This is a genomic window from Helicobacter marmotae (genome assembly GCF_003364255.1).
In the GTDB taxonomy this organism is placed as follows: Bacteria; Campylobacterota; Campylobacteria; order Campylobacterales; family Helicobacteraceae; genus Helicobacter_C; species Helicobacter_C marmotae.
The window spans coordinates 57672-281152 of sequence record NZ_NXLR01000001.1 but is presented as its reverse complement, the minus strand read 5'-3'; the positions used below and the strand labels follow the sequence as shown (position 1 = coordinate 281152).

The window sequence follows — 223481 nt, the reverse complement described above, 5'->3', positions numbered from 1 at the left end:
ATTTACGGCTTCTTGGAGGCTTTGAGATTCATGTGAGAGTGTATGGGCAAAGTCAGAATTGGTTTGGAGCATTTTACGTATTTCTTGTCCTAGAGTGTTAGTAACAACTTCTACTCTACCATTGGCATCTTTTACTTCTGTAGTGAAGTCAAGCTTAGTGTAGGAGTCAAAGACTCTTGCTATTTCATTCGTATCACTACCTATTTTATGTTGTAGGTCATCTAGCATATGATTAAGGACATTTTTAAGTTCATTGAGTTGGGGGTTATGAGGTTTTTCAGTAATTCTTGCTCTAAAGTCTCCTTGCTCTATGGTTTTAGCTGTTTCTACAGATTGTTCTACGGCTTTGGCATCTTGCTCTAAGCCTATTTTGGTTTGTTGTATGTTTTCATTAATGGCTAATCCCATTTGACCAAGTTCGTCTTTGCTTTTAATAATCAATGGTTCCGGAGCGGTTTTGGTCTCATAATTTAAGTATTGGAAAAATCTGAAAAGGAAGTCTTTGATTTTTGGAATGGGGCTGAGATAGAAACGAATAATAAAGTATAAAATGGTGCTGCCTAAAATCATTAAAACTACAGCAATAAGACTTGCTTGCAAAAATGTCCTATTAACTGCATTGGTATAGTCATCCATGCTTGCAGCCGCTACAATAGTCCAACCAAAGGGGAATTGCTTATAGTAAGCTACGCGTGTGCTTTTGCCGTCATTAGAAAAACTGATTTTTCCTTCTTTGTTGCCTTGAGCCAATGCTTGTTTAAGCGTCGTTTCTGCGGGTAGGGGAGTGGCGTTTGCTATGATTTTTGGATCCTCATGTGAGAAAATTGTGCCTGTGGTATCGGTAATGAAAATATTGAGGCTAGGTAATTCTGGTCGTTTGAAATTTTGGAATCTTGCTTGGAATTCTTCAACCACAATGTCTAAACCAATGACCCCATAAAATTTGCCATTTTTGTGGAGTGGATAAGTAGCAGTGGCTATCATTTTACCTTTTGAAACCTCACCTTGAGAAATATATGTGCGGGTTACAATGGGGGCATTAGCCTTTTTGGTATCAACATACCAATCTCGCCCCCTCAAGTCATGTATAGCATCCCATTGATCTGATAAGGGGTTGGAGTCGCCATAGTTTTCAGTTAATGTCTTGCCATCGCTATCATAAACGACATACACAGATACATAGTGTATTAAATCAGCAGTATCACGCAAAAGGCTACGTTGGGCTAAAACATCATTTTTATTTGTATTTTCAAGATGGTTAGCAATAAAACGTAGATGTTGCTGTGCCTCTATATTCATAGTGATGTTTATTGTTGTGTAAGAGGAGTTGAGCGCTAACTGCTGCAAACTTTCATAGAGTTCAACAGTGTTTTTGGAAGTGTTTTTGTAATTGAATAGAGTAATAATAGCTAGAAGCAAAATGACAATAACAACAACGACAAGAACGAGTTTAGCGGTGAGCGACCTAAGCATTTGTATCTTCCTTATTGGTATGAATAATTAAATGAAAATTTATACATTCTAACTCAAAAAGTTTAAAATTATCATAAAAACCTATAAAAACGCTAGCCTTAAACTTTAAATGTGTAACAAATGCCAACAAAACGTTCGCCCATAGTATGAAGCAGGGTTTTTACCTTTTGTATTTCTCTAAAATATGCTTTGAATCCTTGGTGGGTAGCAAAAGATTCTAAAAGTGTGAGGATATTCATTTTTTCAATTAGGGCACGCGCTTGTGAAGTACGAAATACATTCTCAAAGCCCGCATTGCATAGAAGCGTATCAAGATATGTAAAATTGACATCATATGTTATATCAGCCTTTTTATAAAGCGTGTGAAAATCCCCATTTTGGGCAAGAAAATCCATAAGCGTTTGGACATGATGTTGGAGGTAAAAGCGAGGATTAAATGCAAGGGAATGGGTTTGGTCATATCCTCCATAATCAAAACTCATAAGATAGCATTGTTGGTAAGCCTTGCTAAATTGCCCAAGAGATGAGATAAAATCCTCCCATAAGGGCATAATACCGCTATAGTCTGCAGGGTATTTATAAGTTTGGATGATAGAGCGGGTATGGGCATTTATATTTTGCCATATACCGCGCCATATGTGGGAATCTTGTGTAATATGCAGCATGGCGTTATTGTGTATCACTTCACAAGGGAAGCTATCAAAAAGTTCATTACTGATAATAAAAAGGCTTGTTTGTGGCTTTGGTTGCGGGGCGGAGTTTAGGTCTTTGTAAGTGGCAAAGTGTAATGGCGTTTGCTTAGCAAGCAGGGCGAAATGAGCACTTTGTGTTTGTGCTAAATTATCTAGGGGCTCAATGGTGATAAATGAGCACTGCTGCATGACATTTTGGCTAAGGGCGTCAAGGAAAAGTGCAATATCTCCAAGCAGATAGCCTTTATCCGCGCCGATTTCTATAATATGTAAAGGCAGGTAGAGTGAGCCTTTTTCAAGTAGGGAGAGGATATAAGAGGCAATGGCTCCGCCAAAGAATTTGCTTGCACTTACTGAGGTATAAAAATCCCCCTTTGTGCCTACTCTATGGGGTGTAGTGTAATATCCATTTTCTCCATAGAGGCTTTGAGACATATAGAGGCTAAATGGAATACTCATCTTTAATTTTTGAGGCTTTTTAGGGCGTTTCTTAGGCGAGCAAATCCTTCATCTATCTCATCGTTTGTGATAGTCAATGCAGGGAGGAAGCGCACTACCCCTTTGCCTGATTTAAGCACGATTACGCCATGTTCGAGTCCTGCGGCAATGATAAGGGGTTGCAAGGCTGGATCTTGGGTATAGAGCCCGCACATAAGCCCTAAGCCGACTTTATGCGTGAATATATGAGGAAAGTCATCTACAAGGCTTGTAAGCTGGGTGTGAAAGAGATTGATAGTCTTATCAAGTGTTTTGTTTGTGTATAAATTATGCAAAATCTCAAGTGTTTCTAGCCCTGCTGCACAACTTAAGGGATTCCCCCCAAAAGTACTTCCATGATCTCCATGGGTAAAAATATCAATCAGTGAAGTAAGCACTGCACCAATAGGCACACCGCCCGCTAGCCCCTTAGCAGTAGTGATAACATCTGGGTGTATGCCATAGACTTTGGAGGCGAATAATTCCCCGCAGCGGAAGATGCCTGTTTGTACTTCATCTACCATAAGGAGAATGTCTTTTGTTTTAAGGTATGTACTAAGTGCGATTATTTTATCTTTATCCATAGGGGCTATGCCACCCTCGCCTTGTACAAGCTCAAGTAGCACGGCGCAAGTATGGCTATCAATGTGATTATAAATATCATCAATATCTTTAGCATATATAAACCCATCGGGGAAGGGACCAAAATGTTCGTGCATTTTCTCTTGCCCTGTAGCTTTGAGAGAGGCAATGGTGCGACCATGAAAGCTAGAATCTAAAGTGATAATTTTATAGGCATCTCTCCCCTCGCCATATTTGCGTGCTATTTTAATGGCACATTCATTTGCTTCTGCTCCAGAGTTGCAGAAAAATACTCGCATATCGGGCTTTTGTGTTATATTTTCACAATAGAGCTCTACAAGCTTTTGTGCTAAGAGGGCTTGATTGGGTATATAGTAAAGATTTGAAGTATGCAAAAGATTTTGAGCTTGTTTGGCTATGGCTTGAGCTAGGCTGGGGTTAGCATGACCTATGCTGCATACAGCAATGCCTGAGCCAAAGTCAATATATTCTCTGCCCTGTATATCATAAAGGCGTGCATTTTCGCCGCGAGTAAATGCTACCTTTGAGCGAGCATAAGTATGGAGAACAAACTTTTCATCGAGTTTTTCAATTTGTGCCATATCTATTTGTGTTTTTTGCATTTGCATTCCTTAGTTTTGGCGGGATTAGGTTTTTGTTAGCAGAAAGTGTGAATTATATCCAAAAAAGATGTATGTTGTTATTTGTGGAGCGTTTTTTGCTATGGGCTACTTGCTTAATAATATAGCAGAGCCCTAAAGTGCAGAGATTATTGATAGGATTCTATAAAGGAGTGTGGTTTGCGTATTGAAACAAACATAATGCCCCAAATGCCATTGCATTCTACAAACCAAAAAGGCATAGATACTCATTCCAACGCTAATAACGCCCTCTATGCAAAGATGGATACAAAGAAAGATATTCAGCCACAAAATAGCACGCAAAATAGCACGATGGACACTCTTCAAAATGCAGATAATACAGATATAGATGAGATAAATCAAAGTAATCAAGTAGAGCCCACACAGAGAGAGACTTTAAACTCACAAAGCCCACAATCCACAGAGGGGGAAAATCGTATCACCTATGGGTTAAAGGTATTGGAATTAATGAGTGATGAGGAGTATCAGGCATTTTTATGGGCGACACAAGATTTGAGTGAGAGTGAAAAAATCCTTCTCGCCCAAAGTCTCTACCGCTTTACGACTTTTTATCAAGGGAAGCTAAAGCACACGCATGAGATGAGTAGAGACAAGCTTAATGCCCATAGGGCTTTTGGTGTGGAGCAATCAATGATAGATGACTTTATACAGCGCTATAAAAATGCCTATGATAAGTTATTGCACTCTTAAATATTAAAAGAGCCCTTTCTCTCAAAGTGCTCTTAAGCTTGACTTTAGTACTTTTTGCATAAAATTGCCGACTCTCTCTTAAAGTCAAAGTAGCTCAGCTGGTTAGAGCGCTGGTCTCATAAGCCGGAGGTCGGGAGTTCAAGTCTCCCCTTTGACACCATCTCCTAAGATTATCCAAAGGTTCTATTATGCTTTTACCTAAACTTTTTGTTGTGGTGCCTTGCTTTAATGAAGAAAATATGATTTCACATACTTGTGAGAGGTTATTTGCGAAATTGCGCACAATGATAGAATCTCGCATAATCGCACCACAAAGCGGGATTGTTTTTGTCGATGATGGCAGTAGCGATAACACTTGGCAGGTAATGAAGCATTTAGCACAAGATTCTTTAGCACAAGACTCCACACTCTGCCCCCCCCCCTGTTAAGCTAAAAGCAAGCCCCGATTCTTTTTCTCTTGTTTTTTTGAAACTCTCTCGTAATTTCGGGCATCAAAATGCCCTTTTAGCCGGCTTAGAATATGTAGCAGATAAATGCGATTGTGCCATTAGTATTGATTGTGATTTGCAGCAAGATGAAAATGTGTTTGATGAATTTATCGCCAAATATCAAGCGGGCAGTGACATAGTCCTAGGCATTCGCAAAAGTCGCTCAACCGATTCAGTGTTTAAAAAATATAGCGCTATGGTGTTTTATGATTTTATGAAGCTTATGGGCACTCAAGTGGTTAAAAACCATGCTGATTATCGCTTATTAAGTGCAAAGGCATTAAAGCTCCTTTGTCGCTATAAGGAAAGTAATTTATTTTTACGCGGTGTGATAATGGATATGGGATTAAAGCATGATAGGGTGTATTTTGATGTCAAGCCTAGAGATGTTGGTTTGAGCAAATACACATTAAGGAAGATGTTTGCTTTTGCATTAGAGGGTATTACAAGCTTTAGCGTTGCCCCTTTGAGACTTGTAAGCATAATGGGGGTGATATTTTTCTTGCTTGCGTTTGTCTTTTTGTGCTATGTGCTTTATGTGAAGTTTTGGACAGATAATGCGATTTTTGGTTGGGCTTCTACGGCGATATTGCTCTGCTTTTTTAGTGGGATTCAGCTTTTGAGTTTGGGGATTATTGGCGAGTATGTTGGTAAAATTTATACAGAATCTAAAAGGCGTCCGCGCTATGTTATAGAGGATATGATGAGTTATGGGCAACCACAAGACATATAGACTTGTGGTTATTGCATTATTTTAATGGAGCTTCGAGGGCTATTTCTACTTGAGACCAAGTAAGTCCATCATGTGGAGCATTTTCTTGTAGGCTTAAACGCGCTTCTTCTGCACCAAATTGACTTAAATCAATCACACCTTTTGCGACTAGTTTTTTATTTGCTACTTCAAATTGCATAGGTACTTTGTCTGTTTTCCCATTCATTCGCACACTTGCTAAAATAGTTCCAGTGTTTTTACCCTCAATCACTTCTTTGAAAGTTACTTTAATGGGCTCTTGTTTTTTGAATTTTGCGAAGAAAAATGTACGCACGGTTTCATTTTTACCCTCATCATCAAGATTTACACTATTTGCGTTGATTGTGGCTGTGGCGTTATTGAGTTGTGATTCTAAGCTTTGAGTCTTATTGGGTGTGCCAAATTTGAACTTTACTTCATCAAATGTCCCACTTACGGCAACTTTTTCTGGTGTTTTAAAGGCTGTCCATTTTACCTTTGCATTTGCGCTATCGATAGTTGCAGCACATACCATACTTCCCACAAGGGCTAAGCTTGCAATAATTTTTGTCATATCGTCTCCTTTTGTGAATTATTTGTGAAACGCATAAGTATAGAATAAAAACACAAATAATTTTTTTCCATTTTGTTTATTTTGTGTGGAATTCCTAGTGAAGGTGCAAGAAAAGTGTGTAGTAGCAATGGATTAAAGCGACTTTGTTATAATGCCATCTATCTTTATCAAGGATTGTGTGATGAATATTTTGCAAAGCATTAATGACTTTAATGAAGCCAAGCAGGTTATTCCCGGAGGGGTGAATTCTCCCGTGAGGGCGTTTGGCTCGGTTGGGGGGACACCTCGCTTTATAGCAAAAGGCAAGGGTGCCTATATTTATGATGAAGATAACAATATGTACATTGACTTTGTGCAAAGCTGGGGACCATTGATTTTTGGGCATGCTGATGCAGTGATAGAATCTGCCATTATAGAAGCGATAAAAGACGGACTTAGCTTTGGCGCACCCACAGAGAAAGAAACAACGCTCGTTAAGCAAATTATCACCCTCACACAAAGCGTAGAGAAAATGCGTCTTGTAAATTCCGGCACGGAGGCTACAATGAGCGCATTAAGGCTGGCTAGGGCATATACGCAAAAAGATGATATTATCAAGTTTGAGGGCTGTTATCATGGGCATTCTGATAGTTTGCTTGTAAGTGCGGGAAGTGGCTGTGCGACCTTTGGACATCCAAGCTCGCCGGGTGTGCCAAATGATATATCCAAACACACACTGGTAGCACGATATAATGATATAGAATCTGTGCGTTTGTGTCTTGAAGAGAGCAAAAATGTAGCGTGTGTAATTATTGAGGCGTTAGCTGGAAATATGGGATTTGTCCCTGCTGATGAGGAGTTTATGAGGGATTTGCGAGCTTTGTGCGATAAGCATAATGCCCTTTTAATTATCGATGAAGTGATGAGTGGCTTTAGGGCTTCTTTAAGGGGGGCAATAGGGCTCTATAATGTAGAGGCGGATTTGGTTACTTATGGCAAGGTGATTGGAGGGGGTATGCCTTTGGCTGCTTTTGGTGGCAGGGCGGATATTATGGATATGCTCTCCCCTGTGGGTAATGTCTATCAAGCCGGAACTTTAAGTGGGAATCCTATTGCAGTGAGTGCGGGATTAGCGACTTTATGTCAAATCAAAGCAAACCCAATGCTATATGAGGATTTAGAAGGGCTTGCAAAAAGACTTACTAGTGGCTTAAAAGCCGCAGCCCTAGCGCATAACATTCCTTTGCAGGTGGATTGCAGGGGGAGTATGTTTGGGTTTTTCTTTAATGATAAACAGGTGAAAAATTTTGAACAGGCAAAATGCAGTGATGTAGCGATGTTTGCAAAATTTCATCAAAAGATGTTAGAAAAGGGCGTGTATTTTGCCTGCTCGCAATTTGAAACGGGCTTTATCTGCTCTGCGATGAATGAGGCGATGATTGATGAAGTGATTTCTAAGGCACAAGAGGCATTTACTGAAATAGCGTATGAGGATTAGATATGGAGAGTGAAAAAAAAGGCGTGCGGTCGCAAGATACTTTAGAGAGTAAGAGCACGCAAAAAGAGCAAGAAACACAAGAGAAAAAGCCCGCTTTAAATGCTGTTGTGAGAGGGGCAAATGAGCTAAGTGTAGGCATTTCCATTGTCGTGGCTATATTGCTTGGCATAGGCATAGGCATACTTTTAGAAAGGCTAAGTGGTATGACTTGGACATTTTGGCTTGGCGTATTTTGGGGTGTGGCAGCGGCGATTTTAAATGTATATCGTGCTTATAAAAGAGCCCAAAAGGAGGCTAAGGAGTTGGCAGCTAATCCTCGCTATAGCTACAAGGGCGATAATTGGGAAGATGATGAATGATGAAAGCGGTGGCTTTTACTCTATTAGGTATAAGTGTGATTGGGGGGATTGCTGCATATATGCAAGGCGTAGATTCTCTAGCGAGCTTTGAAGCGGGGTTTTTGGGCTTTGCCTTTATCGTGGGGAGCTCTTTTTATTCATTACTTAAGCGCATAAAACATAAAGAAAATAAAGCAAGTGATACACAAGACACACAAGAGGAAGACACACAGGATAATATAGGATTTTCTGTGCGTCTTGTGGTAGGAGCACAAGTGAGTTTATCCTTTTTACGCCTTTTTGGCTACATACTCTTTGCTTTTATTGTCTTTTTATTGCTGAAGTATCAAATCATGTCGCTTGCATGGTTTTTTATAGGTTTGGTAGTAGCGATGATAGCGTTTGTGATAATAGGCATAGGCATTATGCGTAGCAAAGGCGCATTGCATTTGTAATTTATTGATAAGGCACAGAGGTGTGTTACTTAGGATAATTTAGGTAAATACTATACAATATGAGTTTATAAGCATTAAAGGAGCAAATATGGGAATCCAAAAATTTAAAGTGTTTGTTGATGAGTATCAAAAAAGGTCTGATTATAAAGAGCCATTAGGTTTTGGTATAGCGAGAGTAGATATTGGTAAAAGATCTAAAGCTGTGCTTTGTGCGACTTATCCTACGATGAATTGGCAAGGTGAGAATCTTGGCACTTATGCGGTGTTTATGGCAGCAGCACAAGAAGCAGAGCTTATCTCTAAAAGTGATAATGAAGCCATTTATGGGATTAATGTTGAGTTTATTAATAAGGCTTTAGAGATTTATACTCCATTTTTGAGTGAGGCATTGGGGGATTGTCAAACGCATAAAAATATTCAAGTTATTTTAGAGCTAAAAAAACAAGCCAATAAAGGCAAGTTAAGGACAAAAGGCGGGAGATGTGTGTATCGTTTATGCGTTGTGTATAAGGATACAAAATGCGAGAGTGTGGAATCTGCTTATCTCAAGCTTTTAGCCCTTTCTTTGGGTAAAGCCCCTTTGCGTTCATTGCAGCTTGATGGCATATTTGGCTTATTGCAAAATGTAGCATGGAGTGGCAATAAACCCTATGAGCTTGAGTGGCTTAGGGAAAATGAAGTGCGCTTAAAAATAGAGGGTAAATTCCCGCATATTGACTTTGTAGATAAATTTCCAAGATATTTAATGCAAGTGATCCCTCAATATGACAATATCCGCTTGTTAGATAGTGCCAAAACCCGCTTTGGTGCGTATTTGGGCACAGGAGGCTATACACAAATGCCCGGGGCAAGCTATGTGAATTTTAACGCTGGGGCAATGGGAGCATGTATGAATGAAGGGCGCATTAGCTCAAGCGTAGTTGTAGGTGAGGGCACAGATATTGGCGGAGGCGCGAGTATTTTAGGCGTGCTTAGTGGAGGAAATGCCGACCCCATTAGCATTGGTAAAAATTGTCTCTTAGGTGTCAATAGTGCTACAGGCATAAGTTTAGGCGATGGCTGCATAGTCGATGGAGGCATAGCAGTGCTAGCTGGAGGGGTGTTTTATATTACTCCAGAAGAAGCTGCAAAAATCGCAGAGATTAATGATACATTTGCAATTAAGCCAAGCAATCTCTACAAAGGCAGAGAGCTTTCAGGCAAGCATGGGATTCACTTCCGCTGTGATAGTCAAAGTGGCAAAATGATAGCTTTTAGGAGTAATCGCAAAATTGAGCTCAATAGTGCTTTGCATTAAAAGTGGCATTATTTTTGCTATAAGCTTTTATAGCTTAAAGGCGAATTTATAGACCAGAGGGATATATGATGAAAATAATGTTTCGGCTTGTGTATGCACTTGCTTGTATTGTCGCGGTAAGCTTGGCAGAGCCAGAGGAAAGCGAGGGGGCGATTGCTACCTCTCCTTCTTCTGGGGCTACTTCTACCCCTGCCTCTACCCCAGCTCCTACGCCTGCTGCCCCTCAAGCTTCCACTCCAACAACTCAAAATACTTCGAGTGCAGGTCTTTTAGATTCTCTCCCGCTTACTCCTGCAAATCAAGTTGATGGTGCTCCGCTAGATGATATGCTTGAGAATATTAATCAATCTAATACTACCCTTAGGGCGGCTATGGGCTTTGCAAAAGATGGTGATTATGAGAGTGCATTGGGGCTTTTTGCGCAATCTTGTGAGCAAGGCAATGCTGCAGGCTGCTTTGGCACAGGCTTAATTTATATGTATGGAGCAAATAATGGTATGCCTCAACCCCAAAAGGCTGTAGATTATTATTATAAGGCTTGTGTAGGCGGCGATGCGGTGGCTTGTGCGAATCTTGCAATGGCTTATGATAATGGGCAGGGCGTAAAGGAAGATAAAGACCAAGCCGCCCAGCTTTATGAAGTGGCGTGTCAGGGGGGAGATTCTTTGGGTTGTACGAATATTGGCTGGATGTATGCCAATGGTGTGGGCGTGAAGAAAGATTATCAAAAAGCCCTAGCACTCTATAATCGTGCTTGTCAGTTAGGGAGTGATTTGGGTTGCTATAATCTTGGGCTTATGAGTAACACCTATAATATATATGGTATGACAAAAGATACTATGAGTTATGTTGAGATGAATTATGTCGCATGTCAGCAAGGTGATATTGTAGGCTGTGGGAATCTAGGCTGGATGTATGCTACAGGCTCCAATGGCGCAGATAAAAGCTATTATAATGCAGCTAAATACTTTACCATCGCATGTGATAGCGGGCATATCCAAAGCTGTAATAATCTAGGTGTGCTCTATGATGGCGGATTTGGGGTGAGGCAAGATAAACGCAAGGCATTAGAGCTTTTTGGCTTGGCATGTGATTATGGTTTAGAATCGGGCTGTGAGAATTATTCGCTAATGAAAACTAAAGGAAGCGTAAGCTCAGGCAGTAGCCTACTTTTTGGCATTAAATAATGCGACTTAATCAATATATCGCTCACCATAGCCAGTATTCCCGCAGAGAAGCAGATAAGCTTATACAAGAGGGGCGCGTAAGAGTAGGGCGCACAAAGGCTACTTCTCATTATGTGCTACAAGAGGGAGAAGCAGTCTTTATCGATGGGCAAAGGCTAAAGCCAGAAAAGCATTTTACCTGTATAGTCTATCATAAGCCTAAGGGCGAATTAGTTAGCAAAAGTGATGAACGTTCCCGCCGTGTGATTTACCAGAGTTTGGGGGAGAAGTTTAGGCATTTTGTATATGTGGGACGATTGGATTTTGCAAGTGAGGGTTTGCTTATCCTTACAGATAGTGCTTATGTAGCAAAGTCTTTAATGGAATCTTCAATGGAGCGCTCTTATATCCTAAAAATTGATACATCTATCACTCAAGAGATGATACGTGCTATGGAAGAGGGATTTGTATGCGAAGATGCTCGCATAGGAGGACACCCTAAGAGTTCTATTGTGAGTATGGATTTTGCGCCTTTTGCAAAATATCAGATTCTCAAAAATGATAAAAAATATAGCAAATTAAAAGTGAGCATTACGGAGGGGAAAAACCGCGAGTTAAGGCGGTTTTTTGGTGCATTTGGAGCAAATGTAGTAGATTTAAGGCGCATAAGCTATGGTTTTGTGCATCTTAATGCCCTCCCTTGCGGCAAGAAAAGATATTTTAATAAAGATGAATACAAGCAGTTACATACCTTTTTAGAAGCACAAAAACAGCATAATTATTTACATAAATATTAATTTACATATTGTATTTATAATTTTACGATACAATCTAAACATAATCCAAAGGCTATAAAGAAGCTTAAATATGGGCTTAAGGAGAAAGCAAAGTGATACACTTAAAAGGCATTCATAAGACCTATCCTAATGGTTTTGTCGCCCTAAAGAATATTGATTTAGAAGTATCACAGGGCGATATTATGGGGATTATTGGGTATTCTGGAGCGGGTAAAAGCACATTAGTGCGTATTATTAATCGCCTTGAAGAAGCCAGCAGCGGGGAACTTAGAATTAACAATATTGATATGTTTTCTCTTAATCAAAAGCAACTCCAAGTCCAAAGGCAAAAAATTGGTATGATTTTTCAGCATTTTAATTTACTCGGTGCGAAAAATGTATTTGATAATGTCGCTTTTGCATTGCAAATTGCTAAATGGGATAAAAAAGCGATAAAGCCACGAGTAAATGAGCTTTTAGAGCTTGTGGGCTTAAGCGATAGGGCAGCGTTTTATCCTAGTCAATTAAGTGGTGGGCAGAAGCAGAGAGTGGCTATTGCAAGGGCATTGGCAAATTATCCTCACGTGCTTTTATGCGATGAAGCCACTTCAGCCCTTGATACAAAAACCACGCGTTCTATACTTGCACTCTTGCGCGAGATTCAACAAAAGTTTGCCTTAAGTGTGGTGCTTATTACACATCAAATTGAAGTCGTGCGGGAAATTTGTAATAAAATGTGTGTAATGAGTGAGGGTGAGATTGTGGAGAGAGGAGATGTAGATTCTATTTTTAGCAATCCTAAACATCATATTACGCGCGAGCTCATATCTCATCTTGCCCAAGATGAGGAGCAAATGATTACCCATTTAGATGATTTACATAATGTATATAGGGTGGTCTTTAGCGGCTCATATGCGCATTCTCCGCTTATTAGCCAAATGATTCGCTTATTTGAGGTTGATGTCAATATCTTAAGTGGTCATATTGATGAGTTCTCTACAGGGAAAATAGGGCATTTGGTCCTTCGCTTTATTGCTACAGATTTACAAAGAGATAAGGCATTAAGCTGGCTTAGAGAAAAGGGGGCGAGTGTGATAGCCTTAAGTGAGCAGAGCTAAGGAGAGACGATGCTAGTGTTTTTAGATTTTTGCGAGCGGGAGTTTTTAAGCTTATTGCGTGAGATTTTTAGTAATCCTATCGCCTTTAGCTTAGCAAAGGCAGTGTGTGAGACTATTTATATGGTGGTGTTTTCGGTGTTGTTTGCTACACTTTTTGGGCTACCTTTAGGCGTGTTTTTAAATATCATCAAGCCCTCTGGCATTATGGCAAGCCCTAATCTTTATAGAATCTTGGGCGGGCTTGTAAATATTGTGCGCTCCTTTCCTTTTATTGTGCTGATTTTCTTGCTTTTACCTCTCTCAAGGGTGCTTATTGGCACAAGTATAGGAAGCACAGCAGCGATTATCCCGCTTGTAATAGCTGCTACTCCCTTTATAGCACGGCTTTTTGAGGGCGCATTTGATGAGGTGGATAAGGGCTTAATAGAGGCTGGTTTAAGCATGGGGGCAAGTAGAATGCGTATTGTGCTAATGATGATAGGTGAGAGTTTGCCAAGTTTAGCCAATGCCACTACGATTACGGCGGTGAGTTTGGTGGGATATTCTGCAATGGCTGGTGTGGTTGGGGCTGGGGGATTGGGGGATTTGGCATATCGCATAGGATTTCAATCATTTAAGCCAGATGTGCTTTGTTATGCGGTGATATGTATTATCATACTTGTGCAGCTTATACAATCTAGTGGCGACTTGATTGTGAAATCTTTGCGAACACATCGCTAAAGGAGGGGGTAATGAGAGGAGCGATACAGATTATTTTCTTATGTATGGCTTTGTGTGCATGTAGTGATAAGCCTAAAGGGGAGGCAGCAAATGTGCTAAAAGTTGGTGCTACGCCTGTGCCTGCGGCTGAAATTTTGGAGTTTATTAAGCCTCAAATGCGAGATAAAGGCATAGATATGCAAATCCAGCAATTTAGCGATTATGTCGTGCCTAATGTATCCTTGCATGAGGGGAGTAGTGATGCGAATATGTATCAGCATAAACCCTTTATGGATAGCACAAATGAGCAAAAAGGCTTTAAGCTTGTAAGCATCGCGCCTATATATATTGTGCCATTGGGGTTTTATTCACATAAGTTTGCTGATATAAATACATTGCCAAATGGGGCTAGCATTGCTATCCCCGGTGATGCTTCTAATATGGCACGTGCTTTTATCTTGCTCCATGATAATGGGCTTATTACACTCAAAGATTCACAAAATCTTCATGCCACAGAGCTTGATATAGTGGAGAATCCTAAAGGGCTTATCTTTAAGCCTATGGAAGCAGCTTCTTTGCCTCTAGTGCTTGAGAGTGTTGATGGGGCGGTGATTAATGCAAATTATGCCCTGCAAGCACATATGAGCCTTAAAGACGCCCTTTTTTATGAAAATGATAAAAGTGCGTATGTCAATGTGCTTGTAGCACGTGAGGACAACAAAGATGATTGGCGTATAAAGGCATTAAGAGATTGCCTTACAAGTGATGAGAGTAGAGAGTTTATTCTCTCAAAATATAAGGGTGAAATTATCCCAGTAATACACAAGGAGTAACAATGAAAAAACTAGCAATATTCATGGTAGCCATTTTGGCTTTTATTGGTTGTGGTGGAGAAAAGAGTGCCAAAGAAGAGAGCGCACAAAAGAAAGTCGTGCTAAAAGTTGGTGCTACGCCTGTGCCTCATGCGGAGATTTTGGAGTTTATTAAACCAGATTTAGCAAAAGAGGGCATAGACTTGCAGGTGGTGGCTTTTACTGATTATGTAACGCCTAATGTAAGCCTAGATGATGGCTCTTTAGATGCGAATTTTCATCAGCATAAGCCGTTTTTAGATTCGCTTAAAAAAGATAGAGGCTTGAAGTTAGAGCCTATTGCTAATGTGCATGTTGAGCCTATTGGCTTGTATTCACGTAAGTTTAAAGATATAAATGAGCTGCCAAAGGGAGCTATTATAGGCATACCTAATGACCCTAGCAATGCAGGGAGGGCATTACTTTTGCTTGAAGCAGAGGGGCTTATTACACTCAAAGATTCACAAAATCTTCATGCCACAGAGCTTGATATAGTGGAGAATCCTAAGGAGATTAAGATTAAGCCTGTAGAGGCTGCGCTATTGCCTCGCACACTTGATGATGTCGATGCAGCTATTATTAATGGGAATTATGCCTTGCAAGCGGGATTAAAAAGTAGCGATGCGCTTATTTTGGAGGGAGAGAAATCCCCTTATGCCAATATTCTAGTTGTGCAAGCAAGCAGAGTGAATGATGAGAATCTGCTTAAACTCAAAGAGGCATTATGCTCTCCTAAGGTAAGAGAATTTATTAAAGCAAAATACCATGGGGAAATTGTCCCTGTATTTTAAGCCTTAGCAAATTTCTCTTAGAATTACTAGAAACTCTCCCCCTCTTGTCATCCTCAACCCCCGCTAGGGGGGCGAAGAATCTCTATTGGTGACTAGTGATTCTATAAGTAAATCCCTCACCTCTTAATAGAGTCTTTAGAGATGATAACATTCCATAAGCTTTACTCCCATTATTCAAAGTTATACATATACCCCCTATATGTATATTTACTGATATGTGCTATAAATCCGCATTTCTACACCCAAGCCATTAAGGAGCACCTATGAAAGAAGCTTCATTCTACATTGAGCAAATGACTTGTCAGGCGTGTTCAAGCGGCATTGAGCGCGCACTAAGCCGCAAAAGCTTTTGCCAAAGTATAGAAGTGCATTTGCTAAGCAAAAAGGCGCATATCTGCTATGATGAAACACAAACAAATTTAGAAGCAATTTTTGCATTTATCCGCAAAATGGGCTATGAGCCTCATTTTGAAGAAACCACTTCCCCTACCAATGTGCAAAACACCTTTGTCCTTAACAAGCTCATAGAATCTTTTGATGAGCATTTCCTCTCCCCCAAGAGAAGGCTCATCTTAAGCATTACAGGCACACTCATTGTGCTTATCCTCTCGTGGGGGGAGATGTTTGGCTTATTTTCTATACCTTTTATGTGGAGTTATTCCATTATGCTTATTTTAAGCCTTATGGTTATGCACATGGGGAGGGGCTTTTATATCCGTGGATTTAAGGCACTTTTAGCCCGCTCTCCTCATATGGATTCCCTCATAGCTATAAGCACAACAAGCGCGTTTTTATATAGCTTGCAAGGCATATTTAACCCCCATGCTCATGCGTATTTTGATAGTGTATGTGTAATTATCACGCTTGTATTGGTGGGTAAAAGCATAGAAGAGGGTTCAAAAAAAGATGCCCTCTGTAGTGCGAGCTTGCTTTTAGGGCTTCATCAAAAGCAAGTTCAAAAGCTCCATCCAGCGGAGAATCTTAGCTTATCAAACACCCCTTGTGAAGACATACTTGCTGAGCACATCAAAGAGGGGGACATACTAAAAATACTTCCCGGAGAGATGATTGTGGTAGATTGTGTTGTGCTAGAGGGGGATGGGAGCCTAGATACATCAGCGATTAATGGCGAATCTTTACCTATTTTAGTCCGCACAGATTCAAGTATTCTCTCAGGGAGCATAAACCTTGATAGCGTGCTTTTTGTCCGCGCTACAAAAGACGCTAAAGAATCTACTCTTGCGCAGATTCTCACACTTGTGCAACAAGGCTTAGAGAGCAAAGCCCCCATTGCACAGCTTGCTGATAGGGTTGCTGGAGTGTTTGTGCCTATTGTGATATGCCTTGCGCTTATTGCGGGGGCATTTTGGTGGGGGTTAAGAGATTTTGAGTTTGCGCTAAGCATTTTTGTAGCTACACTTGTTATCTCCTGCCCTTGTGCTTTGGGGCTAGCTACACCTATGGCAATTCTTTATGCTCAAAGTGTTTCAAATAAAATGGGCGTGTTTTTTAAAAGTGCTAAAAGCCTGCAGGCTTTAGGGGAGATTACACACATTGCTTTTGATAAAACAGGCACACTCACAGAGGGTTTAGAAATCACAGAAATCACCCTATTTGACACGGCAAAAGACAAGCAAGAAATTTTCAACCTCGCCTATACTTTAGAATCTAGTAGCCATCATATCATCGCCAAAGCCTTTGCAAACCACCCTTTAAGCAAGAAGGCTACTCTCTATCCTATGAGTTGTGTTGAAAATGTATTAGGACGGGGCATAAAAGCGCTTATAAACAATACTCCCTACTTTTTAGGTAATAGTGATTTTCTCCCTCCCACCTTAAGTGCTAACCTCCCTCCACAAGAAGATAAAATTACACTCTTTCTTGCCACACCTTCACGCATTCTTGCGCAATTTTCTTTACAAGATTATATAAAGCCCGATGCCAAGCCCACCTTAGAGCAATTAAAAAGTAAGCAAATAAGCTATAGCCTTATAAGTGGAGACAATCTCCCCAATACGCAAAAAATTGCTAAAAGACTTGGCATAAGTGAATTTTATGCAAAAGCCCTGCCGGAGGATAAAATGCGCATTATTAGGCAAAAGATACAAACACAAAAGGTATTTATGGTAGGCGATGGTATTAATGACGCCCCAGCCTTAGCTCTAGCGCATACATCAGCTGCCTTTGCCTCCTTACATGATATTGCGACCCAAAGTGCTGATATTATCATCTATAATCAAAAGGTGATGAGTATTTATAACGCATACGCGCTATCACAAGCCACCATTTTAAACATAAAGCAGAATCTTGGGTTTGCTTTTTGCTATAATATTGCCTTTATACCCTTAGCAATGGGCGCATTAGGCGGGTTTGGAGTATTTTTACACCCGATGTTTTGTGCCTTTGCTATGAGTGTATCAAGCTTGAGTGTAGTGTTTAATGCCATGCGACTTAAACGATTTAAAATCATTTCATAACTTGCATTGTAAGGAGTAAAGATGAAGATACAAATACCAGTGAGCGGTATGCGTTGTGATAAATGTGTCGATAAGATTGAAAGATTTGTTGGTGAAATTGAGGGGGTGAGTTTCATTGATGTGGATTTAAAAAATGCAGTAGTAAAGGTTGAGTTTAACCCCCCTGCTACACAAGAGCTGATTACTGAAGCCATACTTGAAGCGGGATTTGAGCCAAATGCGCATAATTCTTGATTTTTTTAGGAAATTCTTTCCTTATATTAAAGGGCATTATATATCCTTTGGTATCGCTATTGTAGCCTCTCTTGTTGTGGCTATTTGCACGGCGGGTATCACTTGGCTTATAGAGCCCCTGCTTGATACTCTATCAGGCAAAATCCCGCGTGCCAATCCGCTTTTTAGCTTTGAAGAGCTTGTGGCAAACAATACCATAGCATTAGTGATGTCGCTTATGCTTGTGGGCGTGTATATAGGCAAATCTCTTGGCACTTATATACAAACATATTTTATGAATCTCATTGGGCAAGATATTGTGCGTCAAATCCGCGATAGAATGCTGCGACATATGCTAAGCCTTGAGATGAGCTTTTTTAATAAAATGCGAGGGGGCGAGCTTATAGCGCGTATCACTAATGATATAGGGATTATCCGCTCTGCTGTTTCAAACTACATTACAGAATTTATCCGTGAGAGTGTAACAATTATAGCCCTTGTAGCAATCACTATCTACCAAAGCCCCAAATACGCACTCATTGGCTTAGTGATTATCCCGCTAGCCCTTATCCCGCTGAATATGATTATCAAAAAGCTTAAAACATATTCTCGCCATATCCAAGAAAAAAATGCAGATATTACCGCTAAACTCAATGAGATTTTTAACAATGTAGAGGTCATTAAGGCAAGCAATGGGGAGAAGTTAGAGCTTCAAAGCTTCCAATCCCAAAATCTCCATTTTTTTAAAATCAATATGAAAGCCGTGCGTATAGGCGAGCTTACTACACCGCTTATGGAGCTTTTAGGGGCTATTATGCTTGCTTGTGTGATTTATATGGCGATTGTTGATATTTCACAAGGCAAGCTAAGCCCAGCGCAATTTTCATCCTTTGTGGGGGCGTTGTTCTTTATCTATACGCCACTCAAACGTCTAGTCAATCTCTATGCTCAAATGCAATCTGCCATAGTCGCGAGCGATAGAATCTTTGAAGTGCTTAACCAAGAGCAGCAAATCCATGATGGCAGCCTTTCGCTCACCCCTCCTGTGAATGAAATTAGCCTTAAAGATGTGCATTTTGCCTATAATGAAGAAGCCCATGCCCTAAATGGCATAAATCTCACTTTTGAAAAGAACAAAATTACCGCCCTTGTGGGCAAAAGTGGCAGTGGGAAGAGCTCTATTATTAATCTTATCTTGCGTCTTTATGAGGCAAATAGCGGAGAGATAAGCATTAATGGGCATAATATTAAGCAATACACACAAAAAAGCGTGCGTGATAATATGGCGGTGGTTACACAACGTATTTTTATCTTCAACGATAGTATTTTGCATAATGTTGCATATGGCGGAGATATAGATGAAAAAAGAGCTATAGAAGCGCTAAAGCTAGCTCATGCGTGGGACTTTGTCAAAGCAATGCCCAATGGAATCCACACTATCCTTGATGAATTTGGCACTAATCTAAGCGGCGGACAAAGACAAAGAATAGCCATAGCACGAGCTATTTATAAAAATCCAGAGGTGCTTATCTTTGATGAAGCCACTTCAGCCCTAGATGCACAAACCGAAGATGCGATAAAAGAGAGTATTAAACATCTAAGGAGAGATAAAATTATCATCATCATAGCCCACCGCCCAAGCACCATAGAGCTTGCCGACGAGGTAGTGCATTTGCAGGCAGGCGAAGTGATACATAAAGAGAAAGGCAAGTGATAGATTATTAAGAGCTTAGAATCCAACGCATGTGTGCATCATTTTTTCATAAGCTTGCAATGCCTTATTTACAAGCTTATCATTATCTGTAATCAATAGCGTTTCAAAGTTATTTTCAAAAGCATTTTTTGTCCAATTTGCCGAGCCTATAGCAAGGGAGTGTTCATCAACAATTGCCATTTTTTGGTGCATAATGCCAAAGTATTTTTTATTCGCAGAGCGCATACCTGTAAGCAGACAAGTTGAGATATTATTGTATTTTGCTAAGTAGCCAATGGTAGAAGATTTATTGTTCATATTACTTTCTTTATCATAGATAATATACACCCTCACGCCTCTTTTGGCACTATCTCGCAAGATTTTGGCAATATCATTATGTGTGAAGCTATAAATGCTAATTTTTATTTCATATTGGGCGTTTTTAAGCATATTTTTAAGCCCATTTAATGCTTGGGTTTGCTCATATGGCAGCATATAGAGGGTGTCTTTTGCTAAACTTGGGATATAAAGCAAGCTAAGGGCAAAACAAGCCAAAAGCAATTTTTTAGTTTTTTGAAGCATTTTATTCCTTTGTATTATCGATTTTGTTATAATTTTAGGTCATTACGAAATAAAAAACCATAAAAATGGGAGCTTTTATGAAATTTTTGCTCATCAATACAAACCAAATTGTCCAAAAGCTTGTTGAAATCACTGCAAAGAAAGCGGGGGTAGAACTGATAAAGGTTACAGACCTTGCTCAAGCGGGGGATTTAAGCCAATATGATTATGTGATTATTGATGATGACTGCTTACTTTCTAATAAAAAGTCTTCCCTAGAAGCCCTCAAAGACAAGCGCAAATGCCTTATTTATAACAAAACGGCAAAACGTATTGAGGGATTTGATGAATATGTCCAAAAGCCATTTTTACCTACGAGTATTTTAGATGTTTTCACTAAAGGGTTGAATTACAATCCTCAAGGCATTATCAATAATGATGATATTGCATTAGATTTGGAAGAAAATTTAGATGATATGCTCCTTGATGATTCTAAAGATATACTCTCTCTTGATGAAGAAATCTCCCCAAAGCAAGAAAGCACCATAGAGCCGCAAATATCCACTCCACCAGAGACTTCTCAAGTAATATCCAATGATGAGGGAGAGGGTAAAGAGGATAATATGAATGAAACTGCTCAAACGCTAGAGGATATGAGTTTAGAAAATGAAGATGTGGGGGATATGGGGCTTAATTTGTCTTTAGATGATATTGACTTATCAGAGCTAGAGGAGCCAAAAATACAAGATGAGCCACAAAGTGAGCCAAATGAGGGCACAAAAGAAGATTTGCCAAACGATGAGGGGGAAATACATTTAGATGATTTAGCATTGGGTGAAGAGACAGCGAGTGAAACCTTAGGGCAAGAAAACGAATTAGAAGAGCTAGAAGAAGAAAATATAGACATACAATCACAGCAGCCAGAAATAGAAGAGAGTGCAGCAAGCGAAAGCATAGAAGAGAATCTCAATGATATTTTAGAGAATGAATCCACAAAGGAGGAAAAAGATTTGGAAGAAATAAGTAAAGAAACACAAAATAATGATATAGCCCTTTTAGATGACAATATAGATTCTGAGCTTTCTCAACTTGATAACATAGAAAAATCACAAAACACTACAGATGAGTTAGAGGGGCTAGACAACCTAGATGATGACTTCTCTTTAGATGACCTTGATGATATACCAGAGTTAGAGCATTTGGAGACAGAAGATGAGCCACAAAGTGAGCCAAATGAGGGCACAAAAGAAGATTTGCCAAACGATGAGGGGGAAATACATTTAGATGATTTAGATCCTATTTTAGATGAGACATTAGAAAGCTTAGATAATAAGGCAGAACAGAATCTAGACGAGGCTACAATACAAGAAGCTCAAAAAATTGATGAAGAGACAGCGAGTGAAACCTTAGGGCAAGAAAACGAATTAGAAGAGCTAGAAGAAGAAAATATAGACATACAATCACAGCAGCCAGAAATAGAAGAGAGTGCAGTAAGCGAAGATTTAGCAAGCATAGAAGATAGCACAAGTAGCTCCCAAGACACGCCGCTTGAGCTACCAACAGATGGCTTGCTTGAAAATGATCTCTTAGATGATATAGAGCCTATTTCCCTTGATATTGGCACAAAGCCAGTGCTCGATAAAGACCAAGTCAATGAAGTAAGCCTAGCCCTTAATGCCCTTGATGTGAGTAAAAAAGAAGACTTTGCTTCATTAAAAGAGCCAGATATTGCCCACGCTTTAGGTGAAGAGCTTGAATTAAGCCAACTTGAAGAATCCCCCACGCCCCCACAAGAGCAGAATCCACAACCAAAGCAGATTGAACAGAACGAGCAAAATACATCAGAAGAATTTGTCAAAAATATGATTACAAACTCCATTCAAAGCAGCATTTCTAGCCTCCATAGCAATAACTTTAAATCTATGCTTGATGGATTGGAAGTAACTATCAATATAAGCTTTAAGGACAAAAGTAAATGAGCAAAGGAGCGGTGCTTGTTATATCAGGACCAAGCGGCTGTGGTAAAAGCACCTTAACCCAAGCCTTAAAAGAATCTATCCCTGAAATATATTTCTCTATCTCTACCACTACGCGTAAAAAACGAGAGGGCGAGATAGAGGGAGTGCATTATCACTTTGTGAGTAAAGAGCAGTTTTTAGAAGATATTAAAAATCATATATTTTTAGAATGGGCGGAAGTGCATACTAACTTCTATGGCACTTCACTCAAACCCGTAGAGCAGGCATTAAATGAGGATAAAATAGTGCTATTTGATGTCGATGTGCAAGGGCATCAAAGCATTAAGGCACATTTTGGGGACTTTGCAAAATCTGTCTTTATCACCACGCCTAACAAGGAGATTCTCAAAAATCGCCTTATTGCGCGCGGAAGTGATGATTTAGAGATGATTGAATACCGCTTGCAAAAGGCTTATAGCGAAATGCAGCATTTAGAGCATTTTGATTACTTGCTTATTAATGATGATATACAAAGCGCAAAAGAAGCCATTGTTGCCATTGCCCGCTCTCTCAAATATCAACAAATGCAACGTTTTGCCACAATTATCAAAAAATGGGGCGAATAGATTTAAACTTCACTTAGCAACTTTTGCTATACTTTTACATCTTTACATTACATCTTAAGGAGATTCTATGATGCCTCCCAGCATTTGGCAATGGCTTATTATTTTACTCATCATCGTGCTTTTATTTGGAGCTAAAAAGATACCCGAACTCGCTAAAGGCTTAGGGAGTGGGATTAAAAACTTTAAAAAAGCCATGAAAGAAGATGAAGAAGAGGGCACACAAAATGCCAATAATGAGCAACCCCCTACGCAAATCAAACAAACACAAGCCAAGCAAGAAGACACCAAAGATACTTCTAGCAAGCAAGAGGCTTGATGTACTCTCATATTAAAGCTATTATTGCTAAAGCATGCAATGTTGAAGAATCTTTTATTATCTTAGAAAAGCCTAAAGATAAAAGCTTGGGGCATCTTGCCACACCACTTGCCTTTAGCCTTGCTAAAGTAAAAAGAACAAACCCCAAACTCCTAGCAGAGGAGCTCCTCTCACATCTTGCCCCATACCCTGAATTTGATACGCTCAAAGCCCAAAATGGCTTTATTAATTTCACTCTTAGCGATTCATTTCTTAAGCAAATGGCAGAGCGCCACCTCCGCGGGGAATATACAAAAGCAGAACATTCAAATATGCTTATTGAATTTGTGAGTGCTAATCCCACAGGACCACTGCATATAGGGCATGCAAGGGGCGCTATCTATGGAGATGCGCTTGTGGGTGTGGGGCGATTTTTGGGTTATGAGATTTGCACAGAATATTACATTAATGACGCAGGGGCGCAAATACAAATGCTAGGGCTATCTCTGCTACTAGCAGGGCAAGAGCATATTTTACATACGGAAGTAACATATCCTGAGAGTTATTACAAGGGAGAATACATCATCGAGCTAGCCAAAGATGCACAAAAGCACTTTGGAGAAGCTATTTTTGAAAGTGCAGATTCTATTCCCGCTTTGGCAGAATTTGCTAAAGAAGCGATGATGGCTGAAATTAAGGCAAACTTAGCGCAAGTGGGCATTAGCTTTGATAGCTTTATCAGTGAGAAATCCCTTTATGAACGTTGGGATAGCACGCTTTCTGCCCTTAAGGCACATAAGGGTATTTATGAAAAAGATGGCAAAATTTGGATTGCCTCATCACAAATAGGCGATGAAAAAGACCGCGTGCTTGTGCGAGAAAATGGCGAGCCCACTTATCTTGCAGGGGATATTATCTACCATGAAGATAAGTTTAGGAGAAATTTTGGGCATTATATCAATATCTGGGGGGCAGACCATCATGGCTATATCGCACGCGTGAGGGCAGCAATCCACTTTTTAGGCTATGATGAAAGCAAGCTAGAAGTACTCCTCTCACAAATGGTAAGCCTCCTTAAAGGCGGGCAACCCTACAAAATGAGCAAAAGAGCGGGGAATTTTATCCTCCTTAAAGATGTGGTTGATGAGATTGGTAGAGACGCATTGCGCTTTGTCTTCCTCTCTAAAAAGCCCGATACACACCTTGAATTTGATGTAGAAACGCTCAAAAAGCAAGATACCAGCAATCCTATTTATTATATTAATTATGCTAATGCCAGAATCCACACACTTTTTGAAAAAGCGGGGATAAGTATGCAGAGCTTCCTAGAAGAGGAGCATAATCTTATGCTTAATGATGATGCAAGGGGGCTTTTGTTTGAAGCCCTTTGCTTGCACCATGTGTTAGAATCAAGCTTCCGCGATAGGGAAATGCAAAAAATCTGCGAATATCTTAAAAATCTCGCTGCCCTCTTGCATGGATTCTATAACGCGCATAAAATCTTACAAACTCCCAATGAAGATAGCTATCTTTATGTGTTTATGGTTGTAAGCCATAGCCTTACACTCGGGCTTTCCTTGCTTGGCATTGAAGCAAAGGTAAAAATGTAAGATTATGTCCCCCCATATCCTCCCCGCACTCAAAGACGCTTTCCCCCATACTCTCCCCATTATGCTTGGTTATATCTTTATGGGAGCAGTCTTTGGTATCTTGCTTCAAAAGGAGGGCTTTGGGGCGATTTGGGCATTTGCTATGGCAATTATCATTTATGGTGGGACTACGCAGTTTGTGAGTGTGGGGCTTATGGCAAGCGGAGCTGGGGTATGGGAAAGTATGGTGCTTGTTTCTATGATTAATGCACGACAAATTTTTTACTCTATAAGTATGCTTGATAGATTCAAAAAAATGGGTAAAAAGGCATATTATATGATTTACTCTTTGACTGATGAAACCTTAGCCCTTTTAAATCTCAAATCCCCAAAAGAGGGTGTAGATAGGGGGTGGTTTGACTTTTTTATCTCATTATTAAATCAAATATATTGGGTCTTTGGCTGTACGTTTGGCGCGCTGCTTGGGTCAAAGCTTGATTTCAATGCCAAAGGTTTAGACTTTGTGATGAGTGCGATTTTTGTGGTGATTTTTATCGAGCAGTGGAAAAATAGGGCTTTGCGTATCCCCGCCCTTATGGGCATTGCCACAAGCCTTGTGTGTTTATATATTTTTGGCGCTGGGCAATTTTTACTCCCTAGCCTTGTGGGGATTTGTATAATCCTTAGCTTCAAAAGGAGAGCCCTTGAGCCCTAGTGAGCTTCATTCCCTCCTGCTTGTGCTACTTATAGGACTAAATACTTTTCTTAGCAGATATTTGCCATTTCTCATCTTTGCTAAAAGTACGCCTAAGTTTATTACATTTTTGGGTAAAGTGCTGCCAAGTGCAATTATCGCTATGTTGATTGTGTATTGCTTAAGGGGGATAGACTTTAGCCTAAAGCCTTATGGGGCAAACGAAGTTATAGCAGTTTTTATAGTGGTATCTATACATATTATCTTTAAAATTCCGGTGCTAAGTATTGTATGCGGGACTATAAGTTATATGTTTTTAGTGCAAAGTGAGATTTTAATGTAAGCATAAGCGCGCTTGTGCTGCGCTTATGTAAAAGATGAAAGAGGATTAAGCAAAAGAGCCTTTGATTGAATCGACCCATTTTTGGATTCTATCGCTTGTTAAATCATCTTGATTGACTTCATCAATGACTAAGCCAACAAACTTGCCATCTACCACAGCTTCACTATCATCAAATGTATAGCCATCTGTGCTTGTTTGCCCAATGATTTTACCTTGCTTAGATACTTTTTGATAAATCGCAGCAATACCATTGCAAAATGTGTCGCTATATACTTCTTGGTCGCCCACACCTACAAGCGCAATAGTCTTCCCTGCGAATGTAGCATCATCTAAGCCTGAAATGAAGCTATCCCAATCATCTTGTAAATCACCAGAACCATAAGTAGGGGTAGCAAGCACGAGATTACTAAAACCCTTAATATCATCAGCTTTAGCTGAAGCGACATCAAATACTTGGCAATCTCCAAGTTTATCAGCAATCTTTTGTGCTATATCTTGTGTCGTACCGCCATCACTCCCATAAAACAAACCGACTTTTTGCATGAAATGCTCCTTAAGTTTTAATATAAGGGCTAAAGCTTATAGTATAAAAGATAATAAAAAGTAAAACTATCTCACCTATAAAATAAGAATTATTTTTATAATACTTTAAGAACTTCGTGCTAAAATCCCATTTTATAAAGATTTCAATTTTAAGATTTGTTCTATATTAATAAGCATTGGAGGATATAACATGCTAAAGAGTGCTAAACATTCTCATCAATCTCCCCTCACCTCTCTTTCCAATGCGCACAATGTAAGAGCTAAGTTAAGTATTGTAAGCCTTTCTTCCCAAGTGTCACATAAAGAAAATAAGGAAAATATAAAATCACTTGTGCTAAATTACCCCAAACTCACTCAATCAGCCCCTTTAGCAAGAGCGGGCTTCTTTGCTAGTCTTTGCCTCCTTCCCTTAAGCCTCCTAGCAGATACAGAATCTACACTATTAGACACCCCCCCCCGAGAGATAATATAGATAAGAGAGAAGTCAAACTCCCCACTTCAATAGTAAAAGCCACAAGCGATATAGAGACTTATCAAAGTGGGGAGAGCTTGAGTGAGAGTTTCATAAGCTCTAACCCCACAGGCAATGGTGATATTACCTCTATTTTAAGAGTGCTGCCCAATGTGCAATTTGATAATGCTCAAAATAAAAGCACCACTCCGGGTGAAATAGACCCTGCTAATATTAGCATTAGCGGAGGGCTGTTCTACCAAAATAACTTTATGCTCGATGGCTTTAATATGAATAATGACTTAGATCCTGCAGGAACTATGGGGGGTAATCCTGTAGCTGCTACTGCATTGCCGGGGAGAAGTCAAGGATTAAATATCGATACTTCACTTTTAGATTCTATAAGTGTGCAAGATTCTAATATCTCTGCAGCTTATGGGGGATTTACAGGAGGGGTAGTAGAGGCAACTACAAAAAGACCAACCAAAGACTTTGGGGCAAGTATAAGCTATCAAATCACGCAAGGTAATGCCAATTTAGAGAAATTCTCGCTCACTAAGTATCATATCTATGAGGCAAATGACCAAAGCTATAGCAACTTTCTTAATTCCACGAGTTATGGTAGCCAGCCTGAATTTATTAAGCACATTGTCCGTGCTTCATTAGAATCCAAGCTTAATGACAAAAGTGGCGTGATTGCAAGTTTTAGCACAATTCAGAGCTTTATTCCGCTTAATGCATATGCTGCTACACAACGTGTTAGCACATTAGATGATGTGCAAAAAACACAAAAGCGACAAAGCTATAATTTCTTTATCAAAGGCTATTATGACCCTATAGAGAATCTAAGGCTAGAAGCGAGCTACACTTATGCCCCGCAGTATAATGAATACTTTATTGTCAATACCAAAGATTCTGACTTTTACCTCCAAAGTGGCGGACATCAAGCGGGACTTAAGGCATTATGGGAAAATACCTTAGGCTTACTCACTGCACAAACCAACCTAAATTATATGGAAAATTCTCGCAGTGGTTCAGCCCAGCATATGAAAGGTTGGAGAGTATCAGCAGAGAAAAATTGGAGCACCAATACTAATGGCACGCTTACAGAGGGTGGGTATGGTAATGTAGATACCACGCAGTTAAATGTAAATCTTAAACTCAATCAAGATTTTAAAACTTTGAGAATCTTTTCATTTTTAGAAAACAAATTTGCCACAGGACTTGAGTTAGGCTATGTAAATGCAAGCTATGAAAGATTGGGAGATACTATTTTTGGTGGTTCTGCATGGCTCTCTCCGCTTTCAGATGGCAAGAGCTGTATTGATGAGTTTTGCTCCGCTTCTCCTGTGTATTATTCAACCGGCACTTGGGCAAATAACAAAGGACAATTTGCTAATCGTGCCACGCTATATAAGGCAGGGAAGATAGAGGTAGATAACCGCACCCTTGCTCTCTATGCGCAAGATGATATAAATTTCTTTTTAGGGGCATTTGGTGAGATAAATACGCGCTTAGGGCTAAGGTTAGATTATGATACCTATATGGATAAAGCCCCACTAGCTCCAAGATTTTCGCTCAATTACACTGCCCCTTGGAGCTATGGTGAATCTGGCAGAAACTTTAAAAGCACCCTTACCTTTGGGGCAAACCGCTACTATGGGAGAAATCTTTTTGCCTATGCACTTATGGATGGACGCTCCGCCCTCACATATACTGTGCAAAGAACTGACCCCCAAACCTCATGGGATAATGCCACAAAAACACAAAATAAAAATGACACAGACTTTGCTAAACTAAAAGTGCCTTATGCAGATGAGCTTGTAATAGGCATATCCCAGCAAATCTATATGTTTCAAGCAGGAGCAAAATACATTCATCGATTTGGAAGAGACGAGATTAGACGTGCATGTATAAATCCAAGCACAGGAGACATTAGCAGTCTTAATTGCTCTTCTAACACCACCTTGACACAAAATTTGCGCTATGTCTATACTAATGAGGGGCAAAGTGATGGCGATATAGTAAGTTTGAGTGTGCAAAATCATAAATTACTAGAGACTTTTGGGATAGTGCATCATTATTTGCTTGCCTTTGATTGGACGAATGTAAAGCGTAACTATGCTGATTATAGCACTAATCTCACAGACAATGAACTCAACAACCAACTCATAAGTTATAACGGAAAGCTTATTTTCTATGCCGATAGACCAGCAGATAACTACACTCGCCCCTATACTTTAAGGCTTAATACCACACACACCTTTAGCTTAGGGCGCACAAAATGGCTATGGAATAACTTTTTCCGCTATAGGGCAGGATATAAAACAATGGCAAGTGTAACAAGAGCAGCGGATAAAGATAGTTTTGTGATAAATGGTGTGCTTACACAGGTAGATACTTTTAAGACTTATTTTATCAAAGGGGCTTTTACTTGGGATATGAGAGTGGGCTTTGAGGTAGATGTATTTAAGGGCAATACACTTTTTGTGAATGTGGATATTTATAATGTGCTAAATGCACAAAATATTGCCATTGCAAATGCAAGTTATTCAAGTAGTGCGGGCACTACTGCTGTGCCTACATATGAGGTGGGTAGGCAGTTCTGGCTCCAAGTGGGGTATAAGCTTTAAGAAGCTACAATAGCCCAAACTCTCCAAAGGAACACAATGAAGTTTCTGTGCTGCTTGCATTTAAGTATCCTTTACCTATATGCTGTGCCTAAAGATATAGCATATTTGCGCGAGATGTACTCAAAGCCCCCTAGCCAATGGGAAAAGCCCCATCTTAGCCCAAATATAGCACATAAAGAGCTCGCCCCCTTGCCTAAGATCCCTCCTTATCCTAAGGATAATCCCTACTCAAAGCAAAAGGCACAATTAGGCGAAATGCTTTTTGATGACCCGAGACTTTCCCTCTCTAATCAAATTGCCTGTGCTTCTTGCCATGATAAAGAATTTGGCTTTGGCGATGGGAGACGGGTGAGCTATGGGCATAATAGGCGCTTAGGTGTGAGAAACGCCCCAAGTGTAGTGATGTCTGCCTTTGGAGTGGAGAAATTCTGGGATGGGCGGGCAAAGGATTTAGAAGACCAAGCCCTTTTCCCCATAGCTGACCCCAATGAAATGGCTTACACACCAGAATCTGCGGCAAAAAAGATAAGCAAAATCCCCATTTATAAAGAAAAGTTTAAAGAAGCCTTTGGGAGTGAAGAGATTACCCCTACTCGCATAGCTCAAGCCATAGCTACTTATGAACGTTCTCTTATGCCTGCTCCTACACGATTTGATAGATTCCTAAATGGCAAAAAAGATGCACTTAAAGATAAAGAAATTTGGGGTTTGCATTTGTTTCGCACAAAGGGGCGATGTATGAATTGCCACAATGGTGTGGCTTTAAGCGATGATAGTTATCATAATTTAGGACTGCACTTTATTGCGCGCAAATATGAAGATTTGGGGCGATATGAGGTTACTCATAATACAGATGATATAGGCAAGTTTAAGACCCCAAGCCTTAGAGGAGTGTCTAAAACTGCGCCTTATATGCACAATGGGCTTTTTCCGCATTTAAGAGGCGTGCTTAATGCCTATAATGCAGGTATGTTCCGCCCTAAAGCCCCACAAGAATCTAAAGATTCACAAACCTTGCCTTTCCCAGAAACTGACCCGCTTTTAGAACCCTTGCATTTAAGTGATGAAGAGCTTGAAGCCCTAGAAGCCTTTCTTAAAACGCTCTAATTATGCAAGTTTTAGGAGCAGTTTTTCAGAGTTTTGCTCTATATCCTCCACTCTTTTAAGAATTTCCTCGCTCACTTTGGTAGTGATTTCTTTACCAATAAATTCACTCACTCCTAGCGCTCCATTACGCAATTTATGGCTTAGTTTATCAAGCTCATTTTGAGGTATAAATTTATGTATAAGCTCTAAAGTTTCCTTATCTTCAAGCAGCGCAGAAATGGGGTTAATACTATCAAAATCTATATTTTTTGCTTGTGTATTCAGGCAGAGGTAGAGATTAGATTTAAATAAAAGATGATTGAGTTTAGTTGTTGAGAGCACAAGTTGAGTGGAGAGCTGTGTAAATATCTCATTTAATGATATGCTATTTGTCTCCATTTTATCAAATGCCATATTAAAGCCATTAAGCTTATTTTGCACAACAGAGGCAATATCACTTACTTCATTGCCGCCATCTTCTATACTTCCTACTTCTTGCTGCATACTTTGGATAGAAATAGCAATCTCTTGTGTAGCTTTTTGCGTTTTTTCTGCCAGTTTTCTCACTTCATCAGCTACCACCGCAAAGCCCCTGCCATGCTCCCCAGCTCTTGCTGCTTCAATAGCAGCATTAAGCGCTAGGAGGTTAGTTTGCTCTGCTATGTCATTAATCAGTGAAATCACATTTCCTATATCATTAGATTTACTTGCGAGATTTTCAATCGATTGGTTATTAGCCTCTATTAAATTTACAAGTTCGTGGATAGATTGAGTGAGATTACTTACATCAGCGCGACTTTCCTTTGCTATAGCAGAAATATCGCGTATATTTAAATCAACTTTTTTCATATATAGAATGTCTTCATTTAAAGTGAGTGCGATATTTTCAATATTACTATTTTGTTTTTTAAGGCTAAGATTCATAAGCTTTTTAGAGAGGGCATTGGCTAGAGCATCTCTTGCATTCTCCTCCATAGCACTCAAAGCATGATTAATGCCATCAATATTTTGTGAAAATGTCCCATTAAGCCCCGCTGCAATCGCCTTACGATAGAATTTTTCTTCCTTAGAGCATTCTATGGCGCTTTTAACCTCGCGTAAAAACGCCTCCAAATGATCCATAAGGTCATTGATATGCTCACATATTTCTACGACAACCCCCTTGCCCTTAATATGTGTAATGCGCCCCTCAAATCTCCCATTTGCATATTCGCTGCAAGCATATGAGAGTTTGTGCAAAAGGCGCAATTCATTGTTTCTCATAATACATAGGCATATAAAAACCACACATAGCCCCACTATCACCACACTTAGCACGCTTAAATGATTGATATATACATCTAAGCCTAAAGCGAGCACTATAAGCCCAAAAAATACATATGCTAAAGTTCTCATAGCTTGCCCTCCTGCAAGGCAAGTATAAAGTGATTGTAATCCATAGCCTTATCCAAAAGTAGATTCTCTAGCACTTTTTGCCCATCATTGATTGATTGCTTCTCTGCTTCAAGCATGAGGGTATATATTTGTGCGATCTGTTCAATGGCTTTTGTATTGGGCTTTCTACGTACGGAGTAATACCCCACCACTTTATTATTCACATCAAATGAAGGAGTTACATTCGCAAGCACCCAGTAGTGTGCTCCGCTTTTAGATTGATTTTTCACAAAGGCAAACACCTCTTGCCCATTACGAATATATGACCACAGGAGCTTAAAAACCGCTTTTGGCATATCTTTATGACGCACAATATTATGAGGCTTAAGAAATATCTCGCTCTCGCTAAAACCACTATATCTTATAAAATCTTTATTGCAATACACAATATTGCCTTGTAAATCTGTTTTTGAAGTAATTAATGTGCTATCACTTAGCTCCATACCTAAATCAATCATTCCTTCTCCTTATTGTGTTTGAACTCGCCACTTCATCTTAGCAAGAGGGTATCTTAACAGAGTTTGACAAAAGATAGGTAAGCTATATTTGGTATTTTTCTTGTGTGTAGGGCAAAAGGGCTTTGTTTGGGTTACTAGCGATTCTTCGGTTGTATTTTCCCGCTAGAGCTGATAAACTAATGGGGTTGCTGGTAAATCAAATAGCAATTCTTCACTCTCTTGCAGAGGGCAAAGATATGACAATGAGTCCAATCCGCAAGACAAAACTACTTCATAAAGGAAATTTAGTTTGTTATGTTTTTAGGGAGTATGAAGTGGAGATGGAGAATCTCCCTTAGAATCACTAGTCCTTAAGAGAGATTCTTGGGTTTTTAAGCCTTAGGCGTGTCTTTATAGCCCTTGGCATTTGGAGCATTTTACAAAAAGACGCATATCGTGGCTGATTAGCTTTGCGCCAAATTGTTTGGCTATGCCTAGCTGAAGCTGCTCTATCTCATCATCAACAAACTCTGTAATATCTCCGCAGGTTAAGCAAATGATATGGTCATGATGCTCTTTTGCTGCAATTTCATAGCGTCTGCCGCTTTTGTCGGCTTCAAGTGCGGTGATGAAATGCTCCTTTTCAAGGAAGCTTAAGATTCTATACACAGATGAAATACTTGCGTTTTTATCAGTCATTTTGATGATATTTGTAATCTCTTCTGGGCTTAAATGCGTGCCACTTTTATAAAGAACAGCGATAATTTCTTCCCTTTGTTTGGAGTTTTTAAGTCCATTTTTTTTGATAGAAGCTCGCAATCTCTCAATGATAGAATCAAGCGTTTCCAATCGGTGATTGGTATTAATATTTTTACTCATGTGGTCTCCTTGTTTTTGTATGAATGTATAGAATCTTGTGGATTCTTATTTTGCTAAGAATTATAGCAATAAAATGTATAGAAATGTAAATTAAGAAAGATTATTATAATAAAATATCATTGTTGATTTATAGAATGTGAAATTTTTTAACACAATGAGAGCTTTATGTAGCTTTATCCCGCTCAATCTTAAAGGGTATAGATTACTTAAGGCTATAGCAGATTAAGGAAAAAATGGCATAATAGTTAATTCTATATAGCATTAAAGGAGCGTATTATGTTTGGTTCTAGCAAGGCAGTTCATCAGCAGATGATAGAAAAAGATGCTCAAATCGCTCAGCTTAATAAAGAAGTTGAGGCGTATAAAAAACTTACAGGATTTTCTCAAGTAGAAGCCATTGTAGGGCTTAAAAATGGAAGTGTGGTGTATAAAAATAATATCGCAGAGAAACTTGAAAGCCTTAGCACACTGATCCCCCAACTTCATCAAAATACGACTACTGCAAATTGTGCTCGCCACGAGTATAGTGTGAAGTCTATGCGTATAGGAGATGTGGAATATTATTCGATCTTGCCACTCAATACCCTTACTAATAATGCTTCAGGCACGAATCTCTTTGAAGTTTATACAAAAAGCCTCAAAACAGGTGTAACACAAACACAAAGCTCCCTACAAAATGTCCTTACAGAATCAAATGGTGTGGCTGAATATTCTGTCAAAGCAGCAGAATCTGCCCAAGACGGCTTAGGTATGAGTGCAAAAGCTTTAGAGCAGATTGAAGTCTTGTATGAAAAAATGCAAGTTGCTTCAGATTTGGTGAATTCTCTCACACAAAGAAGTAATGAAATTACAAGTGTGATTTCACTGATTGATGACATAGCAGAGCAAACTAACCTCCTAGCGCTTAATGCTGCTATTGAAGCAGCAAGGGCTGGAGAGCATGGCAGAGGCTTTGCAGTGGTAGCCGATGAAGTGAGAAAACTAGCAGAAAAAACGCAAAAAGCTACAAAAGAAATTGCAGTGGTTGTGAAATCCATGCAGCAAGAGGCAAATGACATACAAACAAGCACAGAGGAAACCAATGAGGCTACAGGTAATGTACGTGATGGTGTATTAAAGCTCCATAGCATTGTAAATAACTTAAAAGTAGGGAGTCTTATTACCAAATCAAGCACGCTCAATCTAAGTAATAGAATCTTTTGTGTGTTGGCTAAGCTAGATCATGTGGTGTATAAAAATAATCTCTATTCATATATCTTTGGGCTAAGTGATAGCTTTAATTGTGTGGATCATCATAATTGTCGCTTAGGGAAATGGTATTTTGAGGGCGATGGTAAGGCTACATTTGCTAATACTGAGGGCTATAAGGCACTTGATGCTTTCCATGCGGGCGTGCATACAGAGGCAATTACCCTTGCACAAACTTTTGCTGATGAGAAGCAAAGTTGCCCTAAAAGCTTTATTGATGAGAAGATTCTTGCTATGGAGAAAAACTCTGATGGCGTGATGAAAGCCATTGTGGATATGTATAATGAAAAACGTGATGAAGTGTTGAGTGAAATTAAGCAGCTTGAAAAGGAAATTACCCAAAGTGAGCATGTAAGCGCATATACGCCTAATATAGATAGTCAAAGTGAAATAAAGTCTTAAGGACACAACCTTATGTGGCGAGGCATTAAATATAGCTTCTTTGGGCTTTTTGTTGTTATAGGTGTGCTGGTATGTGCCTATTGCATAAGGCTTTTTTATGAAGTGGAAGTCGAAGTAGATAAAATCAAGAACTATCGCTTTGCCCTTGCCTCACAGATTGTTGATAGAAAAGATAGACTGATTGCTAATGTCTTTACTGATGAAAATTTTAGATTCTATGCGACTTTTGATGAAATCCCCCCGCGCATTATAGAGGCACTCCTTGCGGTAGAAGATACGTTATTTTTTGAGCATATTGGCATTAATCCCGATGCCATATCGCGTGCTATGCTTAAGAATCTCAAAAATATGCGCTATGTTGAGGGCGGGAGCACACTCACCCAGCAGCTTATTAAAAATATCGCCCTAAGCCCAGAGAAAACACTCAAGCGTAAGCTCACAGAAGCAATGCTAGCTATTCATATCGAGCGGCATTTAAGCAAGGAGAGTATTTTAGAGCTTTATTTGAATCGCATTTCATTTGGGCATGGCTATCATGGCATTAAAACAGCGGCATTGGGGTATTTTCATAAGACTTTAGGGGAGCTTACATTAAAAGAAATTTGTATGTTGGTAGGTTTGCCTAAAGCCCCTAGTTTTTATGACCCTACAAAAAATAAAGAATTCTCACTTGCAAGGGCAAATGATATTATTGATAGGCTTTATGATATTGGCTGGATTTCCAAAGAAGAGCAGCAGCTTGCGCTTAATGAAGAGCCCCAAGTTTTTAATCAGACATTAACTCAAAATGTCGCCCCTTATGTGGTTGATGAGGTTTTACGCGAGTTATCACATATTGAAGATCTTAAAACCGGCGGATATTACATAAAGCTAAATATTGACCTTGATTATCAATTTGCAGCCCAAGAGGCACTTGTCTATGGCTATGATGAAATTAACAAACGATTATTGGAGCGCTATCCTAAGGTATATGCCCAGCATGATTTTAATAATGACACACTCAATGGTGCTATGGTAGTTACAGATACTCATAGTGGGGAAATATTAGCTATGGTTGGAGGAGTGGATTATGTGAAAAATAAATTTAATCGTGCCACTCAAGCTAAAAGGCAAATTGGGAGTGCTATAAAGCCCTTTATCTACCAAAGTGCTTTTGATAAAGGTGAATCTCCTGCGACTTTTATCCCCGATGTGCCGCGCAAGTTTGTTACAAAAGGCGCAGCAGAAGCCGCAAGTGATGATACCCAAGAGAGTGAGAGTGAAGAATGGCGCCCTTCAAATTATACGTCTAGGTTTAATGGCTTTATGACACTTAAAGACGCACTGCGCACTTCAAGCAATCTTGCTACGATTAACCTTGTGGATCAAAATATCGGCTTTGCTAAGGTATATAGTGCGCTTAAGAATATGGGTTTTAGTAATCTCCCAGAAAATATGTCCATTGTGCTTGGGAGTTTTGAGCTCTCTCCATTGGAGGCTGCTAGGCAGTATTCGATGTTTTCAAATTATGGCACGATCCTTAAACCCACGCTCATAGCATCTGTGAATAATAAAAATGGAGAGAATGTATATAGCTCTTTAGGGGAATCTCAGCATATCACCACTGCCGCTCAAGCCTTTTTGACTATTGATATTTTGCGTGATGTGGTTAATCGCGGCACAGGCTCAAGGGCGCGTCTTCAGGGCTTAGAAGTAGCGGGTAAAACAGGCACTTCTAATCGCAATATTGATGCGTGGTTTTGCGGATTTACCCCCGATGTACAGGCGATAGTATGGTATGGGCGTGATGATAACACACCTATAGGACCCCATGAATCAGGAGGCATAGTCGCCCCTCCGGCATTTGCCTATTTTTTCTCTAAAGTGCTGACTTTTGATCCGGGTATTGCACGTAAATTTAAGATACCAGAGGGCGTGAAGTCAAAAACACTTGATTATGGGGATTTTTATTATACAGATGATTCACCACTGCCCATTAAAAGACCCGCGGCGAATATCGATGAGGAGCTTTTGTTTTAGAGCTTAAAGGCATTTTTACTTAAAACGCGTTACAATATTGCAAATCCAAGTTTCAAGGATAAAATATGAAGTTAAAAATGCAGCATGCCCCTTATATTGCAAATAAAATTAGTATAGATATAGGTAATTCCCCACAAATTGAGATTTTAGCTCCTATTGAGCAGATTGCCCAAAATGCTCTAGAAGTGCTTGGGGCAAATATTCAAAAGGAGTTGCACATTGATGAAAAAGTGCGTGAAATCCTTGAAGAGCGAAGTGATGAGATTGAAGATTTTGGCATGGATGAGCGGGAGTTATTTAGAATGTGCAAGCGCCAAGTAGCACGAGAGGAGGGATTCTATCTCGCATGGGAGGAACGTTGCAGCGATGTTTCTCATCAGATTCTTAATGCCTTGCAGCCTTTGATACAATTTAACATCTCTGAAACCATTGTGAAAAACATTATTTTTAAAGCCATTAATGAATATTCAAAAATTTATGACAAAGCAGAGGAAGTGGTGATTGAGAAGCTAAAAAGATATAAACGCAAGCTTGTGTATGGCACGGAGGAATATGAGATTGTATTTAGCAAGCTTTATGAGGAAGAATTACGCAAAAGAGGACTTTTATGAATCTTGCAGATGTGTATTTGTATTTTGCCAATGGTTTATACATTAAAGCCAAGAGTTTTGGCGCAAGAGGGACATTCATAGGGGAAGCGGTATTTAATACCTCTATGAGTGGCTACCAAGAGATTATCACAGACCCAAGCTATGCAGGGCAGTTTGTTGTCTTTAGTATGCCTGAAATTGGCATTGTAGGCACAAATGAGCAAGATAGAGAATCGCTTAGGGCTTCTTGTGTGGGCGTGATACTCTCTTCTTATAATGATTTTGTCTCTAATTTTCGCTCCACCCAAAGCTTGGCTAGCTATCTTAGAGGGCATAATATTATGGGGATTTGTAATGTCCATACGCGCGGACTTATCAAAATGCTTACCACACAAGGCTCCATGATGATGATTGCCTCAAATGATATTTCAAGCCAAGAGGCATTACGTGAGGCATTAGAGAGTGCTCCTAGTATAAATGAGCTTAACTTTATGCAGCAAGTCTCTACCAAAAAGCCCTATACTCATGCACAAGCTGTATTTGACTTTGCTCAATTTGATTATGCTAAACCTCCTAAAGCCCAAGCTAAGGTAGTAGCCATTGATTTTGGTATTAAAACCAATATCCTTAATGAGCTCTGTGCTGTGGGCTTAGAAGTGGAGGTTGTGGGGCATGATTTTAGCGCAGCAGATATTCTTAAAGCCTTTGAGAGCGGGGAGATTGCGGGTGTATTTCTCTCAAATGGACCCGGAGATCCGCTTATGCTAGAGCGTGAAATTGCAGAGATACAAAAGCTTATTACCTCAAATATCCCTATTTTTGGCATTTGTTTAGGGCATCAGCTGCTCTCCATTGCGCATGGCTATCCTACTTATAAGCTCAAGTTTGGACATCATGGGGGCAATCACCCTATTAAGAATCTCCAAAGTGGAGCAGTGGAAATTACCGCGCAAAATCACAACTATTGCGTGAGTGAATCTATCGCAGAGATAGCTACTATCACTCATCGCAATTTATTTGATGGCACCATTGAGGGCGTGAAGTATAAGAATAAGCCTATTTTTTCTGTCCAACATCACCCAGAAGCCAGCCCGGGACCAAAAGAGGCAAGAGCGCTCTTTGAAGAGTTTGCTAGACTTTGCATAAAATCCTAGTTGTATAAAATGATAATAGTTTTTATTTTATCTTAAGTTCTCATACACTAATATCACGCCATTTTTATATGTTTCATAAATGGAGGGGTGTATGAAGTTTTATAGCCATAAGGGGCAAATCAATGGAGCAAAGATTGAATCTAAACAAGAAACTATAAGAGAAAATCCAAGCAAAAAAGTAAAAGAGAATACAAAAGAGGGGATCAATAAGGAGTGGAGAAGTGGGTGCTATGCTTTGCTTTTTATTTCTTTTCTCTCTCCCCTTTCTCTCACTTTTTCTCTCAGGGGGGGGGGGGTATTACTCGCTCAAAGCTTAGAATCCCAAAATCTTCCTACAGAATCTTTGCAAGAAAGTCAAAATCTTCAAACACCTCACAAAGACCAAGCCCAAAGGAGTGTCAAACTCTCCACCTCCATTGTGAGTGCTACCAATGATATAGAGACTTTCCAAAGTGGCGCTACACTCAATGCTCAAATCTTAGAATCTAATCCCACCGGTAATGGCGATATTACCTCTATTTTAAGAATCTTACCCAATGTGCAATATGACACACAGCAGCTAAAAAGCGCTACCCCGGGTGAAATAGACCCAGCTAAAATTAGCATAAGCGGGGGATTGCATTATCAAAACAACTTCCAAATTGATGGCTTTAATATGAATAATGATATTAATCCAGCAGGCAGTGCGAGTGTGTATGGGGGAAGTGGGCAGGGCAGAAGTCAGGGGTTAAATATCGATACAAGCCTTTTAGAATCTATTGTCGTGCAAGATTCTAATATTTCTGCGGCTTTTGGGGGATTTACAGGAGGGGTAGTGGAGGCAACTACAAGGCGACCCACTAAAACTTTAGGGGCAAATATTAGCTATCAAGTTACACAAGGCAATGCCGACCCTAAAGCCTTTTCACTCACTAAATATCATATTTATGAAGCCACTAGCCAAAGTTTGCAAAATTTTCTTAACTCAAGTAGTGAATCAAACCAGCCGCAGTTTATCAAACATCTCTTTCGCTCAAGTGTGGAATCTAAGCCCAATGACAAAAGCGGAGTGATTGCTAGCTTTACAAGCACGCAGAGCATTATCCCTATTCGCCAACATCTTGTAACTAACCATTCAAGACCTAGCCCCCTAGACCCAAGCAACTATAGCACCGCAAACCAAAACCAAAAACGTGAAAGTTATAATTTTTTTATTAAAGGCTATTATGACCCAAGCGAGAGTGTGCGATTAGAGCTAAGCTATACTTATGCTCCACAATCTGATATTCGCTTCATTGTAGGCACACAAGATAATTATTATAACTTCAAATCTGGCGGGCATAATTTGGGGTTAAAAAGCATTTGGGAGAATGCTTTAGGCACGCTTACACATACTTTGAGTTATTCGTTTTTAGAAAATTCCACCATTTCGATGGGTTGGAGCGATTTTAAAGATTGGTATATTTCAGAGACTAAAAATTGGAGTAATTGGGTGGGCTTAGCTAGAGAGGGTGGGTATGCACCATATGATAGCTCCCAGCATACATTGAGTGATAAAATTATTTTTGATTTTAAGCCTTTAGAGTTAGATAATATAGAGCATAGATTCCAAATAGGCTTAGAGCTAGGCTATCAATATGTGCAAAATAGCAACCCTAGGGATTATTATCTCTCCCCCACCAGTGCCTCTACCTTTATGACACAAAGCCAACAATCTCAATGTCTTCAAACAGATATGGCTTGGTGTGATACAGGTAAGGTATATGATGTTCGCAGTAATAACATTACTGACACCACTAATGTAGATAGCTCTCACAAAACAAGTGCGGGCTATTATATTTGGAATTATGGGCAGTATTTTAGAAACACGCTTTATTATAAGCAAGGCAAGGTGAGTTTAGATAATTACTTATTCTCAGCATTCTTAGAAGATAGCCTTAACTTTACTTTAGGGAATCTTGGAGGCTTGCATATAAGGGCTGGAGCGAGATTGGATAGTGATACGTATATGGATAAACTCACTGCTGCCCCTAGATTTGCATTGCAATATAGCGCTCCTTGGAATGGAGGCTTTTTAGGGGAATACTTAGCAAGTAGCATAAGTGCGGGGGTAAATCGTTACTATGGGAGAAATATCTTTGCCTATGCTTTAGCTGAAGGTATGACTGCCTTGCGTTATGATATTCGTCGCAACACTCCTGCTAAAACTTGGCAAGAAGTACTCGCAGAGGGTAAAATATGTACTACTACTGGTAGTGGCACAGATTACAATAACTGCTATCTTCCTACAGCTAATGGGACGGATTTCACGCAACTTAAAGTACCTTATGCAGATGAGCTGATGATAGGCTTTGCACAAAGAATCTTTGATTTGAAACTTGCTATGAAATATATTTATCGTAAAGGGAGAGATGAGATAAGACAGGCTTGTTTCAATACTGCAACAGGACAATTAACAACCTCATGCCCAAGCACTGCCCAACCAAATGGAACGACTTATCGCACTTATACAAACGAAGGACAATCTACCAGCAATATCATCACCCTTACGCTTGATAATATCACCCCGCTCACATTTGCCAACACAAAACACCACATCTTACTTGCCTTTGATTGGACAAATGTAAAACGTAACTACACAGATTATAGCGATACACTCACTAATCAAGAATTAGCCAACCAGTGGATTTCTTGGAATGGAATGCTTGTAAGATATGCTGATAAACCAGCGGAGAATTTTAATCGCCCCTATACCTTAAGGCTAAATACCACGCACACTTTTAATCTATGGCGCACAAAGGGGCTTTTTAATAATTTCTTTCGATACAGAAGCCCTTATAAGGCTATGGCAAGTATCCCTGCAAGCTATGGAGGGCTAGCTAATCGTGCCCAACCCGATAAGGATAGTAATGGAAATTATATAGATACCTTTAAGCCATTTGATATAAGAGGGGCTTTTACTTGGGATATGCGCATAGGCTTTGAAATAGATATTTTTAAGGGTAATACACTCTATACAAATATTGATATTTACAATGTGCTAGATAGTGAGAATCTTGCCATTGCAAGTGCGAGCTATTCCATGATGGCAGGATTAAGTGCTACACCTGTATATGAAGTGGGGCGGCAATTTTGGCTCCAAGTGGGGTATAAGTTTTAACTACTGCCCTAAAAAGAGCTTACCCACGGCAAAAAACGCATTTTTTAGCTCATTTTTGAATGTATAAATAATCGTAGAAATCGTAAAAATCAGCACAACAAAGGCAATGCCAATTTTGAGAGGGAAGCCTATAGCTAAGAGATTGAATTGTGGGTGTGTTTTCATAATCATGCCAAAAATCACATCAGAGAGGAGGATAATGGCTAAAACAGGGAAAGCCATAGAGAAACCCACAAGGAATATATTCCCAAATGCTTTGATGAAATATGCCACACTTTTTGGTTCAAATATGAATCCTCCTAGTGGCGTGGCATTGAGGCTATGGGAGATGATAAGAAAGATAGTGTGATGAAAGTCAAGGCTTAGGGCAATAAGCAAGCCTATAAGGGCGATAAGCTGGGCGATAATGGGCTTTTGCGCACCACTTATTGGGTCATACGCACTTGCCATAGTAAGCCCCATAGTGAAGCTTATAAGCTCTCCGCCAAAGCTAAGCATAGCAAAAACAATCTGCAAGCAAATAGAAGCCAAAAAGCCTAGCATAACCTCAAATAAAGCGATGATAATAAACTCCACCATACTTATATCAGGGAGCTGCGTATGCACAAGGGGGAAAAACGCCACACTCATAAAAAACACCATAGCCCCACGGACATTGACGCTCACAAGTTGATTATCAAAAAATGGAAAAAAGGCAAACACCCCGCTAAAGCGCGCTATTAAAAGCAAGAATACAGCGACATTATTAGGCTGGGTAATGTAAGCTACAAGCTCCATAAATGTCTAATCTTTAAACTCTTGATAGTGCAATTTAGCATGTTCTAGTATTTCTTGTGCTTGTTTTAAGCTCTGCATACCATTCTCATAAAGCAAAAGCGACTCTTTAAGTGAAATCTCTTGAGAATTAAGCTTGGCTAATACATCTTTTGCCTTTTGAATGAGGGTTTCAAACTCCTCTTGGGGTATTTGCTCTCTTTGATTTGTCTCTTCCATAAGTAATCCTTAGCCGTGATAGTTGGGTGCTTCTTTGGTAATATCTACATCATGCACATGAGATTCTCTTAATCCTGCGGAGGTAATTTCTACAAATTCCGCCCTCTCCCATAAGGTTGTAATATCCTTGCTGCCTAAATAGCCCATTGATGACTTAAGCCCACCAATAAGCTGATGAACGACATCGCCTACTTTACCCCTATAGGGTACTCTCCCCTCTACGCCCTCTGGTACGAGCTTATCTTGTGCCGTGCCCTCTTGGAAATACCTATCTGCGCTTCCTCTACTCATCGCACCCATACTTCCCATACCGCGATAACTTTTGTATTGTCTGCCTTGATAGATGATTAAATCACCCGGCGACTCTTCAGTACCTGCAAGGAGGCTACCTATCATCACACTTGAAGCTCCCACAGCTAGGGCTTTAGCTATATCACCTGAATATTTTATGCCTCCATCGGCAATAATGGGGATATTATGCGTTTTAGCAATTTGAGCACATGTGTCAATGGCTGAAATCTGGGGCATACCCACGCCCGCTACAATGCGCGTGGTGCAGATACTTCCCGGACCTATGCCTACCTTTATCGCATCTGCGCCTGCGTTGATTAAATCTCGTGTAGCTTGTGGGGTTACGACATTGCCCACGATAACATCAATAGCAAGCTTGGATTTGATTTTCTCTAAGGTTTTAATCACATTAATAGAATGCCCATGTGCGCAATCAAGCACAAGCACATCTGCCCCCGCTTCAGTGAGGGCTTCAGCCCTCTCAAACTGCTTCACACCAATAGCCCCGCCTACTTTCAGGCGACCAAAGCTATCTTTGCAAGAGTTAGGATATTCTATCCGCTTTTGAATATCCTTAATCGTAATAAGCCCTTTGAGTGTGTAGTTTTCATCAACAATAGGCAGCTTTTCGATTCTGTGTTGGTGCATAATCTCCTTTGCCTCTTCTAAAGTCGTGCCTACTTTGGCAGTGATGAGCGAATCTTTTGTCATCAAATCCCCTACAAGCTTATTGAGATTATGCTCAAAGCGTACATCGCGGTTTGTGAGAATGCCTATGAGTTTGCCATATTCATCTACCACCGGCACACCAGAGATTTTATAATTATCCGTGATAGCTTTAGCATCAGCAAGCGTGCTATCTGCGCGTATATAGATAGGATCAACAATCACACCGCTCTCACTTTTTTTAACGCGTTTGATTTGCTCTACTTGTGAGGCTATATCCATATTTTTATGGATAATCCCAATGCCTCCTAATCTTGCCATAGCAATGGCGGTTTGATACTCTGTAACCGTGTCCATAGCCGCACTTACAAGGGGGATATTAAGGGTAATATTCTTACTTAGCATCGTTTGGGTATTGACTTCTTGGGGGAGGATTTCAGAATATGTAGGCACGAGCAAGACATCTTCAAAAGTAAGGGCTTTATGTATGATTTTCATAGTATTCCTTTAGAGTGCGAGTTCTTTTTCTAAGCCATAGGCGGCATTGAGAATATTTTGCTCCTTGAATTTTGCACCAATAAGTTGCATACCTATGCTTAGTCCATTTGCGTCTTTGGCTACAGGCATGGAGAGTGCAGGGAGTCCTGCGAGATTTACTCCAATGGTATATATATCACTAAGATACATCTCTAGCGGAGAGTGCATAGCACCAAACTTAGGGGCGACATCTGGGGCAATAGGGAGCAAGATAATGTCACATTCATTAAAGATTTCTTCATATTGAGCACAAATCTTTTTCCTCACTTGTTGGGCTTTGAGATAGTAGGCATCATAATATCCACTGCTTAGCACAAAGCTCCCTAACAAGATACGACGTTTGACTTCATCGCCAAAATATGTGCTGCGCGTATTGTAGTAGAGGTCTTTGAGGCTATCCCCCTTAGCCCTTGAGCCATAGCGCACGCCATCAAATCGTGCGAGGTTGGAGCTAGCCTCCGCAGTACAGATGATATAATACGTAGAAATGTGATAGCTTAAATCAAGCATATCTTTTTCTATAATGCTATGCCCCATAGATTCTAAGGTTTTGATAGTTTGATGATATGCCTCTTGGATTTTAGGCGAGGCGTCTTTAAGGAAGTTTTTAAAAATAGCAATTTTATAACGTGCATTAGAATCTAAATCTTTAAAGGTATTGAGGCTTGGGAGATTCGCACTTGTAGAATCACGCTCATCATAGCCACTTATGGCATCAAGCAAAAGCGCGGCATCTTCTACATTTTGGGTAATTGGTCCTATTTGGTCTAGACTTGAGCTATAGGCAATTAAGCCATAGCGACTAACCCTCCCATAGCTAGGCTTTAGCCCCACACACCCGCAAAATCCAGCAGGCTGCCGTATGGAGCCGCCTGTATCACTCCCTAGTGAAGCAATAGCAAGTCCCGCTGCTACAGCCGCTGCGCTTCCTCCACTGCTCCCGCCGGGTACTCTTGAGGTATCAAGGGGGTTTTTTACTCTGCCATAGCAGCTTGATTCACTTGTGCTGCCCATGGCAAACTCATCCATATTTGCCCGCCCAAAGGCACACATTTTATTTTCATGCAATCGCGTGATAACATGCGCATTATAAGGAGAAATGTAGCCTTTGAGAATCTTGCTCGCACATGTGATTTCCCAACCCTTGACATTAATATTATCTTTAATCAAAATAGGCACGCCACCCGCACTTGCTTGTATCTCGCCAATATAGGCGTTTAGCTCGATATTATCTTTTACCTTTGCAATAATTTGGGCTTTGATTTCTTTGAGTTCTTCTTCACTTTTATTTAGCGCGCTTTTGAGTGTTATCATGCTTGCTCCTTGTGCTTGGGATTATAGAGTAATCTTGCTTAAAGCAGCTATAGGCATTCATAAATTTTTTTAATGAAGCTTAGCTGCGAAGTGCTGTGTAAAAGCAGCATATCCGCAAGTGTAAGGGCTACCATGGCTTTGACTACCACACTGCCCCTCACCGCCACACAAGGATCATGTCTGCCCTTAATATGGCACGTTTGCTCTTGGAGTGTGGTATCAAGCGTATTTTGAGGGATAAAAATGCTAGGTGTTGGCTTAAAATATGCTTTTAGCATAAGGGTATTGCCATTACTGATACCGCCGAGTATCCCTCCGCTATGATTACTCATAAAGCCTTGTGCGTTCATTTGGTCATTGTGCATACTTCCAAGTTGGGTGCTTGAGCGGATACCATCACCAATTTCTACAGCCTTTATCGCATTAAGCCCCATAAGGGCACTTGCTAGGGCAGAATCAAGCTTATGATAAAGCGGCTCTCCTAAGCCCGCAGGCATACCGCAAGCACGAGCGAGCACTACTCCACCGATACTATTATGAGATTTTTTCACTTCATTAATAAGGGCTTTTTGGGCTTCTTCGCAGTTTTTATCAAGTGCAAAAATTTCACTTTGCTTTGCGTGTTCAAAGTCGTATTCTTCCCCTGCTATATCCCCGATAGCACAGATTCCACTCTCTACGCTTATGCCACATTCCCTTAAAAGCATTTGAGCTATTGCCCCAGCAGCTACTCTAGCCGCACTCTCACGCGCAGAGCTTCGCCCTCCACCGCGATAATCCCTTATGCCATATTTTTTAAAGTATGTATAGTCTGCATGTCCGGGGCGGAATATATCTTTAATATTGCTATAATCGCTACTTTTTTTATTTTCATTAGCGATCCATAATCCAATGGGTGTGCCTGTGCTTAAGCCATCAAATACGCCGCTTAAAATCTCTACCTTATCTTTTTCTTTGCGAGGTGTGCTATAGGCATTTCTCCCGGGGGCACGCTCATTCATTTGAGATTGCAAAAAGTCTTCATCAATCCTTAAACCCGCAGGCACTCCGTCTATAACACAACCTATGCCCTCACCATGAGATTCTCCAAAGGTGCTTACACGAAACATAAGCCCAAAAGTATTCATTATTTGTCCTTTGTATATCCAAGCTCATTTTGGAGTTTTTCATACGCTATGTGTGCAGCCTTTTGTTCAGCCTTTCTTTTGGGCGTTCCTATGGCACGGGCAAATTCTTCATCTAAGATCGTTACAGAGACTTCAAAACGTTTGTCATGATCTGGTCCTTGCGTGCTTATGAGATGATAGCGGGGAACGGTTTTATACACAGATTGCACAAATTCTTGTAAGGCGGTTTTGTAATCTGTAAAAACATAAGAGAATTGCGCTCCATCTCCATAATGGGCTTTAAGCATGGTATTTATGATAGTGCTTGCATGGGTGAGTTGCGTCTCAAGGTAGATGGCTCCAATGAGGGCTTCAAAGGCATTAGAGAGGATAGAATCTTTTTGGCGTCCGTTGTTATTTTCTTCATTTTGTGAGAGATGAAGAAAATCGCCCAAATCAATAGATTTAGCAAGTTTTACAAAACCCTCTTCATGCACGATACAAGCGCGTATTTTGCTTAAATCTCCCTCTTTAGCTTGGGGGAGGTTTTTATAGAGGTATTCTCCTACGAGTAAGTCTAAAACCGCATCACCTAAAAACTCTAAACGTTCGTTATTTGCTTGCTCCTTGCAACTTTTGTGAGTTAGGGCTTGTGTGAGAAGAGCAGGGTCTTTGAAGCGATAACCAAGTATATCTTCAAGCAAGCGTTGATCTTTGGGTAGTTTGTTATTATTCATTTGTGTCTCCTTTTTGAAATTCTCTTGCTGCTGCTTTGGCAAGTTTGTCGCATAATTCATTTTGCGCTATGCCCGCATGGGCTTTCACCCAATGCGCCTCTACTTGATGTGAGGCGGCTATTTGCAGGTAGCTCTGCCATAAATCTATGTTTTTGACATTTTTAAAATGCTTTTTTTGCCATTGTGTAAGCCATTGATTAATGCCATTACACACATATGATGAGTCGCTATATAAATGCACAATACAGGGCTCTTTGAGGGCTTTGAGAGATTCTATAACGGCTAAGAGCTCCATGCGGTTATTGGTCGTATGCTTTTCTCCCCCGGTAAGAATCTTCTGCTTTGAGCCAAAAGAGAGTATCCCACACCATCCTCCAGCTCCGGGATTACCTAGTGCGCTTCCATCACAATAAAGGGTAACTTGCTTCATTATCAATCTTTCGTATTTTGCAAAGTACATCATTATTAAGCAATTCCCCACAATGCGAGCAACGGGCATTTTCAAAAGGGAAAATTTGCTTACAACCATGACAGCGGTATTCAAAGTCTAAATCTACTCGTAGGCTTGAATGTTGGTTTAAGATTCTCATATTTTCTAGCTCAAATATCTCGCAATTTTGGTTATCTACCACAAAGCCCTTTGCACGATATACATCGAGTATTTCTTTACTTTTGAGTTTATCAAGGGGCACATCTTTAGATTCAAACTGCCATAAGAGGTCAATATATTTTGTTATATGCTGGCTTTTTATGACTTCTTCCCAAAAGAGGCTATAGCTAATGGTTTTAAAAAATGCAAGAACAATTTTTTCAATCTTTGGCTCTTGGAGTTTAAGGTTATTGAGTTTGGTAATTTTATTCTTAAGTGGCATATCGTGCTGGTTAATCAGCAAAAGTGCGGATAAATAGGCTTTGTTTAGCCCAATGCTATAGTAGATTCTCTCATTTTTGCCATCAAGGGTCATATCATAGATTTCTTCAATGCACTCTAGGGCGTTAATGGCGTTTTTGTATTCATTGAGCTGTTCATAGGTTTTGAGGAGATAAATCAGCACTTCAGGGTTTTTAGGATAGTTTTTAAGAATCTCTAAAAAGATATTTTTCGCCCTTTGTAAAAACCCAGCACTATAGTAGGCACTGCCTAGATTTTGCAAAATTTCTATTTTGGATATGGTGTTTTTGCTTGAGTGCTCTAAATGCTCTAAGATACTTAAATAAATTTTAATCGCTTCTTGTGTATTCCCACTTTGGATATAGGCATTAGCGATAAATTGTAATGTAGGGATAGGATTATGTGAGAGTGTGAGGAATTCTTCTACCCCTTGTGCTATGCCCACAAACTCATAGGATTTAGCAAGATTCTTGAGCGAGCGCTCCTTTTTCTTTGATCTATAGCGATTACGACAATAATCAATAAATGCCGCTAGGGCTATAATAGCTGCTAGGACAATAATGCCAACAAGCGGGTCAGTATAAGAAAACATACTATTCTCTAAGCGTAGTGATATTAGCACTTGAGCGGATTTTATTAAAGTGGTCAGCAATAATACTCTGCTCTTTTTGCATCATAATTTTTTGACTAACAAGGGGCTTTGCTTCTTCAAAAGGGAGCAAACTCTCTCCTAAGCGGTTTTTGATATAAAAGCTAACAAAGCCATTCCCACCTGTGGTAAGCACGGGTGTGAATTCATGATTTGGTGTGTGGATAAAGACTTGTGCGATTTGTGGTGTGAGAGATGAGAGGATTATGCTTTCATCAAATTTTTGCACGCCGCTGATATTTTGCTTAGGGGAGGCAATGGCTTCTTGGAGGAGATGTTCATCTTGGGCAAGATAGCGCACAACTTGCACTTCTTTAGGAATAAGAAATTCTTTTTTATGCTTGCTATAGTATTTAAGTAGCTCTTCTTCGCTTGAGATACTGATATTAGAAGCGAGGATTCTCTGCATAAGTTCGCGTGCTTGGAGGGACTTTTTGATTTGTGTGCGGTATTCTTGGAGGCTGGTGCCCTCTTTTGCTACCTTTGCAAAGAGTTGCTCTTTGGTGAGATTGGCATTGGCTGCGAGGATAGAGATTTCCTCATCAACCTTAAAATCATCAACACTAATTTTAAATCGCTCAATTTCATCATCTTTAAGCCGCTCATTAATCAGCATATCAATGGCTTCTTGCTTGGAGATTCTGAGCTGTTTTTGCAATGCACTAATCTCATAAAGCGTGATAGCATGCCCATTGACACGCATTCCCACTCCCGCTATGATTTCTCCATATAAGCTTATGGCACAAAATATAAACCCATAAACGACAAACTTCATTTTTATCCCTTTGAGATTTGCTATGAGATTTTAGCAAACAAAAGCAATTTCAAAGCAACTTCAAGTAGAATCCCCGCTAACAAAAACCCTCACATACAATATACAATCAAAATAATGCTATAAAATTTAAGGATTATATATGAAATATCACTCCCACACGACTATTATTGTCCTTGCCTTAAGTGCCTTTTGCATGGGTGTTACAGAGTTTATTATCGCTGGTGTTTTGCAAGATGTAAAGCTGTATTTTGATATAGATTCCAATCAAGCGGGTTATTTGACAACAATGTATGCCCTAGGTGTTGTCATTGGCGCGCCGCTTTTAAGTATGCCCTTTAGCGGGCTTAATCGCAAGTATCAACTGCTTTTAAATTTGTTTGTTTTTGCGGTGGCGAATTTGGTGATTTTTTTAAGTGATAATTTTACTTTGAGTGTGCTTGCGCGCTTTGTTGCGGGCACACAGCATGGTGTGTTTTTTGTTATTGCTACACTTGCGGCTATTCAAGTCTCGCCTAAGGAGAGGGTATCGCAGAATCTTGCCCTTATGGTATCTGGCTTAACGATCGCCCTTGTGAGCGGAGTGCCTTTGGGGACATTTATTGGGCATTTGTTTGGATTTAAATCAATTTTCTTACTCATTTGCGCCCTTGCTTTGCTTGCTTTTATGAGTGCTCTTATATTTATGCCCTCTCTTCAAGGCTCAAAGACGCATTTACGCTCGCTTCTCCAAGCATTCAAACATAGGGATTTGCTCCAAGCATACGCAGTAACGATATGCACGTGCGGAGGGGCATTTGTGCTCTATACTTATGTGAGCGATTTGTTGATACAAAAAAGCCATTTTGGAGAGGGGAGCATAGTATATATTTTGCTTCTTTATGGGGTGTTTGCGATTTTGGGGAATCTCTATGGCGGGAGATTATGTGATAATAAGGGCTCAAAGCGGGCATTGCAAATTATTATTTGCTTGCAAATGTTCTTTTATGCCCTTGTGAGTGTGAGTGCGTATTCTCAAATGCTTGTATGTATTAATCTAGCCATTATGGGCTTTCTCTCCTTTGGGGCTATTCCAGCTTTGAAGGTAAATGCTATGAATGCAGCAAGGATATGCACGCCAAAAAGTATGGAATCAAGCATTAGTGTGAATGAAGCTGCCTTTAATGTGGGTATTGCTTTGGCTAATCAAATCGGTGGGCTTGTTGTAATCGCGCCATTTTTGGGCGTAGGGTTTAATCCACTTTTTGCTGCACTCTTTACTCTTCCTGCATTTGTATTGCTTCTTAGGCAAACTTAACTTTTCTTAATGTCACTATACATTCTCTATGAAATGTATAAGGAAATTGGTCAAAAAGCCCAAAACGCACGATTTTGTGAGTTTGAGAGAGAATGCCCATATCACGCAAGAGCGTTTGAGGATTGCATGAGATGTAAATAATGGTAGAAAAATCTTGTAAAAACTCAAGTATCGTGTGGTTATTTACCCCGCTTCGTGGAGGGTCTATTAACACACAATCAAAGTTAAAAGATGTTATATCTATATCCCTTAAGCGGAAAAATGCCCGCTCTTGGCGTAAAGCTTGGATACTCTCAAGCGCATTAAGTCGCACAGGAGTGATATTATTGCACTGATTATAAGCCATATTTTGCTTTAATAAAGTGATAGCAGATTTAACTACTTCAGTAGCAAGCACTTGTCTAAAAAATGGCGCTAAGATAAGCGTGAAATTACCGCTTCCACAATAAAGCTCTAGGGCATCATAGGTCGCATGGGGGTAAAGATTCTGTAATGAATCACGTACAAAATCAAGCATTTTGGCATTCATAAAGGGATTAGGCTGGCTAAAAAGCCCCTCTTGCTTGAGGTAAGTATATGGTGCGTGAGTGAGATTTAGGGTTTCGCTTATGGTTGAAGAGGAGAGGTAGAGTATTTGGTTTTTGCTCCGTCCTATGATATGTATGGGGGTTTTATATGTATCTTGGAGCATATCTTGCAAAAGCTTTGCTTGAGTTTGCCAATGTGTATCTAGGGGTTTGTGATATATAAGAGTGAGGAGGACTTGATTTTGCAAGCTAGAGAGGAAGTTGCACGCATAAAGTTTGGCTTTTAATATTTCATTGTTTTGGAGTGTTTCAAGCAAAAGGGGCATAATGTCCCCTAAAATAGGGAGTAAAATCGGGCAAGTGTGTATGGGGATTTTATGTGAAGTATTAAGGGAGCTCATTGCAAAAGATAGCCCCTCTTTTTCATGGTAGAATCGCAGCTCACAGCGCGCTCTAAAGCCACTTTGTGGTGAAGCAAATACTTCAATATCTACTCCATTAAGCAAGGCTTGAAACTCTTGTGTGGTTTGCATAAGTTTAGATTCAAGCTGGCTCTTATAGTCTATCGTGTTAGGGCAGCCTCCACATTGCCCAAAATGCTCGCACTTCATTATGGCTTACTTGAAGCCTTGCACAAGATTGCCAATAAGGAGATTCCACCCATCAACAAGCACAAAAACCAAAATCTTAAAGGGGAGAGAAATCATCACAGGAGGGAGCATCATCATACCCATAGCCATAAGCACAGAGCTAATCACCATATCAATAACCAAAAATGGCAGATAGAGTAAGAATCCAATCCAAAAGGCAGTTTTTAGCTCACTAATCATAAATGCCGGTATAAGCACACTAAGAGGGACATCATCAACACTTTGGGGGTTATCTAAATGGCGGATTCTAAAAAAGAGCGCTAGGTCTTTCTCACGTGTGTTTTTAATCATAAAGTCTTTAAATGGCACGATTGCGCGCTCAAAGGCTTCATCATATGAAATCTGCTTTTCTGTATAGGGCTTAATGCCCGCTTCATAGGCTTTGGTAGCTACCGGCTCCATAATAAAAAATGTCAGTACAAGGGCTAGGCTTACAAGAATCTGTGTAGGCGGGGATTGTTGCGTGCCAAGGGCGGTGCGTAAAAAGGCAAAGACTATCACAATGCGCGTAAAGCTTGTCATCACAAGCACGAGTGAGGGAGCGATAACAAGTAATGTGATGATAAGGACAATATTTAAAGTCGCTACAAGCTCAGTGGGCTCTTGTGGCATAGTGAGAGATAAATCTACTGATGGGAGCTGGGGGTTATTAGGGAGGGTGGGCACAGAGGGAATGCTTGATGGAGCAGGTAAGGCGGGTGTGATATTTGTATCAAGGCTTACTTCAGCGTATGCGAAAAGTCCATAAAAGCATAAAAGCCAAAAGATTTTTTTCAAAACCACTCCCAATCCATTTAAATTTTTTCTCAAGGAGATATTATAGATTTTTGTGTGTTAAAATTATATAAAATTGATATTAGATGCTTTATTAAGGGCTTTGCAAAGGAGTACTATGAATGTATCGGTGGTGATTCTTGCTGCAGGGGCAGGCACTCGAATGAAGTCAAATACGCCCAAAGTGCTTCATAAAATTTGTGGTAAGCCTATGGTGTTTTATAGCATTGAAGAGGCATTGCAAATAAGCGATGATGTGCATATTGTGCTTTTTCATCAAGAAGATTTGATAAAGCAAAACATACTTCAAACTTATCAAAATGCTTATGATAGCGGGATTTTGCATTTCCATACGCAAGATATGCTACGTTTCCCCGGCACGGGAGGTGCGCTTATGTGGCTTATAAACTCAAATCAGCCCTGCCAATATGATGAGATATTGCTTCTTAATGGAGATATGCCTTTAGTACGTGCCTCTACGCTTAAAGCCCTTTTAAAGCATAATGCGCCTATTGTGATGAGTATTTTGCATTTAGCAAATCCCCATGGCTATGGGAGAGTGATTCTTAAAGGCGATGAGGTGCAAAAGATTATCGAGCAAAAAGACGCAAGCCCGCAAGAGCTGCTGATAGAAGATGTGAATGCGGGGGTGTATAAATTTAGCAAAGATATTTTGCAAACCTATCTCCCGCGTATAGAAAACCATAATGCCCAAAAGGAGTTTTATCTCACAGATGTGGTGTTTCTTGCTAAGCAGGATAATGCCCAAATCTGTGCGCTAAGGGTGAGTGAGGAGGAGTTTATAGGAGTGAATTCCAAGCTTCAACTTGCCGCTGCAGAGGGTATTATGCTCCAAAGCTTAAGAGAGAGGGCAATGGAGCAGGGAGTGATTATGCACTTGCCTCATACCATTTATATAGAATCGGGAGTGAAATTTTATGGGGAGTGTATTATTGAGCAGGGGGTTCAAATCTGCGGTGATTGCGAGATTAGAGATTCTCATATCAAGGCACATAGTATTATAGAGCAGAGTATTATAGAATCAAGCGATATAGGACCCCTCGCACATATCCGCCCTAAAAGTCGCATTAAAAACACGCATATTGGGAATTTTGTAGAAACTAAGGCAAGTGTGCTAAATGGCGTGAAAGCAGGGCATTTAAGCTATTTGGGAGATTGTGAGGTAGATTCTGGAAGTAATATAGGCGCTGGAGTGATTACTTGTAATTATGATGGCAAAAAGAAGCATAAAACAATTATTGGCAAAGATGTCTTTGTGGGGAGTGATGTGCAGCTTGTAGCGCCTTTAAATATACAATCTTGTGTGCTTATTGCCGCAGGGAGCACGATTACAAAAGATGTGAATGCAGGAGAGTTGGTGCTTTCACGCACACCTCAAAAGCAGATTAAAGATGGATATTTTAAGTTTTTTGATAAAGACAAAAAGGAGCAGTAAATGAATATTGTACTTAATGGTAATATCTATCAAATTGCCAAAGATTCTACACTTTTAGCCCTTATTACTGATCTTGGTATCGCCCATAAAGCAATGGCAGTAGCGATTAACACACAAGTGATAAAAAAGCCTTTATGGGAGAGTTGTGTATTGCATGAGGGTGATGAGGTGGAGATTTTGGATTTTGTCGGCGGTGGATGATGAAGCATATATGGATATTTTGGTTTTTGCATTTTATGTTTGTAGATGTGCTGCTTGCTTGCACAGGAGACTGCAAGGCATGTCATCAGAATCTTGATTATGCCCATGATATTCGGCATAGCCCTATGCTTGTGTGCAAAACGTGCCATACTGATGAAAAAATGGCACAGATTGATATGGGGAGCTGTGGTCCAGACTGCTTTGCTTGCCATGATATAAAAAAAGTCCAATCTCAAGGGCTTGCTAAAGATCATGTCGTATTAAATGCCTGCATACAATGCCACACGCAACTCTCTTCTTCCCCCATTAGCACGGGAGAGGGTGTCTTCCAAAAGGGGTTAAAAAATTTTAGTGAGATGTTGTTTTTACAACCTTAGTTTTGTTTAGTCAATGTGTGATTTATAGAGATTAAGCAAAAACAAAACTTTCTTTATAATTAGTATAAAAAAACTTTAATAATTATTTTTCTATAATCTAAGAGCCTTTTTTGAGAATCCTACAAGTATCTTGGAGCAAGCCCCCCTTTAAAAGAGCACTTGTATGGGCTTGATAGGTCAAACTACGAACAGGAGGATACATGCGAGAGGATAAGGTAATTGAGAGTTACGTAGGAGTAACACCTCAAAGAAAGAAAAGCAAGAATCCAGCAAGGCTTGATTTTTGGCAAAGTGCAACAGGGCTATTTTTAGCCATTTTTATGATTTTGCATATGTTTTTTGTGGCTACGATATTAATTAGTCGTGAAGCTATGCATGCTGTTGCGAAATTCTTTGAAGGTAGCTTTCTTATCGAAGGTGGCAATCCACTTATTGTGAGCGGCGTTGCTGTGGTGATTATTGTAGCACTTGTGGTGCATGCCTTTTTGGCTGTGAGAAAATTCCCTATTAACTATAAGCAGTTTTTAGCATTAAGAGTGCATAAGCACCTTATGAAGCATAGTGATACATCGCTTTGGGCTATTCAGGCGCTGACTGGCTTTGTGCTATTTTTCACTGCAAGCGTACATCTTTTTATCATGCTTACTCAGCCTGAAACTATTGGACCAAATGGTTCGGCATATCGCTTTTGGAGTGAGCATTTTTGGATACTCTATCTTGTGCTTCTTTTTGCCGTGGAGCTCCATGCTTCTATAGGGCTTTATCGTCTTTGTATCAAGTGGGGGTGGTTTGAAGGATTAGGCTTAAAGACCTTGCGCACTATCAAGTGGTTTATGAGTGCGTTTTTTATTATTTTGGGATTAGCTACTTTTAGTGCTTATATGTATTATGGTATGAATCAGACAGACCCTAATATAGACTACAAATATTATGATGCAAAAGAATTTGGGGGTAAATAATGAAAGTGATTTATAGTGATGCCTTGATTATTGGCGGTGGTTTAGCAGGACTTCGGGCTTCTATTGCTGCAAAGCAAGCAGGCTTAAATACCATTGTGCTTTCTCTTGTACCAGTCAAACGTAGCCACTCTGCAGCGGCTCAAGGTGGTATGCAGGCAAGTCTTGGAAATTCTGTGAAAAGTGATGGCGATAATGAGGATTTGCATTTTGCTGATACCGTGAAAGGAAGCGACTGGGGTTGCGACCAAGATGTGGCAAGAATGTTTGTTACTACTGCTCCTAAGGCAATTCGTCAATTAGCCGGATTTGGCGTGCCTTGGACTAGAATCCAAAAAGGCGATAGACCAGCTGTTATCAATGGTGAAAAGGTAACCATTACCGAAGATGACTTTAGACATGGCTATATTCATTCGCGTGATTTTGGTGGCACAAAAAAATGGCGCACATGCTATACCGCTGATGCTACAGGGCATACTATGCTTTATGCAGTAGCTAATGAAGCATATAAGCTTGGCGTGGATATTCAAGATAGAAAAGAGGCGATTGCACTCATTCATCAAGATGGCAAGTGCTACGGGGCGGTTGTACGTGATTTAGTAAGCGGTGAGCTTATGGCTTATGTCTCTAAGGGGACATTGCTTGCTACTGGTGGCTATGGTAGGGTATATCGCAATACAACAAATGCTGTAATTTGTGAGGGCATAGGTGCGGCTATAGCTATGGAAACAGGTATAGCAAAACTTGGCAATATGGAGGCAGTGCAATTCCACCCAACTCCTATTGTCCCTAGTGGAATCTTGCTCACAGAGGGCTGTCGTGGTGATGGCGGTGTGTTGCGCGATGTTGATGGGTATCGATTTATGCCTGATTATGAGCCAGAGAAAAAAGAGCTAGCAAGCCGTGATGTGGTCTCGAGAAGAATGCTTGAACATATCCGCAAGGGCAAGGGTGTAAAATCTCCTTATGGTGATCATTTATGGCTTGATATTTCTATTTTGGGGCGAGCGCATGTTGAGCGAAATTTGCGCGATGTGCAAGATATTTGTAAAACATTTGCAGGTATTGACCCTGCAACTCCCGGTGTATGGGCGCCTGTGCGACCTATGCAGCATTATTCTATGGGAGGTATTCGCACTGATTATAGGGGTGAGACTTATCTTAAGGGCTTATTTGCTGCGGGTGAAGTAGCTTGCTGGGATTTACATGGCTTTAATCGTTTGGGCGGAAATTCTGTGAGTGAGGCGGTAGTGGCTGGTATGATTATTGGCGAGTATTTCACGGAATATTGCCAAGGAGCACAAATTGATGTGCAAACTGCTACATTAGAAAAGTTTGTCCAAAAGCAACAAGATTATTTAAATGCGTTGATTAATAGTACAGGCAATGAAGATGTGTATGTGCTAAAAAATGCAATGAAAGATATTATGGACCATGATGTAGGTATCTTCCGTGATGGTAAGAGTTTGCAAGAAGCTGTAGATAAGCTTGAAGAGCTCTACAAGCGCAGTAAGAATATCCGCGTGCAAAACAAAAAACTTCATAATAATCCAGAGCTTGAAGATGCTTACCGCACGCCTAAAATGCTTAAAATCGCTCTATGTGTTGCAAAAGGTGCGCTTGATAGGACAGAATCTCGAGGTGCGCATACGCGTGAAGATTATCCTAAACGCGATGATGCAAATTGGCTCAAACGCACACTTACAAGCTGGGAAGATCCAAATCAAACTTTGCCAACGGTAACTTATGAGGATTTGGATATTATGAAAATGGAAATTGCACCGGGATTCCGTGGTTATGGGGCTAAGGGTATGATTATAGAGCACCCAAATAGTGCTATTCGACAAGCAGAGATTGATAGAATCACCCAAGAGATTCAAGCTAAAGGCGGGGATAGATATGCCTTGCAAGAAGCGTTAATGCCATTCAATCTCCAACCACAATTTAAAGCAAGAAATCAACGACTAGGAGATAAGTAATGAGTGCAACACAACAAAAAGGAAGAATATTAACCATTCGAGCGTTGAAGTTTGACCCACAAAGTGCGGTTTCTAAGCCACATTTTCGTGAATATCAATTAGAGGAAACTCACTCTATGACGGTTTTCATTGCTTTGGGTATGATTAGAGAGCAGCAAGACCCTGATTTGAGCTTTGACTTTGTATGTCGTGCGGGGATTTGTGGAAGCTGTGGTATGATGATTAATGGGCGTCCGCGACTTGCTTGCAAGACCCTTACTCAAGACTTCCCCGATGGTGTGATTACGCTTATGCCTCTCCCTGCGTTTAAGCTTATTAAGGATTTAAGTGTCAATACAGGTGAATGGTTTGCAGGTATGACAAAGCGAGTTGAAAGCTGGATACACACTCAGCATAGCCCAGATATTTCAAAGCTAGAAATGCCTATTGAGCCAGAAGTAGCCGATGAAGTCTTTGAGCTTGATAGATGTATTGAATGTGGTTGCTGTATCGCAAGCTGTGCTACTAAAGTGATGAGGGAAGACTTTGTAGGGGCTGCTGGTATGAATAGAGTTGTGCGCTTTATGCTTGACCCCCATGATGAGCGTACAGATGAGGATTATTATGAGCTTGTAGGGAATGATGATGGCGTATTTGGCTGTATGAGCCTTATCGCATGCCATGATACTTGCCCTAAAGAGCTTCCTTTGCAAAGCAAGATTGCATATTTACGCAGAAAAATGGTAAGCGTAGGTATGAAAAAATAGTTTTGCCTCCTTTAAGGAGGCATTAGGGTTGTTTATGCAGTTTATTCAATCTTTTATCTTCTCATCAACAAATATCGCTTTATTTGTTTTGGCATGTCTTTTTGTTTTTGCTGGCTGCTCTTCTATTGTCGCTTCAACAAAAGATATTAAAAACCCCGATTCATTCTCCTCAAATCCTAGTCCTGTGTTTGATCCTTTAGAAACAAGTGTTGCCCTACCTTATGCCAATAAGCTTAAAAATGACCCCACGCTTACAGGAGGTATGCTTGTAAGCGATGGACTTACAGCATTTTTAAGTCGTGCTTATCTTGCACGTATGGCAGAAAAAAGCATTATCTTGCAAACATATATTTACAAGAATGACACAGCTTCTCGTATCCTTATGCATGAGATTTGGTTGGCAGCCCAAAGGGGCGTTGTGGTAAAAATGCTTATTGATGATAATGGCTTAGATTCTGATTTTTCTGACATTATAGCCCTTGATGCCCATCCCAATATTGAAGTGAAAATCTTTAATCCCTACAAGAATCGCTCTAGATTACTACGTTACCCTGAAATGGTTTTTGACTTCAATCGCATTAATCACCGCATGCACAATAAGCTTTTTATTGTTGATGATATAACGCTCATTATCGGGGGGCGCAATATTGCAGATAATTATTTTGACCAAAATATTGATGTAAATTTTGTAGATACAGATGTGCTTTTTATCGGTAAGGCAGCCCTTGATGCCAAAGAAAACTTTTATGAATATTGGAATTTTCATCGCTCCATTCCCGTGGCACTTTTGCCTTTTAAGACTCCTATTAAGAAATTTAGGGCTTCTATAGAGAAGATAAAAGAGCACCCCCAATGGGAAAAATATGAAGAAGAAATACAAATGCTTATAGACAAATATCAGCATAGAGAGCTCTATTGGGGTAAGGCTATGTATATTGGCGATAAACCTGAAAAAATACAAGATTCTCAAACCCCTAAGCCTATCGCAAAGGCTCTTATTGAGATTTTATCCCGCACGCATCGCAATCTTTATATTTCTGCTGCCTATCTTGTCCCAAGCCAAGAGGGTATGAAGATTTTTGATACTTTGCTTGAGAGTGGAGTAGAAGTGCAAATACTTACTAACTCCCTTGCTTCGACAGATTCGCTTGTGGTATATGCGGCGTGGGAGAGGTATCGTAATGCTCTCTTAAGAGCGGGGGCTAAAATATATGAATATCAATATTTTGGCAAGGGTAAATCAAAATTGCGAGATAAGATCTCAAAGTCTAAAGCGTCTTTACATAGTAAAAGTATTATTTTTGATGATACTATTACTTGGATTGGTAGCTTTAATCTCGACCCCCGCTCTTTAAACCTAAATACAGAATCTGTAGTGATTTTTGATAATGTGCATTTTGCTAAGGCACTTAAAGAGGACTTGATAGAGGATACTCAAAGTGCATGGCGTGTGTATGAAAAAGGGAGAAAAACATATTGGGAGGGTGAGCATAATGGAGAAATGCAGATTTTTACCTATCCCCCTGATACAAATATTTGGACGAGATTGCTTAAGATGATCTCAAAACTCTTGCCAGAAAGCCAAATTTAAGCTTAGAACTTCTAGTGGGCTAGCATGAGCGAAGTGAAGAAGCTCTATGGGAGTCTTTAGTAAGAGATTCTTTAGCCTAGCTCTCGCAAGACTAAAGACATGACAAACTTGGCCACCTTATAGAGTAGGCTTACCCTCTTGTAAAGGAAATGAGTTTGGCATCACACCCCCGCTAGGGGGTGAAGAATCTTTTCCCGAATCGCCAGTCGCCCATAGAGGTTCTTCGCGCTCAAAGCCCCGCAAGAGGCGACAAAATAACGAGCGATTCTTCACTTATCTTACCTCTCTCCACTTAGCAAAGAGCAATAATCTTATGAATGGGGCTTTGCTAAAGCTCTGCAAGGCAAGTAATCACCTCTCTTAGATGATTAAGCTCTTAGGCTATGGAGATGTATTAAAGCAAAAACTAAAATTCTATGAAGTATAATGCCTCTGTCCTTTTAAGCAGGGCTTACTAGGCTTTAGGACGCGTAGCTCAGCTGGTAGAGCAACTGACTCTTAATCAGTGGGTCCAGAGTTCGATCCTCTGCGCGTCCACCACTTATACAATCTTCTATAACATTTAAAATAATATTTATTATCATAGCTTAGTTTAAACCAAAAAATATACAATGTTGCAATTAAAAATAAAGGTTTGGGCGATGAAAAGTATGATTATCCTCATAGTATTTGCTTCGTTTGTGGGTATTGGTGTAGATATAGTTTTTATCGGGCTATCGTGGCATAGTCTCATTTATGCTTTTATTGCTATTTTTGCGCTGCTGGGGTATTATAGATTTGCTAAGAGGGCGCAGTTTATTCAAGGGATTATTCATTTATCAAGAAGTTATGCTCGCGGTGAGTTTGAGGGGCGTATATTGCATATTAATGTAGATAAAGATTTGCATGAGCTTGCCAATAATCTTAATATCCTTATTGATAATCTTGAAGCCTTTATGCGCGAGATTAGTGCCTCTATCTCTTGTGCACAAGAGGGGAGATTCTATCGTAAGGCATTTGGAGCAGGGCTTAGCGGGGCTTTTTGCAGTAATATTGCTACTATTAATCAAGCCCTTGCAAGCATTGAACAAAATGCAAAAGATAATGTCAAAAATGCCCTTGCAAAATCACTTATGGATATGAGTTTGGGGAATCAAAATGCAGATTTAAGGCTCATTAGTAGCGGTTTAGAAGAGGACTTTATGTATATGAAGCATGTTTATGAAAATGTAGGGGATATAAAGGAGCTTTCTGCAAATTCTAAACATGATGTAGGGGTTGTTACAGATTCTATTAGCACGCTTGCTGCTTTGGTTACTGAAAATAGCAATATTATTCATAATTTTGCGGCTAAATCAAATGATATTTCCTCTATTTTATCTGTTATTTCTGATATTGCTGATCATATCAACCTTCTAGCCCTTAATGCCGCTATTGAAGCAGCAAGGGCTGGAGAGCATGGCAGGGGCTTTGCTGTAGTAGCCGATGAAGTGAGAAAGTTAGCAGAGCGCACGCATGAAGCGACCAATAATATATCTGTTGTGGTGCAAACTATGACTGAAGAGATTGCTCAAATCACAGAGAGTTCGAGTAAGATTGAAGATATTGCCCAAGAAAGCTATAAGGCTACAGAGGCTTTTAATGAAGTGTTTGACACGTTAGAAAAGGATACAGCAAATCTTTTTGTCATATTTTCTAAAGCTTCAAAAAAGTTGCTTTTAAGCATTGGAAAATTAGAGCATATTGTGTATAAGTCAAGCTTATATTTGAGCTTTAATCTCAATAAAGAAATGCTTGATTTTGCCTCTATTTCGCCACTAGGTGAACTTCTCTCACAAGAGGGCAATCTCAAAGAGCTAGGCGCAGATACAAAGGGGATTGAGGGCTTACAAAAGCAAATGCTCCTTTGCGCACAAGATTCAATCAAACTCCTCTCCCAGCCTCTAAGTCAGCAAAATGCACAAAGCATTATCCATAGCCTCACACTTTTAGAGCAGCGCTCCACAGAGCTTATGGAGCATTTGAGGCAAGAAAAATTAGCACTCTAGTGTAATTCTCCCACTTTTAGGCAATATACACACAGCTTTGCTTACACCCTTTTTAAGCAGAGTTACTTTAAAGGGAGATTGTAATGGGGTAGGGATTTTCCCACAATAGGGCGAGCCATATCTATCAAAATATACTCGTGCGCTCTCTCGCTCCTTACAGAAAGTATCAGATTCTATTAAAATATGCTCTATGCCAAAATATTCGCCTAATCGCACAAGGGCTAGGGCATTGTTTTTACACTCTTGGGCGGTGTTGGTATTATTATAAGCACTCAAGCATTTTCTATCCATATTTTTAAGGATAATATCTCCCGCCATAGGGCGAGAATCAAAATGTGTGGTTTTGGCATGGCGTGGGGTGTCAATGTAGAGGCTATAGCTATAGGTGGTATAGAGTTTGCCAAGGTGAAAATGCACTTGCCACATAGCATTATGATGATGTGTGAGCAAAGATTGGGCATTCAGCGATGGGTAGCTTTGGAGCATATCATGCGTATCTGCACTTTGGAGAAAGGCGCTATCATCACTTAGGGCAGTGAGGTGGAGGGTTTGAAGATGTGTTAAGAGGCTATTATGTGCAATTTCAAGTGAGTGGTTATACGTTTTGGGTGCGATATAAAAGAGCATAAGTACTAAGCTTAGTGCGAGAATGTATTCAAAAAATTTCATTTTGTGGGGATTGGCTTTTTTGATTCTATATGGGGGCTTTGCTTTGATGGAAGTATCACAAAGGCTGCTATCTTTTTACCCAGATAGATAATAGATATTTCATCTTTATATGTTTGATTGAGATCTTGCACAGGCAGCAAGTATGGGCTTTGGGCTTGTTCAATCCCATAGAATCGTAGCACAAGCCCAAGCTTGCCCTCTCCCACACCAATAGCCTCTATCCCCCGATCATGCAAGGCTTTGGCAATATCTTTTCCAATGTAATATGAGCTTGCAAAGTGATTTTGTGCTCCAAAAAGATAGAGAATCTTATTGCAATAGAGCACAAAGCTTTGAGCAAAAAGTAAGACAAAGATTATCCCAAAACGTCTAACATAGCTTGCTCTAAATGGGCTTAGTCGGATTCTCATATCAGAAAAAAAGTGCTTCACAGCCACAGGAAGTGCTACAACACTCATGGGAAACAAACTCTCTAAATCCACATCTTGACGTATGGAGAGGAGTATGACAAAAAACATAGCAGTAGCCCCAATATCTACAAGTATGTTGTTTTGCTTTTTGAGGGCATTTATAAGCGTGTAGCAATAATATATCAATAAAAGCGGAGAGAAAAAGAGCGCCATCTGCCCCAAGTTTGATAAAAAGTGATTGCGCGGGATACCAGAAAAGTCTAAGCCAAACAAATACATATTGAGTGCAAAAAGCAGGAGTGATACAAACATACCAATCGTATTTTTGTTTTTAAGCGCAAAGAAAAAGAGCGCAAAGAATAAAATGGCAAAGCTCTCATCAATGCAGGCAGCAAGTAGCATTATAAGATAGGGCATTTTATGGAATTTGAGCTGATAGAGGCAGCATAGGAGGGTTATGCAGATAATTAACCCACTTTTTTTCACAAGCAGTGCGCTAAATATCACCCCGGGTAAAAGCGCGTAAATCAAAACAACAATGAGTGAATCTCGTGGTTTTTTAAGATAGATTCTTGAGATTTTGTACAAAAGGAACATATTGCACGCGTGGATTAATATAAAAGGAGCACGCAAGGCATAGTCATTTTGCCCAAAAAGCTCCATAGAAAACCTCGCAAGCACAAAGGCTAATTTATCAGAATAAAACACCCCAGCAGCTTCGGCGTGATGAATGCTCATATCAGCACAGGCAAGGAGTAAAAGGCAGAGATTTATGCCTAAAATGAGGCAAAATAGCACATGAGTGCGCAAGTTAGAATCTCTATACTGCCTCCAAGCACCTTTGAGCGATTTAAGTATAGTGAGCTTTAGCATAAGATTCCTAGCTTATTTCATTAAAGACATAGCCTTGGGCTTTGAGTTTATTGCGTATGAGGATTTGATGTTCTTCACCTTTTGTCTCAAGCGCTAAGGTAATAAGCGCATCGCCATATTTAAGCATAACAGAAGTTCTATCATATTCTGCTTGCACGATATTTGCCCCTACAGAGCTAAGAATATCTGTGAGTCCCTGCAGGCTACCGGGTTTATCTACAAGGACTACTTGGAGTTTCATTTTGCGTTTAGATTTAAGCAAGCCCTTTTCGATAATCACGCTTAACATAGTAATGTCTATATTGCCTCCGCTTAAAATAAGTGCGATTTTATCCTTTGGTTGTATGTGGAATTTCCTATGTAGCACACTTGCTACACTTGCTGCCCCAGCTCCCTCAACCACAAGCTTTTGCTTCTCTAATAAGAATAAAATAGCATTAGCAATTTCTTCATCATCTACGCTCACAATCTCATCAACACAATGTTGCAAAAGCTTGAAGTTAGATTCATTTACATCACGTACAGCAATGCCATCAGCAATGCTCCGCACAGAATCTACCTTGACTATTTGCCCACTCTTAAATGAACGCATCATCGCATCTGCCCCGCTTGCTACCACACCGATAATTTTCACATGGGGGCAGGCTTGCTTATACACACTGCCAATCCCGCCAATAAGCCCTCCCCCGCCTATAGGCACGACTATAGTATTTATATCTTTATGCTCTTCAATCATCTCTAAAGCAATGCTTCCTTGCCCAGCAATCACTTCATCATCAGCAAAAGGGTGGATAAAAACAAGATTCTTCTCCTTAGCGATTTGGAGTGCCTTTGTATATGCTTCATCATAATTATCCCCGCTTAGCACCACTTCTGCCCCTAAGGCTTTGGTCGCACTTACTTTAAGTAGTGGTGTGGCTTCAGGCATAACGATTATGGCTTTGAGGTTGAAGTGCTTTGCCGCGTAAGCGACACCTTGAGCGTGATTCCCCGCACTTGCGGCAATAACGCCATTTATAGCCCCAGAGGTTTTTTCCGAGGTTTTTTCTATGAGCGAGGCTATTTTATTAAACGCTCCGCGTATCTTAAACGCTCCTGTAAGTTGGAGATTCTCTTTTTTGAGGTAGATTTCTGCTTCTGCGAGTTTGGAGAGCATAGGTGCGTAGCTTAATGCAGAGGGCATAATAACATCTTCAAGCCTTTTTTTAGCAAGCATTGCTTTTTGGTATATAGTCTGCATTAGCTATCCTTTTTAGGCTTTTTGGCGGGGATTGTACTCTCTTTTGCCCTAAAAGAACTTGAAAGCTTTGTGCAATGCTTCATATCTGCTAGCAAGATAGGTAGCCCCACTCCAATCCCAGCGAGTACAATAAGCACTATGCCCACACTTGTGGTGAGATTTGGTAAGCTATCTCCAAGCAAGATTCCAAGAAAGATGCTAAAAACTAAACGTGTATAATCAATAGGTGCGACTATCCCGGCAGGAGCTAGCATATACGCACGCGTAAGATAATGCTGCCCAAGTGTGCCAAAAATCCCAAGTAAGCCAATATGAAGCCACTCTAGCCCTCTAGGCATAGCCCATGCATTATTAAATGGTGCTATGTTACATAGCCAAATAGCAAGGGTAATAAGGCTCATCGCCACACCTGTAGCAAACACCGCCACCCACGCATTAAAATAATCTTTGAGCGCACGCAAGTTGAGAAAGGCAATAGCCATGCATAGCCCACTTATAATGCCAAAGATAATGTTGAGAATCCCTATGCCCTCAACTTGAGGATTGCATATAAGCAAAATCCCCCCAAAGCCTATAATTGTGGCACATATAACCCCTAGATTAAAGCGCTCTCTAAGAAAGATAAGTGATAAAAGCACGATATAAAGGGGCATACTTTGAGCAAAGGCTGTGGCTGTGCCAAGCGATATGGTAGCAATATTATAAAAAAATGCAATAAAGCTTAGCCCTCCGGTGATGGAGCGAGAGAGCAGAAAAAACCAGCCACCATTTTTGTGCTTCGGGCTTTTAAGCGGTGATTTAATAAGAATGGGGAGGAGTAAAAGTAACATAGTAAAACCACGGAAAAACGCCACTTCCATAGCGGGGAGAGTTTGCATAAGGACTTTTGCTTCTGCGCTCATAAGGGAAAATAAAAATGAAGAAAAAAGCATAGCAAGAATGCCTTGAATGATATATCGATTCACAATAGCTCCTTATTTGCAAACTCATATTGTAATCAAAGTTTTTTGGTTTGTTGTAAATTAAACTTAATGGAATGTGCTTTGCTTGGCTGTGTGTATTAAGTTTCTTTAATAAGGATAGAGAATGTCTAGAATCTTATGTGCCTTGATATTTTGCTTCTTGCATACTTTTGGCTTTGAGGCGAGCATTGACTTTAATGCTCCAGATTGGGTAGAGGAGAGAGAATCTGCTGATAATGATATACCCGAGTTGCCTCGTGCGGGGAGTTTATTTGGCAGTGGAGATAGACCTTTATTTTCTGATAGGCGAGCGATGAAGCCAGATGACTTAATCACGGTGGTTATTTCTGAAAATGCAAATGCGAATTTTACCACTAATAGAAACTATAATGGCGCAAGCGGAGGGAATGTAACACCCCCTTCTATACAATATATGGGCAATAATGAGGAGCATAAACAACTCATAGAAGAGCTAAATGACCAAGCAGCCTATAATCTCACTAAAGCAAACAATACATCAAACTTCCAAGGGGGAGGAGCACAAACGCGAAGCGAAGCCTTAAATGCGACTATAACGGCACGTATTGTGAAAGTTTTGGACAATAATACGTATTTCATACATGGACGTAGAGAAGTGCTTGTTGATGGTGAGAAGCAGATTTTAGAGCTTAGCGGTGTAGTGCGCTCTTTTGATATTAATAAAGACAATGTTGTGCAAAGCAAGCATATAGCCAATGCCAAAATCGCCTACACATCATTAGGTCCTATTAGTGAAACCAATCACAAAAAGCCTTTGAGCGAGAGTATTGAATCGCTTTATCCATTTTAAGTTATGAAAAAAGTAGCCCTTATCCCAGCAAGGGGTGGAAGCAAAAGAATACCCAATAAAAATATCAAAGATTTTTGTGGCAAGCCTATTATTGCCTATCCTTTGCAAATCGCCTTAGAATCCGGACTTTTTGATTCTGTAGTAGTGAGCACAGATTCTGCTAAAATCGCCAAAATAGCTCAAAGCTATGGCGCAAGCGTGCCTTTTATGCGACCAGATGAGTTGAGTGATGACTTCACACCGACAAGTTTAGTAGCAGCACATGGGGTGCAAATGCTTGAGTTAGAGCAAGATGATTTGCTTTGTGTGATTTATCCTACCGCCGCGCTTTTATCTGCTGCGAGTTTGGAAGATTCGCTTCATAAATTATTGCAAGATAGTAATAAGCTTTTTTGCTTTGGGGCTGTGGCTTATGAGTATAATCCCCACAGGAGCTTTTATGTGAGGGGAAATACTATAGAAATGTTGTTTTCTCAGCATTATTTGTCGCGCTCGCAGGATTTAGAGCAGCTTTTTCATGATGCGGGGCAGTTTTATTGGGGGAGGGTGAGTGCGTGGACTCTCAATCTCCCCATTTTTGCAAAGCATTCAGATGTGCTGGTTTTAGATCCTATGCAAGCCCAAGATATTGATACATTGCAAGATTGGTATATCACAGAGATGAAGTATAAGATGCTTCATTTTAAGCATTTTTAGAATTTTTTTGGTTATAATCTGAAGTTTTAACACTCACAAAAAGGAAATGTATGGAAAGAACCCTCTCAATCATCAAGCCTGATGCTACTCAAAATGGAGTTATTGGTAAAATTATCGATAGATTTGAAAGTAACAACCTCCGTATCGCCGCACTTAAAAAGCTTCAACTCTCTCAAGCAGACGCAGAGCAATTTTATGCTATCCATAAAGAAAGACCATTTTTTAAGGATTTGGTGGAGTTTATGGTAAGCGGACCAGTAGTGGTTATGGTGCTTGAGGGGCATAATGCCGTGAGCAAAAACCGCGAGCTTATGGGTGCTACCAATCCTAAAGAAGCAGCAAAGGGCACTATTAGGGCAGACTTTGCTCAAAGCATTGACGCTAATGCCGTACATGGCAGCGATAGCCTAGAGAATGCGAAAAATGAAATTGCCTTTTTCTTCAGTGAGCGGGAGATATATTAGTTGAAAATCGCAATGAGAAAAATTTCTCATACACCTAAACCTATAGCCCTTAGTATCCAATCTCAGGGCGAGACAATCACAGAGCATATTACACTAGAGGGGGAGATAGAACGTATAGATTCCCAAATGCTAAGATTGAGGGCGGATATTTGTGGGGAGTTGGAGCTTATATGCGATGTAAGCGGCGAGCTCTATGCAAAAAGGCTTGCCTACCCTTTGGTTTTGTATATTTCAGATGGGCTCTGGGATATGCAAAGCCAAAGTAAAAGGCTTGATAGCTTCGAGGTTGTCGAGTTTTTTGATGGCTTTGTTGATTTACATTATATTTTGGAAAGTGAGATTGAATCTATTCGAAGCGATTATCACACCAAAGATGAATAAGGAGTATATATGGCAGTTCCTAAAAGACGCGTAAGTAAAACACGAGCGGCAAAAAGACGCACACATTATAAAGTAGCTCTTGCAAGACCTATAAAAGATAAAGATGGGAGTTGGAAAATGCCTCATCATATCAATAAATTTACAGGGAACTATAAGTAATTCCAGCTTCCAAAAGGAGTGTGCATGCTAAAAATAGCCATAGATGTTATGGGCGCAGACAATGGAGTAGCTCCTATTGTGGAGGGAGTGCTACAAGCATTAAAAGCCAAAGAGTTTGCTGCTGTGATTGTCGGCGATGAAGCACAAATCGCTCCACTTATACCATCTAAACTCAAAGGGCGCGTAGAGATTTTGCATTGCACAGATTATATCCGCATGGAAGAATCCGCCTCAAGTGCGACCAAACGCACAGAATCTTCGATTTTCAAAGCTACAGAATTGCTTAAAGAAGGCGCAGTAGATGCACTTGTTTCTCCCGGACATAGCGGGGCTACGATGAGTTTAGCGACTTTAAAGATTGGACGCATTAAGGGCGTCTCGCGCCCAGCAATATGCACTACTATGCCTAATATCACTGATATGCCAAGCATTATCCTTGATGCGGGGGCAAACACAGATTGCAAAAGTGAGTACTTGGTGGATTTTGCGATTATGGGCTATGAATATGCTAAAAATGTCATAGGCTTTGAGAATCCTCGAGTTGGGCTTTTAAGCAATGGTGAGGAGGATAATAAGGGTAATGAGCTAACTAAGGCTACCTTTAAGCTCCTTAAGCCTTTTGCGTTTTTTAAGGGCAATGTGGAGGGGCGAGATATTTTTAATGGCAGTGTTGATGTTATTGTGTGTGATGGCTTTAGTGGGAATCTTGTCTTAAAAGCCAGCGAGGGGGTGGCATTTGCCATTACTTCTGTGATGAAAGAGGAGATTAAATCTTGCATTTGCTCCATGTTTGGGGCTTTATTTTTACGCGGTGTATTTAGAAGATTGAAGAAAAAAATGGACCATAGTGAATATGGCGGAGCGCCTTTGCTTGGCGTGCAAAAAGTTGTGATTATTAGCCATGGGAGTTCAAATGCGCGTGCGATTGAATGCGCCATTTATCAAGCCCTCCATGCTTTAGAATCTGATATTTGTGCCAAGCTGACAGCTGTTTTTGCCTCCAAAGCAGATACCCAAAAGGATTAGATATGTTGTATGCCTCGCTTAAATCAATCGCCTCTTATGTCCCGCCTACTTGCATAAGTAATGCTGATTTTGAAAAGCTTGTGGATACAAATGATGAATGGATAGTAGAGCGTACAGGCATTAAGACCCGCTACTTTGCTCTTCCCTCTCAGCAGGCAAGTGATCTCGCATACGAAGCGGGCAAACTTGCCTTACAAAGAGCGGGATTAGAAGCAAGCGATATTGATGCAGTGATTGTTTCAACACTGAGTGGAGATTATTTTGCAATGCCTAGCACTGCCTGCCTTGCAGCCTTTAAGCTAGGGATTGAAAATAAACCCGCATTTGACATTAGCGCGGCTTGTAGTGGGTTTATTTATCTTCTTAGCCTTGCAAAATCGTTTATAGAATCTCAAACATATAAAAATGTGCTTATTATTGGTGCGGAGAAAATTAGCTCCATACTTGACTTTAGCGATAGAAATACTTGTGTGCTTTTTGGCGATGGTGCCGGGGCTTGCGTTATAGGCGCGAGTGATGACCCTAAGGCGGCTATCCTTGATGTCCATACGGGCGCAAATGGACGTTATGAGAAGCTTTTATATACCCCGCGTCCATGCACGGGCTTTATGGTGCCATCCAAGCAAGATTTAGAGAATCAAAGCGTAGTACGTATGGAGGGGAAAGAAGTATTTAAAATCGCTGTGAAAACACTCACTCAAAATGTCAATGAAATGCTTCAAAAACATGCTTTGAGTGCTGGCGATATTGCTTATTTTATCCCTCATCAGGCGAATTTACGCATTATTAATGCCGTAGGCAAGCAGCTTTGCTTTAATGATGAGCAGATTGTGCTGACTGTGCAAAAATATAGTAATACTTCGGCTGCTTCTATCCCTATGGCGATGAATGATGTATATGAGGCAAATGGCTTAAAATATGGTGATTTAATGCTGCTTGATGCTTTTGGTGGGGGCTTTACATGGGGCTCTGCATTAGTGCATTTTGGCGGGAAGTAGAGCGATTTATTTCCTTTTGAGATGGGGCACACTTTGGGAGAATCCTTTGGTGCTACCTTAAGGCTTTATCCCTGAAGAATCTCCCCTATCTGCTAGAGACTCCAACGGAGATTTTTTGGGCTTTACAAGCCCTAAAACATGATAAAAAGTCCCCAACGTCTTTTAGCAGTAAGATATGCCTCTCATCACAAGATAAAATTAAATCGCACGAAGTGCCAACTCTTAGCTTCTCTAAGAGGTGATACTCTAAAGGCTATTGTGCAAACAAAGATTGATATTGCCCTTATTTAAACAAACTCTATACGCTCGCTCTAGCAACGTTGATAGTCATCACTTAAGCGCACAATGTCATCTTCTCCCAAATACTCGCCCATTTGCACTTCTATAAGCACAAGGGGCAGCACACCCGGATTCTCAAGGCGATGTACTTCCCCCATAGGGATATAGGTTGATTCATTTGCTTTTAAAAAGCTCTTATGCTCCCCTATGGTTACATAAGCTGAACCGCTTACAACAATCCAATGCTCATTGCGATGATAATGTTTCTGCAGACTTAGCCTACCCTTAGGCTTAACAACAATTTGCTTAATTTTATAATTTTGAGATTCTAAAAGCACGCAGTAGCTCCCCCAAGGTCTATGCGCACTTCTGTGTACTTGCGTGAGCTCAGGGTGAGAGTCTTTAAGCATACAGACAATATCCCTAATAGCCTGCGAATGCCCCTTTTTAGCAATAAGCAGGCAATCGCTCTCATCAATAACCATTAAATCATCTACCCCAATAGCAGCCACAAGCTTATTAGAGATGATGAAATTATTACTACAATCCTTGCTTACAAATTCATTCTTACTTGCATTATTTGCACTATCTTTGGGGTATTGTTTGCTTAGAGATTCAAAGCTCCCTATATCATCCCATTCAAACTCCCCGCACACACAGGCTACCTTTTGACTTTTCTCCATAAGGGCATAATCAATGCTAATATTTGGCAGATGCGCACTCATTGCTTTGTCTAAGCGGATAAAATGCGAGCCTTTACTCTCTTTAGAAGCTTCTAGAGTGAGCTTGCAAGATTCATATACATCGGGGGCATGGGTTTTAAGTTCTTTTAAAAACACCTCCGCACGGAAGCAAAACATACCGCTATTCCATAGATAATGCCCATCTGCAAGATAAGCCTTCGCATCTTCTAGTGAGGGCTTTTCCACAAATTGCTCTACGATATTATCCTTTGCCTTAATGTAGCCATATCCCGTATGGGGAGAAGTAGGCATTATGCCAAATGTAACCAAAAACCCCTTATTGGCTAAAGCAATGGCTTCTTCAATGGCTTTTTGATACATAGGCATATTTTTCACAAGATGATCGCTTGGTAAAGCGAGTATTATATCATCTTCAATTCTATTTAAACAAAAGGCTTCATACACGCTCAAAGCGGCGATACTTAAAGCTGGGGCGGTGTTTTTACTTAAAGATTCTAAAATAAAATCCTCTAAAGTTATGCCGCATTTATGGGCTTGCTCTTGGGCGATAAAATAGTGATTGTCATTGGTGATGATTTGAAATTGCCCATTATGGGCTTGAAGCAAAAATTCGTTTCGCAAAAGCGTTTCTTGGAAAAGTGAATGCCCCATATCTTCTTTTGGCAAGAGAGAGACAAACTGCTTGGGAAAAAGCTCGCGAGAGAGCGGGAAAAGCCTTGTGCCCGAGCCACCGCATAAAATACTAATAGTCATTTACTCTCCTTACAAAGGGGGATATTTAAGGCTTTGGGGATTTCCTCTAAATCTTGCTTATCAATGATGATATTTGCCTCTGCCTTAAGCACATCTTTAGCACAAAAGGCTATGCGCACATCAGCATAAGCAAACATACTTCTATCATTTGCCCCATCGCCTATCACAATAGTATTTTCTCGCCCTATGGAGAGGAGATTCTGTAATTGCCTAAGGAGGCAGCCCTTAGAATCAGCAAACATCATCTCGCCCCCCACTTCGCCTGTAAGGATAGAATCTTTATGGTGCAAGATATTGGCAAAGCTCGCATCAAGCCCTAAATGTTTGGCAAAATAATCTGTAGCGATATGAAAGCCCCCGCTAAAGCACACTACCTTATAGCCTTGATTTTTAAACGCCCTAACGCAAGCAAGTGCCCCATCATTTAGTGGCAAAGAATGGGCAATCTCTAAGGCTTTGCTATATGCTAATCCCTTAAGGAGGCTTACGCGTTTTTTAAGACTTTCATAAAAGTCAAGTTCTCCGCTCATCGCCCTATGAGTGATAGCTGCGACTTCATCGCTTACATTATGGGCTTTGGCGAGTATGTCGATTGTCTCTCCATTCATTAAAGTCGAATCAAAATCAAACACAACAAGTTTCATTGAGATTATCCTTATACTTGCAAAAAATGCTTAAGATTATAGCATGTAGGCTTAAAACTAGCATTAAGAGGAGAGGGTATGTTTGGGATTGAATTCTTACCAAGGAGCTTGCATGAGGATAAAACAACAATCCAACTCATGCGAGAGGGAGCATTAGCATATCTTAAAAAACAGGTAGATTTTATCCTCATTCCAACAAACCCAAGACAAGTCCCCAGTGTAGATTCACTCCTAGCCTCCTATGCCTTAAAGCAAGCCATAGATGATATAAGCTTTATACCCACGCTAAGCGGTGCGCATTATGTCGGGCAAAGCGGTGTAGAGCAATTCTACGCCCAGCTCCTAGCCCTTAGATATGCAAACTTCAAGCACATAGCGATTATTGGCGGAGAGAGGCACAATCAAGAGAGTATGACAAGTAAGGCGATGATTCACGCAATCAGGCAAGAGCTAGGAGAGGAGATATATATTATCAGTGGAAGCGGGAGTTTAGAAGATAATATAGGCAAAGCAAAACTGCAAGAAAAGCTCCAAGCAGGGGTAAATGCTATCATCACTCAACCGCTTTTTGAAGCAAAAACGGCAAAGGCATTTTTAAAAACCTTTAGAGATATTACACATACCGGAGGTTATGAGGTGCAAGTGTTTCTTGGTGTATTTGGGATTTTTCATATCAAAAGTGCATTAAGCATTAATGAGGCAAACTTGGGCTTTAAAATACCTCAAAGCTATATAGAATCTATGGGTTTAAATCAAGCAAAACAAAGCTATGAGAGATTATGGCAGGATATGCAGCAAGTCGCTAAAGAATATCAAGCCTCACTCTATCTCTCCACACCAAAGCATAATGATTTGAGGGCGTATGGGGGCTAAATCTCCTGCCTTAAGGAGGATAAAGTTAAAGTGAGGATATGTTTTACTGGATATATTGTCAAGTTTTTGGGTGAAGCTTGAATGGTCTCTAAAAATTACCAACGATTCTCCATTTTTGTTATGTTTAGAGTCCTCACAGAGGGCGAAGAATCTTCTCTCTTATCCACTGAACTCTCTTCACAAAACTAGTGAATCTCAATCCTATTGTCATTCTAAACCCCTGCAAGGGGTGAAGAATCTCTTTTAGCGACTAGTGACTCGGGCAGAGATTCTTCGCAATGCTTAGAATGACAAACTAATTTCCTTTGCAAGGTAATTTTGTCTTGCGGGTTGGACTTGTTGTCATGTCTTAGGCTTTGCAAAAGCCGAAGAATCTCTGCAAGAATCACTAGTCGCACTTTTTGGTTATCTAAGAGAGAGTCGTTAGTATATAAGGGAGATTCTTCGCCTGCTATGCAGGCACTAGAGCTGAGAGTTTGGAGGGAGATTCTTTAGTATGTGAGAGAAAAGTCTTAAGGCATTAATGCCCATCTTGTAAATCATTAGAAAATATATCTAAACGCGGATTATATACTTTGCTTTGCACATCAAAATACCCTAGCAAAGAGCTAAAGATAAAATCATGCGAGAAATGATAGTCCTTTCTTGCTTTTGCTACTCTCATAAGCTCTCCATCATTGCTATAAAATAAAAGTGGCACATGGGTTTGCTCTTTAGGTGCAAGGAAGTAAGGCATAGCATGTAAATATATGCCATTTTCCCCCAAGCTCTCCCCATGGTCGCTTATATAGAGCAAAGAAGCTCTAAACCCAACTTTATCCTCTAGCATTTTGATAAGCTGGGCTATCACATAATCACTATAAGCAATAGTATTGTCATAGGTATTTACAAGTTGCTCTTTTGTGCATTTTTGGAGTTCGTTTGTATCGCAAGTAGGGGTGAAAAGCCTAAATTCATCGGGGTATCGTTTATAATACGTTGGTCCATGAGAGCCCTGCAAATGCACCACAATAATCTCATCTCCTAGAGAATCTCTCAATGCTGCCTCTATATCCCTTAGCATAGCTCCATCATAATCTGCATTAAACATCTCTACAGATGCTATACGTTTGCACACACCTTGACAGCCCCCAGAGTTGTTTCCAAACCACTGCACCTTGACACCTACCTTTTGCAAAATATCAAGTGCGTTTTCTTTAAACTCGCTATTTTTATACGCACTTCGTGTGGAGGCTGAAAACATACAGGGCAAACTCACTGCTGTAGAAGTCCCGCATGAGCTTACATTATTAAAAAACACCACCCCCAAATCTCGCGTATAAACATTTGTATCATTTTCACTTGCCCTCTCCCCCTCAAAGAGTGAGAAGTTCGCCGCCCTTGCTGTCTCACCAAGCACAAGGATAAGAAGCCTTTTGTCTTTGTGGGATTCCATGAGGGCATCAGGGGCGACAATCTCCAACGGAGGCTTGATAAAAGTGTGGGATTTAACGAGTTTGACTAAAGATTTGATTTGATAAAAAGGCGTGGTGTAGTATTCACTCTGATAATAATGTCTAAAAAATGGCACAAAAAACTGCGTTTGTGGGACAAAGATAAGAAGCAACAAAACCCAGCCCAAGATAAAAGCAAGAATGCGTGTAAGCAAAGCGCGTTTAATGCCTTTAGGCGCATAAATAATGCGCACCTTAGCCACAAATAAGCAAGGCAAGATTCCCAAAAAAAGCACAAAAAGTATAAATTTCACATTTAAAAGCTCGCTTACTTCTTTGCTATCGGTTTTTAGCGCGTTTTCTAGCATGGTTTGGTCGATTATCACCCCATAGGCATTCATAAAATACGCACTCACACAAGCAATAAGGATAAAAATTATCATAAAAAGCTTACTCAAATAAGGCACAAGCAACACGCACAAAATCACAAACAACAGCAAAAACACCATAGGCACAAAGGCAATATGCTGCCATAAAGTCGCGCTACTATCAACACTTGCATAAATGAAGCAAAGAAGATTAAAATTTAAAACACTCAGAAAAGCTGCGCTTAGTAGAGTAAAACTCAGCCATGAAAGTTTAAGGTTTTTCATTCTCTCACCTGTCCATTGCCCCGCACGCAATACTTATAGCTGCAGAGTGATTCTAGCCCCATAGGACCTCTTGCGTGGAGTTTAGAAGTAGAGATTCCCACTTCCGCACCAAAGCCAAACTCTCCTCCATCGCTAAAACGTGTCGAGGCATTGACATACACGCACGCCGCATCTACTTCGTTTAAAAACCGCTCTTGTATATCTGTGTTTTGAGCGATGATAGATTCTGAATGAGCCGAGCCATAGCGCGCAATATGCGCTAAAGCCTCATCTATCCCGCTTACGATTTTAAGATTAATGATTTTATCGCCCCATTCGCGCTCAAAATCTGCTAAACCATCGCTTACATTGCCAAAGAGATGTAAAAGCTCTTCATTTTCAAACATTACTTTTATATTGTGCTGATGAAGAGATTCTATAAGCGTGGGGAGGAAGGTTTGTGCTAAAGCCTCATCTATAAGCACGCATTCACAGGCATTACATGCCGCAGGGTAGCTAAGTTTGGCATTAAGGACTACTTGAGTAGCCATAGGTAAAAATGCGCTTTTATGGATATAGGTATGGCATACGCCTTTATCATGCTTGATAATAGGAATACGTGAATGCTCTTTTACAAAATGTATAAGCCCCTCTCCTCCCCGTGGTATCAGCAAATCCACATATTTATCCATTTTGACAAACTCCGTTATTGCCTCGCGTGAAGTGTCTTCTATCATACATATACATTCTTTAGGGAGATTGCAAGCTATGAGGGCACTCTGCAACGCACCAAAAATCGCTCTATTAGAATGATAGGCTTCTTTACCGCCCTTTAAGATACAGGCATTACCGCTTTTAAAGCATAAACTTGCCACATCGCTTGTAACATTTGGGCGAGATTCATAAATCACGCCAATTACCCCTAGAGGGACGCTTATTTGTGTGATCTCAAGCCCTGCTTTTGTAGTCCATTTGTTTTTGATTTTGCCCAAAACATCGGGGAGCTCCGCGACTTCTTCTATAGCTTTTGCTAGAGTTAAGACCTTTTGCGTATTCAACTCAAGGCGCTTTTGCATAGCTATGGGCAGAGATTGGGCATTCTCTAAATCTTGCTTGTTTGCCTCACATATAGCAGCCTCTTGTGCCCTTATATGTTCTGCCATAGCATAGAGTGCGCTCTTTCGCACCTCTTCATCGCTTTTTGCAAGCAGGGCGGCAGCATTTTTAGCAGATTGGAGCATGGGGAGGAGTGTATCGTGTATTGACATAATCTCCCTCCTTTAAGATTGTGTGCTCTCTTCTCTTAAGCGCGCTAAATCCTCTACCTCGCTGATAAATCGCTCTAAAAGCGCGTCTTCTTTGAGTTTGCAAACAATCTTGCCTTCTTTAATAATCAAGCCATCTCTATTGCCAAAGGCAATGGCAATATCTGCGTGCTTTGCCTCACCTAAAGCATTCACCGCACAGCCCATTACGCTAATTTGCAAGGGGGTTTTAATATGCTTTGTGCGAGATTCTACTGCTTGCACCATTTTGACTAAGTTTGCCTCTATGCGCCCACAAGTAGGGCAAGATACGATACTCACGCCGCTTTTTTGCCGATGAGAATATTGCAAAATCATACGCGCGACTTTAACTTCCTCTTCAAGCTCCCCTGTGATAGATACTCTCATCGTATCGCCTATGCCCTCCATAAGCAGCCCGCCTAATGCCATTGCGCTTTTTATCATCGAGTGAGGCAAAGTCCCTGCTTCTGTTACACCCAAATGAAAGGGGTAATCCACCAAAGGACGCAGCATTCTATAGGCTTCCATAGTGCGGGGGACATCACTTGCTTTCAGCGAGACCTTAATATCGCTAAAGCCAAAATCTTCTAAAAGCTTGATATTGTAGAGGGCAGATTCCACCATTCCCTTAGGGGTAGGACCATATTTTTGATCAAATTGCTTCTCTAAACTCCCGCCATTTACGCCAATGCGGATAGGAATCCCCCTTTGCTTGCAAGCATCTGCTACCGCTTTGATTCTATCTTTTGTGCCGATATTGCCCGGATTAATGCGGATAGCATCTACGCTTTCACTTGCAATGAGGGCAAATTTATGGCGGAAGTGAATATCAGCAATTAAAGGCAAGGGAGAGACTGCTTTAAGTGCCTTTAGTGCATCGGCGTCCTTTTGCTCACTTACAGCCACGCGCACCATATCTGCCCCAGCAAAATATAATCTATCAAGTTGAGCTTTTGTAGCTTCTATATCATGGGTTTTGCTAAAAGTCATACTTTGCACGCTAATGGGTGCATCGCCCCCCACAGGGACATTTCCTACAAAAATTTGTTTTGTTTTTACTCTTTGTACCATTGAAACCTCTGTGATTTTTCGCATATTTTAGCACTTCTTAGGTAAAATTCTAGCCAAATCTCTCCCCAAAGGTTTCCCATGCACGAATACTCTATTGTCGCCCAACTCATTGATATGTGCCAATCTCATGCCTTGCAACATAAAGCTAGCAGCATAGCCAAAGTGCGTATTGCCATTGGGGAGAGAAGCGGGGTAGATGAGGCGCTTATAAAAAGTGCGTTTGAAAGCTTTAGATTAGAATCTCCGCTTTGTCAAAATGCACAGCTAGAGATAGAATATCAGGAAGTGGCGCTATATTGTGAGGATTGCGGGCATAATTTTAGCGCTAAAGATCGCATATATAGCATTTGCCCATTGTGTCAAAGCAATAAAGTTACCATAACACAGGGCAAGGAACTTCATTTGCTCTCCTTAGAGCTTGATGTACAAGCCCCTTAATGCCAATTTAATTGATAAGGATTCCCATGCAAGATAAACCACTCGCTCAAAAACTTGACGAAAAGGTCTTTGAAAAGCTCCTTAAATACAATCCTCAAACGCAGAATCTCTGGGATATTGTAGGGTTTTTTGAACACGAGAGGGCGAAGCTGAGATTAGAAGTCGCTCAATACCATGAAGAAATTAAGCAATCTCAAGCAACGCTTAAAACCCTAAGGGAGGAGATTAAAAAGGCTCAAAATGCGCTTAAAGATTTAAAAAGCAATAAATATGCCTTAAACGATTCTCCGCAGCATAATGCCCTTAAAGCACAAATTACCGAGCTTGAATTAGAAAACTCTAAATTACTTGTGGAATTAAGGGATTTAAAAAGTGAATACAAGCTTGCGCAGAGAGAAGCATTACAAAAGCCTTAATATGCAAAACCCCAAAAACACGAAAAAACTTTTTATTAGCGCATGTGAGCCAAGTGCGAATTTGCATTTAAAATACCTCTCTCAAAGGCTTGATAAATCCTTGCATATTTGTGGGGTATTTGACCCAACAATTTTTAGCGACTTCCCCCATGCAAAGCCCTTATTTAGCCTAAAAGACTTTGCTGTTATGGGGTTTTTTGATGTGTTTAAAAAACTCATCTTTTTTAAAAAAGCCATTGCTAAAGCCAGCGCGCAGGCAAAAGGGTGTGATATTGCCTTGCTTATGGATAGCTCAAGCTTTAATATCCCTATAGCCAAGGCTTTAAGGGCAAATGGGGCTAAGGTGAAGATTGTGTATTATATTTTGCCTCAAGTGTGGGCGTGGAAATCATGGCGAGCCAAGCAAATAGCAGAAGTTTGCGATTATCTTTGCGCGATTTTACCCTTTGAGCTAAGTATGTACCCTAAAGGCGATAAGACACAATATGTGGGACACCCCTTGCTTGATGAAATCTCACTCAAAGCTAAGCCCACACCTTTAAGGGGGGGCAAGATAGCCTTTATGCCCGGGAGCAGAAAAGGGGAGATTCAAAAGATTTTCCCTATTTTTGTGGAAGTGAGTAAAAAGCTAGCAAATCCTAAAATCCTTATCTTGCCTGAGCATTTTAAAAGCCTGAGTGCGCAGGAGTTAGAGCAAATATATGGAGAGGCTTTGAAGGACTTTAGCCTTAGCTTTGATGCTAATGGGGCTTTAATGGATAGTGCCTTTGCCTTTGTGTGTTCAGGCACTGCCACTTTGCAAGCTACACTTATAGGCACGCCTCTAGTGCTTGGCTATAAAACTCGCATTATTGATGTAGCCATTGCACGTATCTTTGTTAAGTTAAAGCACATAGGGCTTGCTAATATTCTCTACAATGCCCTCCATAGCGGGAGTCCTCGCAATGGGGAGAGGCAAATCCACCCAGAATTCATCCAAAGCCAACTTCATGTAGAAAATCTCTTGCAAGCCTATTGCAACACCGATGTGCAAAAGTTTTTTGCCCAATGTTTGGAGCTAAGGGCTTATCTTAAGCATGGCAGCATAGAGGCAGTAAGTGGGCTTATAGAGAGACTTTTAAGAGAGTAGTGTGTGAGTTAAGCTTGTAAGCGAAGGCTGAAACTGACAAACTTGGCTATCTCACAAGGAAAATTCATACATAAGAAATTCAATCACCTACAAGGGAAATGAGTTTGCCATATCTTCACCCCTGAAAAGGGGTGAAGATACTCTATTTGATTTACTAGAGACTCTCTTAAGTTGTCATTCTGAAGAATCTCTAAGAGAATCACTGCTCGCCTACAGAGATTCTTTGCCTCTTTGCATAGGCGAAGATATAACAAAGCAGCAAGCTGCTAGTATTTCTTGTAAATTTTTTAAGCTAGCTATGACAAAGGCTAAATAGTAGCAATAATCTCCCAAATTAGCTCACAAAGCTTTCAATAACGCTTTTACACATTACTGCAATATTTCTTTTGCCATATCTTTAGCCAAATTCAGGGCTTGTGGTATTTTCTCCCTATCTTTTCCCCCTGCAGTGGCAAAGTCATCTCTCCCCCCGCCATTGCCTCCTAAGACTTGTGCTACTGCTTTCACCCAAGCTCCTGCCTTAAGTGGAGCATTTTTAACCCCTGCAGCAATAGAGACCTTATCTTCAATGCAAGCAAGGAGCAAGATAGCTACGCGTTCATTTTCATTCTTTGCCCTATCGACCATTTCTTTTAGCTCATTTGCACTCATTTCCTTACACTCTAGCACAATCAACTTACAGCCATTAATGTCTTTAGAATCAAGGCTTTTAATACTCTCTTTTGCCTTGCCAAGCTTACCTTTAAACTCACTTATTTGTGCCTTTAGCTTAGCAACACCTTGTGCAATATCTTGCGTTTTAAGCTCATTTTTTAATGCCTTAATCGCCTCTAGCGCACTTTTACCATATATATAAGCTGCCTCTCCACATACTGCCTCAATGCGCCGCACACCGCTACTTACGCCACTCTCCTTAGTAATGTAGAAACTTCCAATTTCAGCAGTATTTTTTACATGTATTCCGCCGCAAAGCTCAATAGACTCCCCAAAGCTTATCACCCGCACATTTGCTCCATATTTCTCGCCAAAAAGAGCCATAGCCCCCTTTGCTTTGGCTTCCTTTATGCTCATATTCTCACATATCTGGCTATTATGGGAGCTAATTTGTGCATTGACAAGTCGCTCAACCTCAGCTAATTCATCCTCACTCAACGCACTTGGGTGAGAGAAATCAAAGCGCAGGCGATGTGGTTCCACCAAACTTCCTGCTTGTGCTATATGCCTGCCTAAAACCTTGCGCAGGGCAAAATGCAATAAATGCGTAGCGGAGTGATGTTTAGCAATTTCAAAGCGAGAGCGATCCACTTGTGCTACAAGCATATCATTTTGGCTAAGAGGCTTTAAAGCCTTAATGTGGGAGATATTAAGCCCGAAGTATTTTTGCGTATCAAGCACAAGCGCGCTATTACCCCCATCCTTTGCGCCATTTTTAAAAAGCACTCCCTTATCGCCAATAGGTCCTCCCGATTCGGGATAAAATGGCGTTTTATCCAGCATAAGCCAGCCTTGCTCACCTGCTTTTAGCTCATTTACACGTCCAAAGTTTTCATCAAGCAATGCAAGGATTTTACACTCTGCACACTCACACTCATACCCTATAAATACATTTTCGCCAAATTCACTAAGCAGTGCATGGAAGTCGCCCTCCTTTGTTACATCGCCACTTCCCTTCCAGCTTGCTTTTGCCTTTTTTTTCTGCTCTTGCATACATAATTCAAAGCCATCTATATCTACGCCAATATCATACTCTCTTAGCATATCTTGGGTTAAATCCAGTGGGAAGCCATAAGTATCATAAAGTTTAAATGCCACTGCTCCGCTAAAGGCATCTTTACCCTTAATTTTGCTAAGCTCATCTTTAAATACATTCATACCATTTTCAATGGTTTCAAAAAACCGCTCTTCCTCCCGCCTGCATTGCTTGCTAATGGCTTCTTTGGCACTCTTTAGATATTCATAATGTCCCCCCATGCACTCACACAATGTAGGAATAAGCTGATATAAAAATGGCTCTCTTAAGCCCAAAAGATAGCCATGTCGCAATGCCCTGCGTAAGATTCTGCGCAGTACATAGCCCCGCCCCTCTCTATCAAAATTCACTCCTTGCGCGAGCAGAAACCCTACACTTCTTATATGGTCTGCTATCACGCGAAAGCTTGATTGAATGCTTTTTAACTCTTGGATTTTGGCAGATTCAAAACCCATTTTATTATCATAAAGTACATCATCATGGTAATACTTTTTGCCTGTGATTTGCTCGATTTTATCCATTAATGGTGCAAAAAGCGAGGTATCAAAGTTGTTTATCTTCCCCTCTAAAAGGGCTATCACGCGCTCTAAGCCCATACCTGTATCAATACTAGGTTTGGGCAATGGCGTGCGCACCCCGTCTTTTTGCTCATATTGCATAAAGACAAGATTCCATATTTCTAAGAATCTATCTCCCTCTCCGCCAAAATAATCTTCACTTGAGTGAAAATACTGCTCACCTTGATCCACATAAATCTCACTGCAAGGTCCGCAAGGTCCGCTATCGCCCATTTGCCAGAAATTATCCTTATCGCCCATTCTTTGGATACGCGAAGATTCTATATGCTCACACCATAATGTATATGCCTCATCATCGCTCTCATGGATTGTTACATATAGCCGCGATTTATCAAAGCCCAGCACTTCTGTTACAAACTCCCACGCATAGGCAATCGCCTCCTTTTTGAAATAATCCCCAAAGCTAAAATTTCCTAGCATTTCAAAAAGCGTGTGATGACGCGCGGTATAGCCGACATTTTCTAAATCATTATGCTTGCCTCCTGCGCGTATGCACAGCTGTGAGCTTGTAGCACGAGGGGGAGAGGGGATAGGGACTTTCCCTGTGAAAATATCCTTAAATTGCACCATGCCTGCATTGGCAAAAAGCAAACTTGCATCATCTGGCACTAAGGGCATAGAATCATATACCTTATGCCCCCTTTTCTCAAAGAAATCCAAATATAATTTGCGAATATCTTCCATACTCTCCCCTTTAAAACCTATGTACAAAGCTTAGGCTAAGTCTCATTCCGCCCCATTCATCGCTGCCAACATCAGGTAAAAGTAATGTATTTGAAGTGGTGGGGTTGTATTTACTTGTAGCAATCCATGAAATCCCCCACGCAAGCAAGCTCCCCACGCTTACCTGTAAAAGTGAGTGTTTCTTAGCCTCAACCCTTGAAGCAGCAGTAAGTATAGCAAGCACACCTACAGGAACAGCAGGCTTCCACCCATAGCGGTAATACACATAGCCCGCTGCGCTAAAAGCTCCTGCTGCATGCCCACTGGGCATACCTTGATAATTATCACAACAAGGACGTTTGGCAAAGCTCACTTTGCTTCCATTATCATGCGCAGTGCTAAAGCCCCACTTCAGCCCCTCTACCACTGCTTGAGTGCCCAAAGTCCCTAAAGCCAGCTGCCCCACGCCCTCATAGTCTTCCATAGCAAGTGAGATGACCATGACATATAAGGGTAAAAACCGAAAAGCATCGCCAAATTGTTCAAATTGATTTTCTCTCCCAGCATACGCAGAGCTACAAACACAGAGAGACAAAAAGCATGCCAAAAAACCTTGGGCAAACATATTTCTCATATTTATCCTTAGCATTGTGAAATACATATAAGATTCTATCCTTAAAAGCCTGCCTTAAAGCTTAGAATTTATGCTTTGAATGTGCATATTTAGCAGTTTATGTGCTTAGAGTTTATGTGCGTGATAGCATAATGCAGGGCATTTAAGTAGCTTTGAATGCTAAGATTCCCACCTTTATATGCCTTATCAAATGCCACGCCATGATCTACTGAAGTGCGCAAAATAGGGAGATTAAGGCTTACATTAATACTTTGCTCAAAATAGAGTGCCTTGAGTGGGGCTAAACCCACATCATGATACATACTGACATAATATGCAAATTTGCTTCGATTAAAGGGAGAGAATGCGCTATCTGGCGGATATGGTCCCAAAAAAAGCTCTTTGTTTAATATGTGATTTGCCTCTTTTATAGCTTGCCTTATTACTTCATCTTCATCACCCATAATGCCCCCATCTCCACAATGTGGATTCAGCCCAAGTACGCAGCAAGGCTGCTTTAAATCTAGCGCCCTAGCAAAATCAAGTAAAAATCCCACAAGACGCACCCTATCAATCCTTTGAGCGACTTCTCTAAGGGCGATATGGTCAGTAAAAAGTGCGACAAAGAGCTCCTTACAACCTAACATCATAATGGCTTCTTTTTCAAAATATGATGAAAGCGCGTCTGTATGCCCCACAAATTTCACTCCCGCTTCTTGCCAAGCCTTTTTATGGATAGGCAAAGTTACTAGGGCTGCAGTCTCTGCATTTTGCGTAAGCTTTAGGGCTTGCATAAAGCTTTTATAGCTATAATCCCCGCTTTTAGCACTCACGCAACCGGGTTCAATAAGATTATCCCCTTGATATTCAAAATCCCCTACACATTGCATATCCAAGGCTAAAGGGAGGTTGAGTAATTGGCTTGCTTGATATAAAACTTCTTTATGCACACAATAGAGGGGCTGACAATATTTGCTCACCTCCTTATGTGCCCTTATGGCTATCTCTAAACCTATGCCATTTACATCACCAATGCTAATGGCTATTTTAGGCACATTGCCTCCCTCATTTGTATAATCGCCCGCTCCAAGCCCACAAACACCGCACGCGCGATAATACTATGCCCGATATTGAGCTCTGTGATATGCGGGATAGAGGCTATTTGTGCGACATTTTGATAGTTTAGCCCATGCCCAGCAAAGCATTTTAGTGAGCGTGTATCTATGCTAGAAGTTGCCAAATTCGCACATTCTCTCAGCTCCATTAGGCATTTTTCAATCTCTTTTACCTGCTCTTGCAAGGGGAGATTCATATCCTTAATGCAGCGGTGCGTGCGCGAGAGATTGCTATATGCCATAAGGCAGAGATTCGCATATCTCCCTGTATGGAGTTCTACCGCATCTGCTCCAAGCTCCCGTGCAAGGAATATAGACTCCTTTTTTGGGTCAATAAAAAGCGCACTTGCTATGCCTGCAGATTCAAAGGCTTTGAGCGTATCGCGGATAGAATCATAATGCGATTCTATATCTAAGCCCCCTTCGGTGGTAACTTCTTCACGCTTTTCAGGCACAAGCGTAATGCGCTGGGGCTTTAGGGCACAGAGATAATCTATAATCTTTTCATCAAGGGCAGATTCGATATTTACAGGTAATGGGCTTGATTGTACAATACGCTTGACATCACTATCATGGATATGTCGCTTATCCTCGCGCAAATGCAAGGTAATCTGTCCTGCTCCTGCATTTTTTGCTATAAAAACCGCTTCAAGCGGGTCTGGCTCATATATCGCCCTTGCCTCGCGCAAAGTGGCAATATGGTCTATATTTACGCCTAATGTTATAGCCATTTTTACTCCTTATCTCTCCATAGCAATCACGCCACTTCGCACAATTTCTTTGGGGTTAAATACCTTTATAGCGGCGATAAACTGCTCAATCGCTTGAGGTCTATCTGTGGCAATTACAATAATATATTTCTCATTGGCATTCACAATCTTACCATTGTAAGTTTTGCAAAGTGTCTCTATATCGGCAAGTCGCTCATTTAGGGGGATTTTCACAAGTACTGCTTCTTTTTGCACTAAATCATCGCTTGAAATCACACTCACTACCGGGATAAGCTTATGTAATTGCTTGATAATTTGCTCAATAACCACTTCTGAACCTTGCGTAACAATGCTTATACGCGAGAGGTTAGTGTTGGGGATAGGGGCTGTTGTGAGCGATTCGATATTATATCCCCTTGCTGAAAATAACCCCGAAATCCGAGCTAAAACACTATGCTCATTAATAACATTCACACAAATAGTTTTTTTAAATGCTTTTGTTTTTGATTCCATTTTGCTTCCTTTACTCGGCTTGTTTATGCGAGAGTATCATTTCATGCAATGCCCCTCCGCTTGGCACCATAGGCAAAACATCTTCAAACCTATCAATCATCACTTCAATAAAAGCCACTTTTTGAGAATCTATCGCTTTTTGCAAAGCGGGGCTAAATTCATCTTTATGCTCCACTCTAAATCCCACCCCACCAAAAGATTCTATCAATTTAATAAAATCTGGCTGCGCACTTAAATCCACATGCGAGAAGCGATTTTGATAAAAAAAGCTCTGCCATTGCCTCACCATACCGAGATAATTATTATTTAAAATCACGCTAATAATGGGGATATTATACGCCACGCATGTCATAAGCTCTTGTATATTCATTAATATAGAGCCATCGCCTGTGATATTAATAATAATCTTATCTTGGCTTGCAAGCTTTGCCCCAAGTGCTGCAGGTAGCCCATAGCCCATTGTACCAAGCCCCCCACTGCTCAAAAACTGCCGCGGGAAGCTAAAGGGATAAAATTGCGCTGCCCACATTTGATGCTGCCCCACATCTGTAGTAATAATAGCCCTATCCCCTAAATGCTCCCCAAGCTTTTGGATAATCCATTGGGGTTTGATTGAATCTGCGCTATCCTCATAGCTTAAAGGGTGCTGCTTTGAGAGTGTTTGTAAATGCTCTCTCCATGCTTGAGTATGGGTAGGGTCATAAGATTTGAGTTCAAGGCTCATATCTGCTAAAACATGCTTTAAATCCCCAACTATAGGGTAATCCACACTCACGATTTTACCAATAGAGCTCGGATCAACATCAATATGTGCAATCTTTGCATATTTGGCAAATTCACTAAGTTTGCCCGTTACCCTATCATCAAAGCGCGCACCCAAACATATAAGTAAATCACACTCACTCACCGCCATATTTGCCCCATAACTTCCATGCATACCAAGCATTCCAAGCAAATGCTTATCATCATGGGCTAGCACGCCTAAACCAAGCAAAGTCTCCACGCATGGGATTCCTGTGTGAGAAACAAGCTCTCTGATACTTTGGCTCGCATTAGAGAGTATCGCCCCCCCGCCAATATACAATAAAGGCTTTTGAGAGCGCATAATCGCCTCACATAGCTTTTTAATTTGACGCGGATTGCCCTTAATAGTGGGCTTATAACTTTGCAAACTAATAGAATCTGGATACTCAAAGCTCCCTAAAGTCCCTGAAATATCCTTAGGAATATCCACCAGCACAGGACCAGCCCTCCCGCTTCTTGCGATATAGAATGCTTCTTTTAAGATTCTAGGGAGTTCAGCAATGTCGCGCACTAAAAAATTATGCTTCGTGCAAGGACGGGAAATCCCCACCGCATCAATTTCTTGAAACGCATCGGTTCCTATTTGCGTGATAGGCACTTGCCCGCTAATAACCACCAGCGGGATAGAATCTGTATAAGCTGTAGCAATGCCTGTAATGGCATTTGTAAAGCCCGGACCAGAAGTGATAATCGCCACGCCCACTTCACCGCTTGCCCTCGCATAGCCATCAGCAGCATGCACCGCACCTTGCTCATGCCGCGCTAAGATATGGTTAAAATATTGTTGTTTATAAATTTCATCATAAATGTGTAAAACCGCACCGCCCGGATAGCCAAATACCACCTTGACACCCTCTAAGTGCAAGGCTTCAATAACCATTTGCGCGCCTGTAAGTTGCTTCATTAAAACCCCTTATTGCTCTATTGTTGTTGCATAAAGGCTAAATAATATCCAATTTTGCTTAAATCAAAATGATGATTTGTCCAAATTTGCAGATTCTGAGATTTGAAATTTATTAATTTGATGTCTTGGTTTGCAAAAAGTGAATTTTTGCAAACGCCCTCAAAGATTGACTAAAGCTTGCGCCTTTGGCTTATCATCAAGTCGTTTTTTCTAAGGGCTTGATTATGAAATGCCAAAGCACCTTGCGGGGGGTACTCAATTTGATTTAATGTCTTGCTCGCGGGAATAAATCCCGCTTCGCGCCTAAAGCGCCTTTCGGGGGGCACTATTTTTGACTTTTCTACCCTTTTGGGTGGTTTTGGTTTTTCGCCTGTGTGGTAAGGTGGTAAGTTTGTCATTCTGAGCCTTTAGGCGAAGAATCTCTAAAGGAATCACTAGTCGCACTTTTTGGCAATTCTTAGGGTAGCTTCAAGCTAAAATGCACTTTTATCCATAAAAGCAACATCTTTATAATAGCGCAGCACAGCAAAAGGGCGTAAAGATTCTATAATTGCTTGAGCGTGATTATCTTTTGAGCCAATATAAATATCAATGCTCACACCGCAAGCGCATAAAAATGCTATATCCTCTAGAGATTCTAAAATATCCTCACAAGGAGCGATTAAAATAAGTTTTTGCAATCGCTTGTGATTGGCTAAAAGTGCTAATGCCCTAGCTAAAGCCGCCTTTGTGCCACAAAGTGAAATTCCCTCCCAAAATCCACCATTGCCAAAGCCCACAAGCACATAAGGATTATGTATATATGGAGCAATTTCTGCCTTTAGAATTGCCCTAATATCATATGCGCTCATGTACGCTTTCATAAAGCTCTTTAATCTCCTCCTTGCTTAAGCGCTCCCTTTCTAATAAAGCACGAGAAATATGCAAAAGCACGGCTTTAGAATTGCTAATAAAATCCTGCATTTCTCTTTTTGCTTCCTCTAAAATAGCCGCTATATCGCTACTATCGCTTAAAAACCGCCCGCTCATACCATAATGCTCACACATCTCTCTAGCTATCTCTAATGCTAGGGCTATATCATCTTTAGCATTGCTAAAAGTCTGCCCATAAACGCAATACACGGCTATATTGCCGCTGAGGGCGACTTTAATCTTTGCCATAAGCTCTTGCTTGCTTACAAGCTCCTTATCTACCTGCCTAAAGCTCTCACTCACAAGGGCAATTTTGTCAAAATCTACATCAAGCCAATATGCACTCAATGCCTTTGCCCCTTGATAAAGAGCCAAAATCTCCTTTTCTTTCTCACTTAAAGAGAGGGTTTTCTTTTTGCCTATAAGGACTTTATCTTTTGTGGCTAAAATATCTTCTCTTTGTATCACATTTGATTTGCGCCTGAGTGCATTTAGCGCACTTTCATTCACAAGTGCTGCCAAAGCCGCCCCGCTAAAGCCCACGCATAATTTAGCGATTTCTTGTATATCTAGCTCATGCTTTTTGCCCATTAAATAAAGCTCTAAAATACGTTCCCTCTCTTGCAAATTGGGGAGTTCTACATAGATTCTCCTATCAAAGCGCCCACTTCGTAAAAGTGCTTCATCAAGCACCTCCATTTTATTAGTCGCTGCGATGACTATCACCCCGCTAGAATCTTCAAAACCATCCATCTCGGTTAAAAGTTGATTAAGTGTAGCTTCACGCTCATCACTGCGAGTGTTACCGCGTGCTTTCCCCACAGCATCAATCTCATCGATAAAAATAATGCTCGGAGCCCTAGCCTTTGCTTTACTAAAAAGCTCTCTCACCCTCTTTGCTCCCATACCTACATACACTTGCACAAAGCTTGAACCACTTTGATAAAAAAACGGCACACCCGCTTCACCAGCCACTGCCTTAGCAATCATCGTTTTCCCTACACCCGGAGGTCCTACCAAAAGCACGCCCTTAGGCAAGGCTATGCCCAAATCTTGATAGCGCTTTGGATTTCTCAAATAATCAATAATCTCTAAAAGCTCTTCTTTGACTTCACTAATGCCCGCCACATCTTTAAAGCGCACAGGACTGCTTATGGGCATATAAGAAGATTCTAAAAGTGGAGCCTCACTCTCACGCACTATATCAGCGGGGGGTTTTGATATTTTAGGAGAGGGTTTAAACAAAAGCAAACGTATAGCTTGAAAAAGCACACTTATACCCAAAAGCACGACGATAATAATCCCTAACTCACTTAAAATATCACCAAAAATATGGCTATTTTTCACACGAATGGGGAAATTATAATTCCACATTTGCGGAGGGAGGGAGTGTATATAGACTTTGTATGATTTATCTTTGAGGGTAAAATACACATACTCATCATCTGCCCTCACGTCATGCACTTCTGCGCTTTTAAAGAGTGCTTGGGCTTCTTTAGCGCTAAGGAGCTGCGTGCTATCGCGGAGTATAAGCACTATACTTAAAACCACCACTACAATGAGGGCAAAAACCCCTACAATAAGGCTTCTAGATGTTGCCATGATTACCCTCTCTTTCTATTTGATACTTGCTAAAACAAAACCACTGCCCCTCTAAATTTGCTTGCTTACTTTGGAAGTGAAAGCGGTTAAAAAACTGATCTAGTCCATTATAAATAAAGCCCTCCTCCCCTGCAACTTTGCTTTCACATAGCACAGATAAGGGCACATAATGCTTCTTTCTAAACTCCCAATTATTATGTGCGATGATGTCTTTAAGTATGTGAAGGCGGGCTTTAGCTACATTACCTGGCACTTGGTTTTTAAGTTTGCTTGATGGCGTGCCATCACGTTTAGAATAAATAAAAGGGTGCAAATGCGTAAGGGGGAATTGCTTAAAGTTCTCTAAAGCCTCTTCCCATACCGCTTCACTCTCCCCGGGGTGTCCTAGTATCAAATCACTTCCCAAGCAAAAGCCCTCTTTAGCAAATGCACTAAATAGCTCTAAATCACTCTCCACGCGATTAGCACGATTCATTAAAGTAAGCATAGTATTGCTTGTGTGCTGCAGGGCGATATGCAAATGCCTCTCTATAATGGGCAACATCAGAGCATCTTTAAGCTCACTATCAATTTGGCTAGGCTCTAAGCTCCCTATACGCAAGCGCTTAATGACCCCAAGTGCGTCTATATCTCTAATCAAATCAGCAAGCTTATAATGCTCTAAATCCACTCCATAGCTTCCTACATTGGTGCCTGTAAGCACTACTTCGCTAATGCCATTTTCGCTTAAATCACATATTTGCTTTAGAATCTTCTCTTTAGGATAAGAGCGCGCCTTACCTCTCACAGAGGGTATCACACAATAACTGCATGCAAAATCACAGCCCTCTTGTATTTTTAAAAACGCTCGAGATTTATTGGCAAATTGAGCGATAAATGTGCTATCGATGTGTTGAGGATTCTCCTCTGGGTAGAAAAATCGCTCTTTTTTGGCTAAAAATTCATCAATAGATTCTTTAAAGCTATGGGCAAATACCCCGTGTGCTAGATTTTGCTTAAATATCTCCTCGCCTCTTGTGCCCACACCACAGCCGGTAAGATAGACCTTTTTATTTAAATGCTGCATTTTATTAAGATAACTCCGCACGCCGCTATCTGCGCCATTAGTAACCGTGCAAGAATTCACAACCACTATATCTGCCTTTGCTTCATCTTCTACACATTCAAAGCGCGCAATATTGCTCTTCATTACCTGCGTATCAAACAAATTGGTGCGACAACCAAAGGTTTTAAAATATACTTTTGCTTTGCTCAACTCATATCCTTATCTATACTTGCTGCCCCTAGCACAGCCTTACTTTCTGTTGGCTTTTCTTCTCCACCTAAGCCATCTGCACCCGTTACGACCTTGCTTGTAGGATAGGCGATATGTATATCATCTTCTTTAAGAATGCGCTCTATAATCTCCCCTGAAATTGTGCTACGCAAAGCAAGTGTAGCATAAGCATTGGTCTGATACCAAAGCGAGATTCTAAACCCATTTGGCTCAATCATACAATAACTGCGCACCTCTAAATTAGGATTACGCAAGGAATATTTATCACGCATACGATGTACTTGCTTGCGCACCATTTCTGTATAGCCTTTAGCATATTTTTTGCCTATATCTGTGGCGATTTTAAGCGCCTTTTTGTAATTACTATCAAAAGTAATGCTAAAATCTATGCCATCCCAGACGGTTTTAAGCCCTCCATGCGTGTAATTAGCAAACATAGTGGTAAAAATATAATTATTAGGGACAAAAATAATGCGACCTGCACGGCGATTTTCCATATAGCTAGTGAGTGTTACATCTTCAAAAAGCGTGATTCTAAGCATAGAAATATCCAACACATCGCCCACATAAATGCTATTATCTTTCACCACTCGCACTCTATCGCCCACATGCACGCTGCCCCCTAAGATAATCACAAACCAGCCCAGCACACTCATAAACAAATCTTTCATCGCAATAGCAAGCCCCGCTGATGCAAACCCCACAATCGCCACGAGATAGGTTACATTCTCCATATAGCTAAAAAGCAAGATAAACACGATAATAGTGATATTTAAGAAGTTAATCACCTTGCTTGCTGTGTAGATTCTATCCGTATCAAGGATATATTTACGCAAAGTGAGTTTAAATAAAAACGCAAGCAAAATCGTAATAAGAATCCCGACCCCTACATAGGCTATCTTTACCACTTGGTTTTTGATTTGATTGGTGAGCTTTGTATGGATATTTTCTGTCTCTTGGGCATAAATATCCATAGAAGTCTCTAAAATCTTTTGCGTGCCAAGAAGCTCTTCGAGCATTCTCTGCGTAGAGGCTATTTCATTGGCTACATCAACAGATTTATCTACATAGCTTAACTCAAGCAAAAGCTCATACTTTTTGCGCACCATATCAAGCAAGGCTTGCAAACTCTCTTGATTGTTTTGGAGCATATCTTGCTGCTCTCTTAGCAATTTCATAAAGGAATACCCACTTAAGATTAAAAATGGATTAGTAATTTCGGGAATATCCTCGATAGTTTTCACTTCTAGGAGCGCCTTATAGGGCTCTTTGGCATAATCTTTAAGGAGATTCTGCTGCCTTTGGAGTGTCTCTATACGATGAGTAAGCGAGCGCGATGGGTTTGGCTGGGACTGAATCTCCTCTTTAAGCGCATTTAGCTCATGGACTATATCATTATAGCTTTGCAAACTCATATAGTGCTTGAGCCATACATTATGGCTTCTTGCAAGCTCTTTGTTAATTTGCTCTATTTGCCCCTTTATGCCATCTTGTGCGATAGTCACATAGACAAAAAAAAGCAAAAAGCAAACAACCCTTTCAATCCTCATTCTTGCCACCCATAGAAGCTAATACCTTTAATACACGCTCTTTAGGTATATCTGAGCAGAGTTTAACCCCACCAATACCATTTGGGAGAACAAACATAATCTTAGAATCTGTGCTTTTTTTATCAAGGTAAAATTTTTCATAAAAATGCTGGGGGTTTTTAAAAGCATAATGCGTGGGTAGATTATATGCTTTAAGCGTATGCTCTATGCTTTGGCATTCATCAAGGGAGAGCATACCTAATTCATAAGATAGGGCATTTGCCATACACATACCTATGCTAACTGCCTCCCCATGCAAGAACTCCTTATATTGCGTGAGATTCTCTATCACGTGAGCAAAAGTATGCCCATAATTGAGTGCTGCGCGGATACCTTGCTCTTTCTCATCAGCATTTACAACTTCTGCCTTTATCTTCACGCTTCTAGCTATGGCTGCACTTAAAGTATCGCTATCTTCAAGCCTAAGGGGGGCTTTTAGCAACTCTTCAAAAAATGCCCTATCAAAACACACCGCCATTTTAATCATCTCTGCCATGCCCGCACCAAACTCTCTAGGAGGGAGTGTAGCAAGCATACTTGGGTCAATATACACTGCCTTTGGTTGATGAAAAAGCCCCACAAGATTCTTGCCAAAAGCATTATTAATACCGCATTTACCGCCCACAGAGGCATCAACTTGTGCTAAAAGTGTAGTGGGGATTTGTATAAAATCAATGCCACGTTGATAAATACCGCTTGCAAACCCCACCATATCGCCTATCACGCCTCCGCCTAAAGCTATCATTAAAGACTTTCTATCTAAATGATGACAAAAGGCACATTCAAGGATATGCTCTATACTTTGCATATTCTTATACTGCTCGCCATCGGGGATAATACACACATAGACTTCTTTAGCGCGGATATGTGCTAAAACCCGCTCTAAATACAGCCCAGCAACTTTAGGATTTGAGACAATAAGCACCTTATGGGGGGATTCTAGAGTAGGGATGGCGCCAATATGAATAGGGTATTGCGCACTTTGGGTTTGAATCTCTATAGTCATACCTTATCCTTTCTGCTTGCCTTGAGAGAGCGGGATAAAAATTTGGGGGTTTTTATTATTCATAGAGGCAATCTTATGCACATCAGTAGAGAAAAATGAAAAAAACTTCGTGCGGGAGATATTGCGCTCAAAAGGCACAAAGCACAAATAAGGGATAAAGCTATCTTGCAGGTATAAAATAGGATTTTTCTCATCAGTTTGTATCGTGTGCATTTGGCATTCAAAAATACGGCTAAGCTCTTCATATCTCTGCACAATTTCATTATGATAGGACGCATCTGTATCATAATCATACACATCAATATGCGTTTGAAGCTGCTTTGATACATCAAACACCACCGAAGCGACATTCTCTGTATTCCCCATATTTTCGCTTAACACCACAAAGCTCTGCTTACATGCCTCAATATGCTCCCAACCTGTCTTTAGTACGGGGATAGATAAGTCATAAAGCACTTTGCGATTTTTAGAAGAGGCGAAAATATCCTGATTGATAATCACCAAACCAAAACGTTTTTGTGAATCTTTAGCGATTTTCTCCCGAAAGCTTGCATTGCTATAATCTACCCTTATTTGGACATTTTTTGATTCTGAAGCCTTTATCATCTCAAGGAATGCAAAATTAGACGGATTAAGGATATGAATAAAAAGTTTGTTGTTTTTAAGATTAGCGTGTAAAAAGAGGGCATCTTGAATGTCATTGTAGATTCTATGCTCATTTGATAATGACATATCCACATAGAGGAAAATATCTCTCCCAAAAGGGGCGGGAAACTGCCCAATATCACTCTTAATGCGCATATACACATCATTTAGCACTTTAGGATTGCCCGCTATAAGCAGGCTATCACTTGGCTGAATCACCAAATGATGCGTGCTTAAAAGCAACTCACCGCGCCGATAAATGCCCACAATACGCCATTTACTTTGCTCTATAGAGCCAATATGCCTATAAGCAAAGATACTCCCACTAGGGATAGCCACTTGCATAATCTCCCCCTGCCCCAAACCAAAGCTACGGGGAATAAGCGGGATATGGGGGAGACGTTCGATAAATTTATTTGCCATGATTTGCTCAAGGCTTAGCACCACCAAATTGCTATCATTTTGCATGGACTTACTTAAGTTTTCTTGCTCAAGGCTTAGGACAATGCGCGTTTTTTTACTCAATGTGCGAAGAAGCTCATAAGTAGCGATGATTTCATTGCTTTCTTCAAGCACGAGAAAGATATTATCAATATCATCACTCATCACCTGCTCCATTCTGAAAGCAGAAGTATAATCAAACTGATGAAATTCAAAGGAGCTTGGGACTTTCTCGGGGATAAAGCACATATCTTTGAGTATGACCACATAATAATCATTGCTAAAATATTTATCCATAATCGTTTGAAGAAAAATGGTTGCAACTCTGCCATTTGCAATGATAAGTGTCTTTTTCACACATTGCCTTTTAAGGGGGATTTAAAGCATTTATTATAACCAAGAAGTAATAAATCTTTCAAAAACGCATAGGCTTTTTAATGCCCTTTAATCGCATTTGCGCATAGAATCTCCTAAGGGCTATCTCTTCCTTTTTCCCCACGCGATAATGGATATGTGCTAAATATCTTAAAATGTCTTTACTTGCTATTTGACTTTCTCTCCCACGCGCCTGCAAGATATAGTAGGGTATCTTTACTCTTTTACGCACAAAAGAGAGGGCGAGATTACGATAAAACATCGCATATTGATTAAAGCACAATCGCCCAAAGCTAAAGCCTAGATGATGCTTCTCCCACCATTTCTCTCCTAAATCAATCCCCACCCCTCCATTGAGTTTATACTTTAAAGCCCTATCGCCAATTAAAATCTCTCCACTGATGCCTAAAATCTTTGCTAAAGCATTAGAAGAGGCTGATTGGTAGTCATCTTTTTGCGCCTTAGGGAGGGCAAGCACGCTCCATACCGCACCTTTAGCGACAATACCCGCACAACTTGCCCGCCTTTTACGCACACTCTCATAGCCTGCAATACTTGAGATAAACCCCGCATCAATGCGGCGGTATAAAAAGTCTTTATTCAATCGTGATGGATAGGACTTTCTCATTTCTAAAAATGCCTTAAAATGTGCAGGGGCTGGATATTTTTTAATAAACACATCAAAGGGGAGTAGGTTTAGGTATTCTATCTTGCCAAAGCGCATACAAGCCCTTTAAAGCACCATTTTAATATGCTCATTTTGGGAGAGTTGTGTAAAAATATGATCTCTCTCCTCTTTGTTTTGCACCTCTAAGCTCACATGCAAGCTCACAAAACGTCCATTTGATGAGCGTTTGCCAAGCTTCATACTATATTCACGTGGCATAATTTCAAATATCAACTCACGCAAAAGGGCTTCATTTGAGCCAATCACACAATACTCCCATTGACAAGGATAATGTATATCTGGTTTTGGTATATCAAGATTCATAACTAGCCTCCTAAAGAGAGCAGAATTTCACGCATATATGGAGGGATTTTACATACTTTAGCGTATTTCACATCTACAAAGGCAAGCACAATATCTGCACTAAAGATAAGCTCTTCACATTGAATCTGTGAGCTTGCATTGTAGATTCTATAAATATCTTGCTTGAGTGATACAGAGGCGCTTTTAGCTTGGCTCAGCACACTACGCACTTCAAGCATATCTCCCAAACGCGCACTTGAGATAAACTCTGCATTCACGCGCTTTAGCACAAAGCCACTTGTATCTAAAAATGGCTGCCTACTCACGCTAAAAAATAGCTCACTGCGCGCACGCTCACAATATTTAAGATAATTGGTATGATACACAATGCCCCCACAATCTGTATCTTCAAAATACACTCTCACCTGATAAATACGCACCCCTACTCCTTACAAACACATTACATTAAAGCAAATGCAAATATTCTAACAAAATGAAGTAATTGCATTTTAAGATGAGGGCACAAAAGATTATAAACACTCATATAATGCAGCAATCTTTGCCCTATCCATACCCTGAGAAAGTGCTAACATAAGCAATACACGCGCCTTTTGTGGGTTTAAATGCTTAGCACTTATAAAGCCCTCTTGCAAAGTGGCTTTATTGATTTGCACTCTACCTTGATTAATGCGTGAGCTGATTACGACCACTAAGCCCTGCTGCATTAAGGCTATAAGCGTGCGTTTGTGCTCCTTATGGATACTTCCTGCTCCGCTACTAGCGATTACTAAGCCTTTTGTGCCATTCTCAAAGAGAGCTTTGGCAGCTATGCTAGAGCCATCATTGCTATAGGAGTAAAGTATATCTACGCGGGGAAAGGCACATGTGGATTCTATATGAAAATATCCTTGCAAAGGCAATGGATGGGGAGGAGTGTAAAAATGCACCATATCATTTGCAATATATCCCAAAGGCTTAGGCGAGCTAAAGGCATTAAGATTTAGCGTGTGGGTTTTACTCACATCAAGAGCGGAGAAAATTGCTCCATTAAGGCATACCATAACCCCTGCTGCCTCGCTATGAATGGCTACAAGCAAGGCATTATAGAGATTTCTGCCTCCATCAGAATCTAGGGCATAAAAGTGGCGCATAGCTCCTGTGAAGACTATGGGCTTTTGAGACTTGCTCACTAAATGCACAAAAAACGCACTCTCTTCCATAGTATCTGTGCCATGTGTAATAACAACCCCGCTATAAAGAGGGTCTGCAAGGGTAGCGCGAATTTCAGAATCTAGCATAAGCCATATATCATCACTCATATTAGCACTATCGATATTGCATATTTGCTTTGTATGGATATGGGCGAGAGTTTGGAGCTTAGGGAGCGATTCAAGCAGTGTATCTATAGGCAATACACCGCTTGTGTAATCTTGTGTGTTCTCTTGGGCTACACCAGCAATAGTGCCGCCTGTAGCGAGAATCATAATATGAGGTTTATCATTCAACCTCTGCATCAATCACATCATCATCTTTTTTCTTTGTATCTGCGCCATTTTGCGCCCCACCTTGTTCTTTAGCATATGCTGCTTGAGCGAGCTTCGCACTAGCCTCACTTAAGGCTTTCATCTTCGCTTCAAGCTCTTCTTTTGAAGCATTTTCATTTTTAAGCGTTTCTTCAAGGGCGCTTAAGGCACTCTGAATCTGCTCTGCCTCACTTGGCTCTATTTTATCTTTAAATTCTTCAAGGCTCTTTTTGGTTTGATACGCTAAAGAATCTGCGCTATTGCGTAATTCAATCACTTCCTTTTTCTTTTTATCTTCTTCTTTATGCAATTCTGCTTCTTTGACCATTTTTTCAATTTCAGAATCTGAGAGCCCACTTGAGCCGCTAATCTTAATCTCTTGAGATTTGCCTGTGGTTTTATCTTTGGCAGAAACCGTGAGAATACCATTAGCATCAATATCAAAGGTAACTTCAATTTGTGGCACGCCTCGTGGGGCAGCAGGTATGCCACTTAAATCAAATCGTCCTAGGGATTTATTATCCTTAGCAAGCTCTCTCTCACCTTGCAAAACATTAATGCTAACCGCTGGTTGATTATCTTCATACGTTGAGAAAATTTGCGTTTTCTTCGTAGGGATGGTTACCCCTCTCTCTACTACTTTTGTACAAATCCCTCCAGCTGTTTCAATACCCAAGCTTAATGGTGTAACATCAAGTAAAAGCACATCTTTGACATCGCCCTTCAATACACCACCTTGCACCGCTGCACCTACAGCCACGACCTCATCGGGATTCACTGATTTATTCAATTCTTTACCAATGAAAGCCTTTACGCGCTCCTGCACTTTGGGAATCCGCGTAGAGCCCCCTACCATAACGACTTCAGAAATATCACTTTGTGTAAGCCCTGCATCTTTAATCACAAACTCAATTTTTTTAATCGTAGCTTCAATCAAATCATCAATCAAACTTTCAAACTTCGCACGAGTGATTTTTTTCACCAAGTGTTTAGGACCGCTTGCATCAGCAGTGATAAATGGGAGGTTGATTTCTGTCTCTTGTGCGCTACTTAACTCTTTTTTGGCATTTTCTGCTGCGTCTTTTAGTCGTTGCAATGCCATAACATCATTTTTAAGGTCTATGCCCTCATCACTTTTAAATTCTTCTGCTGCCCAATCGATAATTCTATTATCAAAATCATCTCCGCCTAAGAACGCATCTCCGCCTGTAGCAAGCACTTCTACGACATTATCTCCCGTCTCTAGCACGGTAACATCAAATGTCCCCCCGCCTAAGTCATATACCATAATCTTTTCTGCCTCTTTTTTATCTAATCCATACGCTAAAGCTGCTGAAGTAGGTTCATTGATGATTCTTAATACATTTAATCCAGCGATAGTCCCTGCCTCTTTTGTCGCCTTGCGTTGAGAATCATTAAAATACGCAGGAACGGTGATTACGGCTTCTGTAACTTCTTCACCAAGATAACTTTGTGCATCTTCTTTAATTTTCATCAGAATCTTTGCAGAAATCTCTTGAGGTGTGTAGATTTTATCCGCAATTTCTACCGCACACGCGCCATTTCTATCGACTATATTATAAGGAAGTCGTTTTTCAGCTTCTTTTGCCTTATCTTCATTGAACATCAAGCCCATAATGCGTTTAATCGAATAAATCGTTTTCTTTGGATTGGTTACGGCTTGTCTCTTTGCAGGCTCTCCTACGAGAATCTCACCCTTATCTGTGAAAGCCACAATTGATGGGGTAGTGTTTTTCCCTTCTTTATTTGCAATAATTTTTGCCTCATTGCCCTCATACACTGCCATTGCAGAATTTGTTGTTCCTAAGTCTATACCAATTACTTTTGCCATGTTGTTCTCCTTAAATAAATTAAAATAAAAACTTGTATAAGTTTAAGCATTCTTAACAACGCTCACCATAGATGGACGAAGCACCCTTTGCTTATACACAAAGCCCTTTTGCAAGGTTTGGAGTATTTCTCCATCATTTTTATCCTCACTTGGTACTTGCATAAGGCATTCATGCAAATTGGGGTCAAACTCCCCATCCGTGGCGATTACTTCTATGCCATGCTTGTTTAATACCTTAAGAAAACTCTCTAAGGTAAGCCCCAAACCCTCTGCAATAGCACTTGCTTGAGGATTGCTCTTAGCACTCTCTAGGGCTTTTTCTAATGTATCAAGCACGGGTAGTAAATCATTCATAATGCGCTCATTGGCATATTCTAAACTCTGATTCTTCTCCCTCTCTAGTCGTTTTTTTGTGTTTTCAAAATCTGCAAATGCCCTTACATACTGGTCTTTTAGCTCTTCATATTTGAGCTTGAAGTCCTCTGTAGAGGTATCTGAATGCTCTTGCGATACTTCTTGTTCTGCTAAGTCTTCATTTGCTTGTGATGATTCTTGCTCACTTTGTGGCTGCTTATCTTGCTCTTGCATAATCACTCCTTTATCTTAAGATTGGACATACTCAAAAAATTGAGTAAAGTCTCTATCTAATGCTCCAACACAAAGCATTCTACTTTTTTTATTAGGCTCATCTTTTAGCACAATATCTTGCATAATTGCCACATAACCCTTAGGTAGCACCTCCTCACAATACATACCATTTTGCAGAGAGTCAAATATACTCCCATCTACAATAGAATAAAAGCTCTGCTCATCGCTATTATCCTCATAAGCCTGCAGCAAAGCCCCCGCACAAAAGCGGCTTAAATTACGACTTTGCACACATAAAAGTGCATTAAGAAGACTTTGAGCACGCACTTGATAAGCAATTTGGCGCACATCGGCAATCTCTAAGCCTTTGAGTTCATGTAAGAATCTCTCCAAGGCACTTGAGAAAGCCAAAGTAATGCCATTATGCTCAAATTCAAGTAATAACCTTTGCTCATCTAAACGCGTAATGCCACATAGGCGATTACTCTGCTCAGAGCTTAGCGCACAAAATACATAAGAGATAAAGCTCGCTTCTTTAATGCGCTCAAGCGAAGTTACTTCTATTGCCGAGTGTGTATCAATGTGTTTATACCAATACGACTTCAAGGCTTCAAGTGTAGGGATACGCCCGCTACTGATATGAGGCTGGAAAAGTAACCCCTCATCAGCGAGTGCCTTAAAATAATTGCGTATCGTTGCAGATGAAATCTTGGCGTTTATAAGCATTTTTAAGGATTCTGAACCAATGGGCTCTTTATGCTTTAAGTATTCACCAATCACACAAGAGAGCAACATTTCCTTTTTACTCATAAACACTATCCTTTATTTTCACATATCTGTACAAATCTACACATTAAACTTTACTTTGGAACTTTCTTTGAACTTCTCTGTTTGTATATGTTATGACTTCTGTTAAAACTTGTTTCTTGTTATGAAACGAATGGATTATACCATAAAATTTAGCAAATGTATAAATTTATTGCTAAATTTTGCAAAACTTTAGTCTATTACTATAAACTTATCTTAATATATCTATTTAAAAATTCTAAATATTTTAATTTAAATGCTACTTTTTGGCGGCTATTTCATTGCAATTCCTACTCCTTTAGCACCCCATTTATATCTCCATTGCCAACAAAGGCTACAATTGCTCTTATGAATATACATACCTCTCAAATCAATAATGAGCTCATCTCTGATATTGCTAGCATATCGCTATCTATGTTTAGAAAAAATTTTTTTGGTATCTTTCATGGGGCTATTTCTGCGCGAGTGTCTAAAAATCGCTTTCTTATCAATAAACAACATGCCATTTTTGATAATCTCAATGCAGATTCTATGATTATGCTTTATCACAAGCAGGATTACCGCTGGAATGAAGCAAGCTTGCATGCGCCTATTCACGCAGCCATATATAAAGACTTTAGTGAAGCTAAGTTTATTGCTTATGCCATGCCTCCTTATTTAGTCTCTTATACACTTAAATACAGCATACTCAAGCCCAAAGATTATTTTGGCTATAAGTTTCTTGCCCCAAGCATTGAAGTTTTTGATCCTAAAGATTATGAGACATGGGCGGATAGAGCCGATACAGATATTCCGCGATATTTTAAGGAGCATTCGCATTGCTTTATGCTGATTAAGGGCTATGGGGCGTATGTGTATGCACGTGATCTCTATACGCTTGCTAAGATTATCGCCCTCATTGAAAACTCTTGCAAAGTTGCCCACTATAATGCAGACTTGGGCGAGATTTTCCAAGCAAGTCCAAAATATGACATATAAAGGGGGAGATATGAACACATTTGCTACCAATGCTTTTGAGCATTTTCGCACATTGTGTGGCATTCCACATTGTAGCTTTCACACACAAGATATGTTTAACTACCTTTGTAATACACTTAGAGATAAAGGCTATGAAGTACAAAGCGATGAGGCAAAAAATATCTATGCCAAAAGAGGCAAGCCACATATTTGCCTGCAAAGCCACTATGATATGGTATGCGTAGGTAAAAGCACGCAACATCAAGGTGTAGAAATAGTGCAAAAAGATGGCTTTTTATACGCAGATGATTCCTCCCTTGGGGCAGATAATGGCATAGGTATGGCTTGTATGCTTGCCCAAGACTTCCCTGATATTGAACTACTTTTTACTAATGATGAAGAGGTGGGTATGATAGGGGCTAATCATTTAGCCCTAAAGATAGAATCTTCTCTGCTTTTAAACCTTGATAGCGAGGATATATATGAGATTGTGCTTGGCTGTGCGGGAGGGGTAGATATAGAATGCGCCATAAACCTTGAGCCCTTCTTACAAGAAGCCCATATACTCTTTCACACACACCCCTTTATGTATCATATTCACACAGAGGGCTTTCTAGGTGGGCATAGTGGAATTGAAATCCACAAAAACAAAGAAAACGCCATAGCTGAATTTGGCTTCTTTTTAGCTGATATTGATGCTTATATCATTAGCCTTAATGCAGGAGAAAAACGCAACTCTATCCCCACAGGCGTAGATGCTATCATTCTCTCTGCCACTCCTTTAGAGGAGCGATACATCACTCCCAATAAAGCATATTTTCATATCACTCCTTGTAAGCAATCCTTTAGCCATGCCTATCATAAAAATGCCATTGTGCCCCTCATATGTGCGATACATAGCGGCGTATATGCAAGCTCATCTTCTGGCGTACTCTCTTCGCTTAATCTCTCAATGCTCACACAAGATAAGCAAACCTTAAGTCTTATTATAATGGCACGAGCCAATACAGACAATCTCCTTAAACGTACTATTAAACGGCTATATACAAGTGTGCCATTTTTGAATCCACATTGCCAAATACATACTAGCGGCTACTACGCCCCATGGGAAAAAAGCATAAACACAGAGCATAAAGCCCTAAAACTTCTATGCGATATATACAAAAGCCACTCCATTACCCCACACCTTGCCCAAATTCATGCCGGGCTAGAATGTGGGATTCTCAAAAGGCAGCTTTTATCTCATGGCACAAAGGCTGGGCTTGAAGTGCTCTCCATTGGTCCCACTATTAACGCTCCACATAGTTGTAATGAATCGCTCAACCTCGCACATTTTGATACATTTTGTGCGATTTTAGATGAGTTTATCCACACATATAAGGATTAAATATGCCCCACATTCGCGTAGGAATCATCGGTGTAAGCGGCTACACAGGATTGGAGCTTGTCAAACTCTTAATCAATCACCCCGTATTTGAGCTTAGCTATGTAGCGAACACACAAGGGGAGGGAGAGCTCCAAGATATACATAAAATGCTAGCTTCACTTTGCTTCTCGCATTTACAGATTCAAAAAGCAAACCCCAAGACTGCTTTGGAATCTTGTGAGCTTCTCTTTCTCGCCCTCCCGCATAAAAGTGCTATGGAGATGACACAAGAGATTTTTGCTCTAAATCCTCAAGCCAAAGTCATTGACCTTTCCGCGGACTATCGCCTTAATGCAGCAAACTATGAGAAATATTACTGCCCTCACACAGATAAAGAAAATTTAGCCCATGCGATATATGGCTTGCCTGAATACAATCGCCAATACATACAGAGTGCTAAGCTTATTGCTAATCCGGGCTGCTACCCTACAGCCACGCTTTTAGCCTTGCTCCCCTTTAGTGCCTATATCAATCCTGCTTGTGGGGTGTTTGTCGATGCTAAAAGTGGTGTAAGCGGAGCAGGGAAAAGTTTAAGTGAAAACACGCATTTCTCACACATTAATGAAAATTTATTTAGTTACTCTCCGCTGATGCATCGTCACCAAATAGAAATCTCACAAAAATGCCATGACATCACAGGAAATAGCCTAGATATTGCCTTTGTGCCACATCTTACGCCTATTACACGCGGTATGCTAGTAAGTATATTTGCTACACTTCACTCCCCGCTTAGCCCACAGCAAGCATATGAGATACTCCATAATGCCTACAAAGATGAGCCATTTGTCCGCATTCGCACAAACCCAGTGAGCATAGCACATGTGGTAGGAAGCCATTTTTGCGATATTTTTGTGACTACTTCTGGTAAGAATCTCTATATCAACTCTTCCATTGATAATCTCCTAAGAGGGGCGAGCTCACAAGCGCTTGTAAATGCTAATCTCATCTGCGGGCTAGAAGAGCAACTAGGAGTGCCGCAGATTCCTTATGGGATATTCTAGGAGAGATGAATACTTATGCAAAATGATTATGCACAAATCCCGCTTATTAAAGATGATGCTATCTTTATCGCTGATGCGCATTTTATGCCATTGCACACAGATTTAACACATCAAAGCAAAGTATCCTCACAAGCACTTTTAGAATATTTTGAACATCTTTTAAACAATATTCAAACGATCCCCTCGCAAATCTTTCTTATGGGCGATATTGCTCATCTTCTCTTAGGCAAGATCCCATCAAGCATTCAAAGCAACAAGGCACTTCTTAATGCTATACAATCCCTTAGCCAATACACGCAGATATGGTGGTTTGAGGGAAATCATGACTTCAAACTCACAGGATTAACATCTCTTAGCTCTGTGCGCATTATCCCGCGCTCGCAGCAGCCCAAACTCTTCTACACAATGCACCAAGCGCAGAAAAAGCACCTCCTACTCGCACATGGAGATATATTTCTTAATACCAAATATGAGCTTTATATCCGCCTTATGAATACGCAGATTCTTAATGCCATCATGTATGCGCTTGATACCCTAAGCCGCGGCAGAGTCTATCGCTCTATCATTGCAAAGGTCAATGCCAATACCATTAAACAAGGCAGGAGCGATAATATACATACTTTTGCCCAAAGTCGTATCCAAGCCTATAATGCCTATATGCAAAAAGTGCTAAAGAATGCACAAAATATCACCCTTGATGCGATTATCGAGGGGCATTTTCATATTGGTAAAACTTGCAAGGGTGAAACTTTATATGTATCATTGCCCTCATTTTATATTAGTAGAAGTATTTGTGATATAAAATCACTCTTTACTTAAGATTCACCCATTAAATTAAGAGCCTAACATAAGAGTCCAACCAAGGAGCATACTTGAAGAGCAATAAAGTTGATATTAAGCGGATTGCTAGCAATGAAATAGAGCTTGTAGATTTTAGAATCTATGAAGATAAAGACGGAGAAACCTATGAGGGTGTATATGGCATTAATGTCGTAAAGGTAAGCGGGATTAATGAATACCCCCAAGAAATCTTTGAAACCCCCGGAAGCCCAGACTATATGCTCGGTATGTTTGACTTACGCGGCGATATATTGCCCCTTATTGATTTAGCCCGTTGGATGAATATCAAACCAAAAGAAGATATGAAGTATCAAAAAAAGGTGATTGTTACAGAATTTAACAACAAACAATTGGGCTTTGTCGTGCATGCAGCAAGGAGGCTTAGACGCGTGAGTTGGGCAGATATAGAATCTGCTATGTTTAGCCTTAGCAATGAAGAGCATAGGGGTAAAATTACAGGGACAACGCGTATTGAAGATGGTCGCACTCTGCTTATTTTGGATTTAGAGGGCATTATTGATGATCTTGACTTCCATATGCCAAGCGGCAGTAGCACGAATCTTGAAGACTTCAAACCCCAACGCAAATTTGATGGAACCGTGCTTATTTTAGATGATAGTTCTATCGCGCGCAAACTCCTACGTAGCACCTTGGGGGATATTGGATTTCAAGTTGTTGATGCTATCGATGGCGTATCGGGCTTAAAGCGTCTAGAGCAGCTCTATGAGCAATGGGGAGAGAATATCGCCCAGCATTTAAAGCTTATCATCTCTGATGTGGAAATGCCACAAATGGATGGCTTTCACTTTGCCGCACAAGTAAAAAATGATGCGAGATTTAGTAATATTCCACTGATATTTAACTCCTCTATTAGTGATAAATTCAGTGCCACTAAAGGAAAGGAAATAGGAGCAGAAGCGTATTTGGTTAAGTTTGATGCAAAACTATTTTATGATGAAATAAGCAGAATTTTGTCAAAATAATAGTACAATGATTCACAAAATTTCGTTAGAGGATACACAATGGACGATATGCAAGAAATAATGGAAGACTTTCTCGTAGAAGCTTTCGAAATGATAGAACAACTCGACCAAGATTTGGTAGAGCTTGAAAACAATCCAGAAGATCTTGATTTATTAAATAGAATCTTTAGAGTAGCCCATACAATCAAAGGTTCAAGCTCATTTTTAAATTTTGACATCCTTACACGTCTTACACACAATATGGAAGATGTATTAAATAAAGCAAGACGCGATGAGTTAAAAATTACACCAGATGTTATGGACGTGGTGCTTCATTCTGTGGATTTGATGAAATCTCTCCTTAGTGCCATACGTGATAGCGGCACTGACGCCAATAGCGGTATTGATATTGATGATACCGTAGCACGTCTGCAGGCTATCTCTAATGGTGGCGCCCCCGCAGAAGATACACCAAAAGAGCAGCCCGCTCCCAGCCAAGAATCCCAAGCTCCAAGCACAAGCCACGCAGTAGATAACAATAATCCTCTTGCTGATGAGCCCGACCTTGACTACTCTCATATGAGCAGTGAAGAAGTTGAGGCAGAGATTGAAAGACTCCTCAAAAAACGTCAAGAAGCAGACAAACAAGCCCGTGCTGCTAAAAAAGCAGAGGGAGCTACCCCTGAAGTACAAGCACCAAAAGCTCCAAGCCAAACCACTCCCGCTCCAGCGCCTAAAGCCGCTGCTCCCAAGCCTGCAGCTAAAAAATCTGGAAATGATGAAAAGGCTCCTGCGGCAAATGTAGAGCAAACTGTGCGCGTTGATGTCAAGCGGCTAGACCACCTTATGAATCTTATCGGGGAGCTTGTGCTAGGTAAAAACCGCTTGATTAAAATTTATGGTGATGTTGAGGAACGCTATGATGGAGAAAAGTTTTTAGAAGAGCTTAATCAAGTCGTGGCTTCTATCTCATCTGTTACTACAGATGTGCAACTCGCAGTGATGAAAACGCGTATGCAGCCTGTGGGTAAAGTCTTTAATAAATTCCCGCGTATGGTGCGCGACCTCTCCCGCGAGCTTGGTAAAAATATAGACCTCATTATCACAGGGGAAGAAACGGAGCTTGATAAATCGATTGTAGAAGAGATAGGCGACCCACTTGTGCATATTATCCGCAACTCTTGCGACCATGGTATAGAAAAGCCCGAAGTGCGCGCAGCAGCGGGCAAACCAGAAACAGGCACCGTGAATCTCAAGGCATACAATGAGGGTAATCATATTGTGATTGAAATTTCTGATGATGGCAAAGGCTTAGATGCAGAATTACTCAAGCAAAAAGGTATTGAAAAGGGCTTAATTAATGAGAGGGAAGCAGATACGATGAGTGATAAAGAAGCCTTTGGTATTATCTTTAAGCCCGGATTTTCAACTGCCGCAGCCATTACCAATGTATCAGGGCGTGGCGTAGGTATGGACGTGGTAAAAACCAATATCGAAAAGCTTAATGGTATCATTGATATAGAATCTGAAAAAGGCGTAGGCACTACACAAAAGCTCAAAATCCCCCTCACACTTGCTATCGTGCAGGCTTTGATTGTGGCTGTACAAGAAGAATACTATGCTATCCCGCTTTCATCAGTGATTGAAACCGTGCGCGTAAGCCAAGATGAAATCTACACTGTTGATGGCAAAAGCGTGCTAAGACTACGTGATGAAGTGCTTCCAATCGTGCGTCTAGCAGATATTTTCAAAGTCGATTCTGTGTTAGAAAACACCAATGATGTGTATGTCGTGGTTATCGGTTTGGCAGAGCAAAAAATGGGGGTTGTGGTAGATTATCTTGTCGGGCAAGAAGAAGTCGTTATCAAGTCGTTAGGCTATTATCTTAAAGGGACTGAAGGTATCGCTGGGGCTACCGTGCGCGGAGATGGTAAAATCATTATGATTGCAGATGTAGCAGCAATGATGGAAATGGCTAAAGAAGTCAAAGTCAATATTGCTAAACTCAATGAAGAGGCTGCTGTATCAAAGACCAAAACTTCTCCAAGCGATTATGTCGTGCTTGCTATTGATGATAGCAATACCGATAGGGCAATTATGAAAAAATGCCTTAAAACACTCGGCGTTACCGTGCTTGAAGCAGCAAATGGCTTAGAAGGGCTTGATATTGTCAAAAATGGCGATAAGCAACTTGATGCCGTGCTTGTGGATATAGAAATGCCAAAAATGGATGGCTACACCTTTGCTTCAGAAGTGCGCAAATATAATAAATTTAAAAATCTCCCCCTTATCGCCGTTACCAGCCGAAATAGCAAAACTGACCGCATGAGGGGCGTGGAATCAGGTATGACAGAATATATCACCAAACCATACACGCCAGAATATCTTGCAAATGTCGTAAAACGCAACATAAATCTAACCATAGATGGAGAATGAGATGAGTGAGAATAAGCTAAAAGAAGTCCTTGAAGGACAACAAAATAGAGAAAGTGATGTCGCCTCAGTAGAAGAAACGCTTCATATTATTGGCTTTATGATAGGGAATGAAGAATTTGCCGTGCCTATCTTAAATGTCAAGGAGATTATTAAACCCATTGAATACACACGCGTCCCAGCAGTCCCAGACTATGTGCTTGGTGTATTTAACTTACGGGGCACAGTGTTACCGCTTATTAATATGCGCCTCAAATTTGGATTGCCCGCTATCAAGCAAGATGGCGATACAAGATTTTTAGTCATCACGCAAAAAGATGAGATGATTGGCTTTATGATAGATAAACTCACTAGTGCCGTGCGTATCCCTGAAAGCGACATTGAGCCCATTCCAGAATCTTTTAATGAAAATCAAAATCTCCTGCAAGGTATTGGCAAACGAGAAGACCGCCTCATTACTATTCTCCGCGTAGATAATCTCTTAAAACGTACTTTTTAGTCCCTCCCTTAGGGGGCTAAGGCTGGTGCCATATAACCCCTATTCTCTCCACCATAAAGGGCAATTGCTTTTGGGTAACTATATTTGACTTTTAAAGGAAGTGCATGGATTCTTATGAATATGGCGAATTACTTAAAAATTTGCATACAAAATGTGAGAATATCGCAAAGATTCTCAATCCACAAGCCTTGCAAGATGAACTCCTTGAGATTGAAAAGCTCCAAAGTGATGAGCAATTTTGGAAAGATACCCAAAAAGCTGCCCAAAGTGCGCAACAAAAGCGCAAATGCGAGAGGAAGCTACATACATTCCGCACTATGAAGCAAGAGCTAGATGACGCACAAGAGCTTTATGACATTGCCCTTGTGCAAAGTGATACAGCCACACTAGATCTTCTTTTTGAATCTGCCCCACTTTTAGAAAACTATATCCGTCAAAGTGAAATCCAAGTTATGCTAAGTGGAGTAAATGATAGTGCAAATGCTATTATTACTATTCAGCCCGGTGCAGGTGGGACAGAATCTCAAGATTGGGCAAGTATGCTTTATCGTATGTATTTACGCTGGAGTGAGCGCAGAGGCTTTAAGGTGGAGTTACTCGACTTACAAGATGGTGAAGAAGCAGGAATCAAAGGAGCGGCATTTATCATTAAGGGGGAAAATGCCTATGGCTATGCTAAAAGTGAAAATGGCGTGCATAGGCTAGTAAGAATCTCCCCCTTTGATGCCAACGCCAAACGTCACACGAGCTTTGCAAGCGTGCAAGTGAGCCCCGAACTTGATGATAATATCCAAATTGAAATCGAAGATAAAGATATTCGCATTGATACATACCGCGCAAGTGGTGCAGGCGGGCAACATGTTAATAAAACAGAATCTGCTATTAGAATCACCCATTTCCCCACAGGTATAGTCGTGCAATGCCAAAATGACAGAAGCCAGCATAAAAATAAAGCAACCGCGCTCAAAATGCTAAAAAGCAAACTCTATGAATTAGAACTTCAAAAACAAAATGATACCAACACCGATAAAAGCGAAATGGGCTGGGGACATCAAATCCGCTCGTATGTCCTAGCACCCTATCAGCAAGTCAAAGACCTACGAAGCCAATATAGCACAAGCGATACAGAGGGCGTGCTTGATGGCGATATAGATGCGCTTATAGAATCTGTGCTTATACATGAGCATATCTCACAAGCCTAATAGCACTTCTTAAATGCAAAGATAGTCTTAAGTTTCTTAATACACAAAAGATGGGGCAATGTGTTTGTTAGCCTCAAGCCTACCATGCAAGCAGGCGCGAGCTACACAAGAGTAAGCAAAGCTTTTAGCCAAACCGCACACAATCCCTAAAGGCGATACCGCAAATCTCCTAGAAAGCCTACAGTAATTCTTCGGTAGCCATCACACCTGCCTGCAAGAGCTGACAAACTCACTTTCCCCGCAAGAGACTAAGCCTCCCTTATAAAGAAAAGCAATTTATTATCTCTAGCGTGAAGTAGCATCTAGTTTATGCTGATAATAGACTAACATTTTTTGTATATGCTTAGATTCTAATTCACGCATAAAAGATTCCATAAATTCAAAATCTGGCTGGGATTGAGAATTTTTAGGAAGTAACAAAATATCGTTTTTTAGCCTTGCTTTGGTGCGTCCATATCCAAATGAGTATTTTTCTTTAAAACGACATAAAACACTTGCGACAAATAATCCTGTGTATTTATTTATCCATTTTGCATAACCAAAAGAGCAACTCGTAGTAGAGATAAAATCTTCAGCTTTATATATAGCATAACCTGCACCTCCGTCCCCTTGATTTACAAACATTATGCAATTCCCTTGTTGTAGGAGATGATTTTTTTCTACAAAACCACTCACGCCGTTATTGTTAATCGTAGCAGACAAAAAAGAAATGCCATTTTTTATCTCTTTGGTTTCTTGGTTGAAATTTTTACATTTTCCTTTTTCTATCCTATCGAACAAATCGGCGATTTTAAATTCTCCCCACTGCACAGAATCTAAATCTTTCATTCCTCCTCCTCTAAATCAAAAAGATACCCTCTGCCGTGGCTTATCATATTAAATTCAAAAGTGAGATAATCCACCATTGTTTTATCAAATTCCTCATACTTTGGAATCTCATCATTAAAATAATAAAAGCTATGCAGCCATTCATCTTCTGCTTCTATAGTCGTCTCCACACAAAATTTAGATTCTGTTTGCATTTCACCCCTCCATACCTTAAGCAAATGCGCTCTTTTTTCCTTCGCGTGGATAGTCTCGACTAAACCCTTATGCTTTTGCACTTCAAAGCCGTCATTTTCAAAATTTATAAATTTGCAAAGTTTGTCTTTAGGGTGAGGATTAAAGCAGGTAAAAATGGCTATGCAAGGATTTGTGCCTACACCATAAAAGGTGTTTTTATTTAAGGTAATCACGCCCTCTAGTGTGTGGTGCTTTAAAATATTTGCCTTGATTGCCTTTTCTTCTTTGGTTTTGCCTGTAAGGGCGGATTGTGGGATAATCACCACGGCTTTTGCGTTTTTTACAAGGCTATTTAAAAGATGTTCGCTAAAGGCGATTTCATAGAGATTGGCATTGGCTTTAGAGCCTTGAGAATAGGGCGGATTCATAAAGCCGATGTTGGCTCTTAAATCTTTTTGCAAATCAAAGGGATTTTGCTTTAAAAAATCTTTGTTTTCTAAATTGCTTTTGCCATCACCGCGTAAAATCATATTTGTTGTGGCGATAGAAAACATATAGCTTTGATCCTCTATGCCAAAGAGCTGCTCCTCTTTAATACGCTTTTTTTGGGCTTCATCTTTGGTTTTTGAAAGCATAGAGTGCATTGCGGCGATTAAAAATCCTGCCGTGCCACAACAAGGATCAAACACTACATCTTCGGGCTTTAAATCCACTAAATCACAAAAAAGCTCACAAATATGCTTTGGCGTTAGCACTATGCCTAAGGTCTGCCCATCACCTCCTGAATAGCTCATAAACTCGCTATAAAAAAGCCCGAGTATATCCTCGCTTGAATGGGTGTATTTGATATTTTGATAGATATTTTTATGTAAAAATTCTGCATAATGCCTAAGCGGGGTTTTGCCTAAAATGGGGTTGATTTCATTTATCTTTAGTGTGTCTTTGATGAGAGAAAATTGCGATAAAAGCTTGTCTTTTTTCACATCGGGCTTGACATTAGCCCGATTTAAGTTATCTTTTATAGCTTCATAAATTTTGCTTCCATCGGTTTTTAGGCTATCACCATTGAGGCTGTTTAAATCAAAATTTTTATACTTTATCTCCTCTAGGGCTAAAAGTATGCCAGAAACCACTAAGGGTTTGGCTTGGTCTGTCAAAGAGCCGTAATTGCGTAAATCCTCGTGCAAAATGCTTGCGTCTTTGATGATTTCTTGCGTGGTTTTTTCTTTATCGGTTTGCTCTTTTAAAATCTCTTTAATGTAGAACTCATCGATATTGTTTTCATTAAAATTGATAAAATCCTCAATATCGCCTAAATCCTGCGTCACAAAGCCTCGCTCATTGACAAAATAAGGCGTGATTTTGTGCCGTTTTTCATCGCCGCTTACGGCTATGGCTATGAATTTTTTATAAGAAGTGTGCTTTGCTAAATGCTTTGCGTAATGCAAGGCTCCATTGACTGCGTAGTTTTTAATCGCTGTACTATCCTCTAAATCAATGCGATTTTTTTCATCAAATTTGATGTGCTTGTCAATTTGGGCTTTATCCTCAATCACAAGGACAAAATCTTTCACCACCCCCACAAAATCCGGATAACCTGCATTCCCGCTTAAGGATTTGGAGGCACTTTTAAGAGCAGAATCTAACTCTAATATGCCCCCCCCCTTGTGGGCTTAGTTCGATTTTGGCATCATCAAGGAGTTTTTTCACCCAAAAATCTGTTTTTATCTCAGAACGCGCCATCATTCCTCCTCCTTTACTTATATAAATCTTAATATCGCTTCACGCTATAAGGGTCCCGCTCGTTCATAGTCATACGTTGATGCCAATATGGATAGGCAAGTTTAGTTTGACTAGCTTTGTCTAAAAGCTCTATATGCGCTAAATCAAGTACTATCTCACTGGCTTTGAGATTATCTAAGAGTTGATTGAGATTGCGCGCTCCAATCACAAGGCTTGATACACTCGGGCGCGTTAAAAGCCAAGAGAGTGAAATCTGCGCATAAGAATACCCGCTCTCCCTCTGCACCACTTCTAGTGCGTCTGTAATGCTATAAAGCCGCTCTTCTTCCACCTCCCATGCCGCATCTGTGTTAAGGCGAGAATGGCTCACATCGCGCTGTGTGCGTTTAATCTTCCCACTTAAAAGAGAGCCACTTAGCGGACTCCACACTAAAGTCCCCACGCCCTCTTCTACACCTAAGGGCATAAGCTCATTTTCAAACTCCCTAGCAGCAAGCGAATAATATGCCTGATGTACGCTCGGACGTAAGAGATGGTGCTTATCTGCTATGCTTAGCATTTTCATCAAATGCCAAGCAGAATAGTTGGAGACCCCAAAATAGCGGATTTTCCCCGCTTTGACTAACTCATTTAACGTCTGTAATGATTCTAAATGAGGGCTCTTAGCGTCATAGCAATGCAAATGATATAAATCAATATAATCTGTCTGCAAGCGCTTTAGACTAGAATCCACGCTTTGAAAGATTTTAGACCTTGAAGTGCCTACTTCATTTGCGCCATCCCCCATAGGCATACCTGTTTTTGTGGAGATAAATACCTCTTCTCTTTTATATGCTTTGAGTGCTGCTCCTAAAATCCGCTCTGAATCTCCCAAAGAATAGCAATCTGCGGTATCAAAGGCATTACAACCCATATCCATACATGCCTTAACAAGCCCCTTTGCCTCATCTAATTGCGTATCGCCCCATTTTTTAAAGAGTGCTGTGCTCCCGCCAAAAGTCGCTGTGCCTAACATCATAACAGGGATTTTCACCCCGCTTTTACCCAAAAATCTATAGCGCATATTGATCCTTTGTATAACGATGAGGTAATTATAACACCCGCATTTTAATGCCCTTTGGGAGCCTTGAGAAATTTTAACACTTCATTGTGCAGATTAAAGATTTTTTAGGGGAAGGGGCTTATCTTTTAAGCGATTTTGCGTGATTTTGGTTTCTCGCCTGTGTGGTAAGGTGGTAAGTTTGTCATTCTGAGCCTTTAGGCGAAGAATCTCTAAAGGAATCACTAGTCGCCCACAGAGATTCTTCGGTCATTACCACTCTCTCAGAATGACAATAGTGGTAGAGTCTCTAGTAAATCAAGCAGCAATTCTTCGGTAGCCATCACGCCTTCCCGCAAGAGGCGACAAACTTGGCAAAGTCGCTAGTGATTCTAACAGCAATTCTTCACCTGTTTCACAAGCTTTAGAATGATAAGCGGGGCAGAGTCGCTGCTATTTTGCATAAATTCTCTAACCTGCGATAAAGCAAGGATAAGCATAAAGTGCTAAGTCTTACTTAGGGCGCAAAACATATAGCGCGTAATAATGAGTATTTGCAAGGGCATTAAAAAGAGGCTTGCAAAGGGTATAAAGCTAGGAATATAAGCAAGGAGGGCATAAAAATAATTCACTAGCCCCTTGCAATTTAAGGCTTGAAATTGCGTTTTATCCATAATAGAGCTTGCTACATCATAAAATGTGCGTTTTTTAAAATACAAAAAGCAAGTAACAAAGAGTGCCACACTTCCCAAAAGTGGGATAAAATATAAAGGAATGCACAATAAAAGCAATATGACAAATATACTTGTATCTTTGAGGAAGCTTAATATATCACCGCCTATTGTCCCAAAGGGATGAAGGGCTATGTGCTTAAAATCTTTTGCATGCACGTAGCGAACAAGAAAGGGGGTATAAAAAAGGGATAAAAAAAGATTAAAAACCAAAGCAAGCACAACAAGACAGCACAACAAAAGCAAATATATACTAGCTAAATAAGTAATGCTTAGGATCTTTGCCCATATTGCGGGATTGAATGTGATATTTTGAAGCCATTGGGGGCTAAAACTTAGGCTATATTCATAAAAGCTATGCCCAAATCCATAAAGCATACTCCCTATAAAGACAAGATTCAAAATAAAAGGAATGCATACAAGGCTTAGAATCTTAGGCTGGATAAAATCTTTGCAACTTTGAAACACAATAGACATAAATTATTGCTTAATACCTAGCAGTGTTTCTATCATTCTATCAATAGTCGTTATCACCTTAGCATTTGCCGCATAACCACCTTGAAATTTAATCAAATTCACCATTTCTTCATCAAGGCTCACTTGCGTTATGGCTAAATGTTCTCTCTTAACTGCAGAAAGGACAGAATCTTTTGTCTCTTTGGTTCGTTGTGCGGCTTCAGTTTGGTTTGCTACGCGCCCAGAGAGGAATTGATAATATTCTGAAATGCGCATTTGCTTTTTCTCATACTTGTTTGTATAAAAATCCACATCTTCATATTGGAGCTGCTGCATCATATTTGCGACATCAAAGTTCCCATTTACCGGTGTGAGCCATGGGCGTATAAGTGTGGCGTCTTTGGCATATTCAAAGTTTAGGGCTATATTATGCGCACTATCGCCGCTAAAGAATTTATTTAGCCCAAATGCCCCTGTAAAATTTGTGCCATTATCTTGCAAGGCTATATAGTAGCCTTGCGATGGATTTTTAGGGAGGATATTAAATTCTCTTGTGCCATTATCATAATATGCTCTAAAGTAATCATCAATATCATTAAGGGCGTTATTGTCTTTATTATCATCAGTATTGGCATTAATCGCGCGGATAACATCATTCATACTCGTTGTTTCATCAATGTTAATACTCTTTCGCCCAATTTCCTCGCCTTGTGTCGTATATACCACAATATCAAAACTCCCTGTTTTGATATTGTAATTACTATCTACAAGGGCGTTCAAACTCCATACATCAAGCTTATCACTGCGGATTTGCGTAGCAGCACTTTGAGAATAAATAGCATTTGTCGCTTCAATAAAGCCTTTTGCAAAAATATCAAGATGATTAATATAATCTTGCAATTTTCCTACACGTGTGCCATCTGCCCCAGAGTTATAGAGGCTAAGAAGCGAGCCTGCCTTGCCTTGTATGATTTTATCAGTAATTTCAACGGTCTTAAAATCATCACCTTGGAAAAATAAACGATTAAGCCCTAGATGATTGTCATCTTTTTTTAACACAATGGGGTGGAACATCGCGCCATCGACAATATTGTACCCAAAGCCGATATTGAGTACATATTCATCATCAAAATCTGCGAGTTTGGGGAATGCAGAAGCATTTGATTTAAGATGATTCTTAAATACATTTGCTCCTACAAGCGTTTGGAGATTGTATTCTAATTCATCGCGTCTATCGCGTAATTCGTTGGCTTGCTTGAGTTCGCGTTGATCTTCCATTTCTTTGAGTTTTGCATTAATATGCGCTATTTCCTGCCCGATACGATTCACTTCATTAATGGTTACTTCAAGCTCTTCACTTGCTTTTTGCTGTAGCCTCACAAGCCTTGCACGTGTATCTTGTATATTATTGCTTAGTACTTGAGCATTTTTAGCCAAAACTTGCTTTTGTGCGGGGTCTGTAGAATTTTTTGCTAAGTCTTTCCATGAGTTGAAATATTCTTCTAAATCATTATAGATTCCCACTCCATCTACTTCCGGGAAGAATGCAGAGGCTTCACGCAAGGTCGTAAAATGCGTATCGTAGTATTGCGCTTCTTCGGCTGCCTTGCGATAACGATTAAAGACAAATTCATCGTGGATTCTTTGTATCGTTTCAACGCTCACACCTCTACCGAGATTATAATCTTGAAAATACAGAGGTCGTTCTGGGCGCACAAGCACGCGTTGGCGGCTATAAAACTCATCACTTGCATTGGCAATATTATTACCCGTTACATCAACCATAAGCTGATGTGCTTGCAAACCCGTATAAGAGGTATTGAGAGAGGAGAGGATACCGCCCATATAAATCCTTAGGCTTGGATTTTGAGTAAATGGCTCTGGGCGCGTTTGTCCTCATAGCCATTGCTTTCATGGGGGATAATGCGCTGAATAAGCGAAGTGTAAAATTCTGATACCGCAAATACACTTTTTGCATAATTGCCATTGAGCGTTTTAAGCTCGCTTAACGTATCACGCATAGTGTCTAAAAGATTGCTTGTCGTATCATCAAGGAGTTCTTTAAGGGATTTGTGGGGATTCTTTTCACACAAGATAAGCATTTCTTGATGGATAAGAGATTTTTTTTCCTCAAATGATTTTATTAACGCATCTTTTTGCTCTAAACGAGCAAAAATAGCTTCATGTTGTGCTGCCTGTATGTCTTTATTGTCAAGTTCTGTAAGTTCTATTAACGCCTGTAAGTCAGCAATGGCGCCATTAATGTAAGTGTGTAGCATAGCCTATCCTAATACTCTGTTTTGATGTAAAGACACCAAAACAGAAGAGTTTTTATAGGTTAAGCAAATTTGATGCCATTTTGTCAGAAGTTTGTTGCAAATCAATCTTGTAATCACCATTTTTGATTTGCTCTTTAATTTGCTCAGCTTTTGAGAGTTGAGCTTGTTCCTTTTCTTTCACTTCATTACTCTCGTTTTGTTTATTGCCTATTAAATCTCGGTTCAAAACATTTGCGCTAGAAACGCTTGTATTTACGCTATTTATCATAAATGCCCCTTTGCTATGTGGTTTAATTTCAAATCGACTAAAGGCTATTAACTTTTAGTAAGCCCAAAAAATGATAAAGAAAAATGATTAAAAATCACTTCACATATCCTTGCAATTCTTGCTTAAAGTCTTTGAGCGTGGTTACATTTTTAGAGCCATTATCAGCGCCAAAAAGCGGTGTATTGGCATTAATGCGATATGTCCAAATACCAAGTAAAAGCAAAACATACAAAAAAGCGACAAAACTCAATGTAGGAAATAACCAATTTCTTAAGCCCATACCCATAATTCTACTCCAACCAAATACTTCTCTTGCAAAGATACTCGAAAATAACCAGCAAAAAGAGTGCCAAAGTGCGGGGCTTATTCTAACGTGATTTATTAAAATTTTTATAATACAATCCTTGCTTGCTAATGCCAAGTGCTTCCTCTAAGAAAGCCTCTCTTTAAGGTTTAGGTTTATGAATATGAAAAAAATTGTGATGTGTATAAGCGTGTGGAGTAGCCTCTCCTTTGGAGCAGTGGCTCATTCTCAAATATGGGAGATGGGCTATACGTTCTTTGCATTCTTTCAAAAATACAATATCCCCACTAGCGTATATTATAATCTTTCTGCCAAAGATAGGGAGCTTACTTCAGAAATATATGCTGGAGTTACTTATTATACCCTCCTAGACGATGATGGCAGCCTCTTGCAAGCCCTTATCCCTATAGGCGATGGTATGCAAATACATATTTTTAAACGCAATGGTGCGTATGTGCTTGATTTTACACCTATGATTTATTTTGAACAAGAGCAAATCGTAAGCCTCTCTATCCAAAAGTCCCCCTATCAAGACTTGCTTGAGATGACTAAAGATAATGGCTTGGTAAGTGAGTTTATCAATGCGTATAAAAATAGTGTCAATTTCCGCAGTATTATCAAAAATGACAGATTGGCTGTAATTTATGATCGTAAATATCGTTTAGGCAAACCGCTTAAAAACGCTAGTATCAAAGCTGCTGTAGTGGAGATTAACAAAAAGCCACATTATATATTTCGCTATAAAAATGGGCGCTATTACAATAAGGATGGCAAGGAGATTCAAGGATTCTTGTTGCAAACCCCTGTAGCAGGCGCGAGGATAAGCTCCAGATTCTCACTTGGGAGAAAGCACCCTATCTTAGGCACAATCCGCCCACATTATGCGGTTGATTATGCTGCCCCTACAGGCACGCCTATAGTCGCTGCAGCCGATGGAGTGGTGATATTTGCTGGCAAAAGAGGAGGTTATGGGAATCTTATTGAAATTAGGCATGAGAACAACCTCAAAACCCTCTATGCGCATTTAAGCTCATTTGCTAGTGGCATAAAAGCAGGTAAAAAGGTCAAACGTGGGCAGATGATAGGACGCGTAGGCTCTACAGGGTTAAGCACAGGACCACATTTGCATTTTGGGCTTTATCGTAATAATGTCCCAATCAACCCTCTCTCAAGCGTTAAAGCCCCGAGCAAGGAGCTACAAGGTAAGGATAGAGAAGCATTTATAGCCCTTAGGGAGCATTTTATCCCCTATTTAGAAGACGCCCTTACAAAAAGCACCAATATCATTACCCCCAATGAACAATTAAATATCCCCACAGAGGAAGCAATAAGTAAAGAAGAGATAAGCCTAAAAACCCAAGATGCTGCTACCGCAAGGATAAGCACAAAATGAAGGCTTTTTCACACATTAGCGATGTACAATTTTGCGATTGTGTCAATTCCCCATATATCAAGCCTCGCCGTATGCTTTATAAAGAAAATGGTATGTCACGTTGTTGGGATTTTATAGAGAGCTTAGATTCTGTAGCGGTGGTGCTTTATCATAGGGATAAAGATAGTCTCCTTTTTGTCAAGCAGTTCCGCCCGCCGCTATTTGCACGTAATCCTAATACACACCAAGCCTACACTTGCGAGCTTTGTGCGGGGCTTGTGGATAAAGCAGGCAAAAGCCTAGAGCAAATTGCTAAAGAAGAAGTGCTAGAAGAATGCGGCTACAAGGTAGATTCACTCACATATATTACTACCTTTGCTACAGCCGTAGGGCATAGCGGGGCAGAGCAGCATTTATTTTATGCTTGCATTGATGAGGAGCAAAAAATTAGTGCTGGTGGGGGCGTTGATGGCGAAGTGATAGAGACGTTATTGATTGAAGTGGCAAATCTTAAAAGTTTTATATTTGATGAATGCATTATCAAAACACCGGGATTAGGCTTTGGGGTATTGTGGTTTTTACAGCATTACCCAGAGCTTAAAGAGAAGGCAAATATCAACAAGGAGGCATAATGCGAGTGTTATTAGGATTATTATGTGCAAGCGTGCTCTCAAGTGCTACATATGGACTTGAAGTTAATGTAGTCAATGTGCCTATTATCGAGGTAAGCCAGAAGATTCTTAGCTTCTCTGCAAAGGGCTTAAAGGTAGGGCAAAGTGGCATAATACTTAGCAATAAAGATAATTATCGCGTAATCATTGCCAATGCGCGCATTTTACGCATTAAAGATGGCATAGCCTATGCAAGTTTTAGGGCATTTGATAGCATTACTCAAAAATACCTTCCCACCCCTATTGCACAACCCAAAGAGGGCGATATAGCTTCATTTGGAAGATTCTATAATAAAGCCATAGCCATAGCCCCAAACCAAGAGTTTTATAATAAAATCCTCTCCACACAAACAAAAACACATTTTATGCACATCGATCTCTTTGGCGCGTTTTTGGCAAAAAGTGGCATTAATGACCCAAAGCCCAAACACTTTAAGGCATTTTGCAATCTCTATAGCATAGGCTTAGTGTATATCATGGCAAGTAATGGTATCAATGTGCTTGATTGCCAAAGCTTTGCCCTTTTAGAAGAAATCCCCCTAGAAGTCCCACCTCTAAGCCAAACTCAAGCTCCATTTTTCTCACGTATTGCCAATATCGATACCGGCTCACTCTCAAGCAAGCTCCGCTCTAAGAAATCTCGCCAATACTTTAGCTATTATGATGGGCTTTTAAGCGAGAGTTTGAGGGCTTTTAAATTGACACATAAGGAGTAAATATGCTTGCACTTACTCATATCCAAGCGTTAAAGAAAATCGTAGGAGAGGCAAATTGCTATGATGATAAGGCTCATTTAGTGGCATATTGCTATGATGCCACTAAAGAGCGCTACGAGCCCGATGCAGTGGTGTTTCCACGTGATGAAAATGATGTAAGTGCGATTTTGTCATATTGTAACACGCATAAGATTCCTGTGATTCCAAGAGGGGCGGGCAGTGGATTTACCGGCGGGGCGTTGCCCGTGAATGGCGGGATCGTGCTTGCTATGGAGCGATACTTTAAAAATATTTTAGAAATTGATGAGAAAAATCTTATCGCAAGAGTGCAGCCCGGAGTAGTCAATAAAGCCTTTCAAGAAGCGGTTGAAAAACGAGGCTTATTTTACCCCCCTGATCCCGCAAGTCAAGAATATAGCACTATCGGGGGCAATGTAAGTGAAAATGCTGGAGGTATGCGCGCGGCAAAATATGGCATTACTAAAGATTATGTTATGGCATTGCGCGCAGTGCTTCCTAGTGGTGAGATTATACGTGCAGGTAAAAAAACCATTAAAGATGTAGCAGGATTCAATGTCGCTGGTATCTTAATAGCAAGCGAGGGGAGCCTTGCAGTCATTACAGAAATCACATTAAAGCTTATTGCTAAGCCTAAATTTTCACGCTCAGCTATGGGGGTATTCCCCAGTATAGAATCTGCTATGAATGCCGTATATAAGAGTATGGCAAGTGGTATTACACCTGTGGCAATGGAGTTTTTAGATAATTTAAGTATTCGCGCGGTTGAAGAGCGATTCCATAAAGGCTTACCCGTAGATGCAGGGGCGATACTTATCACTCAAGTTGATGGTGATTTAGAAGAACAGCTTGCGTTCCAGCTTGAGAAGCTTATGGAGAAGTTTAAAGAAAATGGCTGTGTTGATTTCAAAATCGCTAAAGATGACCTAGAGGCACAAAACCTTTGGTTTGCAAGACGTAATGTTAGTCAAAGCATTACCATTTATGGTAAAAAGAAGCTTAATGAAGACATCACCGTCCCACGCTCCGCACTCCCTGAACTTTTAAATGCTATAGCAAGCTTAAGCCAAAAGTATGATTTTAAGATTCCATGTTTTGGGCATACCGGTGATGGTAATGTGCATGTGAATGTAATGGTGCCAGACCCTAGTGATAAGGCGAGTTTGCAAAAGGGCTATGAGTGCATTGAAGAGATATTTAAGGTTGCTATTGCCTTAGAGGGGACACTCAGCGGTGAGCATGGCATAGGGCTCTCTAAAGCCCCCTTTATGCGTCTAGCTTTTAGTGAGGCTGAAATGGACTTATTTGCACGCATTAAGAGGGCATTTGACCCAAATAATATTTTAAATCCGGGTAAAATGGGGCTTGTTATGGGAGATTAAGGCTTGTGCAGCGCATTGCTTAGTAGCCTTGCATTGTCTCTTTAGAGCCTTAAAACGCGCTGTCCTTATTTTGATAGATTTACACATTTTTAGGGGAAGGCGCTTATCTTTTAAGCGATTTTGCGTGATTTGTGCAAGTATGGGCAAGAGTAAAGCCCGTGTGCCTTTTGCTTGCACTCAAGGACTAGTCCGCTCCTTTGGCTTTAAGCTCACAAAACCCGCAAACTCATCTTAAAATATATTTATTGATTTAATATCTTGGTATGTGTGAAATGAATTCACACATACCGCCTAAAGCTTGACTTATAGCTAAGCTACGCTTATCTATCAAGTCGTTTTCTAAGGGCTTGATTATGAAATGCCAAAGCGCCTTTCGGGGGGGGGGCACTCAATCTGACTTTTCTACCCTTTTGGGTGGTTTTGGTTTTTCGCCTGTGTGGTAAGGTGGTAAGTTTGTCATTCTGAGCCTTTAGGCGAAGAATCTCTCTTATCCGCTAAAGACTCCTTAACAGAAACGCTAGAAAGGCAGTTACTTTGTCATGTCTTGCGGGCTTTATGCCCGAAGAATCTCTAAAGGAATCACTAGTCGCCCACAGAGATTCTTCGGTTGCTGCGCTCCCTCAGAATGACAATAGTGGTAGAGTCTCTAGTAAATCGAGTAGAGATCTTCGCCTCCTACGCTCCCGCAAGACATGACAAACTAGTTACCATTACAAGAGGGTAAGCCTACTCTATAAGGGCACAAAGTTTGCCATATTGAGGCTTTGTAAAAGCCCAAACATCTTTGCAAGAATCACTAGTCGTGCTTTTTGGTGTTTTGAAAGCAATTCTTCAGCTTCTGGTTGGGGTTTAGAATGACAATAGGGGCAGAGTCGTTGGTGATTCTAAGCCTCCTTAAGGAGGCTTAGATGGCGCTTCATTTTCTACTTCCCTAAAGCCTAACTCCCTAAAGCCATCTCTTCAGGTCTGTCTCCTGCCTATCCCTCAAGCTAAGTTAATATGCTTTTGCTACAATATGGCTTATTTCACTCATAGCTAAAGGATCTCCATGTCTTCGCATTTAGCCCATAATGCGGCGGGGGGGGGGTAGATACATCTTCTCTTAAGCCCCATTCTCTGCCTACACTCTCTATCATTATCCCTTGTTTTAATGAAGTAAATACGATTTTACATCTGATTGAATGTGTGCAAAATGTGTCTTTAGCCTATCATAAAGAAATTATCGTAGTAGATGACTGCAGCAGTGATGGCACTAAAGAGATATTACAAAGCCTGCAAAATGCCAACGATTCGCATATTTCTAAAGAAGATTCCAACCAGCCAATAACACATTTGCATATACTCTATCATCAAGTTAATCAAGGCAAAGGTGCGGCATTGCGCACGGGTATTGCTTTTTGCAGTGGGGATATTGTGCTTATCCAAGATGCAGATTTAGAATACGACCCCAATGAATACCCTAAACTCTTAGCCCCCTTTGAAAAGGGCGTGGCTGATGTGGTCTTTGGCTCGCGCTTTGTGAGCGGAGATTCTCATCGGGTGTTGTACTTTTGGCACAGAATGGCAAATGGCGTGCTCACGCTTTTATCTAATATGATGACTAATCTCAACCTCACAGATATGGAGACTTGCTATAAGGTGTTTAAAAAAGAGGTGATAAAAAGCATTGTTATAGAAGAAAATCGCTTTGGCTTTGAGCCAGAGATTACCGCTAAAGTCGCCAAATACAAAAATGTGCGTGTGTATGAAGTGGGCATTAGCTATTATGGTAGGACATACCAAGAGGGTAAGAAAATCGGCTTTAAAGATGGCTTGCGCGCACTCTATGCGATTATCAAATACCGCTTTAAGGCTTAGGCATGGAAGCTTTATTGGTAAATGTAAAAATTATTAGCGCACTTGCTTTGTGGATAATGGCTACATATGGCTATGGGCAGCTAGGTATCAGGGCTTTGCAAAGATTTGTAGGCTATTTTTTCTATAAGGGTCAGCTGAGGGGGGAGCAAAATATTGCTAAAGTTTTGCTCGATGTGAAGTTTAACTTCCTTTTCAAGGGCATTATGGGGGTAGTGGTATTAAGTATAATAAGCGGGGGTGTGCATTTTTTCTTCCCGCTTAATGCTACCTTTAGCATAGTGTTTTTAGCCATAGGTTTAGGGCTCTTTGTCTTATTTTTTAAGCGAGAGCTAGCGTTTGTGAAAATGCCTCTACATTGGGGTTATATGTTTATTGCTTTTAGCTTGGCTTTTTATCTTGCAAGTGTGCTAAGCATTAGGGTTGAGAGTGCCTATGATAGCGGGCTTTATCATATACAAGCGATTAAATGGATACAGGAGTTTCCCATAACTTTTGGCATAGCCAATATCCACACAAGATTAGGCTATAACAATATTCTCTATAACTTCGCTGCCCTAAGTGAAGTCTCACAGATTTTCCCCCATATTCGTAGTTTTATTTGCAATGAAATAGTGGCGTTTTTCTTTTTCTTTAGTGGGTTTTTGAGCCTTTATAATCTCAGGACTAAGCGGCTGAATGATATTTTTATGAGTGTGGGGCTTTTGATTGTGGCTATGGAATTTTGGTGGCTTGGCGGTGGGCTTTATGCGGAAGGGATTTTAGGGATTTTGGGCATAAGCTTAGTGGGGTATATGATTTTTATTTTAGAGCATAGGGGTATCAAACCCCCCGTTTCTCAAAGCACTAATGTATCGCCTATAGACGGAGGTGAAGAATCTTTTTACAAATCTACTAACGATTCTTCACTTTGTCATGTCTTTGGCAAAGCCGAAGAATTTCTACCCAAATCACTAGTTGCCCACAGCAATTCTTCACCTGCTCGCAGGCTAAGACATGACAATAAAAATGAGCCTATCTCACACAAGGAAGTTAGTTTGGCTCACAAGAATTCACAAGCATTCACAAGGGAATCACTAGCAACTTTCGCCCTGCTTTTTGTTATTGCCTTTTTTAGCATTTATATCAAAATATCTTCTGTAGTGCTGCTTGTATGCGTGCTTTTTGTGTATTTTCAATATTATGCTATTTCAAAAGCAAGCTCTAAAAATGCCCTTTTGCTTTGTGTGCTTGGTGTAGGGCTAGGCGTGTTCTGGGCGTTAAAGGGCATTTGTATCTCAGGGATGGTAGCTTACCCTGCTAAAGTACTTCATATAAGTGCCTTGCCCTGGGCAGTAGATGAGCAAAGGCGCGTAGCTGAAGTGATGAGCATACATAATTGGGCAAAGGTTGCGGGTAGCCCCAATAGAGCGGAACTTTTGGCAGATTACTCTTGGCTGAAAGTATGGAATAAGATTTATATCAGTGGTGTTTTTAGGGATTTATTGCGTTTATTGGGCTATGCGTTGGCATTTTTGGCTTTATTTATTGGGCTAAAATATCTCAAGCTAAGCGCATTTAAGCCCTATTTTCCCCTTATATGTGCCCTTATTTTAGGTGTGGTATTTTGGTTTATCTCTGCTCCTGACCCGCGCTTTGGATTTCAATACTTTTTTCCTCTTATTGCTTTATTTCTTAGCTTTGTGGTGAGCTATTTTCTTAACCATAAAGAGCATTATCTTTTAGGCTTGCTCTTTTTGTATATCTGTGCTTCCTTGAGTATAAAGCACCTTGAGTTTAAGGCTATTGATAAAAGAGAGGGAGTGAAGATTCCAAATGATATAGTCATAGAATCTGCCTATACGAATTCTCATCTTTTGGTGTATTACCCCTTAAATGATGATAGGGTCTATGACGCCCCGCTTCCAGCCGCGGCATATTTTAACCCCAAACTTAGCAAAACATTATTTTTAGGCAGAGATATGTATTTTATAGAATCTTACAACAATACAGAATGAGAAAATGCATAAGTGCCTTTAGGGGGTTCTCCGCCTCTATTTGGGCTTTGAGAAGTCTCAAAACATAAGGCAAAACACAAAAAATACTTATTATAGAAGGAGTAAAATGAAAGAAGCACTTTTAGAGGGGTTATTACGACAAATGCGCTTAAGGCGCACTCTTCCTACGATTAAAGCCTTTAAGGAGCCAAGTGTGCTTGATATTGGCTGTGGGTGGGAAGTGAGGCTACTTAGGGAGATTGAGCCCTATATCGCAAGGGGTGTGGGTATTGATTTTAAAGCCCCGCACATTTCCACAGAAAAATTAGAGGTTTTCCCCTATTATTTTGAATCTAAGCAAACCTCACGCTCGCCTGCAGCAGCGGGGGGGGGGCAGCTCAATAATTGGGAGAATGCCTCTTATTTGGGATATTGCAAATTGCCCTTTAAGGATAGCGAATTTGATGTGGTATGTCTTTTGGCGGTTTTGGAGCATTTGAACTACCCTTTTGATATGATGCAAGAGATTGCAAGAGTGCTTAAGCCTAAAGGTGTGGCTATTCTCACCGTGCCTAGTCATCTTGCTAAGCCTGTGCTAGAGTTTTTAAGCTTCAAGCTTAAAATCGTAAGTGAAGATGAGATAGCAGACCATAAGCGTTATTATAATAAAAAAGACTTGCTTTCTTTAAGTGCCAATCTCAATACCCTAAAACTTGCAAAGCATAAATATTTTCAATGCGGTATGAATAATTTTGCTCTTTTTGAGAAGCAATAAGGAGGAAGTATGAGAAGGAATATAAGGCTTGTAGGTGTATATTTTGCCTTGCTTTTTATGCTATTTATGTGCTTTTTTACCCTTATTTATCCTATTGTGCCTTTTTGGGGCGATGATTGGGTGCTTTTAAGCGCGTATGGCTCGCTTAAACCGGTGGCGTACTCTTGGATCCCTGCACGTTTGCTTCCACCATATATTCATACAGGCATAGGCATTTTTAGTGTATATGTGCTTATGCCTCTTTTTGGGTTAGACTTTGTGGATTCACTCACTTTGGGGAGTGCGCTTGTTTTAAGCACAGGGCTTTGTGTGCTGTGCTTTTGTGTATATTGCTTGCTTGGTGCTATCACACAAAGTAGGGTTTTGGGCTTGTTTCTTACTTCTATTTTTGTGGTGGGAGGGTTTTGTGCGACTAAGGCGAGTGTTATGCCCTTATTTTTGCCTGCAGATTTAGAAGCTGAGGGTATGGGCTATATTTTAACGCTCATTGGCTTTTATATCTTGCCAAATGCACTCAACTTATGCTTGCTTTGCTTGGTGGTGTATTTGCAGGCTGTGCGTATGGGTTTAGCTAAAGCTCCGCAGTTTATGCAAAAGCCCAGTTCCTCTCTTTATCTCTTAGCGGGGGGGGGGGGCATAACACTCCTCTATTTAGCACAATTTTCCATAACAAGTGCGAGTTTGCTCCTTGCTTGCTTTTGTGGCGTAAGTTTATGTATTGAGCTCTTATTATTTATACTTTTTAAACGTGCAAAAATGGGCTTTGGGCACTTTTTGCTTTATGATTTAGGATTATATGGGCTTATATGCTTTATTTGCGTGATTTTATGGATTGTGGCGGCATATTATGATATGCACTCAGGCAGGGCAGAGTATTGCGGAAGCTTTAGCCTTAGCTTTGGGGTAGGCTATATGTATAAAAGCCTTAAAATTCTACGCGATGGATTCTATGCGTTGTTTGCTATGGTGGTGGCTTTAGCCATTTATAGGGCTTATGTGTATAAGCCTTTAAGGGACATTGTTTGGATGATTCTTAGTTATCTTGTGTGCTTGATATGTCTTTATACTTTGCTTGTGTCAAAATGTGGGGCGAAGTATTATTTGATGAGTGGCTTGATGTTATGCTTTTTATGGGCGATGTGCTTGCTTTTGGCTTTAGTATTAATGAGTTATGCTAAAAGAGATGCTTCACCCCTTGCAGGGGTTCGTGATGGCAATAGTGGCAGAGTTTCTAGTGATTCTAAGCGAGATGCTTCAGTCGCTCCCGCTCCCGCAAGAGCTGATAATAACCCTAGCATTTCAAGTGGCAATTCTTCGGTAGTTGGTGCTTCCACTAAAGGTGATGATACACTGCTCATTCCCCCCAAAGTTTTAGTGCTCCTTAGTTTTATGGCATTTTTTGCATTTTTACATCCTTTTGAGCCTTATAAAGAACGTCCAAGGAGCGCTTATCTCTACCATAGAGAATATGCAAAATCATGGGTAAAGGAAGCTCAAGTAGCAGCAGAGAGTGGCAAGCAAAGCCTAAGTATTGTTATCCCGGCTAAATTTCCTCACTGGAGGTGGGAGGGCTGGTTTTTTGAAGGTTTTGCCCATACTTTAAAGCATTATGGCATTATTGATAAGCCCCTTAAAGTGCGCTTTGAGGCAGATACTCCACTCAATTAATATAAGACTTATAGAGCATAGCATATAATTTGCTTTTATAAGACAAGCAAAATGATAAATGTAAGGTATTGTATGAGGTATTGGGTGCTATTTATTGTGCTTATGCGGGGCTTAGGGGGCTATGATTTTAGCTCTTTGCCTAGCTTTATTGTGCTCCATCAAGGTGAAAACCGCAGCGATAGGAGCATAGCTAGAGCTGGCAATGGCGCGCAAACATCTTTTAGTATTAATAGGCTCTCCATCATCGGGGCAAATGGTGCAAACTGGACATTAAATGCCAATAACAACACTACGCATATAAACATAAATGGCGCTCTTAGCTTGGATAAACAGGCTTTAGTGGCATTGCTTAATCACCACACTTTAGCTTTTAATGAATCTAGCTCTACTTACATTAATGAGGGCTCAGCCTTGCATGTTATCTTAAATGCTACTACGCTCTCAACCGCACAAGGGAGCGAGTATGGAGCAAAATCTAAGGTGAAGATTAATAAAGGTGCGCACATATATATTGCCAAGAATGCAAAAGCAGACTTTCAAAATATGCTTTATTTTATCAATGGTGGTGATATAAGCCTAGAGCAAGGTGCGTCTTTAAAAGTAGAGGCAAGCAATGGGGCTATTCGTTTTGAGCATTCACTGAGTAGCAATGGAGGGAATATCCAGCTACAAGGCGATGTGTATAATGTAGGCTATCCTACGCGCGTTACTCAAAATACTATTTCAAGCTTTGTGGTGAGAAATGCTCAAGTGGAGGTGAGTAAGAATTTTTATAATGGCGGGCAAACAGATAATGCGGTGGATACTTCAGGCTCTGTAGGAGGGGGATATAATGTCTTTGATCCCTCTTTTGGCGGGGGAGGTAGCCTTGTACTGCAGGGTTCAAAGATGATAGTAGAGGGGAAGTTTGTATCAGAGCAAGGGGGAGATAAATATCAAAGTGGTGCTATTTATAATGCGCGACATTCAGAGGTGAATCTCTATGGGAGCGTTCTTGAAGTCAAGGGAGGCTTTGAGAATAAAAGCGGGAGCACACTTACATTGGGTGCATATAATGGCACTATGGGGCAGCTCAAAGGGAATTTGACAAACACTAATGGGCGAGTACAGGTAGATATGAGGGGAGCAGATATAGGTGATCACAAGCTCATTACAGGCACAATCACGGGCATACAAGATAGTGATATAGAAGTGCTAGGGGCTACAGATTTTGCAACAGGCAGCTATCTTGCGGGGACTTTGAATGTGGTTAAAAACCAAGCTGCCATAGATGAATTTAGCCAAGATCTTGGGGCGAATGCCGCAGGGATATTGCATATCTTAGAATCTGCGACAAATGTCTATACCGAGCTTAATTATATGGAGTTAAGCTCTATGCTAAGTGATGTCCAATCTCAGCAAGCAAGTAGCCTTATGCAGCCATTTATCACCGCAGGGATTATAGAGAAACTCGCTCAAAATATCAGTGATAGTGCCTCAAATGTGCATATCCATACGCATGGAGGAGGAGTATTAAGCCAAACTTTAGGTTCAGGCTTTATGGGTGGTGTGAATATAGGCGTTGATATTATAAGCAAGGCTAATGCGAAAGCGCATATTTATGGAGGGTATATCTATGGTTCTAGCACACTAAGAGATGATTGGACTTCTATCTCAAGTGAAAGCACTAGCTTTTATGGCGGATTGGCTCATCGTCTAACATTAAGTGATACATATAAAAGAAATATCTATCTTTTTAATACCCTTTATTTTGCTAGCCATACCTTTAGTGAGAGCGGGAGCTTAGATGGCGTTGGCTCAGGCATTAAGCTGGAATCAAAATATAATGCCTATCTTTTAAGTGTGGGTTCAAATCTTGGCTATGGTTTGAAGTTAAAAAGAGGTGAGATTATCCCTTATGTGGGGGTGAAGTATCATTCATATATGCTAGGTGAAGCTCAATCTCAAGCCGTTATTTCTACCAATAGAGAGGCAAGCGATAGCTATCATATTTATGCAAATTTAGGCATAAGGGGTGGAGTGCAAAAGCAAAGTTCAGAGTTTTTCTATCATCTTGGCTATGCTTTCTTAGCATACAATAGCGCTAAGGTAATGAGCCTTAATATGGTCGCTAATGGCGCAGAGCAAACGAATTTTTATGATTATAAAAATGCCCATAGCATAGCATTTAATCTTGGCACGAAATATGCCCTAAGCGAAAAAACTTTTATGTTTCTTGGTGCAGAATATATAGGCTATTTGCCAGATACGCATGTGTTTGGTGCGAATTTGGGCTTACGATATACATTTTAAGGGAGTTAGAGGCTAAAATGAAGCCATATTATTATAATTTTGTGAAATATCTTTTTGTAGGTGGGAGTGCTGCTTGTATTAATTGGCTTATCTTTTTTATCCTTTTTAGCGTTTTTGGTTTGTATTATCTTTTTGCAGGGTTTTTAAGCTTTGTGCTAGCCACTTTGTGGAATTTTGCCTTTGCGAAGATGTTTATTTTTAAAGATTCAGGGCATTCCCTTTTGAAAGAAAGCATGCTTGTTTATTTGGTGAGCTTTGGGGGGCTGCTTATTGATATGGGTGTGTTGTTTGTGTGTGTGGAATGGCTAGGGCTACATGAGATGTTAAGCAAGATTCTATCCACCGGTGTAGCTTTTGTGTTTAACTTTGGTATGAGGCAGTTTGTCATTTATCGGTGAGTTTGTGAGCATATTGTAAGCAAAAATCAGTACAATATGCCTTTATCACTTCCTCTAAAGGCTCATAATGAACAATTTTAGCAAAATCGGCTTTATACTCGCTGCACTTGGAAGCTCTATTGGCTTAGGACATATCTGGCGTTTCCCTTATATCGCGGGGGAAAATGGCGGCGGGGCATTTGTATTGTTTTATTTATTTTTAGCCCTCTTTGTGGGTATTGCTATGCTTATAGGCGAAATGCTTATTGGCAATAAGGGCAAGGCAAATGCCTTTAAAAGCTATGAAGCGCTAGCTCCTTCTAGCTGTAAAAAATGGAAATATGCGGGGCTTAGTCTTATTGGTGGTCCTATTATCCTCTCATTTTATGCTATTGTGCTAGGTTGGGTGTTTTATTATCTTTGCAAGGTAAGCTTTAGCCTCCCTACAGATATGGAGAGCTCAAATGCCATCTTTACCCATCTTTATACGCAAGGATTTTTAGAGCAGAATCTGGGGTTTATATTTGTAATGCTTGTGAGTGGCTGGGTGATTTCACGCGGAGTGAAAAAGGGCATTGAAATGCTAAATCTTATCCTAACTCCCTTACTTTTTATTATCTTTTTTGGCTTGCTACTTTATGCTATGAGTATGGAATCTTTCCCCAAAGCCTTAAACTTTATGCTAAGTTTTGATATTGAAGGGGTCAAAAAGGCATTGCAACCTGATGTGTTTATTAATTCTTTAGGGCAAGTATTTTTCTCTCTCTCGCTTGGTGTGGGGATTATCATCACTTATGCCGCCTCCTCACAAGATAATCAAAACCTCCTTAAAAGCGCGCTGTGGATAGTGCTCTCAGGCGTAGTGATTGCCATTATGGCTGGGCTTATGATTTTCACATTTGTGTATGAATATGATGGCGCAGTGGGCGAGGGCGTGGGGCTTATCTTTAAAACCTTGCCTGTTATGCTCTCCCACCTTGGAATCTTAGGCAATGTTATCGCCTTTTTATTCCTCTTAGCCTTTAGCTTTGCGGGCATTACTTCAGCGATTTCCTTGCTTGAGCCTGCGGTGATGTATGTGAGTGAGAGTTTAGGCTGGAGTAGGGCTAGGGCTACTTGGAGCATAGTGCTGGCTACTTTGGCTTTAGGCGAGCTTATTATCGCCTCTATTTGCACTCCTTTAAGTGAGATTCTTAGCTTCAAGGGCAAGTCTCTTATGGATATAGTGGAGTTTTTATCAGCAAATATCATTATGACTTTAGGCGGGCTTTTGGCTGTGATTTTCATAGGCTGGGTAGTGCCTAAAGGCAATTTGCGTAACTTCACTCAAAGCTTTTTTACTCCGGCGATGTTTGCCCTCTGGTATGGCATTATGCGTTATATCGCCCCGTTCATTACCATTGTGATACTTATAGCAATGTGTGCAAAATTCTTTAGCGATGAGAATCTCATACAATTACTTTTTGACTAAATAGCTTACAACAAGGAGAGATTATGCGAAGTGATATGATTAAAAAAGGCTATCAAAGAGCCCCACATAGGAGTTTATTACGTGCTACGGGATTACAAGATGAAGATTTTAATAAGCCTTTTATCGGCGTGGCAAATAGCTATATAGATATTATCCCGGGGCATTTTTTCTTAAACAAATATGCCCAAATTATTAAAGATGAGATAAGAGCCGCTGGGGGTGTGCCTTTTGAGTTTAATACCATAGGCATAGATGATGGCATTGCTATGGGGCATAGCGGTATGCTCTATTCTCTGCCTAGTAGAGAGCTGATAGCAGACTGCATAGAATCTGTGATGAACGCTCATGCCTTAGATGCGATGATTTGTATCCCTAATTGCGATAAAATCGTGCCCGGTATGCTTATGGGGGCATTACGCGTGAATGTGCCTACAATCTTTGTAAGCGGTGGTCCTATGAGGGCAGGCAAGCTTGAAGATGGCACGATTTTAGACTTAAATTCTGCTTTTGAAGCGGTGGGGGCATTTAATGAGGGGAAGATTAGCGAGGAAAGATTATATGAAATAGAATGCAAAGCCTGCCCGGGTGGAGGGAGCTGTAGCGGAATGTTTACTGCTAATTCTATGAATACGCTTTGTGAGGCTATGGGCGTGGCATTAGAGGGGAATGGCACTATCCCCGCTTTGAGCAAAGAGCGCGAGGAGTTATTAAGAAAAGCCGCGCGCAGAATCGTGGAGATTGCCTTAGATGAGGCTAAGAGTGAGCAATTCAGATTTCGCAATATCTTAAATGCCAAAGCGGTGCATAATGCCTTTGTGGTGGATATGGCAATGGGTGGCAGCACCAATACGATTTTGCATATGCTAGCTATTGCTAAAGAAGCAGAAGTGCCCTTTAAGCTTGAAAATATCAATGCCATTGCAAGTCAAGTAGCACATATTGCTAAAATCGCTCCGGCTTTAAGTAGTGTGCATATGGAGGATATTAATAGGGCGGGCGGAGTTTCAGCCGTAATGAAAGAAGTCTCCAAGAGAAATGCGTCTCTTACGCAATCTTTAAATGAGTGCGGCGATTTGACTCGGTCATTTGCGTCTAGCAAACTCCCTTCGCCAAATCTTGCACAACATTCAAATCTCACGCAAGAGAGCGACATTTCAAGGCATAGCACAAATACTAGAATTTTTAATGGGTCTAGTGAGTCTAATGAGGACAGCAATAGAACCAATGAATCTAATGGCATTCTCTACCTTGATGCTTTGACGATTACAGGGGAGACTTTGGGTGAGCGAATCGCAGGGGCGGAAATTGTGGATTCACAAATTATCCGTCATAATGAAAATGCCTATTCTCAAGCAGGCGGGCTAAAAATCCTCTATGGCAATCTCGCCAAAGAGGGTGCGGTGCTTAAAGTCGCTGCCGTAGCAGAATCCATGAAAGAATTTGAGGGCGTGGCTGCGTGCTTTAATTCACAAGATGAGGCGTTAAAGGGCATTGCTGGAGGCAAGGTAAAAGCGGGGAATGTTGTGGTGATTCGCTATGAGGGTCCAAAGGGCGGTCCGGGAATGCAGGAAATGCTAAGCCCCACGAGCCTTATTATGGGGATGGGGCTTGGTGAATGCGTGGCGCTTATTACCGATGGGCGCTTTAGCGGGGCGACAAGAGGGGGCTGCATTGGGCATGTGAGCCCAGAAGCAGCAGAGGGTGGGCTAATCGCGCTTGTTGAAGACGGCGATAGAATCGCCATTTCTGTAAGCAAGGGGAGCTTGGAATTACTAGTAGATGCTAAGACTTTGGAGGAGAGAAGAGCGCGCTGGAAGCCCATTAAAAAAGACATTCAAAGCAAATGGCTTAAAAGATATGCCCTTTTGGTGAGTAATGCGGCAAATGGCGCGGTGCTAAAAACGGAGTTGTGAGAAGCAATGATTAAAGCCCAGCCTATGTCCATTTTGTTGCTTGAAATGGTCTCATTTTTGCAAACAAATACCATTGCTTTAAGCAAACAAAGTAGAGATGGCAGATTCTAGTTTTAGAGATATTTATACTAGATTGGGATAAAGGATTGGTATGAAATTCTTATATTTTTCACTAAAGGCATATTATGAGGTTTAAAAATCTTGGGCTTGAGGGCTTTGCTCCAAGCAGTAATGGACTAGAGAGATTTAAAGAGCTGCTTTCAGAATATTTGCAAGCGCTTGGTGAGGATAAAAACCAAAACGAAAGAGCCATTATAAGCAATGACTTAAAGCCCTTTTTAGAAGGTTTGGGCTTTGAAGCACATGCGGGCTATAAGCATAAGGGTAATAGTGAGATTGACTTAGCCCTTTTAAAAGAGGGGGATGTTGAGGTTCTCATAGAGGCTAAAAAGCCCGAGAACAAGCAAGAGATGTTTAGCCCAAATAATCCTAACTGCAAGGCTTTGCATGAGTGTATCTTATACTATCTGCGTGAGAGGGAAAATGCCAACTCAAACCTAAAATACATCATCATCACCAATTTCACGCAGTTTTATATCTTCACAAGTAATGAGTTTAAGCGATACTTTGAGAAAAATAAAAAAATCCAAGATGCCTACCAAAACCTTAAAAAGAAAAATGTGCTAGAAAACCAAAAAGATTTTTATGATGATATAGGCAAGATTCTAAATGCAGAGTTTAGCGGGGATTTAGAGGGGGATATGTTTAATATTTCTCTGCAGGGGGCATACTTTGACCTACAGAATGACAAGCATTTGCACTCTGCCTGCCAAATCCTCAATCGCAACTTTTTGCATAAAGAACAGCGAAGAGATTCTAACGCCCTCAATCCTAAATTTTATTTTGAACTTTTATATATTTTAGGCTTGAAGGAGAGCAATATAAAGAACAAGGTTTTAATCCACATTGATGAGAGTCAAGATAAAAGCTTTGCTAAACATTTAAGGGATAAAATTGCTCAAAATCACCCCCAAGATAGCCAAGATTTGCTCTTTGAAAAAACGATGAGCCATATAATCATCTATCTTAATCGTATTTTGTTTCTCAAACTCATTGAAGCAAATTTATTGCATTTTAACGACTTTGATAAAAGCCTAGAATTCCTACGTTCTGCTAAGATTCCAAGTTTTCAATATTTAGAGCACCTTTTCTTTGAGGTGTTAGCTAAGCCCTATGAAAATCGCGATAGTGATAAGGGCTTTAACTTCCTGCCATATCTCAACTCTTCGCTTTTTATGAAAGATGAAAAAGAGCTTTTAGAATTAAGCACACTTGATAGTGAGCTAAGTATTTCCCCTTTTGCCACCACGCAAACAGCATATAAAAACGACGAAAAAGTGAAATTTCTAACCTATCTTTTTGACTTTTTGGAGTGTTTTGACTTTGGCAAAAGTGTAGATTCAAGCTCAAGCGATAAGCTCATAAGCTCAAGCGTGCTAGGGGCGATGTTTGAAAAGCTTAATGGCTATAAAGAAGGAAGCTTTTATACCCCAAATTTTATTACAAGCTATATGTGCAAGCAGTCTCTAAGCAAGGTGGTCATTGATAAATTCAACGCACAAAATCCAAAATGGAATGCAAAAACCCTAGCAGATATAAAAGATGAAATCCAAAATGAAAAACGAGAGAGCGATGATAGGGCTGCCATTGCAAACAAATACATAAAACTTTTAGAAAGCATTAAAATCTGCGATCCGGCTGTGGGAAGCGGGCATTTTCTCGTCTCTGCTCTCAATGAAATGGTTTATATTTACTATAAACTCGGGCTTTTAAGCTTTGATTATGCACTTGAGATTAAAGATGATGAGATTTATCTAAAAAATGGTGATGAAAATTTCGCTTATAAGCGTCCAAAAAGTAAAGATTCACAAAATCATCAAATCCAAATCGCCCTTTTTAACCTCAAAAAGTCTATTATAGAAAATAATCTTTTTGGTGTGGATATTAACCCCAACTCTTGCAACATCGCGCGACTAAGGCTTTGGATAGAGCTGCTTAAAAGCGCGTATTATTTAGAGGATAGCTTTAAGGGGCAGATTCACAAACTCCAAACTTTGCCAAATATTGATATTAATATCAAATGCGGGAATAGCTTGATTTCGCATTTTCCGACATTTGAATACGATAAAAATCAGAATCCAGAAAAATACACCTTCGCGTGGCTTAAAAACCAAAATACCCAATTTAGCCAAAATTTTAAACAAACATTGCTCCGCTACAATCACCTCGTGCAAACTTATAAAGAAAAGCTAGGCGACAAACAAGAGATAGAAAAAGAAATCAAAGAATTAAAGGCATTTTTTAAAGACACGCTATTAAAGAATAGTTTCACTATGGAATCTTTAGAAAAGAAATTAAAAGCATTTGTAGAAAAATATGGCGATGAAGTCTTTGATATGGATACGTCCTTTGGTATGGAGATGATAAAAATCATTAGAGATAAAAACAAGCAAGGGAAAGGTTATAGGTTCCAACCACCGCTAGACCAACTAGAACCAAGCCCTATAGATAAAAAGGGGCAGGATTTGTTAAATGAAATTTATAAAGCTTACCTTGAGATTGAGAATCTGAAAAATCAACAGACCTTTGAATGGCGGTTTGAATTCCCTGAAGTGCTGGATTTAAGGACTTTTGAAGACCAGCAAGAAAAGGCAAAAAGAAACAATGAAGCAAAACAAGCAAGACTAAATCTCACCACAACAAACATTAGCAAAGCAACAAAAACACAAGATAATGACACCTTTGGCGACTTTGTGGGCTTTGACTTAGTCATAGGGAATCCCCCATATGGTGTGGAGCTTAGCCCAAAAGAAAGGGAGCTTTATAAAAAGTCTTATAACACTTCACAAACTAACACTGCTGCTTTATTTATCTACTTAAGCGATAGAATCTTAACATCAAAGGGTATAAATACTCTCATTGTCCCTAAATCACTTAATTATGTCGCTAAATGGGAGGGTGTGCGAGAATTTATAAGCCCTAGTATGTATTTACTGCTAGATTGTGGTAAAGCGTGGGATTATGTACTTTTAGAAATGGTGATTTTTGCTAGACAAAAAGATGTTATAACACAAAGTTATATCACGCATTTTTTGGAAGATTCTTCGTATAAGCCTTATATTGAATTAGAAAATCAAGAATCTTTAGTGCAAAATGAAGCTATGGTGATTGACAAAAAGCTTATTGGGGTGTTTGATTTTTTCCCCAATAATTTAAGTAAGGAAGAGTTAGAAATAGGAATAAAGATTAAAAACCATAAAAACAACTTGTTAGATTTTGCAGAATGTTTTAGGGGGGGGGGGGCTTTCAAAGTAAAATCTCAACACAAAAGATTAAAGATTCCTATGAAGTTTTGGGCGGAAAAGAAATTCAAAGATATGCCATTAGGGGCATAAAAGGTTATATTTGTAAAGATTTTGTAGATAATAAATCTAACATAGAAACAAATAGCATTCTTTTGCAACGCATTATCTCCCACATACAGAATCCAACACCGCATATAAAATTTACAGCAACTATCGCACCCAATGGTGATAAGCGTCAAATTGTTAATACAATTTTTCAAATCATTTGTAAAGAAAATATTTCAAACAAATATATTTTAGGACTTCTGCACTCAAAATTAATAAATTGGTATTGTTATCGCTTTTGTTTTTCTAAAGCAATTCGTTCAATGGACTTTTCAAATGAAATAGCAAACAAAATCCCACTCCCCGAAATCACCGAGCAAAACCAAAGCATTGCAGATTCTATCATCATTCTAGTGGAGGAGATTTTAAATCTCAAGGCAAAAGATCCCACCACCGATACTTTGCACTTAGAATCCGAAATTGATAATTTAGTCTATAAACTTTACAATCTCACGGAAGCAGAAATCAAAATTATAGAATCCTAAATGGGCTTTAAGCAAAAATATTATACCACTCACCTGCATTCACGGCGGTGCTTTACCGCCCTTGTGTATATGTATATATTCTCTTAGCTCACTATCAAAATTATCTAGCATATCATCTAAAAAGCTTTCTACTTTGTTTGTCTCTATACCGACGATAACTTTTGTTTCCCCAAAAAGCATAGAAGTAGAGATTCTAGGTGTGTCGCTTGGATTTTGCTTATAGGGATTCTCAAAATGAAAGGCGCGATTACGCAAAGTGGGCAAAAGAGATTCTCGCTCCTAAAGAGCCATTCGTATGCAATCATACAACATATCCATATTCTGCTCAGGTACAAACTCCACACCCATTAATTTACCCTTAGAGATAATCTCCGATGGAGGGAGTTGATGAACCACTACGCAAAAAACGGTTTTTGCATTCGCGTTTTTACTCTCTTTATAGGTTTTAATAAAGCCTAAAGCACTTACATTCCCTATTTTTTCATCAATAACTATGATGTCTGTAGGATTTTGTAGGACATTTTTTAGCGCATTAATGGGGTCGCTATCTGTGCTTATAAGGAGGCTTGAGTCAATTTTTTCTATCACTTGGCGGTATTTGAGGATATTCACTTGTGTTTCACGTACAATAAGGAGGCTCTTGCGATAAGTGGTTTCAAGGTAAGCAAGCAGGTCAAAAAGCTCCTTTGAACGTGCAGAGAGCTTGCTTTTATCCAATCCACGTAAAAAGTAGCGCAAGAAAGTCTTAGAGCTAAAGCTCCCCTCAATGCGTGAATTACGGAAAAAGTGTTTGACATTTTGACTATGTTTTGCCCTCGTCCATAAGGTCGTATCGAAGTCATACGCCTTTGTATCAAGGAGAGTTATAAAACGTTCTTTGAGCTCTGTAGTCATGGGCGTATATACCGAGCTAAAGGCATTAAAATGCTCTTCTTTAAAGCGTTTAAGGCGCGCCGTTTCACTTACAAGGGCATCTTTTTGATTCCCAATAAAATTAAGCAAATCCACATATCGCTTACGCATACCCTTTACTTCTTTTTCAACCTCTGCATATTCCTTACTCCCCTTGTCATCGCGCTTACCTAGAGCTTTTTCAGCTTCTGCAAGTGAGCCGCTTAAGACATTGGTTTGGGCTTGAGCATTAGCAAGAGAGCTTTGAATCTCTTCAAGATTGGCTAAGGTTCTATTATATTCTACTTGACGAGCAAGAAATATCATCTCAAAGGCGTAATTTAGTGCATATTGGGTCTTTTTGTCATAGCCCTCATATTCTCTAAAGAGATACACAATTTCATTTTTTAGCTTTTTAAGCACATCATTTTCTATATTAGGATCCATAGCACAAAGGTCATTATACGCGGTGAAGAGAAAACGTCTCATACGCAAGAAATCAAGGCTTAAATGCCCTGCTGTATAGTCTTTATATCTGCTTAAAATCTCATTTTCACGTGCAAAATACTCTTCTATACATACACGTGCAGGTTTAGTTACGGGGATTTGGTCTGGGTCTATGGGTTTTGGCTTAATATGAATTTTAGCAACAACCTTATTTTCAACGACAAACTCAACCTCTTGTCCCTTTTTTAAATCCGAGCTCTCCCCCTCCCATATATCAAAGGCAAAGTCAAATACGCGTTTGTTTAAATCTTGCTCCACTTTTGCCATTTGTGTTTGGCGATCTAGTTCGATGATTTTTCCATATAGCATACAAAGCCCTTTATCCTAAATTGAGGCAAGATTCCATTATACCTTAAGCTTTAAAATGTTTATGAAATTTAGAGGGCTTCTTGTGTAATTTTAATACTTTTGGTTTGAGCCCATGCGTAAATATCTTTTAGCTCCTGTGTATTATCAGTTTGAATGGGGCTAAGATGTGTAAAAAGCGGAGGAAGGATACGCAAGGGAGATTTGCTTTGAATCTGCGCTTTAATGAGCACAAGGCTTGCTTCTCTATCGGAGAGAGAATGTACAAATCGTGCCATATCAATATGCAAACCATACGCCTTTGCCTCAAAGAATAGCTCATTACTTAGCCTTGCATCATAACACATACAGAGTATGCCATTAGGCTTTAAAACGCGCTTGATATGCCCTAAAAGGGCTTTTAATGGGAGAAAACTTTGGAATCTTGCCATATTTTTTCGCTCATTATCGCCTAATAGCCCTCCTGTGCTATAAAATGGAGGATTAGTGATAATAAAATCAAACTTCGCTTCTGGCTTAAAATCTAAAAAATCTATCCAATGCACCACCCCTTGGAAAGGCTCGCTATTTTTACGCGCTAGAGTGCTCATTAGCTGATCTTTTTCTACAAGATGCAGCTCTGCCCTGCCTCCTAAAGAGAGGATTTCTCTTGCGCATAATATGCCTAAAATCCCACTTCCTGCGCCTATGTCTAAAATACGAAAATGCTTTTTTAAAAACTGGCGTGCAAAATGAGCAAGAATCAGGCTGTCTGTGTTGTAACAATAGCCATTTTCAAGCTGATAGATATTCAAACAAGCCATAATGCTATATCCTCTCCTATATTGAGGCTTGCCATAAGCTTAAAGTCCCCGCTAAAAGTATGGCGCAAGTCTTCGCCTTGTGCGCATATAAGGGCTTGGTGAATAAGCAGCATATCGACATACCCCCTCAAGGTATGCAGGAGATTCCAACCTCCCTCTATAATCACAAAACCCTCTAAATCCTCTATGTCTTTAGGGTTATTGCTAAAATGTATGCGGGAGGCAAGGAATGGATTAGCAACAGGGAGGGCTTTAAGATGATGAGAGAAGATAAGTACTTCTGGAGTGGCGCTATTATCGTATGGAGGAGTAGCATAGCGGGCATTAAGCTGTGGGTTGTCATTACGTAATGTCGCACCTGAAATACATATATAATCACACACGCTTCGTTGATTATGCGTGAAAACTTGAGATTGCTCACATGATATGCGCCCATTTTTATAGCTACCATCAAGCCTTTGGGCAAGCTTATAAAGCACAAACCGCCCTTTATTGCGCAAGGTTTCAAAGGGTAAAAGCAAGGCTTTAGCATTTGCATTTAACATTTGAGTTTGCATAAAGCTTGCATTAATGTGCTGGGCTAAGAGATATGCTAAGCCACCAGCGGCTTTAATATGCGCCTCCGTAGTGGCGATACACACTTTTGCTAGTTTTAGCTTAGCGATTAATAGCGCACATGGCGGAGTTTTCCCATAATGATTACAAGGCTCTAAACTCACATAAAGGCTACATTGATGAAAAATGCCATTATGATTTGCTAAGAGATATTCATGGATTGCTGCTGGGCTTTTAGCTTGGAATATGGCTTTGTCTTGGGTAAGTTTATAATAGGCATCGCGTAAGGCAATGACTTCTGCATGCGCGTCTCCTGCCTTGATATGCACGCCACTTGAGAGAATCTCCCCATTTGGGGCAAGTACAAGCGCGCCCACACTTGGGTTGGGGAGGGCTAAAGTTTGGTGCTGCCATGCGAGGGCGCAGCAGTGTTGTAATAATAATTCATCACTAGAGTGCAAAAATCACCTTTGTTTTTTTGATATTACCCATGGGTATATGCGTGCTTTTGCCTTGAGAGATTATATCTATGCCTGATTCACTTATATTTTGCAATATCCCCTCAAGCGAGCTCTTATCCATAAGTTTGACTTGAACATACTCCCCGAGTGAAAAGCTATAGTGACTAGGAGTTTTTAGCACTCTCTCTAGCCCCGGAGAGCTTACCTCAAGGTAATAATTATGTGCGATATTTTCTTCTACATCAAGCAGGGGGGAGATAAGGCTGCTTAGATTCTCACAATCACTCAAACTCACAGCACACGCGTGAGAATCTGCTATTTGCATAGGGGCTTTACGTGTAATGCTTATGCGCAAAATGGGGCGATCATCTTCTTTTAGCATTTCAATATCATAGATATAAAGCCCAAGTGACGAGGCGAGCTTGGCGATTTTCTCTTGTGTGGTGGCTAAAAGCATTATATCTCCTTAGAATCTTTAGCCTTAATCTGTGCAAAGAGCGTATCTAATGTATTGGCATGGCTTAAGCTTAAATCAAAACTAAAGTGTAAAGTAGGGGCGCGAAACCACTGCGTGGAGCTTAAGATATAATCTCTCAAAATCCCCTCTGCTTTTTTAAGCTTATGGAGGATTGAGCGTTTTTCATCTTCGTTTAAATGTGTGCCCTCAATATATACTTGTGCGCTTTGCTTGCCTTTAGAGCATTTCACATAAGTGATATTTAGGGTATTAATTTGTGTGTCATTGAGTTGTGAAATCGCTTCGCTTAAAATCTCACAAAGGGCAGATTCTAATCGCTGTTGTTTGATATTCATAAAGGAGTCTCCATTTCTCTTAAGCTATAAAACTTTTGGCGATATGCCTTAAATTCGCCTTGTAAAATCGCCTCTCGCGCACCTTGAGTGAGACGAAGATAATAATGTAAATTATGGATTGAAGCAAGGCGATGATAGGTTATTTCATTGGCACGGAAGAGATGGCGCAAGTAAGCTCTGCTAAAGTGCTTGCAAGTATAGCAATCACAAAGTGTATCAATGGGATTTTGGTCATTCACAAAGGCTTGAGATTTAATATTGATTTTACCAAAATGCGTAAAAAGTGTGGCATTTCTGGCATTACGTGTAGGCATAACGCAATCAAACATATCCACACCTAGGGCTATAGATTCGATAATATTTTCAGGTGTGCCCACACCCATAAGATAGCGCGGCTTGTCTCTAGGCATAAGCGCTGTAGTATGCTCGATACACTCATACATTGCCTGTGTTTCTTCCCCAACAGCCAATCCCCCAATAGCAAAGCCATCAAAATCTCCCATATTAAGAAGTTGTGTGCATGAGAGCGTGCGAAAATGCAGATTCACTCCTCCTTGAATAATGGCAAAGAGATGATTATTTAGCCCCAAGCCCTTTGCTTGATTAGCTTTATGATATATAAAACTCCGCTCTGCCCATAGGCTTGTGCGTCTTATAGAATCTGCTATTCTCTCATCACTTGCGGGCAAACCGACTAAATCATCAAGTACCATCATAATGTCGCTATTAAGGGCATATTGTATATCAAGCACAAATTCCGGAGAGAAGAAGTGTTTTGAGCCATCAATATGGGATTTAAAACTTATGCCATCTTCGCTCCTTTTTACATTTGTATTCAAGCTAAATGCCTGAAATCCCCCGCTATCAGTAAGAATATTCCCACTAAATGCAGCAAAATTGTGAATCCCTCCAAAGGCTTGAAGTGTTTGCAAACTCGTGCGTAAATACATATGATAGGTATTTGCAAGGATTATCTTAGCCCCGAGTATTTGAGACATATCTATGCTATCAAGTGCTTTTACACAGCCTTGTGTGCCTACAGGCATAAATATGGGCGTTTGCACTTCACCATGCGCTAAAGTAAGGCTTAAAGCCCTTGCTTTGCCATCTTGTGCTTGGAGTGTTGTGCGCATAGGGGGACTCTATTTTTTAGGCGGTGTATCGCTCGAATGAAAGCTTGCATTAAGATTGTCTTTGGCATATTGTGCGGCGATATGGGCAGCTTGGATAAATGCTCCTCGCACGCCACTTTGCTCTAAGGCATTTAATCCACGGATAGTTGTCCCACCCGGGCTTGATATGGCATATTTGAGCTCGCTTGGGCTTGTGGGCTCTAATGTCTTAGCAAACCCCAAAAAGCATTGCTTGACTAACTGCTCACTTTGCGTATGGCTAAATCCCTCAAGCACACCCGCGTCAATGAGGGATTCTGCTACAAGGGCTAAAAATGCTATGGCACTTCCACTTGTGGCAATACTTGATTCTATGAGTGTTTCATTATCCACCTTTAGGGCTATGCCAAAAGATTCTATAAAAGGGACAATCTCCCGCTGGAGCATATCTGTAGATGAATGTTGATAATAAAAGGCGGTTGCAGAGCATTTATAACGTGCGGCGATATTGGGCATAGCGCGGATAATATGTGCGGCGTTAATATGCTTTGCAATATCTGCTACCCCCACTCCTGCAAGTATGCTATATACACATCTAGCCTTACCTTCAAAGATAAAGCTCTCTAAACCCTTAGGCTTGATACAAAGGAGTATATCTGTATCTTGGCAATTAATTTTATTATGCGATTGTAATGCCAAAGCCTCAGCGCCTATAATGGCGTTTGCGGATATGAATGCTTGAGCCTTACTATAATTTCTGCCTAGAATGATAATCTTATAGTGCTTTTGTATAAAGTCATTATCTTTGAGTATGGCTGCTGCCATATTGCCATAGCCGATTACGAGAAGTGTTTTCATTGTTTGTTAGCTTGGTTTGTTGTCTCTTGGTTTATTATCTTGGGGGGCTTGGGGTTGGGACTCATCTTGGGAATCTTGATTATAGTATGTGCCAATGGGCTCATTAAGGCTATATGAGGGGTATTGCATACTATCAAGCACGACTTGCGCCATTGTGAGATTATCAAAATTGAAAATAAGGGGAGCTAAGAAGTTAATAGTGGAGCGTTCAATGGGTGTTTGTATAACCATTATATTTGCAATAAGGAGGTTTTTTGCATTATCTAAATCAAGCAGAATCTTAATACTTGCTGGCACATCAAACTCATACTCTCGGAGCAAAAATGGATTGACAAGCGTAAAATGAGGCACTTCATAATCAGCGTTGGTAAGCTTCATAAACAAATCATCAATTTTTTCAAGCCTCATTTTTGTTACATTTTCAAAACCAAGAATGGGTGATTTGACTTCAAAGACCATAATTTTGCTCCATTGCTTTAAGTATTCGTAACCTTACACACCTCTGATGCTTCAAGTCCAAAGTTTCAAGTCTAAGTTTTAGTTGGGTTTTTAAAGATTATAGCATAAATGTGTATTTTATATTAAATATATTTAGCAATGTAATAGTGTATAATGTGCTCTTTTATTTATTAATAAGGGCTTTTTATGAGGGTGTATCTTTTTGCATGTGCTGTATTATTGATGTTTATGCTTTTTGGTTGTGCAAAAAAAGATGTAGAGTACAACAAGCCGGCTTCATATTGGTATGAGGCGATGATTAAAGAAATTAATTTTGGGAATCTTGAGGGGGCGGATGGGTATTTTGCCTCATTGCAGAGTGAGCATATAAACTCCCCTCTCTTACCTGAGGCTATGCTGATATTAGGGCAAGCCCATATGGAAAGAGATGAATACCTTTTAGCCGCATTTTATTTTGATGAATATCTCAAACGTTACTCATCTTTTGATAACCAAGACTATGCACGATATTTGAAAATCTTAGCCAATTTCTATGGCTTTAAAAACTACAGCAAAGACCAAGAATTCATCGCCCAAAGCATTGAAGAAGCACAATCATTTTTGCAAAATTACCCACAAAGCCGCTATGCCCCTTATGTGGAATATATTTATCTCAAATTCCAATTAGGGCAAATCGAACTCAATGCGGCGATTGCAAATGTGTATAGAAAACAAAACAAAAAAGCAGCAGCAGAAGAATATTTAGAACGTAACGATAATGCACTTTTAAAATATTTTAATCCCAAGCCCTCACATGTGCCTTGGTATGTACGTATTTTCAATTGGTAGGAGAGATAATGAATACCTTACAACATCATAATTTTCCCATGGTTATGCCAGTTATTACAGAAGATGAGCTTATATATCCCTTTATGATTGTGCCTCTTTTTATAAGCGATGAAGAAAATATCAAAGCCGCCCATAAGGCAGTGGAGGGCAATAGCCTTGTATTTATTGGATTTGAACGTGAAGAAGAAAGGGAGAAATTTTCATTTTATAATGTGGGGGTTATTGGCTCAATTATGCGCGAAGTGGCTACGCCTGATGGGCGCGTTAAGCTACTTATTAAGGGCTTGTGTCGAGGCAAGGTACTCTCTGTGCTGCAATCTCCTGCAGAGCCTTTAGAAGTGGAGGTAGATGCCTTTAGCTATAAAGCGTATGAGGAAAATAAAATGAATGCATTGCTGCAAGTACTCCATGAAAAGGTCTTGCATCTTGCCAATCTTGATAATCGCTTTTCTCCTGATTTTCTTAAAACCATAGAGAGTAATCATGAGCCAAATCGCATTGTTGATATTGTCGCCTCAGCTATGCGCCTCTCAAAGAAGCAAGCTTATACGCTTTTTGCTAAAGATGATGTTGAAGAGAGGGTATTATGGCTTATTGACGCGGTGATTGAAGAAACGCAAGCCCAAAAGCTCCAAAAGGAGATTAAAAACAAAGTCCATAACAAAATGGAGCAAGTCAATAAAGAATATTTCCTAAAAGAGCAGCTAAAGCAGATTCAAAAAGAGCTGGGGAATGAAAATGTCCGAGATGAGGAAATGGAGCAATATGAGCAAAAGCTTAATGCCCTAAAGCCTCATATGAGCGAGAATGCTTATAAAGAAGTGCATAAGCAAATCAAACGTCTTTCACGTATGCACCAAGATAGCGGAGATGCCAATATTTTGCAAAATTACATCGAATGGGTGCTGGAGATTCCATTTGGTACATACGCAAGGCAAAAGCTCTCCATTGCTAAAGTTGCCAAACAGCTTGATTTAGACCACTACTCACTCCAAAAGCCCAAAGAACGTATTGTTGAATATTTTGCTATTAAGGAGCTTGTAAGCCAGAGGGCGGAGAGTGGGCAAAAAGAAAAGAACCCTTCTCCTCAAAACAACCAAGAAAAGGGCACGATTCTATGCTTTTATGGACCTCCGGGCGTGGGGAAGACAAGTCTAGCAAACTCCATCGCTAAAGCCATTAAACGAAAGCTTGTGCGCATTGCTCTTGGCGGGCTAGAAGATGTTAATGAATTACGTGGGCATCGCCGTACATACATTGGCGCTATGCCTGGGCGCATTACGCAGGGATTAATCGAAGCAAAGGAAATGAATCCTGTGATTGTGCTTGATGAGATTGATAAAGTGGGCAGAAGCTATCGAGGCGACCCTACAAGCGTGCTTTTAGAGATTCTTGACCCAGAGCAAAACCACGCCTTTAGAGATTATTACACCAATTTTGATATTGACCTTTCACAAGTGATTTTTATTGCCACAGCTAATGATATTAGCACGATTCCAGCACCTTTGCGAGATAGAATGGAGTTTATTGCTATCTCATCTTACACCCCACAAGAAAAATATGAAATTGCCAAAAAATACCTTATCCCCCAAGAGCTCAAAACACATGGCTTGCTGCCACAAGAAGTAAAAATCACTGCCCCCGCACTTAAAAAGATTATTGAATCTTACACACGTGAAGCAGGAGTGAGAAATCTTAGGCATAAACTTGCTCAAATTATGCGCAAAAGTGCGACTATGATTTTAAAAGGGGAGGAGCATATCACTATCACTCCCCATAATATTGGCGATTTCTTAGACAAAATAGTCTTTGAAATTTCTCCAGCAGATAAGAAAAATGCCATAGGTATTGTTAATGGCTTAGCTTGGACAAGCGTAGGGGGCGATGTGCTAAAGATTGAAGCACTTAAAATTAAAGGCAAAGGCTTGCTTACACTTACAGGAAGCTTAGGGGAGGTAATGAAAGAATCTGCCCATATTGCCCATTCTGTCATCAAAGTGCTTATTGATAAGAAGTTTCTTAAAGCAAAGGAAGTAAGCAAGAGTGCTATTTATCAACTCTATGATATTCACTTGCATGTGCCAGAGGGGGCTACGCCTAAAGACGGACCAAGTGCAGGGATTGCAATGGCTTGCGTGATAGCCTCTATCCTTACAGATTCTAAAATCTATGCTGATATAGCCCTTACAGGGGAGCTCACACTAAGGGGGAATGTGCTTGCTATTGGGGGATTACGCGAGAAGCTTATAGCCGCTCATAAGGCGGGCATTAAAAGGGCGATTATCCCGCAGAAAAATTATGAAAGGGATTTAAAAGATATACCCAAAGAAGTGCTAGATAAGCTTGAAATTATTGGTGTGAGCGATATTAAAGAAGTCCTAGATATTGCCCTTATACGCTAATGCCCACAAATGCAGCTTTTTATGTAGCCTTATTTTTATGCGCCCTTGGGTGGGTGTTTATAGGTTTGGGGGTGGTGCTTTTTCCCTTAAGCTTGTATTTTTTAATGTATTCTTCAAATCGCCCTCCATTTTTTGCCCTAATTGTCATTCTTGGCGTTGTGGGCTTTACCCTCTCGCTCTATGTTGATAGCCAATTTATTGCTAAAAAGATTTTCTAGGCTTTGGAGGAGTCATAAAGCAAACTTGCAAACTAGCCTAAAGATACCGCCGCGCTTTGAGTTTCATAGGGGAACTAAGCACACTTTTTAAAGGCTTGAGAGGAGAGCGGGCGAGAGGGGAGTTTGAGAAAAGGAGCTTAGTTTGTCATTCTGAGGGAGGGCAAAGCCCGACCGAAGTATTCACAAACGAGCCACTAGAAAGCCGACAGAGATTCTTCAGGGCTAAGCCCTATAGACATGACAAACTAATGACCCGCAAAAGAACCCCAGACGCGGCAGTTTGAAAAAAAGGAATTACACAAGCGGGTAGCAAAGTCAAAAATAGTGCCCCCCGCAGGGCGCTTTAATAAGGGCGGGCGTTTCATAATAAAACCCTTAGAAAACGACTTGATAGATAAGCGTAAGCGCAAGCTTTAGTCAAGCTTTAGGCGCGAAGTGTGGATTAATTCCACACGAAGCAAGATTTTAAACTAATGAAAAGAAGCACCAAATGCGGAAGTATCTTTGAGGGATTTTAAGGAGGGCGAAGCCCAAGAGAGCGCCCCCGCAAAAGGCGCTTTAGGCGAGGATTTAAAACCCTTAGAAAACGACTTGATAAACGCGCAAAGCGCGCTTACTAGTCAATCTTTAGGCGCGGAGCGGGATTCACTCCCGCAAACCAAGACATTAAATGATGGCGCCAAAAGAGAAGTTATTTTTTCTTTTGTATCACTTGCAAAGCATCTTGCAAATGCGAAATACGCACTAACAGCTCATCAAAATCCGACACATCATTTAAATAATCAAAAAATATGTTTTTTGTATCTTCAAGCTTATTAAATACTTCAATAGCCTGATAGCCTAGCGGTGTTAGCTTTGTGCCACCACCACCCTTGCCTCCATTACTTGATTCTACTAAAGGATGGGGGGAGAGTTTGTTCATAATGTCTATGCTATCCCAAGCGGCTTTATAGCTCATACCCATTTGTTTTGCTGCTTTTGAAATGGAACCAGATTCTGCTATACGCGTTAAAAGTTCGGCACGTCCCACACCGATATAACTTTTCTTATCTTTCTCAAACCAAAATCGCGCAAAAACATTCATACCTTTCCTTTAATACAAAATCACATAAGTTTTAAGCGAACCATGCACACCAAAAACGGTTTGTAATTCAATATCTGCCGTTCTTGATGGACCAGCTATAAAAATCATATTGGTAGGGAGCTTGCCATTTTCACTTTGAGCTTTTAAGGAGAGCACCCCTTGATAGAAATTCTCCACAATATCATTTTTGCTTAGCAAAATAAGGCATGTCCTTGTGATAAGAGATGAGAGACGTGGGGCAAGGGAGTGCGAGGCAATGCCTATAATCCCTAGATTTGCCACAGCACAGCTTGCACGCACGATAGATGTATCAATTTCAAAAAGCTCGCCCCTATTTTCATCAATACTTTTATCATAAGCGATAAACTCCAAAGATTTGGTTAAATCTGTGGGATTTTGCGAGAATTCAAGTATGTCTTTAATGTTAGGATTGTAGAGAATCTTGCTTGCCTTGATTTCAAGGAGGGTATTATATACATCTTGCAAAAGTGTGCTTGGCTGAGATTCTATCACTATGGCTTTATTTGCCCTCTGCAAGGTGATATATTCTTGTATTTTGTCTTCTTGTGTGCTTTTTAAGGGGTTTGTATAATGTGCGCTATCCCCTTGAAGCGTGTTGTATTGGAGAGAATCTCTAATGCGTCCTAAAATAGCTTGCTTACTCATAGATAACCCCTTTCATATTTGATAGCTTTTTGTGGAGATTGCCTTTGAGATGGGGGAACTCACGATACATAACCCAGTTTTTTAAGCCCGGTATAAGGGGGCTAAAAGGCTTTGCTAATGGTGCAAATATACCCGCTAGTCCAAGAGCTATGCGCCATAAAGACCCATTGCTTGCAAATTTAGCAAAAGCATTCATCGCATATTCTTCACTTTTATCACGGAGTGAGCCGTCATTATTTTTGAGATTTTTCCTCCCTTGCCCCACCTTTTCACTTCGTAAATCCCTAATAAGCTCAGCTAAAGGAATCTTCACCGGGCATACTTCAGAGCATCTTCCGCATAATGAGCAGAGATTTACCATATGTCCAAAGTTTTTCATACCAAAGAGTTGAGGTGAGATAACCTCCCCAATAGGACCGGGATAAGTGCTCAAATACGCATGTCCGCCGATTTTATCATACACAGGGCAGTGATTTAGGCATGTCCCGCAGCGAATGCACGAGAGAGAGCGATAAAAATGCGCATCTTTAAGCATAACCGAGCGGTTATTATCAAGTAAAATAATATGCACTTCCTTTGGTCCATCAAGCTCACCATTTTTGCGTGGGGAAGTAATGATATTGTTATAGCAAGTAATGGGCGCGCCTGTAGCAGAGGGCACTAAAAGTGCATCAAGAATAGAGGCATCTTCAAAGCTCTCAACAATTTTTTCAATCCCACAAATGGCTACATGAATATCACTTGCTGTTGTGCTCATACGCCCATTGCCTTCATTTTCAATAAGCCAAATTGCCCCCTCATTAGCGATGGCAAAATTCACCCCGCTTAAGCCCATTTGAAAGGTTTGAAACTCTTTACGCAAATGCACGCGAGCGATTTCATTGAGCTTTTCTGGCTCAGATTCTAAATGCGCTCCGAGCTTTTGGGCAAAGATTTCACCAATTTGATAGCGGTTTTTATGGATAGCGGGAGCGACAATATGCACAGGCGGCTCATCAATAAGCTGGATAATCAGCTCCCCCAAATCCGTTTCTATAGGCTCTAAGCCCTTTTGCTTCAAAAAGGCGTTTAAATGAGTTTCCTCACTTGCCATTGATTTGCCTTTGAGAATCTTGTGAATATGCTTTTCTTGCATAAGCTTATAAATGATTTCATTGACTTCTTTACTATCATTTGCCCAATGCACAATAAAGCCATTTTTCGTGGCATTTTGTTCAAAGCGCTCAAGCAAAACATCAAGTTGGGAGAGACTCTTTTGCTTTACAGCCCTGCCTTGCTCACGCAAACCCTCCCAATCTAAATAACGAGAAGCGATGAGGTTTTTACGATTATTTTTGAGCGTGTCCATGACATTTGTTAGATTCTGCCTTAATTGTTTGTCATTGAGTTTGTCATGCACGATATTGGTGTGTTCATTGATACTCATATTATGCTCCTAGTCCGATTCTTTGGGCTAAAAAGTCATAAAGATGTATAGGTTTGACATTGAGTTTTTGCTTTTTCATCGCACCGCTAATATTTAAAAGGCAGCCCGCATCTGCAGAGATTACATACTCCACATCGCGTGAGAGAATATCTTGGATTTTTTGATTAACCATAGCATTTGACACTTCAGGCTCTTTAATGCTAAATGTCCCGCCAAAGCCGCAACACTCCGCTTCTCTCTCTAGCTCGACTAACTCAACATTTGAAAGTGAGGAAATAAGAGCCTTTGCGCTATTGATGACTTTAGCTGTGCGCAAAGCGTGGCAGTTACTATGCCATGTAACCTTTGTGGGATTGCCCTTATCTTCATACTTGACTTTAAGCACCTTGTGGAGATATTCGCCTAAATCATATATGCGCGAACTAAATTGCTTAGCCCTCTCAAAATCGCTTGTACCCTCAAAAAGCTCGACATAGTCTTCTCTCATCATACCCACACAAGACCCAGATGGGACGATAATAGGCTCCTCTCCGCTAAAAAGCTCGATATTGTGCAAAGCGACTTTACGACTTTGCTCATAATAGCCTGAATTATAAGTAGGCTGCGCACAGCAAGTTTGGTCTTTTTTAAAAACCACTTCACAGCCCTCTTTTTGCAAAAGCTTGATGGCATTTACGCATGTATCTGCATAGGCTACGCCCCCTAAACACGTTGAGAAAAAAAACACTCGCATCATTTACTCCTTACTCTTTCCTTAAATGCCAATTGAAGTTTTATTTAAGAATTATAAATATACCACTTTGAAAATACATAAAGGTAAAAAGTTTTGATATTTTTGTCATTTATTCTTGTTTCAATAATACCCATTGAATATCCATAAATGGCTAAATATGTGATATTTCTACACATCAAAGGGTGGCTAAGAGTATAAAAATTTCTTTATTTTAGTGCTTTAGGGCGCTTAATGAATTATAATCAAGCCCTGAACATAAATAAACACAATGATCAAAGTAAGTGTTTATTGTTTCCATTTTGAAAGACAAGGAGATTTTATGGTATGGCAGCAGGTTTATGACCCATTTTCAAATATAGGTTTAAGCGCGCTAATCGCATTCTTACCGATAGTTTGCTTTTTAGTGTGTTTGTTGGTTTTTAAACTTAAAGGGTATCAAGCAGGGTTTTTAACCGTTGTTTTGGCTTCTATTGTGGCGTTTTTTGTTTATGAAATGCCCTTTTCTTTGGTGGGGGCTTCGTTTGTGCAAGGTTTTGCTCAAGGTATGTGGCCTATTGCTTGGATTATCATTGCAGCCATTTTCCTCTATAAACTTTCGGTTAAAAGCGGTTCTTTTGAGGTGATTAAGCAAAGTGTGATGAGTATTACACCCGATCATAGAATCCAAGTGATTTTAATCGGCTTTTGCTTTGGCTCATTTTTGGAGGGGGCTATTGGCTTTGGAGGTCCTGTAGCCATTACAGCAGCCTTGCTTGTGGGTTTAGGGCTTAAGCCACTTTATGCTGCGGGGCTTTGTTTGATTGCCAATACCGCTCCTGTAGCCTTTGGAGCAGTAGGTATTCCTATTATTGCTATGGCAAATTTAGTGGGCGTAGAAAGCCATGCTATAGCGGCTATGGTGGGACGTATGCTTGTGCCCTTAAGTCTTACTATCCCATTTTTTATCGTATTTTTGATGGATGGATTCAAAGGGGTAAGGGAGACTTTCCCTGCGATTTTAGTCGCCGCACTTAGCTTTACCTTAACGCAATTTTTAAGCTCAAATTATTTGGGAGCGGAATTACCAGATATTGCTTCAGCTATTGTCTCTTTGGCTTGTACGACTATATTTTTGAAATTCTGGTCTGTGAAAAATATCTTTAGGCTTGATGATGTGAAAGATTTCTCAAACCACACACAGCTTGGCTTTGGCAAGGTATTTAAAGCATGGCTACCTTTTATTTTACTTATCCTTTGTATAGTGATTTGGACTCAAGACTGGTTTAAGGCATTGTTTGCTAAGGGTGCGCTCTTTGACTACACACAAGTTACATTGGCATTTAATAATATCGCCGGAAGTATCATAGAGCCTAGCGGTAAGCCTATCTCACTCTCCTTGCCTATTAATCTTATTGCCCTCCAAGCAGGAAGTGCGATTTTAGTCGCTGCATTTTTGAGCATTTGGTTTTTAAAGATTAAGGCAAGTGATGCAGCAGATTGCTTTTGGGATACTTTAAAAGAAATGGCTATCCCTTGTATCACTATAGGGCTTGTGGTTGCCTTTGCTTTTGTGGCTAAAAATAGCGGTATGAGTGCAACTTTAGGGCTTGCTTTTGCAAAAACAGGCGAGGCTTTTGCGTTCTTTAGCCCAGTTATTGGTTGGATAGGCGTATTTTTAACGGGCTCTGATACAAGTGCAAACCTCCTTTTTGGACCGCTTCAACAAGTTACTGCAAGAGAGCTTGGCGTGGGTGAGGCATTATTTTTAGCAGCAAACTCTGTAGGTGGCGTTGTAGGAAAGATGATCTCTCCTCAAAGCATAGCTATTGCTTGTGCTGCTGTGGGATTAGTAGGCAAAGAATCTGAACTTTTCAAATTCACTTTAAAATATTCTGTTGTCTTTATTATTCTTATAGGCATTTGGAGTGCGCTTATTGCATTATTCTTCCCCGAGATGATTCCTGCGGTTGTTCATAAATAATTTCTTGCTCTCTTTTTTGAGAGTAAGGGAGAGTTTATAATATGCTTTTAGCCTTGTGAGCAAAGAGGGTGGAGGTGGATTTGCAAGCCTAAGCCCTTAATTTTCTTCCTTAATCTCCCCTCTCAATTTTCTCTCTCTTTCTTCATCGGTGGCTAGGGTTTTTAAAGGTGGCACTTCGCGCGATTGATTTTTATCCTGTGATGAGAGCGTGTCTCACTGCTGAGCGACGTTTGGGACTTATTGTCATTCTGAGCCGCAGGCGAAGAATCTCTAAAAGATATGCTAATTAAATATGAAAATCAAATTAAAGCCTTGCAAAGTCAAATACAAAGGCTAGAATCTGGCTCTAGTGATATGCATAGTAGCTTACAAAGTGAAATTACATTATTGCAAAATGCAAATGATATGCTAAATGATAGGATAGAATCGCTCCTAAAGTCCATTAATGGTAAGGATAATGATCTATTAGAGAGTCTTTAGTAGCTAAAGGAGATTCTTCGCTTTCTTATGAAAGCAAAGACATAGCAAACTTTGTGCCCTTATAGAGGGAGTAGGCTTAACCTTTTGCAATGGAAGTTAGTTTGTCATTCTGAGGAAGCACGAAGGGCGACCGAAGAATCTCTAAAGGAATCACTAGTCGCTAACCAAAAGCCCCCGCAAAAGGCGCTTTAATAAGGGCGGGCGTTTCATAATAAAACCCTTAGAAAGCCGACAGAGATTCTTCAGGGCTAAAGCCCTAAAGACATGACAAACTAACAACCCGCAAAAGAAACCACACCCCGCGAGGTAACAAAATGAAATTACACGGGGGCGAAGTTTGTAATAAGGAAGCACCAGACGCGGAAGGTAGCAAAGTCAAAACTAGCGCCCCCCGCAGGGCTTTAGGCGGTTTGCAAAATTCACTTTTGCAAACCAAGATATTAAATGATAAGGAGGCGGAAGTATCTTTGAGTGAAAATGTTTGCTTTGCAAGGCGAGGGCGGAGCTAACTTTGAGAAAAGGAGCTTAGTTTGGCATCACGAGGGAGTGTAACGACCGAAGAAACTGCCTCATCTACTAAAGAATCCCCAACAGAATCACTAAAAGATTCTTTTAAATCTTTTTTCCATAGGGATAGGGGGTTTAGAGTGATTCTATCACTACCTTATTTTCTTTCACTTCTTTAATCCTTACCTTATCGCCCTCTTGGGGTTGCATATTTTCACATTCATATTCCCAAAATGTGCCTTTAAAATATACCATACCTTGTGCTATCTCGCCCACTCCTGTATGCGTTAGAGAATCTTCATAGTTTTGAGCGTGAGAAAGCCACGATTTAATGGGCTTTCTTAAAAGAATAAGCATAGCAAAAGAAAAGAGGCATATACTTAAAGCCTGCATAATAAATACATTGCCAAAGCTTCCAAAGCCCACAAGCCATTCAATCCCTGCAGTGATACATAGCCCAAGCCCTATAAAAACTAAGAAAAATGAGCCCAAAAATATCTCTACTATGATGCTAAGTATGCCTATAGCTAATAACACAAGAGCACTCATTCACACCCCTTTATTATCCTTAAATCCGCACATAAGCCTTAATAATCTTAATGAGCCTTGCGGTTTAAAAACTCGCTTATCACACTTAGCCCGCCGATAAACTCGCTTGTCTCATAGGGGATAATCACCTTATCTTTACTTGGATTCTTACTCATTTCATTAAAGGCTACAATGCGCTCTTTGGCTAAAAGAAACTCCGCAGCTTGCGGGCTTTTCGCCATTTGATTGGCAATAAGCTCCATAGCATCACTTTGCCCTTGTGCAAGGGCGATTTGCTCATATTTTTTCGCATCAGCCATTCTCTCTATGGCTTCAGCTTGTAGTACCTTTTCTTGCTTGAGGGCTTCGGCATTACGTATAAGGGCTTCTTTTTCCGCTTGGGCTTTAAGCTCTATGGCTCTTTTTTCTCTTTCTGCTTTCATTTGGAGATTCATTGCTACTTCAATATCTCTAGGCACAGAAATCTCACTAATCTCCACGCGCATAATTTTCACTCCCCAATTATTCGCCGCATCGCCTAAAGCTACCTGCAAGGAGGCATTAAGCCGATCGCGCGATGAGAGGGAATCATCAAGATTAATGCGCCCTATCTCACCCCTTAATGTCGTAGTGGCAAGGTTGGCTATCGCGCTTTTATAGTCATTCACGCTATATACGGCAGATTTGGCATCAAAGACCTTTAAAAATACAATGCCATCAATGTTGATATTGACATTATCTTTGGTAATCACCTGCTGACGCCCAATATCTATCATCTGCTCGCGTGCGCTTACTATGGCATTAATCCTATCAATCACGGGTATAATAAAATGAAATCCCCCATCAAGCACCCTGTGAAATCGCCCTAATCGCTCCACAATGGCAATATCTGTTTGAGAGATGATTTTCACCCCAAACCCTAGCACTGCTAAACAAAACACCAACACTACTATTGCAAATACCAACATAGCTTTTTCCTTTCAAAGTTAAACTAACGCGCATGCGCAAGATTATTATCAAGCAAATAGCTTGTATCAATCTCAAAGTCAAAAAATTCCGATTCAAACTTGCTATTAGCGAGCTTATCATAATGCTGAATGGCAGCTTTGATATTTCTACCCTCTTGATACAATAAGCCCAAAGCATAGCGTGCTTCAAAATTGGTAGCAGATTCTATCTTGGAGAGCTGTAATAGGGCTACAGCATTTTCATGCCTATTAGCGCCCATTGCTGCAATCGCCCCAAGAAAGCGCGTTTGAGAATCTTGCTCGCCTAAATCATCAATCAATGAGTTATAAATAGCAAATGCCTTTTCAAAATCATTGCTATAGATATTTGAGAGTGCCAAAGCCTGCAAAATACCATTGCTTGTGTGCATTTCTACCACCAGCTTAGATTCTAGCTCTTCTTGTATAGAGCGCAGAGAGCCTGTAACAAACCCGACATATACATAAAGCTCGCGTGCAAGAGCAGGTCCATAATAAATGGGGCGCATATCAAGATTCTTTTCCTTATAAATCACATTCATTTGCAGGGCTACATCTTTGAGATTTACGCCAAATCGCTTGCCAAGCTCATACATGGTGTTTGTAACCACATCTTTTGCATAATCCTTTTTTAAGCTTTCAAACGCACTTACAATTTGCCCTGCATTGCCAGCAGAGATTCCATACACGGCTTGGAGGGCGTAATAAATAGGCTTTTTCTCCGTATGGGGCTGCTTTTGTAGGTCATTTAGCCAAGAGAGGGCGTCCATAGGACTATCACTCGTATAGCGGAAAAGGGAGAGCAAAAATTGATGTTGAATTTTATCAGTAAAGTTAAGATCTGCAAGATCATTAGAAATAGAAGTACTTAATCTTGCTGTGCTTCTATATGTAAGCTCAGCGCACATAAGGGCAAAAATACCCGCTGTAATGTTATTAGAATCTAAATGATAGGCTCGTATAAAATGCACATAGGCATTATCAAAATCATTCATCTGCGCATACAAAAGCCCTACATTATAGTGCAACACAGAATGATTAGGATAGGTAATGAGTGATTGCTCCATGGATTGGATAATGCCACGTATATCTTGGCTTAAAGATAGGGCACGTAAATCTTGGGCGATAGAGGAATTAATTTGAGAAACCCTCTGCCCCTCCTGCAATGTGCTTTTAGCACTCTCAATATTGCTCGCATACGCATAGAGATTCCCATCATCAATGATAGCTAAAGCCTTTTTCGCGTCAAACACCAAAAAAGGCGCATAATAAAAGAGAATCTTGTAGCCAAGCATTTTGTTATGCTCAAAGCGGCGATTCCAAAAGTTCTCTTGAGCGAGATTAATATCAAATAAATCATCTCTTAATTTTGCCCTAATGGGATAGGTATCAAAGACTTTTGAATCATCTTCTTTCGCATTAAGCCTATCAAAAATAAGCGCACTTTCTTTATAATTGCCGCTTTTAAGCTCAATAAGCCCTAAAGCCATAAGCGCTCGAGGCTCTCCCACATGTGAAGCAAGATATTCATAGAGATATTGCTTTGCTTGTGTGTATTCTCCTAGCCTTGCATGCAGTAGCCCAATAGCGAAATTATCATCTTTATCTGCTGCTTGCTTGAGTTGAGCTAGGGCATTAAGCTCATCACCAAAGATTAAAAACACCTCTGAAGCCATTTTCCTACTCTCATTAATATAGCTTTGGGAGCTTGGATTCAAAAATGGCGAGAATGATTCAAAATAAAAGCCCTTATAATATTGCAACAAGCCATAAAGATAAGAATAAAGGGGCTGATTGGCTGTGTAATACAAATAGCTTGAGCTAATGCCTAGATAATATTCATAGAGATTCTTATCGCCTAGCATATAGGCACTATATGCGGCATTAAGCGCACTCACGCTAATATCTTCCCCCACGCCAATGGCTTCATTAAAAGAAGCAATCGCCTTTTGGTACTCGCCCTCTTTAATTTTGATAACGCCCAAATTATAATGTGCAATCGATTGCGAATACGCCGCGATGTTTTCAAACAAGCCAAGTGCCTCCATTTTATCCCCTTGCGTGTAGAGGATATTTGCCTTTTTAATCATATTGCCAAGCTCGGTATCATCAATCTCTGGGTGCTTTTGCGTGCTAAGAATAGGGGCGGGCTGGACAATTTTGCGTGAAATAAGAGAGGCGCTATCTTCTTCTTTATCACTGCTGCTATGAGTTAGGGCAAAAAGGAGTAATAAAAGCAAAAAAACCACTAAAAATGCACCAAGGGCAATAAAGGCTATAAGCAGGAGCTTATCTTCCTTAATGCGCTCAAGGAGGGGCTGTATTTTGAGTTTAAGGGCTTGAAGAAAGTTTTTAAATTTATCTTTGCTTGTGGAGCTACTTTCTTTGGAGCCCTCCCCTGTTTTAGAATCTTGCCCTGAATCTCCCTGATCCTTTGGGACATCAAGGCTAATGACTTCTTCTGCCATACATATCCTTAGAGGTATTTATGCAAAACTTCGGGGATTTCTATCTCCCCATTGTCTTGCTGATAATTCTCCATAATGGCAATTAATGTGCGCCCAACGGCTAAAGATGAGCCATTAAGGGTATGCACAAGTGCGTTTCTGCCATTTTCCTTATAGCGGATTTTTGCCCTGCGGGCTTGGAAATCGCGGGTGTTTGAGATAGAGCTAATCTCACGATAGCAATTCTGCCCCGGAAGCCACACTTCAATATCAATCGTATTGCTCGCGCTAAAGCCCAAATCTCCGCCACAGAGCTGCATAAAGCGGTGGGGGAGCTTGAGTTCAGTTAAGATTCCACTTGCTGTTTGGAGCATTTTTTCTTGCATTTGCTGGCTTTGTCGGGGATGAGTAATAGCCACTAGCTCTACTTTGTCAAATTGATGTTGCCTTATCATACCCCTTGTATCGCGCCCGGCACTCCCCGCCTCTTTGCGAAAGCAAGGCGTATGAGTAGTAAGCATAATAGGAAGCTCCTCACCGGGGATAATCATATCTTGATAGAGATTAGTAAGCGTGATTTCAGAAGTGGATATAAGATAGAGCTCATGCTCTTCATCATCAAATGCAGAATCTACCTTAAACATATCATGCTCAAACTTAGGGAGCTGCCCCGTGCCAAAAAGCGCCCTAGCATTGACAATCACAGGCGTTACTACATATTCAAACCCCGCATTTTGATTATAATCAAGCATAAAGTTAATCAGTGCGCGATTAAGCCTAGCACCCATACCTCTTAACACAGAGAATCGGCTTTTAGCAAGCTTCACTCCTGCCTCAAAATCAATCCACCCATTAGCGCTAGCAAGCTCCCAATGCTCCTTAGGAGTGAAGTCAAACTCCCGCGGGGTCAGTATTCTTTTAAGCTCGACATTATCGCGCTCATCATCGCCTATGGGGGTGTTACTATCAGGGAGATTGGGGACACTATGGAGAAAGCTCTTTAGCTGGTCTTCTAACTCATGCAAGGAATGTTGAGCTTTGCTTAAGACTGCCTTATTTTCATCAAGGGCTAGTTTTAGCTCATTTATATCCTTTTGCTCCTCTTTATATACGGCAAAAAGCTTTGAAGTCTTATTTTGAAATGCTTGTAGATTTTCAATAGACTGCTTTAGGCTCTTATATTTTAAGGCAATGCTTTTAAGCTCATTAAGGGTCTCCTTTTTGCTTACCTTTTTTATGCTTAGCTGCTTGCTTACTTCCTCAAAGTCATTAATTAAAACCTTTATGTCAATCATAAATTCCCCTCTAATGCGTGAAATACTCTATTTAAGTTTCATAATTATAGCTTATATACCTTAGGTAAAAAGCATTTTTTATTCCTTGATGCTAAAAGCTTGTAAAATTACTAAGTTATTATAGAATCTTGCTTTATCGCTTATATCATCAGCATTCAAGCTTATTTTTACAAGGTAGTCCATGAAGTTAATCCATAGAGAAGGTACTTAATGTTTGGCGTAGGTATTTTTGAGATTTTAATTATTCTCATTGTGGCAATTATCGCTCTAGGTCCAGATAAACTTCCACAAGCTATTGTTGATGTTGTTAAATTCTTTCGTGCGGTAAAAAAAACGATGTTAGAGGCAAAAGATAGCTTTGATAAAGAGCTCCAACTCTCGGAGATTAAGCAAGAAGCCCTTAAATATAAGCATACCATTGAGAGTGAAGTCGATAAAATCACCAAAGATATAAAGCTTGATGAATTGCGCCAAATCAGCGTAGATTCTATAAGCAAACCTTTAGACGAAGAGAAAAAGAGCATTGATGAGGCGACACAAGCATTGCAATCTTCACTCCAATCCCTCAACACAGAGCTAAGCTATGAAAGCCCAAATGCTGCTGCTTCTTTACCCGATACGAAAGCCTCTGCTCAAAGCCAAGAGGGCAAAGTAGGCAACAAGGATAGCTAAATGCTTGAAGATTTAAAGCCACATATACAGGAACTCCGCAAAAGACTGCTTATTAGCATTGCGGTGTTGTTTGTCGCTTTTGGGGTGTGTTTTTCCTTTTGGGAGGAGATTTTTGCATTTATCAAAATGCCTCTTGTCTCTGTGCTGGGGAGTGAGGTGCGCGGTAAGTTTATTGCTTCTGGTATGATAGAGGGGATATTTATAGCTATGAAGTCTGCGCTCTTTGCAGCATTAGTGATTTCTGTGCCTGTGATTTTTTGGCAGGTGTGGATTTTTGTCGCCCCGGGTTTGTATAAACATGAAAAAAAGGTGGTGGTTCCTTTTGTGTTTTTTGGCACGATGATGTTTTTTATAGGTGTGGTGTTTTCTTATTATACGGTGCTGCCATTTTTGATTAAAAATGTTTTGCTTTTTGGGAATAATCAATTTGAAGCCTATATCACAGCGGAGAATTATTTTAGGTTTTTTATACGTTTAGTCATTGGCTTTGGGATTGCTTTTGAGCTGCCTGTGCTCTGCTACTTTTTGGGCAAAGTAGGGCTTATTACCGATAAAAGCTTAAAAGACTTTTTCAAATATGCTATTGTGCTTATTTTTATCATAGCTGCCATTATAGCCCCGCCTGATGTGATTTCACAAATCTTACTTGCAATTCCTCTTACTATCCTCTATGGCATATCTATCCTCGTGCTTAAATGGACCAACCCCGCCCCTATACTTATAGAAGAGCTAGAAGAAGCAAATAAAGATGATAGCAAAGGGCAAAATGAAGCATAAATATATGGAATATGACTTTATGCTAGATGGCTATAACTATACCTTACCATCCTCTGCTATTGCTAATCACCCCGCCAACCCTAGAGAGAGTGCGAAACTCCTTGTATATGAGCGAGAGAGTGGGCGCATTACTCATAGTGATTTTTATCATTTTTGTGATTTTATCCCCAAAGAAACGCTTGTGGTACTCAATAACACAAAGGTTATCAAAGCAAGGCTATATGCCCATAAACTCACAAATCTTCAAAAATCCCAAAAGCTTTATGAAATATTTTTCCACAAAATGCTAGAAGATTCCCTCTATTTAGTGCAAATAAGAGGGAGGGTCAAAAATGGCGATAGATTTATCTTAGGTGATGATATTTGCATTGAGCTAAAAGAATGCGTTGATGGCGGTATGCGTAAAGTATGCTTTATAAAAGAGGGGAAATTACTTAAGGGCGAAGATGTATTAGAGGTGCTAGAACATTATGGGCATATGCCTATCCCTCCTTATATCAAACGTCCAAGTATGGAATCTGATACATATTTTTATCAAAGTGTTTTTGCCAAAAATGCTGGCTCTGTAGCTGCTCCAACGGCTTCCTTGCACTTTAGCACTCAAAGCTTAGAGATGCTAGAGCAACATTTTCAAACCTGCTTTGTTACGCTCCATATAGGAGCGGGGACATTTATTGGCGTAGAGAAGCCAGATATTCGCGACCACATTATTCATACAGAATCTTACTCCCTCTCCCCCCAAAGCGCCCAAAGCATAGAACAAGCCAAAAAGGTGCTTTGCATAGGGAGCACAAGTGCTAGATGTGTAGAGTACTATATGCGCCATAAAACCCTAAGCGGAGAATGCGATATATTTCTCTACCCCGGAGTAGCGCTTAAGCGCGTGGATTATCTTTTAACCAATTTTCATCTCCCTAAAAGCACTTTGCTTATGCTTGTAAGTGCGATGATAGGGAGGGAGAAATGCCTAGAACTCTACGAGCTTGCCCTCAAAGAAAACTATCGATTTTATTCTTATGGTGATGGGATGCTTATACTATGATACATTTACAAGAACGACTAGACAATGCGCGTATTATGCTGCCCAAAATATGCTATGAGCATTTTGCTACCTATGGTGAAGAGCTCTTAGCGTGGAATAAGATTCACAATCTCACGGGGGCAAGCGGGATGGATTCTATATTAGAGAATATTTTTGACTCCCTTTATCCGCTAAGGTTTGTTGATGACTTCCAATCATGTATGGACATAGGCTCAGGCGGGGGATTCCCGGCTATTCCTTTAGCTATTGCTAGACCCAAAAGTTCCTTTGTGCTTATAGAGCCAAGGGGGAAGAGGGCATCTTTTTTGCAAAATATTGCCATTACTTTAGGGCTAGAGAATATTCAAGTTAAAGCCCTAAATATTCAAAATGTGCCTATAAGTGAGGTTAATAATATCGACCTTATCACCTCACGTGCCCTTATGGACGCAAAATCCCTTATGCTCCTCTCACGCAAATTTTTAAAAAGTAATGGATATTTTCTTTTCTATAAGGGGACAAATTTTAGAAAAGAAATGCCAAGTATGAGCGTAGAAGAGTGCTTTGTGCGTGAAAATCGCATATATTATTACAAACATAATCGCGACATATAACATAAGGAGGAGAGATGAAAGTTTTGATTATACTTTTTGCCCTAGCTGTGCTTGCTTTTATTATCACGCGTCCATTGATACGTCAAAGCATAAAAAGACAAAAAAGAGGACAAGAAGGTATAGAGGGTATAGAAGAGATGTATCCATGTGCGCATTGTGGGACTTATGTAGCAAAAAGTGAGGCTTTGCTCGCCAATGGAGCTTGCTACTGCTCTAAGGAATGTTTAAAAAAGGCATTCAAATGATTATTATAGGGCATAAGGCAATTGCATATAGTAGCTTTGTCAAAATTACAAGTATAGATGAAATAAGTAGCACCAATCAGTCTTGTATTGTGTGGTTTGATAGTAGCACTTTTACCCAAGAAGAGGGTTTAGAGCTCGCCAAACATTGCTGCGAGTATGAGGTGAGATATGCGGTGATGATATATACTTTGAGTGATTTATTGCTTTATGCCGCACTTTTGCCACAATATCTCATTATCCCTAAAAGCGTACAACATAAAGCGAAGCAATATCAAGCGATCATAGAGCATTATTTGCTTGATTGTAAGCTTTTATGTGTGATTAAATCCAATGCGCAGTTAGCCAAAATCGCTCAAATGGGTATAGATGGGGTGATTTTTAAGCAAGTTTTAGATAATATCCCCTCCTTGCAACACTAAAGAGAGGTGTCCGAGTGGTTGAAGGAGCACGCCTGGAACGCGTGTAAAGTGCAAGCTTTCGAGGGTTCGAATCCCTTCCTCTCTGCCATAGTTTTTCTCTCAAATCTGTTATTTTTCTCTGTTTTGAATAGATGTTTCTTTCTCACGCTCAAAATTATGAAGATTTCCTAACACATACAGGAGTAGGCGAGATAATTACCCTAAATCCCCATCCCTTATGGAAAAGAAAAATGGAATCACTAGAAAGGCAGCCATTTTTGTCATTCCAAGCATTGTGAGGAAACTCAGCCCGAATTACCAGCGACTCCGTTATTTTGTCATTCTGAGGCTTTGCAAAAGCCGAAGAATCTCTCTTGGCGACTAGTGATTCCTTTAGAGATTCTTCGCTTCGCTCAGAATGACAAACTAATTTCCTTTTCAGGTGTTTATTGTGTGTGGGTTTCCCTTGCGGGTAGCTAAGTTTGTCATTCTGAGGGAGTGGTAATGACCGAAGAATCTCTGTCCAAGTCACTAGTCGTGCTTTTTGGTGTTTTTGAAAGCAATTCTCCGCTTCCACTTCGTGCTCCCAAAGACATGGCAAAATGGCGGATTTTCTAGTGAATCAAGAAAGGTTTTTGCTTTCTTATGCAAGCAAAGACATGACAACTTGGCTATTTACTCGATGAGTTTCATTGTCATCTCTAGTGCTATTGCCTGCTTTCTTATAATAAAAGCAGGCATACAACTAAAGGGTATTGAATAAATCTGTGGAGAGATAACGTTCTGCGGTGTCATTAAGCATAGTTAAGACTTTGGCATTTGGATTGGCTTGTGCAATTTTTAGCGCGACAGATACGTTTGCCCCACTGCTTATGCCCACCATAATGCCTAGCTTACCAAGTCTCTGTGCCATAGCTATAGAAGCTTCGTTTTCAGCTAACTCAATGCTATCAATCACTTCTCTATTGAGAATCTTAGGAATGAAATTTGCCCCTATGCCTTGTATCTTATGCCCAGCCGCCTCACCTTTACTTAAAAGCGGTGAAGCAGCAGGCTCTACGCCAATAATCTTAATGGATGGGATTTTGTCTTTTAAGACTTCACCCACACCGCTAATTGTCCCTCCTGTGCCAAAGCCAGCGACAAAGTAATCCAATTTCCCCTCAAAGCTCTCATAAATTTCAATGGCTGTGGTTTGTTTGTGCATCTTAACATTAGCAGGATTTTCAAACTGACTTGGCATAAAGGCATTTGGAGTGGATTTTAAAATTTCTTCTGCCCTCTCAAAAGCCCCCCTCATACCCCCACTTGCAGGAGTGAGCACAAGCTCTGCCCCAAAGAATTGCATCATTTTCCTCCGTTCTATACTCATTGACTCCGGCATAGTAATGATAATCTTAAGCCCCAAACTCGCACAAATCATCGCTAAGGAAATCCCCATATTTCCGCTTGTGCATTCCACAATCGTGCTGTGTTTATTAATCTTACCACTCTCTAATGCCTCTTTTATCATCGCGTATGCAGGGCGGTCTTTCACCGAATGGCTAGGATTGAGAAACTCGCACTTGCCATAAAGGTTTGGCGCTATTGCATGGAGATGTAAAATAGGCGTATTGCCAATAATGTCTGTAATATCAGAAGCAATCTTCATCATTTATCCTTTTTGTGAAATTTGCGTAACGCATTGACTTAAAAAGTCAAGTTTCACTTTACAAATGAAAGAAAAATAAATGATAAACTTTACTTGTTTAGCTTATTTTGTAAGTTGATAAAAGGGGGCTTACCCGCAAGGGAAGCCCATACATAATAAACACCTGCAAAGGAAATTAGTTTGTCATTCCAAGCATTGTGAGGAAACTTCGCCCGAATCACCAGCGACTCCGTTATTTTGTCATTCTGAGGGAGCACAAGGTGCGACCGAAGAATCTCTGTCCGAATCACTAGTCGCTAAAAGAGATTCTTCGCCTACTAAAGGAGGCACTTGAGATGACAAACTAAGTTCCTTTTATGGAATCCTAATAGCCCTAGCTTTACTTCTTTAGAGTTCCCAAACCGCGAAGTATTTGCCAAACTTTGCCTCCCGTGCCCAAAGCCTTAAAAGCTATGCAATGAAGTGTTAAAAACTCTCAAGGCTCCATAATAAGAGGGCTTATATCCGCAATCTCTCTAGCTGTCCCGTATAGTAAAAGTACTTCTCAAGCACTAAAAGGGATATGATAGATTCTCTTTGTGGGTTAAGAAATTGCTCTATATACTCATGGGCATTAGCGATAATGGCTTTTGCCTCATTGGGGTGGGTGATAAAATATTCTAGCCTCTCCTCTAGGTCTGAATAATCACTTGCTATCTTGGCATAATGCACATTGGCTATAAGTTTGCCCTCCATAAACCATGTTTCAAATTTGGGCTCTGGCATAATCGGCAGAGAATTTGAGCTCATCACCCATTTAAGGTTGCTGGCTACATCATTACCCTCTAAGGAGAGAAGAAATTTATAGGGTAAGTGTTTGGCAATACCGATTTTTGGCTTTTGCCACTCTTTATGCACGCTTTTACTTCCGGTATGTCCTAAATCACAAAGCGGGTGATTGAAGTAGCGTTCAAAAAACTTCACACGATGAGGTTGGTAAATCCCCCCGCGATAAAAAAGCAGATTTTGCTTCTCTTCAAAACTATAGGGGTCTTTAATAAAAGTAAAATGCCGCACTTTTTCAAGATTTAGCAAAGTTGAGTTGGCATAAGAAATGTCTTTATCCCCCCCCCCAGCAGAATCTAGCGACATCTGGGCTTTAATCGGGCGGGATTTAGTGATAGAGGGTTTAGGGCAGATATAATTTATATCACCAAATGCAAAATGCGCCCTAAAATGTTGAGGGAAGTAGCGCGCATATTCATAGGTATCAAAGAAATACACACTTTTTTTACGAGTGAAGCGTAAGAAGTCTAAGCTTTTTGCCTCACTATCAAGTTTGACTTGCTTCTCTAGCTGACAATAATAATCTACACGCTCTTTGATATAGCTAATATCTGCTCTATCCTGCACATTATGGAGAATCTTCTCGCGGTTTTTGGGTAAGAATATACTTAGGCTACGTGCAATGCCTTTGAGATTATAGAGAAGATAGTTGTTTTTCATATAAGATTCTTAAAATAAGCGATAGTTTGCTTTAAACCCGTTTCAAGCTCGATAGTAGGCTGCCATTTGAGCTCCTTTTTAGCTAAGCTAATATCTGGCTGCCTTTGCTTTGGGTCATCTTGAGGGAGGGGGCAAAATATGAGTTTAGATTTTGATTGCGTGAGCTCTAGCACGAGGTTGGCTAATTCAAGCATACTAAATTCTTTGGGGTTGCCTATATTTACAGGTCCATAGAATCCATCTCTGCTTTCCATAAGTCTTATCATACCCTCGATTAAGTCAGACACATAGCAAAAGCTGCGCGTTTGCTTGCCCTCTCCATAAATGGTAATATCTTCTCCCTTTAGGGCTTGGATAATGAAATTACTTACCACGCGCCCATCATTTGGGTGCATACGCGGTCCATATGTGTTAAAAATTCTCATCACTTTTATATTGAGATTATGCTGCCTTTGATAGTCAAAAAAGAGTGTTTCTGCACATCGCTTGCCCTCATCATAGCACGCCCTAATGCCGATAGGATTCACAGAGCCTTTGTAGGATTCTCTCTGAGGGTGTATCTCTGGGTCGCCATAGACTTCGCTTGTGCTTGCTTGCAAGATTTTAGCCTTTACTCTTTTAGCCAGCCCTAGCATATTGATAGCCCCCATTACGGAAGTTTTGGTGGTTTGCACAGGGTCAAATTGATAATGCACAGGAGAAGCAGGGCAGGCGAGATTGTAGATTTCATCAACTTCCACATATAGCGGGAAAGTTACATCATGGCGCATAAATTCAAAGCGCGGGTTAGAGAGGAGGTGGGCGATATTTGCCTTTGTGCCTGTGAAGAGATTATCCACGCAGAGCACTTCATTATTGCCTTCTAGTAGTCTTTCACATAAATGCGAGCCTAAGAATCCAGCTCCTCCTGTTACCAATATTTTTTTGCTTACCATGACTTTCCTTTGTGTGAATTAAGGTGTAGCATTATAGCTAAAATTCACTCTATATAGTCCTAGTGTTGCATTTTGGGCGACTTTGTGTAGGTGCTTTTGGTATAAAAGATAAATATATTTCTCCTCTTCTCTTATTAGCATATATTGCACATTTTGCATAAAGGCTAGGGCGCAAGATTCTATCTCTAGGCAGGATTGGTGTTGGTAGAGGGCTAGGCGATCGGTCATAAGATAGAGAATTTTAGGCTGGAAAAAGGCGATAATGTCATCTTCTCTAGTGTGCTCTTTGATGATGCGATACATCTCTAGGGCTTCTTTACTATAGACATCTTGGTGGAATTGGGCTTTAGCGCGCACATTGGGGATTATTTCTTTAAGGTCATAATATATAAAGATACATAGAGTTAAGATAAAGCTTATTTTGCATATTTGGCGTATTGTTGATTGAAGCGAAGAATCTTTGTTAGCAAGCAGTGATTGGTTTAGGGACTCTTCGGGCATAAAGCCCTTAGAATGACAAGTTGCCTCACTGGTGGTTTCTCTTTTGCCCAAAAGTGCGTGAAATCCTAAAAGTGTGTAATACACACAAAAAGGGAGCAAAACAAAGACAAATCGAAGCCCTTGCGTAAAGGGCCAGATGACATTGAGCGCAAAAACACTTGCACAAAATACCATAATCCCAAAATGTTTGTAGAAGTTTTGATATATCCCATAGCAGCAAAATGGCGCACTTAAGACTAGAGCAGCACTTGCAAGCAGGGGGAAGAAATCTTGGAAGATATTGCCATAATAAAACACATTGCCTAAAATACTTTTCACACTTAATGCCTCTAAACCCATGCTTGGGTGCCCTGCCCCGCCATTAGGGAGATATACATTCATTAAGCTATAACCGCAGATAAACACAACCATAGGCAGCACTTGCGCCCATAAAGGAGGCTGCAAGAGTGGAATCTTATAAAATCTATGTGCTAGGAGTTTAGAAATATAAAGAGAGAGGAGAATCGCACAAAAACTAAGGGGAAGGAGAATGCCATTAGAGCGGATAAGAAAGGCTACAATAAACACCGCACCTAAACTTAAGGCTGCTATAATTTGCTTTAATAATGTAGGCTTGAAACGCCCTGCGGGGGGGGGGCATAAAATATTTTTGTAAAAGAATCGCTCCTAAAAAGCCTACACACATAAAGGGTACATCACTTAAGAGGCGATTATGAAAATGCACAAAATACGGACTACACACAAAGAGCAAAGCCCCATAAATGGCAAGTTTGCGCTCCATTGTATTCTTGCAAAAGATATAAAATCCTCCCACAAAGCAGGCAAAGAAAATGAGGTTGATATATTTTAGGCTTAAGATATGCAAGCCAAAAACCTTTATGCCTAAGCTTAAAAGGAGCGGATACCCCCAAGGATAGATGATAGGACCCATTCCATCATAGGAGTTAAGCGTCATAAAAGCACTTTTTTCAATAAATTCGCTAATGCGCCCCTCATTTAAGGCAATGGCTTGCAAGAGGTATTGGGCAAAGTCGCCATTCCCTCCGTCTTCTCCACTCCAAGTTTGCCCATCGTGGAGATTGAGCGCACCTAAGATAAAGGCACTTAGGGCTAAAGTAAGTGCGATAAGAAAGTCAAGTTTGTGTTTTTGCATATTTTTCCTTATAAGTGAGGTAGAGGCTGTGAGCGGGGATATACATTAGGCTAGCCACAAAGCCAAGATAGTAAAGCACAAAGCAAAAATGCGTATGCACATAACTATGGGCTTTCCCAAAGATAAACCAGCTAAGTGCAGGGAGATAAAAGCACACTAAAAGTGCGATATAAAAGCTCTTATAGGATGTATTTTGCTCTTTTAAAATCACAAATACACAAAGGGGAAGGAGGTATTTTATGGGTTGGAAGTTAAGATATGTTTTAATCACATTAAATATGCTTGCATTGAGAGATTCTATAATCAGCGGATGAGTGAAATTCTCCCCCTTGCCTCCTATCATTCTGCGTAAAAAATCACGCTCATAAATATCCTTTAGCCCTAAGAGGAAATCCCCGCCCCCACGGATATATGTATGATATATAAATACACAAGCAAAGCCTAAAATACTAGCAAGCAAAAGGAGGAGAAATGCTAAAATACTCTTTTTAAGAGGGAGTATCTTCATGCTCGGGCAGTGAGTGTTTTTATTTAAAAGGCTATAGAGAGCGGCGATTAAAAAGGGTGAAAGTGAAAATGCCACTATGCTTGTGATAAATTCATAACTCAAACTTGCACGTAATGCCACACAGAAGCCATATCCTAGAAATAATGCCATGAGTTTCCCTCTTACTTTCTCCTTATCCCCCCCCCCGCTCATTGTGGAGAAAAGCACGAGATAAAGGCTAAAGGCACAAATAGAGGGGAGAATAAAGCTCGTAAAGGAAAAGTATAGAGAGGTATTAAATTTGATTACCCAAGGAGCAAAAAGCGAGCAGGCAAAGACCACACCAAAGCCAAGAGAGAAGATTCTTGCTATAAGCACAAGGAGCAGACTTAGAGCTGCTGCGTTTAAAAGGGCATTGATAGCATAAAGGGGTTTTAGAGTATCAAAAAATGGAGATAGGGCTTGATAAATAGCAGCATATATAAAGCCCTGCAAACCAATAGTTGAGGTATAGTGCGAAAAGGAGTGAGGTGTAATATTTTTATCTAAAATTTCAAAAGCCCCCGCCCCATAGGTGTGCTCTACACCATCTGCACTAACAAAGCTTAGCCCATAGCCTGCTAAATCATAGCCATATTTTTGGGCTAAAATCGTAGCGGGGATATGGCTCTCTACATCGATAAACACACCCCTAAAAGAGTTCGCATAAAAGAGCGCGCAAAATACCACAAAGAGCGCGAAAATACATTTGTCATAGGTTTTATACATTTTTACCCCTTGAGTGTTGGTTTATGATTGTGTGCAAGAAGCCATAACAAGGCTAAAGAATCTCCCTTTGGATTGCTAGCAAATGCTGTCCTTTTGTCATATCTTTTGTCTTCAGCCCTGAAGAATTGCTGTTGGCGACTAGTGATTCTTTTGAAGAGTCTCTAGTAGATAAAAGAGATTCTTCGGTCAGGCTACGCCTTCCCTCGTGATGCCAAAATGACGGATTCTTTAGTGATTCCCTTAGAGATTCTTCGCAATGCTTAGAATGACAAGTTAAGAACGTCTCCAGTGTTTCTCTTAAAGAGTCTTTAGCAGACAAGAGCAATTCTTCGCCTTTACTTCGCGCTCCCCCAAGAGCTAACAAAACTTTGTTGCCACTTAGAGTTTCTTGCTTACTCAAGGCATAGTAGCTTATATAGGCTGCATTGCTGGCTTTATTTGTAGTGCCATTATTGATTGCTCCCATGCGTTATGCCCTCCGTTTTATCTTCTGCCTTGCCCTCTTGGTAGTCATAATCTGTGTTGATATGCCATAAATCTACATTTTTCCCTAAGATTTTCTCTGCACATTTTAGCCCCATAAGTATGCTATGGTCTTGGTTATTGTATTTAAAGCTCCCATTGCGCCCGATGAAATAGCAATTTTCAAAACTTTCTAGGGCTTGATAGATTTTATGCAAGTCTTCTTTATAGCCACTTGTATAGACGGGATAGCTTTTGTGTAATCTTTTGACATACGCGCGCTTTAGGGCTTGAGGGCTAGCTATGAGTTTGGAATCTAGCAAATCTTGCTTTGCTATATGAATGAGGGCTTTATCTTCTAGCTTATAGATGGCTTCATCATCATTTGCCCAATATTCAAGGCATAAAATCGCCTCATTTTTGCCACATCTAAGCCCCGCACTCCAATTTGCAAAATTAGTAATCCTGCCTGTTTTGGCATTAGGACTATGTACATAAATCCAATTATCCTCAAATTTAGCTTGCTTTGCCTCTACCTCGATATAGACTAAAATCGTATTGCGAAATTTGAGCTTACTTGCTAGGGCTTTAATCTCTGGCTCTAGCTCATCTAAAGAGCATACCATTTCATCAAAAGGCGCGCTTGAGATGATAATATCCCCCTCAACAATGCCCTTATTGGTGAGGAGTGCCTTTGCCTTTTTATTGTGTGTTTGTATGCCCTTCACTTGAGTGTTTGTGTGTATCTTGCCTCCTAGCGCGATAATAGCTTGTGCCATATTTTCATACACGACCCCGCAGCCCTTGCTTGGGTAGCTAAACTCATCAACTAAAGTTTTGTGTTTTTCACCGCCACCGCTTAAAAAGGCACTTTTGATTGCCTCATAGAGATTTAAGCCCTTAATTCTCTGTGCGGCAAAATCGCTATCTAGCTCGCTGCACGCTATCCCCCAGAGCTTTTCTGTGTAGGATTTGAAAAATATGCTATAGAGCCTATAGCCAAAGGCATTTGCTACCCAAGATTCAAAGCTATTGCCCTTAAAGGGGGCTATTTTAGCCCTTAAATAGCTTAGCACGCAAAGCCCGGAGTTTATAAAGCCTAGCTTAAAAAGCGCATCAAAACCACGCAAAGGATAGTAGAAAAATTTATGATTATAAAAGATACGTGTTAAGCGCGATATGCGCTCATATTCGCCATTTGTGTGCTTATGCCAAAAGTCATTTAAATGCTTATCTTTACTAAAGAATCTATGCGGTCCTAAATCCACGATTTGCTCAAATATGTTGAAAGATTTGCTCATACCCCCTACGCAATGCTCACTCTCAAATATCTCCACACTATAGCCCTCTTGGGCTAAGATTCTCCCCGCACTTAGCCCCGCAGGACCAGCCCCGATGATTAAAACCTTTTTCATCTTATCTCCTTTAGTATCTTGGGTTTGTATGCCATCTCAAGGCAGTTTGGATAATATTTTCTAGGTTAAAATGCGCCCTCCAGCCTAAAATCTCCCGCGCCCTCTCACTACTTCCTATTAAAACCGCAGGGTCGCCCTCTCTTTTGGGCTTTATGCTGTAGTTGAGTTTGGTATGGGCATATTTTTCTATAGCTTTTATGACTTCAAACACAGAGTAGCCTTGATTATTGCTGAGATTAAAGGCTTGATTTGCCCCGCCATTTAAGCAATAAGAGAGTGCTAAAATATGGGCTGCACCTAAATCATCTATATGGATATAATCGCGCACGCAACTGCCATCTTTGGTATCCAAATTGCCCCCATAGACTTCAAAGCCCTCCCTTTGCTTTAGCGCACTTTGTATGATTATGGGGATAAGATGTGTCTCTGGATGGTGAGATTCCCCAAGGTTAAATAGATTACTAGCCCCTGCGGCATTAAAATAACGCAAAGCACAAAAACGTAATCCATAAGCATGGGCAAAATCTTTTAGCATTTGCTCAATGACAAGCTTTGTGTAACCATAAGGATTAATGGGATTTTGGGGGTGGAGCTCATTTATAGGGAGGCTAAGGGGGTTGCCATAAGTGGCACAAGTGGAGCTAAAGATAATGTTTTTACAATTCCCCTTAAGCATAGCTTGGAGGAGATTTAATGTGGAGGTGATGTTATTTTCATAATACTTAGCGGGGTTTGCTACACTCTCGCCCACATACGCAGAGGCAGCAAAATGCAGCACACAAGAGATATTGTAGGTAGAGAAGATTTGTTTTAGGGTATTTGTATCACTTAAAGAGGCTTGGACAAAGGTCGTATTGGCACAAGATTGCGCACAAAGATTGTATTTATCCCCCCCCCCCGTTAAAAATTCGCTCTAAGTGGCTTAAAAATGTGAGTGCGAGGGGAGAGATGGTATCTAGCGGGGCGAATTCAAGTGCGGCTTTATGCCCGAGGCTAAGATTATCTAGCACGATGGTTTTTATATTCAAGGTATTAAGGAGGGCATTTGTAACCGAGCCAATATAGCCGGCACCTCCTGTGATAAGGATTGTCATTATACTCCTTGTTGGATAAGTTTTACTTAGGGCTTAAGCCCAAGTATTTTTATCAAGTATTTTTATAAGGAACTAATAGCGATTCTACCTTATGATTCTGAACTTTTCCTAAGAGGGCAGAAGAGGGGGCAAAACATCTCCACTAGAATCAGTAAATGCTGTATTTTGCTATCACAAACCCCCGCTAATCTCTTTTAGAAATTAACGACTTTCTGTTTGTTATGTCTTTGGCAAAGCCGAAGAATTGCTGTTATTTTTCTAGTAGCTCGTTTAGGAATGTTTCGGGCATAAAGCCATCAATATGACAAAATGGCAGATTTTCTAGTAGTTTTTACAATCGATTCTTTGTCCTTGCTAGGGCTGACAAAATTTCCCTTGCTTTGAATTTGGTTTTAACATTATGGGGGCTTAATTTAAGCGCGATACCTTACAATGTTTAGAATTTAAGTTAGCTTAAGCTAAAATCCTGCCACTAAGCACTACACAAAGGGAAATAGCGATGATTGATTTTACACTTTTAGAAAATGAAGATTTTAAGGAAGATTCCGTGCGGGAGGTTATCATCACGCCGCTTTTAAGCGCTCTTAGCTTTAAGGAGAGAAATTCAAAAAGCCCCTTTGAAATAGCCAGAAGCCCTAAACTTACAAGCCCCACGATTCTAGGAAGTAATACAAAAACCACTCTCTCAAGCTATCCTGATTATGTTTTATATTTGCACAATAAGCCTCATTGTGTGTTAGACGCAAAAGCCCCGAGTGTTGATATAAATTCTTCAAGTAAGGCTGAAGCACAAGCCTTTTATTATGCGATTAATGCTGAAGTTAAAGCCCCATTTTATGCACTTTGTAATGGTAAGAGTTTCACACTTTTTGAAACCAATGGTCGGAGTTTATTAGCAGAATTTTTATGTGAAGAGCTTTTTAGCAATGACTTTGATAATACACATTTTGCACTTTTGAAGCAATATCTCACTACTTTCATAGAATCTTTACGACAGGCTTTAAGTGGAGATTCTAAAAAGCCTAAAAAAAGTGATGAGTGGTATTTAAACAGGGAATTGCCTAAGCCAATCTTAAATCCTAAAAAACAAGCCAAAGAGCATTTGGGAGATGATGTTATCGCCCTTGTGCTTAATCACGCGGAAGCTTTGATAGCTAGAGACAATGGAGTGAGCTTAGAGGAAATCCATAATGAAATCGCTATTAAGGGCTTGGAGTTAGGCTTTTTACATCAATTAGGCAAGGATTATGCAGATTTAACGCCTTTAATTAACATACATTTTGACCTTGATGAAGAGAGCGGGAAATATCATATCAAAAAAGGGCAGAAATTTAAAAGCCACGCTATCCCTTTGGAGCTAAGGACAAGGTATTTTCTGCTCTCCTATTTGCGTGGGGCAAAAAGACAGGGCAAAAAGGCTTATTTTGATGATATATGTCTTGAAATAATTCCATTACTTAAAAATGGCGTAAGTCCAAGTAAGGATTTTATAAGAGAAATTTTAAGCGAAATTGCTACCCCCAATAAAGAAACGGGTGAATGGAAACTCAAAGACAAGAAAGGCATACAGGGGAGTTTTGACTTATGATGAGCGAAGAAGAATTAATGAAGAAGAATGAATTAGGCTAAACAAAATTTTAGAATCCAAAACAAAGGAGCAAAAATGGTAGAGCGATATGCACGTGAGGAGATGAAACAACTTTGGGATATGAATGCCAAGTATTCTGCGTGGCTAGAAGTGGAAAAGGCACTGGTGAAAGGCTGGAATCGCTTAGGGCTAATCCCAGATAGCGATTGTGAGAAGATTTGTAAAAATGCGCGCTTTGACATTGCGCGTATTGATGAAATTGAGGCAGTTACAAAGCATGATTTAATCGCCTTTACCACCAGTGTAGCTGAATCTTTAGGTGAAGAATCGCGCTGGGTGCATTATGGCATTACTTCAAGTGATTGTATCGATACGGCTGTGGCATTACAAATGCGAGATTCGCTAAAAATCATCATTGAAGATGTGAGGCTTTTAACCCAAGCCATTAAAAAGCGCGCTTATGAGCATAAGGATACGCTAATGGTCGGGCGCAGTCATGGCATACACGGAGAGCCCATTACCTTTGGGCTTGTGTGTGCGATTTGGTATGATGAGCTTTGCAGGCATATAAAGGCTTTGGAATCAACACTAGAGGTCGTAAGTGTGGGGCAGCTAAGTGGCGCAATGGGGAATCTCGCCCATACGCCACTAGAGCTAGAAGAGCTTGTGTGCGAGAGTTTGGGGCTTAAGGCGGCAAAGGTCAGTAATCAGGTGATTCAACGTGATAGATATGCAAGGCTAATGAGTGATTTAGCGCTTCTTGCAAGCTCTTGTGAGAAAATTGCTGTGGCGATTCGGCATTTGCAGCGCACAGAAGTATATGAGGCAGAAGAATACTTTGAGAGTGGGCAGAAAGGCAGCTCTGCTATGCCCCATAAGCGTAACCCGGTGTTAAGTGAGAATATCACAGGGCTTTGTAGAATCATTCGCTCCTATGCCCTGCCTGCTATGGAGAATGTCGCCCTTTGGCATGAGAGGGATATTAGCCACTCAAGTGTCGAGCGATTTATCTTGCCTGATAGCTTTATCACTACAGATTTTATGCTTCATCGCCTTAAGGGCTTGGTGGAAAAGCTTGTGGTATATCCTAAAAATATGATGAAAAATCTTAATCTTACCGGTGGATTGGTGTTTTCTCAAAGAATCTTGCTTGAGCTCCCTAAAAAGGGCATAAGCCGCGAAGATTCCTATAAAATCGTGCAAAGAAATGCGATGAGGGTATGGGAAGATTTGCAAGAGGGCAAGCCAGCGGTGAATGAAAAGGGCGAGAGTTTGTATTTGCAATATTTGCTGAGTGATACTGAACTTGTGGGCTTAATTGGAGAAGCGGCGATTAAAGAGTGCTTTGAGTTTAGCTATTATACAAAGAATGTCGGGGCGATCTTTCAAAGGGTTTTTGGCGAGTAGGGGAGTGCTTCTATGGGGCTAAACTTGCTTGTCTTAGCCCCCGCTAGGAGCTGAAGAATTGCTTTTAAAATTATTAACGACTTTCTGTTTGTCATGTCTTTGGCAAAGCCGAAGAATTGCTGTTGGCGACTAGTGATTGGTTTGTGAATTCTTAGGTCAGGCTTTGCCTTCCCTCGTGATGCCAAAATGGCTGCCTTTCTAGTGATTCCTTTAAAGAGTCTTTAGCTGATAATGGAGATGTTTTGGGCATAAAGCCCTCAACATAACAAAATGGGTTAGAGTGACAAAACAAACAATTGTCATTCTGAGGGCGGGCGTAGCCCAACCGAAGAATCTCTAAAGGAATCACTAGTCGCCAACAGAGATTCTTCGGCTTTTGTAAAGCCTCAGAATGACAAAATAATTTCCCTTGCGGGTAGCCAAGTTTGTCATTCTGAAGGAGTGAAACGACTGAAGAATTGCTTTTGAAATCTTTTAGGGATTCTTCGGGCTGTGCCTACTAGAGCTGATAAAATAACCTCCTTTACAGGTTGAGTTGAGGGGGCAAGTGTAGTTTATCGCTAGGCTAAAGGCTAGATTCTTAGCATATATTGCTCATTTTGTGATTTTTGTGAATCTATGCTTACCGGGACTTTATAGAGCTCACTTAGGCTTTGGCTATTTAGCATATCTATTTTTGTGCCAAAGAGGGCGTTAGTTTGCGTGTGGTGTGGCTCTAGCTTGTGGAGTAAGAGCACTTTGTGCGAGAGATAGGCGGCGTGGTTAGGGAAGTGGGTATTAAGAATAATGCTGCATTCTTTTAAGGATTTTAGGCATTCAAGGATAGTCTTTTGATTAAAGAAATCTAAATTTGATTCTGGCTCATCGAGGATAAGGATTTGCGGCTCTTTGACTAAAGCGCGTGCAAACATTACCATTTGCAGCTCTCCGCCGCTTAAACTCGCACAATTTTTATGCTCTAAATGCAGAAGATTAAGCCACTCTAAAGTCTCCCTTGCTTTTAAATAATGCGTTTTACTTGGCTTAAAATTGACAAAGGCATTTAAGCCCAAAGCTACCATATCAAGCACCTTGAAATCAAACGCCAAACCCTTACTTTGAGGCACATAGGAGAGAATCTGCCATAATTGCTTGTGAGAATAGCAAGAGATGGGCTTATCTTGCAAGCGCACTTCCCCACTTTGGGGCTTTAAAAACCCAATTAAGCATTTTAAGAGTGTAGTTTTCCCCGCGCCATTGCAGCCTAGAATGCTTAATACCTCTCCTTTTTGTAGCGTAAAACTAATATTTTTTAGAATCTGCCTTTTTTGAGCACTATAAAAATTAAGATTATTGACACAAATCATACTCTGCCTACCTTTTTACGCAAGATGTAGATAAAAATAGGTGCACCTACAAGGGACGTGAGGATAGAAATAGGGATTTGCTCAGAAGAGATTGTACGTGATAGGGTATCAATACCCATAAGAAACAAAGCGCCAAAAAATGCACTTAGCGGGATAAGCTTTGAATTCTCATTCCCTACTAAAAGCCGTGCGATATGAGGCACAAGCAGCCCCACCCAGCCAATGACCCCGCATATACTTACACTGCAGGCGACAATAAGCGTGCTTGCAAAGATAAGGCTAAAGCGCAACAGCGGGAGATTTGCCCCTAGAGATTTTGCCTCATCATCTTGCAGGCTTAGGATATTTAGCTTCCAAGAGAGTATAAAAATAATGCCACTGCCTAGCATTATGCCAAGCAAGCTATAAGCTACATGAGATTCTAAACTTATATCAAGTGAGCCTAAAAGCCAATACGTGATAGTAGGGAGGGTATCTTGAGGGTCGGCTATGTATTTAAGTATGCCAAGCAAGCTTGAAAATAGCGCGCTTATGATGATACCGCTTAGAATCATCGTGGTGGTTTCATAAGGGATAAGCTTGTTATACCCTAAAGCCACTACGAGTATCAAAGAGCAGATTCCAAAAGCAAAGCCAATAATACCAATAAAAGCGACATCTAAGCCTAAAAGTAAAGCTAAGCACGCCCCAAAGCCCGCAGCATTGGTAACGCCTAAAATATCAGGGCTAGCTAAAGGATTGCGAAAGAGACTTTGAAATGCCCCGCCCGCTAGGCTTAAGCCCGCCCCTACAATAATGGCTAAAATCACACGTGGCAAGCGAAAGTTAAAGATAATATTATGATGAATATCTTCTCCCTCCCCTAAAAGGGTGCTCATAACATCACTCATACTGATAAAGTAGCGCCCAAGGCTTAGACAAAGAAGCGCACACAAAAGGAGGGCAAGTCCTCCTAGTGTGTATAAACTTACAAGCAATAATCCGGGCTTTTTAAGCCATTGCATTAATAATTCCACACATATTTAATGAATACATTTCTACCGGGCTCAACTAAGGGGTTAGTAAGTGCCCTATCCCTTGAGATATTTTCTACCACTACGGGGTTTCGCCCAACTACATCAAAGCAATTATTGATGCCAGCTAAGAGCTCCATATTGGCTAAATCTGCCCTAAATCCCCCTAGCTTAAGTCCTAAGAGAATATCTGTCATAGTATAAGCTGTGGTTTTTCGCTCTTCACTCTCATCTATGCGCGTTTTTGCCCCATAAGCTCTTTGCTTGAGGTTGAAGTAAAATTTACGGGCATTGTATTGTAAGGTGATTTGCCCATAAAGTGGGGCGAGATAGGCAAGGGGCTTTTTGTCTGTGAGATTCTGCCCATAGTTATATGCACCCGCATAGACAAGGGTTAATCTATCATCTAAAAAGCTATGCCTGCCCTCTAGCTCTGCACCTGCGATTTGGGCTTTACCTATATTTTCATAGCGATATAAGCCATTTGTCGTGGTGATAGTGGCATTTTGATAGGAGCTTAAGGCTAGCATATCAGTATAGTGGGTATAGAATCCTATAAGAGACATAAAGTGATTTTCGCTTTGGAATCTAAAGCCAAATTCCACACTTTGGGAGTATTCGGGCTTGATGAGTGGATTTGCTATGGTAAGCGTGGAGCTCCCGCTTGGCGTGGTTTGCATACGCGAGCTAGCAGCGGGGGCTTTGAAATTATGGCTTATATTAATGACATTGCTTATATAGTCATTTAAGAATAATACAGAGCCTAAAGCCCCAGTAATGGCGCCATTGTGGATAATGCTATGCTCATCTAAGAGTTTTGCAGATTCTATGGCGATTGCTTGATCGTTAGCGATATTTGATATTTCTGTGGTGGATTTGCTTTTAGATATGGTGGTTAGCACATAATCCCCTCTTAATGAAGCAGAGAGTAGCCAAGAGGGGAGGGCTTGGAAATCATCTTTAATAAAAAGTGCAAAGTCTGTGCTCGTAGAGGGGCGATTGGTGGTGTTAGTCGCGTTATTTGTAAGATTAATTTGCCGCACTTTTGTAGGAGAGATAGCACTCTCAAACTCCGCTCCATATACGAGATTATGCGATCCTAAGAGGCTATAGTAAATAAGCCTCCCGCCAAAGTAGTTATTATCAAAGACTTCTTGGTGGATATTGGCATTATTAAAGGCAGAGCGGTTATTCCAAATATCTGTATCCCAATGGCGATAATACAAATATGCCTCCATAGAATCTGCAAAGCCTAAATCTAAAACTTTAGCCCCCGCTCTTAAGTAATACTCGGCTATAGGGTCTTCACTCATATAGATTCCATAGCTTGAGCCCGGAGCCGCTCCCAAGCCCCCTGCGCGATGAGATTCTACCCTAGTGGCTCGCCCTTGAGTGTAGTAGCGCACATTATTATGGCTATAGCCGATGTTAAAATCTAGCCCATAGTAGTTAAATGATGAGTTTTTCGCCTTTTTGGAGCCATTTTCTTTCAATGGGGTTGTGTAATCACTAGCGGTTTTTGCGCTTAAGCCTATAAGCATATCCCAGCCGCCCCCTCCGCCTAATACTTCTAGCCTGCCGCCAAAGAGATTATTCACACTGCCATATTCTAATGCCCGAATCCTCGCTGTGGCTTTGAAAGATTCACCTTGGAGATTGTAGTGTGAAGTGCGGGAGCGGAAGTTGATAACGCCATTTTGCGCATCACTCCCCCAGAGTGAGCTTGCTGCCCCGCGTAAGACTTCTACACTCTCAAAAGCATAGGGATCAAAGGTATTAAACTCTAAAGTGCTGCGTCCAGAATAGCGCACACCATCGATCATTACAATAGAACGTTGGGCATTGCTATTTTGCCCTCTAAAGGTGATTTGCCCATTAATGCCCCCAGAGCGTGAATACACAATGCCCGGGACAGATTCTAAAACACTTTGGATATTACCCGTGCTACTTTTGAGTAAAGCCTCTTCGTTGATGATACTAATTTGCGTGCTTTGCAATTCTAGCGGGAGCTCGCTCATTGCCGCTTGGGCTTTGATAACAGATTTTTGAAGTTTCACTTCTTGCATATCTTGCGTTGGCTCAGATTCTGCCAATAGAGGCAGATGAATTGCAAGAAGTGCAATATAACTTAAATGGTATTTCATAACAGAACCTTTCTTATTAAAATTTAAAAATAGGAATAACTATTGTATTAAAAAAAAAAAACGATACAATAGCTTTTTCAAAGATTAATAAAAATAAGAATATAAGGAGCAAAGATGAGTAAAAGTGAAGTAGGCAAGTGTATGGAAGAATCGATGGGAGAGATAGGAGAAGTAAATAGTCGTTTAGAGAACCTTTATCAATATGAAAAACTCCAAGATTTTGGCAAGATTGCTTATATTGAAAGCGGGCTTTTAGGTATGAATAGCATAGGGGATAACTTTTTGTATAGAAACATCTTAACCCATGTGGATTTATATGAGGAATTTCATAAACTTGATTTAAGACAATTTAGCGCCATAGTGCTGCCTATGGGTATAGATGAGTATTATCTCTCTTTTTTCAAAAATAAGATTTTGCATTATTTAAATGCTGGAGGCGTGCTACTCTCTTTTATGAGCGATTTTATGCGTATTTTGCCCTTTAGTAGCGGCTATATCCAAAGCCAAACCCCCATAAGGGAGCGTGTGGTGAGATTTGCTAAAAGCAAGGCAGCAGAAGAGATTTTTCAAGGCGTGAGCGAATATGATATAAATCATCGGCGCGGGGTCAAAGGGTTTTTTAACCGCGGATATTTTGATATGAGTGCCTTTCCCCATACGTTTGAGCCTTTATTAGAAGATAGCGATGGGCAATGTGTGGGCTATATTGATAGAATCTCCACTGCGGGCATTATCTTAAGTGCGGCAAATGCGGATTTGCTAGGTTTTGGGCTTTTTGATAACACAACAGCTAGAAAAATGGGATTAAATTGCTTAAAATGGCTTGAGGGCGAGCTTTTGGAGAAAGATTATAAGACTTTAAGAATGAATGCTCCTGCATATAAGATTATGCAAAAGCCCAATTTAGCCCCTTGCGGGTTTTTAGACTTTAGGGCAAATAAAAGTAGCCAACATCTCTCAAACCCCAAGCTTAAAAATGCCATAATCACCGGTGGTAGTGCCTTTCACGCGCATTTTTTTAGCAATAAAAATGCCAAATATGCTAACTTTTTCTCCCATAGGGCGCATTTTTTACACATAGGGGATATGGATTTTAATACATTTGATTACATCACTTTAAGCTCGCGCTTAAATGTGAAATACCTCTTAGCGCATAAGCAAAAATTTGTAGATTATCTCAATAATGGCGGGCATATTGTGTCTTTTGGCGAAGTGAGGGGGGATTATCTGCCTAATATTATTTGGAAAGATTATCCCGTGAATTTCTGGTGGTGGTTAATACCCGGGGCAAATATGCCTCTTTATGCCCTAGAGAATGGGCAAAAATGCACAGAGCGCACTTCAAGCGGGCTTTTTAGTAAGATTCCCACTTCTGTGGCAAAGTGGCATTACCATGGGGCGTTTTACCCGCCTAAAAACGCACAAAGTATTTTAGTCAATGAGCTTGATGAGAGTATTATCTATAAGGATAATAATTTTAAAGGCAATTTGTATATTACTTCTTTAGATCCGGAGTTTCACTTAGGGCAGGGCTTTATGCCAACTACTGAACCATTTTTTGATGCGTTTATGGCTTGGGTGGAAGAGGATTGCTTTAAAGATTCTTTGAAGGATTCTTTCAAAGAGGAGGGTAAATGAGGGGTGTTAAAATTTTTATTTTCATCTGCATTGTGCTAGGAGGGCAAATAGTAGCAAATGAACACCAAAAGCCTAAAAATATAGTGATTGCTGGGGGTATGTGGCCCCTGCCATCTTTAATTATGCTTTTAGAGGGGGGTACAAGCTCTCTTACATATATCCCTAAAGCAAGTAAAAATGCACTCAAAGCGAGCTTTATGTATGAGCTTTTCCCTGAAATTGCTGCATTAGCATCTGGTGAAAATGAAAATATTGAAGAGCTTTTAAAGCTAAAGCCGGATTTATTTATCTGCCATAGTGCTAACCTCAAGCTCTGCCAGCAAATGAAAAAAACGCATATCCCCACGATAGAAATGAGTGTGAATACATGGGATTATAATTCTTATGAGACGCTTCAAGGCTGGCTTGAGGTGATAGCCCCGATTTTAGGTAAAGAATCTAGGGCAAGGGCATTTTTGAGATTTACTAAAAGTGTGGAAGAGGATATAGCCAAAGAAGTAGCCACGCAGGAAAGTAAGCCACGAGCGATGATTATACATTTTGCTGAAAGTGAAAAGTCTTTTATGTGTGGAGGGATTTTTGCGGATTATCTTTTAGAAAAAAGCGGGGCAGAGAATGTGATAGAGAGTAAGAGTATCGCTAAAGTGAGCTTGGAGGAAATCTATAGGCTTAATCCCGATATTATTTATATCAATAATTTTAACACGCTTATGCCCGAAGATATTTTGAACTCTCCACTCTGGGGGGTAGTGAAGGCTGTGCAAGATAAAAGGGTGTATAAATTCCCGCTAGGGAGCTACCGCCCATTTGCTCCTAGCCTTGATTTGCCCATTTTGCTTACTTGGCTCTATACGCATAATCACCCAAAAAGTTCAAAGGATATAAATCTTATTAACTTTGCTCAAAATTTTTATAAGCAATATTTTGATATTTCTCTTAGCTTCGAGCAGGCTAGGGGGATATTTAATCCCAAAAAAGAGGCAGGGCTAGTGAAGTGAAGTTATTAAGTCTTATGGAGCATAAAGTGGGGGGCGAAGAATCTCTCTTTGAATCACTGATGATTCTCCATTTTTGTCATGTCTAGAGGGAGAGAATCGACCCGAAAAATTCACGCGGGCGACTAGTGATTCCTTTAGAGATTCTTCGGTTGGGCTACGCCCGCCCTCAGAATGACAAAGTAACTGCCTTTCTAGTGATTCCCTTAGAGATTCTTCACTCCCTAGCAGGGGTTGGTGATGACAAAGTGGCAAATTTCCTAAAAGCTTTAGGTGTAACAAAATAGGCGGTTTATTGCATTCAAGCAACAAACTTTTAAGCTTGAGATTCAATGAGTTGAAGGAGGCTTTTTGCGTTATTAAATTCATTTGGCTTTGAAGGGGTTTGCCCCCATTTAGCGTGCAAATAGGGAATCTTAGCATTTTTAGCAGCGCCCTCATCTTTAGCTCCATTGCCTACAAAAATACTTTTAGCATAAGGGGCTTTTTGCAAAATAATATCTATCATCATCGGGCTTGGCTTAGATTGTATATTGGGAGCTGAGCCTATGATAAAGTCAAAAAAGTGAGCGATTTTGTGGGCAGAGAGAATGGGGAGCAATTCATCATCTGGTGCATTAGAGGCAATGGCTAGGAAGTAATTTCGGCTTTTGCATTCATCTAAAAGCCATATCACATCATCAAAAAGTTTAGAATCTTCTCTATAGGCTTTATGAAAATATGGCTCAAACCCAACCTTATAGCTAGGGTGGGCAAAACTATCAAGTTCATAAAAAATCTTAGGGCAGGAAAGGGTGGGCGTGTGCAAAACGTATTTAATATAGTCGTTTTCTAATGGAGGGAGTTGCTTATCTTTGCGGATTTCATTAATAGCTCTACATATCGCATTTTCACTATCAATCAGTGTGCCATCCATATCAAAGATGATATTTTGCATATTTGTCCTTTGGAGTGAGTTTATACATTGCAATTTTACTTTGTTATATCTTTACTCTCAAGGCTCCATAAAAGGGAGGTAAAATCTCTAACTTGTTTGAGCGGTGGGTATAAAGTGAGTTTTAAGGATTTTTGGCTAGAATGCTGTCTTTATTTGTGCTCGTAGCTCAGCTGAATAGAGCAACAGGTTGCGGTCCTGTAGGTCGGGGGTTTGAATCCCTCCGAGCACGCCATACCCCGTCCATATCCCCTAATGTATCTTTGGAAATCAAAGCCTAAATTTTATAATAAATCTCAAGCTCTTTTAGTCTCTTGCAGCACGTAGATATGCAGGCACATCAAGCTCATTATCAAATAAGCCATGCTCTTCTTTGAAACTTGAAGAAACAACGCGGAATTGTGTATTGAAATTTTGCATAGCTTCATTTTGTGATGTTGCTGGAGTGAGCTTATTTTCCTCATTTTGAGGTGCTACAAGCTCCTTTTCAAATCCTGTAGCAATGACTGTGACGCGTATATAATCTTGCGGGAGTTCAGGGTTTTCATCTATGCCTTGAATAATATCTGCGCCTTCTTCTGCGAGCTCTTCTATCGTTTTTAGTGCTTCAGCAAGCAGAGGCATAGGGTAATTTGGGTGAGCCTCATAATATACAATCACGCCCTTTGCGCCTTGAATGGAGATGTTATCAAGTAAGGGAGATTCTATAGCTAACTGCATAGCCCTAACTGCGGCATACTCACCTGTTTCCTCGCCAATACCCATAAGAGCTAAGCCTTTATAGCTCATAACCGTTTTCACATCAGCAAGATCCACATTCATACCGCGGCTATGTTTTAATATCATATTAGACATACCATTTACCGCTCTAGCAAGCACTTCATCAACGATTTCTAGCGATTCTCTATGCCCTTTTGTTGGAGGAATGATAGAGAGCAATCTCTCATTGGGAATTACTACAATGCAATCACTCTCTGCTTTGAGTTTTTGCAAGCCATCTTCTGCAAGTTTCGCACGTTTCTTGCCCTCTGATTTAAATGGCTTTGTTACCACAGCAATGGTAAGGGCGCCTATCTCTCTAGCGGCTTTGGCAACCACTGGTGCAGCTCCCGTGCCTGTACCGCCCCCAAGTCCAGCAGAAACAAACACCACATTTGAACCGCTCAAAGCCTTTTTAATCTCTTCATATGTCTCTAGTGCAGCTTCTTCCCCTACTTCAGGTCTCATACCTGCGCCAAATCCCCCTGTGAGCTTCGCTCCAAGAATCATTCGAGTTTCAGCCTTTGCTGCTTGTAAATCCTGCATATCTGTATTTGCCGCAACAAGTCGCACTGATTTATGTGGGGTTGTCCCTGCTAGATGACTTATCATATGTGAGCCACCACCACCTACGCCAATAACCGTAATCACCACTCCTCTGACACTTGGCTGAACTTCTTGAATATCTATGACATTTTCCATATTTTTCTCCTAAAATAATTGACTCACCCATTTATAGAATCTTACAAAAAGATTATTATGTTTATCCTCTTTGGAAGTCCTAATTTCTGACAAATCATCAATTTGCGTAATTTTTAAACCCAATGTATGCTCTTTGGCATTATCCAAGCTAATATTATGTATGCCCTCATCTGTGGCTATCGTACTTTTTTTATAGAGAATCTTTTTATCATAATTTAGCTCATAATTTGTATGTTGCCCCGCACCATGCAATATTAACCCCACTGCTGTAGCCCCATCTGTGCCCTTTAGGCGGTCAAAAAGCCCATCGACATGAGCGGGCTTGGAGATTCTCACTGGTTTAAGAAATATATTTGAAGCATACTCCTGCAATCCATCAAGATTAGCCATACCGCCTGTAAGCGTGATACCCGCACCAATTTTATCTTTTAAATCGCTTTTTTCAATACTTTTTGCGAGGAGTTTTAGCGTTTCTTCAACGCGTGCAGAGAGCACTGCATGGATATTTTCTAATAAAACGGGTTGTGTTTCTTTATTGTTGCCTGTCATAAGCGTAATTTGTAGAGATTTTTGCTTATCTGCCTCGCTCAAAATAAGCGATCCGTATTGTGTTTTAATCTCTTCTGCTACGCTTGGGTGAGTATTAAGTGCCATGGCTAAATCCATGGTGATATTATTAGAACCCACACTTAAGAAATCACAATAACGCATAGAATGCCCGCTATAAATCATCAAATCACAAGTTTGCCCACCCATATCTAAGCATGCCACACCGAGCTCTTTTTCTTCATCGCTTAAGACTGCAATTGAAGAAGCATAGGCACTAAGAATGATATTTTCAATCTCTAATCCAGCCTCACGTACGGCACGTTTGAGATTTTCAAGGGAAGTCTTTTTGGCTATTACAATATGTACAAAAGCTTCTAAACGCGAAGCACTCATACCCATAGGGTCTTCTGCATAGCTCTGTCCATCGAGTCGAAACTCATAAGGCAGGGCATGAATAAGCACATAACCTTCTGGCATATCCGCATTGTGAATGGCTGCTTGTATCACGCGATGAATTTCATTAAGCCCAATCTCATTGTTTGAAACATTCACAACCGCACTTTCACGGATACTCTTTGTATAAGCTCCAGAGAGTGAGATAATCGCCTTATCAACTTGCTCTCCGGCAACCATTTTGGCATCATTTACAGCATGACGTATTGCCATTGAAGCTTGTTCAATATTGGTAATAGAACCTTTACGCACGCCCTCAGACTTTTGCATACCTGTGCCAACAATATGTGGAATACCATCATCTTTAATCTCGGCAATAATGGCACATATTTTCGTGCTACCGATGTCAATACCCAAAATAATTCGACTCAATTTTAACCTCACTTGCTCACATCAATATACATAGTAGTTTTATACATTTTATTAAGATACTCTATTAAGGCATCATGGATTGCTCCCATTTTAGCATTTTTGACCAAGGTATCGCCTTTATCCGGGGTGAAATATGTCTGCTCCAATACGCGATACAATACTACCTTATCGTCAAAAAGCACATAACCGCTTGGATTACGCGAATGAAAAACTTGAGAGAGAAAAGAGGATTTTTCATTCTCATTAAGCGTAAGTATAGCATTTTGAGAGAATCTATTGACAAAACCAATGTCTGTCCCTACGAAGTTTTCCATTTGTTCTTTGGCAAGCAGAGTAAGCCCTTCTTTGGCTTTGTGATGTTTATACATTACTTTTACAGAATCTTTGGCTTCTTCAAAAGTTTGGTTGATACTTTCTTTTTTGCCTAGAAGTTTTAAGGTTACAAAGCCCCCATCAGTCTCAATAGGTTGTAAAACCTGCCCCACTTGAGCGGCTTTCATATCTGCTACTACTAAATCTATACCACGTTTTATAAAAAACCCTTCATTTTCTTTAATAATGCGTTTCTCGCCATTTTTGCTGCCATTTTTTAAATCCCGATATTCTCTTTTTGCAGCCCTTTCTGCTTCTAGCTTTTGCACATCGTGAGTAAGCTTAGACATACTTTGCTCTATGCTCATTAAATGACCATTTTCATCAAGATAATCACTTTTAAAATTTTCATAATGCTCTTGTAATGCTTCTTGTGTAGGGTGCTGAGCGCTAAAGGGCACGAAGATATATTCAATCTCAAATTCCATAGGAGTTTTCCACTGCTCTGCATTTAACTCCCAAAATGCCCTCATTTCTTGCTCATCAATATTTGTTTTAATTTGGCTTATGGGGATAATTTTTACCATAAGTCTATCGTTTATTCCATATGCCATCTCTAAAGTATGCTCCTCTAAAGGCGTTACAAAGCTAGGTACGCCATTGACATTCACCAATCCCAAAAGCTTTTGCACAAGGAGTTGGTTACGTACATCTTCTTCAAACTCACTTGTGCTCATTCCTATTTGCTTTAAAAAGGCTTTATAAAGCTCCGGGCTAAAATTCCCTTGCTCATCTACTTGTACTTTCGCATCAATAATAGCTTGAGCCACTTCATTATCGCTAACCATTAAGCCTAAATCATGTGCAAAATTGCGTAACTGCGCTTGTTGGATAAGCCCTCGAAGTGCGATTTGAGGTATGCCTAGCTGCCTTGCTTGAGCTTCATCAATCATATCGGCACTTTGGAATAAAGCCCCATATTCTCTCAAAGTCGCATTATATGCCCTCTGATATTCAGGTATACGTATATCTATCTCGCCTACTCGTGCGATTTTATCATTACTTAAGCTAAATCCATAAGAACCCCAATTTACCATTCCAGCACCTATAAATGCGATGGCGCTCACCCAAATAGTGATAATGAGCCATTTCTTATGTTTTTGCATCCAAGTAATCATCGAAAACTTAACCTTTATAATCTATGTCATTAAAATTGAATGTCATTATAGCATAAATTAAACACACAAGGGCTTAAAAGCGCCCAAATTAACTAAATAAAATATCAAAATAAAAATAAAATTAATGGGTTTAATTAAAAAGACTATCAAATGTATTGAGTGAAAATACAATAAAATTGAGAGATATAACTCATCTCAAAATATTAATGTAAAGCTGGTGGACCTTGCAGGATTCGAACCTGCGACCAATCGGTTATGAGCCGAGTGCTCTGACCAGCTGAGCTAAAGGTCCGGGCTTAGTGCCGGCATTATACTCAAAAACGAATCTAAAGGCAAGAACGTTTTCAAGGATTGTAAAAAGCGTGAGAAAGGTAACAAAGCTTGTCCCGCCATAACTCATAAGCGGCAATGGTACTCCAACCACTGGAGCAAGACCTATCACCATGCAAACATTAATCCCCACATAAAGAAAAATCAAAATAGCAATATAGCTCGTTATTACCTGCAAGAAATAATCCTGCCCATAGGCAAAGCCCAGGCTTAAAATATGCACAATAATCAAAAAGAAAAGTATTAAAAGCCCAATCGCGCCAAACATACCAAAACGTTCCATAAAATATGCAAAAATAAAATCCGTATTTGCATAGGGTAGAAACTTTAATTGAGATTGGGTGGATTCCTCTTTAGACTTACCAAATGCTCCACTTGCGCCAATGGCTATAAGGGCTTGATTCACCTGATAGGGAGATTTATCTGAGACAAAGTCCATAATACGTCTTTTTTGATAATCTTTCAAAGGATCTACCACATAAGCCACAGGAGCGAGAAATGCTATAAGCAGCCCTAAGGTGATCCAAATTTTCTTATTCACTCCAACGAGAAAAAGTGTGCCAAATCCGGTGAGTAGAATAATCATCGCCGTGCCTAAATCAGGTTCTTTAAGAATAATCAAAAAAGGCACAAGAATAAAAGAGCTAATAATGCAAAATTCTTTAATCCCATAGCCGCCTTTGGGCGGTGGATTCAATGTGATATATGAGGCAAGAAGCAGCATAAGGGCGATTTTCATAATCTCACTGGGCTGGATAGAAAAATGGGTAAAGGGTATATCAACCCAACGTTGTGCCCCTAACTTCTGCGTGCCGATAAAATGCACTAAAATTAGCAGCACTAAGCACGCCATATAAATCCCTATAATCACACCGCGCAAATTCCTAAAAGGAACAAAAAATAAAAAAACCATAAGCCCGCAACCTAAAGCCATGTATTTGACTTGTTTAGAAAAGAGCACGGGATCAAGCTCATAAACAAGAAAAAGTGAAAGCCCCACTAAAGGGAGTACAAGTAAAACCAAAATATAATCAAAATGTGATAAAATCCGTCTATCAATCACCATTTTCCCCATATAACATCAAAAGTAATCAAACATTCATAACTGAATACAACTTAAATAACCAGTTTTGGAGTATAAAGTAATGCAGAGATTCATTGTATCAAATATTCACTTACATAATACCAACAAGCTCCGACTTGATGACTTCCTAAGCACACAGCTCCAAAGCAGCAAAAACCAAATCCACTCTCTTATTAAGAATCAAAAAGTCTCTCTCAATGGCATAATTTGCACCAAAAAAGCACAAACACTCAAAGAAAAAGATTATATAGAAGTAGAAATTTATGAAGATACTCATAATGATTGCACTTCATCCACTCTTGCTTTTAGCGCAGATGATGAACGTTTTAAGATTGATATTATCTTTGAAGATAATGATCTTTTAATCATTAATAAGCCTCCACATTTGGTTGTCCATGAAGCGCCAAGCCTCAAAGAGCCTACCCTTACAGATTGGCTTAAAGCCCATAAACAAAGCTTGCATACATTAAGCGGAGAGGAGCGATATGGTATTGTTCATCGCCTTGATAGGCAAACAAGCGGGGCATTGGCTATTGCAAAATCTCACCTTGCTTATAGCACTCTCCCAGAAGAGCTCAAAAATCGTCAAATGGGGCGATACTATCTTGCTATCATTGATATGCCATTAAAGGCAGACCAGCAAGTGAGCTGCTTTATGGGGCGCAACCCACACAATCGCTTAAAAATGGGCAAAATTAATATTGACAAAGCCCATTTCATCCCTAAAGGTGTGCGTGATTCTAAAAGTTCATTTATTAAGCTCGCTCAAGCAGATAATGGCAAATGTGAGCTGATTGCTATTAAGCTCCACACAGGGAGGACGCATCAGATTCGGGTGCATTTAGAGACACTCTCTCGCCATATACTTGGCGATACACTCTATGGCTATAAAAGCCATGCAAATACCTACCACTATAATGGCAGAATCTTGCTTCATGCGTACATACTCTATCTTAAGCACCCCAAGACACAAGAAGAGTGCATTTTTAAAGCCCCCATTTTAAGAGATATGTTACAATTTATGCAAACACATTTCACAAAGGATATGCCCAATGATCGCCAAGACATTATGCAGCTACTTGAGGTTAATAGCCTTATGCGCGCTTTTGAGCATTTTTCTTAGTGCTTGCTTTTTTAGCCCAAAACCACAAGAAGACCCATCTCTACCTCGCTTAGATTCTCTAAATGTCCTTGCTGATGTCTCATCTGTGGGCTTTGAATGGAAGCTTATCCAAGATGAAAACATTAAAGGATTTGTAGTGTATCGGGCTCAATCTGGCAGTGGAGCGGGCTTGCAAAAAATAGCCACGATCAAAAATCGTTTTGCAACACATTTTTATGACATCAATCTCCAACCTCAAACAAAATATATCTACGCTTTTGCCACATTGGGTGAGAATAACACCATTTCCCCCAAAAGTGAGCTTATCCATATCCAAACATCATTTATTGACCCAGTGGAGAGCGTTTTTGCTATTAATAATCAACCACGAAGCATTAAGCTTATATATTCCCCTCACCCAAACCCTAGCATAGATTCATATCTTATCCAGCGCTTAAATAAAGCAGGAGAGTTTAAAACCATTAAAACCATACCTCATCGATTAAGCGTAGAATATTTTGATGAAAAGTTAAAAGATGGAGAGACTTATACATATCGCATCATTGCCCAAAGCCATGAGGGGATAAAGAGCAAACCATCGCAAATTGTAAGTGTGAGCACTATCCCCCAGCCTGCCCCTATTGAAGACATACAAGCCACAACAGATTTACCTAAAGCTATTAAAATCACATGGCAGGAAGCCCCAGACACACAGGGTGTGAGTAAGAAATACTACAGAATCTCATATTCTGAAGATGGAAAAAACTACAAAAATCTCGCTACAACCAATCAAACACATTATATACATAAGCTTGAAGACAAAAAAAATGGCATAAGTTATTACTACCAAGTCGTGCTTTTAGGAGATAATGGTTTGCAAGGGCATTTAAGTAGTCACCCCGCTAAGGGCTCTAGCCTCCCTCCGCCTAGCACACCTAATCATTTTAATGGCTCAATGCAAGAGGGGAAGGCTGTGCTTTCATGGCAAACACCCAGCGATGATAGAATCTTAAGCTATGTCGTCTATCGTAAAGAAGGAGGGTTATGGACACAAAGTGCGCGTTTTGTAGATATATATGACACCCAATTTATCGACAAAGAAATGCAAGAGGGCAAGAGCTATACCTATAGTGTTGTAAGCGTTGATAAAAATGGCATAGAATCTGCTCCCACGCCAGAAATCACACTCCAAAAAGAAAAGCCCTAATGCCTCATTTCCTTGCTCGTGAGGTTATATTGCCAACATTTCCATTTGAAGAAAATGGCTTTACATTTATGTATGAGGCACCACAACATAATGACAGCACACAATCCCTCATACTTGTTAAACATAACAACAAAGAGTTTTTCCTACGCAAACACAAACGTATAAAGAAAGATAATACGATTATCAAATGTGAAAAAAGCGCTGCCAAAGAACCTACGGGTATTATTAAAGACGCCCTAAAGATTCTAAGTGCGAAGCAGACATCACTTCTTAGCCATAATCTCAACCACAATTCACCACGACAGAATCTCCAATCCCTATACCTTAAAAATATGGAAGATTTTTTAGATTTTACTTCAACTTGTCTTATTGAAATAGGCTTTGGCTCGGGGAGACATCTTTTATACCTTGCCCAAAATAACCCTACTTGTGTGTGCATTGGTGTAGAGATTCACAAGCCCTCTATTGAGCAAATTCTTCGTCAAATTGAGATTCTAGGGCTTAATAATCTCTATATTATCAACGCAGACGCACGCACTCTCCTTGAAATTTTCCCCTCTAATATCGCACAAGGCATTTATATACATTTTCCTATCCCGTGGAATAAAAAGCCCCATAGACGCGTTTTCTCACAAAAGTTTCTCCAAGAATCTCTGCGAGTTTTAGATGAGGGCAAAACCTTGCATTTACGTAGCGATGATGATATTTATTTTAAAGATTCGCTCACACTTGCATTACTTGAGCCAAGTATAAGCTTTGAGGTGCATAAAAACACGGCTATTGCTATTGTTAGCAAATATGAGGCAAGGTGGAAAAAACAGCAAAAAAACATCTATGATATGAAAATATTTGCCCAAAAAACGCAAGATAACACAAAAAATGCCCAAAAATATCGAAAAAAAATCCTTTTTGATAAGATTCTAAGAAAAAATTTGGATAATTACACAAATTTTCCATACAAAAAAATTGATAAAGATTGGTTTTTGCATATTGACAATCTCTATCGCGCAGGGGATATATATGTATTGGCATTATGCTTTGGAGATTTTCACCAGCCTCAGAATGCGTTTTTACAAATTGTGTTTGCTGAGCCACAAACCATACATTATATTAATGGAGATCCTATCCCCACCCAAGCAGCCATTAAAGCACATGCACATTTAATGGAGATTCTAACACAGGAGTAATACGTACAATGAGTGTAATTATTGAAGCAAAAAATCTCAATTTAGGCTATAACGATGAACTTGTTATTAAAAATGCTACATTTAGCATTAATGCAAAAGAATTTGTATTTATTACCGGGGCTTCTGGGAGCGGTAAAAGTACGATTTTAAGCTCATTTTTTGGGCATTTGGGCGTTAAAAGTGGGCATTTAAATGTATTTGGCGTAAGTATGCAAAAAGCTTCAAAAAACTACATCAATCGCCTCCGCCGTAGCATAGGGATTGTTTTTCAAGATTATAAGCTCATCAAAGAATGGAATATTGAGCGCAATGTGATGCTCCCTATGATTATCAATGGCTATAAAAAAGAGGTATGCAAGGCGCAAGTTGAAAAGCTCCTTGTGCATATCAAACTCTCCCATAAGGCAAATAAATTCCCTTTAGAACTCAGCGGTGGTGAGCAACAACGAGTAGCAATGGCACGTGCCTTAGCACATAACCCAACCATTATCCTTGCCGATGAGCCTACAGGTAACCTTGATGATTATTCAAGTGAGCTTATTTGGAATCTCCTCAAAGGTGTAAATGAACAGCTTGGTATCACGGTTGTAGTCGTAACCCACCGCATGCCAGATCGGCTGAATATCCCTTATAGGCGATTACATATAGAAGAAGGAGTAGTTTATGAATTTGCTTAGGAGACATTTAGCGCTTATTATTCCGCTTTTAGCGCTTCTTTTTAGCCTTGAGAGTATTATGCTTGTTAATCGTGCGGTTAATAAGCATGAAAATAAACTCTCTGATAACTATTCCATTGTGATTGCTTCAAAGAATGCCCTTACACTTGATAAAATCCAAAATTTTATCCGCGAGGCAAAGGAAGTCAAAGCCATTACGCCTGATTATATGATGAATGAGCTCAAAAAGGATTTGAGTCGCCAAAGCCTTGAAACACTCCAAAGAGAGCTTCCCTTTTTTTATTCTCTTAAGCTTTCTATTTTTCCCGATGAAGAACGTTTGCAAAAGATTAATGCCACCCTTTCTAAATTAAGCGGCGTAACAAAGGTAGAATCATTCACTAAAAGCCACTCACAAGTGTATAAACTCCTCCTTATTACTAAAACCTCTATCGTTGTATTTGCTTCACTCATTGCGATACTCAGCTATATTTTGATGATTAAGCAAATTGAAATTTGGAAGTTTGAGCATAGCGATAGAATGGAGATTATGGCATTTTTAGGTGCACCTGCATGGATGAGAAATAGCATTTTATTCCGACTTGCTTTTGTGGATTCTATTATTTCAACTATTGCAATTATTACGGGTATGGCATATCTCATTAATCACAGCAAAATGCAAGAAATCCTTACTACACTTGAAGTAACAAATGACATATTCCGTATGGGAAGTGATTTTATTATCTTACTTTTCACATCAATATTTGCATCTATCATATCGGTGGTTTTTGTTATTATCAAGCAAAAAGACCTCTAATGAAAGCTTTTGGCTGGATCGCAGTATGTATGATTGTAAGCCTATGTATGGCAAATATTGAGCAAGACATTGCAAAAAATAAAGATAAGCTTGCCACGGCACAATCTCAAGAAAAAGCCATTAGCAAAAAACTTGATGAATTAGGAAAGGCGATTAACGCCAAAAATCTTGAGCTCACTCAACTTGGCAAGCAAATTGAAATCTTGCAAAAAGACATCGCCTATAATCAAACCAAATCTATCTCACAAGAAAAAACACTTAAAGATTCCCAAAGAAAGCAAGAAAGCCTTATCAAACAAAAGCATAATGTCGAAGATCAAATTGTCAAGCTTTTTGCCCAGAGCCTTGCTTTTAGTATGATGATTAATCGTTATGCAGATATTGACTCCCCAGAAGGAGTGGTGGAGTATTATGTCTATGAAACTCTCTATCACAATACGCAAAAACTTATAAAAACCCTTAATGCCAAGCAAAGCATTCTTGATAATGAGGTGAAAAAAATTACAAATACTATCTCGCAGATTCAAAGCTCTATAAAAACACAAACTGATAAGAAGGAATATTTAGAGCGTGCTAAAGAGCAGCAAAAAAACACCCTAGCAAAAATGCAAACTGAGCTTAAAACTTATAACGAGCAACTTAAAGATATTGTTAAAGAACGTAAAAGCCTTGATGATATTCTCTCTAAGCTCAATATCGTTAAAGAGCAAAAAGAGCAAAGCAATACCCAGCAAGCCTTTATCAATAATCAAAAAAGTCCTGATAGCATTAAAGCCCCAAAACAGCTTGGCACTTCATATAGAGATGTCCCTACTATCGCATATAGAGGGGCAAAAACCTTTCCACCACTTGAGCAATATACTATTGAAAAAAAATTTGGACCATATTTTGACCCTGTGTATAAGTTTAAAATCTTCAATGCGGCTATTATGTTTAACCCCAAAACTCTTAATGCAAATGTAAAAAACGTCCTTGATGGTAGGGTAGTGTATGCTAAAGAAGCCCCGGGGTTAAAAAAGGTAGTCATCATTGAGCATATAAATGCCATACATACTATTTATGCCTATATGGATAAAATAGAATCAAGCATTAAAACAGGAATCAATATTAAAAAAGGCACGATTATAGGCAAGGTCAATGAGCGCCTAAGCTTTGAAATCACGCAAAAAGACAAGCATATTAACCCAGCGGATTTCATTAAATTACATTAAAATTTATTTCCCCTAGTCGATATAATTTTATCACTTAAACTTAGAACATAAAGGAGGAAGCCATGATTAATAGTATTGGTAAGATTGACAATACTGATTCCATTAAGGCTCAACTTGTCAATATGGTTAATGCTAGCGGAAAGGCAGTCACGGAAAATACACGTTCTTCTGAAATGCGCTTACAAGAAGAAACTGCTCAATATCAAGATAAAGAGAACAAAAAGCAGCTTGAAAATGAATTACGCGATTTAAGCAAAAAGCTTAATGATGAAATGAAACGTATTGGCACAGACCTTAACTTTTCGTATAATGAGAATATTCCCGGGCTTATGGTAACTGTTAAACAAAGCAATAGCGATAAAGTGATACGTGAGATTCCCTCAAAAGAAGCTATAGAGCTGATGAAGAGAATGCGCGAAGTGATTGGTGTAATTTTTGACAAGCAAGGCTAGTTGCAATAAACATTAAAGAGAGAGGGTAAGGTATGGCACTTGGGACATTGAGTTCATTGGGGATTGGTAGCAAGGTTCTAAACCATGACATCATTGACAAATTAAGACAAGCAGATGAATCCTCTTATATTAATCCAATTGATAAAAAAATTGAACAAAATGTTGAAAAACAAACCGAGCTTGTTGCCATCACTTCTGCCTTACGTGAGTTAAAGTCTAGCACAAGCAAGCTTGGTGATTATTCTACATATTTGGGGCGCTCAAGCCATGTAGTTGGCGATGCACTCAAAGCCACTATCTCTGCAGGCGTGCCAACACAAGATATTAAAATTGATATAGATTCAATAGCAACTTCTGACATTAATGAAATAGGCTCAAAATATGAAAGTAGAGAATCTGTCTTTAGCCAAAAAGATTCTACGCTTAAATTTCATCACAAAGGGCAAGATTATAAAATCAATATTAAAGCAGGTATGGAGTTAGCAGAGGTAGCACAACTGATTACAGATACCACGCAAGGCGAGGTAATGGGGATTGTAATGAAAACGGGCGGTTCAAACCCCTATCAGCTTATGATTAACTCTAAAGATACAGGAGAAGCTTCAAGGATATATTTTGGCTCAACCACGAGCGGTACAACTATCCCCGGTGGAGCTTTTGAGCTTAAGAGTGGGGATTTTTCTATCACGCTTAAAGACAAAAAAGGCGTGGATAAAACACTCTCCATTGAGATTCCAAAAACCGCTATGGAGTCAAAATCTCAAGATAATGCTCAAATACTCAAAGACGCAGTCATTGCGGCTATTAAAGACAATAACGACTTTGAGGGGCTACTTGATACAGACTTAAATATAGGCATTGGTGGAGCACATAGCGACACGCTTGTTATTAATGATAGACGTGGCTATAAGGTCCAAATCGAGGGCACAAAGGCACAAATGCTAGGCTTTGGCTCAAATAATGCAAGCTCAACCAATGAGGATTTAATCGTAGGAACTAAAAGCATAGGGGCAGGCAAACTCACTGGTACTATCAACATAGGCTCTATCCCTCTAGATTTATCAACACTCACAAAAGAGAAAAATACGGCTGCTCAAAATGCCAAAAACATAGCAGAGGCTATTAATAATATCGCAGGCATTTATGCTTCAGTGAATGATGAGGGTAAGCTTGTGATTAATTCTGATACCGGAGGAGTCAATATTCATGCCAATAGTGACCCAGCAAGCCAGAAGGCGCTTGAAGACTTAGGATTAAAACCAGGCACGATTATGGATTATGCTAAAACACAAGAGGAATTATTTAAAATCCGTAAGGTCCAAAGTGCTCAAGATGCGAAATTCTCATACAATGGTATTACCATGAAACGTCCCACAAATGATATAGATGACATTGTAAGTGGAGTAAATATCGAACTTCTCACAACCACCGAGCCGGGCAAGCCTGCTGTTATTAGCATTACACGTAATGATGAGGAAATCATAGAAAATGTAAAAAAATTTGTAGAAGCTTACAATGGGCTTGGTATCAAGCTTGATGAGGTTACGCGCTATGATGAAGATTCTAAAGTGGCTGGTGTATTTAATGGAAATAGCGATATACGTGCGATACGTCCCGCCCTTAATCGTATATTTTCTACCACTATCTCAACGGACACAGAGCTAAAAAGTCTAGCAAAATATGGTTTAGCCCTTGATGAAAAAGGCAAAATGAGCCTTGATGTGAGCAAACTCACAATGGCTTTGAGCACCGACCCGCAAGGAACACAAGAATTTTTTAATGGAAGTATTAAAACTTCAGAGTTTAGAGAAATCCAAGTCGATGGTGTGTTTAAAAAATTTGACCAAGAGATTGATAGACTCTTAAATGGTGGCAACGCACGACTTAAAGTGCTTGAAGAAACTTTGACAAAAGATGATAAAAAATTACGAGAAGACCGCAAAAAGGCAATCGAGCAGCTTAACACTCGCTATGACATTATGGCACAAAGATTTGCAGCCTATGATTCTCAAATCTCTAAAACCAATAATGCCTTTAGCAGCGTTCAATTGATGATTGACCAATCTGTGGCTAAAAAATAAGGAGTGCTTTATGTATGGAAATAACGCGTATAGTCTTTATCAACAGAATTCAGTCTCTGTAGAATCTCCGGTTAAACTTGTTGAAATGCTTTATGAGGGGATTTTGCGATTCTGTGCTCAAGCCAAACGTTATATGGAAAATGAAGATATTGAGAAAAAAATCTATTACATTAATCGCACTACAGATATTTTCACCGAATTGCTTAATACGCTTGATTATGAAAAAGGCGGAGAAGTGGCTGTGTATCTTACAGGGCTTTATACGCACCAAATTAAACTCCTAACCCAAGCCAATGTAACAAATGATACGACTAAAATTGATACGGTTATCAATGTAGCTAAAGGGCTCTTAGAAGCATGGAGAGAGATTAATCAAGATGAATTGGCACGATAAACTTAAAGTTGCCCTTCTTAATGGAAATGACCAAGACGCATTTTATTTAGTCACTCACTTACCTCAAGAATTAGCTTTAAGCGATATTGAAGATAAGCTTCAAGCCTTAGAGCTTATCCACCAAACCAAATTACTCTTAGAATCCAAACAACAAAAAGTTAAAGCCCATATGGAGCAAATCAAAGCAGCAAAAAAATTCCTCGAAAATACACTTTAGTTGTCTGCATAAGCACAAAGCCCCCATATCTTGTGGTAGTTTTCGTATCAAATTCCCTCAAAATATAGCATATACCTTGACTTAAGGGCTAAAATCGTATAAAATCAGCGTTTAAATCTTAAATAAGGAGTTTGCATGAATAAGGCAGAATTCGTAGAATTAGTAAAAGAAGTTGGCGAATATGATACAAAAAAAGACGCTGAGAAAGCAGTAAATTCTTTCATAGACGCTATCTCTAACGCTCTTGCTAAAAAGCAAGCAGTAGAACTTGTAGGTTTTGGTAAATTTGAAACAGCTGTGCAAAAAGCTAAAACAGGCAAGGTTCCCGGAACAAACAAAACTTACACAACAAAAGAAAAAGCTGTACCTAAATTTAGACCGGGCAAAGGCTTAAAAGACCAAGTATCTAAGGCTAAAAAATAATTTTCAATACACTAGCGTTAATGTTTTAGGACATTAACGCTTTCCAACTCTCTTTTACACTCTTTCCTTCTATAATTAAGCTGATTTCCCTTGCAATAGGCGTATAAATATTCTCTCTCTTTCCTATTTCTGTAATTGCCTTTGCTGTGATAACACCCTCCGCCACTTCACCTAATGCTTTTAGAATCTCCCCTATAGGTTTGTGTTTAGCTAATCCCAACCCTACACGATAATTACGTGACATTGTAGAATTAGAAGTAAGAAACAAATCTCCAGCACCAGAAAGTCCTAAAAAGGTCTCCATTTTTGCACCAAAATGCTCACCAAAACGACTCATCTCCACCAATCCACGAGCCAAAAGAGAAGCCTTCGCATTGGCACCAAAGTTTAAACCATCGCAAATGCCCCCCGCTATAGCAATGACATTTTTATACGCACCTGCGACCTCACCCCCCACGACATCGGGGCTAGCATAGCTCTTAATAAAATGTGGCATTAATGAGCCAAACTCACGGCTTAAAGCGAGATTGCGTGAATGTATCACAAGCGCACAGGGTAAAGATTGCACCACTTCAGAGGCAAAGCTTGGACCACATAAATATGCGATATTTTTATGCACTACATATTCTTCCATAATATCACTCACAAATGCACCACTTCCAGATTCTATACCCTTACTCGCACAAAGTATTTTAATATCCTGTGGCAAGGCAGCACAAGAGAGCCATTCCCTTAACGCACTTGTTGCAATCGCCATAACAAAATATTGCGCATTTAATGCATCTTGATGTGCCACTTGTTTAATCACTTGGCATTGTTTCTTTGAGAGCTCCTCATTAAGCGGGGCAAGAAGAGATGAAATATCGCGCCTTGAAGTGATATTCACATTATTTTTCTCCGCTAAAGCAAAGGCTAAAGCTCTCCCCCATACTCCTCCTCCAAATACACTAATTGTCTTCATATCTTAAACCTCACTTAAAATACATAACTATAGGTCAAAAATACCTGCGTGGTAATGGTCCATGGATTCGCACTTACAATATTGCTTGTTATAATTTCTCGTAAGAGCTGCCCGCCTATTTGGGCATTGGGGACAATCGCCAAAACATCATTACTTGAGAGTTGGGTTTGTTTGAGCGTGAGTATAATGCGATGTGTTTTAAAAAATGTTAATATCACGCCCATACTATTGACAAATGCGGGGTAAATGGCGGTGTTGCCATAATTATATGTATGTTCATCATACATAATTCCATTATCGTACGCTTTCACTTTACCCCCTGCCTTTGTCTATTAAATTCCAACGTATTTGAAGCAAATACTTCTAGCTTAATGCGTGCATTATCCCCAATGGCATAATTTAGCTCCAGCCCCGCCCCATAGCGCGACATAGGTGCGTCTATTTCATTCAGCTGGGCGTGCCCCATTTCAAGTTCTGCTTCAGAATATCCTTCATTGGCAAAAGCATCAAACTTTAATGAAAAATTCTTGCTTACCTGTGCATTTGCCTTAGAACGTTGAGTATTGTGATTTTCTTCAATCTGCACTTTTTGTATGGAATCATTACTTTCATAAAGTCGCAACTCTTCTGAACTCGCTACACATAATAGCAGCATTATCAGTGTGGCAAGTCTTTTCACCTTTGTTCCTTAATCTTTGGAGAACTCACTCTAAGCCCTCTTTGTTGTCTTCTTAGCATGAGTCCCATTCCCCGCTATGTCTTCCCACGCTTAGGCTATTTAAGCCTCTATAAAAGCCCTGATTTTATAAAAAAACTTTTTAAAAATTTATAAATTTTTTATTCGCTTTTGCCTATACTAGCACTCTATGTTCCAAGTTTAATTTACTATAAGGGTGTTGATATGTGTAGTTATGAAACTATTATCGGGTTAGAAGTGCATGTCCAGCTTAATACAAAAACAAAGATATTTTGTGCTTGTGCTACAAGTTTTGGCGATGAGCCAAATAAAAATGTCTGCCCTACATGTTTAGGCTTACCAGGGGCATTGCCTGTGCTGAATAAGGAGGCTCTCAAAAAGGCTATTTCCTTTGGTAAGGCTATTGATGCCACTATTAATCAAAACTCCATTTTCGCACGTAAAAACTACTTCTACCCTGACCTCCCTAAAGCCTATCAAATTAGTCAATTTGAGATTCCCATCGTAGGCAAGGGCTCACTTAACATAGAGCTTGATAATCAATCAAAAACCATAGGTATTACTCGTGCGCACCTTGAAGAAGATGCGGGGAAAAATATCCATGAGGAGGGCTATTCTAAAGTCGATTTAAACCGCGCTTGCACGCCATTACTAGAAATTGTTAGCGAACCAGATATGCGTAGCAGCGATGAGGCAATCGCCTATCTTAAAAAGCTTCACTCTATTGTGCGTTTTCTTGGTATCAGTGATGCCAATATGCAAGAGGGGAGCTTTAGATGTGATGCAAATGTCTCTGTACGCCCGCAGGGTGATAGCAAGCTTTACACAAGGGTAGAGATTAAAAATCTCAATTCTTTTAAATTCATACAAAAAGCTATTGAATACGAAGTACAACGTCAGAGGGCAGCATGGGAAGATGGCAGATATGAACAAGAAGTCGTGCAAGAAACAAGACTTTTTGATACAAGCAAGGGTATCACGCGCTCTATGCGAGGTAAGGAAGAAGCCGCTGATTACCGCTACTTCCCAGACCCAGACCTTTTGCCTGTGTATATTGAGCAGCAGCTTTTGCAAGAAGCAGAGCAAATCCCTGAAATGCCAGATGAAAAAAGAGAGCGCTATATAAACACTCTAGGCATTAAGCCCTATGATGCCAATGTCCTTACAAGCTCTTTAGAGCTATGCCTCTTTTTTGAATCTATGCTAGAGCATAATATAAGCCCTAAAAATGCGCTTACTTGGCTTACTACCGAGCTTTTAGGCAGGCTAAAGGGCGAGCTTACCTTGCAAAATTGTGGGATTAGCCCTACGAAATTAGCCACACTTGTGCAACGTATAGAGGAGGGGAAAATCAGCGGTAAAAGTGCGAAAGAAATCTTAGATACACTTGTGCAAAACCCAAGTAATGATGTAGATAGTCTTATAGATTCTATGGGCTTAGCTCAAATGAACGATGATAGCGCACTGCTCTCTATTATAGAATCTGTCCTTAATGCCAATGAAGATAAGGTCGCAGAATATAAAAGTGGTAAGGACAAACTCTTTGGATTCTTTGTAGGGCAAGTGATGAAAAACACCAAGGGTGCAAACCCACAAAGGGTGAATGAACTCCTCAAAGACAAACTAAACTCACACTGATATATTGCTTTGTGTAGCTATGAATGAGAAGTGATAACGCCTATCCCTGATAAGCCGCTAATCATCATCTTAACCCCCATAGCCGTGATAAATACAAGGGCTATACGTGAAATTACATATAGCACAAGCTTACCCAAGATTCGCTCAATACTTGCAGCATAGCCAAAAAGCACATATAAAAACACAAATGCACACAAAACCGCGCCTATGGCGATAAACATACCGCTATCTTCTGCGATAACAATCACCGTTGCTAACGTACCCGGTCCCACGAGCATAGGAAATGCCATAGGTATAATGCTTTGCTTAAAAAGCTCTTCAAAATGCAGCCCATGATAATGCGAATAATCAGCCGTAGTTTGAGAAAAGAGCAACATCTTCAAGCCCATAATGATAAGTATTAACCCTCCAGCCACGCGCACATCATCTAAATCCACGCGAAACAAAAAATTCATAATAAAAGACCCACTTAATAAAAACACCACCACGATACAAAAAGCCACTAAAACAATATTTCTAAAAAGCTTTTTGCGTAATGGCGTTTTCACCCCCTCTGTCATAGCGATAAACTGCGGGAGATTCCCAAAGGGATTTAAAATCGCTATAAGCGTAACCGAAGCGAGAAAAATATGATGTAAATCTCCTTGCACATTTTCAAACATAATTACTCCTAACAAAGTCTTTGATATTCTATAGCAATGCAGCTATCTTCTTCATACATAAGCCCACAAGATGTAGCGATTTGGTATGCTTGAACGCTATGCAAGCCAAGTTGTACCCATATACAGGGTTGCTCTTGTGCTATACCCTGCAAGCAGCTAATCTCGCTTAGAACTTCGCCCAATGCCTCACTCTTACGAAAGATATTAATAATATCACAATGCCTGCCTTGTGCCCTTAAAGCCTCCCAAGCCTCTTTTATGCTTGTATATGCCCTGCAGCCTAATATAATCCCTCCGCGTGGATAAATAGGCACTATTTGCTTGCCTTGTGAGAGGAGAAATTCTGCTACCCCATAAGAGCTTTTAGAGCTATCTGGGCTTAAGCCTATAATGCAAATCACTTGCGCCTTTTGTAAGATTTCTTGCTTTTGTGTGTCATTTAAATGATGTGCCATAGCTATCCTTAAATATGATAATGCCTTATTATAGCATTCTAAGATTCACTGCTTTCTTTTAGAATTGCTAGAAACACTGGCGACTCCAGCAGCAATTCTTCACCCAAAAGGGTAAAGAGCTGACAAACTTGGAGAGTCGTTAGTGATTCGGGCGGAGATTCTCCGCTCAGGCTTTGCCCTCCCGCAAGAGCTGACAAACTTTGCTATCGCTTGTGTTGCTAAAAAAGAAAACCACGCGGGCGAGAAGCCCAAACCACCAAAAGGGCAAAAAGTTAGCATAGAGTGCCCCCCCGCAGGGCTTTAGGCGCGAAGCGGGATTTACTCCCGCGAGCAAGACATTAAATTATATAGAGCGCCCCCGAAAGGCGCTTTAAAAAAGGGCGGGCGTTTTTATAATAAAGCCCTTAGAAAAAGACTTGATAGATAAGCGTAGCTTAGCTATAAGTCAATCTTTAGGCGGTTTGTGTGAATTAATTTCACACAAACCAAGACATCAAATCCATGACGGCGAAGAATTCACACCCGAGCCACTAGTGATTCTAAAAGAGATTCTTCGCCTGCTATGCAGGCTCAGAATGACAATAAGTCCAACCCGCAAGACAAAATTACCTTACAAAGGAAATTAGTTTGTCATTCTGAGGGAGCACGAAGTGCGACCGAAGAATCTCTCTCATCTGCTAGAGACTCTCTTTCAAAAACACCAAAAGGCACGACTAGTGATTCAAGCAGAGATTTTACACCTCCACTTTGTGCTTTTGCACAGAGCTGACAAAGTGGGGCTAAATGCAGGCAATATAGCATTTAAGCATATTTAAATAAAATCAAAGTACAATGCTAGGCTCAAATCCTAAAAGAAAGCAGGTGATGGCTATGCCCGGTATCAAAGTAAGAGAAAATGAATCTTTTGAAGAAGCGTATAGAAAGTTTAAGAAGCAAACCGATCGCAATCTTGTGGTAACAGAAGTACGTGCACGTAGATTTTTTGAATCTAAAACCGAAAAGCGCAAGAAACAAAAAATCAATGCGAAGAAAAAAATGCTTAAAAGACTTTATATGCTTCGCCGTTATGAATCTAAGCTTTAAAAGCTTGCAATAGGGTATAAAGCCCTATTGTTCTCCTAAAAGCATTAATAACTCACAAAACCACACCCTTTATTTTTCCACATCATTTTATATACCCGCTTTAGAATCTTAAGGAGCATTCAGCTTTGAGTAATCATTCAAGCGATTTTTCAAATTTTGAGGGTTCGCACACTATTTATCTCCCCTCACACCCAAAATTTTGAGAACGCTAGAGGGAGAAAATTTAAGAGCACAAGGGGAGGGGAAACTAAAGAAGGAGAAAATAAACCCGCAGGAGCGTAGAGTTTAGCCCAAGCAATGTTTCCCTTGTCTCCTCTTGCGGGAAGGCGTGATGGCTACCGAAGAATCTCTACTCGATTTACTAGAGACTCTACCACTATTGTCATTCTGAGGGAGCGTAGCGACCGAAGAATCTCTGTGGGCGACTAGTGATTCGTTTGTGAATTCTTCGGGCATAAAGCCCGCAAGACATGACAAAGTAACTGCCTTTCTAGTGTTTCTGTTAAGGAGTCTTTAGCGGATAAGAGAGATTCTTCGCCTAAAGGCTCAGAATGACAAACGAACTACCTTTTGTAGGAGAAACCAAAACCACCCAAAAGGGGAGAAAAGTCAGATTGAGTGCCCCCCGCAGGGTGCTTTAAATAAGGGCGGGCGTTTTTTATAATAAAGCCCTTAGAAAACGACTTGATAAACGCACAAAGTGCGGTTACTAGTCAATCTTTGAGGGCGTGTGCAAGAATTTACTTTATGTGAAGCAAGACATACCTTTAAAAAAGACTTGATAGATAAGCGTAGCTTAGCTATAAGTCAAGCTTTAGGCGGTTTGCAAAATTCACTTTTGCAAACCAAGATATTAAATCAATGAAAAAGTTTCATTCCTCCATCGGTATAAAAGCCCAAGCTATTTGTTTTTTAAATCTGGTTTGTTTTTTATGTTTGGTTAGAATCTCCCCTATAGACAACATAGATAACATAGAGAACTTGGATAACTTGCAAATTGTTTTTCATATTGCTTGTATGGTTTGGAGAATCAATGAAATTCCTAAGCAACCCCACACTTTTTAGAATCTTTGTTTTATTAATTTTCCTTAATAGCATTATCCTCTCTGGTTCGCAATATTATGTCTATACCAAGCATTGGGATTTGTATTGGTTTGCTTCATTTTTTTATCGTGAATTATTGTTGATTGTGAGTTATTTTCTCTTTTTTTCTTTTCTTTCCTTTTTGCCACAAAAGTTTTCAAAGCCTATTGCGTGGATTATTTTTGGCATAAGTGCAGTGTGTTTTATTATTGATGTGTTTTTGCTTTATACCTTTGATAGTAATCTCAATTCTTATCTTGTGATTGTCGCACTGGAGAGTAACCCCCAAGAGAGCGCAGAGTTTTTGCATAATTATATAAACACGCGCTTATGCCTTTTGTATCTATTTTTGGCGCTATTATGTGTGCTCCTTTGGCGCTTTATTAAACCCATAAAGCAAAGCCTCAAGCTTTATAGGAGCATTTTATGTGCTTTGTTTGTAGCTATCGGCATTCTTTTGTATATGGTATTTTCACACACTAAGCCTCTAAATGAGGATTGGCATGATATGCTTTTTAACTATACGCGTCAGATTTATCGTGCATTAGATAAGACCCAAGCCTTTATCCAAGAGTACAAAATGCTAAATGCTAAGTTTGATTCCCTCTCTTCTACATTACAAGTAAAAAAGGCAACAAACAATATCGATAATATAGTCCTTGTCATTGGAGAATCTACTCAAAGAAATAAACTTAGCCTCTATGGCTACCCAATAGAGACAACCCCACTTTTAAATAAACTTAAAAATACTAAACCTAACAATCTCCTTATTTTTACAGATATTATCTCCCCTCACGCCCAAACCCATGAATCTCTCTCCCTCTCTTTGACTTTAGCTAATCAAGATTCTCAAGGCATAGCGACCTTACCCCATACACAAAAGCACAATTCAAGCTTTTGGTATGAGCATTTAAATATTATTGATGCCTTTAAATTAGGAGGGTATGAGACATTAAGTATTTCTAATCAAGAGCCTATCTCACTCTTTGGTAATGCTGCGGCAAGTATTTTAAAAAGGGCAGATAAAGTGGAGTTTGTGAATATCAATGACAAAATGAGCACAACGAAATTTGATGAGAGTATTTTGCACTACCTTAACTCCCTCCCTCCAGCAGATTCTAAGCGGTTTTTTGCCCTGCATTTAATGGGTAATCACGCCAAGTATTATAACCGCTATCCCCTAGAGTTTGCCCATTTCCTAGAGCAAGACACCCCCTGCTTTCACACCAAAGATAACACAAAACTTTTAAACGATATGATGTTAGCAGAGAATATGCACTACCTTAACTCTCTCCTCTATGGAGACTTTATCTTAAATGAAATCATCAAACATTTTGAAAGCCTAGATTCCATTGTGCTCTTTTTTAGCGATCATGGAGAAGAGGTATATGACTTTAGAGATTTTATAGGGCATGCAGATTCTAAAATCTCTCGCTTTATGGTAGAAATCCCTTTTATTGTGTATGTGAGTGATGTATTTATCCAAAAACACCCCGATATATATAAAAGACTAAAAAACGCTCAAAATCAAAGATATATGAATGATGATCTTATGCACACTTTACTTGATATAGCAGGTATTCATCTCAAAGGTTATGAATCTAAAAGAAGCCTTATCAGTAAAGATACAACACTCCTTAATCAAAGAATACGTAAAGTTGGTAATAAAGAGCATACTAAGGATTATGATGGGGAGTTGAAATCTCAAAAAAGCTATTTAGAGCAAGGCTTGTGTGAGTAAGAAGCAGTGAGAAGAAAGGAAGATAAGTGAAGAGATATATGATAACGTTTGGTAAAATATTTCCAAATCCATTTTATGACCCGCGCTTTTTTCATACATTTTTAGCCGTTTTTCTCTTAAATGCTATTGTGCTCTTTTGCTCGCATTATGCTTTATTGCATACACATTTTGATTTATATTTTTGGCTTAGCTTTTTTTATAGAATCTTAATGTTTTTTGTAACATACATTGCGCTTTTTAGCTTGATTTATTGGCTGAGAATGAGGTTTGTGCAAAATGTGCTTTTAAGCCTTATTTTGTTTGTTACGCTTGTGTGCTATGTGGTAGAGGTTTTTGTGCTCTATCACTTTGATACCCCGCTTAATACATATTTTATCGTTACAGCTTTAGAGAGCAACCCACAAGAAAGTATAGAGTTTTTAAGCACATATTTTAATTTCACACTTTGTGGCATTTATTGCTTTACGCTTTTTGCAATATTTGGCATTTATAAGCTTCATTCCCCTAAGCATTTAGAGAAACTCAAATGGCTCTATCTCTTAGGATTTTTAGCTATATTGCTTATCCATATAGAGCGCTGGCGTCCAAGTAGCCCGATGTTGCGCTATTCTGATATGCCCTATAATGCCCTAACTGAGACACAAAAAGCTATTAAGAAGACCCAAGCCTTTATCCAAGAGTACAAAATGCTAAATGCTAAGTTTGATTCCCTCTCTTCTACATTACAAGTAAAAAAGGCAACAAACAATATCGATAATATAGTCCTTGTCATTGGAGAATCTACTCAAAGAAATAAACTTAGCCTCTATGGCTACCCAATAGAGACAACCCCACTTTTAAATAAACTTAAAAATACTAAACCTAACAATCTCCTTATTTTTACAGATATTATCTCCCCTCACGCCCAAACCCATGAATCTCTCTCCCTCTCTTTGACTTTAGCTAATCAAGATTCTCAAGGCATAGCGACCTTACCCCATACACAAAAGCACAATTCAAGCTTTTGGTATGAGCATTTAAATATTATTGATGCCTTTAAATTAGGAGGGTATGAGACATTAAGTATTTCTAATCAAGAGCCTATCTCACTCTTTGGTAATGCTGCGGCAAGTATTTTAAAAAGGGCAGATAAAGTGGAGTTTGTGAATAATGGCGATCACTTTGATATTGCAAAGCACGATGGGAGCTTACTCCCCATACTTACTTCATACCTATCCCCCCCCCCCGCAGCAAAATCGATTCACCATTTTACACCTTATGGGGGCTCATACACGATATGAAAGTCGCTACCCTAGCGACTTTAAGCGTTTCCGCCCCGGGGATATTGAAAATGCACCACCCTTTGCTAAAAAACCAACCATCGCCGCGTACCTTAACTCCCTCCTCTATGGAGACTTTATCTTAAATGAAATCATCAAACATTTTGAAAGCCTAGATTCTATTGTGCTCTTTTTTAGCGATCATGGAGAAGAGGTATATGACTTTAGAGATTTTATAGGGCATGCAGATTCTAAAATCTCTCGCTTTATGGTAGAAATCCCCTTTATTGTGTATGTGAGTGATGTATTTATCCAAAAACACCCCGATATATATAAAAGACTAAAAAACGCTCAAAATCAAAGATATATGAATGATGATCTTATGCACACTTTACTTGATATAGCAGGTATTCATCTCAAAGGTTATGAATCTAAAAGAAGCCTTATCAGTAAAGATACAACACTCCTTAATCAAAGAATACGTAAAGTTGGTAATAAAGAGCATACTAAGGATTATGATGGGGAGTTGAAAGAGCAGTGATGACTGCACGCTAATTTTATTAGCATTTAATCAAATACTATCGCTATGCTTTATGCCATGCTCGCAATATGTTAGCCTTGAAGCAAGTGTTTGCAAATAAAGGGCGTGATTAGTTGCGAGTAATTCACGCTTGCTTTCTTCGTGGTAGAGATGATAGGCAATAGCGGCAAATTTCAGCCTCCGCATTTGCCCTCCATTAAAAAGAAATCTCGCCACAAACTCGCTATCTTCTCTCCCCCAGCCTTCAAAGGATTCGTTAAAGCCATTTATAGCTAGGCAATCTTGTTTATAAAAGCTCATATTGCACCCGCGAATGCCCTTTATTAAGTCTTTTTTATCAAACACATTCGCCTTTATGCAAGAGAAGCGTAAAATAAGCGAGGCAAGTAAGGCATTGCGTTTGGCTTTAAGTCTATCTTTAAGTTTGCCTTTGATACCGCTTTGGCAAAAGGCTAAGTCAAAGTGTTTGGGAGATTGCGTGATGGTTTGGGTTATATGCTCTCCTAGTAATATACGCGAACCTTGCAAGAACACCCCCGCCTTTGCGTGTGCTAAATGATCTTTAATAAAGTCTTGCTCTACAATCATATCCCCATCAATAATGATAATATACTCCCCCTTTGCTGCTTGTATTGCCCTATTGCGGATAGCACTTAGGCGAAAGCCCTTATCCTCATGCCAGATATGTCTAAGCGGGCAGGGGAAGCGGGCTTGATAGGATTGTATGAGAGTTTTTGTATCTTCTTTACTTCCATCATCGGCGATAAGCACCTCATAAGGGAGGATTCGCAGATGTAAGATTGATTCTAACACAGGGGCTAGGGCTTCTTTGCGGTTATAAGTGGTGATGATAAGCGAACATAGGGGGGGGGGCGTGTCTTTTTGTGTTTCATAGAGTTTCATATACTTAAAGAATGTCCCTAAGGCATTGCAGGAGCTGATTACAAAACCCTTATATCCATATAAAATCCCTTTTTTGAAAAAATAATCGCGCACAAAGGTCCAAGCCCCATGTGTAATGGCTTTAAGCGGGCTTGATGTTTTATGGGTATTTTGCTCTGCCCAGAGGCTAGAGTAGCGTTGGAGCTTATCAAGCAAATGCGCGATATTATCATAGGCATAGTGTTTGAGCCCACTTTGTAGTGTTATGATTTGTGCATTTTTAGGGAGTATTAGGCTCTCATGCACGATGTTGTCATTAAAATGTGTGAAAGTTTTGTTAAAGATTCGATACACATAGTCCGGATACCACCCACAAGCCTTAATCCACTCGCCATTATAGAGATTTTTACGCGGGAGGGCGTAGATTTGATTTGTTTGCATAGATGTTAAGTTTGCTTTGATGAGCGCTAAGGTTTGCGCTTCTAGCACTTCATCAGCATCAATGCTTAAAATCCATTCATATTTGGCATAACTCATAGCGAGATTCTTTAACGCTCCAAAGCCAATAAACTCACTTTGTTTAATATTCACTTGAGGGAAAGATTTAGCAATTTCACAGCTTTTATCCGTGCTACCATTATCTAAAATGATAATATCATCAAACTCCCTTAAAGACTCTAAGCATTCCTTTAGGGTATGCTCTGCGTTTTTAACTAAAATACTCACACTTATAGGAATCTTCATAAACAACCTTTCATCTGGGCTACCTTAAAAAAGGATGGGTGATTTACATAAATGCTATATACAATTTGCGATACATACTCGCACTAAATCTTGCAATTGTAGCAAAGTTTTATTTTTGTGATATTTCTTATATTTATATGAAATTAAGTGAGCATTTTTTAGAATCGTAATACTATTTTTTATATAAAGGGAGGCAAAGATGAAGGGAAGTGCGAAGTTTGTCGGGGTTTATACCTCAATGTTTATTTTTGCGGCATTAGGGGCTTTGGCTGATGAAGTGTATGACTTAGGGCGCATAGAGGTGTATTCACAAACAAGAAGTGAGACAAATAGCACTTTAGAAGTATTAAGCGCTAGAGATATTAATAATAGTGCTTCAAATGATGTAGCTCAAGCTTTGCGCTTTACTCCCGGGGTGTTCTACCAACCAGCGGCAAACCAAAGAGGCGAGCCCACACTTGCCATACGCGGATATAGCACGACACATATTGGGCTATTTATTGATGGAATCCCCGTGCATAGTGTTTATGATAGGCAGAGTGATTGGAGCGCATTTAACACATTTGGTATTTCTGAAATTCATATCTCTAAAGGCTACACAAGCCCTATTTATGGTATGAATACCCTAGGTGGAGCGGTCAATGTAGTAACCTCTAAGCCTAAAGATAAGTTAGAGCTTTATGCAAAATATGGCTTTGTAAGCAATAATGAAAATCAAGGCGCACTTTTAGTAGGCAGCAATTTAGGCAAGGTGTATTATCAACTTAGCTATTCATATATTAATAGAGATTCGCTTCCCTTATCTTCACATTTTACCCCTACAGCTTACCAAAATAAGGGAGATAAGATAAATTCATATTATAAAAATCACACCTTGAGAGCAAAACTGGGCTTTGAGCCAAATGAGAATCACGAGTATTCTCTAAATTTCATCTATCAAAAGGGCGAAAAAGGCGGTATGACAAATGCCAACACAGGAGGGAATTATTGGGAATGGCCCCATTATGACAAAATCACTGCTTATCTCTTAGGACGTTCCAATTTCACTGATAGCTTCTCACTTGAAAGTAGGGTGTATTATGATGGATTCTATAATGAGCTGAAAGCTTTAGGGCGCTTGCAGAGCTTAGCTCAAGGTGGAGGTATCCAAAATGCTGGCTTTAGGGGCATTAGTATTTATGATGATTATGCTTTGGGAGGGATTTTCACTTTCGGGTATGACTTTAGCGCAGATTCAAGCTTGAAGTTTGGGCTTAATCTCAAAAATGACAATATCAATCATACAGATAAGCCCCTCCCGGGCGCCACAGGCACAAATGATAATGCTACAATCAAAGACTTTAGTACTTCAATTTTTGCTGAATATGCCCAAAGGCTCAATAGTGCTTTACGTTTTGTGATAAATGGAAGCTATGATAGGAATGACTTTATAAGCGCAAAGATCGATAAAGATACGAGTTTAAAACATTTGCAAGGTTGGACATTGCAGGGTATTTTTTATGCACAGGCAAATGATTATCTCACTTTGTATGGTAATGTAGGCAAAAAAAGCAAACTCCCCACACTTAAAGATAGATATAGCTCTACTTTTGGCACACGCGCACCAAACCCCGACATATCTCCAGAATCTGCCTTAAATTACGAGCTAGGCTTAGAGTTTGAATATAAGCTAAGTAAGCTAAGTTTTGCGCTCTTTTATAATGATATGAATAATATGATTATTTCTGTGAGTGATTTAAGCAATGCGTGTGCTAATGGGGCTAATTGTGTGCGTTTAGAAAATGCCAAAGAGGGCTATGCCTATGGGGGTGAGATTGCCTTAAAGCAAGGATTCTTAGAAGATAAAATCACTTTTAATATAAATTACTCTTATATAGAGAAAAAGGCTACCAACACCGCTGGCTCTAGCTATGGCGTAGATGGCAGCAGGATTTTGGATTATCCTAATCATATTGTTAATGCGAGCCTTATTCTCTCTCCACTCAAGCAGCTTGATTTACTCGCATTCACTTCTTATCAAAGCAAGCAATGGTATGTTCTCAATAATACATACGGGCAAAATAGAGATATTTTTCTCCTTGATGTGAAACAAACTACCGCCCTATAGAATCTGTAGAATTTTCTTTGGGGGCTTATAATTTGCTTGATAGGAATTATTTTTATTCATCGGGTTATTATATGGCAGGGCGAAGAGTGCTAGCGAGTGTGGAGTATAGATTCTAAAGGAGCAATATGCGTATTTTCTTTCTATGTGCTTTTATACTTTGTGCTAGCGCTTGGGGCGATACTACTCAAAGCAAACAGAGCGCGTGTGGGCTTAAAGTCTTTGGTGCTTCCCCAGCGCTTAATGTATTACTAGAGATTCTCTACCCAGAGGGTATGATAGGGCTTAGTTATAAGCCCTATCCTGAAGATATAGCCTTTATGCCAGAACGTATTGTCAATTTGCCGGTTTTGGGGATTTCTACGAAAGGGACTTTAAACTTTGAGCAAATTGCTAAGCTAAAGCCTGATGTCATATTTTTTGATGAGGGCACACTTGATTCTCTTTTAGAGCCTTATAGGAAAATAGGCATTCATACTATCAAACTGCCTAGCTTTACCTATGGGGACTATACTAAGGCTATAGATATAATGAGCAAAGCCCTAAGCGTGAATGAATCTTGTAAAAATCTCATAGAGCCTAGAAGTGAAAGTTTGCTTAAATTTGTGCATGAAAGTAATGCCTTGCTTAAAGATGTATCATACGCTTTAAGCTCACAAGAAGAGCAAGCAAAGCAGAGTTTGCGCCCTAGGGTGTATTTTGCACTAGGTTTTGATGGGCTTAGAACGCAATGTGGAGATGTGGGGGATTTAGCTTATCAAATTGGCGGAGTAAATGCTATATCTTGTGAGCTTTTAGGGAATGCCAATATGCAATCAAACATTAACTTTGAACTTTTGGCAAAGGTCAATCCTCAAGTGATTTTTGTGCGTGAGATTAGCTTTTTCAAAGAGCTTGTACAATCTCCCAGCCCCAAGTGGCAAGCCCTTCAAGCATTACAGCATAAAAGAGTGTATTATGCCCCATCAACCCCGAGTAATTGGCTTATCAATCCCCCAAGCATTTTGCGCTCTATTGGCTTAGTGTGGGCATTTGCTAAGACCCAGCCACATCTTATAAGCGAAGAAGTGGCTAAAGAGAGGGCGCAAAGCTTTTATAGGAGGTTTTTGAGGGAGTTGAGTGAGGAGGATTATTTGAGGGTGCAGGGGTTGTTGTAGTGCTTAACCCCGCATTGTCTTTGCCGCGCTTTTAAGAGATTCTGCGGGCTTAGTTTCGGTCATTTATGTTTAATAAACTCCCTCACTTCGCCCTTGAAAACTCTTAAAATCATCGGCAAATGCTTCGCGGTGTGTTGTTTCTTTGGAGCCTTAAAACATACCGCCCTTCATTATGGAGATTAGCTAAATTTTAGGGGGTATCGCAGGTTATATACCTAGCTCACCCCTAAAATTTAGCTAAAGCACCAGAAGCAAGCACACTTTTTTAATGCTTTGAGATGGGCGGAGCTAACTTTGAGAAGAGGCAATCATAGAGCCTCCTTTAGGAGGCGAAGAATCTCTCTTATATACTAACGACTATCCCTTAGAATCACTAAAAAGCACGACTAGTGATTCTTGCAGAGATGTTTCGGGCTTACGCCCTCAACATGACAAACTAACTACCTTGCGTAGGAGAAACCCAAACCACCCAGAGAGTAAAAGTTAGTATAGAGTGTCTCCAGCACAGGCACTTTGAGGCGACAATTTAAAGCCCTTAAAAAACGACTTGATAAACGCACAAAGTGCGGTTATAAGTCAATCTTTAGGCGGTTTGTGTGAATTGATTTCACACAAACCAAGACATCAAATCAATAGAGCGCCCCCCGCAGGGCTTTAGGCGCGAAGCGGGATTTACTCCCGCGAGCAAGACATCAAATCAATGAAAAAGGAGCATAAATGCAAAAACAACTATGGGACAAAAAGGCACAAACTTTCCCTCGATTTGTCAAAGATAGCAAGGATACACTTGAGATTCTGGCATTTTTTAGAGCACAAGGGGTGGATTTTAGAGATAAAAATGTGCTTGATATTGGCGCGGGGAATGGGCGCTTTGCCCTGCAGCTTGCCTTTGAAGCAAGCCATCTGTATGCAAGTGATATTTCAGATTCTATGCTTAGGCATTTAGCAAATGACGCGAAAGATTTGGGATTAGCAAATATCACTACAATCCTTAGTCCATGGGAGGAGTGCGATATAAGCAAGTTGAGGCTTGATATTGCCTTTGCTGCGATGACTCCTGCCCTTAATAATTTTGCTAGTTTTAAAAAAGCTTTGTGTGCTAGCAAAGAGGGTTTGTGCTATGTGGGTTGGGGGAGAGTGAGGCAAAGTGCATTTTTAGATGAGATTTTTGCTCAGCATAATATGCGCGTAGAATTACCCACCGGTTTGCCTCAAGTGCTACAATGGTTAAGCGAGCTTAAGATGGAGATTCCAACATATTGCTATAAAGAGGCGAGCTACACTTATAGTGCGAATTCAGATAAGGCAATAGAAGATATTACATGGCATATTCATATACACGGAGGTAGCCCAGATGAAGAAAAAATCCGCCAATTTGTCGCAAGCAAGCAGCAAAATGGGCTTATAAGCTATTTGTGCGAGCGCGAAATAGGGCTATGCTTTATCCCTGCAAACAAGGACATAGTATGAGAAAGCCCCTTTTGTTGCTTGTATGCTTTGTGCTTCTTGTGGTGTGCCTTTGCTTAGCTTTAGGCATAGGCAAGTATGATATTGCATATACCGATATGATTACTTTATTAAGAGATTATTTTAGCCTAGAGCCTAGTATAGATGCTATTATCTTTGTAGAAGAGCGATTAAAGCGCATTGTGGCAGCTATATGCGTGGGTGGGGCATTGGCATTAAGTGGAGGACTATATCAGGGCATAATAGGCAATCCTTTGGTGTCTCCTAGCATACTTGGCGTGCTTAATGGCGCGAGCTTTGGCGCGGCTTTGGGTATGGTGCTAGGCTTTGGAATTATAGGGATTGAGGGGCTATGCTTTATCTTTGGCATTATAGCTATGGGTGTTTCTTTATGTCTTGCTTATGCCTTTGATAGGGCTTTGGGTATTTTAATGCTCATTCTTGGAGGTATGATAAGCTCTGCATTCTTTGGTGCATTAATGAGTGCTTTAAAGCTACTAGCTGACCCTTATAACACTCTGCCAAATATTGTTTTTTGGCTTATGGGGTCTTTGGCTTCTGTGCAGGCTATCCCATTAGGCTTGCTTGGTGCTATCTTTCTAGGCTCTCTTATACTTAGCATATTACTTGCCTCATATATTGATATACTCAACCTTGATGAAGAGAGTGCGCAATCTTTGGGGGTGAATGTCAAAATTGCGCGTTTATTTTTTGTGATTTTGGCTACATTGCTAGCGAGTGCTTCTGTGGCTGTGGGGGGTCTAATTGGCTGGGTGGGGCTTGTAGTGCCTCATATTGCACGCTTTTTAATAGGGGCAAATCATCGCTTTATGCTGCCTTTTTGCGCGCTTTTTGGCGGAGTATTTTTGCTTCTTTGTGATAGTATCGCTAGAAGTGCCTTTGATGTGGAGATTCCATTAGGCATAGTGAGTGCGCTTATAGGCATTCCTATATTTGCAGCGCTTTTATTAAGGAGAGTAAGGCATGGCTAAATGTGTTTTAAGCTGCAAGGACATTACTTTAGACTTCCCTAAGCCTCCGCTGAAACCTTTGCTTAATACAATAAGCTTTGCATTAGAAGAGGGCGAGATTGCTTGCGTGCTTGGACCAAATGGCAGTGGCAAAAGCACATTGCTAAAGATGATTTTAGGGCATTTTCCATATAAAGGCGAGCTTTGCTTAAATGGTATCAATGCAAGAGAGCTAAGCATACGACAAAGGGCGAAAATATGCGGCTATGTAGCACAAAACTATCATATAAACTTCCCTTATAGTGTGCTTGAGGTTGTGCTTATGGGGCGGTTTGCCCATACGAAGCTGTTTTACTCTAAAAGTGATAAACAAAAGGCACAAGAAGCCTTGAGTTTGCTCGGCATAGAGCATTTAGCCCTTAAGCCCTATCCCTTGCTTTCTGGCGGGCAAAAGCAAATGTGCTTAATCGCACGAAGTTTAGCCCAAGATAGTCAAATACTCTTACTTGATGAAATGACAAGTGCGCTTGATATATCTCATGCTTTTAGTTTGCTACGCGTGATACAAAAGCTCAAAAAAAGCATTATTTTCACTTCTCATCACCCTGAGCAGTGCTTTATAGCCAACAAAGTCGCTATGCTCAAAGATACGAAACTTCTATGCTATGGCACACCTAAGGAGATATTAAGAGAAGAGTATATCAAAGCCCTTTATGGCATAGACACACAAAGGGTGGAATTACCCAATGGAGGAGTGTATTTTTGCCCAAAGGTATGAAGTTTTCTTTAATCGCAGGATTTTGTATAGCCTTTGTGCTTTATATGCTAGCTATTTTAGGCTATGTATTATTAGATATAAAGCATATAAAAGTGGGTGAGTATGACTTCACTCCCCTATCTTTAGGGCATTTTCAAGATGTATCACAAGATTTAAAGCAAGACTTAGGAGATGAGCATTTGCTTCAATCACCCAAAAAGGCACAACTTTCAAAACAGCACTACAAAAGTCCCCCTTTGCGCTCATCTCATAGCCCAAAAGCAAGTCCAAGCGAGCCAAACTCTAATCCAAATCCAAGTAATTCGAAACTAAGTAATCCAAGTTTGCCACAAGCCCAAAGTGTGGATTCATACACCAAGCATGTATATGAGATAATTGCTAAACATTATGCCCGCTCATCTCTTAGGAGCGCAAATACTCAAGGCGAAGTGAGTTTAAACTTTCGCATTAGCTTAGAAGGCAGGATAGAAGATATACAAATCATTAAAAGTAGTCATCATAGCAAGATTGATAAGGCAGTCTTAAACGTTTTAAAGGGCATTCAAAAGGATTTAAAAAAGCCCAGCAAGCCCTATAGTATGAGCATAACATTAGCGTATGGTAAAAAGCCCTAGCATAATTTATATTTTAACTCTCAAATGCGGGTGGGTAAGGTAATGTAATTTCATCTAAGCAACCCAGAAAATCCAACAGAGATTTTTCTATCAAAGTGGTTTTGGACTTTAAACAAGTAAAGGGAAAGACAAAAAACAAATCTTAGAATTAGAGCGATTGCCTTAATGATTTAGAATCATTTTTTGTATAAAATGTATGAAAACATAAAAAAGGTTTTATGTAATGTTGCCAAATAAGACTTTGACTTATATATCCTTGTTTTCTTCTGCTGGGGTTGGTTGCTATGGGTTTAAACAAGCTGGGTTTGAATGTATTGCTACCAATGAAGTTATAGAAAGAAGATTGAATATTCAAAAAATCAATCGCAAATGTAAATATCAAAATGGATATATACTTGGCGATATAAGAGAGAAAGATACAAAAAAGCAAATTTTGCAACAAATGGATTTTTATAAAAGTTTAGGCAATGATAGGGTCGATGTTTTAATTGCCACTCCACCTTGTCAAGGAATGAGCGTTGCAAACCACAAGAAAACAAAAAATGAAATCAATCGCAATTCTTTAGTTGTTGAGAGCATTGATCTTATAAGTGCGATAAACCCAAGATTTTTTATTTTGGAAAATGTCGCTAGTTTTTATAAGACAGGTTGCATAGATCAAAGTGGCAATATTGTTAGCATAGGGGCGATGATTAATGTAGCTTTGGCTAAGAAGTATGCTATTTATAACGAGCTACTTAATTTCAAAAATTATGGAGCAAATTCAAGTAGAAGTAGAACCTTAGTTATTGGAGTCTGTCGGGAATTTCAGAATTTTATTACACCCTTAGAGCTTTTTCCTGATTTTCAAGTAGAAAAAAAATTAGAAGAAGTCATAGGACATTTAAAATCATTAGAATGGGGAGAATATGATAAAAATGATTTTTATCATAGCTTTAGGACTTATCCAAAACATATGCGTGAATGGATAAAGGATTTAAAAGAGGGGCAAAGTGCCTTTGAAAACAAAGAGAATTCAAAAAGACCACACAAGATTATAGATGGAAAAATTGTCATTAATGTTTCCAAAAATGCAGATAAATACAAAAGGCAGAAATGGAGTTGTGTTGCACCTTGCATTCATACAAGAAACGATCAGATGGCTTCACAGAATACTATTCACCCAAGTGATGATAGAGTTTTTTCTATACGAGAATTGATGCTTGTGATGAATATTCCACAAGACTTTAAGTGGCTTCCTTTAAAGTTAGAAGATCTAAATGCATTGAATATTGAGCAAAAACAAAAGTTGTCTAAACAAAATGAAATAAATATAAGGCAAAGCATAGGTGAGGCAGTACCGACTATTATTTTTGTTCAAATTGCCCAGAAAATAAAACAATTTATGGCTTTAAAGCATTTTAGCAACAAAGAAATCATAGAAATGATTAAAACATATCATTTACGAAATTTTGAAAACTTAAAAGAATTTGTAAGTAGCAATCGATTGCAAGTTTCGCAGGCAAGCTTATTGTATATGGCTGAAATGGCAAATACCAAAAGAATGCAAAACGCTACATATTTTACAAATAAATTTATTTTAAATCAAATAGCTCAGGCACTGCCAGATTTTAATAAGGATTCTATAAGTATCATTGAGCCAAGTGCGGGCTGTGGAAATTTTTTACCTATACTTTTTAAAAAATATGCTCATATAAAAAGGGTAAATTTAAAGCTTATTGATATTGACTTCCAGAGTTTGCAAATTTTAAAAATTCTTTATAAAGAACAAATACCAAAAAACTTTACCCTTGAATTTATCTGCGATGATTTTTTAAATTATGAGGATAAGAATATTGATTTAATTGTTGGAAATCCACCATTTACAAAAATGGGAAAAAACGAAAGCCTAGCCAAACTTTTCTTAGAAAAATCCATAGGAATGGCAAATTTTGTTTCATTGATTATGCCTAAAAATTTGCTAAATACCAAAGAATATAAAGCTACAAGAGCAATATTAGAAAAGAAAGGAATAAGCTCTATAATAGACTTTGGAGAGTTGGGCTTTAATGGAGTGTTGATAGAGACCATTAATATTACAACAGGAAAGACAAGAGAAGTAGAAGTGAAATCTTTGCCTTTGAATCTCGTATTAAAGCAAAAAAGTTCATATATTTTTGATAAAGCTTTGCCATATTGGGTAATTTTTAGAGATGATTTTTTTGATTATGTGTTTGAGCGTTTGGAATGTGGAATTTTTGATGCTTTTAGGGATAGGCAACTTACAAATTCAAATACAAGTGTGATAAAAAATGATGTTAGGATTCTCAAATCTAGAAATATTGGAAAAAATGGAAACATTGTAGATATAAAAGATTATGATAGTTATATATCAAAAAATGATTTGCATAAATTCAAGGTTTTTGAATTTTTGGATAGAGATGACGTTTATCTCACTCCCAATATGACCTATAATCCTCGTTTGATAAAGAAGCAAAAAGGCTTTATTGTCAATGGTTCGGTGGCAATACTGATTCCCAAAACAAAAATAGAGCTTAGTCAAGAGCAACAAGATTATATTGCAAGTGAT

Annotated in this window: 222 protein-coding genes, 5 tRNA genes and 3 pseudogenes (1 of these 230 only partly in view); 123 read left to right on the top strand and 107 right to left on the bottom strand. The window is 40.0% G+C overall.

All coding sequences use genetic code 11. The annotated features are described in order from the left end of the window. The 3 genes from CQA63_RS01325 to CQA63_RS01315 all read right to left on the bottom strand — a co-directional run. On the bottom strand, window positions 1–1473 hold a 1473-nt coding region (locus CQA63_RS01325; protein WP_147288706.1), incomplete at its 3' end, for a sensor histidine kinase. 98 nt (window positions 1474–1571) lie between these two features. Next, on the bottom strand, window positions 1572–2624 hold the full coding sequence (locus CQA63_RS01320; protein ID WP_104699091.1) for an SAM-dependent methyltransferase: 1053 nt from the start codon (window positions 2622–2624) through the stop codon (window positions 1572–1574). A 2-nt stretch (window positions 2625–2626) separates the two neighbouring features. After that, window positions 2627–3847: an aspartate aminotransferase family protein gene (locus CQA63_RS01315; protein WP_233706532.1), complete on the bottom strand. Its 1221-nt coding sequence runs from the start codon at window positions 3845–3847 to the stop codon at window positions 2627–2629. 177 nt (window positions 3848–4024) lie between these two features. Here CQA63_RS01315 and CQA63_RS01310 point away from each other — a divergent pair, with 177 nt between their 5' ends. The 4 genes from CQA63_RS01310 (at window position 4025) to CQA63_RS01300 (ending at window position 5797) form a co-directional block, all read left to right on the top strand. Continuing rightward, window positions 4025–4576 (top strand): HP1233 family protein, encoded by a 552-nt coding sequence (locus CQA63_RS01310; protein ID WP_104699092.1) that lies wholly within the window; start codon window positions 4025–4027, stop codon window positions 4574–4576. 83 nt (window positions 4577–4659) lie between these two features. Continuing rightward, window positions 4660–4736, top strand: a tRNA-Met gene (locus tag CQA63_RS01305). Between the two features lie 28 nt (window positions 4737–4764). After that, a complete protein-coding gene (locus CQA63_RS10335; protein ID WP_267891911.1) occupies window positions 4765–5004 on the top strand; it encodes a glycosyltransferase in 240 nt (79 codons plus the stop codon). Window positions 5005–5041: 37 nt separating this feature from the next. After that, window positions 5042–5797: a glycosyltransferase gene (locus CQA63_RS01300; protein ID WP_267891912.1), complete on the top strand. Its 756-nt coding sequence runs from the start codon at window positions 5042–5044 to the stop codon at window positions 5795–5797. A 16-nt stretch (window positions 5798–5813) separates the two neighbouring features. Here CQA63_RS01300 and CQA63_RS01295 read toward each other — a convergent pair whose 3' ends face one another. Continuing rightward, a complete protein-coding gene (locus CQA63_RS01295) occupies window positions 5814–6368 on the bottom strand; it encodes a YceI family protein (protein ID WP_104699093.1) in 555 nt (184 codons plus the stop codon). Window positions 6369–6549: 181 nt separating this feature from the next. Between CQA63_RS01295 and hemL the strand changes: the two genes are divergently transcribed. The 13 genes from hemL (at window position 6550) to CQA63_RS01230 (ending at window position 19740) form a co-directional block, all read left to right on the top strand. After that, window positions 6550–7845, top strand: a complete 1296-nt coding sequence (gene hemL, locus CQA63_RS01290) for a glutamate-1-semialdehyde 2,1-aminomutase (RefSeq protein WP_104699094.1) — start codon at window positions 6550–6552, stop codon at window positions 7843–7845. 2 nt (window positions 7846–7847) lie between these two features. After that, window positions 7848–8204, top strand: coding sequence for an AtpZ/AtpI family protein (locus tag CQA63_RS01285; protein ID WP_104699095.1), 357 nt, complete (start codon window positions 7848–7850; stop codon window positions 8202–8204). Next, window positions 8201–8638, top strand: coding sequence for a hypothetical protein (locus CQA63_RS01280; protein ID WP_104699096.1), 438 nt, complete (start codon window positions 8201–8203; stop codon window positions 8636–8638). Before CQA63_RS01285 ends, CQA63_RS01280 begins: the two co-directional genes overlap by 4 nt. 88 nt (window positions 8639–8726) lie before the next feature. Beyond that, window positions 8727–9935 (top strand): 2,3,4,5-tetrahydropyridine-2,6-carboxylate N-succinyltransferase, encoded by a 1209-nt coding sequence (locus CQA63_RS01275; protein ID WP_104699097.1) that lies wholly within the window; start codon window positions 8727–8729, stop codon window positions 9933–9935. A gap of 65 nt (window positions 9936–10000) precedes the next feature. Further along, a complete protein-coding gene (locus tag CQA63_RS10330) occupies window positions 10001–11122 on the top strand; it encodes a tetratricopeptide repeat protein (RefSeq protein ID WP_104699098.1) in 1122 nt (373 codons plus the stop codon). Next, window positions 11122–11898 carry a pseudouridine synthase gene (locus tag CQA63_RS01265; protein WP_104699099.1) on the top strand — a complete coding sequence of 259 codons (777 nt, stop codon included), beginning with the start codon at window positions 11122–11124 and terminating at the stop codon, window positions 11896–11898. Before CQA63_RS10330 ends, CQA63_RS01265 begins: the two co-directional genes overlap by 1 nt. Before the next feature lie 92 nt (window positions 11899–11990). Continuing rightward, on the top strand, window positions 11991–12995 hold the full coding sequence (locus tag CQA63_RS01260) for a methionine ABC transporter ATP-binding protein (protein ID WP_104699100.1): 1005 nt from the start codon (window positions 11991–11993) through the stop codon (window positions 12993–12995). 120 nt (window positions 12996–13115) lie between these two features. After that, window positions 13116–13715 carry a methionine ABC transporter permease gene (locus tag CQA63_RS01255; RefSeq protein ID WP_411710107.1) on the top strand — a complete coding sequence of 200 codons (600 nt, stop codon included), beginning with the start codon at window positions 13116–13118 and terminating at the stop codon, window positions 13713–13715. A gap of 11 nt (window positions 13716–13726) precedes the next feature. Then, window positions 13727–14527 (top strand): MetQ/NlpA family ABC transporter substrate-binding protein, encoded by an 801-nt coding sequence (locus tag CQA63_RS01250; protein WP_104699102.1) that lies wholly within the window; start codon window positions 13727–13729, stop codon window positions 14525–14527. Between the two features lie 2 nt (window positions 14528–14529). Continuing rightward, a complete protein-coding gene (locus CQA63_RS01245) occupies window positions 14530–15336 on the top strand; it encodes a MetQ/NlpA family ABC transporter substrate-binding protein (protein ID WP_104699103.1) in 807 nt (268 codons plus the stop codon). 263 nt (window positions 15337–15599) lie between these two features. Beyond that, window positions 15600–17813 (top strand): heavy metal translocating P-type ATPase, encoded by a 2214-nt coding sequence (locus CQA63_RS01240; RefSeq protein ID WP_104699104.1) that lies wholly within the window; start codon window positions 15600–15602, stop codon window positions 17811–17813. 21 nt (window positions 17814–17834) lie between these two features. Then, on the top strand, window positions 17835–18047 hold the full coding sequence (locus CQA63_RS01235; protein ID WP_104699105.1) for a copper ion binding protein: 213 nt from the start codon (window positions 17835–17837) through the stop codon (window positions 18045–18047). Further along, entirely contained in the window at window positions 18031–19740 is a 1710-nt protein-coding gene (locus tag CQA63_RS01230; protein ID WP_104699106.1) for an ABC transporter ATP-binding protein, read from the top strand. Before CQA63_RS01235 ends, CQA63_RS01230 begins: the two co-directional genes overlap by 17 nt. Window positions 19741–19755: 15 nt before the next feature. On the opposite strand, the gene CQA63_RS01225 is transcribed toward CQA63_RS01230, so the two are convergent. Further along, entirely contained in the window at window positions 19756–20301 is a 546-nt protein-coding gene (locus tag CQA63_RS01225; protein WP_104699107.1) for a phospholipase D-like domain-containing protein, read from the bottom strand. A 77-nt stretch (window positions 20302–20378) separates the two neighbouring features. Here CQA63_RS01225 and CQA63_RS01220 point away from each other — a divergent pair, with 77 nt between their 5' ends. The 6 genes from CQA63_RS01220 to CQA63_RS01195 all read left to right on the top strand — a co-directional run bounded on the left by CQA63_RS01220 (window position 20379) and on the right by CQA63_RS01195 (window position 25785). Beyond that, window positions 20379–22259 (top strand): hypothetical protein, encoded by a 1881-nt coding sequence (locus CQA63_RS01220; RefSeq protein WP_104699108.1) that lies wholly within the window; start codon window positions 20379–20381, stop codon window positions 22257–22259. Continuing rightward, window positions 22256–22864 (top strand): guanylate kinase, encoded by a 609-nt coding sequence (gmk, locus tag CQA63_RS01215; RefSeq protein ID WP_104699109.1) that lies wholly within the window; start codon window positions 22256–22258, stop codon window positions 22862–22864. Before CQA63_RS01220 ends, gmk begins: the two co-directional genes overlap by 4 nt. A gap of 67 nt (window positions 22865–22931) precedes the next feature. After that, window positions 22932–23180: a twin-arginine translocase TatA/TatE family subunit gene (locus CQA63_RS10535; protein WP_104699110.1), complete on the top strand. Its 249-nt coding sequence runs from the start codon at window positions 22932–22934 to the stop codon at window positions 23178–23180. Further along, window positions 23180–24769, top strand: coding sequence for an arginine--tRNA ligase (gene argS, locus CQA63_RS01205; protein ID WP_104699111.1), 1590 nt, complete (start codon window positions 23180–23182; stop codon window positions 24767–24769). The genes CQA63_RS10535 and argS overlap by 1 nt, the downstream gene beginning before the upstream one ends. A 4-nt stretch (window positions 24770–24773) precedes the next feature. Beyond that, complete coding sequence (locus CQA63_RS01200; RefSeq protein ID WP_104699112.1) at window positions 24774–25463, top strand: AzlC family ABC transporter permease; 690 nt, start codon at window positions 24774–24776, stop codon at window positions 25461–25463. Further along, entirely contained in the window at window positions 25453–25785 is a 333-nt protein-coding gene (locus CQA63_RS01195) for a branched-chain amino acid transporter permease (RefSeq protein ID WP_104699113.1), read from the top strand. The genes CQA63_RS01200 and CQA63_RS01195 overlap by 11 nt, the downstream gene beginning before the upstream one ends. Window positions 25786–25830: 45 nt before the next feature. Here CQA63_RS01195 and CQA63_RS01190 read toward each other — a convergent pair whose 3' ends face one another. Beyond that, entirely contained in the window at window positions 25831–26328 is a 498-nt protein-coding gene (locus CQA63_RS01190; protein WP_104699114.1) for a flavodoxin, read from the bottom strand. Window positions 26329–26724: 396 nt separating this feature from the next. Here CQA63_RS01190 and CQA63_RS01180 point away from each other — a divergent pair, with 396 nt between their 5' ends. Continuing rightward, on the top strand, window positions 26725–29412 hold the full coding sequence (locus tag CQA63_RS01180) for a TonB-dependent receptor (protein ID WP_104699116.1): 2688 nt from the start codon (window positions 26725–26727) through the stop codon (window positions 29410–29412). 36 nt (window positions 29413–29448) lie between these two features. Then, complete coding sequence (locus CQA63_RS01175) at window positions 29449–30519, top strand: cytochrome-c peroxidase (RefSeq protein WP_104699117.1); 1071 nt, start codon at window positions 29449–29451, stop codon at window positions 30517–30519. On the opposite strand, the gene CQA63_RS10530 is transcribed toward CQA63_RS01175, so the two are convergent. The 3 genes from CQA63_RS10530 to fur form a co-directional block, all read right to left on the bottom strand. Beyond that, complete coding sequence (locus CQA63_RS10530) at window positions 30520–31347, bottom strand: methyl-accepting chemotaxis protein (protein WP_267891915.1); 828 nt, start codon at window positions 31345–31347, stop codon at window positions 30520–30522. A 542-nt stretch (window positions 31348–31889) separates the two neighbouring features. Next, complete coding sequence (locus tag CQA63_RS01165) at window positions 31890–32390, bottom strand: PAS domain-containing protein (protein WP_104699119.1); 501 nt, start codon at window positions 32388–32390, stop codon at window positions 31890–31892. A 390-nt stretch (window positions 32391–32780) separates the two neighbouring features. Beyond that, a complete protein-coding gene (gene fur, locus CQA63_RS01155) occupies window positions 32781–33248 on the bottom strand; it encodes a ferric iron uptake transcriptional regulator (RefSeq protein WP_199770666.1) in 468 nt (155 codons plus the stop codon). 276 nt (window positions 33249–33524) lie between these two features. Here fur and CQA63_RS10525 point away from each other — a divergent pair. From CQA63_RS10525 to CQA63_RS01130, 6 genes and pseudogenes are all read left to right on the top strand, one after another. Continuing rightward, a pseudogene (locus tag CQA63_RS10525) lies at window positions 33525–34331 on the top strand (methyl-accepting chemotaxis protein); the annotation flags it as partial. A 120-nt stretch (window positions 34332–34451) separates the two neighbouring features. Next, window positions 34452–34898: a CZB domain-containing protein gene (locus tag CQA63_RS10520; RefSeq protein WP_244916253.1), complete on the top strand. Its 447-nt coding sequence runs from the start codon at window positions 34452–34454 to the stop codon at window positions 34896–34898. A gap of 12 nt (window positions 34899–34910) precedes the next feature. Continuing rightward, window positions 34911–36917: a transglycosylase domain-containing protein gene (locus tag CQA63_RS01145; RefSeq protein ID WP_104699122.1), complete on the top strand. Its 2007-nt coding sequence runs from the start codon at window positions 34911–34913 to the stop codon at window positions 36915–36917. 65 nt (window positions 36918–36982) lie between these two features. Next, a complete protein-coding gene (locus CQA63_RS01140) occupies window positions 36983–37528 on the top strand; it encodes a DUF507 family protein (RefSeq protein WP_104699123.1) in 546 nt (181 codons plus the stop codon). Continuing rightward, window positions 37525–38661, top strand: a complete 1137-nt coding sequence (gene carA / locus CQA63_RS01135) for a glutamine-hydrolyzing carbamoyl-phosphate synthase small subunit (RefSeq protein ID WP_104699124.1) — start codon at window positions 37525–37527, stop codon at window positions 38659–38661. Before CQA63_RS01140 ends, carA begins: the two co-directional genes overlap by 4 nt. Window positions 38662–38752: 91 nt before the next feature. Further along, window positions 38753–41800: a TonB-dependent receptor gene (locus tag CQA63_RS01130; protein WP_158655421.1), complete on the top strand. Its 3048-nt coding sequence runs from the start codon at window positions 38753–38755 to the stop codon at window positions 41798–41800. Here CQA63_RS01130 and fliR read toward each other — a convergent pair whose 3' ends face one another. Genes fliR through CQA63_RS01085 form a run of 9 tightly spaced genes read right to left on the bottom strand, consistent with a single transcriptional unit; the run spans window position 41801 to window position 49760 of the window. Beyond that, the gene (fliR, locus tag CQA63_RS01125; protein WP_104699126.1) at window positions 41801–42577 is read right to left on the bottom strand and encodes a flagellar biosynthetic protein FliR; all 777 of its coding nucleotides are present in this window, start codon (window positions 42575–42577) and stop codon (window positions 41801–41803) included. It abuts the gene before it with no gap. 6 nt (window positions 42578–42583) lie between these two features. After that, complete coding sequence (gene xseB, locus CQA63_RS01120; RefSeq protein ID WP_104699127.1) at window positions 42584–42793, bottom strand: exodeoxyribonuclease VII small subunit; 210 nt, start codon at window positions 42791–42793, stop codon at window positions 42584–42586. 9 nt (window positions 42794–42802) lie between these two features. Next, window positions 42803–44248 (bottom strand): IMP dehydrogenase, encoded by a 1446-nt coding sequence (guaB, locus tag CQA63_RS01115; RefSeq protein ID WP_104699128.1) that lies wholly within the window; start codon window positions 44246–44248, stop codon window positions 42803–42805. A 9-nt stretch (window positions 44249–44257) separates the two neighbouring features. Then, entirely contained in the window at window positions 44258–45601 is a 1344-nt protein-coding gene (gene gatA, locus CQA63_RS01110) for an Asp-tRNA(Asn)/Glu-tRNA(Gln) amidotransferase subunit GatA (protein WP_104699129.1), read from the bottom strand. 47 nt (window positions 45602–45648) lie between these two features. After that, window positions 45649–46728 (bottom strand): chorismate synthase, encoded by a 1080-nt coding sequence (gene aroC / locus CQA63_RS01105; protein WP_104699130.1) that lies wholly within the window; start codon window positions 46726–46728, stop codon window positions 45649–45651. Then, entirely contained in the window at window positions 46728–47444 is a 717-nt protein-coding gene (gene rnc / locus CQA63_RS01100) for a ribonuclease III (protein WP_104699131.1), read from the bottom strand. Before rnc ends, aroC begins: the two co-directional genes overlap by 1 nt. Then, window positions 47437–47874: a ribonuclease HI gene (gene rnhA, locus CQA63_RS01095; RefSeq protein ID WP_104699132.1), complete on the bottom strand. Its 438-nt coding sequence runs from the start codon at window positions 47872–47874 to the stop codon at window positions 47437–47439. The genes rnc and rnhA overlap by 8 nt, the downstream gene beginning before the upstream one ends. Continuing rightward, on the bottom strand, window positions 47849–48928 hold the full coding sequence (locus CQA63_RS01090) for a hypothetical protein (RefSeq protein ID WP_104699133.1): 1080 nt from the start codon (window positions 48926–48928) through the stop codon (window positions 47849–47851). The genes rnhA and CQA63_RS01090 overlap by 26 nt, the downstream gene beginning before the upstream one ends. 1 nt (window position 48929) lies before the next feature. Continuing rightward, entirely contained in the window at window positions 48930–49760 is an 831-nt protein-coding gene (locus CQA63_RS01085) for a peptidylprolyl isomerase (protein ID WP_104699134.1), read from the bottom strand. 139 nt (window positions 49761–49899) lie between these two features. Between CQA63_RS01085 and CQA63_RS01080 the strand changes: the two genes are divergently transcribed. After that, window positions 49900–51054: an MFS transporter gene (locus CQA63_RS01080; RefSeq protein ID WP_104699135.1), complete on the top strand. Its 1155-nt coding sequence runs from the start codon at window positions 49900–49902 to the stop codon at window positions 51052–51054. Here CQA63_RS01080 and trmA read toward each other — a convergent pair. Then, window positions 51041–52192 (bottom strand): tRNA (uridine(54)-C5)-methyltransferase TrmA, encoded by a 1152-nt coding sequence (gene trmA, locus CQA63_RS01075; RefSeq protein WP_104699136.1) that lies wholly within the window; start codon window positions 52190–52192, stop codon window positions 51041–51043. The two genes, CQA63_RS01080 and trmA, sit on opposite strands and share 14 nt — an antisense overlap. 6 nt (window positions 52193–52198) lie before the next feature. Then, the gene (fliP, locus tag CQA63_RS01070) at window positions 52199–52906 is read right to left on the bottom strand and encodes a flagellar type III secretion system pore protein FliP (protein WP_233706543.1); all 708 of its coding nucleotides are present in this window, start codon (window positions 52904–52906) and stop codon (window positions 52199–52201) included. A gap of 217 nt (window positions 52907–53123) precedes the next feature. Here fliP and glmU point away from each other — a divergent pair, with 217 nt between their 5' ends. The 7 genes from glmU to CQA63_RS01035 all read left to right on the top strand — a co-directional run bounded on the left by glmU (window position 53124) and on the right by CQA63_RS01035 (window position 60311). Continuing rightward, a complete protein-coding gene (gene glmU, locus CQA63_RS01065; protein ID WP_104699137.1) occupies window positions 53124–54461 on the top strand; it encodes a bifunctional UDP-N-acetylglucosamine diphosphorylase/glucosamine-1-phosphate N-acetyltransferase GlmU in 1338 nt (445 codons plus the stop codon). Then, window positions 54462–54662 carry a sulfur carrier protein ThiS gene (gene thiS / locus CQA63_RS01060; protein ID WP_104699138.1) on the top strand — a complete coding sequence of 67 codons (201 nt, stop codon included), beginning with the start codon at window positions 54462–54464 and terminating at the stop codon, window positions 54660–54662. Next, window positions 54659–55039: a hypothetical protein gene (locus CQA63_RS01055; protein WP_104699139.1), complete on the top strand. Its 381-nt coding sequence runs from the start codon at window positions 54659–54661 to the stop codon at window positions 55037–55039. Before thiS ends, CQA63_RS01055 begins: the two co-directional genes overlap by 4 nt. A gap of 200 nt (window positions 55040–55239) precedes the next feature. Beyond that, window positions 55240–55998, top strand: coding sequence for a fumarate reductase cytochrome b subunit (locus tag CQA63_RS01050; protein WP_104699140.1), 759 nt, complete (start codon window positions 55240–55242; stop codon window positions 55996–55998). After that, window positions 55998–57974 (top strand): fumarate reductase flavoprotein subunit, encoded by a 1977-nt coding sequence (locus CQA63_RS01045; RefSeq protein WP_104699141.1) that lies wholly within the window; start codon window positions 55998–56000, stop codon window positions 57972–57974. The genes CQA63_RS01050 and CQA63_RS01045 overlap by 1 nt, the downstream gene beginning before the upstream one ends. After that, the gene (locus CQA63_RS01040) at window positions 57974–58720 is read left to right on the top strand and encodes a fumarate reductase iron-sulfur subunit (protein ID WP_104699142.1); all 747 of its coding nucleotides are present in this window, start codon (window positions 57974–57976) and stop codon (window positions 58718–58720) included. The genes CQA63_RS01045 and CQA63_RS01040 overlap by 1 nt, the downstream gene beginning before the upstream one ends. 34 nt (window positions 58721–58754) lie before the next feature. After that, window positions 58755–60311, top strand: coding sequence for a phospholipase D family protein (locus CQA63_RS01035; protein ID WP_104699143.1), 1557 nt, complete (start codon window positions 58755–58757; stop codon window positions 60309–60311). Between the two features lie 117 nt (window positions 60312–60428). On the opposite strand, the gene CQA63_RS10315 is transcribed toward CQA63_RS01035, so the two are convergent. Further along, window positions 60429–60554, bottom strand: coding sequence for a hypothetical protein (locus CQA63_RS10315; RefSeq protein ID WP_280524184.1), 126 nt, complete (start codon window positions 60552–60554; stop codon window positions 60429–60431). 221 nt (window positions 60555–60775) lie between these two features. On the opposite strand from CQA63_RS10315, the gene CQA63_RS01030 reads away from it, so the two are divergent. Together CQA63_RS01030 and CQA63_RS10515 are read left to right on the top strand one after the other, a co-directional pair. Next, window positions 60776–60851: transfer RNA gene (locus tag CQA63_RS01030), tRNA-Lys, on the top strand. An 803-nt stretch (window positions 60852–61654) separates the two neighbouring features. Beyond that, window positions 61655–61906, top strand: a pseudogene (locus CQA63_RS10515) (methyl-accepting chemotaxis protein); the annotation flags it as partial. A 420-nt stretch (window positions 61907–62326) separates the two neighbouring features. Here CQA63_RS10515 and CQA63_RS01020 read toward each other — a convergent pair. The 4 genes from CQA63_RS01020 to CQA63_RS01005 are packed head-to-tail and all read right to left on the bottom strand — an operon-like array spanning window position 62327 to window position 66495. Then, the gene (locus tag CQA63_RS01020) at window positions 62327–63007 is read right to left on the bottom strand and encodes a hypothetical protein (protein ID WP_104699145.1); all 681 of its coding nucleotides are present in this window, start codon (window positions 63005–63007) and stop codon (window positions 62327–62329) included. After that, complete coding sequence (locus CQA63_RS01015; RefSeq protein ID WP_104699146.1) at window positions 63004–64290, bottom strand: glycosyltransferase family 39 protein; 1287 nt, start codon at window positions 64288–64290, stop codon at window positions 63004–63006. The genes CQA63_RS01020 and CQA63_RS01015 overlap by 4 nt, the downstream gene beginning before the upstream one ends. A 7-nt stretch (window positions 64291–64297) precedes the next feature. After that, on the bottom strand, window positions 64298–65530 hold the full coding sequence (gene ilvA / locus CQA63_RS01010; protein WP_104699147.1) for a threonine ammonia-lyase: 1233 nt from the start codon (window positions 65528–65530) through the stop codon (window positions 64298–64300). Further along, window positions 65530–66495, bottom strand: coding sequence for a DMT family transporter (locus CQA63_RS01005; RefSeq protein WP_104699148.1), 966 nt, complete (start codon window positions 66493–66495; stop codon window positions 65530–65532). The genes ilvA and CQA63_RS01005 overlap by 1 nt, the downstream gene beginning before the upstream one ends. A gap of 121 nt (window positions 66496–66616) precedes the next feature. Here CQA63_RS01005 and flgH point away from each other — a divergent pair, with 121 nt between their 5' ends. The 8 genes from flgH to CQA63_RS09630 all read left to right on the top strand — a co-directional run bounded on the left by flgH (window position 66617) and on the right by CQA63_RS09630 (window position 71336). After that, window positions 66617–67321: a flagellar basal body L-ring protein FlgH gene (gene flgH / locus CQA63_RS01000; protein WP_104699149.1), complete on the top strand. Its 705-nt coding sequence runs from the start codon at window positions 66617–66619 to the stop codon at window positions 67319–67321. A 3-nt stretch (window positions 67322–67324) separates the two neighbouring features. Continuing rightward, a complete protein-coding gene (gene pseF / locus CQA63_RS00995; RefSeq protein WP_104699150.1) occupies window positions 67325–68017 on the top strand; it encodes a pseudaminic acid cytidylyltransferase in 693 nt (230 codons plus the stop codon). A gap of 50 nt (window positions 68018–68067) precedes the next feature. Further along, the gene (ndk, locus tag CQA63_RS00990) at window positions 68068–68481 is read left to right on the top strand and encodes a nucleoside-diphosphate kinase (RefSeq protein ID WP_104699151.1); all 414 of its coding nucleotides are present in this window, start codon (window positions 68068–68070) and stop codon (window positions 68479–68481) included. Beyond that, the gene (locus CQA63_RS00985; RefSeq protein WP_104699152.1) at window positions 68482–68862 is read left to right on the top strand and encodes a hypothetical protein; all 381 of its coding nucleotides are present in this window, start codon (window positions 68482–68484) and stop codon (window positions 68860–68862) included. 9 nt (window positions 68863–68871) lie between these two features. Further along, window positions 68872–69021: a 50S ribosomal protein L32 gene (gene rpmF, locus CQA63_RS00980; RefSeq protein ID WP_104699153.1), complete on the top strand. Its 150-nt coding sequence runs from the start codon at window positions 68872–68874 to the stop codon at window positions 69019–69021. A 24-nt stretch (window positions 69022–69045) separates the two neighbouring features. Further along, on the top strand, window positions 69046–70047 hold the full coding sequence (plsX, locus tag CQA63_RS00975) for a phosphate acyltransferase PlsX (protein ID WP_104699154.1): 1002 nt from the start codon (window positions 69046–69048) through the stop codon (window positions 70045–70047). 2 nt (window positions 70048–70049) lie between these two features. Continuing rightward, complete coding sequence (locus CQA63_RS00970) at window positions 70050–71045, top strand: beta-ketoacyl-ACP synthase III (RefSeq protein ID WP_104699155.1); 996 nt, start codon at window positions 70050–70052, stop codon at window positions 71043–71045. 138 nt (window positions 71046–71183) lie between these two features. Further along, window positions 71184–71336: a hypothetical protein gene (locus tag CQA63_RS09630; protein WP_170128347.1), complete on the top strand. Its 153-nt coding sequence runs from the start codon at window positions 71184–71186 to the stop codon at window positions 71334–71336. 20 nt (window positions 71337–71356) lie between these two features. On the opposite strand, the gene CQA63_RS00965 is transcribed toward CQA63_RS09630, so the two are convergent. Then, a complete protein-coding gene (locus CQA63_RS00965) occupies window positions 71357–72781 on the bottom strand; it encodes a mannose-1-phosphate guanylyltransferase/mannose-6-phosphate isomerase (protein ID WP_104699156.1) in 1425 nt (474 codons plus the stop codon). Beyond that, window positions 72778–73425 carry a phosphoserine phosphatase SerB gene (gene serB / locus CQA63_RS00960; protein WP_104699157.1) on the bottom strand — a complete coding sequence of 216 codons (648 nt, stop codon included), beginning with the start codon at window positions 73423–73425 and terminating at the stop codon, window positions 72778–72780. The genes CQA63_RS00965 and serB overlap by 4 nt, the downstream gene beginning before the upstream one ends. Window positions 73426–73503: 78 nt before the next feature. Here serB and CQA63_RS00955 point away from each other — a divergent pair, with 78 nt between their 5' ends. After that, window positions 73504–74298, top strand: coding sequence for a methylenetetrahydrofolate reductase (locus CQA63_RS00955; protein WP_104699158.1), 795 nt, complete (start codon window positions 73504–73506; stop codon window positions 74296–74298). 212 nt (window positions 74299–74510) lie between these two features. Here CQA63_RS00955 and CQA63_RS09365 read toward each other — a convergent pair whose 3' ends face one another. The 4 genes from CQA63_RS09365 to ispG form a co-directional block, all read right to left on the bottom strand. Beyond that, window positions 74511–74687 carry a hypothetical protein gene (locus CQA63_RS09365; protein WP_158655422.1) on the bottom strand — a complete coding sequence of 59 codons (177 nt, stop codon included), beginning with the start codon at window positions 74685–74687 and terminating at the stop codon, window positions 74511–74513. Between the two features lie 131 nt (window positions 74688–74818). After that, window positions 74819–76414: a phosphoethanolamine transferase gene (locus CQA63_RS00950; protein ID WP_244916252.1), complete on the bottom strand. Its 1596-nt coding sequence runs from the start codon at window positions 76412–76414 to the stop codon at window positions 74819–74821. Then, window positions 76381–77631: a glutamate-5-semialdehyde dehydrogenase gene (locus CQA63_RS00945; RefSeq protein WP_104699160.1), complete on the bottom strand. Its 1251-nt coding sequence runs from the start codon at window positions 77629–77631 to the stop codon at window positions 76381–76383. The genes CQA63_RS00950 and CQA63_RS00945 overlap by 34 nt, the downstream gene beginning before the upstream one ends. Window positions 77632–77643: 12 nt before the next feature. Next, window positions 77644–78744 carry a flavodoxin-dependent (E)-4-hydroxy-3-methylbut-2-enyl-diphosphate synthase gene (gene ispG, locus CQA63_RS00940; protein WP_411710099.1) on the bottom strand — a complete coding sequence of 367 codons (1101 nt, stop codon included), beginning with the start codon at window positions 78742–78744 and terminating at the stop codon, window positions 77644–77646. Between the two features lie 54 nt (window positions 78745–78798). On the opposite strand from ispG, the gene hypA reads away from it, so the two are divergent. The 3 genes from hypA to lpxB are packed head-to-tail and all read left to right on the top strand — an operon-like array spanning window position 78799 to window position 80703. After that, window positions 78799–79158, top strand: a complete 360-nt coding sequence (gene hypA, locus CQA63_RS00935; protein WP_104699162.1) for a hydrogenase/urease nickel incorporation protein HypA — start codon at window positions 78799–78801, stop codon at window positions 79156–79158. Window positions 79159–79184: 26 nt separating this feature from the next. Then, the gene (locus CQA63_RS00930; RefSeq protein ID WP_104699163.1) at window positions 79185–79574 is read left to right on the top strand and encodes a hypothetical protein; all 390 of its coding nucleotides are present in this window, start codon (window positions 79185–79187) and stop codon (window positions 79572–79574) included. Between the two features lies 1 nt (window position 79575). Beyond that, window positions 79576–80703: a lipid-A-disaccharide synthase gene (gene lpxB / locus CQA63_RS00925; protein WP_104699276.1), complete on the top strand. Its 1128-nt coding sequence runs from the start codon at window positions 79576–79578 to the stop codon at window positions 80701–80703. Between the two features lie 369 nt (window positions 80704–81072). Here the strand turns inward: lpxB and alaS are convergent, their stop codons facing one another. The 20 genes from alaS to CQA63_RS00825 form a co-directional block, all read right to left on the bottom strand. Then, window positions 81073–83715, bottom strand: coding sequence for an alanine--tRNA ligase (gene alaS / locus CQA63_RS00920; protein WP_104699164.1), 2643 nt, complete (start codon window positions 83713–83715; stop codon window positions 81073–81075). Between the two features lie 10 nt (window positions 83716–83725). Beyond that, on the bottom strand, window positions 83726–84328 hold the full coding sequence (locus CQA63_RS00915; RefSeq protein ID WP_199770667.1) for a phosphatase PAP2 family protein: 603 nt from the start codon (window positions 84326–84328) through the stop codon (window positions 83726–83728). A gap of 89 nt (window positions 84329–84417) precedes the next feature. Further along, the gene (gene pdxA, locus CQA63_RS00910; protein ID WP_104699165.1) at window positions 84418–85362 is read right to left on the bottom strand and encodes a 4-hydroxythreonine-4-phosphate dehydrogenase; all 945 of its coding nucleotides are present in this window, start codon (window positions 85360–85362) and stop codon (window positions 84418–84420) included. Next, window positions 85350–86147: a pyridoxine 5'-phosphate synthase gene (locus tag CQA63_RS00905; protein ID WP_104699278.1), complete on the bottom strand. Its 798-nt coding sequence runs from the start codon at window positions 86145–86147 to the stop codon at window positions 85350–85352. The genes pdxA and CQA63_RS00905 overlap by 13 nt, the downstream gene beginning before the upstream one ends. Before the next feature lie 15 nt (window positions 86148–86162). Beyond that, window positions 86163–86645 carry an acetolactate synthase small subunit gene (gene ilvN, locus CQA63_RS00900; protein ID WP_104699166.1) on the bottom strand — a complete coding sequence of 161 codons (483 nt, stop codon included), beginning with the start codon at window positions 86643–86645 and terminating at the stop codon, window positions 86163–86165. 10 nt (window positions 86646–86655) lie between these two features. Continuing rightward, on the bottom strand, window positions 86656–88353 hold the full coding sequence (locus CQA63_RS00895; protein ID WP_104699167.1) for an acetolactate synthase large subunit: 1698 nt from the start codon (window positions 88351–88353) through the stop codon (window positions 86656–86658). Window positions 88354–88656: 303 nt separating this feature from the next. Further along, the gene (locus CQA63_RS10305; RefSeq protein ID WP_280524182.1) at window positions 88657–88788 is read right to left on the bottom strand and encodes a hypothetical protein; all 132 of its coding nucleotides are present in this window, start codon (window positions 88786–88788) and stop codon (window positions 88657–88659) included. A gap of 38 nt (window positions 88789–88826) precedes the next feature. Continuing rightward, window positions 88827–89216, bottom strand: a complete 390-nt coding sequence (locus tag CQA63_RS00885; protein WP_147288704.1) for a hypothetical protein — start codon at window positions 89214–89216, stop codon at window positions 88827–88829. Then, a complete protein-coding gene (locus CQA63_RS00880) occupies window positions 89191–90867 on the bottom strand; it encodes an AAA family ATPase (protein WP_104699170.1) in 1677 nt (558 codons plus the stop codon). Before CQA63_RS00880 ends, CQA63_RS00885 begins: the two co-directional genes overlap by 26 nt. After that, on the bottom strand, window positions 90854–92122 hold the full coding sequence (gene mtaB, locus CQA63_RS00875) for a tRNA (N(6)-L-threonylcarbamoyladenosine(37)-C(2))-methylthiotransferase MtaB (RefSeq protein ID WP_104699171.1): 1269 nt from the start codon (window positions 92120–92122) through the stop codon (window positions 90854–90856). Before mtaB ends, CQA63_RS00880 begins: the two co-directional genes overlap by 14 nt. Then, on the bottom strand, window positions 92119–93693 hold the full coding sequence (locus CQA63_RS00870) for a mechanosensitive ion channel domain-containing protein (protein WP_104699172.1): 1575 nt from the start codon (window positions 93691–93693) through the stop codon (window positions 92119–92121). The genes mtaB and CQA63_RS00870 overlap by 4 nt, the downstream gene beginning before the upstream one ends. Then, entirely contained in the window at window positions 93683–94738 is a 1056-nt protein-coding gene (aroB, locus tag CQA63_RS00865; protein ID WP_104699173.1) for a 3-dehydroquinate synthase, read from the bottom strand. The genes CQA63_RS00870 and aroB overlap by 11 nt, the downstream gene beginning before the upstream one ends. A 3-nt stretch (window positions 94739–94741) precedes the next feature. After that, window positions 94742–96181, bottom strand: coding sequence for a COG3400 family protein (locus CQA63_RS00860; protein ID WP_104699174.1), 1440 nt, complete (start codon window positions 96179–96181; stop codon window positions 94742–94744). A 58-nt stretch (window positions 96182–96239) separates the two neighbouring features. After that, complete coding sequence (locus tag CQA63_RS00855; RefSeq protein WP_104699175.1) at window positions 96240–96923, bottom strand: MqnA/MqnD/SBP family protein; 684 nt, start codon at window positions 96921–96923, stop codon at window positions 96240–96242. Between the two features lie 9 nt (window positions 96924–96932). Then, complete coding sequence (locus CQA63_RS00850; RefSeq protein ID WP_104699176.1) at window positions 96933–97190, bottom strand: HP0495 family protein; 258 nt, start codon at window positions 97188–97190, stop codon at window positions 96933–96935. A gap of 2 nt (window positions 97191–97192) precedes the next feature. Next, window positions 97193–97609: an acyl-CoA thioesterase gene (locus tag CQA63_RS00845; RefSeq protein WP_104699177.1), complete on the bottom strand. Its 417-nt coding sequence runs from the start codon at window positions 97607–97609 to the stop codon at window positions 97193–97195. Between the two features lie 90 nt (window positions 97610–97699). Next, window positions 97700–98683, bottom strand: a complete 984-nt coding sequence (locus CQA63_RS00840) for an asparaginase (RefSeq protein WP_104699178.1) — start codon at window positions 98681–98683, stop codon at window positions 97700–97702. Continuing rightward, window positions 98667–100544 (bottom strand): molecular chaperone DnaK, encoded by a 1878-nt coding sequence (dnaK, locus tag CQA63_RS00835; protein ID WP_104699179.1) that lies wholly within the window; start codon window positions 100542–100544, stop codon window positions 98667–98669. The genes CQA63_RS00840 and dnaK overlap by 17 nt, the downstream gene beginning before the upstream one ends. Before the next feature lie 42 nt (window positions 100545–100586). Continuing rightward, the gene (gene grpE / locus CQA63_RS00830; RefSeq protein ID WP_104699180.1) at window positions 100587–101132 is read right to left on the bottom strand and encodes a nucleotide exchange factor GrpE; all 546 of its coding nucleotides are present in this window, start codon (window positions 101130–101132) and stop codon (window positions 100587–100589) included. Between the two features lie 15 nt (window positions 101133–101147). Then, window positions 101148–101942, bottom strand: a complete 795-nt coding sequence (locus CQA63_RS00825; RefSeq protein ID WP_104699181.1) for an HrcA family transcriptional regulator — start codon at window positions 101940–101942, stop codon at window positions 101148–101150. A 345-nt stretch (window positions 101943–102287) separates the two neighbouring features. Here CQA63_RS00825 and CQA63_RS00820 point away from each other — a divergent pair, with 345 nt between their 5' ends. The 8 genes from CQA63_RS00820 to prfB all read left to right on the top strand — a co-directional run bounded on the left by CQA63_RS00820 (window position 102288) and on the right by prfB (window position 111259). Next, window positions 102288–102917, top strand: a complete 630-nt coding sequence (locus CQA63_RS00820) for a class II aldolase and adducin N-terminal domain-containing protein (RefSeq protein WP_104699279.1) — start codon at window positions 102288–102290, stop codon at window positions 102915–102917. A 10-nt stretch (window positions 102918–102927) separates the two neighbouring features. Next, complete coding sequence (locus tag CQA63_RS00815; RefSeq protein WP_104699182.1) at window positions 102928–104283, top strand: M20/M25/M40 family metallo-hydrolase; 1356 nt, start codon at window positions 102928–102930, stop codon at window positions 104281–104283. A gap of 2 nt (window positions 104284–104285) precedes the next feature. Further along, window positions 104286–105323 carry an N-acetyl-gamma-glutamyl-phosphate reductase gene (argC, locus tag CQA63_RS00810; RefSeq protein WP_104699183.1) on the top strand — a complete coding sequence of 346 codons (1038 nt, stop codon included), beginning with the start codon at window positions 104286–104288 and terminating at the stop codon, window positions 105321–105323. Between the two features lie 15 nt (window positions 105324–105338). Next, entirely contained in the window at window positions 105339–106142 is an 804-nt protein-coding gene (locus tag CQA63_RS00805) for a metallophosphoesterase (protein ID WP_104699184.1), read from the top strand. A gap of 53 nt (window positions 106143–106195) precedes the next feature. Beyond that, on the top strand, window positions 106196–107146 hold the full coding sequence (locus CQA63_RS00800) for a chemotaxis protein CheV (protein ID WP_104699185.1): 951 nt from the start codon (window positions 106196–106198) through the stop codon (window positions 107144–107146). A gap of 39 nt (window positions 107147–107185) precedes the next feature. Then, window positions 107186–109561, top strand: coding sequence for a hybrid sensor histidine kinase/response regulator (locus CQA63_RS00795; protein ID WP_104699186.1), 2376 nt, complete (start codon window positions 107186–107188; stop codon window positions 109559–109561). A 1-nt stretch (window position 109562) separates the two neighbouring features. Continuing rightward, window positions 109563–110057: a chemotaxis protein CheW gene (locus CQA63_RS00790; protein ID WP_104699187.1), complete on the top strand. Its 495-nt coding sequence runs from the start codon at window positions 109563–109565 to the stop codon at window positions 110055–110057. 104 nt (window positions 110058–110161) lie between these two features. Further along, entirely contained in the window at window positions 110162–111259 is a 1098-nt protein-coding gene (gene prfB / locus CQA63_RS00785) for a peptide chain release factor 2 (RefSeq protein WP_104699188.1), read from the top strand. 285 nt (window positions 111260–111544) lie between these two features. Here prfB and CQA63_RS00780 read toward each other — a convergent pair whose 3' ends face one another. From CQA63_RS00780 to CQA63_RS00745, 9 genes are all read right to left on the bottom strand, one after another. Beyond that, entirely contained in the window at window positions 111545–112087 is a 543-nt protein-coding gene (locus CQA63_RS00780) for a restriction endonuclease subunit S (RefSeq protein WP_104699189.1), read from the bottom strand. Then, window positions 112084–113835, bottom strand: a complete 1752-nt coding sequence (locus CQA63_RS00775; protein ID WP_233706533.1) for an HsdM family class I SAM-dependent methyltransferase — start codon at window positions 113833–113835, stop codon at window positions 112084–112086. The genes CQA63_RS00780 and CQA63_RS00775 overlap by 4 nt, the downstream gene beginning before the upstream one ends. A gap of 197 nt (window positions 113836–114032) precedes the next feature. Next, on the bottom strand, window positions 114033–115067 hold the full coding sequence (locus CQA63_RS00770; RefSeq protein ID WP_104699190.1) for an aldo/keto reductase: 1035 nt from the start codon (window positions 115065–115067) through the stop codon (window positions 114033–114035). A gap of 93 nt (window positions 115068–115160) precedes the next feature. After that, on the bottom strand, window positions 115161–115289 hold the full coding sequence (locus CQA63_RS10300) for a hypothetical protein (RefSeq protein ID WP_267891913.1): 129 nt from the start codon (window positions 115287–115289) through the stop codon (window positions 115161–115163). Window positions 115290–115549: 260 nt separating this feature from the next. Then, window positions 115550–116251 carry an EI24 domain-containing protein gene (locus tag CQA63_RS00765; protein WP_104699191.1) on the bottom strand — a complete coding sequence of 234 codons (702 nt, stop codon included), beginning with the start codon at window positions 116249–116251 and terminating at the stop codon, window positions 115550–115552. A 3-nt stretch (window positions 116252–116254) separates the two neighbouring features. Beyond that, window positions 116255–118075, bottom strand: a complete 1821-nt coding sequence (gene flgK, locus CQA63_RS00760) for a flagellar hook-associated protein FlgK (protein WP_104699192.1) — start codon at window positions 118073–118075, stop codon at window positions 116255–116257. A gap of 8 nt (window positions 118076–118083) precedes the next feature. Further along, window positions 118084–118509 carry a hypothetical protein gene (locus CQA63_RS00755; RefSeq protein ID WP_104699193.1) on the bottom strand — a complete coding sequence of 142 codons (426 nt, stop codon included), beginning with the start codon at window positions 118507–118509 and terminating at the stop codon, window positions 118084–118086. A gap of 52 nt (window positions 118510–118561) precedes the next feature. Continuing rightward, complete coding sequence (locus tag CQA63_RS00750) at window positions 118562–118777, bottom strand: flagellar biosynthesis anti-sigma factor FlgM (RefSeq protein WP_104699194.1); 216 nt, start codon at window positions 118775–118777, stop codon at window positions 118562–118564. Window positions 118778–118871: 94 nt separating this feature from the next. Then, window positions 118872–119063: a hypothetical protein gene (locus CQA63_RS00745; RefSeq protein ID WP_104699280.1), complete on the bottom strand. Its 192-nt coding sequence runs from the start codon at window positions 119061–119063 to the stop codon at window positions 118872–118874. 181 nt (window positions 119064–119244) lie between these two features. Here CQA63_RS00745 and CQA63_RS00740 point away from each other — a divergent pair, with 181 nt between their 5' ends. From CQA63_RS00740 to CQA63_RS00670, 16 genes are all read left to right on the top strand, one after another. Next, complete coding sequence (locus CQA63_RS00740) at window positions 119245–120474, top strand: peptidoglycan DD-metalloendopeptidase family protein (protein ID WP_104699281.1); 1230 nt, start codon at window positions 119245–119247, stop codon at window positions 120472–120474. Beyond that, complete coding sequence (locus tag CQA63_RS00735; protein WP_104699195.1) at window positions 120471–121085, top strand: NUDIX domain-containing protein; 615 nt, start codon at window positions 120471–120473, stop codon at window positions 121083–121085. The genes CQA63_RS00740 and CQA63_RS00735 overlap by 4 nt, the downstream gene beginning before the upstream one ends. Then, window positions 121085–121840: a plasminogen-binding N-terminal domain-containing protein gene (locus CQA63_RS00730; protein WP_104699196.1), complete on the top strand. Its 756-nt coding sequence runs from the start codon at window positions 121085–121087 to the stop codon at window positions 121838–121840. The genes CQA63_RS00735 and CQA63_RS00730 overlap by 1 nt, the downstream gene beginning before the upstream one ends. A 2-nt stretch (window positions 121841–121842) precedes the next feature. After that, the gene (locus tag CQA63_RS00725) at window positions 121843–123240 is read left to right on the top strand and encodes an FAD-linked oxidase C-terminal domain-containing protein (RefSeq protein ID WP_104699197.1); all 1398 of its coding nucleotides are present in this window, start codon (window positions 121843–121845) and stop codon (window positions 123238–123240) included. A 70-nt stretch (window positions 123241–123310) separates the two neighbouring features. Next, complete coding sequence (locus tag CQA63_RS09625) at window positions 123311–123475, top strand: hypothetical protein (RefSeq protein ID WP_170128346.1); 165 nt, start codon at window positions 123311–123313, stop codon at window positions 123473–123475. Window positions 123476–123774: 299 nt separating this feature from the next. Then, window positions 123775–123936, top strand: coding sequence for a hypothetical protein (locus CQA63_RS09620; RefSeq protein WP_158655423.1), 162 nt, complete (start codon window positions 123775–123777; stop codon window positions 123934–123936). 489 nt (window positions 123937–124425) lie between these two features. Beyond that, window positions 124426–125097 carry a glycosyltransferase family 2 protein gene (locus tag CQA63_RS00715; RefSeq protein WP_244916251.1) on the top strand — a complete coding sequence of 224 codons (672 nt, stop codon included), beginning with the start codon at window positions 124426–124428 and terminating at the stop codon, window positions 125095–125097. A 2-nt stretch (window positions 125098–125099) separates the two neighbouring features. Then, window positions 125100–127091: a DUF8201 family protein gene (locus CQA63_RS00710; protein WP_104699200.1), complete on the top strand. Its 1992-nt coding sequence runs from the start codon at window positions 125100–125102 to the stop codon at window positions 127089–127091. Window positions 127092–127197: 106 nt separating this feature from the next. Beyond that, complete coding sequence (locus CQA63_RS00705; RefSeq protein ID WP_104699201.1) at window positions 127198–127845, top strand: class I SAM-dependent methyltransferase; 648 nt, start codon at window positions 127198–127200, stop codon at window positions 127843–127845. 9 nt (window positions 127846–127854) lie between these two features. Continuing rightward, the gene (locus tag CQA63_RS00700; protein WP_104699202.1) at window positions 127855–129513 is read left to right on the top strand and encodes a hypothetical protein; all 1659 of its coding nucleotides are present in this window, start codon (window positions 127855–127857) and stop codon (window positions 129511–129513) included. A gap of 72 nt (window positions 129514–129585) precedes the next feature. Next, window positions 129586–131805 (top strand): autotransporter outer membrane beta-barrel domain-containing protein, encoded by a 2220-nt coding sequence (locus CQA63_RS00695; protein ID WP_104699203.1) that lies wholly within the window; start codon window positions 129586–129588, stop codon window positions 131803–131805. A 17-nt stretch (window positions 131806–131822) separates the two neighbouring features. Then, window positions 131823–132203: a GtrA family protein gene (locus tag CQA63_RS00690; protein ID WP_104699204.1), complete on the top strand. Its 381-nt coding sequence runs from the start codon at window positions 131823–131825 to the stop codon at window positions 132201–132203. A gap of 67 nt (window positions 132204–132270) precedes the next feature. After that, a complete protein-coding gene (locus tag CQA63_RS00685) occupies window positions 132271–133653 on the top strand; it encodes a sodium-dependent transporter (RefSeq protein WP_104699205.1) in 1383 nt (460 codons plus the stop codon). Window positions 133654–133676: 23 nt separating this feature from the next. Next, window positions 133677–135566, top strand: coding sequence for a dihydroxy-acid dehydratase (gene ilvD, locus CQA63_RS00680; protein WP_104699206.1), 1890 nt, complete (start codon window positions 133677–133679; stop codon window positions 135564–135566). A gap of 185 nt (window positions 135567–135751) precedes the next feature. Further along, window positions 135752–139021 carry a DUF7149 domain-containing protein gene (locus CQA63_RS00675; protein WP_104699207.1) on the top strand — a complete coding sequence of 1090 codons (3270 nt, stop codon included), beginning with the start codon at window positions 135752–135754 and terminating at the stop codon, window positions 139019–139021. After that, on the top strand, window positions 138979–139521 hold the full coding sequence (locus CQA63_RS00670; RefSeq protein ID WP_104699208.1) for a TaqI-like C-terminal specificity domain-containing protein: 543 nt from the start codon (window positions 138979–138981) through the stop codon (window positions 139519–139521). Before CQA63_RS00675 ends, CQA63_RS00670 begins: the two co-directional genes overlap by 43 nt. A gap of 39 nt (window positions 139522–139560) precedes the next feature. Here the strand turns inward: CQA63_RS00670 and CQA63_RS00665 are convergent, their stop codons facing one another. The 9 genes from CQA63_RS00665 to fliW all read right to left on the bottom strand — a co-directional run bounded on the left by CQA63_RS00665 (window position 139561) and on the right by fliW (window position 146286). Next, window positions 139561–139776, bottom strand: coding sequence for a hypothetical protein (locus CQA63_RS00665; RefSeq protein WP_147288703.1), 216 nt, complete (start codon window positions 139774–139776; stop codon window positions 139561–139563). A 24-nt stretch (window positions 139777–139800) separates the two neighbouring features. Continuing rightward, entirely contained in the window at window positions 139801–141228 is a 1428-nt protein-coding gene (locus tag CQA63_RS00660; RefSeq protein WP_104699210.1) for a hypothetical protein, read from the bottom strand. A 68-nt stretch (window positions 141229–141296) separates the two neighbouring features. Beyond that, complete coding sequence (locus tag CQA63_RS00655) at window positions 141297–142028, bottom strand: tRNA1(Val) (adenine(37)-N6)-methyltransferase (protein WP_104699211.1); 732 nt, start codon at window positions 142026–142028, stop codon at window positions 141297–141299. Further along, window positions 142016–143044, bottom strand: a complete 1029-nt coding sequence (ribD, locus tag CQA63_RS00650) for a bifunctional diaminohydroxyphosphoribosylaminopyrimidine deaminase/5-amino-6-(5-phosphoribosylamino)uracil reductase RibD (protein ID WP_104699212.1) — start codon at window positions 143042–143044, stop codon at window positions 142016–142018. The genes CQA63_RS00655 and ribD overlap by 13 nt, the downstream gene beginning before the upstream one ends. After that, window positions 143034–143501 (bottom strand): ribosome maturation factor RimP, encoded by a 468-nt coding sequence (locus tag CQA63_RS00645; protein WP_104699213.1) that lies wholly within the window; start codon window positions 143499–143501, stop codon window positions 143034–143036. The genes ribD and CQA63_RS00645 overlap by 11 nt, the downstream gene beginning before the upstream one ends. Next, on the bottom strand, window positions 143501–143857 hold the full coding sequence (rbfA, locus tag CQA63_RS00640; protein WP_104699214.1) for a 30S ribosome-binding factor RbfA: 357 nt from the start codon (window positions 143855–143857) through the stop codon (window positions 143501–143503). The genes CQA63_RS00645 and rbfA overlap by 1 nt, the downstream gene beginning before the upstream one ends. Next, on the bottom strand, window positions 143854–144990 hold the full coding sequence (gene tgt, locus CQA63_RS00635) for a tRNA guanosine(34) transglycosylase Tgt (RefSeq protein ID WP_104699215.1): 1137 nt from the start codon (window positions 144988–144990) through the stop codon (window positions 143854–143856). The genes rbfA and tgt overlap by 4 nt, the downstream gene beginning before the upstream one ends. A gap of 9 nt (window positions 144991–144999) precedes the next feature. Beyond that, window positions 145000–145827 (bottom strand): pyrroline-5-carboxylate reductase, encoded by an 828-nt coding sequence (locus CQA63_RS00630; protein WP_104699216.1) that lies wholly within the window; start codon window positions 145825–145827, stop codon window positions 145000–145002. Between the two features lie 6 nt (window positions 145828–145833). Continuing rightward, on the bottom strand, window positions 145834–146286 hold the full coding sequence (gene fliW, locus CQA63_RS00625; RefSeq protein WP_104699217.1) for a flagellar assembly protein FliW: 453 nt from the start codon (window positions 146284–146286) through the stop codon (window positions 145834–145836). 186 nt (window positions 146287–146472) lie between these two features. On the opposite strand from fliW, the gene CQA63_RS00620 reads away from it, so the two are divergent. From CQA63_RS00620 to CQA63_RS09360, 4 genes are read left to right on the top strand one after another with little or no spacing between them, the layout of a single operon-like run. After that, window positions 146473–147114, top strand: coding sequence for an outer membrane protein assembly factor BamD (locus tag CQA63_RS00620; protein ID WP_104699218.1), 642 nt, complete (start codon window positions 146473–146475; stop codon window positions 147112–147114). Window positions 147115–147122: 8 nt separating this feature from the next. Beyond that, window positions 147123–149516: an endopeptidase La gene (gene lon, locus CQA63_RS00615; protein WP_104699219.1), complete on the top strand. Its 2394-nt coding sequence runs from the start codon at window positions 147123–147125 to the stop codon at window positions 149514–149516. Then, window positions 149516–149734, top strand: a complete 219-nt coding sequence (locus CQA63_RS00610) for a hypothetical protein (protein ID WP_104699220.1) — start codon at window positions 149516–149518, stop codon at window positions 149732–149734. Before lon ends, CQA63_RS00610 begins: the two co-directional genes overlap by 1 nt. Window positions 149735–149790: 56 nt before the next feature. Further along, window positions 149791–150018 carry a hypothetical protein gene (locus CQA63_RS09360; RefSeq protein WP_147288702.1) on the top strand — a complete coding sequence of 76 codons (228 nt, stop codon included), beginning with the start codon at window positions 149791–149793 and terminating at the stop codon, window positions 150016–150018. Between the two features lie 407 nt (window positions 150019–150425). On the opposite strand, the gene CQA63_RS00605 is transcribed toward CQA63_RS09360, so the two are convergent. The 4 genes from CQA63_RS00605 to CQA63_RS00590 are packed head-to-tail and all read right to left on the bottom strand — an operon-like array spanning window position 150426 to window position 153643. After that, window positions 150426–150818 carry a winged helix-turn-helix domain-containing protein gene (locus CQA63_RS00605; protein WP_104699221.1) on the bottom strand — a complete coding sequence of 131 codons (393 nt, stop codon included), beginning with the start codon at window positions 150816–150818 and terminating at the stop codon, window positions 150426–150428. Window positions 150819–150827: 9 nt separating this feature from the next. Beyond that, window positions 150828–151484: a LutC/YkgG family protein gene (locus tag CQA63_RS00600; RefSeq protein WP_104699222.1), complete on the bottom strand. Its 657-nt coding sequence runs from the start codon at window positions 151482–151484 to the stop codon at window positions 150828–150830. Then, window positions 151477–152910, bottom strand: a complete 1434-nt coding sequence (locus tag CQA63_RS00595; protein ID WP_104699223.1) for a LutB/LldF family L-lactate oxidation iron-sulfur protein — start codon at window positions 152908–152910, stop codon at window positions 151477–151479. Before CQA63_RS00595 ends, CQA63_RS00600 begins: the two co-directional genes overlap by 8 nt. 1 nt (window position 152911) lies before the next feature. Then, window positions 152912–153643, bottom strand: coding sequence for a (Fe-S)-binding protein (locus tag CQA63_RS00590; RefSeq protein WP_104699224.1), 732 nt, complete (start codon window positions 153641–153643; stop codon window positions 152912–152914). A 319-nt stretch (window positions 153644–153962) separates the two neighbouring features. Here CQA63_RS00590 and CQA63_RS00585 point away from each other — a divergent pair, with 319 nt between their 5' ends. From CQA63_RS00585 to CQA63_RS09615, 5 genes are all read left to right on the top strand, one after another. Further along, on the top strand, window positions 153963–155603 hold the full coding sequence (locus CQA63_RS00585) for an L-lactate permease (protein WP_104699225.1): 1641 nt from the start codon (window positions 153963–153965) through the stop codon (window positions 155601–155603). 167 nt (window positions 155604–155770) lie between these two features. Then, window positions 155771–155893, top strand: a complete 123-nt coding sequence (locus CQA63_RS10295; RefSeq protein WP_280524181.1) for a hypothetical protein — start codon at window positions 155771–155773, stop codon at window positions 155891–155893. Next, window positions 155883–156083: a hypothetical protein gene (locus tag CQA63_RS00580; protein ID WP_104699226.1), complete on the top strand. Its 201-nt coding sequence runs from the start codon at window positions 155883–155885 to the stop codon at window positions 156081–156083. The genes CQA63_RS10295 and CQA63_RS00580 overlap by 11 nt, the downstream gene beginning before the upstream one ends. Window positions 156084–156397: 314 nt before the next feature. Next, complete coding sequence (locus tag CQA63_RS00575) at window positions 156398–156592, top strand: hypothetical protein (protein ID WP_104699227.1); 195 nt, start codon at window positions 156398–156400, stop codon at window positions 156590–156592. Between the two features lie 21 nt (window positions 156593–156613). Continuing rightward, window positions 156614–156769 carry a hypothetical protein gene (locus tag CQA63_RS09615; RefSeq protein WP_170128345.1) on the top strand — a complete coding sequence of 52 codons (156 nt, stop codon included), beginning with the start codon at window positions 156614–156616 and terminating at the stop codon, window positions 156767–156769. On the opposite strand, the gene CQA63_RS00570 is transcribed toward CQA63_RS09615, so the two are convergent. Genes CQA63_RS00570 through serS form a run of 4 tightly spaced genes read right to left on the bottom strand, consistent with a single transcriptional unit; the run spans window position 156726 to window position 161846 of the window. Beyond that, on the bottom strand, window positions 156726–157139 hold the full coding sequence (locus tag CQA63_RS00570; RefSeq protein WP_104699228.1) for an NfeD family protein: 414 nt from the start codon (window positions 157137–157139) through the stop codon (window positions 156726–156728). The two genes, CQA63_RS09615 and CQA63_RS00570, sit on opposite strands and share 44 nt — an antisense overlap. 47 nt (window positions 157140–157186) lie before the next feature. Further along, window positions 157187–158086: an SPFH domain-containing protein gene (locus CQA63_RS00565; protein WP_104699229.1), complete on the bottom strand. Its 900-nt coding sequence runs from the start codon at window positions 158084–158086 to the stop codon at window positions 157187–157189. A gap of 23 nt (window positions 158087–158109) precedes the next feature. Beyond that, window positions 158110–160572 carry a tetratricopeptide repeat protein gene (locus CQA63_RS00560; protein WP_104699230.1) on the bottom strand — a complete coding sequence of 821 codons (2463 nt, stop codon included), beginning with the start codon at window positions 160570–160572 and terminating at the stop codon, window positions 158110–158112. An 8-nt stretch (window positions 160573–160580) separates the two neighbouring features. Further along, window positions 160581–161846, bottom strand: coding sequence for a serine--tRNA ligase (gene serS / locus CQA63_RS00555; protein WP_104699231.1), 1266 nt, complete (start codon window positions 161844–161846; stop codon window positions 160581–160583). 210 nt (window positions 161847–162056) lie between these two features. Between serS and tatB the strand changes: the two genes are divergently transcribed. The 7 genes from tatB (at window position 162057) to CQA63_RS00520 (ending at window position 165682) form a co-directional block, all read left to right on the top strand. Continuing rightward, entirely contained in the window at window positions 162057–162518 is a 462-nt protein-coding gene (gene tatB, locus CQA63_RS00550) for a Sec-independent protein translocase protein TatB (RefSeq protein WP_104699232.1), read from the top strand. After that, window positions 162519–163295 (top strand): twin-arginine translocase subunit TatC, encoded by a 777-nt coding sequence (tatC, locus tag CQA63_RS00545; protein WP_104699233.1) that lies wholly within the window; start codon window positions 162519–162521, stop codon window positions 163293–163295. Then, window positions 163285–164337: a tRNA preQ1(34) S-adenosylmethionine ribosyltransferase-isomerase QueA gene (gene queA / locus CQA63_RS00540; protein WP_104699282.1), complete on the top strand. Its 1053-nt coding sequence runs from the start codon at window positions 163285–163287 to the stop codon at window positions 164335–164337. The genes tatC and queA overlap by 11 nt, the downstream gene beginning before the upstream one ends. Next, entirely contained in the window at window positions 164334–164930 is a 597-nt protein-coding gene (rsmG, locus tag CQA63_RS00535) for a 16S rRNA (guanine(527)-N(7))-methyltransferase RsmG (protein ID WP_104699234.1), read from the top strand. The genes queA and rsmG overlap by 4 nt, the downstream gene beginning before the upstream one ends. A gap of 14 nt (window positions 164931–164944) precedes the next feature. After that, window positions 164945–165175: a PP0621 family protein gene (locus CQA63_RS00530; protein ID WP_104699235.1), complete on the top strand. Its 231-nt coding sequence runs from the start codon at window positions 164945–164947 to the stop codon at window positions 165173–165175. Continuing rightward, on the top strand, window positions 165172–165594 hold the full coding sequence (locus CQA63_RS00525) for a hypothetical protein (protein WP_104699236.1): 423 nt from the start codon (window positions 165172–165174) through the stop codon (window positions 165592–165594). The genes CQA63_RS00530 and CQA63_RS00525 overlap by 4 nt, the downstream gene beginning before the upstream one ends. After that, window positions 165595–165682, top strand: a tRNA-Ser gene (locus CQA63_RS00520). 66 nt (window positions 165683–165748) lie between these two features. Here CQA63_RS00520 and CQA63_RS00515 read toward each other — a convergent pair. From CQA63_RS00515 to CQA63_RS10290, 11 genes and pseudogenes are all read right to left on the bottom strand, one after another. After that, on the bottom strand, window positions 165749–166105 hold the full coding sequence (locus tag CQA63_RS00515) for a hypothetical protein (protein ID WP_147288701.1): 357 nt from the start codon (window positions 166103–166105) through the stop codon (window positions 165749–165751). Window positions 166106–166318: 213 nt separating this feature from the next. Next, on the bottom strand, window positions 166319–167224 hold the full coding sequence (gene cysK, locus CQA63_RS00510; RefSeq protein ID WP_104699238.1) for a cysteine synthase A: 906 nt from the start codon (window positions 167222–167224) through the stop codon (window positions 166319–166321). A gap of 498 nt (window positions 167225–167722) precedes the next feature. Then, complete coding sequence (locus tag CQA63_RS00505; RefSeq protein WP_115511800.1) at window positions 167723–168709, bottom strand: glycosyl transferase family 90; 987 nt, start codon at window positions 168707–168709, stop codon at window positions 167723–167725. Beyond that, window positions 168706–169644, bottom strand: coding sequence for a UDP-glucuronic acid decarboxylase family protein (locus CQA63_RS00500; protein WP_104699239.1), 939 nt, complete (start codon window positions 169642–169644; stop codon window positions 168706–168708). The genes CQA63_RS00505 and CQA63_RS00500 overlap by 4 nt, the downstream gene beginning before the upstream one ends. 18 nt (window positions 169645–169662) lie before the next feature. Next, window positions 169663–170712 carry a hypothetical protein gene (locus CQA63_RS00495; RefSeq protein ID WP_104699240.1) on the bottom strand — a complete coding sequence of 350 codons (1050 nt, stop codon included), beginning with the start codon at window positions 170710–170712 and terminating at the stop codon, window positions 169663–169665. After that, window positions 170681–171298 carry a glycosyltransferase family 39 protein gene (locus CQA63_RS00490; RefSeq protein WP_104699241.1) on the bottom strand — a complete coding sequence of 206 codons (618 nt, stop codon included), beginning with the start codon at window positions 171296–171298 and terminating at the stop codon, window positions 170681–170683. The genes CQA63_RS00495 and CQA63_RS00490 overlap by 32 nt, the downstream gene beginning before the upstream one ends. Continuing rightward, a complete protein-coding gene (locus tag CQA63_RS00485; protein ID WP_104699242.1) occupies window positions 171279–172553 on the bottom strand; it encodes a hypothetical protein in 1275 nt (424 codons plus the stop codon). The genes CQA63_RS00490 and CQA63_RS00485 overlap by 20 nt, the downstream gene beginning before the upstream one ends. Before the next feature lie 52 nt (window positions 172554–172605). Continuing rightward, on the bottom strand, window positions 172606–173019 hold the full coding sequence (locus CQA63_RS00480) for a hypothetical protein (protein WP_104699243.1): 414 nt from the start codon (window positions 173017–173019) through the stop codon (window positions 172606–172608). Continuing rightward, window positions 173003–174430 carry an FAD-dependent oxidoreductase gene (locus CQA63_RS00475; RefSeq protein ID WP_104699244.1) on the bottom strand — a complete coding sequence of 476 codons (1428 nt, stop codon included), beginning with the start codon at window positions 174428–174430 and terminating at the stop codon, window positions 173003–173005. Before CQA63_RS00475 ends, CQA63_RS00480 begins: the two co-directional genes overlap by 17 nt. A gap of 10 nt (window positions 174431–174440) precedes the next feature. After that, window positions 174441–175238, bottom strand: a pseudogene (gene galE / locus CQA63_RS00470) (UDP-glucose 4-epimerase GalE); the annotation flags it as partial. A gap of 76 nt (window positions 175239–175314) precedes the next feature. Further along, window positions 175315–175524 (bottom strand): NAD-dependent epimerase/dehydratase family protein, encoded by a 210-nt coding sequence (locus CQA63_RS10290; RefSeq protein WP_233706538.1) that lies wholly within the window; start codon window positions 175522–175524, stop codon window positions 175315–175317. 499 nt (window positions 175525–176023) lie between these two features. Here CQA63_RS10290 and CQA63_RS00465 point away from each other — a divergent pair, with 499 nt between their 5' ends. Then, the gene (locus CQA63_RS00465; RefSeq protein ID WP_104699245.1) at window positions 176024–177112 is read left to right on the top strand and encodes a type I restriction enzyme HsdR N-terminal domain-containing protein; all 1089 of its coding nucleotides are present in this window, start codon (window positions 176024–176026) and stop codon (window positions 177110–177112) included. Between the two features lie 75 nt (window positions 177113–177187). Beyond that, complete coding sequence (gene purB, locus CQA63_RS00460) at window positions 177188–178519, top strand: adenylosuccinate lyase (protein WP_104699246.1); 1332 nt, start codon at window positions 177188–177190, stop codon at window positions 178517–178519. A gap of 151 nt (window positions 178520–178670) precedes the next feature. Here the strand turns inward: purB and CQA63_RS09355 are convergent, their stop codons facing one another. From CQA63_RS09355 to CQA63_RS00440, 4 genes are all read right to left on the bottom strand, one after another. Continuing rightward, window positions 178671–178868: a hypothetical protein gene (locus CQA63_RS09355; protein ID WP_147288700.1), complete on the bottom strand. Its 198-nt coding sequence runs from the start codon at window positions 178866–178868 to the stop codon at window positions 178671–178673. A 223-nt stretch (window positions 178869–179091) separates the two neighbouring features. Beyond that, window positions 179092–179865 carry an ABC transporter ATP-binding protein gene (locus CQA63_RS00450; protein ID WP_104699248.1) on the bottom strand — a complete coding sequence of 258 codons (774 nt, stop codon included), beginning with the start codon at window positions 179863–179865 and terminating at the stop codon, window positions 179092–179094. Further along, entirely contained in the window at window positions 179862–180869 is a 1008-nt protein-coding gene (locus CQA63_RS00445; protein ID WP_104699249.1) for a FecCD family ABC transporter permease, read from the bottom strand. Before CQA63_RS00445 ends, CQA63_RS00450 begins: the two co-directional genes overlap by 4 nt. After that, window positions 180869–183022 carry a TonB-dependent receptor gene (locus CQA63_RS00440; RefSeq protein ID WP_104699250.1) on the bottom strand — a complete coding sequence of 718 codons (2154 nt, stop codon included), beginning with the start codon at window positions 183020–183022 and terminating at the stop codon, window positions 180869–180871. Before CQA63_RS00440 ends, CQA63_RS00445 begins: the two co-directional genes overlap by 1 nt. A 114-nt stretch (window positions 183023–183136) precedes the next feature. Between CQA63_RS00440 and CQA63_RS00435 the strand changes: the two genes are divergently transcribed. Both CQA63_RS00435 and CQA63_RS00430 read left to right on the top strand, forming a co-directional pair. Next, window positions 183137–184660, top strand: a complete 1524-nt coding sequence (locus CQA63_RS00435; protein WP_233706539.1) for a hypothetical protein — start codon at window positions 183137–183139, stop codon at window positions 184658–184660. Next, window positions 184657–185658: an ABC transporter substrate-binding protein gene (locus tag CQA63_RS00430; RefSeq protein WP_104699251.1), complete on the top strand. Its 1002-nt coding sequence runs from the start codon at window positions 184657–184659 to the stop codon at window positions 185656–185658. The genes CQA63_RS00435 and CQA63_RS00430 overlap by 4 nt, the downstream gene beginning before the upstream one ends. A gap of 12 nt (window positions 185659–185670) precedes the next feature. On the opposite strand, the gene CQA63_RS09350 is transcribed toward CQA63_RS00430, so the two are convergent. Both CQA63_RS09350 and CQA63_RS00425 read right to left on the bottom strand, forming a co-directional pair. Then, the gene (locus CQA63_RS09350; RefSeq protein WP_147288699.1) at window positions 185671–185988 is read right to left on the bottom strand and encodes a hypothetical protein; all 318 of its coding nucleotides are present in this window, start codon (window positions 185986–185988) and stop codon (window positions 185671–185673) included. After that, complete coding sequence (locus CQA63_RS00425) at window positions 185972–186592, bottom strand: HAD family hydrolase (protein WP_104699252.1); 621 nt, start codon at window positions 186590–186592, stop codon at window positions 185972–185974. The genes CQA63_RS09350 and CQA63_RS00425 overlap by 17 nt, the downstream gene beginning before the upstream one ends. A gap of 155 nt (window positions 186593–186747) precedes the next feature. Here CQA63_RS00425 and CQA63_RS00420 point away from each other — a divergent pair. Beyond that, a tRNA-Arg gene (locus CQA63_RS00420) sits at window positions 186748–186824 on the top strand. A 71-nt stretch (window positions 186825–186895) separates the two neighbouring features. On the opposite strand, the gene ftsZ is transcribed toward CQA63_RS00420, so the two are convergent. The 5 genes from ftsZ to CQA63_RS00395 form a co-directional block, all read right to left on the bottom strand. Continuing rightward, entirely contained in the window at window positions 186896–188050 is a 1155-nt protein-coding gene (gene ftsZ / locus CQA63_RS00415) for a cell division protein FtsZ (protein WP_104699253.1), read from the bottom strand. A gap of 9 nt (window positions 188051–188059) precedes the next feature. Beyond that, on the bottom strand, window positions 188060–189424 hold the full coding sequence (gene ftsA, locus CQA63_RS00410) for a cell division protein FtsA (protein ID WP_104699254.1): 1365 nt from the start codon (window positions 189422–189424) through the stop codon (window positions 188060–188062). A gap of 8 nt (window positions 189425–189432) precedes the next feature. Then, window positions 189433–190914 carry a peptidylprolyl isomerase gene (locus tag CQA63_RS00405; protein WP_104699255.1) on the bottom strand — a complete coding sequence of 494 codons (1482 nt, stop codon included), beginning with the start codon at window positions 190912–190914 and terminating at the stop codon, window positions 189433–189435. Between the two features lie 215 nt (window positions 190915–191129). Next, a tRNA-Ile gene (locus CQA63_RS00400) sits at window positions 191130–191206 on the bottom strand. Beyond that, entirely contained in the window at window positions 191168–192307 is a 1140-nt protein-coding gene (locus CQA63_RS00395; RefSeq protein WP_104699284.1) for an FtsW/RodA/SpoVE family cell cycle protein, read from the bottom strand. The genes CQA63_RS00400 and CQA63_RS00395 overlap by 39 nt, the downstream gene beginning before the upstream one ends. An 82-nt stretch (window positions 192308–192389) precedes the next feature. On the opposite strand from CQA63_RS00395, the gene CQA63_RS00390 reads away from it, so the two are divergent. From CQA63_RS00390 to CQA63_RS00340, 11 genes are all read left to right on the top strand, one after another. Next, window positions 192390–193451: an RluA family pseudouridine synthase gene (locus CQA63_RS00390; protein WP_104699256.1), complete on the top strand. Its 1062-nt coding sequence runs from the start codon at window positions 192390–192392 to the stop codon at window positions 193449–193451. Then, window positions 193435–194637: a fibronectin type III domain-containing protein gene (locus tag CQA63_RS00385; RefSeq protein ID WP_233706540.1), complete on the top strand. Its 1203-nt coding sequence runs from the start codon at window positions 193435–193437 to the stop codon at window positions 194635–194637. The genes CQA63_RS00390 and CQA63_RS00385 overlap by 17 nt, the downstream gene beginning before the upstream one ends. Beyond that, on the top strand, window positions 194637–195824 hold the full coding sequence (gene trmB, locus CQA63_RS00380; protein WP_104699258.1) for a tRNA (guanosine(46)-N7)-methyltransferase TrmB: 1188 nt from the start codon (window positions 194637–194639) through the stop codon (window positions 195822–195824). The genes CQA63_RS00385 and trmB overlap by 1 nt, the downstream gene beginning before the upstream one ends. Window positions 195825–195832: 8 nt before the next feature. Further along, window positions 195833–196501: a cell division ATP-binding protein FtsE gene (locus tag CQA63_RS00375; RefSeq protein ID WP_104699259.1), complete on the top strand. Its 669-nt coding sequence runs from the start codon at window positions 195833–195835 to the stop codon at window positions 196499–196501. Further along, on the top strand, window positions 196488–197297 hold the full coding sequence (locus CQA63_RS00370) for a cell division FtsX domain-containing protein (RefSeq protein ID WP_104699260.1): 810 nt from the start codon (window positions 196488–196490) through the stop codon (window positions 197295–197297). Before CQA63_RS00375 ends, CQA63_RS00370 begins: the two co-directional genes overlap by 14 nt. Further along, window positions 197297–198508 (top strand): murein hydrolase activator EnvC family protein, encoded by a 1212-nt coding sequence (locus tag CQA63_RS00365; RefSeq protein ID WP_104699261.1) that lies wholly within the window; start codon window positions 197297–197299, stop codon window positions 198506–198508. Before CQA63_RS00370 ends, CQA63_RS00365 begins: the two co-directional genes overlap by 1 nt. 62 nt (window positions 198509–198570) lie before the next feature. Continuing rightward, on the top strand, window positions 198571–198960 hold the full coding sequence (locus tag CQA63_RS00360; RefSeq protein ID WP_104699262.1) for a FlaG family protein: 390 nt from the start codon (window positions 198571–198573) through the stop codon (window positions 198958–198960). 32 nt (window positions 198961–198992) lie between these two features. Further along, the gene (fliD, locus tag CQA63_RS00355; protein ID WP_104699263.1) at window positions 198993–201041 is read left to right on the top strand and encodes a flagellar filament capping protein FliD; all 2049 of its coding nucleotides are present in this window, start codon (window positions 198993–198995) and stop codon (window positions 201039–201041) included. Between the two features lie 10 nt (window positions 201042–201051). Further along, entirely contained in the window at window positions 201052–201435 is a 384-nt protein-coding gene (fliS, locus tag CQA63_RS00350; RefSeq protein WP_104699264.1) for a flagellar export chaperone FliS, read from the top strand. Next, complete coding sequence (locus CQA63_RS00345) at window positions 201419–201652, top strand: hypothetical protein (protein WP_104699265.1); 234 nt, start codon at window positions 201419–201421, stop codon at window positions 201650–201652. Before fliS ends, CQA63_RS00345 begins: the two co-directional genes overlap by 17 nt. Before the next feature lie 135 nt (window positions 201653–201787). Further along, on the top strand, window positions 201788–202075 hold the full coding sequence (locus CQA63_RS00340) for an HU family DNA-binding protein (protein WP_104699266.1): 288 nt from the start codon (window positions 201788–201790) through the stop codon (window positions 202073–202075). A gap of 25 nt (window positions 202076–202100) precedes the next feature. On the opposite strand, the gene CQA63_RS00335 is transcribed toward CQA63_RS00340, so the two are convergent. The 3 genes from CQA63_RS00335 to CQA63_RS00325 are packed head-to-tail and all read right to left on the bottom strand — an operon-like array spanning window position 202101 to window position 203715. Then, the gene (locus CQA63_RS00335) at window positions 202101–203036 is read right to left on the bottom strand and encodes an NAD(P)H-dependent glycerol-3-phosphate dehydrogenase (RefSeq protein WP_104699267.1); all 936 of its coding nucleotides are present in this window, start codon (window positions 203034–203036) and stop codon (window positions 202101–202103) included. Between the two features lie 14 nt (window positions 203037–203050). After that, on the bottom strand, window positions 203051–203347 hold the full coding sequence (locus tag CQA63_RS00330; RefSeq protein ID WP_104699268.1) for a hypothetical protein: 297 nt from the start codon (window positions 203345–203347) through the stop codon (window positions 203051–203053). Beyond that, a complete protein-coding gene (locus tag CQA63_RS00325) occupies window positions 203344–203715 on the bottom strand; it encodes a hypothetical protein (RefSeq protein ID WP_104699269.1) in 372 nt (123 codons plus the stop codon). The genes CQA63_RS00330 and CQA63_RS00325 overlap by 4 nt, the downstream gene beginning before the upstream one ends. A 222-nt stretch (window positions 203716–203937) precedes the next feature. Between CQA63_RS00325 and gatB the strand changes: the two genes are divergently transcribed. Beyond that, window positions 203938–205371 (top strand): Asp-tRNA(Asn)/Glu-tRNA(Gln) amidotransferase subunit GatB, encoded by a 1434-nt coding sequence (gatB, locus tag CQA63_RS00320; protein WP_104699270.1) that lies wholly within the window; start codon window positions 203938–203940, stop codon window positions 205369–205371. A gap of 17 nt (window positions 205372–205388) precedes the next feature. Here gatB and CQA63_RS00315 read toward each other — a convergent pair whose 3' ends face one another. The 3 genes from CQA63_RS00315 to CQA63_RS09610 are packed head-to-tail and all read right to left on the bottom strand — an operon-like array spanning window position 205389 to window position 206685. After that, the gene (locus CQA63_RS00315; RefSeq protein WP_104699271.1) at window positions 205389–206033 is read right to left on the bottom strand and encodes a MarC family protein; all 645 of its coding nucleotides are present in this window, start codon (window positions 206031–206033) and stop codon (window positions 205389–205391) included. Between the two features lie 8 nt (window positions 206034–206041). Further along, window positions 206042–206488: a CoA-binding protein gene (locus tag CQA63_RS00310; RefSeq protein ID WP_104699272.1), complete on the bottom strand. Its 447-nt coding sequence runs from the start codon at window positions 206486–206488 to the stop codon at window positions 206042–206044. Between the two features lie 38 nt (window positions 206489–206526). After that, window positions 206527–206685: a hypothetical protein gene (locus tag CQA63_RS09610; RefSeq protein ID WP_158655425.1), complete on the bottom strand. Its 159-nt coding sequence runs from the start codon at window positions 206683–206685 to the stop codon at window positions 206527–206529. Between the two features lie 365 nt (window positions 206686–207050). Between CQA63_RS09610 and CQA63_RS09345 the strand changes: the two genes are divergently transcribed. Further along, entirely contained in the window at window positions 207051–207257 is a 207-nt protein-coding gene (locus tag CQA63_RS09345; RefSeq protein ID WP_147288698.1) for a hypothetical protein, read from the top strand. A gap of 101 nt (window positions 207258–207358) precedes the next feature. Next, on the top strand, window positions 207359–207571 hold the full coding sequence (gene rpsU, locus CQA63_RS00305) for a 30S ribosomal protein S21 (protein WP_104699285.1): 213 nt from the start codon (window positions 207359–207361) through the stop codon (window positions 207569–207571). Window positions 207572–207856: 285 nt separating this feature from the next. Here the strand turns inward: rpsU and CQA63_RS09340 are convergent, their stop codons facing one another. Then, window positions 207857–208048 carry a hypothetical protein gene (locus CQA63_RS09340; RefSeq protein ID WP_147288697.1) on the bottom strand — a complete coding sequence of 64 codons (192 nt, stop codon included), beginning with the start codon at window positions 208046–208048 and terminating at the stop codon, window positions 207857–207859. A 253-nt stretch (window positions 208049–208301) separates the two neighbouring features. Between CQA63_RS09340 and CQA63_RS10285 the strand changes: the two genes are divergently transcribed. The 4 genes from CQA63_RS10285 (at window position 208302) to CQA63_RS10105 (ending at window position 212195) form a co-directional block, all read left to right on the top strand. Next, complete coding sequence (locus CQA63_RS10285; protein ID WP_267891914.1) at window positions 208302–208436, top strand: hypothetical protein; 135 nt, start codon at window positions 208302–208304, stop codon at window positions 208434–208436. Window positions 208437–208604: 168 nt separating this feature from the next. After that, window positions 208605–210395: a phosphoethanolamine transferase gene (locus tag CQA63_RS00300; protein WP_115511799.1), complete on the top strand. Its 1791-nt coding sequence runs from the start codon at window positions 208605–208607 to the stop codon at window positions 210393–210395. A gap of 38 nt (window positions 210396–210433) precedes the next feature. Beyond that, window positions 210434–211675 (top strand): sulfatase-like hydrolase/transferase, encoded by a 1242-nt coding sequence (locus tag CQA63_RS00295; protein WP_244916250.1) that lies wholly within the window; start codon window positions 210434–210436, stop codon window positions 211673–211675. Then, complete coding sequence (locus CQA63_RS10105; RefSeq protein WP_244916249.1) at window positions 211653–212195, top strand: sulfatase-like hydrolase/transferase; 543 nt, start codon at window positions 211653–211655, stop codon at window positions 212193–212195. Before CQA63_RS00295 ends, CQA63_RS10105 begins: the two co-directional genes overlap by 23 nt. Window positions 212196–212225: 30 nt before the next feature. On the opposite strand, the gene CQA63_RS00290 is transcribed toward CQA63_RS10105, so the two are convergent. Continuing rightward, a complete protein-coding gene (locus tag CQA63_RS00290; protein ID WP_104699414.1) occupies window positions 212226–213821 on the bottom strand; it encodes a glycosyltransferase family 2 protein in 1596 nt (531 codons plus the stop codon). A 199-nt stretch (window positions 213822–214020) separates the two neighbouring features. Between CQA63_RS00290 and CQA63_RS00285 the strand changes: the two genes are divergently transcribed. The 7 genes from CQA63_RS00285 to CQA63_RS00250 form a co-directional block, all read left to right on the top strand. Continuing rightward, on the top strand, window positions 214021–215928 hold the full coding sequence (locus CQA63_RS00285; RefSeq protein ID WP_104699413.1) for a TonB-dependent receptor plug domain-containing protein: 1908 nt from the start codon (window positions 214021–214023) through the stop codon (window positions 215926–215928). Window positions 215929–216053: 125 nt separating this feature from the next. Further along, on the top strand, window positions 216054–217082 hold the full coding sequence (locus CQA63_RS00275; RefSeq protein ID WP_104699412.1) for an ABC transporter substrate-binding protein: 1029 nt from the start codon (window positions 216054–216056) through the stop codon (window positions 217080–217082). A 717-nt stretch (window positions 217083–217799) separates the two neighbouring features. Further along, window positions 217800–218552 (top strand): class I SAM-dependent methyltransferase, encoded by a 753-nt coding sequence (locus tag CQA63_RS00270; protein WP_104699411.1) that lies wholly within the window; start codon window positions 217800–217802, stop codon window positions 218550–218552. Beyond that, window positions 218549–219541: a FecCD family ABC transporter permease gene (locus tag CQA63_RS00265; protein ID WP_104699410.1), complete on the top strand. Its 993-nt coding sequence runs from the start codon at window positions 218549–218551 to the stop codon at window positions 219539–219541. Before CQA63_RS00270 ends, CQA63_RS00265 begins: the two co-directional genes overlap by 4 nt. Further along, complete coding sequence (locus tag CQA63_RS00260; RefSeq protein WP_104699409.1) at window positions 219534–220298, top strand: ABC transporter ATP-binding protein; 765 nt, start codon at window positions 219534–219536, stop codon at window positions 220296–220298. Before CQA63_RS00265 ends, CQA63_RS00260 begins: the two co-directional genes overlap by 8 nt. Further along, window positions 220295–220912 (top strand): energy transducer TonB, encoded by a 618-nt coding sequence (locus tag CQA63_RS00255; protein WP_104699408.1) that lies wholly within the window; start codon window positions 220295–220297, stop codon window positions 220910–220912. The genes CQA63_RS00260 and CQA63_RS00255 overlap by 4 nt, the downstream gene beginning before the upstream one ends. Before the next feature lie 223 nt (window positions 220913–221135). Further along, window positions 221136–223481 carry the 5' portion of a DNA cytosine methyltransferase gene (locus CQA63_RS00250; protein ID WP_104699407.1) on the top strand. It continues 120 nt past the right edge of the window, so only the first 2346 of its 2466 coding nucleotides appear in the window; the start codon lies at window positions 221136–221138; its stop codon lies off the right edge, out of view.

What these genes read in the sequence shown, in the direction of transcription:
- CQA63_RS00790 (WP_104699187.1), top strand. Translation starts at nt 109,563, where the DNA reads ATGAGTGAGAATAAGCTAAAAGAAGTCCTTGAAGGACAACAAAATAGA.
- CQA63_RS00690 (WP_104699204.1), top strand. Translation starts at nt 131,823, where the DNA reads ATGAAGCCATATTATTATAATTTTGTGAAATATCTTTTTGTAGGTGGG.
- CQA63_RS00270 (WP_104699411.1), top strand. Translation starts at nt 217,800, where the DNA reads ATGCAAAAACAACTATGGGACAAAAAGGCACAAACTTTCCCTCGATTT.
- CQA63_RS00570 (WP_104699228.1), bottom strand. Translation starts at nt 157,139, where the DNA reads ATGAGTGCTCTTGTGTTATTAGCTATAGGCATACTTAGCATCATAGTA.
- CQA63_RS01090 (WP_104699133.1), bottom strand. Translation starts at nt 48,928, where the DNA reads ATGTTTTCTTATACTGACCCGCTTGTTGGCATTATTGTCCTAGCAGCT.
- CQA63_RS00285 (WP_104699413.1), top strand. Translation starts at nt 214,021, where the DNA reads ATGAAGGGAAGTGCGAAGTTTGTCGGGGTTTATACCTCAATGTTTATT.
- CQA63_RS00945 (WP_104699160.1), bottom strand. Translation starts at nt 77,631, where the DNA reads ATGTCAATACACGATACACTCCTCCCCATGCTCCAATCTGCTAAAAAT.
- CQA63_RS00475 (WP_104699244.1), bottom strand. Translation starts at nt 174,430, where the DNA reads ATGAAAAAGGTTTTAATCATCGGGGCTGGTCCTGCGGGGCTAAGTGCG.
- CQA63_RS00575 (WP_104699227.1), top strand. Translation starts at nt 156,398, where the DNA reads ATGAAATTACACGGGGGCGAAGTTTGTAATAAGGAAGCACCAGACGCG.
- CQA63_RS00780 (WP_104699189.1), bottom strand. Translation starts at nt 112,087, where the DNA reads ATGAAAGATTTAGATTCTGTGCAGTGGGGAGAATTTAAAATCGCCGAT.
- CQA63_RS00750 (WP_104699194.1), bottom strand. Translation starts at nt 118,777, where the DNA reads ATGATAAATAGCGTAAATACAAGCGTTTCTAGCGCAAATGTTTTGAAC.
- fur (WP_199770666.1), bottom strand. Translation starts at nt 33,248, where the DNA reads ATGAGTAAAAATATTAATACCAATCACCGATTGGAAACGCTTGATTCT.
- CQA63_RS00310 (WP_104699272.1), bottom strand. Translation starts at nt 206,488, where the DNA reads ATGGCACATCATTTAAATGACACACAAAAGCAAGAAATCTTACAAAAG.
- CQA63_RS00600 (WP_104699222.1), bottom strand. Translation starts at nt 151,484, where the DNA reads ATGAGTAAGCAAGCTATTTTAGGACGCATTAGAGATTCTCTCCAATAC.
- tatC (WP_104699233.1), top strand. Translation starts at nt 162,519, where the DNA reads ATGCTTGAAGATTTAAAGCCACATATACAGGAACTCCGCAAAAGACTG.
- thiS (WP_104699138.1), top strand. Translation starts at nt 54,462, where the DNA reads ATGAATATTGTACTTAATGGTAATATCTATCAAATTGCCAAAGATTCT.
- argS (WP_104699111.1), top strand. Translation starts at nt 23,180, where the DNA reads ATGTACTCTCATATTAAAGCTATTATTGCTAAAGCATGCAATGTTGAA.
- CQA63_RS00505 (WP_115511800.1), bottom strand. Translation starts at nt 168,709, where the DNA reads ATGAAAAACAACTATCTTCTCTATAATCTCAAAGGCATTGCACGTAGC.
- glmU (WP_104699137.1), top strand. Translation starts at nt 53,124, where the DNA reads ATGAATGTATCGGTGGTGATTCTTGCTGCAGGGGCAGGCACTCGAATG.
- CQA63_RS01295 (WP_104699093.1), bottom strand. Translation starts at nt 6,368, where the DNA reads ATGACAAAAATTATTGCAAGCTTAGCCCTTGTGGGAAGTATGGTATGT.
- CQA63_RS00580 (WP_104699226.1), top strand. Translation starts at nt 155,883, where the DNA reads ATGCTAATTAAATATGAAAATCAAATTAAAGCCTTGCAAAGTCAAATA.
- gatA (WP_104699129.1), bottom strand. Translation starts at nt 45,601, where the DNA reads ATGATAACACTCAAAAGCGCGCTAAATAAAAGTGAAGAAGAACTCAAA.
- grpE (WP_104699180.1), bottom strand. Translation starts at nt 101,132, where the DNA reads ATGCAAGAGCAAGATAAGCAGCCACAAAGTGAGCAAGAATCATCACAA.
- aroC (WP_104699130.1), bottom strand. Translation starts at nt 46,728, where the DNA reads ATGAATACTTTTGGGCTTATGTTTCGTGTAAGCACCTTTGGAGAATCT.
- alaS (WP_104699164.1), bottom strand. Translation starts at nt 83,715, where the DNA reads ATGGAAGATATTCGCAAATTATATTTGGATTTCTTTGAGAAAAGGGGG.
- cysK (WP_104699238.1), bottom strand. Translation starts at nt 167,224, where the DNA reads ATGAAGATTGCTTCTGATATTACAGACATTATTGGCAATACGCCTATT.
- serS (WP_104699231.1), bottom strand. Translation starts at nt 161,846, where the DNA reads ATGATTGACATAAAGGTTTTAATTAATGACTTTGAGGAAGTAAGCAAG.
- CQA63_RS00675 (WP_104699207.1), top strand. Translation starts at nt 135,752, where the DNA reads ATGAGGTTTAAAAATCTTGGGCTTGAGGGCTTTGCTCCAAGCAGTAAT.
- CQA63_RS00895 (WP_104699167.1), bottom strand. Translation starts at nt 88,353, where the DNA reads ATGAAGCAACTTACAGGCGCGCAAATGGTTATTGAAGCCTTGCACTTA.
- CQA63_RS01255 (WP_411710107.1), top strand. Translation starts at nt 13,116, where the DNA reads ATGGTGGTGTTTTCGGTGTTGTTTGCTACACTTTTTGGGCTACCTTTA.
- guaB (WP_104699128.1), bottom strand. Translation starts at nt 44,248, where the DNA reads ATGAAAATCATACATAAAGCCCTTACTTTTGAAGATGTCTTGCTCGTG.
- CQA63_RS00805 (WP_104699184.1), top strand. Translation starts at nt 105,339, where the DNA reads ATGCAAAATGATTATGCACAAATCCCGCTTATTAAAGATGATGCTATC.
- CQA63_RS10535 (WP_104699110.1), top strand. Translation starts at nt 22,932, where the DNA reads ATGATGCCTCCCAGCATTTGGCAATGGCTTATTATTTTACTCATCATC.
- CQA63_RS00340 (WP_104699266.1), top strand. Translation starts at nt 201,788, where the DNA reads ATGAATAAGGCAGAATTCGTAGAATTAGTAAAAGAAGTTGGCGAATAT.
- CQA63_RS01285 (WP_104699095.1), top strand. Translation starts at nt 7,848, where the DNA reads ATGGAGAGTGAAAAAAAAGGCGTGCGGTCGCAAGATACTTTAGAGAGT.
- CQA63_RS00965 (WP_104699156.1), bottom strand. Translation starts at nt 72,781, where the DNA reads ATGACTATTAGTATTTTATGCGGTGGCTCGGGCACAAGGCTTTTCCCG.
- CQA63_RS00740 (WP_104699281.1), top strand. Translation starts at nt 119,245, where the DNA reads ATGAAAAAAATTGTGATGTGTATAAGCGTGTGGAGTAGCCTCTCCTTT.
- rpmF (WP_104699153.1), top strand. Translation starts at nt 68,872, where the DNA reads ATGGCAGTTCCTAAAAGACGCGTAAGTAAAACACGAGCGGCAAAAAGA.
- CQA63_RS00375 (WP_104699259.1), top strand. Translation starts at nt 195,833, where the DNA reads ATGAGTGTAATTATTGAAGCAAAAAATCTCAATTTAGGCTATAACGAT.
- CQA63_RS10290 (WP_233706538.1), bottom strand. Translation starts at nt 175,524, where the DNA reads ATGACAATCCTTATCACAGGAGGTGCCGGCTATATTGGCTCGGTTACA.
- CQA63_RS00820 (WP_104699279.1), top strand. Translation starts at nt 102,288, where the DNA reads ATGAATATACATACCTCTCAAATCAATAATGAGCTCATCTCTGATATT.
- CQA63_RS00425 (WP_104699252.1), bottom strand. Translation starts at nt 186,592, where the DNA reads ATGCAAAATATCATCTTTGATATGGATGGCACACTGATTGATAGTGAA.
- rpsU (WP_104699285.1), top strand. Translation starts at nt 207,359, where the DNA reads ATGCCCGGTATCAAAGTAAGAGAAAATGAATCTTTTGAAGAAGCGTAT.
- CQA63_RS01130 (WP_158655421.1), top strand. Translation starts at nt 38,753, where the DNA reads ATGAAGTTTTATAGCCATAAGGGGCAAATCAATGGAGCAAAGATTGAA.
- trmA (WP_104699136.1), bottom strand. Translation starts at nt 52,192, where the DNA reads ATGAAGTGCGAGCATTTTGGGCAATGTGGAGGCTGCCCTAACACGATA.
- serB (WP_104699157.1), bottom strand. Translation starts at nt 73,425, where the DNA reads ATGAAACTTGTTGTGTTTGATTTTGATTCGACTTTAATGAATGGAGAG.
- CQA63_RS01055 (WP_104699139.1), top strand. Translation starts at nt 54,659, where the DNA reads ATGATGAAGCATATATGGATATTTTGGTTTTTGCATTTTATGTTTGTA.
- CQA63_RS00710 (WP_104699200.1), top strand. Translation starts at nt 125,100, where the DNA reads ATGGAAGCTTTATTGGTAAATGTAAAAATTATTAGCGCACTTGCTTTG.
- CQA63_RS01190 (WP_104699114.1), bottom strand. Translation starts at nt 26,328, where the DNA reads ATGCAAAAAGTCGGTTTGTTTTATGGGAGTGATGGCGGTACGACACAA.
- CQA63_RS00815 (WP_104699182.1), top strand. Translation starts at nt 102,928, where the DNA reads ATGAACACATTTGCTACCAATGCTTTTGAGCATTTTCGCACATTGTGT.
- CQA63_RS01250 (WP_104699102.1), top strand. Translation starts at nt 13,727, where the DNA reads ATGAGAGGAGCGATACAGATTATTTTCTTATGTATGGCTTTGTGTGCA.
- CQA63_RS00855 (WP_104699175.1), bottom strand. Translation starts at nt 96,923, where the DNA reads ATGCGCTTTGGCAAGATAGAATACCTAAACCTACTCCCCTTTGATGTG.
- CQA63_RS00365 (WP_104699261.1), top strand. Translation starts at nt 197,297, where the DNA reads ATGAAAGCTTTTGGCTGGATCGCAGTATGTATGATTGTAAGCCTATGT.
- lon (WP_104699219.1), top strand. Translation starts at nt 147,123, where the DNA reads ATGAATACCTTACAACATCATAATTTTCCCATGGTTATGCCAGTTATT.
- CQA63_RS00955 (WP_104699158.1), top strand. Translation starts at nt 73,504, where the DNA reads ATGTTTGGGATTGAATTCTTACCAAGGAGCTTGCATGAGGATAAAACA.
- CQA63_RS01140 (WP_104699123.1), top strand. Translation starts at nt 36,983, where the DNA reads ATGAAGTTAAAAATGCAGCATGCCCCTTATATTGCAAATAAAATTAGT.
- CQA63_RS09345 (WP_147288698.1), top strand. Translation starts at nt 207,051, where the DNA reads ATGCAGGCTCAGAATGACAATAAGTCCAACCCGCAAGACAAAATTACC.
- CQA63_RS00300 (WP_115511799.1), top strand. Translation starts at nt 208,605, where the DNA reads ATGAAATTCCTAAGCAACCCCACACTTTTTAGAATCTTTGTTTTATTA.
- CQA63_RS01045 (WP_104699141.1), top strand. Translation starts at nt 55,998, where the DNA reads ATGAAAGTGATTTATAGTGATGCCTTGATTATTGGCGGTGGTTTAGCA.
- CQA63_RS00795 (WP_104699186.1), top strand. Translation starts at nt 107,186, where the DNA reads ATGGACGATATGCAAGAAATAATGGAAGACTTTCTCGTAGAAGCTTTC.
- CQA63_RS00705 (WP_104699201.1), top strand. Translation starts at nt 127,198, where the DNA reads ATGAAAGAAGCACTTTTAGAGGGGTTATTACGACAAATGCGCTTAAGG.
- CQA63_RS01320 (WP_104699091.1), bottom strand. Translation starts at nt 2,624, where the DNA reads ATGAGTATTCCATTTAGCCTCTATATGTCTCAAAGCCTCTATGGAGAA.
- rsmG (WP_104699234.1), top strand. Translation starts at nt 164,334, where the DNA reads ATGATACATTTACAAGAACGACTAGACAATGCGCGTATTATGCTGCCC.
- CQA63_RS00915 (WP_199770667.1), bottom strand. Translation starts at nt 84,328, where the DNA reads ATGAGAAATATGTTTGCCCAAGGTTTTTTGGCATGCTTTTTGTCTCTC.
- CQA63_RS00735 (WP_104699195.1), top strand. Translation starts at nt 120,471, where the DNA reads ATGAAGGCTTTTTCACACATTAGCGATGTACAATTTTGCGATTGTGTC.
- CQA63_RS01265 (WP_104699099.1), top strand. Translation starts at nt 11,122, where the DNA reads ATGCGACTTAATCAATATATCGCTCACCATAGCCAGTATTCCCGCAGA.
- CQA63_RS01165 (WP_104699119.1), bottom strand. Translation starts at nt 32,390, where the DNA reads ATGATTGATTTAGGTATGGAGCTAAGTGATAGCACATTAATTACTTCA.
- CQA63_RS00840 (WP_104699178.1), bottom strand. Translation starts at nt 98,683, where the DNA reads ATGCAGAGGTTGAATGATAAACCTCATATTATGATTCTCGCTACAGGC.
- CQA63_RS00825 (WP_104699181.1), bottom strand. Translation starts at nt 101,942, where the DNA reads ATGAGTAAAAAGGAAATGTTGCTCTCTTGTGTGATTGGTGAATACTTA.
- CQA63_RS00260 (WP_104699409.1), top strand. Translation starts at nt 219,534, where the DNA reads ATGGCTAAATGTGTTTTAAGCTGCAAGGACATTACTTTAGACTTCCCT.
- CQA63_RS00880 (WP_104699170.1), bottom strand. Translation starts at nt 90,867, where the DNA reads ATGGCAACATCTAGAAGCCTTATTGTAGGGGTTTTTGCCCTCATTGTA.
- CQA63_RS00560 (WP_104699230.1), bottom strand. Translation starts at nt 160,572, where the DNA reads ATGGCAGAAGAAGTCATTAGCCTTGATGTCCCAAAGGATCAGGGAGAT.
- CQA63_RS00445 (WP_104699249.1), bottom strand. Translation starts at nt 180,869, where the DNA reads ATGCAATGGCTTAAAAAGCCCGGATTATTGCTTGTAAGTTTATACACA.
- CQA63_RS01235 (WP_104699105.1), top strand. Translation starts at nt 17,835, where the DNA reads ATGAAGATACAAATACCAGTGAGCGGTATGCGTTGTGATAAATGTGTC.
- CQA63_RS01280 (WP_104699096.1), top strand. Translation starts at nt 8,201, where the DNA reads ATGATGAAAGCGGTGGCTTTTACTCTATTAGGTATAAGTGTGATTGGG.
- CQA63_RS01245 (WP_104699103.1), top strand. Translation starts at nt 14,530, where the DNA reads ATGAAAAAACTAGCAATATTCATGGTAGCCATTTTGGCTTTTATTGGT.
- CQA63_RS00700 (WP_104699202.1), top strand. Translation starts at nt 127,855, where the DNA reads ATGAGAAGGAATATAAGGCTTGTAGGTGTATATTTTGCCTTGCTTTTT.
- flgH (WP_104699149.1), top strand. Translation starts at nt 66,617, where the DNA reads ATGTCTAGAATCTTATGTGCCTTGATATTTTGCTTCTTGCATACTTTT.
- CQA63_RS00630 (WP_104699216.1), bottom strand. Translation starts at nt 145,827, where the DNA reads ATGAAAACACTTCTCGTAATCGGCTATGGCAATATGGCAGCAGCCATA.
- CQA63_RS01080 (WP_104699135.1), top strand. Translation starts at nt 49,900, where the DNA reads ATGAAATATCACTCCCACACGACTATTATTGTCCTTGCCTTAAGTGCC.
- CQA63_RS00605 (WP_104699221.1), bottom strand. Translation starts at nt 150,818, where the DNA reads ATGAATGTTTTTGCGCGATTTTGGTTTGAGAAAGATAAGAAAAGTTAT.
- CQA63_RS01035 (WP_104699143.1), top strand. Translation starts at nt 58,755, where the DNA reads ATGCAGTTTATTCAATCTTTTATCTTCTCATCAACAAATATCGCTTTA.
- CQA63_RS00490 (WP_104699241.1), bottom strand. Translation starts at nt 171,298, where the DNA reads ATGCAAAAACACAAACTTGACTTTCTTATCGCACTTACTTTAGCCCTA.
- CQA63_RS00745 (WP_104699280.1), bottom strand. Translation starts at nt 119,063, where the DNA reads ATGGGTATGGGCTTAAGAAATTGGTTATTTCCTACATTGAGTTTTGTC.
- CQA63_RS00480 (WP_104699243.1), bottom strand. Translation starts at nt 173,019, where the DNA reads ATGGGAGCAATCAATAATGGCACTACAAATAAAGCCAGCAATGCAGCC.
- CQA63_RS00885 (WP_147288704.1), bottom strand. Translation starts at nt 89,216, where the DNA reads ATGAAAGCGTACATGAGCGCATATGATATTAGGGCAATTCTAAAGGCA.
- CQA63_RS01020 (WP_104699145.1), bottom strand. Translation starts at nt 63,007, where the DNA reads ATGAAATTTTTTGAATACATTCTCGCACTAAGCTTAGTACTTATGCTC.
- CQA63_RS01230 (WP_104699106.1), top strand. Translation starts at nt 18,031, where the DNA reads ATGCGCATAATTCTTGATTTTTTTAGGAAATTCTTTCCTTATATTAAA.
- CQA63_RS00620 (WP_104699218.1), top strand. Translation starts at nt 146,473, where the DNA reads ATGAGGGTGTATCTTTTTGCATGTGCTGTATTATTGATGTTTATGCTT.
- argC (WP_104699183.1), top strand. Translation starts at nt 104,286, where the DNA reads ATGCCCCACATTCGCGTAGGAATCATCGGTGTAAGCGGCTACACAGGA.
- CQA63_RS00450 (WP_104699248.1), bottom strand. Translation starts at nt 179,865, where the DNA reads ATGATTTGTGTCAATAATCTTAATTTTTATAGTGCTCAAAAAAGGCAG.
- fliR (WP_104699126.1), bottom strand. Translation starts at nt 42,577, where the DNA reads ATGGAGCTTGTAGCTTACATTACCCAGCCTAATAATGTCGCTGTATTC.
- rnc (WP_104699131.1), bottom strand. Translation starts at nt 47,444, where the DNA reads ATGAATAATAACAAACTACCCAAAGATCAACGCTTGCTTGAAGATATA.
- CQA63_RS00500 (WP_104699239.1), bottom strand. Translation starts at nt 169,644, where the DNA reads ATGGTAAGCAAAAAAATATTGGTAACAGGAGGAGCTGGATTCTTAGGC.
- CQA63_RS00930 (WP_104699163.1), top strand. Translation starts at nt 79,185, where the DNA reads ATGCAAGATAAACCACTCGCTCAAAAACTTGACGAAAAGGTCTTTGAA.
- ilvN (WP_104699166.1), bottom strand. Translation starts at nt 86,645, where the DNA reads ATGGAATCAAAAACAAAAGCATTTAAAAAAACTATTTGTGTGAATGTT.
- CQA63_RS00585 (WP_104699225.1), top strand. Translation starts at nt 153,963, where the DNA reads ATGGTATGGCAGCAGGTTTATGACCCATTTTCAAATATAGGTTTAAGC.
- gatB (WP_104699270.1), top strand. Translation starts at nt 203,938, where the DNA reads ATGTGTAGTTATGAAACTATTATCGGGTTAGAAGTGCATGTCCAGCTT.
- ftsZ (WP_104699253.1), bottom strand. Translation starts at nt 188,050, where the DNA reads ATGGAAAATGTCATAGATATTCAAGAAGTTCAGCCAAGTGTCAGAGGA.
- fliW (WP_104699217.1), bottom strand. Translation starts at nt 146,286, where the DNA reads ATGGTCTTTGAAGTCAAATCACCCATTCTTGGTTTTGAAAATGTAACA.
- CQA63_RS01145 (WP_104699122.1), top strand. Translation starts at nt 34,911, where the DNA reads ATGTGGCGAGGCATTAAATATAGCTTCTTTGGGCTTTTTGTTGTTATA.
- CQA63_RS09630 (WP_170128347.1), top strand. Translation starts at nt 71,184, where the DNA reads ATGATAAAAAGTCCCCAACGTCTTTTAGCAGTAAGATATGCCTCTCAT.
- rnhA (WP_104699132.1), bottom strand. Translation starts at nt 47,874, where the DNA reads ATGAAGCAAGTTACCCTTTATTGTGATGGAAGCGCACTAGGTAATCCC.
- lpxB (WP_104699276.1), top strand. Translation starts at nt 79,576, where the DNA reads ATGCAAAACCCCAAAAACACGAAAAAACTTTTTATTAGCGCATGTGAG.
- CQA63_RS00565 (WP_104699229.1), bottom strand. Translation starts at nt 158,086, where the DNA reads ATGTTGGTATTTGCAATAGTAGTGTTGGTGTTTTGTTTAGCAGTGCTA.
- CQA63_RS01085 (WP_104699134.1), bottom strand. Translation starts at nt 49,760, where the DNA reads ATGAAGTTTGTCGTTTATGGGTTTATATTTTGTGCCATAAGCTTATAT.
- CQA63_RS00755 (WP_104699193.1), bottom strand. Translation starts at nt 118,509, where the DNA reads ATGCTACACACTTACATTAATGGCGCCATTGCTGACTTACAGGCGTTA.
- CQA63_RS10335 (WP_267891911.1), top strand. Translation starts at nt 4,765, where the DNA reads ATGCTTTTACCTAAACTTTTTGTTGTGGTGCCTTGCTTTAATGAAGAA.
- CQA63_RS00390 (WP_104699256.1), top strand. Translation starts at nt 192,390, where the DNA reads ATGCAGAGATTCATTGTATCAAATATTCACTTACATAATACCAACAAG.
- CQA63_RS01200 (WP_104699112.1), top strand. Translation starts at nt 24,774, where the DNA reads ATGTCCCCCCATATCCTCCCCGCACTCAAAGACGCTTTCCCCCATACT.
- CQA63_RS01315 (WP_233706532.1), bottom strand. Translation starts at nt 3,847, where the DNA reads ATGCAAAAAACACAAATAGATATGGCACAAATTGAAAAACTCGATGAA.
- CQA63_RS00610 (WP_104699220.1), top strand. Translation starts at nt 149,516, where the DNA reads ATGCCCACAAATGCAGCTTTTTATGTAGCCTTATTTTTATGCGCCCTT.
- purB (WP_104699246.1), top strand. Translation starts at nt 177,188, where the DNA reads ATGGTAGAGCGATATGCACGTGAGGAGATGAAACAACTTTGGGATATG.
- gmk (WP_104699109.1), top strand. Translation starts at nt 22,256, where the DNA reads ATGAGCAAAGGAGCGGTGCTTGTTATATCAGGACCAAGCGGCTGTGGT.
- CQA63_RS00275 (WP_104699412.1), top strand. Translation starts at nt 216,054, where the DNA reads ATGCGTATTTTCTTTCTATGTGCTTTTATACTTTGTGCTAGCGCTTGG.
- CQA63_RS00870 (WP_104699172.1), bottom strand. Translation starts at nt 93,693, where the DNA reads ATGAGGATTGAAAGGGTTGTTTGCTTTTTGCTTTTTTTTGTCTATGTG.
- CQA63_RS00695 (WP_104699203.1), top strand. Translation starts at nt 129,586, where the DNA reads ATGAGGTATTGGGTGCTATTTATTGTGCTTATGCGGGGCTTAGGGGGC.
- CQA63_RS00525 (WP_104699236.1), top strand. Translation starts at nt 165,172, where the DNA reads ATGATTATTATAGGGCATAAGGCAATTGCATATAGTAGCTTTGTCAAA.
- CQA63_RS01240 (WP_104699104.1), top strand. Translation starts at nt 15,600, where the DNA reads ATGAAAGAAGCTTCATTCTACATTGAGCAAATGACTTGTCAGGCGTGT.
- CQA63_RS01275 (WP_104699097.1), top strand. Translation starts at nt 8,727, where the DNA reads ATGGGAATCCAAAAATTTAAAGTGTTTGTTGATGAGTATCAAAAAAGG.
- aroB (WP_104699173.1), bottom strand. Translation starts at nt 94,738, where the DNA reads ATGACTATAGAGATTCAAACCCAAAGTGCGCAATACCCTATTCATATT.
- CQA63_RS00345 (WP_104699265.1), top strand. Translation starts at nt 201,419, where the DNA reads ATGAATTGGCACGATAAACTTAAAGTTGCCCTTCTTAATGGAAATGAC.
- fliS (WP_104699264.1), top strand. Translation starts at nt 201,052, where the DNA reads ATGTATGGAAATAACGCGTATAGTCTTTATCAACAGAATTCAGTCTCT.
- CQA63_RS00765 (WP_104699191.1), bottom strand. Translation starts at nt 116,251, where the DNA reads ATGTCTATTGTGTTTCAAAGTTGCAAAGATTTTATCCAGCCTAAGATT.
- CQA63_RS00290 (WP_104699414.1), bottom strand. Translation starts at nt 213,821, where the DNA reads ATGAAGATTCCTATAAGTGTGAGTATTTTAGTTAAAAACGCAGAGCAT.
- CQA63_RS00660 (WP_104699210.1), bottom strand. Translation starts at nt 141,228, where the DNA reads ATGCTATATGGAAAAATCATCGAACTAGATCGCCAAACACAAATGGCA.
- CQA63_RS00405 (WP_104699255.1), bottom strand. Translation starts at nt 190,914, where the DNA reads ATGATTACTTGGATGCAAAAACATAAGAAATGGCTCATTATCACTATT.
- CQA63_RS00485 (WP_104699242.1), bottom strand. Translation starts at nt 172,553, where the DNA reads ATGTATAAAACCTATGACAAATGTATTTTCGCGCTCTTTGTGGTATTT.
- CQA63_RS00430 (WP_104699251.1), top strand. Translation starts at nt 184,657, where the DNA reads ATGAGGGGTGTTAAAATTTTTATTTTCATCTGCATTGTGCTAGGAGGG.
- CQA63_RS00435 (WP_233706539.1), top strand. Translation starts at nt 183,137, where the DNA reads ATGAGTAAAAGTGAAGTAGGCAAGTGTATGGAAGAATCGATGGGAGAG.
- CQA63_RS00370 (WP_104699260.1), top strand. Translation starts at nt 196,488, where the DNA reads ATGAATTTGCTTAGGAGACATTTAGCGCTTATTATTCCGCTTTTAGCG.
- CQA63_RS00360 (WP_104699262.1), top strand. Translation starts at nt 198,571, where the DNA reads ATGATTAATAGTATTGGTAAGATTGACAATACTGATTCCATTAAGGCT.
- hemL (WP_104699094.1), top strand. Translation starts at nt 6,550, where the DNA reads ATGAATATTTTGCAAAGCATTAATGACTTTAATGAAGCCAAGCAGGTT.
- CQA63_RS00595 (WP_104699223.1), bottom strand. Translation starts at nt 152,910, where the DNA reads ATGAGTATCAATGAACACACCAATATCGTGCATGACAAACTCAATGAC.
- CQA63_RS00295 (WP_244916250.1), top strand. Translation starts at nt 210,434, where the DNA reads ATGATAACGTTTGGTAAAATATTTCCAAATCCATTTTATGACCCGCGC.
- CQA63_RS00725 (WP_104699197.1), top strand. Translation starts at nt 121,843, where the DNA reads ATGCTTGCACTTACTCATATCCAAGCGTTAAAGAAAATCGTAGGAGAG.
- CQA63_RS00770 (WP_104699190.1), bottom strand. Translation starts at nt 115,067, where the DNA reads ATGCGCTATAGATTTTTGGGTAAAAGCGGGGTGAAAATCCCTGTTATG.
- xseB (WP_104699127.1), bottom strand. Translation starts at nt 42,793, where the DNA reads ATGGAAGAGACAAATCAAAGAGAGCAAATACCCCAAGAGGAGTTTGAA.
- dnaK (WP_104699179.1), bottom strand. Translation starts at nt 100,544, where the DNA reads ATGGCAAAAGTAATTGGTATAGACTTAGGAACAACAAATTCTGCAATG.
- CQA63_RS01050 (WP_104699140.1), top strand. Translation starts at nt 55,240, where the DNA reads ATGCGAGAGGATAAGGTAATTGAGAGTTACGTAGGAGTAACACCTCAA.
- ndk (WP_104699151.1), top strand. Translation starts at nt 68,068, where the DNA reads ATGGAAAGAACCCTCTCAATCATCAAGCCTGATGCTACTCAAAATGGA.
- queA (WP_104699282.1), top strand. Translation starts at nt 163,285, where the DNA reads ATGAAGCATAAATATATGGAATATGACTTTATGCTAGATGGCTATAAC.
- trmB (WP_104699258.1), top strand. Translation starts at nt 194,637, where the DNA reads ATGCCTCATTTCCTTGCTCGTGAGGTTATATTGCCAACATTTCCATTT.
- CQA63_RS00465 (WP_104699245.1), top strand. Translation starts at nt 176,024, where the DNA reads ATGATTGATTTTACACTTTTAGAAAATGAAGATTTTAAGGAAGATTCC.
- CQA63_RS00265 (WP_104699410.1), top strand. Translation starts at nt 218,549, where the DNA reads ATGAGAAAGCCCCTTTTGTTGCTTGTATGCTTTGTGCTTCTTGTGGTG.
- pseF (WP_104699150.1), top strand. Translation starts at nt 67,325, where the DNA reads ATGAAAAAAGTAGCCCTTATCCCAGCAAGGGGTGGAAGCAAAAGAATA.
- CQA63_RS10105 (WP_244916249.1), top strand. Translation starts at nt 211,653, where the DNA reads ATGGGGGCTCATACACGATATGAAAGTCGCTACCCTAGCGACTTTAAG.
- prfB (WP_104699188.1), top strand. Translation starts at nt 110,162, where the DNA reads ATGGATTCTTATGAATATGGCGAATTACTTAAAAATTTGCATACAAAA.
- ispG (WP_411710099.1), bottom strand. Translation starts at nt 78,744, where the DNA reads ATGCGAAAAATCACAGAGGTTTCAATGGTACAAAGAGTAAAAACAAAA.
- CQA63_RS00530 (WP_104699235.1), top strand. Translation starts at nt 164,945, where the DNA reads ATGAAAGTTTTGATTATACTTTTTGCCCTAGCTGTGCTTGCTTTTATT.
- CQA63_RS01040 (WP_104699142.1), top strand. Translation starts at nt 57,974, where the DNA reads ATGAGTGCAACACAACAAAAAGGAAGAATATTAACCATTCGAGCGTTG.
- plsX (WP_104699154.1), top strand. Translation starts at nt 69,046, where the DNA reads ATGCTAAAAATAGCCATAGATGTTATGGGCGCAGACAATGGAGTAGCT.
- CQA63_RS01225 (WP_104699107.1), bottom strand. Translation starts at nt 20,301, where the DNA reads ATGCTTCAAAAAACTAAAAAATTGCTTTTGGCTTGTTTTGCCCTTAGC.
- CQA63_RS00655 (WP_104699211.1), bottom strand. Translation starts at nt 142,028, where the DNA reads ATGGCTTGTTTGAATATCTATCAGCTTGAAAATGGCTATTGTTACAAC.
- CQA63_RS00440 (WP_104699250.1), bottom strand. Translation starts at nt 183,022, where the DNA reads ATGAAATACCATTTAAGTTATATTGCACTTCTTGCAATTCATCTGCCT.
- CQA63_RS10330 (WP_104699098.1), top strand. Translation starts at nt 10,001, where the DNA reads ATGATGAAAATAATGTTTCGGCTTGTGTATGCACTTGCTTGTATTGTC.
- CQA63_RS01015 (WP_104699146.1), bottom strand. Translation starts at nt 64,290, where the DNA reads ATGCTAAAGCTCACTATACTTAAATCGCTCAAAGGTGCTTGGAGGCAG.
- CQA63_RS00335 (WP_104699267.1), bottom strand. Translation starts at nt 203,036, where the DNA reads ATGAAGACAATTAGTGTATTTGGAGGAGGAGTATGGGGGAGAGCTTTA.
- CQA63_RS00970 (WP_104699155.1), top strand. Translation starts at nt 70,050, where the DNA reads ATGTTGTATGCCTCGCTTAAATCAATCGCCTCTTATGTCCCGCCTACT.
- ilvA (WP_104699147.1), bottom strand. Translation starts at nt 65,530, where the DNA reads ATGCAGACTATATACCAAAAAGCAATGCTTGCTAAAAAAAGGCTTGAA.
- rbfA (WP_104699214.1), bottom strand. Translation starts at nt 143,857, where the DNA reads ATGAATATCAAACAACAGCGATTAGAATCTGCCCTTTGTGAGATTTTA.
- CQA63_RS00590 (WP_104699224.1), bottom strand. Translation starts at nt 153,643, where the DNA reads ATGCGAGTGTTTTTTTTCTCAACGTGTTTAGGGGGCGTAGCCTATGCA.
- CQA63_RS00315 (WP_104699271.1), bottom strand. Translation starts at nt 206,033, where the DNA reads ATGTTTGAAAATGTGCAAGGAGATTTACATCATATTTTTCTCGCTTCG.
- CQA63_RS10530 (WP_267891915.1), bottom strand. Translation starts at nt 31,347, where the DNA reads ATGAAAAAAGTTGATTTAAATATACGCGATATTTCTGCTATAGCAAAG.
- tgt (WP_104699215.1), bottom strand. Translation starts at nt 144,990, where the DNA reads ATGCGCACAACACTCCAAGCACAAGATGGCAAAGCAAGGGCTTTAAGC.
- CQA63_RS00730 (WP_104699196.1), top strand. Translation starts at nt 121,085, where the DNA reads ATGCGAGTGTTATTAGGATTATTATGTGCAAGCGTGCTCTCAAGTGCT.
- hypA (WP_104699162.1), top strand. Translation starts at nt 78,799, where the DNA reads ATGCACGAATACTCTATTGTCGCCCAACTCATTGATATGTGCCAATCT.
- CQA63_RS01220 (WP_104699108.1), top strand. Translation starts at nt 20,379, where the DNA reads ATGAAATTTTTGCTCATCAATACAAACCAAATTGTCCAAAAGCTTGTT.
- CQA63_RS01175 (WP_104699117.1), top strand. Translation starts at nt 29,449, where the DNA reads ATGAAGTTTCTGTGCTGCTTGCATTTAAGTATCCTTTACCTATATGCT.
- ilvD (WP_104699206.1), top strand. Translation starts at nt 133,677, where the DNA reads ATGCGAAGTGATATGATTAAAAAAGGCTATCAAAGAGCCCCACATAGG.
- CQA63_RS00255 (WP_104699408.1), top strand. Translation starts at nt 220,295, where the DNA reads ATGAAGTTTTCTTTAATCGCAGGATTTTGTATAGCCTTTGTGCTTTAT.
- carA (WP_104699124.1), top strand. Translation starts at nt 37,525, where the DNA reads ATGAATCTTGCAGATGTGTATTTGTATTTTGCCAATGGTTTATACATT.
- CQA63_RS00685 (WP_104699205.1), top strand. Translation starts at nt 132,271, where the DNA reads ATGAACAATTTTAGCAAAATCGGCTTTATACTCGCTGCACTTGGAAGC.
- CQA63_RS00850 (WP_104699176.1), bottom strand. Translation starts at nt 97,190, where the DNA reads ATGAATCTTGATATACCAAAACCAGATATACATTATCCTTGTCAATGG.
- CQA63_RS00645 (WP_104699213.1), bottom strand. Translation starts at nt 143,501, where the DNA reads ATGCTTTTAGCCACCACACAAGAGAAAATCGCCAAGCTCGCCTCGTCA.
- fliD (WP_104699263.1), top strand. Translation starts at nt 198,993, where the DNA reads ATGGCACTTGGGACATTGAGTTCATTGGGGATTGGTAGCAAGGTTCTA.
- flgK (WP_104699192.1), bottom strand. Translation starts at nt 118,075, where the DNA reads ATGGGCGGTATCCTCTCCTCTCTCAATACCTCTTATACGGGTTTGCAA.
- tatB (WP_104699232.1), top strand. Translation starts at nt 162,057, where the DNA reads ATGTTTGGCGTAGGTATTTTTGAGATTTTAATTATTCTCATTGTGGCA.